The organism is Pseudomonas viridiflava (assembly GCF_900602065.1).
Lineage (GTDB): Bacteria > Pseudomonadota > Gammaproteobacteria > Pseudomonadales > Pseudomonadaceae > Aquipseudomonas.
Genome location: NZ_UWFN01000347.1, coordinates 57,672 through 283,542, shown reverse-complemented (window position 1 = coordinate 283,542; position 225,871 = coordinate 57,672). Strand labels below are relative to the sequence as shown.

Below are 225,871 nucleotides of genomic sequence, written 5' to 3'. Positions count from 1 at the left end.
ATCCCGAACTCAGTAGTGAAACGATGTATCGCCGATGGTAGTGTGGGGTTTCCCCATGTGAGAGTAGGTCATCGTCAAGATTAAATTCCAGAACCCCTGATCGCTTACGCGTTCAGGGGTTTTGTTTTAGTAGAAGCCATAGAATTTCGCCGGTGCGTTACTTCAGTAACGCACCAGCTACAGAATTTCTTGACGACCATAGAGCATTGGAACCACCTGATCCCATCCCGAACTCAGTAGTGAAACGATGTATCGCCGATGGTAGTGTGGGGTTTCCCCATGTGAGAGTAGGTCATCGTCAAGATTAAATTCCGAAACCCCCGATCGCTAACGCGATCGGGGGTTTTGTCTTTCAGACGGTCACAAAACGGGTATTAGGTCGATCTGTCAGTGCTTAGATATCCACAGGCCATGACGGCTTTAATATCCAGTGCGGCGCATGCTGCTAGCTGACTTTGATTCTTGCCTTGCGTGCAGGCAATGGTTGAGCGTTAGCCTGGCTTTGCAAATACTGAGTCACGGCTTTTACACCTCGGTTGAGGTGCAGTTGCAAAGCCTGAACGGTTTCCTCGACCTTCCTTTCCTCAGCCAGTTTCAGCAACTCCCAATGGTCGTCCTGAGCGAGTTTGCCCAAACCCATTGCTGCCAGATTGAAGCGCAGGAAACGCTCCTCTTCACTTAACCCTTGTTCCACGGCCGCCATTAACCGTTTGTTAGAAACCTTGGCATAGAGTGCCATATGGAACATACGGTTGAGCCTGCCGATTTCGGCGTATTCGGTTTCAACTTCAAGCTTCTCGATACACAGCCGCGCTTCAGCGAGATCGCTGGCCTCAAGGAAAGGGATGGACAAGCGTATCGCCTCTGATTCAAGAAGGATGCGGAGTGCGTAGGCATCAACAGCATCTTCACCAATCAGCGGAGCTACCACGCCCCCTTTGTGCCGTTCGACTCGAAGCAAAGACTGGGCTTCAAGCTGCCTAAGAGCTTCGCGTACGGGCATACGACTGACGCCGAACAGAGTGGCGAGTTCTTGCTGACGCAACGCCGTACCCGCTGGCAATCGCCCATCCAGGATTGCGCTGCGTAGTTTTTCCTCGATCACTGTTCTGGCCAAATGCGCAGGCGGCTGCTCATCGCCTATGATCGCGCGCAAGAGAGTTTCTCTAGCCGAGTTGGGCATCGCTACCTTTCTTCATGGGTGAATTATTGGATCCAATTGACACTAGGTGGAGCTCGATAGATTGTCAAACCCGCAGGCCTGGAGGTCATTCACCTACAGGGGAACTGACATTCCTTTGCGGGCACTCATAAAGCATAGTGCGCCCCCTGCTATTGTCAGTCCGGTCAAGACATAAAACATCGTCGTGGGTGGCGTATTGATCAACAGGTAGCCGCAAATCACCGGGCTCAAAGCACCACCGAAGGCTGCCAGGTTCTGCGCGCCATAGTAACTGCCCCGCAAGGCCTCGGGAGCGATTGTATCGACGAACAAATATTCGGCGGGGTATATGATCATTTCCCCGAGGGTGAAAATGAACATTGCGATGCACCACGTCAGCATGTTGTAAGAAAAACTGAAGCTGATCAGGCCCAGCGCGAACAATCCGATCCCCACACAAATCCATCCAGCCAATTGCTCGCGCTTGAGTAAGCGGCCTACTTGATATTGCATGAGTATTACCGTCACTGCGTTACAGGCAAGCACGGCGGAAAGAATGTGCAGCGCGTCTTCCTGTGCATGAGTGACGAGCAGGAACTGCGATAGATACAGCGTAAAACGGCCATGAACAATCGTGCTGAGTAAGCTTCCACAGGTGAACAGGATCAGCGTACGGTCATTTTTCAAGATACGCAGAGTGTCGAGGAAACTCTGCGGTTTCGTGCTCTCGACGGGTCTGACCGGAGCGATCCCGACCATCAGGAACACGCTTCCCAGCGCAATTGCACCTGCAATCAGAAACGGTGCGAGCGGTAGATATCCTGCGATGATCACGCCCAGCATAGGACCGGTGGCATAGCCGATATTGGTCAGCGTGTAGCGCAGTGAAAAGACTTTGGCGCGCATGCCTATTGGCAGGTTTTCGCTGATGATTGCTTTGGAGCCGATAAGAAATAACGCAGATGCTGCCTCGGTAATCACCAATGTCAGGGTCGTCAGGTAGACGTTGTGGGCAAAGGTCAACAAGGTGAAGCCGATGGCACTGGAGAGCATCGCCATAATCAACAGCCTGCGTTTGTCCAGGCGGTCAATGATGTAGCCCCCATACAGACCAAGTAGCGTGGCGAGAAACACAGCTATGCCCATCAGCAAGCCGACATCTTGCTGGTCAAGCCCTAGTCGATTGCTCAAGAACAGCGTCAGCAAGGGGCTGGTGATAGCGCGGCTGACAACAATGGTCAGCGAACAGATCAGCAGTCGACGGATGACGAGGGAATACGTGACCACGCGTGGATAACGTCCGCAAAGGATGATTGGGCGTGGCGCGTACCGCCACCCAGGACAACTGATGAGGATGGCAGGGTCATCCTGCTCAATTCAGTCAGTCGGGTTGTACGGCAAGCTTATATACAAAGTGGGCTGTCGTCAGCGATTGTGCTGACCGCGATAAGGCGTAGGGGCCGGATTATGACTCCAGTGCAAACACGGCAGAGTCTGCAGGCGCCGCCGAATGCTATTCATCCTCGCATACCGGGATCGCAGCCTTCGGCAGCGCCTACAGAGGATGAATGCAGTCCAGAAAATTGCGTGCGTTGAGATGAGTCGCCGAGTGCGAGAAAGCGCAATACAGCACTCTCCCGCCAGCGATCAGAAGTCCACCGTGGCCGATACCTTGAGCGTCCTTGGCGTGCCTTGGGTCAGATAGTTATTCGCGGTAGACGCCGAAGCCCAATACGCTTTGTTGGCCACGTTTTCCACATTGGCGCGCAGCGTGATATCGCGTTCGTCCATGCTGAATGTGTAGCGAGCGCCCAGATCAACGCGCGTCCACGCGGGGATGCTCAATGTGTTGGTGCTGTTTACGTACTGACCGCCAGTACGCAACAGGCGCGCATTGAGCGCGGCCCCGCGAATACCTGGTACGTCCCAGTCGCCTCCCAGATTGAATTGAAAGCGCGGAACGCCGGCAGCGCGATTGCCATCAGTAGCGCCCCCGGCGGTTTTAGTCTGCTCAGTGTCCATCCAGGTCGCGCCTGCCAGCAGGCGCAAACCGTCGAGCGGCTCGCCGAAGACATTAAGCTCAACACCCTTATTGACCTGCCGACCATCTACGCTTAAGGAGTTTAGATAGGTCGTGTTATTGGGTTGCTCAATCCGATATACGCCCAAGGTCGCGCCGTAGGTGTCCCAGTCCAGCTTGACCCCTGCCTCTGTCTGCTTGCTGCGCTTGGGCGGGAAGACTTTGCCCGGGTTGGTTGCGTCCGTTTGTGGCGCAGTTGGTCCTTGTGCAAGACCTTCAATACGGTTGGCGTAGAAAGATACGTGTTCCCAAGGTTTGAGTACCAAGCCATAAACTGGCGTCGTGATTGATTTGTCATAAGGCGTTCCGCGCGCCCCAGTCGCAGTGTTCCACGAGTCGACTTCAATAGTCTGGCGACGCAAACCCAGTGTCAGCAGAATCCGGTCATCGACGAACCCTAACGTGTCTGAAAACGCTGCGCTTTTCATGCGGTTTTTGCCAACGATGCGCGGGTCGTGAAGGTCGCTGCCAAAGTACGTTGCCGGTGGCGTCGGGCGCGGTGCCTGAACCGGGTCGTAAAGATTGCCGGGAAAACGACTGGCGACAGACAGCGCCTCATAAGCCGAGCGCTGTTCACCCCATATACCGGACAGGCCGAAGTTCATCTGATGAGTGACAGGGCCGGTAGTGAAGTGCCCGTTAAGCCCAGCCATGGCGCTCTTGTTGTCTTCGTCATGGGGCGAGTAGAGGAAGCCGCCCCGTGCTGTACCCGACTTGTCGCTGACATACAGCGACGAATACACACCGTTTTCGCGCGTGTGTTTGGCGCCCACACCGGCATACACCGTCCAGTTGTCATTCAGGTCGTACTCGCCGTTGAGCATGCCGTAGGTATCTTCGAGCTGCGACCAAGTCCAGTCCTGCGAGTAGTTATGACTGGCCGAAGGTGCCTTTGGGACCGATGTGCCGGTGGGGTAAACCACCGCACGACCCTGGTTGATGCGCTCTTTCTGATAACCAAGATCCGCCGAAAGGCGTAGCCGGTCACCGCGATAATCCAGCGCTACGGCAATCAGCGACGAGCGCTGTGATTCATCATCAATGCCCGTGTCGCCTTCATGCTGGGCCAGGTTAACCCGTACGCCGAATTGATTGTCCTCACCAAAACGCTGACCCAGGTCCATATGCCCGCCGACCTGGCTTTTACCGGTGTAGTCCAGGGTGACGCTGCGGGTAGGTGTGTCCATCGCCCGCTTGGGCATCAGGTTGACGCTACCGCCGATACCACTGCCTGAGGGTGAAACGCCGTTGATGAAGGCATTGGGGCCTTTGAATAACTCGACGCGCTCCAGCGCCTGAGTGGTAACGATTTGCCGGGGCAGAATGCCGTACATGCCGTTGAATGAGATGTCATCCGTTTGCAATGGCAGGCCACGAATAGTGAAGACCTGAGAGAAGTTGCCGAAGCCTGCCGATTGGCGCACCGAGGCGTCATTGAGTAAGACGTCGCCAACGGTTTTAGCTTGCTGATCAGCGATCGTTTGCGCCGTATAGCTCACCACGCTGAAGGGCACGTCCTTGATCTCGCGATTGCCCAGTACACCCAGCCGAGCGCTACGCGCGACCTGGCCGCCTGCGTAAGTTTCGCTCTGGCTGATCGATTGCCCGTCTACCGTGGTTGCGCCCAGCTCTACAGCCTCACCGGCTTCAATCCGCGGGGCCACGGTGTACCCGTTGTTGCCAGTGCTCAGCAACGTGTAGCCAGTTCCCGCCAGCAACTGCTCAAAGCCTGCCTGTACGGTGTAACTGCCCTTCAGCCCGTTACTTTGACGACTGTTGAGCAACGTCGCATCGAATGACAGCGGTACGCCGGACAGCGCCGCAAACTGCGCGAGCACATGCCCCAGCGGACCGGGGGCGATGGCATAGTCTTGCGCAGTGGTGTTGGTGGTCGCGTCTGCCGCCAGAGTGCTATGCATTGGCAGGGCGGCCGTCAGGGCGATGGCGACGCTCAATGCCTTGAGGCGCGAACGGGATGGGCGATTGTGGAGCGAATGCTGAAGCAACCTGGCTGTCATGCGGCATACCTGTCGGCGCAGAGAAAATGTGGGCGTTATCTGCACACCGAACGACACGGGAAAAGGTATCAGTGAAAGTGAAATTATTTTTGCGAGCTAGGCGCGAGGCTCAACCGTGACCCAGTAACGGGTCATGTTGCTGACGGTGATCGGCAGCGTGTCATTGAGCAACCGTAGGCTGGCGTCGGTATCACGCAATGAAAATGCGCCAGAGACGCGCAGCTCGGCAACGGCGGTATGGCAGCGCAACATACCCGGCCGATAGCGTCCCAATTCAGTCAGCAAATCAGCCAAGCGCATATCCTTGGCTACCAGCATGCCGTTTTCCCACGTCAGCGCACTGGCATCCACACTGCTGACGGGTGTCAGCGAGCTATCACTGAACGCACCTTGCTCGCCAGCCTGAAGCACAAGGCTCTGCACCGAGCTGAAGGGACGCATCTCTACCGCGCCCTCCAGAACGGCTACACGAGTCCACTGTTCATCAAGACGGACGCTGAATCGTGTGCCCAACGCACGGGCGCTGCCGTGTGGTGTTTTGACGATAAAAGGACGATAACGGGTCGCAGGATCTTGCGCCGTGGTAATCAACATTTCGCCCTTGATCAGTTCGACGCGGCGCTCGGCATCGCTGAAAGCAATGTTCACCGAACTGGCCGTGTTGAGCACCAGATGAGTTCCATCAGCCAGCGTGATTTTGCGCTGCTCGCCAATAGCAGTGTGCTCATCGGCTGTCCATTGCTGCCAGGGCAAACGCTGGTAGGCCAGCCACCCGCTTGGGCCTGCGAGTAATAGCAGGCCAAGGCGGGTCAGGGCCTGACGACGCCCTATCCCTTTATTGCGGCCAATCTGCTGCAGTGTCTGCGTAGCAATCGAGCCGGGTACCGAGCGCAAGTCACCGAGGATAGCCTCTGCTCGCTGCCAGGCCTGGGCATGCTGGGCACTACGGCCACGCCAGCTCTGAATGGCGCGATGGTCTTCATCCGTTGCTGACCCGGAGTGCAACTGCACCAACCAGTCTGCGGCTTCGCCAAGAATCTGAGGATCAATGGGCTGGTTCATCAGGCCACGCTCAGGCAGGCAAGAAATGCATCGCGCATGTAGCGTTTGACACTGATAAGGGACACGCCCAATTCTTCGGCAATTTGCGCGTAGGTCAGGCCATCGAGCTGGGACATGAGGAATGCCTGGCGAGTTTTGTCCGGCAACTCTCTGAGCATGGCTTCGATGCGATAGAGCGTCTCAAGAATCAGCAAACGGGTTTCAGGCGAAGGGACTTCCGGCTCAGGTAAATGAGCGATCGTCTCAAGATAGGCGCGCTCGACGTCCTGGCGTCGCCAGCGATCAATTACCAGACCCTTGGCAATGTGAGTCAGTAGCGCTCGCGGTTCATTCCCCATAGTGCGAGCCTGTCGGGTGAGCAGGCGCAGGAAAGTGTCGTGTGCCAGATCTGCTGCGTCGCTGGCGTTACCCAGCTTGCGGACAAGCCAACCCTGCAACCAACCGTGGTGATCACAGTAGAGGTTGTGGATTTCCAGATTGAGTGATCGATCGGCGGACGACATAGATAACCACTGGAGCGCGTCCGGCATCCTTGCCAGATGTAATTAAGAATTGATCGCAATTCTATCCGCGTTCAGCCAGAGGTGGCAATTTTTGAAAGCGGGAGCGAGCGCAGCGCGTATCAAAGCCTCGCCCACTAATGACTCAGCCACAACGCCCGCAATCCTGAGGCCTAGCCTTTCATTGCCGGCAATCCCCAGCTTTGCAGCGGGAAATCAGCCAGCGATTTCAGAATCAGATCCGCGTGCTCATATTGCTCCAGCGGCATGTGCGAGTCGGGCACCGCAACGGCGTACATGCCAGCAGCCTTGGCAGCCGTCACGCCGAAGGGCGAGTCTTCGAACACCAGGCAGTCGGCTGGCGCAACACCCAGACGGCTGGCGGCGACCAGGAAAATATCCGGCGCAGGTTTGGCCGCACCGACTTCCGGATCATCCGCAGTCACCACGGTTTCGAACAGTTCGAACCAGTTGCGGTGCATCTCGGTCTTGGCGTGGAAGTAATGGATCGATGAGCTGGTACCGACGGCAATAGGAATATTGTGCTCCGCCAGATGCCGTACCAAGGCTTCGGCGCCATGCATTGCGGGGGCTTTCGGGAAGCGCTCATCCAGCATCGGGGCGCGGATTTCGAGGAACTCATCCACTGAGAGTGGCAGTTCCAGCGCTTGAATCACGTAACTTGCGAAGTCCTGTGCGCCGCGGCCGATAGTGTGTTGTTTGACAGCCCAGTCAAATGTGCGGCCATACCGGCTGGCGATCAAATGGGTCACTTCGGTGTAGACCCCTTCGGTGTCCAGCAACAAGCCATCCATGTCGAAAATCACGGCCTTGATCGGGCCTCGCTCGCTTCGCTGTTCAGTCATCGTCTCGGATCCTGTTATTTCAAACCGGCCCCCAGCCTAACGTCTGGAGCAAGACTATTGCTACCCCACACCTGAATGCAGGCAGTTTGCAACCAAAGCGCCGAAACGCTGCCCAACTGCCTTAGAAAAGGAGCATTCGTACAGACAAAACAGCAACAGGGCTGGGTCATGAGAAGATGGCGATGATAATCTCTCGCGACTTTTCGCCCCATGCGTCGTGCTGTTTTGGTCGGCCTGGAATCAGGCTGCCGAAAACCCGCGAAGGGTTCAGGGAAGACTTTTTTCAAATTACCCAGAAACGGATCTCTTCGAGTCAAACATGAATAAATCAGTAGGCATCGCAGCAGGCGTCATCGTTGTCGTGGGGGCACTGGCCACCGCCGGAGCGTGGTACACGGGCACCCGAATCGAAGGCGTACTGCGTGATTCGATCGATCAGGGCAATCAGGAGCTCGCGAAGTCCCTCAAAGGCTCCAATAGCAACATCACGCTGGAAATGGTGTCGATTGATCGGCATCTGTTCAGCAGCACCGCGCATTACCGCGTGCTTGTTCACGACGAGAACCTGACCACCGATGGCAAGAATGCCGAGTTCCTGTTCGTCGATAACATCGAGCATGGCCCGCTGCCGTTCTCGCGTCTGAAGAGCTTCAAGCTCCTGCCGGTCATGGCACAGAGCAATTTCCAGATGGAGAAGAGCCCAAGCGCCGAGAAATGGTTTGCCATGAGCAACGGTGCAAGTCCGGTCACCGGATACGCCAGCGTCGGTTATGACCGCTCTGCCACTGGCGCGCTGTTGCTGGCGCCGCTGGAGCTGAAGGACACCGACGGGACCTTCACCTTCTCAGGTCTGCGACTGGACACCGAGTCCAGCGCTGATGCCGAGAAGATCAAACTGCTTGGCAAAATGGATAACTTCCAGTTGAACGTCACTTCGCCAGAAGGTGAGGTCGCGTTGGGTGCCAAAGGCGTGACCCTGGATATGGGCGGCACCAAAGGCAAATCCGGTTTCTATCTGGGCCACAATAACCTGAAAGCCGATAACTTCGTGGCACAGGTTGCAGGGCAGGCCCCCATCGCGCTCAAGGACGTGACCGGGACCAGTCTGGCTCAGGAAGAGGGCGGCAATCTTGCTGCGCAGATGAGCTACAACGTCGGCATGATCAACTACAACGGCAAGGACGTCGGGGCGTTGCAGTCGGCGTTCAAGATCAGCAACTTTGATGTGGCCGCTTCACAGGCGCTTTACGACCTGTACCAGACCAAGATCCTGCCGCAACAACAGGCCGCTAACGCAGCCGGTGAGAAGCTGGAGCTGCAACTCAGCCCGGCGGACCAGCAATTGATCGATACGCAAATCATCAAATTGTTGGCAGCCAAGCCACACGTCGAGCTTGAAAGGCTGGCGCTCAAAACTGCCAATGGTGAAAGCCATCTGCACGTTGCCGTGGATTTGACTGACACCGGCTCGACCGAACAGCCATCGCCTGATCGTTTCCGCAACGCCATTGCTCAACTGGAAGCGAAGCTGGTTTTGTCCAAACCGATGATCAGTGACCTGGCGACCCTGCAGGCAAATCTTGCCGGGCAGACCGACCCTGCTGCGATCGCTGAACAAGCCAAAGCGGCCGGTGACATGACCGGTGCAATGGCCGTCATGATGCAAGTGGCAAAGGTTGATGGCGATAACATCGTCTCCAATCTGCAATACGCCAATGACATCGTTGATTTCAATGGCCAGAAAATGACCCCGGAGCAATTCATTGCCCTGATCATGAGCAAGGTCATCGGAATGCGGATGAAGTAAGAGGGCGCGGGCCTGCCCTTATAGGGGAGCCGCTAATCTGTTGGCACGAGGCTGGTCCGCGAAAAACGATAACGCGGTGCAACTGGTGCACCGCGTCGACTGATTCGCGGGCAAGCCTCGCTCCAACAAGAATGTGGAAGCAAGCCTCAAACCGGCGGCTGACGAGGAATGTCGACTGGCGTCTCGTGGACGTCGATTTCTGGTCGTACATTGCGCGAGGAAATTTCCGTACGCAGTTGTGGCAGGCTTTGTGGGTATTGCTTGGCGATGAAGGCAATCAGGCGTTCACGCATGTGACAGCGAGCGTCCCAACTGCGCGAGGAGTCTGCCGAACTCAATAGAACCCTAAGTTGCATGGCTTTGGCATTGGTGTCCGCGACTTGCAGTACGCACACTCGACCGTCCCACAGATGGGGGATGTCTTCGCAAATGCGCTGTACTTCTGCGCGCAGTTCTTCCACCGGTAATGAATAGTCGACCCAGACAAACACCGAACCGATGAGGCTTGAGGTGGCTCGTGTCCAGTTCTGGAAAGGCTTCTCGATGAAATACTGCAGCGGAACAACCATGCGTCGCTCGTCCCAGATCTTGATGACCACGTACGTGCCGCTGATCTCTTCGACGCGCCCCCATTCGCCCTCGACAATGACCACGTCGTCGAGCCGGATCGGCTGGGAAATAGCGATTTGCAGACCCGCGATCAAATTCCCCAGTACCGGTTTCGCGGCAAAACCTGCAGCCAGTCCTGCCAGGCCCGCCGACGCCAACAAGCTGGTGCCGATCTTGGCCACAGGCGGGAAGCTCATCAGGATCAAGCCCGTACCGAACAGCAACACCAGCGCATTCAGGCAGCGCACCAGAACGCGGACCTGCGTCTGTATGCGACGTGCATGAAGGTTATCCACGATGTCCAGCGGGTTACGGATTGCCACCGCTTCGCCCACTGCCTTGACGCAACTGAGCACCAGCCAGGTAAACCCTGCTGTAACCAGCAAGCCATTGACATGGCGCACTGTACCGATCAGCACCAGATCATCGGGCGCTGAAGTCCAGACTGTCTGCAACGCCAGTAATGGCACGAGCCATAGCGTCGGATTGGCGGCTCGATAAACCAGCTGTTGTGGCAGCACGAATGAGCTGGCGACGCGACGCAGAACGCTTAATGCCAGCCAGCGGATCAGCAGGGCCAGTAATACCGCGACACACGCGGCGATCAGAGTCTTGAGCCAAGGCAGAGGCACTGCCTCCAGCCAGCTCTGGGGCAACAGATATTCCATCGACGGTACCCACAGCAAAAATGACTTTAAGCCGAGCGAACCCTTTCGGTTTTGGCCCGTCGGCCTCGATGGCGATAGCTGCCTGAAACGTGTGAACCCTTTAGCGCCGTGAATGTTCCCCGGCATTTGGCGTGGCATCTTTCATGAGTAGTTAAGGGCGGACGTTACCCGCGGCGCGCAGGGTTTTTCTGGCCCAAAACAAAAAACCCGCCGAGGCGGGTTTTCTTCAAGACCATTCCAACATCCTGTCGGTAGGCCCTCCGGGCCATGGTCGATCATCCTTGATCCTGTGCGCGTCCTGCGCATCAGTTGTTGGATCCAATATTACGCAAGAACCCACATCACCAATAGGGCGAATTGCCGTCTCTTCGTGTAAGCCTTTGGCTATTTATGCCAGTAATTCTCATTAACGTTAAGCGGCGATGTGGATGAGCCGCGGTTAATGTAATATTTAGCAACAAAGATCTGGCCTAGCCTTAGTCGCGAGGAAGCCGGGTGAACGATGCGCGACCTGAACAACTTGCCGAGATCACTGATGTCCATGCGTTCCCGTTTTCTGGCCTGGCTGATGTTGCCATTGCTGGCGCTGTGCAGTTCCAGCTTGCTGGCTGATACCACTGATGGCGCGGCGCAAGCCCTGCATTTACTTGATTACATCGGTGCCGATTACCCGTCGAGCGTGGCGGACGGCAAGGTCGTGGATGAAGGTGATTACCGGCAACAGCTGGATTCCCTGGGCGTCTTGCGAGGCTTGGTTGCCGCGCTGCCTGAGCGGGCAGAGCGCGCCGAACTCGGAAAAGGTGTCTCAAGCCTTGCTGATGCCGTTGCCCAGAAGCAGGACGGGGCGGTGATTACCCGTCAGGCCCGCCAGTTGGGAGCGCGTTTGGCAGTGGCTTATGAGGTCAGCCAGGCGCCAGTGATCACCCCCGACCCTGCGCGGGGCGCGCCGTTGTATGCCCAGCATTGTTCGGTCTGCCATGGTGACGCGGGCGCTGGTGACGGCCCGGCTGGTATCGGCCTCGAGCCGCCTCCCTCGGATTTACGCGATGTCGCTCGCCTGGATCGCCTGAGCCTTTATGACTTATACAACGCGCTAGGCCTTGGGATTGCCGGGACTGATATGCCGGCCTTTGCAGACCAACTGGATGATCGTCAGCGCTGGGATATTGCCACTTACATCGCCAGCTTTAGCGCGCAGCCGGTGACGGCACCCGCCAAGACCTACAACCTTGCTGACCTGGCGCGGCAGACACCACTGGAAGTCAGCGCTGCCGACGGCGAGCAGGCCGTTGCCACGTTCCGCGCCCAGCGTGCGCAGCCACCGCAAGTCCAGCGCGGCCCCGCGCAATTGCTCGATTACACCAGCCAGACGCTGGACAAGAGTCTGGCGGCTTATCGTGCGGGCGATCACGAACAGGCTTATGACTTATCCGTTGCGGCCTATCTGGAAGGCTTCGAGCTGGTTGAAAGTTCGCTGGATAACGTCGATGCCAATGTCCGCAAAGACACCGAAAAGGCACTGATGGCCTACCGTCAGTCTTTGCAGGACGGTTTGCCGCTGGAGCAGGCCGCGCAAAAACTGGATTTCGCCAAAGCTAAACTCAAAGAGTCGGCGGGCCTGTTGGGCAGTGATGGCTTAAGCACGTCGCTGAGCTACATTTCCGGGCTGCTGATTCTGCTGCGTGAAGGCCTTGAGGCGATTCTGGTGTTGGCGGCTATCCTCGCTTTCCTGCGTAACACGGGTCAGGAGTCGGCAGTACGCAGCGTCAATATCGGTTGGGCGCTGGCCTTGCTGGCCGGTCTGGGAACCTGGGCGCTGGCGGCTTATGTCATTGATGTCAGCGGTGCCCAGCGCGAATTGCTCGAAGGGGCAACGGCGCTGTTTGCCAGCGTAATGGTGTTATGGCTGGGTGTCTGGATGCACGACCGTCGTCATGCCGCAGCTTGGCAGGATTACATCAAAAGCAGCCTGGTAGGCGGCGGTGGGCGTTTCGGTTTTGCGATTCTGGCGTTCTTCTCGGTTTATCGGGAGTTGTTCGAAGTCATCCTGTTCTACGAAACCCTGTGGCTGCAAGCTGGCCCGGCCGGGCACAATGCTGTGTTGGCTGGCGGCGCCACGGCACTGGTATTGCTGATCGGTCTGGCGTGGATCATCCTGCGCGGCTCGGCAAAACTGCCATTGACGCTGTTCTTCGGCATTAACGCTGCGCTGTTGTGCGCATTGTCGGTGGTGTTCGCCGGGCATGGTGTCAAAGCTCTGCAGGAAGCTGGCATATTCGGAACTCGCCCGGTACCGTTCTTCGAGTTCGACTGGCTGGGCATTCATGCCGACGCGTATTCCCTGAGCGCCCAGTTCATTGCCTTGCTGGCTATTGCGGTGCTGTACGGCCGCAGTTGGCTGGCCGAGAAGCGCAGGGCTGAGGTCGCATGAAGTTCTTGTAGGAGCTGCCGAAGGCTGCGAAAGGAAGTGTCATAGGGATCGGTTTCGCAGCCTGCGGCAGCTCCTACAAGGATCAGCTCAATTTTTAGAACGAGGTACGCCCATGCGCGTCTGGATCGATGCCGACGCCTGCCCCAAGGCAGCAAAAGACCAAGTCATCAAGTTCGCCCTCAAACGTCAGTTCGAAGTGGTGCTGGTTGCCGGTCAGAGTCAGATCAAGCCCACGTACACCCTGGTCAAGCTGATCGTGGTACCGAGTGGTCCTGATGCCGCGGACGATTATCTGGTGGAGCATGCTGTGCCCGGCGAACTGGTGATTTGCAGTGATGTGCCGTTGGCGGATCGCCTGGTCAAAAAGGGCGTCGCTGCGCTGGATCCGCGCGGGAAGGAGTTCGACGCGCAGAACATGGGCGACCGTCTCGCTGTGCGTAATCTGTTTACCGACCTGCGGGATCAAGGCCAGATGGGCGGTGGGCAGCCGCCGTATGGCGACCGGGAAAAACAGGCGTTTGCCAACACCCTTGACCGCATTCTCACGCGTCTCTCCCGCTAAAAATTGCACCCTAAAACGGTGCATGCCCGCCTCAGAATGAATCACTCTGCACAGTCTCTCGCATAAATAACGCGTTGAAGTGTGCAGTTCGCACACCTGCCGATATCAACACTGCCTGCTTTTTTCTGCTTCGAAGCGACGTCCGGAAACGGCCTGGTTATTGCTCTGGCACCAGCCTGCCCCGACCCTTTCGATGTGGAGAAAAACGATATGAGTTCACCCAGCGAGTTTCCCTTGAGCGAAGCCCCGCGTGAAGGACGCAAAGGGCTGCTGTCGATTTCCATGGTGCTGTTCAGTTTCACGTTCTTCACCGGGACCATGTTTGCCGGTGGAAAGCTGGGCATGGCGTTTAACTTCGTCGACATGCTGTGGATCGCTGCCATCGGCAACAGTCTGTTGGCGATCTATGCGGCGTCGTTGGCCTTCATCGCCTCGCGCAGCGGTTTGAACACTGTGCTGATGGGCCGTTTTTGTTTTGGTGAGGCGGGCAGCCGACTGTCGGACGTCCTGCTCGGCTTTGCCGAACTGGGCTGGTACGCGTGGGGCACCGCGACGGTTGCCATCGTCCTGGTGAAAATGCTCGGCCTGGCCGAAGGCTTCACCTCACCACTTATGGTCTTGTTTGGGCTTGGCTTCAGCATCACGGCGATCATCGGCTACAAGGGGCTGGACGTGCTGTCGCGAGTCTCAGTGCCACTGATGTTCGTGCTACTGGTCATTTCCATGTACATCGCCACCCGAGATGTCGGCGGTTTCCAGGGATTGGCGGCGGTTATTCCTCACGAAACCATGACGCTTTCAGCCGCTATCACCATGGTCTTCGGTACGTTCGCCAGTGGCGCGACTCAAGCCACCAACTGGACGCGGTTGTCGCGCAGCGGACGCGTGGCCGTGACTGCCAGCGTCGTTGCCTTTCTGGTGGGCAACGGTTTGATGGTCGTCGCTGGCGCGTGGTGCGCGATGGTTTATCAACAGGCCGATATCGTTGAAGTGATGATGCTTCAGGGCCTGTCGTTCGCCGCAGTGATCATGCTTTGCCTGAACCTGTGGACCATTCAGGGGCCGACTATTTACAACGTATCGGCTGCGGCCTGCCACCTGTTGCGCAGCGAGCGGCGGCGGACCATGACATTGATCGCCGCAGCGCTCGGTATCGTGTTGGCCATCGGCGGCATGTACGAAATGCTGATTCCGTTTCTGGTGCTGCTGGGCTCGATCATCCCGCCCATTGGCGGCGTGATCATGGCTGACTTCTGGTATCGCCATCACGGTAAATACCCTGCTTTGGCCAGCGTCGTGCTGCCACGCTACAACCTGTTGGGGCTATCGGCCTATGCGGTTGGCGCCGCACTGGCGTATTTCTCGCCCTGGATTGCGCCACTTGTAGGCATTGCCGCGTCGGCGATTTTCTACATCGTACTGCTGGAAGTCACTGGTAAGCGGAGCATGGTTGCCAGCGTTCAGGAGGAGCTTTGACCCTGACCGTTGAAGAAATCCTCCAGCTACCGGGGCTGGAGGAAATGACCGTGCGGGCAGGGTCGGCGAATCTGCATCGCAGCGTGCGCTGGTCTTATGTGGCGGAGAACGAGGGGATTGCTGACTGGATCATGGGCGGCGAACTGGTGTTCGTCACCGGCATCAACTACTTGCGCGACGAAGCCAACCTGCTGCGTATGGTTCGTGAAGGTGATGCAAGTGGCATCGCCGGGCTGGTGATCCTCACGGGTGATGCTTATATCCAGCACATCCCTGAGTCTGTAATCGAGCTTGCTGAGCAGTGCGGCTTACCGCTGATTGAGCAACCGTATCTGTTGAAGATGGTCATCGTCACCCATCTGATCGGCACGGCGCTGGTGCAGATGGCGCAGACCAAACGCTCGCGCCACGACATCCTCGGCCAATTGCTCAGTGGTGATTACCCGAGCCTGAGTATCGCCCGGCAGCGCGCTGCGCATTTGCGTTTGCCGCTGGAAGTGCCCCGGCATTTGGTAGCGCTACGCTTGTCGGCGGTCAGCGTGCTGTTCGACAGCCATGAGCCGGAGGCGGCGGAGCGCCTGCTGCAACAGACCCGACAAGCGGTGCTGGATCATCTCGACGCCTGGAATCGCGGCTTGCCAGACGCCTTGCCGGTGATTGTGCAGGGCGATCTTTTCATTCTATTGCTGCCCAGGCTTGAAGCAATTCGTCATGAGCTGGGGTTGCTTTACCGAGAGCTTGCGTCAGTACTCGGCAAAATGGCGTTGTTTATGGGGCTGGCCAACCCGGTCGCAGACTGTGGGCAGTATCGGCAGGCCCTGAACGAGGCTCGGCAGGCGTTGGACGTTGCCGAGCACTTACGGCCCGCCAGCGGCCTGTGCGATTTCAGCGAGCTGGGCGTATTGCGCTTGTTGCAGGCCGTTGCTGATCGTTCGGTCATCGATAGCTTCGTCAAGCAGATCCTCGGGCCGCTGATCGAAACCCACCGTAAGCAACCTCATAGCCTGATTGAAACAATGGACGCCCTGCTTCAGGAGAACGGCAACGGGCTCAAGGCCGCTCAGCGCCTGGGCATCCATCGCAACACCATCAACCAGCGTATTCAACGAATCGAGCAGCTCAGTGGGCAATGTCTCGATGACCCGAATTTTCGAATGAACGCTTCGGTTGCGCTGCTGGTATGGCGCATGTCCGAAGCCCAGCGACAGGAATGAACATGAACATCATCAATGCCACATTGCGTAACACCCAGGGGCTGCACACTGTCAGCTGGGAAAACGGCAGTATTACGGCCATCACCGCTCAGGCTGAAAGCCTGCATCCCGGCGGGGCGGCTGACATCGATGCTCGCGGCCAACTGGTGATCGCGCCATTGGTAGAGCCGCATATCCATCTGGACGCAACGCTGACCGCTGGCGAACCCGAGTGGAACATGAGTGGGACGTTGTTCGAAGGTATCGAGCGCTGGGCACAGCGCAAGGAAACCATCACTCATGCAGACACCAAGCAGCGTGCGCATACCACCATCCGCATGTTGGCTGAGCATGGCATTCAGCATGTACGAACCCATATCGACGTCACCGACCCGACCCTGGGTGCGCTCAAGGCGATGCTTGAGGTGCGTGAAGAAGCCCGTCACCTGATTGATCTGCAAATCGTTGCCTTTCCTCAAGAAGGCATCGAGTCCTACGCAGGCGGTCGTGAGTTGATGGAGCGTGCGGTGGAGATGGGCGCAGATGTGGTCGGCGGCATCCCGCACTTCGAAAACACCCGTGAGCAGGGCGTCAGTTCGATCAAGTTTCTTATGGACCTGGCTGAGCGAACCGGCTGCCTGGTGGATGTACATTGCGACGAGACTGATGATCCGAACTCACGCTTTCTGGAAGTGCTGGCTGAAGAGGCGCGCGTGCGTGATATGGGCAGCCGCGTGACGGCCAGCCACACCACCGCCATGGGCTCCTACGATAATGCGTACTGCTCGAAGCTGTTCCGGTTGCTGAAACGCTCGGGGATCAACTTCGTCTCCTGCCCAACCGAAAGCATCCACCTGCAAGGGCGTTTCGATACCTATCCCAAGCGGCGGGGGCTTACCCGCGTCGCCGAGCTGGATCGCGCCGGGATGAACGTGTGCTTTGGTCAGGATTCGATCAAAGATCCGTGGTACCCGCTGGGCAATGGCAACATCCTGCGTATCCTCGATGCAGGCTTGCACATCTGTCACATGATGGGCTTCGAGGATCTGGCGCGAAGCCTTGATCTGGTCACTGACAACAGTGCCCGCACCCTTAATCTGGGCGAGGGCTACGGCATCGCAGTTGGCCGACCGGCGAACCTGGTGATTCTGGATGCGGAAAGTGATTACGAAGCCGTGCGCCGTCAGGCAAAGGCGCGGGTGTCGATTCGCGGTGGGAAGGTATTGATGACACGAGTGCCGGAGCGGGTTGAGTTTAGTTAAACCGCCATACTGCGCTGTCCTGTAGGAGCTGCCGAAGGCTGCGAATCGCGGTGCATCAGGATAACCGCTTCGCAGCCTTCGGCAGCTCCTACAAGGCAACGATTCAAACCTATTCCTCGTGCGTCAACTCCAGCACCCGGTCCACCAGTTTGTTGATCCCGGCGGCCGCTTCGCCGATGGTTTTGGCAACCATATAAGCGGGAGTACTGACCAGTTTGCGTGCTTTATCTTCGACGATGTCGGTCACTTCGCATTCCTGATGCTCGCCCTTCATGCGGGTGATCGCATCTGCGGTTTCGGCATCGTTGCCGATGGTGCAGGTAACACCGGGCCCGTAGATTTTTGCGGCCAGCGCCGGGCTTATGCAAATAAGGCCAACTGGCTTGCCCGCTTCAGCGAATGCTTCGGCTAGCGCCAGGACTTCAGCCTGTACCTTGCAGTCCGCGCCTGCGGTGGCGAAGTCAGAAAGATTCTTGGCTGCGCCAAAACCGCCAGGAATAATCAGTGCATCAAACTGGGTGACATCAGCCTCACGTATATCTTCGATGGCACCGCGAGCGATGCGTGCCGACTCCACCAGCACGTTGCGGGTCTCCGGCATCTCTTCGCCCGTCAGGTGATTGACCACATGATGCTGCGTGATATTGGGCGCGAAGCATTGCACTGCCGCGCCGCGCTGATCGAGGCGCAGCAGCGTAAGCACGCTTTCATGAATTTCCGCGCCGTCATAGACGCCACAGCCGGACAAAATCACGGCGACTTTCTTTTGCATGATCATTCTCCCTATCGAAAGCAGCGGTCTGCCCAACGACTTTTAACCTGGTATTGGGACAAGCGTCTGAGGCGGGGATTCAATCGGATAGTCTATGCGTACGTCTTGGCACCGCGCTGTCGCGCAGCAAACATTGGACCTGTAGGAGTGACCGGGGTGGCATTCCACATTGCTCGCGATTCGGTTCGTCAGTCTATGAATATAGAGCCTGTGCTGACGCTATCGCGAGCAAGCTCACTCCTACAGACAGTATTCCAAATCAGGTGGCTGTATTCTTTGATAGAAGGAGGGGCCTCACAGGCGAGCGCAATGCCGGGGCATTGCGCTCGTGGCGGACCTAGCGGTCGCCGTGTTTCTTGCTGTCGGCAGGCACTTCAACGGTAACCTCAGCCGGAACCGGGTTAGCGACACCCGCTTCAGCATCGGCTGCCGCTGCCATGGACGCTGCGGCAGCCTCTTCCCTGGCAATGCGCGCGTTCTTGAAACGACGACGCAACCAAAGGGCAAACCCAAGTACCAGCAGTGCGCCGAGTACCCACAACTCATACTTCTTGATGTTACCCAGCATGCCTTCGAGCACTGCGCCGAAGTGATAGGCCGCATAACCCAGCGCCGCGGCCCAGACAGCCGCACCAATGCCATTGAGGATCAAGTAGCGCAGCGGCGGGTAGCCTGAAAGCCCAATGGCAACTGGCATGACGGTACGCAGCCCGTAGACAAAGCGAAAGCTCAAGACCCACAGGTCCGGATGCTTGCGAATGTGCGCCAGAGCCTTGTCGCCCATGAGTTGCCAGCGCGGTTTGCGCGCCAGGATTTTGCGACCGTGCCTGCGCCCCATGTAGTACCAAAGCTGGTCCCCGGCGTAGCTTCCGAAGAAGGCCACGACCACGACCAGTTTGATGTCCATGTACTCACGGAACGCCAGAAATCCAGCGAGGACCAATATGGTCTCGCCTTCAAAGAAGGTGCCGATGAAGAGGGCAAAGTAGCCAAATTCGTGCAAGAAATTCTGGAGCATTGTCTGGATGCTGGCGAAATGAACGCGCAGCCTAACTCGGCCAAGGCATTCAGGAAAGTGTGGAAATGTGTCTCGACGTTAATCTTTCCTACAAGGACAATGGCAAAAGCCTCAACTGCGGCCCCGAGTCGCACGTGGCCCATGACTGTCACACATTAGTCATAATGGTCGCTTATAACTGTCACGCTTGCCCGTGTACGCGGGCTCAGGAGTCTCGCCGTGAGCTTTACCCCCGCCAACCGCCTGTTTCCTCTTACCCGCCTGCGCCGCAATCGTCGCGATGATTTCTCTCGTCGTCTGGTCCGCGAAAACGTTGTGACTGTCGATGACCTGATCCTCCCCGTATTCGTACTCGACGGTGAAAACCGTCGTGAAGAAGTCGCGTCGATGCCTGGCGTTGAGCGCTTGAGTATCGATCTGCTGCTCGAAGAAGCGCAGAAGTGGGTTGCGCTGGGCATTCCTGCCCTTGCGCTGTTCCCGGTCACTCCGGTCGAGAAGAAAACCCTGGATGGCGCCGAAGCCTGGAACCCGGACGGTATTGCCCAGCGCGCTACCCGCGCGCTGCGTGACCGCTTCCCGGAGCTGGGCGTCATCACTGATGTGGCGCTTGACCCGTTCACGACTCATGGTCAGGACGGCATTCTTGACGAAGAAGGCTATGTGCAGAACGACATCACCGTCGATGCACTGGTCAAACAGGCACTGTCCCATGCCGATGCCGGTGCTCAGGTTGTGGCACCCTCCGACATGATGGACGGTCGAATCCAGGCTATTCGTGAAGCGCTTGAACTGGCTGGCCACGTCAATGTGCGGATCATGGCCTACTCGGCCAAGTACGCCAGCGCCTACTACGGGCCATTCCGTGATGCGGTCGGGTCGGCGTTGAATCTGGGCAAGGCGAACAAGGCGTCCTATCAGATGGACCCGGCCAACAGCAACGAAGCGCTGCATGAAGTGGCTGCCGATCTGGCTGAAGGCGCGGACATGGTTATGGTCAAACCGGGCATGCCTTATCTGGACATCCTTCATCGGGTCAAGGATGAGTTCAAGGTGCCGACATTTGTTTATCAGGTCAGCGGCGAGTACGCGATGCACATGGCGGCCATTCAGAATGGCTGGCTCAGTGAAGGCGTTATTCTCGAATCGCTCACCGCTTTCAAACGCGCAGGAGCTGACGGCATCCTCACTTATTTCGCCGTCCGCGCTGCAGAACTGTTAAAAGGGCAATAGCCGTACAGGAACATTCATGAATACCGAAGGACTCACCGAAGCTGCTGTTGAAGTCAACGATCAGGAAGTTCTTACTGTGGTCGAGCCAAGCGTCGAGGTCATACCCGCTATCGTCGAGACGCCGCCGGTTCCGGCTATTGTTGTGCCAAATCTGGACGACAGCAGTCTCTACATCCACCGGGAGCTGTCGCAGCTAAAGTTCAACATTCGCGTGTTGGAACAGGCACTGGATGAGTCCTATCCATTGCTGGAGCGGCTCAAGTTCCTGCTGATCTTTTCCAGCAACCTCGATGAGTTCTTCGAAATTCGTGTCGCCGGTCTGAAAAAGCAGATCACCTTCGCCCGTGAACAAGCCGGCGCCGATGGTCTGCAACCGCATCAGGCCCTGGCCCGCATCAGTGAGCTGGTGCACGGCCACGTTGATCGCCAATACGCGATCCTCAATGACATTCTGCTGCCTGAGCTTGAAAAGCATCAGGTGCGCTTCATTCGTCGTCGTCACTGGACGGCCAAGCTCAAAGCCTGGGTGCGTCGTTATTTCCGTGACGAAATTGCGCCGATCATTACACCGATCGGCCTCGACCCGACTCACCCGTTCCCGCTGCTGGTGAACAAGAGCCTGAACTTCATCGTAGAGCTGGAAGGTATCGACGCCTTCGGTCGCGACTCGGGTCTGGCGATCATTCCGGCTCCGCGTTTGCTGCCTCGCGTGATCAAAGTGCCGGAAGAGATCAGTGGTCCTGGCGACAACTTTGTCTTCCTCTCGTCAATGATCCACGCCCACGCTGACGACTTGTTCCAAGGCATGAAGGTCAAGGGCTGCTATCAGTTCCGTCTGACCCGTAACGCCGACCTGGCGCTGGATTCCGAAGACGTAGAAGACCTGGCCCGCGCACTGCGTGGCGAGTTGTTCTCCCGCCGTTATGGTGATGCGGTACGTCTGGAAGTGGCCGATACCTGCCCTAAACACCTGTCGGATTACCTGCTCAAGCAGTTCAATCTGGCAGAGTCCGAGCTGTATCAGGTCAATGGCCCGGTCAACCTGACGCGTCTGTTCAGCATTACCGGGCTGGACAGCCATCCGGAACTGCAATACCAGCCGTTCACTCCGGCCATTCCGAAGCTGCTACAAAACAGCGAGAACATTTTCAACGTGATCGGCAAGCAGGACATCCTGCTGCTGCATCCCTACGAATCCTTCACGCCAGTGGTTGATCTGCTGCGTCAGGCCGCCAAAGACCCGCACGTTCTTGCGGTTCGCCAGACGCTGTATCGCAGCGGCGCGAACTCGGAAATCGTTGATGCCTTGGTTGATGCCGCCCGCAACGGTAAAGAGGTCACTGCGGTGATCGAGTTGCGTGCGCGTTTTGACGAAGAGTCCAACCTGCAACTGGCCAGCCGTCTGCAGGCCGCGGGCGCGGTGGTGATCTACGGGGTGGTGGGCTTCAAGACTCACGCCAAGATGATGCTGATACTGCGTCGCGAAGCAGGCGAAATCGTCCGTTACGCGCACCTCGGGACAGGTAACTACCACGCGGGTAACGCCCGTCTGTACACCGACTACAGTTTGCTCACCTCCGATGATGCCCTGTGCGAAGACGTCGGCAAGCTGTTCAGTCAGTTGATCGGCATGGGTAAAACCCTGCGCATGAAGAAGCTTCTGCATGCCCCGTTCACGCTGAAGAAGGGCATGCTGGACATGATTGCCCGGGAAACACAGTTCGCTGTGGACGGTAAGCCGGCGCATATCATTGCCAAATTCAACTCGCTGACCGATCCGAAGATCATCAGGGCGCTGTACAAGGCCAGCCAGTCAGGTGTGCGCATCGACCTGGTGGTGCGCGGCATGTGCTGCCTGCGTCCGGGTATCCCGGGTGTGTCGCACAACATTCACGTGCGCTCGATCATCGGTCGCTTCCTGGAGCACACGCGGGTCTTCTACTTCCTCAACGGCGGCGACGAGCAGATGTTCCTGTCCAGCGCCGACTGGATGGAGCGCAACCTCGACAAGCGCGTCGAGACTTGCTTCCCGGTAGAGGGTAAAAAGCTGATCCTGCGAGTGAAGAAAGAGCTGGAGCTTTATCTGACCGACAACACCCACAGCTGGCTCTTGCAGCCAGATGGCACTTACGTGCGCAGCACGCCGACCGGCAATCAGAATGCGCGCAACGTTCAGGCGACCCTGCTGGAGCGCCTGAGCAACCCGGTCCTCAGCGTACGCTGAGGACGATACCGACCCGGGTCAGCCACTCCGCTTCCAGCGCGAAGTCGGCCTGGGTCAGTTGGTTGTTTTCCAGCCACCCTTTGGGGAATACCACATCAAGATTGTTGCCGTTGGCGGTGAGAACCGGCTGTGGCATTTCTTGCGTGCCGCGAATGTGATGAAACAGGATCGCAAAGCGCAGCAGCACGCACAGACGAATCAGTTTCTCGCCCTCTGCGCCGAAGTCGGCGAACTTGTCCTTGGGAATATTGCGACGGTGGCCGCGTACCAGCAGGGCCAGCATTTGCTGATCTTCCCGTGAGAAGCCGGAGAGGTCGGAGTGCTCGATCAGATAAGCGCCATGCTTGTGGTAGTGATAGTGAGCGATGTCCAGACCCACCTCATGAACCTTGGCGGCCCAACTGAGCAGTTCCCGATAGCTGTCGTCTTCCAGGTCCCAAGCGTGAGCGACCTGCTCAAGCGCGTGTAGCGCTTTGCGTTCCACACGTGCGGCTTGTTCAAGGTCTACGTGATAACGCTCCATCAGCGAGCTCAGAGTGCGCTCACGGACGTCTTCATGATGATGGCGACCCATCAGGTCGTACAGCACACCCTCACGCAGCGCACCTTCGCAGTGATCCATACGCTGCAGCTCCAGCGCATCGAAAATCGCTTCAAGAATGGCCAGGCCTGCCGGGAAGATCGAGCGGCGATCCGGCTTGATGCCGTCGAAGTCGATCTTGTCGACATCACCCAATTTGAACAGCTTGCGCTTGAGCCAGGCCAGGCCATCGGCGTTTACTTCACCTGAACCGTGACCGTTGGCCTTGAGGGCCAGGCCGATCGCACGAATAGTGCCCGACGAGCCGATGGCTTCGTCCCACTTCAGGCGATGCAGGGCGTGTTCAATGCTCATGATTTCCAGGCGTGCAGCGGTATAAGCCTGTGCGTAGCGCGCCGGGGTGATCTTGCCGTCCTTGAAGTAGCGCTGGGTGAAGCTTACGCAACCCATCTGCAGGCTTTCGCGCAGCAGCGGTTCAAAACGCTGGCCAATGATGAATTCGGTACTGCCACCGCCGATATCCGCTACCAGTCGTTTCCCGGGGGTATCAGCCAGTGTGTGCGACACACCGAGGTAAATCAGGCGGGCTTCTTCACGGCCTGAAATCACTTCCACCGGGTGGCCGAGAATTTCCTCGGCGCGAACGATGAATTCATTACGGTTGCGTGCTTCGCGCAGCGCGTTGGTACCCACGATACGCACCGCACCGAGCGGCAGGCCGTTGATCAGTTGCGCGAAGCGCTTCAGGCAATCGAGCCCGCGCTGCATGGACTCTTCGTTGAGTTGCCGCTCTTCGTTAATGCCGGCAGCCAGCTGAACCTTCTCTCCCAGGCGCTCCAGGATGCGGATGTCACCCGAGTTGGCTTGGGCCACCACCATGTGGAAGCTGTTCGAGCCAAGGTCAATGGCGGCGATCAGGGAAAGATTCTTGGCTTTGGATTGCGGCATGATCAGAAAATCTCGGTCGATAACCGCGCCATCGTGCCACGATCCATGGCTAACGCCAACGCGAAGCTTTGAAGCTGGCGCTTGGCCTGCAATATCAATGGTCTGGATCAATTAATTGGCAGGCCTGACACATACCTGTGGGAGCTGGGCTTGCCCGCGATAAGAGCACCATCATATTCGGACATTGTGGTGCTCTTATCGCGAGCAAGCTCGGCTCCTACAGGCGGAGCATCAAACCGGCAAGCTCGTCGTGGATTTGATCTCCGACAGGGCCACGGTCGAATTCACTTCCTGAATGCCCGGCACCAGCGACAGCTTCTCGAAGAAGAACCGCTCATAAGCCTCGATATCCGGCGTCACGATGCGCAGCAGAAAGTCGACTGAGCCCATCAGCACGTAACACTCCAGTACTTCGGGAAAGCCGCGAATCGCCTCGGTGAATTCCGTGAAGTTCGAGCGCCCGTGAGCATTGAGCTTCACCTCGGCAAAGATCTGCGTGTTCAGGCCGATTTTCTTTCGGTCCAGCAGGGAAACCTGACGGCGAATAACCCCTTCATCCTTGAGCCGCTGAATCCTGCGCCAGCAGGGCGATTGGGACAAACCTACCTGCTCGGCAATTTGCGCGCTGGACAGCGAAGCGTCCTCCTGCAGCAGCGCGAGGATCTTGCGATCGTATGTATCCAGCTCGGTTTGCATAATTATTTCCTGATTGGCCAGTAGCGAGCATTAATAAGTCTTATTGCGACTAAATCAACCAATCATGGACCAGAAATTTCTTTTCCTGCATGTAAGAATTTCTTTCAATCGTTCAAACCTCGACATCGCAGAGGCCAACATGCCCAATCTCGAAGCCGTCACTTCTCTGCCGCACCGTCCCGACAGCTGGTCGGCCGACAATGCTCATTGCTATGCACGCTTTGAAATCATTATCGAAGCTGAGGCCGATTCTCTGTGTCGAGTGTTGAATCTGTTTGCGATGCAGTACCTGATACCTCGTCAGGTCAACGTTTTACAGCAGGACGACGTGCTGGCTATCGACGTCGAAGTCACCCACCTGACCTGGCATCGGGCGCAGGTCATTGCGGAAAAAATGCGCAGCCTGATCAATGTCTGTTCAGTCGAGCTGGAACAAGTCGCTCAGCCACACGTCTCAACCTCAACGGTTTCCCTTGCCGTCGGTTGAGCCGGGCTGAAAAAAAACGTCACTCATGTGTACGCATATGCCCAATTAACTGACACGCTGGGGGCTACTCTTGGTTCGTTTGAACCGAATTGTCCAAAGGAATCCGCATGTCAGCTCACGCCTCATCATCACAGGACCGTTGGCTGGATCTGAATGATCTGCTGCGCGATCTGGTCGCCCAAGAGTTCATTGACCAGAACAGTGCCGAGCAAGCGTTGACGCAGCGCCGCAGCGCCGCGAACCTGCAACTGCACCCTCTGGAATTTATCGCCACACAACAGCTCGACGACCTCAAGCGCCCGGGGCGCAAGCTGGATCTGGAAACGTTGACTGCCTGGCTTGCCGCGCAAAGCGGACAGCCTTACCTGCGCATTGACCCGTTGAAGATCCAGGTGGCGTCGGTTACCCCGCTGATGTCTTACGCGTTTGCCCAGCGCCACAAAATTCTGGCAGTGGCGGTGGATCGTGATTCTGTAACCATCGCCAGTGCACAGCCCTATGTGTGCGCCTGGGAAGCCGACCTGACTCATGTACTGAAGCTGCCAATCCGACGTGTGGTGGCCAACCCGACTGATATTCAGCGACTTGCAGTGGAGTTTTATCGACTGGCCAAATCCGTCAGTGGCGCTGCCGCGACGGATCAGAAAATCAGCGGCATGGGCAATTTTGAACAGCTGCTCAAGCTGGGAGCCAGCGATCAGGAACCCGACGCGAACGACGCGCATATCGTCAATATCGTCGACTGGCTGTTCCAGTACGCGTTCCAGCAACGGGCCAGCGACATACATATCGAACCCCGTCGTGAGCAAGGCACCGTGCGCTTCCGTATCGATGGTGTGCTGCACAATGTCTATCAGTTTCCCGCACAGGTGACGATGGCGATTGTCAGCCGTTTGAAAAGCCTGGGGCGCATGAACGTTGCCGAGAAGCGCAAACCTCAGGACGGGCGTGTGAAAACCACAACGCCCGATGGCGGTGAGGTCGAGCTACGTCTGTCGACGCTGCCTACAGCGTTCGGGGAAAAGATGGTCATGCGGATCTTCGATCCGGAAGTGCTGCTGAAAAACTTTGATCAGTTGGGTTTTTCCAACGATGACTTGCGACGTTGGGAGGGCATGACCCGTCAGCCCAACGGCATCATTCTGGTTACCGGGCCCACTGGATCGGGCAAGACCACCACGCTCTACACCACGCTCAAGATGCTCGCGACCTCTGAAGTCAATCTGTGCACCATCGAAGACCCTATCGAGATGGTCGAGCCCGCTTTCAACCAGATGCAGGTTCAGCACAACATCGACCTGACCTTCGCCAGCGGTATACGCGCGTTGATGCGACAAGACCCGGACATCATCATGATCGGTGAGATACGTGATCTGGAGACTGCCGAAATGGCGATCCAGGCGGCGCTCACCGGTCACTTGGTGCTTTCGACGCTGCACACCAATGACGCACCCAGTGCGATCAGCCGGATGCTGGAGCTGGGCGTGCCGCATTATTTGCTCAAAGCCACCATCCTTGGCGTGATGGCGCAGCGGTTGGTGCGAACCTTGTGTCCGCACTGCAAGGCCCCCGTGCAACTCGACGAGGGCGACTGGCAAAGCCTGACCCGTCCGTGGCAAGCGCCAGTCCCAGCAGGAGCGCATCGGGCAGTAGGTTGCGTGGAGTGCCGTGATACCGGTTACCGTGGCCGTGCCGGTGTGTATGAAATCATGTTGATGTCCGATGGCGTTCAGGGCCTGATCAGCGCTGATCTTGACCTCACTGCAATGCGCCGCCAGGCGTTCAAGGAAGGCATGCGCAGCTTGCGTCTGTCCGGCGCGCAGAAAGTCTCCGCAGGGCTGACTACGCTTGAAGAAGTACTGCGCGTGACGCCGCAGAGCGAGCAGCGCTGAGGTCGCCTGGAGCGAGGTTCACCGTCTGAGATTTTGACCTGCAAACCCAATCTCCGTGGGAGCGAATTCATTCGCGAAGAGGCCGGTACATTCGCAGCTTATGCACCGCCTGAAATACCGCTTTCCCGAATAAATTCGGTCCCACAGAATTTATGTCACACGGAAAATCGCTCACATCCTGAACCACTATTCCATCGAATCATTGGCTTTCTGTGGCCGAAGTCTGACTAAATAGCTCGCTGATAAACGTTCGTGACCAACAGGGAAATGTTATGCAACTGGGCAGTGTGGTTTTACTCTTCGTAGCGCTGGCAATCGCCATCGTCTTCATGGGCTTCAAGGTTGTGCCGCAAGGCTACCAATGGACTGTCGAGCGCTTTGGCCGCTACACGACAACCCTCAAGCCAGGCCTGAACATCATTGTGCCGGTGATGGACCGTATCGGGCGCAAGATCAATGTCATGGAAAGCGTGCTCGACATTCCCCCGCAGGAAGTCATCACCGCTGACAACGCAACGGTGCAAATCGATGCGGTATGCTTCTTTCAGGTGGTGAATACCGCGCAGGCGGCTTACGAGGTGAATAACCTCGAACATGCCATTCGCAACTTGCTGCAAACCAACATCCGTACCGTACTGGGCTCCATGGAGCTGGATGCGATGCTCAGCCAGCGTGACAACATCAACGAACGACTGCTGCGCACGGTGGATGAAGCCACGGCGCCGTGGGGCATCAAGATCACCCGGATTGAAATCAAGGACATCAGCCCGCCAGCCGATCTGATGGCCGCCATGTCCGGTCAGATGAAAGCCGAGCGGATCAAGCGGGCGCAAATCCTTGAAGCAGAGGGCCTGAGGGCGTCGGCGATTCTGACGGCTGAAGGCAAGAAGCAGGCGCAGATCCTTGAGGCTGAAGGCGGGCGTCAGGCTGCGTTTCTGGAGTCCGAAGCACGTGAGCGTCAAGCCGAGGCCGAAGCGCGGGCCACTCAGGTGGTGTCCGAGGCCATTGCCAGCGGTAACGTCCAGGCGGTCAATTACTTCGTCGCGCAAAAGTACATCGATGCGCTGGGCAAACTGGCTTCAGCCAATAACAGCAAAGTCATCCTGATGCCTCTGGAGGCCAGTCAGGTCATTGGCGCCGTGGGTGGCATCGGCGAAATCGTCAAGGCCACTTTCGACAGCAAGAAGGTCTGAGGCGGGCGTCATGGAATACCTGCAAAATCTGTCGTTCTGGGATTGGTTGGGGCTGGGCACCGTGCTGTTGATTCTTGAAGTGTTCGGCGCGGGCGGCTATCTGTTGTGGATGGGTGTCGCAGCCGCAGCGGTAGGCGTCATGACATTCATCATTCCAGGGATGCTCTGGACCTTTCAGTTCCTGCTGTTTGCGGTGACCTCGGTGCTAACCGCGTTGTACTGGTGGCGACGTCAGCGCACGGTTAACCGGCCTTCCGATCAACCCGGTTTGAATATGCGCGGCCAGGAGTTGATCGGTCGTGTTTTTGTCGTCCAGGACGCAATCGTCGACGGTCGCGGCAAGATCAAGGTCGGTGACAGCGTATGGCTGGCCAATGGGCCGGATACACCAGTGGGCACGCAAGTGCGCGTGATTGGCCAGGATGGGGCGATATTGCGGGTTGAAGCGCTTTGAGTAACACCTGACGCCTGTAGGAGCGCGCTTGCCCGCGATAGCATTAAGTCAGGCTCCGGTACGCTATCTGGAAGACTGCTATCGCGGGCAAGCGCGCTCCTACTGGTTTTCGGTCGCATCCATCATGGAACTACCGCATCACTCCAGACATCCAACAGTTTCAGAACAATCACTGTTGGAGTACCTCACCATGCGTCTCAAGCTCGCTGTCGCCACGTTTGCTCTGCTCTCTCTCCCGGTTGGTTCAGCAATGGCTGACGCTGGGTTCTGGCGTGATGTTATTTCTTCGGGCGCCACTACCGGCTCCACTTACCTGACTTTCAAGGATCACAAACTGATCGTTGCCGCTCAAGACGACGCAGGCAGCTTCGTTGCCAGCGACGGCGGCATCCGTGGCCCTTTCCTGGAAGCTGCCATTCAGCAGGTTCGCAGTGAAAACCCAGGCCTGAATGCCTCGGACATGGATCTGGCTAATGCCATCCTGGCCAAGAATCTGGTCGCTGAAAACCAGTAAGTTGCTGGCGAAAAAAATGCCGCTCAATGAGCGGCATTTTTTATGGCGGGCTGTTCGGCTTATTCGCCGATAGCGGCCTTGTAACCTGCAGCATCCAGCAGTTTTGCCAGATCGGCATCGGCTGCACTTGGCTTGATCTTGAAAATCCAGGCACCGTAAGAGTCGTTGTTCAACGATTCCGGCGCATCAGCCAGCGCTTCGTTGACTTCGACGACTTCACCGGCAATCGGCGAATAGATATCGGAAGCGGCTTTCACCGATTCAACGACACCTGCAGCGTCGCCAGCAGCGAAGACTTTGCCGATTTCTGGCAGCTCAACGAATACCACGTCACCCAGCGCTTCCTGAGCGTGATCGGAAATGCCGACAACGATCAGGTCACCTTCTTTCTTCGCCCACTCGTGGCTTTCAGCAAAACGCAGTTCGGCGGGGATATTGCTCATATAGTCATCCTCAACATCGGGTCAGCGGTAAACCCGCCAGGAAAATTCAGATCAGGGCTTTGCCATGACGTACAAACGCGGGCTTCACCACGCGAACCGGGTACCATTTGCCACGAATTTCGACTTCGGCACGGTCAGCAGTGGCCATGGGCACACGTGCCAAGGCAATCGACTTGCTTAGCGTAGGAGAGAAACTACCACTGGTGATCTCTCCTTCGCCAATTTCTGCGATACGGACCACCTGATGAGCACGCAAAACGCCGCGCTCTTCGAGTACCAGTCCGACCAGTTTTGACGCTATGCCCCGTGCGCGCTCGGCTTCCAGAGCTGCTCGTCCGATGAATTTGCGCGAAGTCGGCTCCCAGGCGAGGGTCCAGGCCATATTGGCTACCAGTGGCGTGACCTGCTCGTCGATGTCCTGGCCATAAAGGTTCATCCCTGCTTCAAGGCGCAAGGTGTCTCTTGCACCCAGACCAATCGGAGAAATACCCGCGCCCACCAGATCATTGAAGAAACCAGGTGCTTGTTGCGACGGCAGAATGATTTCCAGCCCGTCTTCGCCGGTATAACCAGTACGGGCGATGAACCAGTCGCCATCGTCGCGACCTTCGAACGGCTTGAGCTGACGGATAAGTTCGGCGCGGGAGGCGGTTACCAGTTCGGCGATCTTGTTTCGGGCATTGGGGCCCTGGATGGCCAGCATCGACAGGTCATTGCGCTTGTTCAACTGAACATCGAAGTCGTTCAGATGCACGAACATCCAGGCCAGGTCTTTCTCGCCCGTGGCGGCGTTGACCACCAGCCGGTAACCACTGTCGGTGAGGTAGACGATCATGTCGTCGATGATCCCGCCGTCGTTATCAAGCATTGCGCTGTACAGCGCTTGCCCGACATTTTTCAGCCGGTCGACATCATTGGCGAGCAAGTACTGCAGCCAGGTTTTTGCCTGGCTGCCGGTCACATCAATCACATGCATGTGTGAGACGTCGAACACACCGCAGTCGCGGCGCACCTGATGGTGCTCTTCGACCTGCGATCCATAATGCAACGGCATGTCCCAACCACCAAAATCGACCATCTTCGCGCCGAGCGCGAGGTGCAGGTCAAAAAGCGGCGTGCGCTGTCCCATGGGTTTCTCCTTCCGGGCGTGGCGAAGATGCGGACAGGCAGAGTGCTCACATGCCCCCGTGAATTGGGGTGTAGAACAGATAGCAACATGTCGAACAGTCTGACAGACCACACCGATTGCGGCGCATTGTAGCCGCAAGGTTGTAGACCCGCATCTAACGAAATTGACGAGCCGAGCGTCTGATCAAGCCGATGACCGGCAACAGGCCAACAAGAACCAGCGTCAGGGCAGGCAGGGCGGCGCGGGCCCACTCGCCTTCGCTGGTCATTTCGAAGATGCGTACCGCCAGCGTGTCCCAGCCGAACGGGCGCATGAGCAAGGTGGCGGGCATCTCTTTGAGGACGTCGACGAAGACCAGCAACGCTGCGCTCAAGGCGCCCGGAATCAGCAAGGGCAGATACACCTTGAAAAACAATCGCGGCCCACTGACACCCAAGCTACGCGCTGCTTCCGGAAGAGAAGGGCGGATGCGTGACAGGCTGTTTTCGAGCGGTCCGTAGGCCACTGCAATGAAACGCACCAAGTAGGCCAGCAGCAATGCGGCGAGGCTTCCCAGCAGCAACGGTTTGCCCGCCCCCCCTAGCCAACTGGACACAGGGATTACCAGCACTCGATCCAGATAACTGAAGGCAAGCATGATTGACACGGCCAATACCGAGCCAGGCAGCGCATAGCCCAGGTTCGCAAGACCGACCCCTGAGTTGATCGCTGGAGTCGGGGCCAGACGCCGGGCAAATGCCAGTACCAACGCCACGCTTACGGTTATGAGCGCTGCTATTCCACCCAGGTATAAGGTGTGCAGGATTAGCCCGGTATAGCGTTCATCCAGATCGAAGCGCCCGCGTTGCCAGACCCAGACGATCAGTTGCAGCAGTGGTACCGCAAAGGCGCAGATGAACACCAGCCCACACCAGCAACTGGCAGCAGCCGCTTTGAATCCGCGAAGATGGTAAAGCGCCTTGACCCGGGGCCTTTCGTTGGTCGCCCGGCTCGCACCTCTGGCTCGGCGTTCGCCGTAAAGCACGATCATCACCGCCAGCAGCAACAGGCTGGCCAGCTGCGCTGCGCTGGAGAGGCTGAAGAAGCCGTACCAGGTTTTATAAATGGCCGTGGTGAACGTATCGAAGTTGAACACCGAAACCGCGCCAAAATCCGCGAGGGTTTCCATCAGCGCCAGTGCCACACCCGCACCAATGGCAGGCCGTGCCATGGGTAGGGCTACCCGCCAGAATGCCTGCCATGGCGTTTGCCCAAGCACGCGGGCAGCCTCCATCAGCCCTTTACCCTGAGCAAGAAACGCCGTTCGGGCCAGCAGGTATACGTACGGATAGAACACCAGCACCAGCACGATAATCACGCCGCCCGTGGAGCGTACTCGCGGCAGTCGCAAGCCCGTCCCGAACCACTCGCGCAACAGTGTTTGTACGGGACCTGCAAAGTCCAGCAGGCCGACAAACACAAAGGCCAGCACATAGGCGGGAATTGCGAAAGGCAGCATCAAGGCCCAGTCCAGCCAGCGTCGACCGGGGAATTCGCACAAGCTGGTCAGCCAGGCAAGGCTGACGCCCAGCAGGGTGACCCCAAGGCCGACCCCGACGATCAGCGTCAGGGTATTGCCCAGCAGGCGTGGCATCTGTGTTTCCCACAGGTGCGACCAGATCTGCACGTCGATGGTCTGCCACGACAACAGCAAAACGCTGAGCGGCAGCAGCACCAAAGCAGCGATGGTGAAGACCAGTGGATACCAGCGGCGTTGGGCGGGGTGGGCCAAGGGGTGGGACCTTAAAGGCATGGTTACGACTTGGGTCTGTAGGAGCGCGCTTGCCCGCGATAGCGTTTTTTCAGCCGAAAAGTTTCGACAGAAAGATAGCTATCGCGGGCAAGCGCGCTCCTACATCGGCAGGCGTCAGGCTGAAATCAATTCCAGCCGACCCGATCCATCATGCGGATCGCTTCGGCCTGGCGCTTGCCTGCAACTTCGACCGGGATGGTATCAGCCTTGAACTGACCCCAGCTCGCGACTTCCTCTGACGGGGCGACTTTCGGGTTGGCCGGGAACTCTTGATTAGTACCCGCGAAGATCGCTTGCGCCTCAGGGCCAGTCATCCACTCGACCATCGCCTTGGCGGCTTCTGGATGAGGGGCATATTTGGTCAGGCCGATACCGGACAAGTTGACATGCACACCACGGTCCGACTGATTCGGCCAGAACAGCTTCACTGCCAGATCAGGATTTTCCTTGTGCAGGCGGCCATAGTAGTAGGTGTTGACGATGCCGACATCGCACTGACCGGCGTTAATCGCTTCCAGCACCGCGATGTCGTCGGAGAACACGTCGGTGGACAGGTTGTTAACCCAGCCTTTGAGGATTTTCTCGGAGGCTTCGGCGCCATGGGTTTCGATCAGGGTTGCGGTCAGCGACTGGTTGTAAACCTTTTTCGCGGTACGCAGGCACAGGCGACCTTCCCAGTCTTTACCTGCCAGAGCTTCGTAGGTGGTCAACTCTTGGGGTTTAACACGATCAGTCGAATAGGCGATGGTCCGGGCGCGCAGGCTCAGGCCGGTCCAGCTATGAGTCGAGGAGCGATATTGTGCAGGAATATTGGCGTCGATCACCGGTGAGGTGAACGGCTGCAGAATGCCCATCTGCTCGGCTTGCCAGAGGTTGCCCGCGTCGACGGTGAGCAGCAGGTCGGCTGTGGCGTTCTCGCCCTCGGCCTTGATGCGCTGCATCAGTGGCGCTTCCTTGTCGGTGATGAACTTGACCTTTACGCCGGTCTTGGCGGTGTACGCATCAAACACCGGTTTGATCAGTTCATCGATTCGTGAGGAGTAAACCACTACCTCGTCGGCAGCCTGGGCTGTGCTGCCAAGCACTGTCAGTGTCAAAGCCGCCAGAAGACGCTTGCTCGCCTGCATGGAAGTGTCTCGCGATCGCAAAAATGAGGCGAAATGGTAGTGAATCCCATTTGTTACGTCTGGCTAGACGCGTAACAGAATGTTGCAGCTGGCGAGCAATGGGCATTAATTGTGGGAGATATGTCGACCTGCAGACCCAATCCCCGTGGGAGCGAATTTATTCGCGAAGGGGCCAGTACAGCCACAGTCCATGCGTCGTCTGAAATACCGCCTTCCCGAATGAATTCGGTCCCACAGGTGAAACGCGTTTCCTGTGGGAGCCGGGCTTGCCCGCGATGAACGATGACGCGATATGTCTGTTGCACCGAGGTGTTTGTATCGCGGGCAAGCCCGGCTCCCACATTACCAAGACATGGGGCTTACAACCGCGCCAGCTCCGGCAAGTCCCCACTCAACCCCAGAGCCTGTCGCACGAATGTCGCTTTGGCTTCCGGCACCTGATTAACCATTTTCAGACCTGTGTTGCGCAGCCAGCGCAATGGCAGCTGATCTGCCTGGAACAAGCGCTCAAAGCCTTCCATGGCGGCCATCAGCGCCAGGTTGTGGGGCATGCGCCGCCGTTCGAAGCGGCTCAGCACGCGCTCATCGGCCAGACGTTCGCCGCGCTCGCTGGCGTGCAACAACACTTCGGCCAGCACTGCCGCATCGAGGAAACCCAGGTTTACGCCTTGGCCTGCCAGAGGGTGGATGGTGTGGGCGGCGTCACCGATCAAGGCCAGGCCTTCAGCGACATAACGCTTGGCGTGGCGCTGGCGCAATGGCACGCAGAGTCGTGGGTCTGTGGCCACAACAGAGCCAAGACGCCCCTCGAAAGCCTGTTCAAGCTCACGGCAGAAGGTTTCATCGTCGAGGGCGGTCAGTCGCTCGGCTTCTTTTGGGGTGACCGACCAGACAATGGAGCACCAATGCTCGCCTTCACGCTGCAGCGGTAGAAATGCCAGCGGACCATTATCGGTAAAACGTTGCCATGCCGTTTTGCGGTGCGAATTGCTGGTCCGTACGCTCGTCACGATAGCGTGATGCTGGTAGTCCCATTCGCGGGTTTGAGTCCCGGTCAGGCGTCGGACAGCCGAGTTTGCGCCGTCAGCGGCAATCACCAGCGGCGCACGCAATAGGCGACCGTCAGCCAGGGTCAGCAACCAATCGTCGCCAGAACGTCTCATTTGTTCCAGTCGCGCATTCGCCAGCAGACCAATGTCACAGTCATGCAGACGCTCAAGCAAGGCGTCTTGAACGACACGGTTTTCTACGATGTGGCCGAGTACTTCGGCGTGCACGCTGGCTGCCGAGAAGTGAATGTGCCCCGTGCCGCTGCCATCCCAGACCTGCATTTCGCCGTAAGGACTGGTGCGCCGACTGGCGATGCCTTCCCACGCGCCGAGGCGCTGCAGGATCCGCTGGCTGGCGGAAGACAATGCGCTGACCCGTGGTTCGAACATGGCCTGGGTATCGAACGGCTTGACGCTCAGCGGGCCGCCATCGACCACGACAATGTTCAAGCCGCTGCCCTGGAGTGCGAGCGCCAGAGCGCTGCCAACCATTCCGGCTCCGACAATCAGCAGATCTGCGCGGATTTCCATGCTTTAAATCGTTCCCGCTGTAGGCGTGAGCCGGTGGTTAAGAAACTGTAGATCAAACATTAGGGCGTGTTCCCAGCCCCATTGCCTGCCGCGCAAACCAGCGCTTGGCCGGGGGTAACAAATCAAGCCCGAGTAAGCCGAGGTTACGCCCGGCCGCGATCAACGGCTGATTGCTGCCGAACAAGCGCGTGACCTGATCTGAAAAACCGACCGTGAGTTGCTGGTCCACGCGTTGTTGTTCGCGATAGAGCTGCAGCGTCGACAGGTCGCCGGGCAGCGTGTCGCTGCTCAGTAACGTCTGCGCCAACGCATGGGCATCCCGTAGTGACAGGTTGAAACCCTGCCCGGCAATCGGGTGCAGGCTGTGCGCTGCGTTACCCAGTACGACAAGGTGCGAGCGTACTTGTTCTTCGGCTTCAATGAGGTTCAGCGGATACACATGCCGCGCCCCGACTTGCTGCAACGTACCGAGGCGATAGCCGAATACACTCTGCAGTTCGTTGAGGAAGCTGCGGTCGTCCAGTTCGAGCAAGCGCTGAGTATCCGCCCCCGTGCGGGTCCAGACCAGCGCACAGCGATTTTCCGGCAGCGGCAACAGGGCCATTGGGCCTTCATCGGTAAAGCGCTCGAAGGCCTGACCGCAGTGAGCTTCGCTCGGCGTGATATTGGCGATCAGCGCGCTCTGATTGTAAGGACGCTGGCGAACACCAATGCCCAACTGCTCACGCAGGCTTGAGCGGCCGCCGTCAGCCAGTACCGCCAGATCACACTCCAGTTCGGTCTCGTCATCCAGCAACAGACGATAACCATCAGGCAACGCCTGCATGTGTTTGACTTCGGCGGGGACGCGCCAACTGACCACATCGTTGTCCAGACCCTGCCAAAGGCATTGGCCCAGCCAGGCGTTTTCCACCACATAGCCCAAGGCGGGCACACCTTCTTCCATTGCCGATAAGCGCGCAGAGCCGAACCTACCGCGATCTGACACTTGAATTTGCAGGATCGGTTCGGCGCGGCGGGCGATGGCTTGCCACAGCCCGAGGCGCTCATAAATTTGTCGAGCGCCGAATGAAAGCGCCGAAGACCGAGCGTCATAGCTAGGCTGATAGGTATCACCTGGAGCGAACTGCTCGATCAGGACGATCTTCCAGCCGCGCTCCTTAGCGCCGGCCTGCAAAGCCATGGCGAGGCTGGCGCCGACCAGGCCACCGCCGACGATTGCCAGATTGAAACGGCTCATGCTGCGAATTCCGGTTGGTTACGGGCGGCTGCCATCAACGCCTCGATTTCCGCGACAGACTTGGGCACACCACCGGTAAGAATTTCACAGCCTTTTTTGGTCACCACGACGTCATCCTCGATTCGCACACCGATACCTCGCCATTTTTTCGCGACCTGTTGGTTGTCCGGCGCAATATAAATACCCGGTTCGACCGTCAGGGTCATGCCGACTTCCAGTACCCGCCATTCGCCGCCGACCTTGTAGTCACCCACGTCATGCACGTCCATCCCCAGCCAGTGTCCGGCCCGATGCATGTAGAAAGCTTTGTACGCCTCGCCGGCGATCAGTTCGTTCACATCGCCTTGCAGCAGGCCTAGTTCCACCAAGCCTTCGGTAATCACCTGAACCGTTGCCTCGTGCGCCTGGTTCCAGTGCTTATCCGGGCCAATGGCCGCAAAGGCTGCTTCCTGAGCCTTGAGCACCAGCTCGTAGATAGCTTTCTGCTCAGGGGAGAATTTGCCGCTGACCGGGAAGGTTCGTGAGATGTCACTGGCGTAGCAATCAATTTCACAGCCTGCGTCGATCATCACCAGGTCGCCATCTCTGAGCAGCGCATCGTTTTCCTGATAGTGCAGGATGCAGGCGTTGCGGCCCGAGGCAACGATGGAGCCATAAGCAGGCATCTTAGCGCCGCCTTTGCGGAACTCGTAATCCAGCTCGGCTTCCAGGCTGAACTCATGCAGCCCTGGGCGACAGGCTTGCATCGCCCGAACGTGAGCGCGGGCGGAAATCCTTGCCGCTTCGCGCATCACTTTGATTTCTGCCGCCGATTTATACAGACGCATGTCGTGCAGCAGGTGATCCAGGGCAACGAATTCGTTCGGTGGTTGCGCGCCCAGATGAGCTTTGGAGCGGATGACATTGATCCATTCCATCAGGTGCCGATCAAACTCGGCATTACTGCCCATTGCCGAGTAAACCCGGTCACGGCCTTCAATCAGGCCAGGCAGGATTTCGTCGATATCGTTGATCGGGAAGGCGTCGTCGGCACCGAAGTCACGGATAGCGCCTTCCTGGCCAGCGCGCAGCCCATCCCAGAGTTCACGCTGAGGGTTACGCTCACGACAGAACAGCACGTATTCGCCATATTCGCGGCCGGGGATCAACACCACTACCGCTTCGGGCTCAGGGAAGCCGCTCAGGTATTGAAAGTCGCTGTCCTGACGATACACATGCTCCACATCGCGATTGCGGATCACCACGGCAGCAGCGGGCAGGATGGCGATGCTGTTGGGTTCCATCTGCGCCATCAAGGCCTTGCGTCGACGAGCGTATTCCGACTTCGGGATATGGATCATAGGCAGGCGGGTTCCCTTTGAGCGCTGCGGTCATCGTCGAAAATCATGGACGATAACCGCAAAAGCGGCGATGAAGGATCAATGCAAGGAAGGTTTCGGCTCGGCAGCAACGGCTTTGTTGAACTCGGTGAACAGCAGCAACGGCGCGACGCGCAGGTATTCCATGACTTCCATGTAGTCGCTCTCGCCGTCGTCGGATTCTTCCAGCGCATCCTGTACCTGAGCGATGGCAGCGAGATCCTGCAACACTTCCATGGCCTCAGCGCTCAACGCAGTGTCTCCGGCCGTCAGACCGAAGCCGGTCAGGAAGCCCTGGCACCATTGACCGAGCGCGATGGCGCGTTCGCCCAGCGGTTCGTCGTCACTCGGGAGCAGCAACACGACGGTCATGTCGTCGCTGGTCAGCTCGCCTTTGACCATCTCTTGCAAACCGATCAACGCCTGACGGACATTGTCTTCGGGCGCGGATTCAAGCAGTTCGGCCGCATCGCTCAACCAGTCGCCGGCGTCGAAGCCGGAACCGGCGCAACTGCGACCTAGCAACAGGCCATGCAGCTCGGCGGGAGACACAGGGTGACCGCTGCTGCTGAGCAGGGTGGCGAATGCTTTGTACGGGGAATTCTGAATGGGCATGGGTAGCTAGTCGCCAATCGGCTCAGTGTCTAGAATGAAGGTCTGTATCCTAGACTATCCGGGCCACAAGATCATCTACGCGGCCTTAGGCGGCGCTTCAGAGGCCGTGGCGTAAAGCCAGCTCCTGTGCCACTCATCAGAAAGTATTCAGTGGGAAACAATGGAAGACACCGACCTGCAAGCGCTGATGGCCCGACTGGAATTACTGATCACTCGTGTCGAGCAACTAAAACGCCAAAACGGACTCCTATTAGCTCAGGAAAAGTCGTGGCGCGAAGAACGCGCTCATTTGATTGAAAAGAACGAAATCGCCCGGCAAAAGGTCGAGACAATGATTTCGCGCCTCAAGGCCCTGGAGCAAGACTCATGAGCAATGGCAACAGCGTCACCGTACAGATCCTCGACAAAGAATATTCGATCATCTGCCCTCAGGAAGAGCGCACCAATCTGGTTAGCGCCGCGCGTTATCTGGATGGCAAGATGCGTGAAATCCGTAGCAGCGGCAAAGTAATCGGTGCCGACCGGATCGCTGTGATGGCCGCGTTGAACATTACTCACGATTTGCTGCATAAGCAGGATTTGCCCGACCTGCAGGCCAGTGGCTCAACTCGCGAACAGGTCCGCGACCTGCTTGATCGCGTTGATCTGGTGCTTGCCACAGACTCCGATTTGCCTCCGGATGCGCCTCGGGGCTGAATTTTCCGACAAGTTTCGGTATACTTGCGCCGCTCCCTGGAGTGCTTGCCAGTCGGTCATGTCCCTGAGCCGATACGCACAACCACGGGGGTTGCACGTTGGGGTTGGTGTGCATGTCCGCTCGACGGAAAGCCTTAAAACCTCCTGCAATCTCCACCTTGAACTTTCGGGTTCAAGGGCTACACCGACAGCGGTTCGTCGGGGAGTCTCAATTCTGATCGTTGCCGGTTTTGCCCGACAACGATATCCGCGGGGTCGTCGCTCTGGCGTCCTCGGTTCTGGTTCAACCGTGATGGATCAGTCTGCATGTCCCGCCGCTCATGACCAGTGACGCTCCGCTCACACGCCAGCAATTGCGCCGTAAGTTGCGCATGGCGCGTCGCGCGCTCAGCGCCAGCCAGCAGCGTGAAGCGGCACGCGGCATCTATCGTCAGTTAGTTCAGCACCCTCTGTTTCGTCGCGCGCGGCATATCTCGCTTTACCTCCCTATGGACGGTGAGATTGATCCGCGTCTATTACTGCGCGCCGCTCAAAAGCGCGGTAAAGCAACCTATCTTCCAGTACTCAGTGCCTGGCCCCGGACCAAAATGGTGTTTCAGCGGGTCAAGCCTGGAGAGAAATTCATACCCAACCGTTTCCGCATTCCCGAGCCGCGTATCAATCTGGCCCGGCAGCGTAAAATCTGGGCGCTGGATCTGATCCTGATGCCACTGGTAGGTTTTGACGACGAGGGTGGACGACTGGGGATGGGCGGAGGTTTCTATGACCGTAGCCTGGCCTATCGCTCTCGCAGAAAAGCATGGCTTAAACCAGCGCTGCTCGGGCTTGCTCATGAGAGTCAGAAGGTCGAGCGTCTGGCGCAGGCCAGTTGGGATGTGCCGCTGGATGGCACGGTGTCGGATAAGCGTTGGTATCTGGCCCCATGTGGGAGCGGTGCTTGCCCGCGATAAGGCCGAACGTGATAGACCTGCAATCTGCGGTGCCTATATCGCGGGCAAGCACCGCTCCCACAGAGATAGCATTTCAATTCAAGTTGCGTATTGATAAGAGGACTGGCCCGAGAATCAATGCCGCGAAGGATACTTCTGCTGTTGTTGGGTGATTTCAACAGGGGCATCAGTTTTGCTGGACCACAAGCTTTGCGCGTAACCCGTCGTGACGACACCCAAGCCGAACAAAATAACCAAAATCCAAAGTAAATCCGGCTTGCGTTTCATTGACTGCCCTCCTTAGGCAAATCAATACGATGTCAGCATCGGTTTTTGTATAGGCCGTGCAGCAGCGTGGAGCTTAAAATCCCGGCATTCTGCGACAACACGTGCGCACACGCAAACGTTGACGTCAGCCGACTGTCGGTTTGTCATGAAACTGTCTGACAACTTGTCCGCGACACATTTCAGGAGCAACAAAAATGGCCTACTGGCTGATGAAATCAGAGCCCGATGAGCTTTCCATCGCCGACCTGCAACGCTTGGAGAAAGCCCGCTGGGATGGAGTTCGCAACTATCAGGCGCGTAATTTCATGCGCGCCATGGCGGTTGGCGATGAGTTTTTCTTTTATCACTCCAGCTGTCCGGAGCCAGGCATCGCCGGCATCGCGCGCATCACTCAAGCGGCATATCCCGACCCGACGGCACTGGATCCGCAAAGTCACTACTTCGATGCCAAAGCCAATGCGGACAAAAATCAATGGAGTGCCGTCGACGTGGCTTTTATCGAAGCCTTCCCGAAAGTACTCAGCCTGGGTTATTTGAAGCAGCAAAGCGCGCTGGAGCAATTACCACTGGTACAGAAGGGCACTCGTCTGTCCGTAATGCCAGTGACCGCCGAACAATGGGCGGCGATCCTGGCACTGCGTTAACCGTTACTGAACGATGAAGTTGTTGAACAGCAGGTCTTCCACAATCGGCTTGCCTTCTTCGTCATTCATCACTTGCTGAACCTGCTTGAGTGCTTCCTGGCGCAACTTTTCTTTGGCCTCGGCGCTGCTCATGGTGTCGACGGTTTGCTGTGTGAACAGCGCAACTAACTGGTTACGAATCAGCGGATCGTTACGTTTTACTGCGGCCTGTGCTTCTGGGCCGGTCACGCGCAAGGCGACATCGGCCTTGAAGACTCGCAGTTTCGGGCCGCCGTCCAGTGCGTAATTGCCCACGAACGGTGGCGTCAGGGAAACATAGGCAACCTTGGGTGCCTCGCCTTCTTTGGCCGCTTCTTCAGCCAGCGCCATGGTCGGCAACGACAAGGCCAACAACATCAAGATCCACGCTTTCACAGTCCACTCCTTTATCCGGTTTGCCGCCTAGCTTACTTGAGCTTATGCATGAGTATCAGGGCGGATCATGCTCATTGACCCGAAAATCTACATACCTGAACGTATCGGCCACAAATCCAAAAGGAATAGTCCGATGAAAGCCCTGCTGTGCAAAGCGTTCGGCCCTGCCGAAACCCTGGTCCTCGAAGACATCGCCAGCCCGCAAATCAAGAAGAACGAAATCCTGCTGGATGTGCACGCTGCCGGGGTCAACTTTCCCGATACATTGATCATCGAAGGCAAATACCAATTCAAGCCGCCATTTCCCTTCTCGCCGGGGGGAGAAGCCGCGGGCGTCGTTGCGGTGGTTGGTGAAAAAGTTACCCATTTGAAAGTCGGCGACCGAGTGATGGCCCTCACCGGCTGGGGCAGTTTCGCCGAGCAAGTCGCTGTGCCTGCTTACAACGTATTGCCCATGCCGCCCGCGATGGACTTCAACACTGCCGCTGCTTTCAGCATGACCTACGGCACCTCCATGCACGCGCTTAAACAGCGCGCGAACCTGCAACCCGGCGAAACCCTGCTGGTGCTCGGTGCGTCGGGTGGCGTTGGCCTTGCCGCTGTCGAAATCGGCAAAGCCATGGGTGCCCGGGTTATTGCTGCCGCCAGCTCCGCTGAAAAACTCGACATCGCCAAAACCGCTGGCGCTGACGAGTTGATCAACTACAGCGAAGCCAATCTGAAAGAAGAAATCAAACGCCTCACCAATGGCAATGGTGTCGACGTCATCTACGACCCCGTCGGCGGTGACCTCTTCGATCAGGCCATCCGCTCCATCGCCTGGAACGGCCGCCTGCTGGTCGTCGGCTTCGCCAGCGGCCGCATTCCCGAATTGCCGGTCAACCTCGCACTGTTGAAAGGCGCCTCAGTCATCGGCGTGTTTTGGGGCTCGTTTGCACAACGTCAGCCGGAAGATAACGTGGCGAACTTTCAGCAATTGTTCGGCTGGTATGCGCAGGGCAAGTTGAAGCCGCTGGTGTCGAAGGTTTATCCGTTGGAAGAGGCGGGAAAGGCGATTGATTCGTTGGGGGAGAGGCGGGCGGTTGGGAAGGTGGTTGTTGGGGTTAGGTGAGTATCCGGTTTCGGGAGTTTCATGCGCTGAACTGCCTAAAAGCATCCGCCACCCTCATCGCTTGGCGGATGTCAGATGCCAGGGGCATCCTTGACGATTTACAACATTTCCCTCAGCTGTGCCGGCAAGAAGTCAGCATAAAAAGCCGGGGACGTTTCCTGCACCCTTCAATAATCGCGGGTATCGCCAAGTCGAAGTCGTCGATTAGTGCCTGCCTTTCCTCTTAAGTTACGAACTCCGTGATAACGGCTCCGTTAAACAGGTAATTTCGGGTGTCGCGAAACGTTTTTGCTTCATCGACGGAGTGGCTGTGTCGAGTCCAGATCAACTCGTTATTTAGCTGGCTGCAACGCAGTTTCTTAAGGTCGACATTCGCGACGAGGTTGGAGCTATAGGTCTGAGCATTGAAGTTGTAACTCACAAGTGAGCTCTCCCCGTCAGGTTTGTCAGCAGGCGGTGTCCAGGCAGTGAAGCGCCACTCTGGAATTACCTTCTTTACCGCGTCGGCGAGCCGTGAGTCGGGAGTCTTGACGATTTCCTTGAATGTCACGCTGCCATTGGCATGGATGAATATCCGAACCGTGACCGAACCTCCCTCTTTGTCCTGGAACATCGTTGCGGGATATTTCGGCTCGGGCAGGTATATGGGTTTTGGGTAGGACGTAGCTGCTTGTGTTGTGAGCGACAACAAGAGGCTCATGAGAATCAGGAGAATGCGCATGTGGAAATCCTTTGGCCCGGCGATCACAGCAGCGCCCGAATCTGCTGAGGTAAGTAATCCGCATAGCGAGTATCCGGATTTCGCCTGCATTCCTTGATGATGCGTGGAATGGAGCTCTCAAGCTCTGCAAACAAAGCTGCGCGCTTCTTCGGCTCTGGTACGTGATAAGCCGTATAACTTCCAGCAAGGTGCTGGCGGGTGTGCCAGAAAACGTCAATCTTGTTCAAAGGATCCTTCGGGTAATCGAGCTTGCTGATCTTGACCTCGTGGTTGAGGTAGGCGCAGAGCGTATTTTCCAGGCCAACGGTTATCTCTTTCGAAAACGGCTCAATGCCGCGAGCACCGAAGAGAATCGGGACGATGATGCTGAGGTTGCCCGGTTTGCCTTCAGCAACCTCCCATGGCTGATAGCGCCACTTCACGATGGCGTGCAGGGCTGCCTCGGACAGCTTGGGATGACTGCTCTCGATGATTCGTGTGCCTTGAACTGTGCCGAGAGCGCTGATGGTCAGGTTTATCAGAACTTTGCCCGTGTAACGTGATTTCACCAGCTCCTGAGGATATTCAGGGTTGGGCCTGGAGACAGGAATGAGCAGGGTGTCGCCTGCCGAGGCTGCAGTGGAAAACCAGCCAATCAAAATGAATAAAAATAACCTCACGACTTACCTCTAGCGGTGATGGACCCGGGTTGGCCCAGCAGGCTGCGATGGTAGGCGGCCGCCGTGGGGGAACAGAACCCGGTGACTTCCGATACGGCTGTAGGAGTGATCCTAAATAAGGTGCATCCGGTCATACCTTCGCGACATGTTCATAAAACAACACGCACCACTCCACATTTCCTGCAAATTCTCAGACGAGAAACAGTGCTTTTTTCTGTAATGAAAATGTAATATTCGCTTTCGCGCAGAAAAACAAAAAATGGAGTGTCTCGATGTTTGCTTTCTTCCGTCCCGCCGCACATCAGGCACCCCTGCCTGAAGAAAAGGTCGACAGTACCTACCGACGTCTGCGCTGGCAGATTTTCGCAGGTATCTTTATCGGCTACGCCGGTTACTACCTGCTTCGTAAAAACTTCTCGCTGGCAATGCCTTACCTGATCGACGAGGGTTACACCCGTGGACAGCTGGGTGTGGCGATGTCTGCGATTGCTATTGCGTACGGTTTGTCCAAGTTCCTGATGGGCATCATTTCCGACCGCTCCAATCCACGGTACTTCCTGCCCTTTGGTCTGCTGGTTTCAGCGGGCGTCATGTTCGTGTTCGGTTTCGCGCCCTGGGCTACGTCCAGTGTGACGATCATGTTCATCCTGTTGTTCATCAACGGTTGGGCGCAGGGCATGGGCTGGCCGCCTAGCGGGCGGACCATGGTGCACTGGTGGTCGCAGAAAGAGCGCGGCGGCGTGGTTTCCGTGTGGAACGTTGCGCACAACGTGGGTGGTGGTCTGATTGGCCCGCTGTTCCTGTTGGGTATGGGCTGGACCAACGACTGGCATGCGGCGTTTTACGTGCCGGCAGCAGTTGCTTTGCTGGTGGCGGTGTTTGCGTTTGCAACCATGCGTGACACTCCGCAATCGGTGGGTTTGCCGCCAATCGAGGTCTACAAGAACGATTATCCTGAAGGCTACGATTCCAGCCACGAAGAAGAGTTTTCCGCCAAGGAAATCTTCGTCAAGTACGTGCTGCGCAACAAGATGCTCTGGTACATCGCTCTGGCGAACGTGTTCGTTTATCTGCTGCGTTACGGTGTGCTGGACTGGGCACCCACTTACCTGAAAGAAGCCAAGCACTTCACCGTCGACAAGACTTCGTGGGCTTACTTCCTTTACGAGTGGGCGGGTATTCCAGGCACGCTGCTGTGCGGCTGGATGTCGGACAAGATCTTCAAAGGTAACCGTGGCCTGACAGGCGTAGTGTTCATGGTCCTGGTGACCGTCGCGACGCTGGTTTACTGGCTGAACCCGCCGGGCAACCCGACCGTTGACATGATCGCGCTGGTTTCCATCGGCTTCCTGATCTACGGCCCGGTCATGCTGATCGGCCTGCAGGCGCTGGAACTGGTACCGAAAAAGGCTGCGGGTACGGCGGCGGGCTTCACTGGCCTGTTCGGCTATCTGGGTGGCTCGGTTGCGGCCAGCGCCGCCATGGGCTACACCGTTGACCACTTCGGCTGGGATGGTGGTTTTGTCCTGCTGATCGGTGCCTGCGTGCTGTCTATCGTCTTCTTGCTGCCGACGTTGTGGCACAAGCAGGTTGAGAGCACGAGTCGCTAAGAGTACGGCTCGATATTGTCGTCAGGGCCGGTCGGCCCCACAGAGTGTTGTAGTTCCTGTGGGAGCAGGGCTTGCCCGCGATAAGGCTGGACGCGATTCAAAGTGAACTGCGTCCAGCCTTATCGCGGGCAAGCCCTGCTCCCACAAGTTCAATGCTTGTCACACCCCCTGCTCCTCAACCCAACACCGCTTCAACCGCGCTTCCAGATTCAAATCCGGCATGGCGTGGCTGCGCAGTGCGTTGGCGGTTTGTTCGACGTAGTCGCGTGTGGTGCCGTAGCGGCCGCTGGCGCTGGCCAGCACCTGACTGAGTACGCTGTCCGGCAGGTTGCCTGCGTAACTTGGCAAGTGCCGCTCCAGCACGAATCCGAGCGCTTGAACCCGGCGTCCATCTGCAAGGCGGCAGCTCAGCCAATGTGGGCGGTAGGAAGGGAAGGGCATTTCGCGCTGCCACAGGGCCAGCAGCGATTCTTCAAGATTGTCTTCCGGCAAGCGGTAAGCAAAGCCGCTGCATGAGCCGCCGCGATCAAGGCCAAACACCAGTCCGGGCATTTCCGGGGTACCACGATGTTCGTGAGACCACAGGTACAAACCGCGATGGTAGCCATGAATACGGCCGCGCTGGCGCTCGACGGCGGTGCATTCGGGCCGCCAGATTAATGACCCGTAAGCAAACAGCCAGACGGGCCCTCCTTCGTGACGTTGCATGGTTTGTTTCATCGAGAGCATCAGTTGCTCGCGGGTCAGTTGTGGACCCAGATCGATGACGGGCGGATACGTCAGCCCGAGACCGTCGTGTACGGCCGCTGACAAGCTATTGATTTGATTCTCCATTCGGGCTCCCCTGGCCGTTACGCTGCCAGTTGTAGCGGATCTTGTGTGGTGAACGCAGTGACGGGGCGGACGACGTGACTTGGCCAGTGTCTGCCAGGTTTCGTTTTCAGGCGCTGGCAAGCCGTTTCACTGCTGAAACGATTCGATATCTTTAATGCAATTAGCAATCCATGCAAGTTACCTGTTGGCGGATCGCTCGGACTTCCCGATAAGCGTCCATGTTTAATTCAAGGACCATTCCTACATAACGGCAGGACTTTTCAACTATTGAGCCCTTGATGTGCGCTGTATAACGCCGAGCCTTGGAATGTATTAAGCGAAAGCTCGGAGTCTGAAAGTGGGATCAATCATCAAGCTGGCGCTTTGTCTGGCGCTGTGGGCCTTCGCCGCTCAGGTTAGGGCCGACAAGCCGCAGCAGGGCTTTTGGGTCATCCAGACCAGTGTTTACACCCGGCATTTCTCTCCCGCGCCGGAGCACAATAATCGTCAAAGTCTGATTGGTCTGGAACGCAACGAGGCTTCAGGGCTGGTTTATGGCGGGGCAACCTTCCGTAATTCGTTTGCCCAACGCTCTGTTTATGGCTATGTGGGGAAACGCTTCGACAGCAGCCGCTATCCGGTCTATGTGAAGGTGACGGGCGGGTTGCTGCACGGCTATCGGGGTGAGTACCGCGACAAGATTCCGTTGAATCGCTACGGTATAGCCCCGGTGGTTATCCCTGGGATAGGGGTTCATCTAGGGCCGGTCAACGCGGAGGTCATCCTGTTGGGAGCCTCCGCTGCGATGCTCAACGTGGGTTTTCGCTTTTGACAGCGTCTTGATCAGGGTCGTGGAGCGTAGGCGAATACGTCCGCACGCATTTGATGGGCATCCATCCCGGCGCTGACCAGCGCGTCGAGGGTGCCATAAATCATGGCGGGGGAGCCGCTGGCATAGACATGCACTGCCGACAGGTCGTGAATGTCTTCGCAAACGGCTTCATGCAGCAGGCCGCAACGTCCTTCCCAGCCACACAGGTCGCTGACTACCTTGTGAAGGAACAGGTTGGGCAGCTTTTTCCACTCTTCCCAATGTTTGATTTCGTAGAAATCGTCCGGGCGGCGCGCCCCCCAGTACAAGTGCACCGGGTGGCTAAAGCCTTTGGCACGGCAGTGTTCGATCAGGCTGTGCATCTGCGCCATACCGGTACCGGCTGCGATCAGCACCAGCGGGCCGTCGGGCAGGTCGGCCAGATGAGTGTCGCCGAATGGCAGCTCAATCCTGGCCATCTGATTGCGTTGCAGTTGCTCGATCAGGCTTTGTGCGCTGGCTTCGCGGACCAGTACGTGCATTTCCAGGTCGCGACCGCTGTGGGGTGCCGAAGCCAGCGAGAACGCCGACTTCTCGCCGCTGTCCTTGTGGATCATCAAGTACTGACCTGCGTGATAACGCGGTGGCTTGCCAGCAGGAGCACGCAAGCCGACCCGCCATACATCGCCGCCCACTTCCACGCATTCGCTCAACTGGCAGGCAAGCGTGCGCACGGGTAGTTCACCCAAGGCGAGCACACCGTCCCACAGCACTTCGCAGTCTTCCAGCGGTTCTGCGAGACAGGTATAGATCTCGCCGTGGGTCAGCTCTTCGTCGGCCTGCTTCACGCGCCCTTGCACCAACAGGGCAGAGCACACGTGGCAATTGCCATTACGACAGCTTTGCGGGCACTCATAACCCAGCCGTTGAGCCGCATCGAGGATCCGCTCGCCGGGTAAGGTTTCCAGCACCGCACCCGAAGGCTGCAAAGTTACGCGCATCAATCTATTCCCAACTGATTCCAGATTTCGTCGACCCGACGTGTAACAGCTTCGTCCTTGACGATAACCCGACCCCACTCACGCGTGGTCTCGCCCGGCCATTTGTGCGTTGCATCCAGTCCCATTTTCGAACCCAGCCCGGAGACCGGTGAGGCGAAATCGAGATAATCGATCGGCGTATTTTCGATCATTACCGTGTCGCGCTTGGGGTCCATTCGCGTGGTAATGGCCCAGATCACGTCGTTCCAGTCCCTGGCATTGATGTCGTCGTCAGTGACGATAACGAACTTGGTGTACATGAACTGTCGCAAAAACGACCATACACCGAGCATCACGCGCTTGGCGTGGCCGGGGTACTGCTTCTTCATGGTCACCACCGCCATCCGGTACGAGCAGCCTTCAGGCGGCAGGTAGAAGTCGGTGATTTCCGGGAACTGCTTTTGGAGGATCGGTACGAACACTTCGTTCAACGCGACGCCGAGAATCGCAGGCTCATCAGGTGGGCGGCCTGTGTAGGTGCTGTGATAAATCGGCTTGATGCGGTGGGTGATGCGCTCTACGGTGAACACCGGGAAGCTGTCGACTTCGTTGTAATAGCCGGTGTGATCGCCATACGGGCCTTCATCGGCCATTTCGCCAGGGTGGATCACGCCTTCCAGAACGATTTCTGCGCTGGCGGGCACTTGCAGGTTGTTGCCACGGCACTTGATCAGCTCGGTGCGGTTGCCGCGCAGCAAGCCTGCGAACGCGTACTCGGAGAGGCTGTCAGGCACCGGCGTCACTGCGCCGAGAATGGTTGCCGGGTCCGCGCCCAAGGCAACGGATACCGGGAATGGCTCACCTGGGTGCTTGATGCACCATTCCTTAAAGTCCAGCGCGCCGCCACGATGGCTCAACCAGCGCATGATGACTTTGTTGCGGCCGATGACTTGCTGGCGATAGATGCCCAGGTTCTGCCGTTCTTTATTCGGACCGCGGGTGACGGTCAGGCCCCAGGTGATCAGCGGGCCAACGTCGCCAGGCCAGCACGTCTGCACCGGCAGCATGCCCAGATCTACGTCATCACCTTCGATGACGATCTCCTGGCAAGGTGCGTCTTTGACGACCTTGGGTGCCATGGAGATGACTTTCTTGAAAATCGGCAGCTTGGACCAGGCGTCTTTCAAGCCTTTTGGTGGCTCGGGCTCTTTGAGGAAGGCCAGCAGCTTGCCGATTTCCCGCAGTTCGCTGACTTCTTCGGCGCCCATGCCCATGGCCACTCGTTCCGGCGTACCGAACAGGTTGCCTAGCACCGGAATATCAAAGCCCACCGGCTTTTCGAACAGCAGGGCCGGGCCCTTGGCGCGCAAGGTCCGATCACAGATTTCGGTCATTTCCAGTACTGGGGAAATGGGCATCTGAATGCGTTTCAACTCTCCGCGCTGCTCAAGCTGCTGCACGAAATCCCGTAGATCCTTGAATTTCATTAACCCGGCCACCGATAAAATAGGTTCGTATCGTACCTGCTCTTAGAGTTCGTGGCAGCTTTGAAGTGCTGAGGTGGGTATGTCTCCTGTGGGAGCGGTGCTTGCCCGCGATAAGGCTGGACTCGATTCCAATTAAAAACCGCGGTGTTCTTGTCGCGGGCAAGCACCGCTCCCACAGGGATTTAGCGCTGTTTCAGAATAAAAAATGGCGCCGGTGAGGGCGCCATTTTTTGTGCTGCGGTTCTGCCTGTTACTTGCGTTTCATCGACAGGAAGAACTCGTCGTTGGTCTTGGTCTGCTTCAGCTTGTCGATCAGGAACTCGATAGCAGCGACTTCGTCCATCGGGTGCAGCAGTTTGCGCAGGATCCACATGCGTTGCAGCTCGTCATCAGCGGTCAGCAACTCTTCACGGCGGGTGCCGGAACGGTTGATGTTGATCGCCGGGAACACACGCTTCTCAGCGATCTTGCGATCCAGAGGCAGCTCCATGTTGCCGGTGCCTTTGAATTCCTCGTAGATCACTTCGTCCATCTTCGAGCCGGTTTCAACCAGCGCGGTGGCGATAATGGTCAGCGAGCCGCCTTCTTCGATGTTCCGCGCTGCGCCGAAGAAACGTTTCGGTTTCTCCAGGGCGTGGGCATCGACACCACCAGTCAGTACCTTGCCGGAGCTTGGGATCACGGTGTTGTAGGCGCGAGCCAGACGGGTGATGGAGTCGAGCAGGATCACCACGTCTTTTTTGTGTTCGACCAGGCGCTTGGCCTTCTCGATCACCATTTCAGCAACCTGTACGTGACGGGTTGGCGGCTCATCGAACGTCGAGGCAACCACTTCGCCGCGCACGGTGCGTTGCATTTCGGTTACTTCTTCCGGGCGCTCGTCGATCAGCAGAACGATCAGATGCACTTCCGGGTTGTTACGCGTGATGTTCGACGCGATGTTTTGCAGCATGATGGTTTTGCCCGCTTTTGGCGGAGCAACGATCAGACCGCGCTGACCTTTACCGATTGGCGCGCAAAGATCGATCACGCGGCCGGTCAGGTCTTCGGTGGAGCCGTTACCGGCTTCCATTTTCATGCGCACGTTCGGGAACAACGGCGTCAGGTTTTCGAAGAGGATCTTGTTCTTCGCGTTTTCCGGGCGGTCGTAGTTGATCGTGTCGACCTTGAGCAGTGCGAAATAACGTTCGCCTTCTTTCGGTGGACGGATCTTGCCGACAATAGTGTCGCCGGTGCGCAGGTTGAAGCGGCGGATCTGGCTCGGCGAGACATAGATATCGTCTGGGCCGGCGAGATAGGAAGCGTCTGCGGAGCGCAGGAAACCGAAGCCGTCCTGGAGGATCTCCAGCACGCCATCACCGGAAATTTCCTCGCCGCTTTTGGCGTGCTTTTTCAGCAGGGAGAAAATCACATCCTGCTTGCGCGAACGGGCCATATTTTCTATGCCCATCTGTTCGGCCATTTCGAGCAGATCGGTAATCGGCTTTTGCTTGAGTTCAGTCAGATTCATAGGGGAATGACGTAATCATGTAGGGAGGGGAAAAATTAAGCTGTTGGGCTTAATGAGGCCGCGCCGCAGAGAAGGCGACAGGATCGCGTACTAAATCGAAAGGAGAGCGTCGGCGACGGCTAGCAGGGGGCAACGGAGAAGCCGTTGCGGGGCCGAATGTACCACTTGATTTTCAGGCCGTCTAGTACGACGGCCGAAAAAAAGCCCCGCAATTTGCAGGGCTTTGGCGCATCAGATGTTGGCGTCCAGGAACGCTGCCAACTGAGACTTCGACAGCGCACCAACCTTGGTGGCCTCGACGTTGCCATTTTTGAACAGCATCAGAGTCGGGATACCACGCACGCCATGCTTGGCTGGAGTTTCCTGATTCTCGTCGATGTTCAGTTTGGCGATGGTCAGTTTGCCTTTGTAGGTTTCGGCAATTTCGTCCAGAACCGGGGCAATCATTTTGCACGGGCCACACCACTCAGCCCAGTAATCAACTAGTACAGCACCGTCAGCCTTGAGGACGTCGGCTTCAAAGCTGGCGTCGCTGACATGCTTGATAAGGTCGCTACTCATGGAGTTCTCCGAGTTAGTAGGCTAAAAAACGTGGCCCATCATAGCGGGCCTTGCCCCGTTCAGGAAGTCGGCTTTGATTGAGTCTGGCTATAGAGGTCCATGAATCTGGTTATAGGGGGAGGGTTTCTGGTCCGCCGCCATGGCGCCGCGCTGTCTCGCGGCGAACACGGACCTGTAGGAGCGAGCTTGCTGGCGATAGCGTCAGGTCAGGCGATAAATTAGTCGACTGGTAGACCGAATCGCGAGCAAGCTCGCTCCTACAGTCAAATGTTCGCTTCATGCTGATTAACGGGCTAGCTCGCTGGCGAAACAAACACAATCCCGGTCCGTAGTGCCGCGTTGCGAATGTGCTCGTGCATGGCCTTTTGCGCAGGGCCCGAGGCATGGCGGGCGAGGGCGCGGAGGATCTTGCGGTGCTCCTGCCAGGTTTCCATGGCCCTTGAGGGGCGGATGAAGGGCATTTTCTGGCTCTCCAGAAAAATATCGGCCCCTGCTGTGATGATGCCGAGCATCGCCTGATTACCGCTGGCGATCAGGATGTGCCGATGGAATTCGAAATCCAGTCGTGACGCTGATTCGAAATCCCCGGCGCGCAGTTCAAGGCGCATGGCTTCGACGTTGTCCTCCAGCACATCACGTTCGTCGGCGGTCAAGGTCACGGCAGCCAGCCCTGAAGCAAAGCCTTCCAGCGCATAACGCAGTTGAAAGGTGTCAGCCGGTGAAACCTGTGCGTCGAAAGGCCAGGAAAAACCGCTTGTGCGCTTTTCTGGTTCAGAAATCGCTTGAACGAACACGCCTTTGCCTGGCTGCACGCTGACCACGCCAAGCGCGCTCAGCGACGACAACGCCTCACGCAAGGATGCACGACTGACCCCAAGCAATACCGCGAGATCACGCTGTGACGGCAGGCTGTCACCCGGCATATAGCCTTGCTCGGCAATCAGTTTACGGATCGCCCTCAGGGCAGATTCGGGTACGGCTAGTGGGCTATGGGATATCACTGTTCAGGCCAGTCAGTCCGCTAAAAGTCCCTTTTATAACCATCTGTGCAATCCGGCAAGCGACGCCCAAGCCTAGGGCGGCCGGGCCTCAGGGCGCGCCAAAGCAGGGCGTCGAATGATATGACTGGTCAGACCAGTAAGACCGAAATACTGCGCAAAGCCTTGGTTTATGGCTGTGCATGATGGGATGGCATGGGCTGTGCACTGAGGTTGCGTACAAACACCTGTCGTCCACCACGGAGTCTTCCTATGACCAAGCGTTACAGCGCTCTGCTTACTGCCCTGTTTGCCAGCCTCATGCTCAGCCAGGCACCTGCCCACGCCGATGGTCTGGACGACGTCGTGAAACGCGGTACGTTGAAAGTTGCGGTTCCGCAGGACTTCCCGCCGTTCGGCTCGGTGGGCCCGGACATGAAGCCTCGTGGCCTCGACATCGACACCGCGAAGCTGATCGCTGACCAGCTCAAGGTCAAACTGGAACTGACTCCGGTCAACAGCACCAACCGTATTCCGTACCTGACCACTGGCAAGGTGGATCTGGTGATCTCCAGCCTCGGCAAGAACCCTGACCGCGAAAAAGTCATCGACTTCTCGAAGGCCTACGCGCCTTTCTACCTGGCCGTATTCGGTCCACCTGATGCGTCGATCAAAGGTCTGGACGATCTGAAAGGCAAAACCATCAGCGTGACCCGCGGTGCCATCGAAGACATCGAGCTGACTGCTGTTGCGCCGAAAGAGGCGACCATCAAACGCTTTGAAGACAACAACTCCACCATCGCTGCGTACCTGGCTGGCCAGACCGACCTGATCGCCAGCGGGAACGTGGTGATGGTTGCGATTAGCGAGAAGAACCCGAAGCGCATCCCTGAGCTGAAAGTGAAACTCAAGGATTCCCCGGTTTATGTGGGTGTTAACAAGGACCAGGGCGCGCTGCTGGCCAAGGTCAACGAAATCATTGATGCCGCCAAGAAAGACGGCGCCCTGGAGAAGAACTCTCAGACCTGGCTCAAGCAGCCTCTGCCCGCTGACCTCTGATAACTGTTTACTGATTTCGGAGGCTGCCAATGGCTTACAACTTTGACTTCGTACCGGTCATGCAGAATGCCGATCTGCTATTGCGCGGGGCGTTGTTCACCCTGGAGTTGACCGCCATTGGCACTGTGCTCGGGGTCGGGCTGGGTATCATCGGCGCCATCGTGCGGGCCTGGAAAATTCAGCCGTTCTCGGCGATTTTCGGGGTTTATGTCGAGCTGATACGCAACACCCCGTTCCTGGTGCAGTTGTTCTTTATCTTCTTCGGGCTGCCGTCTCTGGGCGTGCAGATCTCCGAGTGGCAGGCCGCGATTCTGGCCATGGTGATCAATCTGGGTGCTTACTCGACGGAGATTATCCGCGCAGGCATCCAGGCTATTCCCAAAGGCCAGCTTGAGGCGGCTGCCGCACTGGCGATGACGCGAATGGAGGCTTTTCGATACGTGGTTCTGATTCCGGCGCTGGGTAAGGTCTGGCCCGCGCTGAGCAGCCAGATCATCATCGTGATGCTCGGTTCGGCGGTCTGTTCGCAGATTGCCACCGAGGAGCTGAGCTTCTTCGCCAACTTTATTCAGTCGCGTAATTTCCGCGCCTTCGAGACGTACATCGTCACGACACTGATTTACCTCTTTATGGCGCTGATGGTTCGCCAGCTTCTGGCCTGGATCGGCCGTCGCTACATTTCGAGGAAAAGCTGATGGATTTCACCCTCTGGGATGTTGTGCGCAACTTGCTCACCGGCCTGCAATGGACGCTGGCGCTATCGTTGGTAGCGTTCGTGGGTGGTGGCGTGATCGGCTTGCTGGTCATGTGCATGCGCATCGCCAAGCTTAATGCGCCACGCGTGATCGCCAAGATTTACATCGAATTGTTCCAGGGCACTCCGCTGTTGATGCAGCTGTTTCTGGTGTTCTTCGGTGTGGCGTTGCTGGGCTTTGATATTTCCCCGTGGGCCGCGGCAGCCTTGGCCCTTACGCTGTTTACCAGCGCGTATCTGGCTGAAATCTGGCGCGGTTGCGTCGAATCGATCGCCAATGGTCAGTGGGAAGCCTCTGCCAGCCTGGCGATGACGCCGCTAGAGCAACTGCGTTACGTGATTCTGCCTCAGGCGCTGCGCATTGCCGTCGCGCCTACAGTCGGGTTCTCGGTGCAAGTCGTCAAAGGCACCGCAGTGACCTCGATCATTGGTTTTACCGAATTGACCAAAACCGGCGGCATGCTCGCCAACGCTACGTTCCAGCCCTTCATGGTGTATGGCTTCGTTGCTCTGGGCTACTTCATGCTCTGCTATCCCCTGTCGCTCAGTGCCCGTTACCTGGAAAGGAGACTGCATGCCTCTGCTTAGAATTTCCGCGCTGCATAAATATTACGGCGACCATCACGTCCTCAAAGGCATCGACCTCTCGGTTGAAGAAGGTCAGGTGGTGGCGATTATCGGCCGTAGCGGCTCGGGTAAAAGTACGCTGCTGCGTACGTTGAACGGGCTTGAGTCGATCAACGACGGCGTTATCGAAGTTGATGGCGAATACCTGGATGCAGCCCGCGCAGACCTGCGCTCGTTGCGGCAGAAAGTCGGCATGGTCTTCCAGCAGTTCAACCTGTTTCCGCATTTGAGTGTTGGCGAGAACGTGATGTTGGCCCCGCAGGTGGTGAAGAAGGTTTCGAAAGCTGAAGCCCGGAAGATTGCCAAAGAGATGCTTGAGCGTGTCGGGTTGGGTGAGAAGTTTGATGCCTTCCCTGATCGCCTGTCAGGTGGTCAGCAGCAGCGCGTGGCGATTGCTCGTGCGCTGGCGATGTCGCCCAAGGTGTTGCTCTGCGATGAAATCACCTCGGCGCTGGACCCGGAACTGGTCAACGAAGTGTTGAGCGTAGTGCGCCAGTTGGCGAAAGACGGCATGACGCTGATCATGGTGACCCATGAAATGCGTTTTGCTCGGGAAGTGGGAGATAAATTGGTGTTCATGCACCAGGGCAAGGTGCACGAAGTGGGCGATCCTAAGTTTCTGTTCGCTAACCCGAGAACGCCAGAACTGGCGAACTTTATCGGGTCGGTGGAGCAGGGGGCTTAAGACGACTGCACCACATTCCCTGTGGGAGCGAATTTATTCGCGAAGACGGTTGGTCAGGCGATAGATATGTATGGGATGTATGGGCCTCTTCGCGAATGAATTCGCTCCCACAGAGACCGCGCTTCCCCGTAGGACCGGCTCAAGCCGGTCCTACGGGACGCTTGCTTAAAGGCGCAGCAGCGTCTTCCACGCACGGCTCTGGAACACGACGATGGTCTGTTGTACGCGAGCATCCAGCACTTCATCACTGATCGGCTGTTCAGCCAGGTGCACCAGCTTGTTCAGCTCGCCGTACAGACGATCCAGCTCCGGTAGATCCAGCGCGCCACGGGCGTGGTGCAGCCAGGCCTGAATGCGCTCGATACGCGGCAGTTGTTCAGCGAGATCTTCCGGCTGCTGCTGATAACGACCCAGCTGCAATGCCGTGGCTTCATCGGCCAGAAAACGCGGCAACCAGCTATCCAGTTGCGCTGCGCCTTGGCGATTGCCACGGTTATTGCGTTCAACCGTCCAGCTACGTGCCAGCAACCAACGCGATGTGGTCAGCGAGAACAGGCCCCAGCGCGGGTCCTGCAGCTCTTCAAGGAACTGCTCGTGAGCTGCGCCACGCACATCCTCATCTTCCTGGCCAGCTTGAACCAGCGGGCGCCAGTCTTCCAGCAAGGCATCCAGTGAGGAACGCAGTTCGCTGCTGGTGCTGCGTGGTGCTGCCTGACCGAGGCTGCCCGTGAGTGCGCGCAACTCCGCGAGCAACGCAACCCAGTCCTGAAGCAAGCGCCAGTGGCCGTTGAAGCGATATTGCTCGGCCAGACGCTGGCTGCTGCCCAACAAATGCAAGGCCAGTGCGGCGTAAGCGTCATCCAGCGGCATTTCGGCGTGGAACTGCGGAGCAGGCAGCGTCAGCGAATAGCTGTTGGCGTCCAGCAGACGATAGCCACGCTCGGCTTTGCTGATGTCGCACGGCATGAGTGGCAAGGTCACGGCCAGTTCAGCGGCCAGCTCCAGCAATGCGGATGGGTCGCCTTCACGCAATTCCAGTTCCAGCTCGCAGATTTCTTCTTTCTGCTTGCCTGCCACTACGTGGCCGAGATCCAGTGCTGCTTCGATCACAACCTTGGTCTTGCCGCGGCCCCAGGCGATTTCTGCGCGCTCGCGGACGAAGTCGGTGGTGAACAGTGGCTTGATGGTTTTCTTGTCCAGATCAGCCAACTGTTCAGGCCAGCATTCGCCGTCGAGTTTCTTCAGATCCAGCTTTGCCTTGGGCAGGTCCCAGTTGAACTCGTTACGCTCGGAGAACCCGGCAACGCTTTGGCCGCGAGTCTTCATGGTCTGGATGATCTGATCGCCATCACGACGCACGCGCAGGGCTACCTTGGCGTTGGCCAGGTCGCGTTCTGGCGTGTCGAAATACTGATTGGAGAGCTCCACGCTCTCCCAGCCGCTCTTGTTGCGCTTCTTCAGCAGCGGGTGATCGCGCAGTGCAGCGAGGGTTTCGCGGCTGACGCGGAGTTTGATTTCTGTTTCTTTCTGCATGGCCGGGAATCCAGACGCTTTTACTGATAAACGGGGTGCAGCCGGTTATTGCGTGGCTACTTAGGGTGGGCAGTGTACAGGACATGTGTCGTAAACAGGCTGGATCAAATCCCGTTGGCTGGAATGCCATCCCTGTGGGAGCGGTGCTTGCCCGCGATCATAGCGGCGCGGTATGTCAGATAATCCGCGTCGTCCTTATCGCGGGCAAGCACCGCTCCCACAGGTTCTGCGTTTCTCCGCCGCTGTGAGATGTCTGGCAAACCGCCCTTAACGGTTTATTCCCACCGCCCGATAGCCCTATGATGGTCGGCACGCTCTCCCGTTAAAGGAATCGCACATGCCCTTGCCGTCTATGAAAGATCAATTCGCCGCGTTGATTGCTGCGCCTTCGGTGAGCTGCACCCAGCCTTCACTGGATCAGTCCAACCGTGCGGTGATTGATTTGCTGGCCGGTTGGCTGGGCGATCTGGGTTTTGCCTGCGATATCCAGCAGGTTTCGCCGGGCAAGTTCAATCTGCTGGCTAGTTTCGGCAGTGGTCCTGGCGGGTTGGTGCTGGCCGGGCACAGCGATACGGTGCCATTCGATGAGGCCCTGTGGAAAACTGATCCGCTGAAGCTGACCGAAGTCGATAACCGCTGGGTCGGGCTGGGCAGTTGTGACATGAAGGGCTTCTTCGCATTGATTATCGAAGCCGTCCGGCCACTGTTGGATAAGCCGTTCAGGCAGCCGTTGTTGATTCTCGCTACCTGTGACGAAGAAAGCTCCATGGCTGGCGCTCGTGCGTTGGCTGAGGCGGGACGTCCCTTGGGGCGGGCCGCCGTGATCGGTGAGCCGACGGGCCTCCAGCCGATTCGTCTGCACAAAGGCGTGATGATGGAGCGCATCGATATTCTCGGACGCAGCGGTCATTCTTCTGACCCAAGCCTGGGACACAGCGCGCTGGAAGCGATGCACGATGCAATCAGCGAACTCAAGGGCCTGCGCACACAATGGCAGCTCGAATACCGCAATCCGCAGTTCAGTGTGCCAACGCCAACTCTGAACTTCGGTTGCATCCACGGTGGCGATAACCCCAACCGGATTTGCGGCCAGTGTTCCCTGGAGTTCGACCTGCGCCCGCTGCCGGGCATGGACCCCAGCGTGCTGCGCGCCGCGATCCGTCAGAAGCTGGAACCGCTGGCGGAACTGCATCAGGTCAAAATCGACTACGCGCCTTTGTTTCCCGAGGCGCCGCCATTCGAGCAGGCCGCCGATGCGGAACTGGTGCGGGTTGCCGAACGTCTTACCGGGCATCGCGCCGAAGCAGTAGCATTCGGTACCGAAGCCGCTTATTTTCAGCGTCTGGGATGCGAAACGCTGGTGTTGGGCCCTGGGGATATTGCCTGTGCGCACCAACCGGGCGAGTATCTTGAAATGTCACGTTTGCAGCCTACAGTGCGTCTGTTAAGCCAGTTGATTGAACATTATTGCCTGAACCCGCAATGAGTCGGGTCATGCCTGAGATAGAAATAAGGAGAGTGCGCGTGCAGCCATGCTTGTTCCGACGATAACCACCACACGGTTGTGAGTGTTTCTGTCTTTCGTCCTTTTATCAGCAGGCTCTTCAGGTTATGCACGAATACGTCAATTGGCTTCGCCACGCGTCTCCTTATATCAATGCCCACCGTGAACGCACCTTCGTCGTGATGTTGCCCGGTGATGGCGTTGAGCATCCGAACTTCGGCAATATCGTCCACGACTTGGTGCTGCTGCACAGTCTCGGCGTGCGTCTGGTGCTGGTTCACGGCTCGCGCCCGCAAATCGAAAGCCGCCTGGCTGCACGCGGCCTGACGCCTCAGTTCCACCGCAATTTGCGCGTCACCGATGCGGCAACCCTTGATTGTGTGATCGATGCTGTCGGCCACTTGCGCCTCGACATCGAAGCGCGTCTGTCCATGGACATGGCCGCTTCGCCGATGCAGGGGTCACGCCTGCGGGTGACCAGCGGCAATCTGGTCACTGCGCGGCCCATTGGCGTATGGGAAGGCGTGGATTACCAGCACACCGGCGAAGTCCGCCGGATCGACCGCAAGGGTATCAACCGCCTGCTGGATGAGCGCCATATCGTGCTGCTGTCGCCAATCGGCTATTCGCCAACCGGCGAGATTTTTAACATCGCTTGCGAAGACGTCGCCACCCGCACTGCTATCGATCTGGGTGCCGACAAGCTGCTGCTGTTCGGTGAAGAGCGCGGCTTGATGGACGAGCAGGGTCGGTTGGTGCGCGAGCTACGTCCGCAGCAAGTGCCTGCGCATATCCTGCGTCTGGGCAGCAATTACAACTATCAGGCTGAATTGCTGGATGCTGCTGCTGAAGCCTGTCGCGGTGGTGTGGGTCGTAGCCATATCGTCAGCTATGTCGAAGACGGCGCGCTGCTCACCGAGCTGTTCACCCGCGACGGTGGCGGTACGCTGGTTGCGCAGGAGCAATTCGAACTGGTCCGCGAAGCAGCTATTGAAGACGTCGGCGGTTTGATGGATCTGATTACGCCGCTGGAAGAGCAGGGCATTCTGGTGCGCCGCTCCCGCGAAGTTCTGGAGCGCGAGATCGAGCAGTTCAGTGTGGTTGAGCGCGAAGGGCTGATCATCGCCTGTGCGGCACTGTACCCGATAGCTGACTCGCAAGCAGGTGAGCTGGCATGTCTGGCGGTTAACCCTGAATATCGCCATGGCGGGCGTGGTGACGAGTTGCTTGAGCGCATTGAAACCCGTGCTCGGGAACTGGGTTTGAAGACTCTGTTCGTCCTCACCACGCGCACGGCGCACTGGTTCCGCGAGCGCGGTTTCGAGCCAAGCAGCGTAGACCGCCTGCCTGCTGCGCGTGCGTCACTCTATAACTTCCAGCGTAATTCGAAGATTTTCGAGAAGGCGTTGTAAAAGCTGGATTCTCGGCAAACACCGATGTTGTAGGAGTGAGCTTGCTCGCGATGGCGTCAGGTCAGACGATAATTTATCGAAAGATAAATCCAATCGCGAGCAAGCTCACTCCTACAGGTCATTGTTTGGTTTGCCGCGAATCTCAGGGGATAGTGCTTCTACCTCAGTTACTAATCCGCAAAATACTCGCCTGATATGCGCCGACGAAGGTGTCGAAATCCACCTGCTCTTCGGTTTGCTCCAGCTCTGCCTGTTCCGCAATCGAAGTGCTGGCCAGCGCTTCGAAGTGCGCCTGCTCTTCAGCGCTGAGCGGGTTGCTGCGGAAGTATTCGGCATGCGCGTGGCTTTGACGCAGTGAGAACGCGGTAAAGCCTTCGTTGTGCTGCTTCATGCTGGCCAGCACCTTCGCCGATGGGGTCAGTGACGCGTCATCAACCTTGGCTTGTTGCGCCGCGATGGATTTGACGTGTTCGTCAGTGCCTTGGGCCTGATCCAGTAACTGCGCGATTGGCTTGATCTTCTCCAGCAGCTCGGAGCCCCAGGCTTTCAGGTCAATGGTGCTGTCATTGCGATTGAGCTTGAGCCCTGGTCGACGGCCTTCCTTGACCACGGTCAGGAAGTTGGAGGCAGCATTGCCGCATTCGTTATTGGCCAGTTGCGGGCTTTCCTGCAAAGCGCAGTACAACACGAAGGCGTCGACGAAACGGGCTTGCTGCAGGTCGATGCCCGTTGGCAGGAACGGGTTGATGTCCAGGCAGCGAACTTCAACGTATTGCACACCTCGCGCCATCAAAGCCTGAATCGGGCGCTCACCCGAATAGGTCACGCGTTTGGGGCGGATATTAGAGTAGTACTCGTTTTCGATCTGCAACACGTTGGTGTTGAGCTGGACCCATTCGCCTTCGGCGTTATGCGTGCCTGCTTCAACATAGGGTGCGTACGGCGTTGCCACCGCTTTGCGCAGGCTGTCCGTGTAGCTGATCAGATCGTTATAGCAAGGCGTCAGGTCCGCCTGGGCATTGCTTTGATAACCCAGGTCGCTCATGCGCAGGCTGGTTGCATACGGCAGATACAACGTGTCTGCGTCGAACTGCTCAAGCTTGTGGGCGCGGCCACGCAGGAAACCAGCATCCAGCGCAGGTGATGCGCCAAACAGGTACATCAGCAGCCAGCTGTAGCGCCGGAAGTTACGGATCAGGCCGATGTAAGCATGGGATTGATAGTCGCGGGCATCGCCCTCGAAATCCTCGGTTTGCTTAAGCAATGGCCAGACAGTTTCCGGTAACGAAAAGTTGTAATGGATGCCCGCAATGCATTGCATGGTCTTGCCGTAACGCAGGGCCAGGCCTTTGCGATAGACGTACTTCAGCTTGCCGATATTCGAGGTGCCGTAATAGGCAATCGGAATATCTTTTTCATCTGGCAGCGGACACGGCATCGACGGGCTCCAGAGGAGCTCGTTACCCAGCTTGCTGTACGCAAAGCGGTGGATTTTATCCAGGCTGTCCAGAGTTTCGACCGGGTTGGCCAAGGCAGGAGTGATAAACTCCAGCAGTGACTCGGAATAGTCTGTGGTGATCTGCCCGTTGGTCAGTGCCGCGCCCAAGGCTTGCGGATGCGGCGTCTGCGCCAACTGGGCATCGCCGGTTACGCGCAGGCATTCGCGCTCAATACCGTGCAGGCACTGCTCCAGCAGGGAGAGATTAGTGCGCTCGCTAAGCAAAGCCAGGCGGCGGTTGAGAAGTTCGCTCAAGTTGGATTCCTTCACGCGTCAGTCGCCCCAATATGGGGGTGGATGTGACGGTGTACAAGGGTGAGGATTAACTGGCGATGTCGCCTGGTTTGGTTCTGCGACGCCATTATTCGTAGCTCATTCTGGCCACGGCGCGCATGGAAAATTCCGACGCTGATTCAATAGCGCCGAAATTACCTTAAATTGGCCTGTCTGTACTAGACGACAGCGAACGTGCCTTGTGCTTTGGCGACAAGTTTCTCGCCCTGAAGCACTTCTGCCTCAACCACCAGCGTGCGACGGCCAGCGTGCAACACCTTGGCGATGCACAGCACTTCGCCCTCAGACACGCCACGCATATAGTTGATTTTGCATTCGATGGTCACACTGCGCTGATCGAAGCCGTGGGAGCTGGAACAGGCCAGCCCCATCGCAATGTCGACGAGGCTGAAAATCGCCCCGCCGTGCATCACATTGCCGCGATTGCGCAGGTGGTCTTCCAGCGGCAATGCCACTTCGGCAACGCCCGCGTCCAGGCGGCGTAGCTGGCAGCCTATCGCACGGAAATACGCGCTTTCGGTATAGCCCGCCGGAATCTCCATCAGCGTTTCTTCAACTGTTTAGCGTTGGCGAACAGCGACGCCATGGCGTTGTTGGCCGGGGCTGCTGCTGTTGCGGTTTCCTTGCGCGGTGCGCTGCTTTGCTGCTGACGTGGGGCCGAGCCTGGACGCGAGCCGCGAGCGCCATCCACTTTCTCTCCCGGGGTATCGCTCATGCGCATCGACAAGCCAACGCGTTTGCGCGGGATGTCGACTTCCATGACTTTAACCTTTACCACATCACCGGCTTTGACCGCTTCACGCGGGTCCTTGATGAATTTCTCGGACAGCGCCGAGATATGCACCAGACCATCCTGATGCACGCCGATATCGACGAAGGCCCCGAAGTTTGTCACGTTGGTCACAACACCTTCGAGAATCATGCCAGGCTGCAAGTCTTTGAGGTCTTCGACGCCGTCCTGGAACTCGGCAGTCTTGAACTCTGGACGCGGATCGCGGCCTGGTTTCTCAAGCTCTTGCAGAATGTCGGTGACAGTTGGCAAACCGAAGGTTTCGTCGGTGTACTTTTTCGGGTCCAGACGCTTGAGGAAGCTGGCGTCGCCGATCAGCGAACGGATATCCCGGTCGGTTTCAGACGCGATGCGCTTCACCAACGGATAGGCTTCCGGGTGAACGGCCGACGAATCCAGCGGGTTGTCGCCGTTCATGACACGCAGGAAGCCGGCAGCCTGTTCGAAAGTCTTTTCGCCCAGGCGTGGGACTTTCTTCAGCGCCGCACGGGATTTGAATGCGCCGTTCTCATCGCGGTGCGCCACGATGTTCTGCGCCAATGTCGTGTTGAGTCCGGAAATCCGTGCCAACAACGCCACCGATGCCGTGTTCACGTCCACGCCTACGGCGTTCACGCAGTCTTCGACGACAGCGTCCAGGCCGCGCGCCAGCTTGAGCTGGGAGACGTCGTGCTGGTATTGGCCGACACCGATGGACTTCGGGTCAATCTTCACCAGTTCAGCCAGTGGGTCTTGCAGACGACGGGCGATAGACACCGCACCGCGGATCGACACGTCCAGATCCGGGAATTCTTTGGCTGCCAGTTCGGATGCGGAGTAAACCGATGCGCCCGCTTCGGAGACCATGACCTTGGTCATTTTCAGACCTGGGTATTTTTTGATCAGTTCGGCGGCCAGCTTGTCGGTTTCGCGGCTGGCGGTACCGTTGCCGATGGCGATCAGGTCTACCGCGTGCTTGGCGCAAAGCGCGGCCAGCACAGCGATGGTTTGATCCCACTGATTTTTCGGAACGTGCGGGTAAACCGTAGCGTAATCCAGCAGCTTGCCGGTCGAGTCGACCACCGCGACCTTGCAACCGGTGCGCAGGCCCGGGTCCAGGCCCAGCGTGGCGCGCGGGCCAGCCGGTGCTGCGAGCAGCAGGTCATGCAGGTTATGGGCAAAAACGTTGATTGCTTCGGTTTCCGCGCCATCGCGCAGTTCACCCAGCAAGTCGGTTTCAAGATGACTGTAGAGCTTGACCTTCCAGGTCCAGCGCACCACTTCGGCCAGCCACTTGTCAGCCGGACGACTCTGGTTTTGCAGGCCAAAACGCTCGCCGATCATCAGCTCGCACGGGTGCATGGTGCCGGGCAGTTCTTCACCGACTTTCAGCGCCGAGCTGAGGAAGCCTTCGTTGCGACCACGGAAAATTGCCAGTGCGCGGTGGGACGGCATGCTTTTCAGCGGCTCGTCGTGTTCGAAATAATCGCGGAACTTGGCGCCTTCTTCTTCCTTGCCAGCCACCACGCGGGCGCTGATCACGGCTTCCTGTTTGAGGAAGCTGCGCAGTTTGTCCAGCAGGGTGGCGTCTTCGGCGAAGCGCTCCATGAGGATGTATTTGGCACCTTCCAGCGCGGCCTTCACGTCGGCAACGCCTTTTTCGGCGTCCACGAAGCGCGCCGCTTCGGTTTCAGGGCTCAATGTCGGGTCGTTGAACAGGCCGTCGGCCAGTTCGCCAAGGCCCGCTTCGAGAGCAATCTGGCCTTTGGTACGGCGCTTTTGCTTGTAAGGCAGGTACAAGTCTTCGAGGCGGGTCTTGGTGTCGGCAAGCTTGATGTCGCGGGCCAACTCCGGGGTCAGCTTGCCTTGCTCTTCAATGCTGGCAAGGATGCTGATGCGGCGCTCGTCGAGTTCGCGCAGGTAGCGCAGGCGCTCTTCAAGATGACGCAGTTGAGTGTCATCGAGGCTGCCGGTCACTTCTTTGCGGTAACGGGAAATGAAGGGAACGGTAGAACCTTCATCCAGTAGGGCGACGGCCGCTGCGACCTGTTGTGGGCGTACGCCAAGTTCTTCGGCGATGCGGCTGTTGATGCTGTCCATGAGACCACCTGGAGTTGTGAGCAAAATACCTGATTACAAAGTGGCCGCGAGCTGCGCTGACCGACTTTCGCAAGAATACTGTCGAACTGCCATGTTCAGGCGTTGCCTGACTTTGAGGGCGGCGCATTATACCCAGCGCAGCCCGATTAGGGGACGAGCCGACAAAAGCGCTGTTTTTGCTCAGCGAAAGCAAGGCTTGAGTGGCAGCCCCGGTAAAATCTGCTAACAATGCACACGGTGCGTATCACAGCAGCTACGCCATAATGCGCCCCGAGATCAAAGGAGCATCTGAATGAGCAGCACTGCACAAACTGCCGAAGGCGAAAAAATCCTTATTGTTGATGACGATCCGGGTTTGAGCAGCCTGTTAGAACGTTTTTTCACCAGCAAGGGTTATCGTGCCCGTGCTGTGGCCAACGTTGAGCAAATGGATCGCTTGCTGGCCCGCGAAGTTTTCAATCTTGTGGTGCTTGACCTGATGCTGCCAGGCGAAGACGGGCTTTCAGCCTGCCGTCGTTTGCGCGCTGCCAACAATCAAGTGCCCATTATCATGCTGACTGCCAAGGGCGATGAGCTGAGCCGAATCAAAGGCCTTGAGCTGGGGGCTGATGATTATCTGGCGAAACCATTCAACCCCGATGAGCTGATGGCGCGGGTCAAAGCCGTATTGCGTCGTCAGGCCGCTCCGGTACCGGGCGCACCGGGCAGCGAAGACGAGTCGGTCACCTTTGGTGATTACGAGTTGTCGCTGGCGACTCGCGAACTCAAGCGTGGTGATGAAGTACACATGCTCACCACTGGCGAGTTTGCTGTCCTCAAGGCGCTGGTGATGCATGCCCGCGAGCCGCTGACCCGTGACAAGCTGATGAATCTGGCCCGTGGCCGTGAATGGGATGCGCTGGAGCGCTCCATCGACGTGCAGATTTCCCGTCTGCGTCGCCTTATCGAGCCGGATCCTTCCAAGCCGCGTTATATCCAGACGGTCTGGGGTGTTGGTTATGTATTCGTTCCGGACGGGGCGGGTACTCGATAATCGAGCGCTTTTAGGAGCACATCCTGCCGCGTTGATGACCCGTCACGTCGATAGTCCCGAACAGGGCTATCGACGTTTTGGTTTTCGTTGATCCGGCGTCGGTTGTCGTTCGTGTTTCGCAAACCTGCGAGCCTGGCTCGCTCCTGCAAAGTGTACAGCTGCAAATATGAAAACCCCGCTCTGGTTCCCGCAAAGCTTTTTCTCTCGCACCTTATGGCTGGTGCTAATCGTCGTGCTGTTCTCGAAAGCGCTGACCCTGGTCTATCTGTTGATGAACGAGGATGTGCTGGTCGACAGGCAATACAGCCATGGTGTTGCGTTGACACTGCGCGCCTATTGGGCGGCCAACGAGAATGACCGGGAAGCGATTGCCGACGCGGCAGGTCTGATCCGCGTGGTGGGCGGCGGCGTTCCTGAAGGTGAGCAGCACTGGCCGTACAGTGAAATCTATCAGCGCCAGATGCAGGCGGAACTGGGCGATGACACTGAAGTTCGCTTGCGAGTGCATGCGCCGCCCGCGTTGTGGGTCCGGGCACCCAGTCTGGGCGATGGCTGGTTGAAAGTACCGTTGTACCCGCATCCATTGCGTGGCCAGAAAATCTGGAGCGTGCTGGGCTGGTTCCTTGCGATTGGTTTGTTATCCACAGCCTCGGCGTGGATCTTCGTCCGGCAACTCAATCAGCCTCTCAAACGTTTGGTGTTCGCTGCAAGACAGTTAGGGCAGGGGCGCAGCGTGCGCCTGCCGGTCAGTGATACTCCCAGCGAAATGACTGAGGTATATCGCGCCTTCAACCAGATGGCCGAGGACGTCGAACAGGCCGGGCAGGAGCGGGAGCTGATGCTCGCCGGCGTTTCCCATGACCTGCGAACGCCGTTGACCCGCTTGCGGCTGTCGCTGGAGTTGATGAAGGACGAAAACGAACTGACTGAAGGCATGGTCCGAGACATCGAAGACATGGATGCCATTCTTGATCAGTTCATGGCGTTTATTCGCGATGGCCGCGATGAAGAGATTGAAGAGGTCGACCTCAGCGAACTGGTGCGCGACGTCGTGGCGCCGTTCAACAATCCGGAGAACCCTGAAGAACAGATTCGCCTGTGCCTGGAGCCGATTCCACCGTTCCCGCTGCGACGCATTTCAATGAAGCGATTGCTGACCAACCTGATCGGCAACGCCATGCACCACGCAGGTAACGGCATTGAGGTTGCGGCTTACGTGTCCGGCGACACCAGTGCGCCTTATGTGGTGCTTAGTGTTCTGGACCGTGGCACCGGGATTGATCCGTCAGAGCTAGAGGTGATTTTCAACCCGTTCATTCGCGGTGATCGTGCCCGAAGTGGCAAAGGGACCGGGCTGGGATTGGCCATCGTCAAACGAATCGCGGCAATGCACGGCGGCAACGTCGAATTGCGCAACCGCTCGGGAGGCGGGCTGGAAGCGCGAGTGCGCTTGCCGTTGGGGCTGATGTTGCCGAGAGGGGCGGTTTAAGAGCCCCGCAACTATTGAACTGGGATTCTGCTTTGTGTGGGAGATTCTATGTTTGCTTGCAATCCCGTAGGACCGGCTTTAGCCGGGAGAGCGGTATTTCTGACGAAGAATATGTAGTGAATGTCCCGACGCCCTCCCGGCTAAAGCCGGTCCTACGGAATAGCGCGGTCTCTTGTGGGAGCGGTGCTTGCCCGCGATAAGGTTTCGGTGATCTAACTGGAAACCGCGGCGCCTACATCGCGGGCAAGCACCGCTCCCACAGGGTAGGGTTTAGCCTTTACCCTTCGTCCGCGTCATGTGCGGGCCGCTGTTCTTTTCCAGATACTCGATGATCATCCCGGCCACGTCCTTGCTGGTGGTCACTTCAATCCCTTCAAGGCCTGGTGAGGAGTTGACCTCCATCACCAGAGGCCCGTGGTTGGAGCGCAGGATGTCGACACCGGCGACGCTCAGGCCCATGACCTTGGCTGCGCGAATGGCGGTCATGCGCTCTTCGGGGGTGATCTTGATCAGGCTGGCGCTGCCACCACGGTGCAGGTTGGAGCGGAATTCGCCGGGTTTGGCCTGGCGCTTCATCGAAGCAATGACCTTGTCACCGACCACGAAGCAGCGGATATCCGCGCCACCCGCTTCCTTGATGTATTCCTGAACCATGATGTCCTGCTTGAGGCCCATGAAGGCCTCAATGACTGACTCAGCCGCTGTTGCCGTTTCGCACAGCACCACGCCGATACCCTGAGTGCCTTCCAGAACCTTGATCACCAGCGGTGCGCCGTTAACCATCTGGATCAGGTCAGGGATATCGTCCGGAGAGTGAGCAAAGCCTGTCACCGGCAAACCGATCCCGCGACGGGAAAGCAATTGCAGCGAGCGCAGCTTGTCACGCGAACGGGCGATAGCTACCGATTCGTTCAGCGGAAAAACACCCATCATTTCAAATTGACGCAACACCGCGCAGCCATAAAAAGTCACCGAGGCGCCAATACGCGGGATCACCGCGTCAAAGCCTTCCAGCGGTTTGCCGCGATAGTGAATCTGCGGCTTGTGGCTGGCGATGTTCATATAGGCGCGCAGGGTGTCGATCACCACCATCTCATGGCCACGTTCAATACCAGCTTCGACCAGACGACGGGTTGAATACAGACGCGGGTTACGCGAAAGCACAGCGATCTTCATGCAGCACCTGTGGCAGAGGTAGTCGAGACCGGAAAAACCGGTTTGTCCTGAACATAAGTAATGCCCGGATTGACGACCAGTTGGCCGTCGATCAAAGCGTTGGAGCCGAGCAGCAAGCGATAGCGCATTGCTTTGCGGCAGGCCAGCGTGAATTCCACCGGCCAGACGCGATCACCCAGAGCCAGGGTGGTGCGAATGACATAGCGGACCTGCGCATGGCCGTTGGAGCTTTTGATGGTTTTCATGGCGACCAGCAGCGCTTCGCAACGGCGATGGCGCAACTGGACCACAGTGCCCAGATGGGCATTGAAACGAACCCACTTCTGGCCATCGCGTTCGAAAGGCTCGATCTCGGTGGCGTGCAGGCTTGAGGTGCTTGCACCGGTATCGATTTTCGCCCGCAGGCCCGCTACCCCAAGGTCGGGCAGCGCCACCCACTCACGCAGGCCGATGACTGTCAGATGATCAAATGTTTTCAATGGGTTTCCGTACGTCTCACGCTATCTGCCAGGCCCCGGAATCAATCCGGGCCAATGCTTTGAATGCAGGTTTGGCGAACCAGAAGCCTTGCATCAGAAAAATTCCGCAGTCGGCGAGAAAGTCCCGCTCTTCGGCACATTCGATGCCTTCGGCGATGACTGTAACCCCTAACTCCGCACACATTGTGACAACCCCTCGAACGATAGCCTGACGCGGCCGGTCGCGGTGAATATCTCTGATTAATTGCATGTCGAGTTTTATCAGGTCCGGCTGAAAATCAGCCAGCAGCGTCAGGCCCGAGTAGCCAGCGCCAAAATCGTCAATGGCGGTCATGAAGCCGAATTGGCGGTATTCACGCAGAATATTGGTCAAATGGCGATTGTTATCGACGTGCTCACTTTCGATTGTTTCGAAGATCAGCCGATCCAGCGGAAAGTTGTGCTGACGAGCCGCCTCAAGCGTGCTGCGGATGCACAGCTCGGGTCGATAAACCGCATTGGGCAGGAAGTTGATTGAAAGGCGCTCTGTCATGTTCAGCGCAGCGGCTCCCGCAATGGCATGTGTGCGGCATAGCTGATCGAACCGATAGCGGTTTTTGTCCGTGACCTGGCTGAGCACAGACAGCGCACCTTCGCCATTGATGCCGCGCACCAGTGCCTCATGGGCGAAAATCGTGTTTTCTCGCAGGTCCACGATTGGCTGGTAGGCGAAAGCAAACGAAAAGTCGAGATCGGGGCTGTTTTTGCAGCCGTCGCATCCGCGTGCAGGTGAGGTCAATGACGTTGGGAACTCGGTCATTTCGCACTCCATGAGTAAAGGGTTTCGGGGATGCCAACGCTGCTGATTGTCGCAATCGCGTACTGCACGCCACGTGTGACGTAGTACAGTCTGACTACGACCTGATTGAGGAATTCATATGGCTCAGAAGTCAGACGAAGACGATAAAGTCCGTTTGGATAAATGGCTATGGGCAGCGCGTTTCTACAAAACGCGTGCCTTGGCAAAAACGGCAATTGAAAGCGGTAAGGTGCACTGTAGAGGCGAGCGTTGCAAGCCAGGTAAAGAGCCGCGCATTGGTGATCAGTTTCAGATCCGGACTGGCTTTGATGAGCGTACGGTTGTGGTTGAAGCACTGTCCATTGTTCGTCGTGGTGCTCCCGAAGCGCAGGCGCTTTACAGTGAGACCCCTGAGAGCGTTACCAAACGCGAAAATGAAGCCGCGCAACGCAAGGCCGGGAATCTGGGGGTTACCACAGACGGCAAGCCGACCAAGAAACAGCGCCGGCAGTTGTTTGATTTTCGTGGTGCGGTGCGCGATTGAGGTAAGGCCAGGCCAAACCCTGTGGGAGCGAACTCATTCGCGAAGGAGCCAACATATGCTGCGCCTGACATGCCGCCTTCCCGAATAAATTCGGTCCCACTGGATCAGGTGTTGTTTCAATACCCGCGCACCACACTCATACGGCTCACCACCGGCAACTTCTCGAACAGCGTGAAAATCGGCGCTGTAACCTTCAGCCAGAAATTGCTCATCACCGCAGCAAACGGCGTGTAATAGCCCCAGCCTAGCGCCAGCAGCGCAATCAGCACGCCGCCGATGTAATCGTCCTGGCCCCAATGCGCGCCCGCGACCAGGCGCGGCATCATGAACAGGAACGCCAGGCTCCAGATCACTACGCGCTGGGCAAGGGTGCGGCTGAACACCGACATGAACATCGCCCAGATCAACAGCACCGAGGCATGGTCACCGGGAAAGCTTTGGCTGGAGCGATCCTTGAGTTCCCAGGCTTTTTCCAGATGAGGGTACATTTCGCTCAAGCGAATCGCCCCATCAAGCACCATCGACGGGCTGTCATGTTGCAGGCTCGAATGATCCAGCCACTTGGAGAAGAGCGTACGAATAATCAGCAGCAACAGCAGAATCGACACAAAACCGAACAGTGCTGTGCGTACCTGGATGGCTTTGAACACCCAGTCGCCTTTGATCAGCAGGCACAGCAGGATCAGGCCGACCACAGCATCGAATGGCCGCATACTGGCAACCGTCCATATGGACCGCCACACTACGTTCTGCTCCAGGGGCTGGTTGAGCAGGTGAAATAACCTTTCATCAAACTGGTTGAGCAGGGCATGACCGGTTGGCCACATCCAGATTCCGAGCAGCCCCAGGGCGATTAAATTGCACAGCACGAGTCGGCTGATGTTCCACTTCGCTTGGAAGAGTGTGGGATAGCCCATAAAATGGCCCTCATTCACATGGCAGGTCTGCACCCCTAGGGCGCTAAACCGCGCTTTATAGCGACTTGTCATCAATTTGTCATCCATTCAGATACCTTCCCAATGACTGATATCGACTACACCCAGCGCTTCATTTTCGACGAGAGCGACGTTCGCGGTGAACTGGTCGCGCTTGAACGCAGCTATGCAGAAGTGCTGGCCAAGCACCCGTATCCGGAGCCTGTCGCGCAACTGCTGGGCGAGTTGCTGGCTGCGGCGGCCTTGCTGGTCGGCACGTTGAAATTCGACGGTTTGTTGATTCTCCAGGCGCGTTCGAGTGGAGCGGTGCCATTGCTGATGGTCGAATGCTCCAGCGAGCGCGAGCTGCGCGGCATTGCCCGTTACGATGAGTCGCTGATTACCCCCGGCGCCGGTCTGCAGGACCTGATGCCTGACGGCTCACTGGCCATGACCATTGATCCGCGCCAGGGCAAGCGCTATCAGGGCATTGTTGCCCTGGATGGCGTCGACCTTTCCGAAAGCCTGTCGAGCTATTTTGTGATGTCCGAGCAACTGGGCACACGCTTCTGGCTAAAGGCCGACGGGCATCGCGCACGTGGTTTGCTGCTGCAGCAACTGCCAGTGGCGCATCAACCCGATCCCGAAGAGCGCGATGCGACCTGGGAGCACGTCACCACGCTGGCCAGCACCCTGACCGCAGAGGAATTGCTGAGTCTGGACAACCAGACCGTCCTGCATCGTCTGTTTCACGAAGACCCCGTGAGAATGTTTGACGTTCAGCCGCTATGCTTCCGTTGCAGTTGCTCTCGGGAACGTTCAGCCAATGCGCTGGTCAGTCTTGGACTGGAAGATGCGCAGCAACTGGTTATCGAGCATAACGGTACGGTCGAGATCGACTGTCAATTCTGCAACCAACGCTATCTTTTCGATGCCACTGATATCGCCCAGCTGTTCGCTGGCGGTGGCGTCGATTCGCCATCTGATACGCGTCACTAATTACGCACGGATTACGCCTCACTACATGCTGTGGGCAGCGGTGAGGCAGTTCTGACGGGAGGCCTACCAATCTTGGGCTTTTCTGGCATAATCCGGCCCACTTTTCCGCTGTAGTAGTGGTTGTTTTTTTACTACAAAACCGTTTGGAGCACTCGGCCACTGGCCGACGGGGACCCTCATGACTCAAACCAATAACGCTGTGTACACCGATCTGAGCATCGACGACCTGGTCAAGCAAGCGCTTGCCCGCGGCGAAGGCGAACTTTCCGACACTGGCGCTCTGGTTGTGAGAACAGGCCATCGTACTGGCCGTTCGCCGGTCGATCGTTTCATCGTTGAAGAGCCTACTACTCAGGACGCAATCGCCTGGGGCCCGATCAACCGCAAGTTCCCGGCTGACAAATTCGATGCATTGTGGGATCGCGTTGAAGCATTCAACAACGCGCAAGAGCATTTCGTTTCACACGTACATGTAGGCGCTGCTGAAGACCACTACCTTGCGGTAAAGATGACCACTCAGACTGCCTGGCAGAACATGTTTGGTCGTTGCCTCTTCATCAACCCGGCTCAGTACAACCCGGCTGGCCGTCAAGAGTGGCAAGTGCTGAACGTTGCCAACTTTGAATGCGTTCCAGAGCGGGATGGTACCAACTCCGACGGTTGCGTGATCCTCAACTTCGCACAGAAGAAAGTACTGATCGCTGGTATGCGTTACGCCGGTGAGATGAAGAAAGCCATGTTCTCGGTGCAGAACTTCCTGTTGCCTGCTGCCGACGTGCTGCCAATGCACTGCGCGGCCAACATCGGCGAAGAGGGTGACGTCACCCTGTTCTTCGGTCTGTCCGGTACCGGTAAAACTACTCTGTCCGCTGATGAAAGCCGTTACCTGATCGGTGACGACGAGCACGGCTGGGGTGAAGGCGTTGTGTTCAACATCGAAGGCGGTTGCTATGCCAAGTGCATCGACCTGTCCGAGAAGAACGAGCCTGTCATCTGGAAAGCGATCAAGCACGGCGCTGTGCTGGAAAACGTCGTGATCGATGAGGCTACCAAGCACGCAGACTATGCCGACGTCAGCCTGACTCAGAACAGCCGCGCCGCTTACCCTCTGGAGCACGTTGCCAAGCGTTCCGAGAAAAACCTCGGTGGCGAGCCAAACGCTGTGATCTTCCTGACTTGCGACCTGACCGGCGTGCTGCCGCCAGTGTCGATCCTCAGCGAAGAGCAAGCGGCTTACCACTTCCTGTCGGGTTACACCGCACTGGTTGGCTCCACCGAAATGGGTTCGGGCAGCGGCATCAAGTCGACCTTCTCCACCTGCTTCGGCGCGCCGTTCTTCCCGCGTCCGGCTGGCGAATACGCAGAGCTGCTGATCAAGCGCATCCGCGGTTTCGGCTCCAAGGTCTATCTGGTTAACACCGGCTGGACCGGCGGTGGCTACGGCGTTGGCAAGCGCTTCAACATCCCGACCACTCGTGGTGTGATTGCAGCGATCCAGAGCGGCGCACTGATCGGTGCAGCCACCGAGCACCTGGACACCATCAACCTCGACGTGCCACTGGCTGTACCGGGCGTTGAAACCGAGCTGCTCAACCCACGCAACACCTGGGCTGACAAAGCGGCTTACGATGAGGCTGCCAAAGCACTGGCCGGCCTGTTCATCGAGAACTTCAAGAAGTTCGAAGTGAGCGATGCAATCAAGGCAGCGGGTCCGCAGTTGTAATTCGGACTGGTTGAAAAAGAACCGCCCTTCGGGGCGGTTTTTTTATGGGTTTGAAAGTGGGCGGCTCCCTTCCATTATCCAATTCGCAATGGTCCGGACTCAAACGGGATATACCGGTGGGAGCGAATTCATTCGCGAAGGGGGTTAGTCCTGAAAAATACGTGTGTCTGGCACACCGCTTTCGCGAATGAATTCGCTCCCACGGGGATCCGGCGCTGTCTGCTCAAGTGTGGAGTCATGGACGCCGCTGTAACTGCTGCTTGGAGGAGCGCCCACTTGAATGTTGATGCTTTCTGACAGTACTAATAGACGGTAAGGTGAGTTTGCAAAAAAAAACCGCCCAGAAGGGCGGTTTCAATTAATAATCTATCCAGACTCGTAACAAAACTACTGAATATCTTTATAAGCCTCATTACCTTTAACCAGCGATGCTGCCAAGCCCGGTTGTGGCGTAAATGTTTTACCTGTCAACGACGAAAAGTGTGTGCCCTTATCGCCGTGGCTCACATTGCGTTCATTTTTGTTTTGCTCGGTCAGGCCGGTGTAGGTGAACTTGCGCATCGCGGTAAAGGTCGCTTCACGCATGACAATGCTTTGATGCAGAGCACTGACCTTTGCAGGTGACAGGCCCAGTTTTTTGTTCAGCGGAGCCCCCCAACGGGTCAGGCATATCTCTGCGAAATGCCTGACCAACTGGCCTGCCTCGGTTAGCGAACCGGGGCCATCCGAGCCCTTGAGCGACGCGTTACCCACCAGTGTGGCGTGTCGGCCCGCCATTGGGAAAATGCTTACCTTGGTAGAAGGATCGGTCTTGGGAATAACACACGAAAAGCCTTTGGAGCGTTCGTCCCGAGCGAAAAAGCCGACGTATTCTTTAACGTTTTTTCCGAGAGCAACCTTCTCCAACTGGAAGTTCAGGGGGCCAGGCACCGGATCAACCGCGAAAATATTGACCGGAATATGACGTAGAGCCGGATCTCCCGCCATGGCATTTGCCAGCATGTGGCAGCTGACACCGCCACGGCTCCAGCCGACGAGATTGACTTGAGTCGGTATCAGCCCGCCTTTGCGGAAGATCTTGATGATCTTTTCCTGCAGATCTTGCGGTGTAACCTTGCGGTCGCCGTAGTCATAGTGGCGCCACAGCCAGGACGTTGGCTCTTGCAAATCCTGGATCGGCAGACCGGCGGCTTTCAACCGCTTGTACTCGGCTTCAGTCAGTTTGGTCCGCTTCCAGTCGGCCTTACCTTTGATGAGGTTGATCGCATGCTGTACATTTTCGTACCAACCCTTACCAAATGCAGTGCCGGTCCAGCCATAACCCTTGGGTTCAGTAAACAATTCATCTGCTTGTAAATTGCCACTGCCAGGCCCATCAATTACGACCCAGTCGGCGAACTCTCTATTGTTCATATTGCTGGCCAACGTTGCGATTAACTCACCATTCCAGTAGTTATTGTTCAACGTGTCATATTTAGTAGAACCTGTGCCGCAAAAGAAAATTGTAAATACACTCATGAGAAACCTCCGTGTTTTGATGAGTAAGGAGGAGACTAGATGAGTATTTTTAATTTGAGCTGAGGGTGTTGTTACTCGATGTTGTTAGTTGTTCTATGTCACTCAATATTTTGCTGACAAGTGAGGACTTGTAAAAAATCACATCAATTATGTGTTTTGAAACGCATGCCCCCCTGTACAGACTGTGTGAAAACTACTGCGCTCGGCAATACTGCGTTAAAAACAGGCGAAAAATGCTCATTTAGAACACCTAGACTCCGCTTTTTCGCCTGTTTTTGCCTTGTCTTGCCGTCGCTCGCTACGTTTTCACACAGTCTGTGTAGGAGCGAGCTTGCTCGCGATAGCGTCAAGTCACGGGACGATTTATCCACAGAAAAATCGAATCGCGAGCAAGCTCGTTCCTACAGGCCCGCCGTTACTGCAAGAAATGCGCTCATTTGTTGCACGCTAGCCCGCTTCAAACGTCCTGTTCGCCTCGCAATAGCGCTCCTGAGTCTGTTTGCTCTGTTCGTCCCGGTCTTTGGCGGCGCGTTTGGTCCATTCCAGGCAGGACTCCTTGAAAAATACGACTGCTGCGCGACGGCATTCGCGCTTTTCGACGCTGCCTTTGCTGAAGTTCATGCACACACTGCTGTTGTCGACGCGGTTATTGAGCACTCGAAAATCCGCGTGATAACGACTGCGACTGTCCACGGCGCGAAAGCTGACACTGGAGACACTGTACGCTCTTGTTGACCGTTCAGAGTGAGGGCGCGAGAGGTCTGATTTGAAGTCCGCCATGTAGCTGGATGACACCATGCCTTTGGCTGGCTCGCGCTCGGCAGGTCTCGGTACTTGGCCAAAGCGACAGTTGAGGACATTTTCGTCGATCACGTTGCCATTTTTCATGCATTCATCCAGCGGCTGGGCACTTGGTGGCGGCAATTCTCGTCTGATTACGTTAGGGCCAAGGTACGGTTCGGCTGCAGGTGCTGGAGCGAGTTGAGGCGGGGTTTCAATCAAGGCTTGCGCCGCTTCAGGCGCGGCGGGAGGTTGCTCGACTATTGTTCGGGGTGCGGCTGGAAGTGGCGTTGCACGAGGAAAAAGCAGGTAGGCACTTAATCCCGCTATGGCCAGCAGAATAAGCAGTGAAGAGTAGCCGCGGCCCTTGGTACGGTGGACAGCTCTGCGTTTACCCGGATGGGCTCCCAAGACGATATCGACCTTGCCGGGCGTCAGGCGCTCTATATGGGTAAGCCCATCGTCGCGTGGTGGGTCGCGGGATTCCATTCCTGTTCCTTTCGCCATGTTGAAGACACTGCGTGATGGGCGAGAGGTTAAACCGGGTAAATAGCCTTTTGCTAGTAGCCCTTGTCTGTATCCTTATTCATTTTTGTAGTGCTTTGGTTGTTTTCTGACCAGGCTGGCCGCGTTAAGGTCCTGCACCCGATCGCGGTCAATGGAGTGGCAGCTAATGTACGAACGTCTTGAGCAGGTTTTCGGTTACGCAGAGTTTCGTCCGGGGCAGGAGGCTGTCATCAGTGCGGTGTTGGCGGGGCGTTCAGCGGCGGCGATTTTTCCAACGGGGTCGGGCAAGTCACTGTGTTATCAATTGTCTGCGCTGATGCTTCCGCACCTGACATTGGTCGTCTCGCCATTGCTGGCGCTGATTCAGGACCAACTGGCGTTTTTGCAGCGGCACGGTATTTCGGCAGCCAGCATTGACTCAGTGCAGAGCCGTGATGATGTCGCGCAGGTCATGGCTCGGGCGCGCTCAGGTGAGCTGAAGATCCTGATGATTTCCGTGGAGCGGTTGAAGAATGAGCGCTTTCGTCACTTTATCGCGCAGGTGCCGATTTCGCTGCTGGTGGTGGACGAAGCGCATTGTATTTCAGAGTGGGGCCACAACTTCCGGCCCGATTATTTGAAGCTGCCGGACTACCAGCGCGAATTTCGCATCCCTCAAGCACTGCTGTTGACCGCGACGGCGACGCCTCAAGTGATTGCCGACATGCAGGCCAGGTTCGCCATTGAGCCGCAGGACGTGGTCACCACCGGTTTTTATCGTTCGAACCTGAATCTGTGTGTCGAACCCGTAACGGGGCGCGACAAACGGCGGCGTCTGGTGGAGTGGCTGGGTGCCAAACCCGATCAGCCGACCATCGTTTATGTGACCCTGCAGAAAACCGCCGAATACACTGCCGAGCATCTTGCGCAGAACGGTATCGCAGCCAGTGCTTATCATGCGGGCTTACCCAGTGATCAGCGCGAATCCATTCAGCAGCAGTTCATGAGTGGTCAACTCAACTGTATTGTGGCGACCATCGCGTTCGGCATGGGTATCGACAAGAGCGACATCCGCAATGTGGTGCATTTTGACCTGCCCAAATCCATCGAAAATTACAGCCAGGAAATTGGCCGTGCTGGCCGTGACGGGGCGGGATCGGATTGTCTTGTTCTTGCCAACCGGGACAGCCTTAATGTGCTGGAAAACTTTGTTTACGGTGATACGCCAGAGTTGTCTGGCATTCGCTACGTGCTTGAGGACTTGCTCGACGCAGGGCCGCAAGGTCAGTGGGAATTCTTGCTCGGGCCGCTGGCGGAGCAGAGCAATGTGCGGCAACTGCCTCTGAAAACCCTGTTGGTGCAGTTGGAGCTGCGAGGGATTATTGCGCCACGTTATGCGTACTTTGCTGAGTACCGCTTCAAGTTTCTGATCCAGCCGGATGCGCTGATTCAGCGTTTCGAAGGCGAGCGTCGGCAGTTTGTAGAAGCTTTGGTGGCGACGTCCACAAGGGCGCGAACCTGGGCGACGGTGGATTTCGATGCGATGTATCAGCAGTACCAGGCCGAGCGTGGGCGGGTGGTGACAGCGCTGGACTACTTTCAGGAGAAAGGCTGGATCGAACTGGAAAGCAAGCAGATGACTGAGGTCTACAGTCTGCTGGTCGCCGATTTTGATGCTCAGGCGCTTAGCGTCGAGCTGCATGAGTATTTCAGTGAGCATGAATCCTCAGAGGTCGAGCGTATTCACGCGATGCTTGATCTGTTTGCCAGTGAGCAGTGCTTAAGCCACCGGCTGGCAAAGTATTTTGGCGATCACAATGCCCCTCAGCGTTGTGGACATTGCTCGGTGTGTGCCGGGCAGGTTGCGCGGTTGCCGGAGCCTCCTGCGTTGGCACCGCTGCAAGCGCAGAGCTTCGAGCAATTATGCGATGAGTTCATCCGCAAGCATCAGGATTACAGAGACGAAACTCCGAGTTCTGATTGCCTGACACGCTTCCTGTGTGGCATCAGCGTGCCGTTATTCACCAAACTCAAAGCGCGGGGGATCCCGGGCTTTGGTCAGCTGGAGGATTATCCGTATGCGGCGGTGAGGGACTGGGTGCGGGCTAATATCCACTCTCAATAGTTGTAGGAGCTGCCGAAGGCTGCGAGCGCGGTGTGTCAGACAAACAGTCTTTAGCTCCTACAGATGTCAACTTACGACCAGAGAACTCCATGACCAACATAACCCCGCAGCGCACCGACTATCGCCACTTTCAGCCGATCACCACGCGTTGGCACGACAACGATATCTATGGTCACGTGAACAACGTGACTTACTACAGCTTTTTCGACAGCACCGTGAACACTTACCTGATCGAGCGCGGCGGGCTGGATATCCATGATGGGTCTGTAGTGGGCTTTGTGGTGAGTTCTTCGTGTGATTACTTCGCGTCGATTGCCTATCCCGATGTGATCGAGGTCGGCCTGCGGGTTGCGAAGCTTGGCAACAGCTCCGTGCAATACGAGCTGGCGGTGTTCAAAGTTGGCGAGGATGAGGCTTGTGCGGCGGGGCGCTTCGTTCACGTGTTTGTAGATCGGGGGTCCAATCTGCCGGTATCCATCCCTGACACGCTGCGCGAGGCGCTGCAGGTTTTAGTGGTCTGAAAACAACACTGGCCGCTTCATGGGCGGCCAGTGTGGAATGTCAGATCAAATACAGCTTAACGATGACGGTAGTGGTGTTTGTTCTTGCGATGGCCATGAGCGTGTCCGCGCGGACCACGGTCACCGCGATAGCGACGATTATCACGTTCGTCGGCGCGGCTTTCGTTGCCCATGTAGTTGCCCAGTGCGCCACCAGCACCACCGCCTGCGGCTGCTCCGACCAGGCTGCCTGTGTTACCGCCAACGCTGCGACCAATCACGTTACCGCCCGCAGCGCCCAGACCGCCGCCGATGGCTGCTTCTGTGCGGTTGCGACGGTCGGCACCGACGGCGGCACCACCTGCACCACCCAGGCCTGCGCCGATCGCTGCGCCTGTGCTGCCGCCAAGCTGTTGGCCGACAACCGAACCGAGTACCCCACCCAATGCACCGCCCACACCCGACTCAACCGTACCGCCTGCAGAGGCGAGACCACTGGCCAGAGTGAGTGACAACAACAGAATCGAGGAATACTTCATGCAATGAACCTCAAAGGGATGACGGCGCCGATCCTGAGGTTCTGCCGAGGTTGTGGCAACGCAAATCCGACGAGTAACACGACTGGTGCACAAATAGCTAAGTTACTGTTTTTGCTGAGGAACTTAAGTGGTTTTTGACAGTCTGAGCTTACTTGATCAAGGCCCGTTTCTCGCGAAACGGGCCTTTTTTGTTCGTTTGAAAAGGCTACTGTAGGAGCTGCCGCAGGCTGCGATTGCATCATCACTGACACAATGGGATTCGCAGCCTTCGGCAGCTCCTACAGAAGTAGTGTGTTCCTCTGGGATCAGGCTAAACCCTAATCAAACAATCCGTGCCGACTCAGCCGAACGTTCCAGTTTGATCGCCACAAACTTCGAGGTTGGCGTGCTGCTGCCATCGCCGACGCTTTCCAGCGGCACCAGCGGGTTGACCTCAGGGTAGTAAGCCGCGGCCTGCCCGGCTGGAATATCGAAGGCCAGCAGGGTGAAGTTCTTCACGCGACGCTCGCGGCCATCGCCCCAGATCGAAATCAGGTCGACCTTCTGACCTGGCTGGTAGCCCAGACGGACGATATCGGCTTCGTTGACGAACACCACGTCACGCTGACCTTTCACGCCGCGATAACGGTCGTCCAGGCCATAAATAGTGGTGTTGTACTGATCATGAGAGCGCATGGACTGCATGATCAGATCGGGTTCCTGACCCGTGGAGCGTACGCTGGCGTGTATCAGATCGAGCGGCAACATGTTGGGCTTGAAGTTGGCGCGTTCGGTCGCTGTGTTCCAGCGACGGGCACCCGCCGCATTGCCCAGATAGAAGCCACCTGGATGTTCAAGGCGCTGATTAAAGTCTTTGAAGCCAGGAATGGTGTCGGCGATCAACTCGCGGATGCGGTTGTAGTCTTCTACCAGCCACAGCCAGTCCACCGGCTGTTTGCCCAGTGTTGCGTTGGCGATGCCAGCGAGAATCGCAGGCTCTGAGCGCATGTGGCGAGACGACGGTTGCAGTTGGCCATTGGAGGCATGGACCATGCTGAAGGAGTCTTCCACGGTAACGGCTTGTGGGCCGTTGGCCTGGATGTCGATATCGGTACGACCGAAGCACGGCAGGATCAAAGCTTCTTTACCGTGGCTCAGGTGGCTGCGGTTGAGCTTGGTGCTGATCTGCACAGTCAGGTCGCAATTGCCGAGTGCTGCAACGGTACGGGCGCTGTCTGGTGTGGCCTGGGCAAAGTTGCCGCCGAGTGCGATGAAAACTTTGGCACGGCCTTCGGCCATGGCGTGGATGGCTTCAACCACGTTGTGACCGTTTTCACGCGGGACTTTGAACTGGAAGCGACGCTCCAGCGCATCAAGGAAGAACGCCGGTGGGCGCTCGTTGATGCCCATGGTGCGGTCGCCCTGCACGTTACTGTGGCCACGCACTGGGCACAGGCCCGCGCCCGGACGGCCAATGTTGCCGCGCAGCAGCATCAGGTTAGCGATTTCCTGAATGGTCGCCACCGAGTGGCGATGCTGGGTGATACCCATCGCCCAGCACATGATGACGTTCTTGCCCTTGAGGTACATGCGCGCGGATTTTTCGATATCCACCAGCGTCAGGCCAGACTGCTCGACGATCTTGTCCCATGGGGTGTCGTCGATAGTGGCCAGATAGTCGAGCACGCCTTGAGTGTGTTCGTTGAGGAACGCGTGGTCGAACACCGACGGCTCGTTGGCCGCTTGTGCATCGCGTTCCCATTGCAGCAGGAACTTGGCCATGCCGCGCAGCAGCGCCATGTCGCCACCCAGTGCCGGGCGGAAGTAGGCCGTGTTGGTCGGACGGTCACCGTTGGTGAGCATCTCGATCGGGTGCTGTGGATGCTGGAAGCGCTCAAGACCACGCTCTTTCAGCGGGTTGACGCACACTACCTGAGCGCCACGTTGAACGGCTTCACGCAGCGGTTCGAGCATGCGCGGGTGGTTGGTGCCAGGGTTCTGACCCCAGACGAAAATCGCATCGGCGTGCTCGAAGTCGTCGAAGGTCACGGTACCCTTGCCGACACCGACACTTTGCGACAGCGCAACGCCGCTGGCTTCGTGGCACATGTTTGAGCAGTCAGGGAAGTTGTTGGTGCCGTAGGCACGAACGAACAGTTGGTACAGATAAGCGGCTTCGTTACTGGCCCGGCCCGAGGTGTAGAACTCGGCCATGTTCGGGTTTGGCAACGCTTTAAGGTGTTTGGCGATCAGGGCGAAGGAATCGTCCCAGCTGATCGGCTTGTAGCGATCGGTTTCGGCGTCGTAAACCATTGGCTCGGTCAGGCGGCCTTGGTATTCGAGCCAGTAGTCGCTTTGTTCACGCAGGGCGCTGACGCTGTAGCGGGCGAAGAATGAAGGGTCTACGCGACGCTTGGTCGCTTCCCAGTTCACTGCCTTGGCGCCGTTTTCGCAGAATTTGACCATGCCGCTTTCCGGCGAATCACCCCATGCGCAGCCCGGGCAGTCAAAGCCGCCGTTCTGGTTGGTCTTGAGCATCATGCGCAGGTTTTTCAGTGCGTTGTCGCTGGTCAACCAGGCATGAGTCACGCTGATCAGTGCGCCCCATCCGCCAGCTGCACCTTTGTAGGGCTTGTAGCGCGGGGTTGGTTTGAGGTCGGCTTCTTTATGCAGGCTCATGCTTGATTCTCCATCACGGGACTGTAAACCCGCGGCGCACTGTGTTGCGGCAGGTGAATTAGGTTCAGGTTATGACGACGTGCCCATTGCAAAGCCAGGCCGGTAGGCGAGGACAAGCTGACCAGCGTCTGGATACCCGCGCGCAGCACTTTCTGGATCAACTCCAGACTGCAACGGCTGGTGACGATGGCGAGGCCGCCGATTATTGGAATTTCCTGACGCACAAGGGCGCCGATCAGCTTATCCAGTGCGTTGTGTCGACCGATGTCTTCCCGGCCCAACAGCAATTGCCCCTGGTTATCCATGAAGACCGCAGCGTGTACCGCACCGCAATGACGCCCCAACGGCTGGAATTCACCAATGCGCTGACGCAAGCCTTCAAGCCACTCGATGGGCGGCAACGGCGCGCCCGGTAAAACGTTCAATTCAGGCAGCGCCTGTTCAACCGCTTCTACTCCGCACAAGCCGCAGCCGCTGGTGCCCGCCATCTGCCGGCGTTGTTGCTTCAGATCCCAGAACGCACGGCTGGCGATCTCGACTTCTGCCTGTTGAGCAGAACCGCAGCCGCTGAGCTTGATGTCATAGATCTCATCCGGTGAGGCAATGATGCCGCTGCCCAGACTGAAACCAACGACAAAGTCTTCAAGATCGGTAGGTGAAACCAGCATGACCGCCTGGCTGATGCCGTTGTAGGCAATAGCCAAGGCTACTTCTTCGGCAAGGTCGGCAGGCGCCGATACATCGCTTTCGAGGTTTGAGTAGCTGTAGGACTGGCTTGCGGCGGGCGCGGGCGATTGGTCTGCGGGCGCCGTACTGACCGTTCGCTTGGCGTGCATGGGAACGTACCGGCAGAGTGACATCTCACAAGACTAGGCCTCTTGTCGGATATCGTCTAATCGCTAGTTCCAATGCGCTGATAGATGACGTCGATCAATGTTTTTCGTTGAGTTTCTGATACAGCGCAAAACACGCTTCAGCCAACACGGACCGGGGCGCACCGCGTCGCATGATCATGCCCAGCCGCGCCATTGTGCGGGCATCGTCGATGGGTTGCAGACTCAGGTCTTCGGTGAGGTTTTCCAGTTCGCCTTCAAGCGGCATGATTGCGCAGCAGAAACCGCCGTGAACGGCCTGAAGTAACTGATGAACGGCATCGGTCTGCAGCAGCGGATTGAACTGCAGGCCGCGGCTGTGGAAGTTGTGATCGATGGACTGGCGGAAGTGCATACCGCTGGTCAACAGACCCAGAGGCAGCTCGATCAGGTCTGCCCAAGTAAGCGGCTGTTCGCCAAAGGTGAAGTGACGATGATCGTAAAGCAGCCCCATGCGGGTTTCTGCCAGGGTCAGGGAGTCGAAGCGTTCGCTGTCCAAATGCTCCATGTAGGAAACGCCCAGATCAATGCGGTTGCTCGCCAGTTGCTCCAGTATCTGTTCGGAACTGAGTGCCGACAGTTCGAAGCGCAGGTTGGGGTGGCTTTCGTGCAACAGCCTCAATAATGGCAGCGGGTCAAAGCTCGACAGCGGTACTACGCCCATGCGCAGGGTGCCGACAAGGTTGCCTCGGCACGCAGCCGCTTCGGCTTGCAAGCCGTCATACGCTGCCAATACCGTGCGGGCCCACGCCAGGACACGTTCGCCTGGGGCAGTAAAACCCTCAAATCGCTGTCCTCGAACGACCAGTGGCAGCTCAAGTTCTTCTTCCAGGTTGCGCAGGCGCATCGACAGGGTTGGCTGAGTGATGTTGCAACGTGCGGCGGCCTGGCCAAAATGCCTCGTTTCATCGAGGGCGATCAGGAATTTGAGTTGTTTGATGTCCATATTCGCTCCGTTAGGCACTGCAAGCGCGTGATTCTAGCCTGTTGAAGTGTCGGATGGGCGGTCGGCTGCCGGTCGGACGTTGGTTCCTGAGGGCTCGTTACGACTAACCTTGTCTGTTGGGTCCGACAATAACAATCAAGGAGAACCACACATGAGTATTTTCAGTTTCCTGAAAGAGGCTGGGGAAAAAATCCTCGACGCAATAACACCTGGCGATGCCAATGCCTCGGATGACGCTCTGAAAAAGCACATCTCAACAGTGGGGTTGGGCAATCCCGACATTCAGACCACCGTTGACGGCAGTACGGTGACCGTCACCGGCGAGGTTGCCAGCCAGGAAGAGAGGGAAAAAATCCTGCTGACACTGGGCAATATCAGCGGTGTCGAAAGGGTCGATGATCAAATGATCTAAAAAGCTGGTGCCCCAGTGGTTACTCAGGCGAAGTTCGTTACCGTCGAAAAAGGCGACACCCTCAGCGCTATATCCAAGCGAGTCTACGGTGACCCGAATAAGTATCAGAAAATCTTCGAGGCCAACACACCGATGCTCAAGGATGTAAACAAGATATATCCGGGGCAGGTGTTGCGTATTCCTGAATAAGACACCAGAGCAGCACGCGCCTTGGCAGGATCAATGTTTGTCTGGGCGCTCACCTCTCTGTGGGAGCGAATTCATTCGCGAAGGGGCAGGTGCATACGTTGCATTGCGCCGCCTGAAATGCCGCCTTCCCGAATGAATTCGGTCCCACTGGCGCACTGCGTGACAAAAATCACAACCCCTCAATCAATTCTCGATAATCCGTCACCGCCGCAAACTCTTCGGTGTCTTTCGGTCCCTTCTGGCTGTTCGGTTCGCTGACTGCCAGCAAATGGCCGATGCCGAAGGTGCGGGCGCTGCGCAGGATCGGCAGGGTGTCGTCGATAAACAGACTGCGCGCCGGGTCGAAGGCGATGTCGGCCTGAAGCGCGTCCCAGAAGTGCGGGCTTTCCTTGGGGAAACCATAGTCGTGGGAGCTGATCAGGCGTTCAAAGTACGGCGCCAGCTCAATGCGCTCCATTTTCAACGACAGCGAGTCGCGATGGGCGTTGGTAATCATGATCACGCGCTTGCCTGCCTGCTTGATCGCCGCAAGGAATGTTTCGGCGTCAGGGCGCAGGGCAATCAGGTCGGCGGTTTCCAGCTTCAGGTCACGCACCGACAGCTTCAGCTCGGCGCTCCAGTAGTCCAGGCAGTACCAGTTGAGTGTGCCGGCATTTTTTTCAAACAGCGGCTTCATCTCCAGTAACGCCATCGCCAGGCTGACTCCGTGCAGCTCGGCATAGCGCTGCGGCAAATGCTGCAGCCAGAAATGTTCATCGTAATGAAGGTCGAGCAGGGTCCCGTCCATATCAAGCAGAACGGTATCGATGTCGCGCCAGGGCATGGAAGGCATTCAAGTCTCGCAAGGTATAGATGGGTGAAGTCAGCATATCCGAGACAGACAATCGGAAAAGCCACGGTATAGTAACCCGTCCACGCAAAGGAGCCTGTCATGCGCCATAAACCCACCGTACTTGCCCGCGAAATCGTCGCCAGTAGCCGTCTTTTCCGTGTAGAGGAGCTGCAACTGCGCTTCGCCAACGGCGTAGAGCGCACTTATGAGCGATTGGTTGGGCGTGGCAATGGCTATGGCGCCGTGATGATCGTGGCAATGCTGGATGCTGATCATGCGGTCTTGATTGAAGAGTATTGCGGTGGCACAGATGAGTACGAGCTGTCTTTGCCCAAAGGGCTTATCGAGCCCGGCGAAGACGTGCTTGCTGCCGCCAATCGTGAACTCAAGGAAGAGGCGGGCTATGGCGCTCGGCAGTTGGAGCACCTGACCGAGCTTTCCCTGTCGCCTGGCTACATGAGCCAGAAAATCCAGGTGGTACTGGCCTCCGATCTTTACGAAGAGCGTCTGGAAGGCGATGAACCGGAGCCGATGCGTGTGGATAAAGTGAATTTGCGCGAGTTGTCGAGCCTGATCGAGCACCCGCAATTCAGTGAAGGCCGTGCTCTTGCTGCGCTCTACCTGGCGCGGGATTTGTTGACCCAGCGTGGACTGTTTTTGCCATGACCGATGTTTTCAACGACTTGCCGCACCCGCTTCTGGAACCGGTGATCAAGCTTGCCCGTCTCGCCGGGGAAGTCATCTTGCCGCACTGGCGCGCCAATGTGACGGTCACCTCCAAGGCGGATGATTCGCCTGTCACCGCGGCGGACATCGCGGCCCACCAATTACTTGCTGAAGGCTTGCTGGCGCTGGCTCCGGATATTCATGTGTTGTCCGAAGAAGATGCCGATATCCCGCTGAGCGAGCGTGCGAAGTGGCAACGTTGGTGGCTGGTTGATCCGCTGGATGGCACCAAGGAGTTCATTTCCGGGAGTGAAGAGTTCACCGTCAACGTGGCGCTTATCGAGCATGGCCGCGTGGTGTTTGGTGTTGTTTCGATGCCGACCAACAACCGCTGCTACTTTGGAGGCGCCGGATTGGGCGCGTGGCGTAGCGATGACGATGATCACCTGACGCCGATCACCGTGCGTCAGGAGCCGGGCGCGGGTCATGACTTCACCGTAGTCGCCAGCCGCCGTCACACCAGCCCTGAGCAAGAGCGCCTGCTGGCCGGTTTGTCTGCCGCGGTCGGACATCTGCATTTGACCAATATCGGCAGCTCGCTGAAGTTTTGCCTGTTGGCCGAAGGCGCTGCCGATTGTTATCCCCGGTTGGCACCGACGTCGCAGTGGGACACCGCTGCCGCGCAAGGGGTGCTGGAAGGTGCGGGCGGAGAAGTACTCGAACTGTCTGGCGAACCGTTCAGCTACCCGCCCCGTGAGTCGCTGCTCAATCCGTTCTTTTTGGCGCTGCCTGCCGGGGCGCATTGGCGAGAGAGTTTACTGGAGTTGGCTCGCAGCTAAGGCTCGTGCTTATGCGCTTAGCTACGGTTGGAGTGCGGCGTCCTGTGGGAGATTCTATGTTTGCCCACAAGCACTACGGCCAATCACCACACCGTAGTACCGGCTAAATCCAGTCCTACGGGATTGCGTAGATCCTGTGGGAGCGAGGCTTGCCCGCGATAGGGACACCGCAGATATCAGCACATCGAGTGCAGCCTCATCGCGGGCAAGCCTCGCTCCCACAGACCGCGTTGCATCTCACTCACCGATGCACTACAAACTGCCCGATAAAACGCACAGCCTCCTGATCACTTCCTTGCGCACAAATCCGTGTTGGTAACGTCAGCCGCGCCCGGCCGCGACGTTGATAAGTCGCGACGAACTTTGCCCAGACGGCTTCATCCGGCGCATCGCATATCGCCACGGCGTCTTCGCGAACCGGCAAGGGATAGCTGATCTGCCCGTCCTGAATCACGATGTGCCCGCCTTCGATACCGGCCTCTTTCAGGCGCACGTGCAGCCAGCCCCAACCCGCCAGAACAGCCCCGCAGTACAAGCTCCCGCCGAATAACGTGCTTTTATGATTGATGTTGGGAGCGAGCGGTAAATGCAGCCGCAACTGCTGATCCTGCCAGCTCAAGACTTTCACACCCATTGCCTGGGTGAGCGGGATGTCGTGATGCAGCACCTGTTCCAGTGCGGCGGCCTCTTGTGACATCTGGTTATCCTCAGGCTTCATTCTTGCTCGTCCGCGCCGCCGCCGAAGCTCAGGCCGTGTTTGCGCAGTTTGTCGTGCAGGGTTTTACGCGGCAGGCCGAGTGCTTCTGCGAGGCTGCGTACTGAGCTGTGCGGTCGGGTCAATTCAGCGGCGATCAAGGCGCGCTCGAAGCTTTCGACCTGCTCGCTGAGGCCTCCGGTGATCGTCGGCACCACCGGCACTTCGTTGCCTTCCAAGGCAAGCTCCAGGCCCAGAGCAAAGCGCTCCGCGGCGTTTTGCAGCTCACGGACATTGCCCGGCCAGGTGTGGCGCAGCAATAAGGCGCGTTGTGCGGGCTGCAGTTCATGTTTGGGGAGTCCGTGGCGCATGCTCGCCGCGTCGGCGTAGTGCTGGAACAGCATCAACGCATCTTCTCCTCGCTCGCGCAACGGCGGGATTCGCAGCGGCGCGACGTTGAGCCGGTAATACAGGTCGGCGCGGAAGCGACCTTGATCCGCCGCCTGACGCAGGTCTTCCTTGGTGGCCGCAATCACCCGGATATCCAGCGGGATTTGCTGGTTGCCACCCAGTCGCTCGACCATGCGCTCTTGTAACAGACGCAGCAGTTTGACCTGCACGTCCATGCTCATGCTTTCGATTTCATCGAGGAAAAGCGTGCCGCCATTGGCGAATTCGAACTTACCGATACGACGCTTCTGTGCCCCGGTAAACGCGCCTGGCTCGTGCCCGAACAGCTCGCTTTCGACCACCGACTCTGCAAGTGCGCCAGCGTTGATCGCGACAAATGGCCCGGTGCGGCGGTTCGACAGATCATGCAGCGCCCGCGCCACGACCTCCTTGCCCGCCCCGGTTTCCCCAAGGATCAGCACGTCGGCTTTGGTTGCGGCCAAGGCTCCGATTTGCTGACGCAAGCGCAACATGGGCGCCGACTGTCCGACCAGTCGTGCGCTCAATTGCTGCCGGTCGCTCAACGCCAGGCGCAAGCTGCGGTTATCCAGCACCAGACGGCGCAAAGCCAGCGCGCGACGCACACTGTCCAGCAGCGCATCACTGGCGAAGGGCTTTTCCAGAAAGTCGTAAGCACCGGCGCGCATCGCCTGCACGGCCAGTGGTACATCGCCGTGGCCCGTGATCAACAGGACCGGTAACTCCGGGTCCCGGCCATGCAGGTCGCTCAACAGCTCAAGGCCATCCATACCCGGCATGCGAATGTCGCTGACCACTACGCCGGGCCAGTCGCGTTCGATGCGAGCAGCGAGGCCGTTGGCTTCCGGCAGGGTCAGTACTTTCAGTCCGGCGAGATCCAGCGTCTGGCTCAAGGCCTGACGCAAGTGCGGGTCGTCGTCGATCAGCACTACCTGGATCTGGCTGTCGATGGCGGTCATGCAGATAAATCCTCTGGCGGTTGAAGGTTGACCCCGGATGCGCCATCGCGCAGGCGCAGAGTCAGCAGTGCGCCTCCGGTCGGATGATTATCGAACAGCAGTTCACCGCCCAGAGCGCGCATCAGCGTATCGCAGATCGCAAGACCGAGCCCAAGCCCCTGAGTACGGGTCTTGGTGGTAAAGAAGGGCTCCCGGGCACGGGCCAATGCTTCCTGCGTAAACCCGGGGCCGTTGTCCCGGATGAACAGATTGACGCCTTCTGGCGTCTGTTCGGCACTGATCCAGATTTTGCGCGGCGGGCCTTTTTCAGTCAGCGCGTCCAGCGCATTGGCCAAGAGGTTGCCGAGCACCTGACGCAGCCTCGTTTCACCGGCCTGCACCCATAGCGTGGCGTCGGGCAAGTCGCGTATCAGTTCGACCTCCATGGCGCGACGGCGCTTCGCCAGCAGCGCCAGAGTATCGTCCAGCGCAGGTTGCAGGGCGACGCTTTCCGGCGCATGACGGTCGCGCCGGGCGAAGGCGCGCAGGTGGGCGATGATTGACGCCATGCGGCCCGTCAACTCACCAATCTGCTTGAGGTTGCCGCGTGCGTCATCGGTGCGTGAATGATCCAGCAGAATTTCTGCGTTCTCTGCATAACTGCGGATCGCGGCCAAGGGCTGGTTGAGTTCGTGACTGATACTTGCCGACATGGTGCCCAGCGCAGAGAGCTTGCCAGCCTGTACTAATTCATCCTGAGCGCGAACCAGTTCCTGTTGCGCCTGCTCGCGCTCCAGGACTTCTTGCCTGAGACGGCTGTTCAGGCCCTCCAGGTCGCTGGTGCGCTCTACCACTCGGACTTCCAGCTCGCGTCGGGCCTTGGCCTCGAAGGCGATACGGTCCAGGTAGTGCCGGCGCCGCTGAATCATGATGCCGAGCAGCAACATGACGACCAGCAAGGCTGCACCGCCGATGGCCACCACCGTACGCACCGGACGGTCAATCAGCGCACGCGGTGCCAGGATATTCACGCTCCAGCCGGTTTCATCAATTTGCTGGCTCTGGGTCAGCCAGGCTTTGTCGTCGAGCAACAAAGGACGCGGATCGCGAGTCGGGTAAGGCTGGATCGCAACGATGGCCTGCTTTTCCTCTTCGCTCAGCGTGCGCGTCGAACGGAAGCGCCACTCAGGTCTGGAGGTCAGGACGACCACGCCGTTGTGATCAGTGAGCAGCAATTGTTCGGGGGTTTTGCCCCACAGGTTTTCGGTGTGGTCCAGATCAATTTTGACCACCAGCACTCCGATCACCTTGTCGCCGTCGCGCACCGCCGAGGCAAAGAAGTAGCCCCGTTTGGCGGAGGTTGTGCCCAAGCCAAAGAAGCGTCCCAGATTGCCCGCCATGGCATCGCTGAAGTAGGGGCGGAAGGCAAAGTTACGGCCTACGAAACTGTCACGTTTGTCCCAGTTGGACGCCGCAATCGTCGTGCCTTCGGCATTCATCAAGTACATGACTTCAGCGCCAGTCTGACGAACGATGGTCTGCAGCAGCTGGTTGGCGGATTGCTGTATGTCGCTCCCCTGTGGCGCTTTCAATGCGGCGGGCAGGCCTGGCAGTTGGCTGAGAATCTGCGGCAAGGTTTCGTAGCGATGCAGCGTGCCCAGCAGGTTGGCGACGTAGAGGTCCAGGGTCTGGCGATTTTGACTCACTAGCTCGTTACGGTAATAACGCTCGGCCAGATGCTCCAGCGGCCACAGCAGCGGCGCCAGACATAACGCCAGCAGCGCAAGGCTGCGCCAGCGCGGTCGGGGTGGGAGTGTGGAATGGCTGGTCATCGTCGGAGTGCACTACGGGTGGGCTTTTCTGTAGAAGATATCGCAGTATCGCTGACACCGTGCTGTCACGGAGCAAACATGGGACCTGTAGGAGCTGCCGAAGGCTGCGATAGCGGCATGTCAGGATGAATGCTTCGCAGCCTTCGGCAGCTCCTACAGGTCAGGAAAACTCCGGATAATACTAACCCTGCTCGGCCAGGCACTCCAGTAACGCGCTGTGCCAGTCGGGTTGTTGCACGCCCCATTCACGCTGGAGAAGGCTGCAGTCGAGTCGCGAGTTGAGTGGGCGTGCTGCGGGTGTCGGGTAGGCGCTGGACGGAATAGCCTCCAGTGCCGCGCATTTTTTACCTTGCACAACCAATTGCTCGCCAATGGCCTGAGCAAAGCCAAACCATGAGGTTTCGCCGCTAGCGGTCAGGTGGTACGTGCCCCAGGCGCCAGCTTGTCCGTCGCGCCAGCGCTCTATGAGTTGGCGTGTGCTTTGGGCAATGGTTCCAGCCCAGGTCGGCGCTCCGATCTGATCGGCAACCACATTCAGCGACTCTCGCTCTTGCAGCAGGCGCTGCATGGTCAGCAGGAAGTTACGCCCTGCTGTGGAGTAAACCCAGCTCGTCCGCAGGATCAGATACTGTCCGCCGACGTACTCGATAGCCTGTTCTCCCGCCCACTTGCTGGCGCCGTAGACGCCCAGCGGTGCGGGCTTATCCTGTTCGGTCCAGGGAGTGGCCTTGCTGCCGTCAAACACGTAGTCCGTAGAGTAGTGAATCAACGGGATACCCAATTCTTTTGCTTGATCGGCCAGCATGCCGGCGGCAATGGCGTTCACTGAAAGCGCGGTCTTCTGGTCAGTCTCGGCCTGATCCACTGCGGTATAAGCCGCCGCATTGATGATCAGGTCGGGCTTGAAATCCTGGATCTGGTCGAAGTCTGCCATCTGATCGCTCAGGTCCAGTTTATCGCGGCCCAGAACGATCAGTTCGCCGAGGTCCGCGAGGGTTTTCTGCAGGGCCAGGGAGACCTGGCCGTGCTGACCGATGACGACGATTTTCAGTGGCTTGCTCATGGGAACAGGTCAGCCTCTTTGAATGCTTTACCGTTTTGATCCTTGGCTGACAGTTGCGGCGCACCGTCGAGCTGCCAGTCGATCGCCAGATCCGGGTCATCCCAGCGAATACAGCGTTCGGCCGCCGGGGTGTAGTAGTCAGTGGTTTTGTAGAGGAACTCGGCGTAGTCGCTGAGTACCAGAAAACCGTGGGCGAAGCCTGGCGGGATCCACAGTTGCCGAGCGTTATCGGCAGATAACCTGACGCCGGTCCAGTGGCCAAACGTCGGCGAGCTTTTGCGAATGTCCACGGCAATGTCCAGGACCTCACCTGCGGTCACCCGCACCAGTTTGCCCTGGGCATTTTCGATCTGGTAATGCAGGCCGCGCAGTACGCCCTTGGCCGACTTTGAGTGGTTATCCTGAACGAAGGTCAAGTCACGCAGCCCAGTGGCGTCAGCGAAGGCTTTGGCATTAAAGCTTTCATAGAAAAAACCGCGTTCGTCACCGAATACACGGGGCTCCAGGATGAGTACCTCTGGGATATCGCTGGCAATTACATTCACCGGTTTTCCCCCGCAAGTTTGAACAGATACTGGCCGTAGCCGGTCTTGCCGAAGTATTGAGCACGTTCGAGCAACTGTTCGCGATCAATCCATTCATTCTGGTAGGCGATCTCTTCAAGGCAGGCGACTTTCAGGCCCTGACGATGTTCGATGGTCTGCACGTATTGCGAGGCCTCGAGCAGGCTGTCATGAGTGCCGGTATCCAGCCAGGCGAAGCCGCGACCAAAGCGCTCTACGCGCAGGTCGCCACGTTGCAAATAAGCATTGTTGACGTCGGTGATCTCAAGCTCGCCACGGGGCGAAGGTTTGACGTCCTTGGCGATACGGATGACTTCGTTGTCGTAAAAATACAAACCCGTGACTGCATAGCTGGACTTGGGTGCCTTGGGTTTTTCTTCGATGGACAGCGCCTTGCCATCCTCGTCGAAATCGATGACCCCGAAACGCTCCGGATCCTTGACCCAATAGCCAAATACCGTGGCCCCGCTTTGGTGAGAGGTGGCTGTCTTCAACTGCTCGCCGAAGTGCTGACCATGGAAAATGTTATCGCCCAGAATCAGACACACCGAATCGTCGCCGATGAACTCTTCGCCAATCAGGAAGGCCTGCGCGAGGCCGTCTGGCTTAGGTTGCTCAGCGTACTGCAAGCGCACACCAAACTGGCTGCCGTCGCCCAGCAGGCTGCGGTACTGCGGCAGATCCTGCGGTGTGGAAATGATCAATATGTCCTGAATACCGGCCAGCATCAGCACCGAGATCGGGTAGTAGATCATCGGCTTGTCATAGATCGGCAGCAGTTGTTTGGATACACCCAGAGTGATGGGGTGCAGGCGCGTGCCGGAGCCCCCGGCCAGAACGATTCCTTTGGTCATGCGATCAAGTCCTTGTGGTCGGTAAAGCCCAGTCGTTGGCCCTGGTAGCTGCCGTCTTGTACGCGGCGGCACCATTCCAGATTATTCAGGTACCACTGCACGGTTTTGCGTAAGCCTGATTCGAAGGTTTCTTCGGGAGTCCAGCCCAGTTCGCGCTCGATCTTGCTGGCGTCGATGGCGTAGCGCTGGTCGTGACCGGGGCGATCCACCACATACGTGATCAGGTCTGCATAGTGAGCGATGCCGTCCGGACGTTGCGGTGCGAGTTCTTCGAGCAGCGTGCAGATGCCGCGCACTACATCGATGTTCTTCTGCTCGTTGTGGCCGCCAATGTTGTAGGTCTCACCCACAAGGCCTTCGGTAACGACCTTGTACAGGGCGCGCGCATGGTCTTCGACGAACAGCCAGTCGCGTACTTGCAGCCCATTGCCATACACCGGCAGTGGTTTGCCCGCCAAAGCGTTGAGGATGACCAGCGGGATCAACTTTTCAGGGAAGTGAAACGGGCCATAGTTGTTGGAGCAGTTGGTCACCACAACGGGTAATCCGTACGTCCGCTGCCAGGCGCGTACCAGATGATCAGAAGCGGCCTTGCTGGCCGAGTAGGGCGAGCTTGGCGCATACGGTGTGGTTTCGGTAAACAGGTCATCGACGCCGTGCAGGTCGCCGTACACTTCGTCGGTGGAAATATGGTGGAAGCGGAACGCCGTGCGCTCGCTCTCAGGCAACTTCTGCCAGTAACCACGCACGGCTTCAAGCAGGCTGTAGGTGCCGACGATGTTGGTCTGGATAAACTCGGACGGGCCGTCGATGGAGCGGTCTACATGAGACTCGGCAGCCAGGTGCATGACCGCGTGTGGTTCAAAACGGGCGAGTACCTCGCTGACTTTGGCCTGATCGCAGATGTCCGCCTGAACAAACTCATAGCGGGTATCGGTGGCGATGCTCGCCAGTGATTCAAGGTTGCCTGCGTAGGTCAGCTTGTCGAAATTGAGCACATCATGGTCAGTGTTCTGTATCAGATGACGGATCAACGCCGAGCCAATAAAGCCCGCGCCGCCAGTAACGAGTATTCGCATAGGTTTGCCTTGTGCCTTCCAGGTCTTAAGACTGATGGAGCATAGCTTGTTGTTGTAACGCGAGCGGTGCAAGCAGGATTAACCAAGAACAGGCATATAGTTAATGAAAAGAATTGATCATGGCGCAACGGAGCGCCATTAAACCGGCGGCTGTATCGAGGTCTCACGCATATTTGGTGGTAAGAGTCCGGCGCACCTATAGTTGTCGCTCTGTGAAACTTATCCCATTGTGTATAACCAGACCGAGGTTGTTGCATGCCGCTCGCCACCCTGATTCGTCGTTCCAGCCTGCCTTGTCCAGAGGTCACTGCCGAGCAGGCGCTGCAGTTGCTGGAGCAGCATTACGGATTGAGCGGCACGCTGAAGGAACTGGGTAGCCAGCAGGACCGCAACTTTCTGCTGGACACCGGAGCGCAGCGCTTTGTACTGAAAATCTGCCACGGGGATTACTCTCCGTTGGAGCTGGACGCACAGCATGCGGCGCTGTGGCATCTGGGCGCGGGTTCGTCTGTCCGGGTGCCGGGTGTGAGGCTGGCAGATACCGGCGAGCAACTCTTGTCACTGGAGATCGGCGGACATGCCGTGCACGCCAGGCTACTGGATTTTATCGACGGTCAGGCCCTCAGCCATATGAGCCATCTGCCGCTCGATGTTGTGCTGGGGCTGGGCGAGCTGTGTGCCCGGGTGGACCGCTCTCTTGCCAGCCTTGAACATCCAGGGCTTGATCGCGTTCTGCAATGGGACCCGCGCCACGCTCAGGCATTGATCAAGCATTTGTTGCCGGTCATTGAGAGTGAGGACGAGCGTGCGTGTCTCGCGCAGGCAGCCGAGCAGGCGCAAAGACGCCTGGCCCCACTGATCGCGAAGTTGCCGGTGCAGACCGTGCATCTGGATATCACTGAATACAACGTTGTGTGGGCGCGGGATGCTCACTTGCAATGGCAGTTGCAAGGCTTGATCGATTTTGGTGATCTGGTCAGTACGTGGCGAGTCGCCGACCTGTCGGTGACCTGCGCTGCATTGCTGAACCATGCTGATGGCGACCCGCTGTACATCCTGCCAGCAATTCGTGCTTATCACGCTATCAATCCGCTGCAACTTGAAGAGCTTCAGGCCCTATGGCCTTTGATCGTGGCTCGCTCGGCAGTATTGGTGCTCAGCAGTGCACAGCAAGCCAGTGTCGAACCTGGCAATGCCTATATTCAGGCCAACATCGACAGTGAGTGGGGCATCTTCGATCTGGCGACGTCGGTACCGATGGTGCTGATGGAGGCAGCGATTCTTGCCGCGGTGAACGTCAGTGGTCCGCAGGTTTTGACCCAGGACTTCCAGCCATTATTGCCCAGCCTCGTCGGACGTGAGTTTCGACAAGTTGATCTTGGGGTACTCAGCGAGCATTTTGCCGCGGGTAACTGGACGCAAAACGGCATCGACGAGCTTTTACTCAAGCAAGCCGCGCATGTCAGCGGTCAGTCATCCAGCCGGTTCGGTGAATATCGCTTGTCACGCACGCTGATCGATACCGCCAGGGAGCCTGAAACCTTTGCCCTGCACGTCGAGCTGCATGTGATGAATGCCACCGCGTTGCATGCACCTTTCGGCGGTACGCTACGGCTCACCGCAGACTCGGCGCTGCTGCTGGCTGGCCCCCAAATGAACCTGAGAATCTGGGGTGCAACCCTGGAGCTGACGCCGGGTGCCAGCGTTGCCGCCGGTGAGTTGATCGGTCACGCCAACGGGTCATTGCTGTTGCAACTGTGTTCGGCTCCAGACCTTAATCCGCCATTGTTCGCGACGCCGTCCTGGGCTAAAGCATGGCGGGCATTGTGCCCGTCACCTGCTGCGCTGCTGGGGTTTGACTGTGATGCGCCTCCGTTGCCGGATTCCGCAGAGTTGCTGGCGCGCCGTGACGCCAGTTTTGCCCGCTCGCAAAAACACTATTATCAGGCGCCACCGCAGATCGAGCGGGGCTGGCGCAATCATTTGATCGACATGCAGGGCCGCTCTTACCTGGACATGCTCAACAATGTGGCGGTACTCGGTCACGGTCATCCACGCATGGCGTTGGAAGCAGGCCGGCAATGGTCGCTACTCAACACCAACTCGCGCTTTCATTACGCAGCGATTGCCGAGTTCTCCGAACGTCTGCTCAAGCTGGCCCCGGAGGGCATGGATCGGGTCTTTCTGGTCAATAGCGGCACCGAAGCCAATGATCTGGCGATTCGTCTGGCGTGGGCCTACAGCGGCGGACGCGACATGCTCAGCGTGCTGGAGGCGTATCACGGTTGGTCGGTGGCAACGGATGCCATCTCCACTTCTATCGCCGACAACCCTCAGGCGCTCAGTACGCGGCCAGACTGGGTGCACCCTGTGACGGCACCAAATACCTATCGCGGCGAGTTCCGTGGCGCGGACAGTGCGCCGCAGTATGTGCGTAGTGTCGAGCACGTCTTGCAGCAATTGGCCGCACAACAGCGGCAGGTCGCAGGCTTCATCTGTGAGCCGGTGTACGGTAATGCGGGCGGGATTTCACTGCCGCCGGGTTATCTGCAGCAGGTTTACCAGAAAGTCAGAGAGCAGGGCGGCGTGTGCATCGCCGATGAAGTACAGGTCGGTTACGGCCGCCTGGGCCACTACTTCTGGGGGTTCGAGGAGCAAGGAGTGGTTCCGGACATCATTACCATGGCCAAAGGTATGGGCAACGGCCATCCGCTGGGAGCCGTCATCACCCGGCGCGAGATTGCCGAAGCGCTGGAGGTCGAAGGGTATTTCTTCTCATCGGCAGGCGGCAGCCCGGTCAGTTGCCGAATAGGCATGGCCGTGCTGGATGTCATGGAGGAAGAAAAACTTTGGGAAAACGCCGAGGTCGTTGGCGCGCATTTCAAAGCCCGGCTGCAAGCCCTGACTGATGTCCATCCACTGGTCGGTGCAGTCCATGGCATGGGCTTTTATCTGGGTGTCGAATTGGTACGCAATCGCCAGAGCCTGGAGCCTGCGACCGAAGAAACGACTTACCTGTGCGACCGGCTGCGAGAGCTGGGCATCTTTATGCAGCCAACAGGCGATTACCTGAACATCCTCAAAATCAAACCGCCGATGTGTACCACCCGACAGAGCGTGGACTTTTTTGTGGATAGTGTGTCGAAGGTGTTGGCTGAGCTGGAGTGACTGCTGACGCCCTCGCAGCTAAAGCCGCTTTCATAAAACAATAGGCAACCACTGGATTGAAATGCATTTCTGTAGGAGCTGCCGAAGGCTGCGAAGCATTGCTCCTGATACACCGCGATCGCAGCCTTCGGCAGCTCCTACAGGGTTCTATGCTCGATGCGCGACGGCGGCGCGCCTATAGACATAGTTTGCAGATTTATATCGGTTTTGGTTTTTGAAATATAGCTGTATTTTCCATTTTTTGGCTTTTAAACCCGATTTTTATCGTCTATAAAGGCGCCAATTATCGATTGTTCGATTCGACGCCTCACTGGAGTCCTGATCCCCCATGACCACTCTCAACAGCACGCCACGCGCCGACGGCTTCCATATGCCCGCCGAATGGGCTCCGCAGACCCAGACCTGGATGGTCTGGCCTGAGCGCCCTGACAACTGGCGTCTGGGTGGCAAGCCGGTCCAGACTGCCCACGTTGCTGTCGCCAAGGCCATCGCGCGCTTCGAGCCAGTGACCGTTGCTGTGTCTGCTGCGCAATACGACAACGCCCGTGCGCGCCTTGATGTGCCAAACATCCGTGTGGTGGAAATCAGTAACGACGACGCCTGGGTACGTGATACCGGCCCGACCTTCGTCATCAACAATCAGGGCGAAGTGCGCGGCGTGGACTGGGACTTCAATGCCTGGGGCGGTTTCGATGGCGGTCTGTATTCCCCCTGGAATCTCGATTCACAACTGGCCAGCAAAGTACTGGAAATCGAACGGTGCCCACGTTATGTGACCCCCGGCTTCGTTCTGGAGGGCGGCTCGATCCATGTTGATGGTGAAGGCACGTTGATCACGACCGAAGAGTGTCTGCTCAACCGTAATCGTAATCCGCACCTTTCCCGTGAAGAGATTGAAGCGGTACTCAGCGCCAATCTGGCGGTGGATAAAGTTATCTGGCTGCCAGACGGGCTGTTCAACGACGAAACCGACGGACATGTCGATAACTTCTGCTGTTACGTGCGCCCCGGCGAAGTGTTGCTGGCCTGGACCGATGATCCCAAAGACCCCAACTACCCACGGTGTCACGCGGCATTGAGTATTTTGGAAAACACCCGTGACGCAAAGGGCAGGGCATTCATCGTTCACAAGATGCCAATCCCTGGGCCTTTGTTTGCTACCGAAGAAGAATGCGCGGGCGTCGATCAGGTGCACGGCAGCCAGGAACGCAACCCTTCGGTGCGTCTGGCGGGTTCCTATGTGAACTTTCTGATCGTAAATGGCGGCATTATTGCCCCCAGCTTTGACGATCCGATGGACCAAAAAGCGTTTGAAATCCTGCAGCAACTGTTTCCGGAGCACGAGGTTGTCATGGTGCCAGGCCGCGAACTGTTGCTCGGCGGTGGCAACATCCACTGTCTGACTCAGCAGCAGCCCGCGCCTCATCGGGCCTGATTTTCAGGTCGCGGTTACAATCGCGTTACACAGTTGGCTCCGTTCTTGCTGTGATCAAGCCCATCCAGGTGATGGGCTTTTTTGTGGGTAACGCTTCTGGCGTATGACCTTCTGGATAGGTCGCCAGCCAGTATCGGAACGTTCACCTCTTAGCCTTTCTGTCACAAAGCGTCAGTACATTGAGCCCCTCACGACTTAAGAGGTTGTCCTATGAACGCAGGTATAGAGCACCGCGCTCGTGGTTTGTCTGCTAGTAGCGAAGCGCGCCAGATGATGGCTGACTGGTTAAGGACGACCAGTATGCGTAAACCTCAGCGACCGGATGTCAGGCAGATGCTGCTGCAGCGTTACCCGGCAGGCCTTTTTGATGAGGCCGAACTTGAGGCTCTTTTAAGCGTGCTCAAGGACTGAGATCAGCTCTTCCAAAAGAGCCGAGCCAGACAGTTCTAAGCATAGAAAGTTTCGTAAATTGACAGTTTTATGACCGGCGGCTAGGATTCGTCTCCTCCGCCTGTGGCACTGCGCCATGTACGTGCATCAGTAGTCCACTGCGATGACTTCGTGCGGACTCCTCGAATATGAGATTCGGGAGTCGCAGATAACCCCACGGTTATCACCACAGCGCGTGATCAATTCGCAGAAAAAGGACGACTAGAAATGCTTAACAAACGCATCAGTTTGCTCGCGCTGGGTCTGATCAGTGCTGGGCAGGTCATGGCAGACAGCCAGGCAGATTCCAAAGGCTTTGTTGAAGACAGCCACCTGAATCTCGCACTGCGCAACGCTTATATCAATCGTGATTACAAAAACGTCGCGCCGAACTCGGATCGCGCTGAGTGGGGCCAGGCGTTCACCGCCAACTTCGCATCCGGTTTCACCCAAGGCACCATCGGCCTGGGCGTCGACGCTTTCGGTCTGTACGCTGTTCGTCTGGACGGCGGTAAAGGCCGTAGCGGCGCTGGCGGTATCGACTTCTTCAAGAAGGGCGACAGCGGTGAAGCTGCCGATGATCTCGCTCGTGCCGGCGCTGCCGTCAAAGCACGTATCTCCAATACTGTCATCAAGTACGGCGACCAAATGCCTGCTCTGCCAGTCTTGAGCTATGACAACGGTCGTCTGTTGCCAGAAAGCTTCACCGGTACTTTGGTCACTTCCAAAGAGATCGATGGCCTGGAAATCAACGTGGGTCGCTTCACTCAGGAAGCCCGCAAGTCTGCCGAAGGGCGTGACAGCGGTCGCCTGAAAAGCATCAACGTTTACGGTGCCAGCTACAAGTTCACCGATGAGCTCACTGGTGCGTTCTACGCTTCCGACAACGAAGACGTTTTCAAGAAGCAGTACGTGAACCTGAACTACGTTTTTGCTCTGGCTCCTGATCAGTCGTTGACGTTCGACTTCAACGGCTACAAGACCAAGATGGACAAAAACTTCTCGGCCTCTACTGAAGCTGGCGCCCGTGACAACAAGATCTGGAGCCTGGCGGCTACCTGGGCTGTTGGCATCCACTCCTTCACCCTGGCTCATCAGCGTAGCACCGGCGAAACCGGCTACAACTACAGCGGCTACCAGAGCGCAGGCGGTTTCGGTGATGGTGGTAACACGATCTACCTGGCGAACTCTTACTGGTCCGACTTCAACGGCAAGGACGAGCGTTCGTGGCAAGCAGCCTACGGCGTTGACCTGTCCGGTCTGGTCACTCCAGGTCTGAGCTACAAGACTGCCTATGTGCGCGGTAGCAACATTGATGACGGCACTACTCGTGGCAACGGCACCGAGCGTGAAATCTTCAGCCAGCTGACCTACGTCGTGCAGAGCGGCCCGGCCAAGGACTTGTCCCTGCGTCTGCGCAACTCGTTCCTGCGTGTGTCCAACAACGCCAGCGAATACAACGTTAGCGGCAACGAAACCCGTATCTTCGTTGACTACCCGATCAACGTTTTCTGATGATCGTGTAAAGGGCATGGGACCGGCTTTAGCCGGGAAGACAAAACTTCGGTAGGCACATGTCTACCTTGATCTTCCTGGCTAAAGCCGATCCCACAACCCGTAGATACAATTTTCCCGCCTCAGGTCCGGCTACTATGTGCTGCAACTTAGTCTGACTCGGTCACTCCCCATGGCCCTCGCTGCACCTCCCGACCTTTCTGATACCGCCGTGCCTGTTCAACCCTTGGCGCGCACCTACCCGCGTGGACGTTATATCGAGCCTCATGAACATGTGTGGGGGCAGGTGCTGTACGCCACCTCAGGCGTGATGTGGGTTGAAACGCCGATGGAGGCTCTGGTTGTACCGCCGCAGCGGGCCGTGTGGCTGCCGCCAGGCGTGGTGCACGGGATTCGCGTTGTCACTGATCTTGAGATGCGCAACATCTACCTGCGTCCGGCCATTGCCGACACGCTGGAAAAAACCGTGCAGGTTTTCGAAGTCGGGCGTTTACTGCGTGAGTTGATTCTCGGGCTCGTTACTCAGGCTGATGATCAGGAGACGGAGTACTACGATGCATTGGTGACTCTGGCGCTATTGGAGTTGCAGCGCGCCAAGCGCTCGATTCTCAAAATCCCCATGCCGGACAATTCGGACCGGCGCTTGCTGAGCCTTTGTCAGGCGGTCATGAGCGAGCCTTCGCTGGACATTGCGTTTGAGCAACATGCCGAAAATACCGGGGCAAGCGTGCGAACGCTGGCGCGCCTGTTTCAGGGGGCATTAGGGATGGGCTTCGCGGAGTGGCGCAGGCAAGTGCAGCTGGCGACTGCTGTGGCCGAGATCATTCAGGGCGTACCCGTGAGCACCATCGCCCGCTCGCTGGGCTATTCCCCCAGCAGTTTCAGTGACATGTTCCGGCGCGAACTGGGCGTGGCGCCTTCGCAGTATTCTGTTCTGTAGGAGCGCGCTTGCCCGCGATCGCGTCAGCACAGGCAATATATTCATCGACGGCCAGACCGAATCGCGGGCAAGCGCGCTCCTACAAATCCCGTTTACTGTGCGACAGCGTGGTGCCAAGTCCCTTCGTGTATTCACCTGGCCGATAATCAGAAGTCCTTGGCCGATAGCTTTTCTTTCCCGCCCCTAAACTGCGTGCATTAGCAAATTCTGCACGGGGTTCATCATGAGTTACCTCATTTCCATCGTCATTGGCATCGGCGTCGGCCTGCTCTACGGCGCTCTCGATTTCCGTTCACCCGCACCGCCTGCCATCGCACTGGTGGGTCTGACCGGCATGCTGCTGGGCGAAAAGCTTTGGCCGATGGGCAAGCAACTTGTTGCCACCTGGCTCTCCTGATCATTCATTTCGTACTTAAAGGGAGGCTTCCATGAAAGCCCTGCAATTTTCCAGAACCGGCGACCTTGAAGCGCTGCAATACGTCGAACTGCCAATGCCTGTGCCTGCTCAGGATGAAGTCCTGATCGAGGTCAAAGCGGCGGGGCTGAATCCCAGTGACGTCAAAAACGTGCTCGGTCGTTTTCCTTACACGACCTTGCCGCGCGTGCCTGGGCGGGATTTTGCGGGCGTGGTCATTGAAGGTCCCAAGGAGCTTGTGGGGCAGGAGGTCTGGGGCACCGGTAAAGAGCCGGGTTTCTTTCGCGACGGTTCTCATGCGCAGTTTCTGACGTTGCCTGCACAGGGTGTCGCGCTCAAGCCCAAGGCGTTGAACTTCAGTCAGGCGGCGAGTCTGGGCGTGCCTTACACCACCGCGTGGGATGCCTTGCAGCGCAGCCTGGTCACTGCGGATACGCGTCTGCTGGTCATCGGCGCAAACGGCGCAGTGGGCAGTGCGGCGCTGGCGCTGGGCAGGATTCTAGGTGCCAGAGTGCTCGGCGCAGTGCGTCGCCCGGAGCATATTGCTGTGCTGCAAGAGCAAGGCTTCGAAGGCATTCTGTTGGGTAAACCAGAGGAGTTGGCCGCGCAGGTCAATGGCGTCTTCCAGAGCGGTGCCGATGTGATTTTCGATACCACCGGCTTCTGGCTTCCGGCAGCAGTGCCTGCCTTGGCCACCTTTGGCCGAATCGCGATCATTGCTGCTCCGGCGGACGGCCATGTGCAACTGCCGTCATTGGCGCTGTACCGCAAGGGCGGCTCGGTGGTGGGGATCAATTCACTGCTTTATGACTGCAAAGCCTGCGCGAAGATGCTTGATCAGTTCGGTCGCTTCTTTGACGAAGGCACGCTGGAACTGCCTACCGGGTTGGTCGAGTCACCGCTGAGCGAAGGCGTGGCGCGATACGAAGAGGTGAATCAGGGCGCGGGGGAAAAAGTGATTCTTTTGCCATAAGCACATCGCGAAGCAAGCACAGGACCTGTAGGAGTTGCCGAAGGCTGCGAAAGCGGCCTGTCAGGATGAATGCTTCGCAGCCTGCGGCAGCTCCTACAGAAATGCCATTCCCATTCAATGGTTGGCATTCTGTTTTATGGGAGCGATGTTGTTAGCGGTTGAACCGCTCTACCAGAGCCCGTAGTCCACGGGAGGTGTTTTCCAGCTCAGTGCCTCGCGCCACTGCGGCATTGGCGTTGCTGGCTGAGGTCTCGAACGTCGCTGCGACGTTATTGATCTGTCGGGAAATATCTTCCGCCACATGCGCTTGCTCCTCAGAAGCAGTCGCCATCTGATGGCCCATGCTGCTGATGCGTGCAATGGCCTCGCGGATACCCTGCAAGGCATTTTGCGCCTCGATAACCTGCGCGACACCGTTGTCGGCTTCGCTGATTCCGACCTGGGCAATACTCACCGCTTCATCTGCACCTTTCTTCAAAGACTCGATGACCGCCTGAATCTGTTGGGTCGACTCGCGGGTCTTGCCGGCCAGAGCACGAACCTCGTCAGCCACCACGGCAAAGCCACGACCTTGTTCCCCGGCCCGTGCCGCTTCAATTGCAGCGTTGAGCGCGAGCAGATTGGTCTGATCAGCGATGGCCTGAATAACGCTGGCTGCTGACATGATCTGCTGGGTTTCGTTAGCCAGATTGTCTACCGCGTTACTGATGCTGGTCACCGTGCCTGCAAGACGCTGAATGGCTTCGCGAGAAGTGCCCGCGACTCTGTTGCCTTGTTCCGCCAGCTCGTTTGCGGTGGTTGCTTCTGCGGCGGTGTATTGCACATGCTTGGCCACTTCGTTGATAGACGCAGCCATTTCGGTCATGGCGGCGGCGGTCAGGTCGGTTTCGGCGCGCTGCTCCAGCAAGGCATGTTCGCTTTGCGTGGACAGGTGCGAAGAATGTCCAGCCGCCTCCGATACTTGTGCCGCAAGGTCGCTCAAGCGTGTCAGTGCGGTGCGCAAGCGAGCATCCTCACTGACCAATACCATTTCAAGGCGTGCGCTGGTCCCGTAGGCGTCGCTGTAAGTCAGGGCGCTCACCGGGTCTGTGAAAGCGCCTGGCGCGCTGCGAATAATGCCCGACAGTTGCTGCTCGAAACGCATGTGTGCCCAGCCGCCCAGCGCCAGAAACAACACAGCGGTTGCCACGTGGGCGACGGTGCCGGGGAAGAAAACGTTGACGCCGACACCCAGAACGGCAGCAATGGCCGGCACAGCCATTACGCTCAGGAACGCGGTCAGATGACGTGAACTGGCGACAGCTTTTTTGCCGCCACGCAGCCTTGCATAGAGCGTTTCGGCCCGGCTGACCTGTTCCCGCGTTGGCTTGACCCGTACCGATTCGTAACCGATCAGCCGACCGTCTTCGAGGATGGGCGTGACGTAAGCGCTAACCCAGTAATAGTCGCCATTTTTGCAGCGGTTCTTGACGATGCCCATCCAGCTTTTACCCGCTTTCAGGTAGCTCCACATCAGCCCGAACACGGCAGCAGGCATATCAGGATGGCGCACCAGATTGTGTGGGCTGCCGATAAGCTCGGCTTGAGAGTAGCCCGCAATTTTCGCGAACTCATCGTTGCAATAAGTGATTTTGCCTTTGGTATCAGTCGCTGAAATCAGGCGTTGTTCGGCAGGGAAAGTCTGTTCGGTTTGAGTGATGTGTTTGGCCATCTTCAGTATCCGTATGAAGTAACTTCAGGCACCGGTGAAATCCATCTCTAGCAAATGGGTTTGACCAACAAGGAGTTCAGTTTAAGAATTACAGCCTTTTAAATCAGCAGGTTAAAGATTTTTATCGGCAAGCGCTCCTGTCTGGCTTTGAACAGCCACTGAATTGAGAGCTCCCGTGATGGCTGCATGCACACTCAAATGATGTGGGGAGTATAGATAGCGTCACGCGCTTATCAAATGTCGCGCCGATGGCCCTGCAACTTGCTGTCTGGTGGCCTGCTATCGGCCTGACTCGGGCGTTCTGAAGGTGCAGATGAGCGCTTTGTAGGAGGGCATCCTGAGGCGCGGTATGGCTAAGGCTCTCGCCTTGTACCAACAGTTGCATGCGATACGCCTGTTTCGGAAAAAACTGACCTGAATAAGCGAAATGACCAGCAGACATCCAGGGTGGGTAAGAATAAATTTCGTCTCGGCCGACTCTGTTCGCTCATTTACGTGTCTATTCAAAGTGACAAATGAAAGCTGACGAAAGAAAAGAAAGATGGTTGTTGCGCGGCGTGATGTATCACATCACAATCTGGTTGTGATTCTTGGGTGGAAACATAAGGGGTTGAAGCTTTTTTTCGAAACGGGTTCAACCACCGGCATTAGGTCTGATCACTCAAAACGACTGTCTCACATACTCTTTATCCTGAATCGCGCGACAGGCCCCGAGGATCTGAATTTACCAGGCTGGCGGCTGCATCAGCTTAAGGGCAACCTCTCCGGGTTCTGGTCCGTCACTGTGAATGCGAGTTGGCGGGTGATCTTCAGATTTGTGGCGACGGATGTTGAGTTGGTCGGCTACATGGACTATCACTGAAAGGAGAGTTTAATGGGGATGTTCAACCCGCCTCACCCGGGAGAGATCCTGCGGGAGGATGTCATTCCTGGACTGAGCACGACAATTACAGAGTTTGCTCGGCATTTGGGTTTTGCTCGAGAAACACTCTCAAGAATTCTGCACGGTCATGCACCGATCAGTCCTGATCTGGCAGTCAGGCTTGAGCGTGCGGGTATCAGCACTGCCCGGCTTTGGTTGGGTATTCAAGCCGACTATGATTTGTGGCAAGCCGAGCATCGCGAGCACCCGCCAATTGAGCGGTATGCAAGAGCTAATGGCTAAAGCCGAACTCTGTGCTCCAGATCAAGGTGTGTCCAGGAGCTATCTCACTACGAGTCACGTCCAAGCGCCGTAAACAGTAACGTTTACGGCGTTTTTTTGTGCGCTCGATTCCCGGTTCGAGAATTGGCACTACCGCTTTGTTTGCATTCACTACCGCCAGCTCACTTCACTTTTTAGTGAACCTCATCACAAAATTTTTTCCTTGTAGGAACTTTCTTCGAATTAGCTGTCTGTTTCAGCGTTGATACACTTTGTTTAACTTTGTCATCTTTTGATGGCACTTTGCTGCTATTTGCTGGCATCTAGCCGGTATCAAAGCTTCCACTTCGCGGTTGCTGCTCTTCTTCTAGTCGGCGCACTTCAAACGCCCCCGGCATATCGATGGAATGTTTATGTTTGCTGCCCCACGGACGTGGTTGCCTTCGTGCGCCCTCATGTTTGCTTTTTGCTCGCCTGTGTTTGGTGCGACTCTGCCGACCCCTGGTGATCAGGACCTGATTCGTGATCGACAGAATCGCCTGATCGAAGAGCAGCGCCGTCGTCTTGAGGAGCTCAAGGAGCTGCCAGGTTCCAGTGCCGAGCCTGCTAAACCCGCCTCGCCTGACGATGCGCGTTGCTTCCCGATCAAAACCATTGAGCTGCAAGGTGCCGAACGCCTCGGCGGCGTCGATCGTGAGCGGTTGCTCAAACCGTACATCGACCGTTGTCTGGCCGTTGCGGATTTGAATGAACTCCTCAAGGCCATTACCGCTTACTACCTGGACCAGGGGCTGGTCACCAGTCGTGCATACCTGCCACAACAGGATTTGTCCAAAGGGCATCTGATTGTGCTGGTGGTGGAAGGCAAACTCGAAAGCCTGAAAGGTGCGCCTGGCAGTAACGTGTCTGATCGCGAACTGGCGATGACCTTTCCTGGCGCTACCGGTGAAGTGTTGAACCTGCGGGAAATCGAGCAGTTGGTGGACCAGCTCAATCGGTTGCCGTCCAGACAGGCACAAATGGAACTGACGCCCGGTGAGCAAGTGGGGGGCAGTCAGGTAGTGGTACGCAACATTCCACAAAAACCCTGGCGGGCGAACTTGTCGCGTAACAACAACGGGCAGAAGAGTACCGGGGAACAGCAGGTCAATGCCGGGCTTGAATGGGACAGCCCGTTGGGTATCGCGGACCAGCTGGTTTTGCGTGGCGGGCACGACTTGCTCAGCGACCACAAGGCCACCTCGAAAAACGCCATGGCTTATTACAACGTGCCGTGGGGTTGGTGGAACTTCAGCTACAGCTACAGCCAGAGCGAATATCGCTCGCAGGCGCAGGGCGATGGTTTCAGCTTCAAACAGAACGGTGACAGCCAGAACCACCAATTTCTCGCCGAGCGTCTGATCCATCGCGACGCCGTCAGCAAAACTTCGGTCAACGCCGGGCTGGCTCATCTGCGTACCAACAACTACATCGAAGACAGCAAGCTTGAAGGCAGCAGCAACCGGATTACTGAAGCTCAATTCGGTATCAACCACGGTCGGCGTATAGGCAACTCCTTCATTAACCTTGATCTGGGCATGCAACAGGGAATCGGCGCACTGGATGCGCAACGCGAAGCTCAGCAGCGTGACCAATTCGGCAACCTGACTCCCACTCCGCGTTATCGCAAATACACCGCCACCGCGAGCTATTTGTTGCCGTTCAACTGGCTCGGTGAGTCGTTCAGTTTCAGCAGCCTGGCCACGGGGCAACGCAGCGAAGACGTGCTGTTCAGCTCGCAGCGCATCAGCGTGGGCGGGAGCTCCTCGGTGCGCGGTTACAAGGATCAGTTCTTGACCGGTTCCAGCGGTGGCTACTGGCGTAACGAACTGCGCTGGACGCGGCCGGTGACGCTCGACTGGTTGCGCCCGGTCGTTAGTCAGTACGGCACCAGCGTCGGTTATGACCAGGGTGTGATCAGCAATGATCGATACAGCGGCGGGTTCAACGGCCGGGTATCAAGCAACTCATTACAGCTGTTTGCCCGGGGTGAACACGTCAGCGCCAGTGTGACGTTCGCCCATTCGCTGGAGCGCCCAAGTGTGCTCACCGAGCGCGAAGCTCCGATCTATTTCCAGGTCGACCTGTTTCTCTAATTAATCGAATTTGTTGCCGCGAGACTTCGAAAATGGATGTTCATCAGTTTGCACTTCTGGCCCGCCAACCCTCCGCTGAGTTGAACCCGCGCAAGCGCTTCCTTGGCGTGTCCAGACGTGCGCTGGCAGTGCTGATGATCAACGTCGTGTTCTGGCAACCGATCTGGGCGCAGGCTGGCGGCATCGTGGTGAGCGGCGGCACTAAGACCACCGTGGGGCAGGCGGGTAACGGCGTTACGGTGATCAACATCGCCAAGCCAAACGGCTCGGGGCTGTCTCACAACCAGTTCACCGACTATAACGTCGGCAAGAACGGCGTGATCCTCAATAACTCCACTAATAGCGTGGAGAAGACCCAACTGGGTGGCTATATCAATGGCAACGGCCAGTTGGGTGGGAAAGCGGCCGGGACCATTCTCAACGAAGTTAACGGCGGCAGCGCCAGTCAACTCAACGGCTACACCGAGGTAGCGGGCAAGTCGGCGCGGGTCATCGTTGCCAACCCTTACGGCGTGACCTGTAACGGTTGCGGCTTCATCAACACGCCTCGCGTGACGCTGAGCACCGGTAAACCGGTGATTGATGGCAGCGGCAAGCTCGATCACTTCGAAGTCGACGGCGGCAGTGTCAATATCGAGGGCGACGGGCTCAACGCCAGTAATGTCGACCAGTTCGACATCATCACCCGTTCGGCAAAAATCAACGCAAACATCTACGCCAAGCGCCTGAACATTGTGGCCGGTGCCAACGACGTCAACGCTGACACGCTGGTGGCCAAGGCCCGCGCAGCCAATCCTGCAGACAAGCCAGAACTGGCCATCGACTCTTCTGCGTTGGGCGGCATGTACGCCAACACGATCAAGCTGGTGGGCACCGAACAGGGGGTGGGCGTCAAACTCGCTGGCGACATGGCCGCCAGTGGCGGAGACATGCAGATCGATGCCAATGGCCATCTGACCATGGCCAAGGTTGCAACGAGTGGCGCGGTGAAGGTCAACGCCGAGAGCCTTGATGCACAGGACGCCATCTACGCCGGGACCAGTGCAGACATCAAAACCCGTGGCACGCTCAACAATCAGAAAGTGCTGGCCGCGCGCGACAGCATCACCCTGACCAGCGATGGGCAACTGAACAACAGCGGCACGATTCAGGCCGGTATCAATGCCGACAACTCCCGCAACGCCAATGGGGATGTCAGCCTGAATGGTAATACGATCAACAACACCGGTAACGTCGTTGCCAGCAAAAAGCTCTCGACCACGGCCACCGAAAGCCTGACCAACGACGGCGGCACGATGGCCGCCGGCAAGACGTTGACCGCGACGGCCGCGACGTTGAGCAACCAGAACAAAGGCCAGGTCCTCAGCGACGGTAGCATTGAGCTGACAGCGGATAGGCTGGTCAACACTCAAGGCGGATACATCAGCAGCGCGGGCGCATTGACCGCAAGTGCTGGCGCGATCAGCAACCGCCTTGGCGTCATTGAAAGTGGCACTACGCTGGACCTCAGCGCCGGCGGCCTGGACAACACCCAAGGCGAGATCCGCTCTCTGGGCCGTGGTGGCAAAACCCGCTTCGCCATTGGCGGTCTGCTGGATAACAGCAACGGCAAACTGGAAACGGCTAACACTGACCTGAGCCTCGCTGCGAGCAGCTTCCAGAACCTGGGCGGCAGTGTGTTGCACGTTGGCAGCGGCGCGCTCGATCTTGACGGGCTGAACCTCAACAACGCTGGCGGCAGTCTCGTTACGCAAGGTGATCTGACCTTCAAAAATGCCGCCTGGACCAACAGCAGCGTGATTCAGGCCGGTCACCTTGACCTCGACGTCGGCAATTTCGAGCAGACGGCCACGGGCCAACTGCTCGGCACTAACAGCTTTGTTGGGAAAGGCATCAGCTGGAATACCAATGGCGTTATCGCCAGTGATGGCGGTGTCGACCTGACCCTCCGCGATCAGCTCACCAACAGCGGTCGTATCACCTCCGCGACCAGCCTGGGCATCAATGCGCCGCGAGTCAGCAACCTGGGCACGCTGGCAGCCGGTCAGGTGCTGACGGTCGGCACCGGCAGCCTGCTCAATGACCACGCACTGATTTTCAGTGGCGGCAACATCAGCCTGCGTATCGATCAGTTAAACAACCGCTATGCGGATATCTACGCCATGGGCAACCTGAGCGTCGACCGTGACGGTCTGGGTGGGCTGGCGAGCCTGATCAGCAACAGCTCGTCGAATATGCAGGCTGACGGCACATTGAGCCTCGCGGCGAGCACCATCGAGAATATCCGGACCATCCTGACTGTTGAGTCCGGGATCTACAGCGCTTCCATCACGCCTACCGCGTGCATTGAAGGTGTAACCGGGGGCGACTGCCGAGGCGGAAAAGAAAACCGCGTATTTCTGATCAGCCAGCGCGATCATCTGGCTGTTACAGAAGCCAGCGCTGCTTCGAGTATTACTTCGGGCGGCAGCATGCTGCTCACCGGCGGTAGCTTGAACAACAGCAGCAGTAGCATTGCTGCGGGCGGCGACCTCACTGCTATCTTCGATCAAGTTACCAACACCGCGATTGAAACCCACGATACGCAGACTGACCGTGTATTTGCGACCGAGCGCACGCGCAATCCAGGTGGCTGGAACAGGCTTGCCGCGAACTTCACCAGCAAGTATTCACAAGACAGTCCGTCTTACGACAAGACCGCTTTAGGTGGTCTGGAAGCCGACTTGGCGCAGTTCATTGGTACAACTCAAAACGAGGTTCCTGGCCAAGCCTCGACTACCCAGTTGTCGACGCCTGACCAAAGCTACTCGGCGATCATCCAGGCGGGCGGCGCAGTAAACGTCCAGGCTAAAAACGGCATCGACAACAACGTCGTGCGCGGTGGCTATACCTACGTCGGCAGCGGTGCGAAAACCGACACAAGCGAGCCGGGTTATTCCACCGTCGTCGCGCTCAATCCGCAGCTGCCACCGGATCAGACCCAGCAACCGGTCAACCCGATCGACCTGCCGGGCTTCAAGTTGCCGACCAGCCAGTTCGCGTCCAACCCGCAAAAGTACCTGATCGAAAGCGACCCGGCGTTCACTAATCTGGGCCTGTTCATGAGCTCGGATTACATGCTCGCCAAGCTGGGCTATAACCCCGACGAAGCCCAACGACGTCTCGGCGACGGCTACTACGAGCAGACGCTGATCCGGCAAGCGGTTATCGCTCGCACCGGTCAGCGTTTCATCGACGGTCAGACCAGCGATGCCGGGCTGTTCAAGTACCTGATGGATAACGCCATCGCCAGCAAGGACGCCCTCAACCTGTCGGTAGGTGTAAGCCTGACCGGCGAGCAAGTCGCGGCGCTGACCCACGACATCGTGTGGATGGAGCAGCACGAAGTCGCGGGCCAGAAAGTGCTCGTGCCCGTGCTGTACATGGCTCAGGCCAATAACCGCCTGGCTCCCAACGGTGCCTTGATCACCGGCAATGACGTTTCCCTGATCAGCGGCCAGAACCTCAATAACAGCGGCACCCTGCGCGCCACCAATAACCTCGGCGTGCGCGCTGGCGGTGATCTGACCAACTCAGGCCTGGTCGAGGCGGGCAACCTGCTGCAACTGCGTGCCAACAACAACCTGACCAACACCGCTGGCGGTGTGATTGCCGGGCGTAATGTCGATCTCGTTGCCGTCAATGGCGACTTGCTCAACGAGCGCAGCGTCACCACCCACCAAAGCGACAGCGGCTATCGCGCCGAGCGCACCCAGTTCGTCAACAACGCCGCGCGCATCGAAGCCGCCGACACCCTGACGATGCAAGCCAAGCGCGACGTCAATAATGTCGGCAGCGTGATCAAGAGTGGTGGCGACACTACCGTTCAGGCCGGACGCGACGTCAACATCGTCGCCGCTCAGCAAGACAGCAGCGGCGCAATCGGCACGCGTTCAAACCATCAGAACATCACCCAATACGGCTCTGTGGTGGATGCCGGTCGCGACTTCCAGGTCGTCGCCGCCCGCAACATCAGCGCCGTCGCCAGCCAGATCAGCGCTCAGCGCGACCTGACATTGGGCGCTACTGAAAACCTCAACGTTGCCTCCGCGGCCGATGAGCAGCATTCGTACAGCAAGAGCAAAAAGGTCACCGCCCAGGAGGACCATGTCAGCCAGGTGTCGAGCGTGCTTACGGCCGGTCGCGATGCGACGCTGACCGCCGGGCAGGACATGGCGTTGACTGCCAGTCAGGTAAACGCGGGCAACGAGGCCTATCTCGTAGCGGGCAATAACCTTGCCTTGCAGGCGGCTGAAGATCAGGACTACAGCTTCTACAGCAAGACCAAGAAAACCTCGTCCGGGAAGAAATTCCGTCTGGATGAAACCAGCAGCACCACCAATGTCGGCAGCCTGGTCAGTGCGGGTGGTGACAGTGTTGCAGTGGCGGGTAAAGATTTACTGCTGGCAGGCAGCGCGATCACGTCTGAAACAGGCGCCGCGCGGGTTGCCGCTGGGCAAGATGTTCAGGTTGTGGCTGTCACAGACTCGGCTAGCGCTCGCCACGAGCGCAAAGAGAGCAAAAGCAGCTGGGGCGGTCTCAAGTCCAGCAAGGTCCAGACCAAGGTCGACGAGGCAACCACCACAGCAGCAGGCAGCATGGTCGCAGGCGAAACCGTCAGCGTATCAGCCGGTCGGGATGCGGCGGTTACGGGGTCTTCGCTGGTCAGCACTAATGATCTGATCGTCGAAGCAGGGCGTGACCTGAAAGTGGATGCAGCGCAAAACACCTTTTCGCGCACTGACATGCACAAAGAAAAAAATCGTGATCTGACCGGGGTTCTCACCGCGAACAACCTTGGCCTGGACGACATCACCGGCAATCAGCACCTGTCCATTAGCAGCCAGAAGCACAATGGCAAAGCGTCAGAAACAACCCTTACTGGCAGCACTATCGGCTCCAGCAAAGGCAACGTCACGCTGACTGCAGGACGCGACTTGAATGTGACCGCGAGTGACCTGGTAAGTACCAAGGATATGTCCTTGAGCGGCGCCAACGTTACGATCACTTCCGGGAACGAGACAGCAAGCCAAAGCAGCCAGGACAGCTCCAGAAGTCTGGCTGTCGGACGAGTGATTGGTGGCATGGTGGTCGACACTGCCAGAAGCATCCGCGACGCAACCAAGGCAGCGGAGGAGGCCGACGACCCGCGGCTCAAAGGCGTGAAAATCGCTCAGGCGGCGATGGCAGCCTACAATCTGGGCGGCCAGGCATCTGATGCCGCGGCCCAAAGTTCCGGGTTTGCGGATAAGCAAGGCGGCACCGCCAGCAACGGATCACTGATTAAAATCGGTACAGAACTGGCTAACACTCGCAGCAAGAGTTCGAGTGAGTACAACGCCCAGACTGCCAAAGTCAGCACGCTCAATGTGGGCGAGGACCTGTCTATCGTGGCCACCGGAGACAATGCGGGCGCGCAAGGCAACATTCAGATCACAGGTAGCAACCTGAAGGCTGCCAATACTTACCTGCTCGCCAAAAACAACATACTGCTCAATAGTTCGCAGAACACCACTGATCGTAAGAATGATGCGTCCAACAACAAGACGGCAATCGGTGCCAGTTTCAACATCGGTGAGCAAAACGGCTTCACCCTGGACCTGGGCGCTCAAGCGGCAAAAAACAACGGTAATGGCAACTCCGTCACCCAGGTGAACACAACGCTGGATACCGGGCTACTGGTGTTGAGCAGTGGTCGGGATACCACTCTTGAGGGCGCGCAGGTCCGTGCGGACTCAATCAAGGCCGTGGTGGGCGGCGACCTCAATATCACATCTCGCCAAGACACCGAGTCTCAGAAGAGCAAGCAGAGCAGCGGCGGTTTCGGGGCCAGCATCTGCATACCGCCGTTCTGCTACGGCTCGCCCGTTACGGCGTCGGCGAACATCGCGGCGGGCAACATGAACAGTGATTACAAAGCCGTGACTGACCAAAGCGGGCTGTTTGCAGGGGCGGGTGGTTACGATATTTATGTCGGGAAAAACACCAACCTCAAAGGTGCTGTAATCGCCAGCGAAGCCGCTGCAGAAAAGAATCACCTCAGCACGGATCGCCTTATCGTCAGCGACATCAAGAACACCAGTGAAATCAAAAGCAAATCCGCTAGTGTTGGCGTCTCTTTCAGCAGCAATAACGGCTTCACGCCTGGGGGCGCTATCCCGCTCGCGCTTGAAGAGTCGGACCGTAGTCAAACCCGAAGCGCTGTCAGCGAAGGCACCGTAGTAGTTCGCAATGCCGAAGGCGCCAATGATCTGGCAGGCCTCAACCGCGATACAGCAAATGCCAATCACCAGTTGGACAGGCCAGATCAAAAGGCCATTCAGGAGCGCATGGATCTGATTCAAAGTTCTGTCGCGCTCAGCAAGGATGTGGTGAACGTGGTCGCTACCAAGTCTGTTAACGATGCTAAAGAGCAACTGGACAAAGCAGATACCCCAGAAAAAGTTAAAGCTGCCGAGCAGAATCTGGCGGACGTTTCGAAGAGTTGGGCAGCAGGCGGCGATAATCGAGTCATCACTAATATCGTCACCGGCGTAATTGGTGCCGCAATGGGCAGCGCGGGCGGTGCAACTTCTCTGGGCATCGTAGCCAACACGACCGCCGCTGATGTTTACAAGAAAATCGGCGACTATGCCGATCAGCAACGTGATCTTGCAGGCAAGTCCGGTAATCTGGCAGCCCAGTCAGCATGGGATGAGGGCGGAGCTGCACGCGTGCTGTTGCACTCTCTGGCGGGTGCTTCCCAAGGGCTGTCCGGTGGTACGGTCGGCGCTAGCGCTCTGGGCGCAGGCGTATCGAGCCTGACCGTGCCGATGATCGCCGAACAGGTTGCTCAGCTCGATGTGTCCGTCGAGGTCAAAAAAGCCCTGATTTCCAGCACTACCGGGCTTGCGGCTGCTGGGGTTGGCGGGATTACAGGCGCCGGTGCCGGCTTGCAGCAGGTACAGAACAACTACCTGACGCACACCGATATCGAAATACTGTCCAAACAATTGGCCAGTTGTGCGGCGGATAACGCAACCTGTCGTCAGCAGGTTGTAGTGGATGCCAAGAAAATGAGCGATGCAAACGACGCTGAGTTGATGAAGTGTCAGGATCAGGCATGCCTGAACACGCACATCGCAAAAATCTTCGAAGGCGCCAAGAGCTTTGGTGAGATCTACGCAGCCGATCAGGCGCTGGATTCAAAAAACAAAACTACGTTTGGTGCGATCAGTGACATCGAAACCAATAGCCTCCTGTTAGCCGCCAACATGGCATCCGGCCTGCCGGGCTACAAAGCCTGGGCGGATAACAACTGTGCGTCATTGGGTGCGGCCGCCTGCCAGACCAAGTTTACTGAGACGGTGAAAGATGGCACGTTCATCAATTCTCAAGGGCAGCCAGGTGGTGGTATTCCGATGGGCTTCGATGCCTGGGAGTTTCTGGCGGGTAGCACCAAGCAACCTCACGAATACAGCGATACTTCGCAGGGCTGCATTCCTATGCTGGGAGGCTGCGGCACTATGGCTCAGGCTTACGAAGCGTTACGACGTAACGCTGGCCCGGGCGGTGATGGCGAGACAGTTGTCAAAAGTGGCGATGTGAGTGAGCTCCATATGATGACCTTGAAGCTTGGGCATGTCGCGCACCTGACGGATGATGGCACGATGAGCGTAATCAATATCACACTGCCAGGCATGCACGCTCTTGATCCAGGCTTTGTCGTGCGTACGGTCAAGCCTACGCAAGACGGCGGCTTTGACGTCGAAACACATGGCTGGGGAACGGGGGCGAGCCCTCTGTTCAACTCCAATGGCTGGGCTGCCGGGGCTGTGTGGGGTGGCAATACTTACCTGGGGATTTCATTCCAGGAACTGCTTAATAACACCCCGAAAAATATTAAAGCCAATATCAAAACCAATCTTCAGGATTTCAAAGGCATGATCATGCCAGTCTCCGAGATACCAAAATGAGAGTCGATGCAGCGCTCCGGTTACTAGCCGTACCGTTGTGCGGAGCGCTGGTCTACGCCGCTGTGATGCCCGTACTCAAGGGGCTGAGTGCCACGTCGCTGTTTACGGGTTTGCTCTACGGTTTTATCGTTTCGATGGTGGTAGGCATTCCGCTGCTGCTGGTGGGGGATCGGTTCTTCCCTGCTTCCAAAGCTCGCCATATCGTCAGCAGCTTGCTGCAGAGTTTGCTGATCTACGTGGTTTATGGCGGCTTCTCCGGACGCCTGCTGCTCGTGGCAATCGTCGGTGGCCTTGTACTTGGCTTGCTGTACACCGCAGTCGCTAAGGGAATAGAGCGTTACGCGGCGAAACATCAAGAGCGCCAGCAGGGCAAGGCTTACGTGCTGGGCATTCCGCTGTGCGGAGGTATACCGGTAGCTGTCGTTATCACCTCGGCAATCGACGATGGCTCCGGGACCACTCTGACTTCCTGGATTCTCTTCTTTCTGGTGGGCGCTGGTCTGAGCATGCTGGCCGGCTGGCCCGTTCTCTGGCTGACCGAGCGCTTTCTCACGACCCGTTGGCGCTATGTCATCGGAGGCGTGATCACCGGATTGCTGTTATGGCTGCTCTTTGGTGTTCCGGGCCTGCGCCCGACTCCAGTCGCCCAGCAGATGAATTTTCTGATGTACCAGATCAAATACGGGGTGCTTCTTTTTGTCTCGATGGGGTGTGTATCCGGTCTGCTGTTTACCGGCTTCCATTGGGTTTATTCAAGGCTGTCCCCGCGCAAAGAAAAGCCTTTCGACTGAGCGCATTGCTTTTGATGCAACAATTTCAACGCGCTCCAATTTTTGTCCCAAGGAATAACTACGCCATGCAAAAACTTACGTTCCTGGTACTGGCTGTGGCTCTGGCAGGGTGCCAATCCAACGTCAGAAGCTCCGCACCAACGCTGCTCAAAGACGGCGTTCAGTTGCAGCAAAAGCAGGTGGTCGCGGATGCTGAGCACGCCAAGATCATCATGAAAGCCACCGGCTTCACTTATCCGGTTCAATTCTCGGTGCGCCGTGCTGCGGACGCTGATCAGCGCCCTGAAATTTTAGGTCGGGTGGTCGATTCCGGTCGTGGCAAGGTTTTTGGCTGGATTGCCAAGATGAACGAGGTTGCCAACAGCGCAGCAGTCAAACGCTTCCCTCAACTCGAAGTACAGGCAGATCCCGGTCAATCCATTGAGGTGATTGGTGAGTCCAGAGTCATCCAGGAGAACGGGCTTTTCCCTGACTCTGTTGTGTACGACTGCGGCCCCATGCGCTCGACGTTCAAACCTGAAAAGCAGAAAACCTATCTGGTTGAGTTTGTGATCGTCGGGAAGGGCTGCGAGCAGCATGTTTATGACGTGACTCAGCCTAATACGCGTGTACCTGTGAGCACTGAGAGTGGGGCGGGTCCGGTCTAACCATCGTGAAGCCCCGCCAGTTTACCCATGGCGCAACCACGTACGCATTGGCCAGCCCTTGGTGTCGTCTCGCTGCGCAGACGATCGACTTGATCGTCGCCAGTTTGATCGTTGCGATATGCGCCGTTCCGCTTCTCCTTATCTCGCCCGCGCTCGGCGCCCTTCTGGCGCCGCTGGCATACGCCTATCTTCTTTTTGCCGATGCCATATGGAACGGTCAAAGCCTCGATCACCCGGAGGACTATCACTGGAAGATTTGTGATGTCGTCACCCTTCTGCACGCGGTGGATCCGAAGTTTTTGAATGAGCTTTTGATACAGAAGAACATTGCGCTGGAGCAGTATCTGGTCAAAAAGTCAGTCAACTGAATGGCGAAGGCGTATCTGCCATCACGAACTAGTTTCCATTTCTCCAGTCAGATCAGCGCCCGATTTCGATCATCAGAGCAGCCCCGTCCCATGCGCCTGACTTCTCGCTTCACCTCGCTCTGCTTCTTCACCTCGCTCTGCTTCATCGCCTTGCTCCCACTGCTCGCCAGCCAGGCTCATGCGAGCGAGGCGCAACAATTGGTATCGGCCATCAACGACTATCGCGCTCAGCCTTCGCGGTGTGAGGGGCGTGCGGTGCGTGGGTTATCGCCACTTGAGTTGAGGCGGGATCTGGCTTTGCCCATCGGGTTTGCTGGCGACATGCGCAACACCTTGAAGGCTTCCGGCTATCGAGCAGTAGCGGTGCGCAGCATTCGCCTGGTGGGTGCGCAGGATGCGAAGGGGGCTTTCGCCATGCTGCAGAGTCGCTACTGTGGCGCTTTGCTGGACAACCAATACGCCGACATTGGTATCACTCAATCAGGAAGGGACTGGCGATTGGTATTGGCCAAGCCGTTGCTCGACGGTCATCTGGGCGATCAGCAATCTGCGGGCAGAACGCTATTGGCTCAGGTCAACGCGGCACGGGCCAAACCGCGCATGTGTGGCAGCCAACCCTACGCAGCTGCGCGGCCTCTGACATGGAATACCACCCTGGAAAACGCCGCGTTACGGCACAGCCAGTCGATGGCCAGCGGCGGCTATTTCTCCCATCAAGACCCTAACGGCGACATTGCCAAAGACCGCGCCCGAGCGGCGGGTTACAACGGGCGACAAGTCGGCGAAAACATCGCCAGCGGCCAAGGCTCGCCTGAAAAAGCCATGCAAGGCTGGCTAGCCAGCCCCGGCCATTGCGCCAACCTCATGAACCCGATGTTCACCCAAATGGGGGCGGCTTACGGGACTAACCCGAACAGCAAAGCGGGGGTGTACTGGACCATGATGTTTGGGGCGCCTTGATGCTTCAAGCCCGTAGGACCGGCTTTAGCCGGGAAGAGGCCGGAGCATTCGCTGAAAATTAATCGCCAGGAATGCCGCTTTCTCGATCATTCCCGCCTTCACAGAAGCCAATGACAGCGTCCCTCTGTTACTTCAGCAAATCCTGAACTAAATATTTGCTGGCACCGATTTAACTTCGCCTCGCCTTTGAACACTCTCTGCTCGTTCTGCCTCTGGTTCGTCCGGGCAGAGCGTGGCCACGCCTGCACCTCAATAAGCGGGTTGGCCATGTTCCAGACAGTTTTTTGCACTGCCCACACATCCTGCGATCCGGCAGGAAAAACAAATGAAACGGCCTGAACAGGCGTTTCGATAAAAACCGTGACAGGCATTGAGAGGCGGCAACATGAGCGAATCCCACCCAACCCGGATCGAGAGTTTCGGCGTCGAACAGATTCCTGACAGCGAACGCACAGCAACTCCTTTCGACCTGTTCCGCATGATCTTCGGCGGCAGCAATACATTCTCCACCGCAGTACTTGGCAGCTTCCCGGTGCTCTTCGGTTTGTCCTTCGAGGCCAGCGTCTATGCCATCGTTCTGGGTGTGCTGGTCGGCGCGGTGATCCTCGCGCCCATGGGGTTGTTCGGGCCGCTCAACGGCACCAACAACGCGGTGTCGTCTGGTGCGCATTTTGGTGTGCACGGGCGCATCGTCGGCTCATTCCTTTCCTTGCTGACCGCCATCGCTTTCTTCTCGCTGTCAGTCTGGAGTTCAGGCGACGCACTGATCGGCGGCGCCAAGCGCCTGTTCGACCTGCCAGAAAACAACCTCAGTCTTGGCATCGCTTACGGTCTGTTCGCACTGCTTGTGCTGGTCGTCTGCATCTATGGCATTCGCCAGCTATTGGCGGTGAACAAAGTCGCAGTGACCGCCTCTAGCCTGTTGTTCCTGCTGGGCATCTTCGCCTTCGCCGGGCCGTTTGACTCCAGCTATGCGGGCAGCGTCAGCCACGGCCAACCGGGCTTTTGGGCCGCCTTCATCGGCGCAGCGCTGGTGGCGATGAGCAACCCTGTTTCGTTCGGTGCTTTCCTAGGCGACTGGGCGCGTTACATCCCCCGTGAAACACCAAAGCTGCGCATCATGGCCGCCGTGATGTTCGCGCAGATCGCAACCTTCATCCCGTTCTTCTTCGGCCTCGTCACCGCCACCATCGTCGCCGTGCAAGCACCCGACTACATCGCCCAGAACAACTATGTCGGCGGTTTGCTGGCGATTTCGCCGGGCTGGTTCTTCCTGCCGGTTTGCCTGATCGCCATCATCGGCGGACTTTCTACAGGCGGTACTTCGCTGTACGGCACCGGCCTCGACATGTCTAGCCTAGCGCCACGCCTGCTCAGCCGCGCACAAGCCACGGTGTTGATCGGCGTGCTGTCGATCATCTTTATTTTCGTCGGGCGCTTCAGCTTCAACCTGGTGCAGAGCATGTCCACCTTCGCGGTGTTGATCATCACGTGTACCAGCCCGTGGATCATCATCATGATCATTGGTCTGGTACAGCGTCGTGGCTGGTATGACCCTGCCGATCTGCAAGTCTTCACCCGTGGCGAGCGCGGTGGCCGTTACTGGTTTCATCACGGCTGGAACTGGCGTGGTCTCGGCGCATGGATCCCCAGCGCGTTGATCGGCCTCGCCTTCGTCAACCTGCCAGGGCAGTTCGTTGGCACTTTTGGTGAACTGGCGGGCGGCATCGACATCAGCCTGCCCATCACCCTCGGCCTCGCCGCCGTGCTCTACCTCGGACTGCTACAGTTGTTCCCCGAACCCGCCGCCGTTTACGGGCCGCACCGTGCGACCGAGCCAAGTACCGACAGCGTCTTACCGGGCAACCTGAGCGTAGAGCCTTGAAAATAGTCACCCGCGACCAGTGGTTTGAAGTACAGAAGCGCGCCGATGGCATCAACCTGATTCACGAGCCGTGGGTGCGCCCGTATTACCGCTGCAACCTCTGGCACATACAGGGCAGGGACCGCGACGTACTCGTAGATACCGGCTCTGGCGTGGTCAGCCTGCGCGAGCAACTGCCTTGGCTCACCGACCGGCCGCTGCTCGCCGTCGCCAGCCACACCCACTTCGACCACATCGCCGGGCACCACGAGTTCGCCGAACGCCTGGTGCACCCGGCCGAAGCCGACATCCTCGCCACACCCACACGGGCCTCAACCCTGGCCGATGCCTACGTCGGCGACGACATGTTCGAAGCCCACCCCGACTGCCCACTGTGCTACGCCGAATACCAGGTCAAAGCCGCACCTGCTACACGCCTCATCGACGAAGGCGACGTGCTTGACCTGGGCGACCGCGTACTCGAAGTCTTCCACACCCCAGGCCACTCGCCCGGCGGCATCAGCCTGTGGGAAGCCAACACCCGAACCCTGTTCAGCGGCGACATCATCTACGACGGCCCCCTGATCGAAGACGCCTACCACTCTGACCTTGCTGACTACGCCGCTAGCCTTGAGCGGTTGCGCAAACTGCCAGTGAATACCGTGCACGGCGGGCATTTCGCGAGTTTCTCGGGGGCGGTGTTGCGGGGGATGATTGATGAGTGGTTTGTGGGGCATGGGCTCAGCAAACCCTGAAGCCCAACGGCGAACACCGCCCCGGTAGGAGCGAACTTGTTCGCGAAGCAATTGAGCTGACACGCTATGTTGACGCTAAAAACGCTCAAGCCTCGCTCTTGTAGGAGCAAGGCTTGCCCGCGAAGTGACTAACTGCACAGATCATCTACGTTACTTCGGTCGTTGCTTCTCCTCCAGCCCCGCCACCGAGGCCTCAACCAGCGCTCTGGCCGCTTCAATCTGATGCACCACCGACCTCGCCAACGGGCGAAATTCCAGCGTGCTGTTATCTGCCGTTTCATACGCCGTAGCCGCAGCGCAGCTCAGGTATTCCGACGCCAGAACCAGCGCGTCTTCGATCTTGATATCGGGCTTCACGGTGAACAGGCTGAGGTTGCCCAGGTTGGTATTGCTGACAAGGTTTTGCTTGATGGGGGTAACAGGGGGATGTGGCGTGGATCTGATCATGGTGACTCCTTGACGTAGGTTGACCACCACCATCCGCGACTAAACGAAGGGTGGTAGCTGTGCAGCGGGTTAGTCGACCGGGACGTCAAGCAACCGGCGCACCCGAAGGTGCCCCGTGCACAGCCACCATAAAATTCCAAGCCGTCGTCCAGGACTTCGGCAATGGTTATGACAGATGCTTCGCTTGTTCATCGGGCGACTAAACCCAATCGTTGAAATCAACGACAGGCAGGAAGGTAGTCGCCACGTCAGGCATCTACAAGCGGATGCAGAGCATATCCTGAATTTTCAGAAGGGTCCTACAGAGCTCGGGTTTTGGGGCTGAAGGTTGTTTCTGATTGTTGAGTAGTTTGGGAGATTTTACGGGCAGGTGGGCGGCAAGGGGAGTTAAAGCGGCTTCTTCAAAGGGAGGATTTTTACAGGAGCCCTCTTAATCACGGTAAGAACTCCAGACGAAAAAAACTCGCCTTTTGCACGCCTGCCTATAGGCAGGACCCTACTCGTTGAGTAGGACGTGTGGCGAGTGTGTTGGGGGCAGGTTATGTGCAATGAACAATCTGGTCAATCACTCGGGGATTCTGGGCACCACTTTGGGCTAGGCTGATTCCAATATTGCAATGCCTGTCATACCGCCTTCGGTAGCTTTGAAAAAAATGAAGTGAGCACAAAAAGCGCCCATTTATATGAACCTCTTTCGATGTTGCGCATGGTGCGGCACCAGACGAACGGTTTCTTGCTGTGAGGGCAGGGGATTCGCGGGGCTGGAATTTGGTGGATTTTTGAGTGTACCTCAAAGGATAGCTACAAAGAAATCAGCTAGTTATGGAATTTAGTGGAATCGAATCGGGGAGTTGCTGCTTGGCAACACTTACTCGGCATGGCGGTGAGAAAACTATCGCTTCATCAGCGTGCCGTTTGTGCACCAGCTACCGCGGCACATACGCTGGCACTGGCGCGGGATACTTGTCGAGGTAGATCGGCGGCCTCCTGAGAATGATGTGGGAGTTGATGCCATGGCTGATGGCGATACTGGACATCGTGACGCCTGGTAGCAGGAATTCCTGCATACATTGGGGCTTGAGGGAAGTAAGAGCTTCGATTACTCATGAAAAATCTAGCTATAAAGGTGGTCGCGTCTGCGGAACTGGCGGGCACAACAGCCCTTCATGCTGAAGATCGAAAGATGTACTCGCCATCCGCTGATACAGCTGTGATCAAACACTGCTCCGATGTTACATTCAGGGCCGAACAGAAGGTCTTGGACACGAGAAAAAGGAGTAGTCGTGGCACGTCCCCTTCGTAAGGTCAAACTTGATGGAACGCTGTATTCCCGACGTCCGGCCGTCGAAGCTGAAATCCAAGAGCTCGAGGTCATAGGCGCTGCTGAGCTTGAGCGTAGAGCGTCCGACTGCTCGCGGACCTCTCCCGATTTTGTCTCGCCGGAAGCGTTGGTGCATTTTGTGCGAAATGTAGAATCCGGAATTCATCGTGAAACACTCACCGAGCGCTTGCTTGAGCGTCTCCACCTTCTCCTGCCGCGCGCTGATGACGCTTCGCTTACGAACGCAAACATCCGAGATGATGTGGCTGACCATTTCATTGATCTGCTACTTAGCGACCGAGTGGCGTATGACGACCGTCTGGACTACTACGAGATCAATTTCAACTCGGCTGTCGCCAGGGACCGAAAGGATGCGCGTGATCGCCATTGGAAGCATGAGAATCGCTTTGACGAGCTAGAGGTGGACGAGGACGAAGGGGCTCTCCCTATAGCTGCTATCGGTGGCTACGAACCCTTTGATCCAACCGAGCTCGATCAAAAAACTTACCGGCTTCAGCTCGATGATGCGATTGATGGTCTACCTGAAATCCAAAAAAGAATCATCGAGATGATCCGCCATGACATTCCTATCGACTCGAAAGATCCCTCTGCCGTCACCATCAGTAAAACGCTGGGTAAGAGTGAAAAGACTATCCGTACGTACCGTGACAAAGCTTTCGCAAGTCTGCGGTCGCGCCTTGAACTCAAGGGGAAACTGTAATGACTATTCGTTCGCCAATTGCTAGCGAAGACGTTATGAACGCTTTCGCAATGGACTACGAGCCAGGAACTGACGTACTCAGACGATACCTGTCAGATTATCCTCAATTCGCTATCGAACTCGTGGATCTTGCAAGGGAGCTGTCCCGCGAGGTCTATGAGGATCTTCCTCTCAGTGCCAACGAGCTTGCTGCTGTGAGCGCTAAGATGGGGCGGCTTCGCGACTCCGTTGTGACTGTGGAGCTCTTGCAGTCGGCACCGCCGAAGGTTTTTGCTAAAGCAGCGAGGGAGCTCGGGTTGCCTATCCAAGTTGGCGTAGCTATTCGCGAGCGACGAATAGATTCGGTGGTATTGCCAGAGAGGTTTCTTGCGCGATTAGCTAGAGCATTGAATGCATCAGTTTCCGTTGTTCAGTCATTTCTCGCTTTGCCAGCCCAAGCATCGGCGCTTCGTGCAAACAAATCTGATGACAAGCCACTCGCAGCCGAAAAAGTTCCGCTTGAGCGTCTGCTCAAGGAATCAGGACTGGATGAGGAAAGCATTTCACGGATCCTCCAGGGCGATGACTAACCATGGATCATATAGAACTCGCTCGTCAGCGCGCAGAGCGCCTGCATGAGGAAGCGATCGAGCAGGGCAGTGATCCTTGGTCTCCCTATCAGTTCGCGAGAGAGATTGCGGAGAGGCGTGGCATCACGGTTGAGTCGTGTGTCCCCGGCGCCTCGATTCTTGACGGAGCACGAGCGACTTTCGACGCTGAGTTACAACTGATCGTTCATGAGAACTCAGGAACACCGTTCGAGCAGGCTTTCCTGATCGCCCATGAGATTGGGCACGCAGTTTTAGGCGACGGTGAAGATGAGGAGGGCGATGTATTTCAAATCGATCCCGCACGAACCTCTGAGGTTTCGCCAGTTGGTATAGAGCGGGTCGTCGATTACAGCCGCCGGCAACGTCGGGAGGTCCAGATGGACCTTTTCGCAAGAGAGCTGCTATTGCCGAGGAGTCGAGTCGTCGAGCTGCACCTGACTCAACGCCAAACATGTTCTGAGATCGCAACTCGATTGGGGGCTCCCTTCGAAGTGATCGCGCAGCAAATGCTAGATGCGCTTCTGCTTCCTCCTGTGCCAGCCGTTACTCCAGAAGCTCCGGTCGAAATCCCTCTCAATGATGAGCAACGTATTGCGGCCTCTCATCGGGGGGGCGCGTTTCTTCTCCAAGCTGGGCCTGGTACTGGAAAAACGCGTACGCTCGTGGCGCGGGTTGAGAGCCTACTCGACGATGGGGTTGATCCACGGCGAATCCTTCTCCTAACGTTCTCGAACAAAGCCGCTGCCGAAATGTCCGAACGAATTGCGTTAAAGCGGCCCAAGGAAACAGCGGCTCTTTGCATCGGCACCTTCCATAGTTTTGGCCTCGATATTCTCAGGCGATTCAACGACCGTTGTGGCCTACCGGTTGATCCTCGTCTAATGGATCGAACCGAAGCCGTAGAGCTGCTTGAGAATGAATTTCCTAGGCTAGGCCTGACTCACTATAGCAACCTCTACGATCCATCCCAAACTGCTGCTGACATCCTAACTGCGGTGTCGCGCGCTAAGGACGAAGTTGTCGATCCGGAAGGGTACCTTGACTTAGCCAATGCAATGGCAGAAACGGCAGATGACCCAAGCGCAGTAGAGGCTGCTGAAAAAGCTACGGAGGTCGCCAAGGTTTACGCGCGCTACGAAGAGCTCAAAGCACTCGCAAATTGTGTCGACTTTGGCGATCTGGTTATGCGCCCAGTCCAGCTGTTAGAGGGGGATGAAGCTGTACGGACGCAGTTGCAGAATGACTATGATCACATCCTGGTCGACGAGTACCAAGATGTGAACCACAGCAGCGTTCGACTTCTCAAAGCACTCAAACCATCCGGTACAAACCTCTGGGTGGTGGGGGACGCCAAGCAGTCGATCTATCGGTTTCGAGGTGCCTCGTCCTTCAACATGGCCCGGTTTGGGCGCGAAGATTTTCCGGGTGCTGTGCGAGACCGACTGAAGATCAACTACCGTTCTGTAGGTGAGATCGTCGAAGCGTGCTCTGCTTTTGCCGCAGGAATGTCGACGGCCGATGGAGACGAAAGTCTTGAGGCAGACTGCGGGCGATCTGGAAGTCTCCCCGAAGTCATCACGGTGGATAACGGTTCCCTCCTGACTCCTGCGATCGCTGACCGCATTCAAGAGCTTCTAACGTCGGGTTACAGTTATCGGGACCAAGCGGTTCTCTGCCGCGGCAATGATCGACTTTCGGACGTTGGGCGTGAGCTTGAGCGAGCTGGTATCCCAGTGCTGTTCCTTGGAAGCCTCTTCGAGCGTCCAGAGGTTAAGGACTTGGTTTCGATACTCTCGCTGCTTGTGGATCGACGCGCGATGGGTTTTATCCGGGCCGCTTGTTTTCCCGAATTTGCGATGTGTTTAGAGGATGTTGTTCGGATTTTTGAGACTCTGAGAGAAGTCAATTCGGATGTCGGAGCTTGGCGCGTCATCTCGCCAGTAGAACTGACGTCTGCTGGCCAATCAGCACTTTCTGAGCTCAATTCCGCATTGGCAGGCTTTGACGCTAGCTCTCAACCTTGGAAGGTGCTGACAACTATTTTGCTCGACCGGACAAGATTGGCAGCTCGTGTTGCTTCTTCGTCAGAGGTTTCCGACCAGGCGCGAGGTATCGCGATTTGGCAATTCATGAACTTCGTCCGTGCACAACCCAATGGGCAGGGTCTCCCTATTCAGCGGCTTTCTGATCGTATAAGGAGGCTGCTACGACTGCGGGATGATAGGGACTTGAGGCAGCTCCCCTCTGCTGCTCAGGGGATTGATGCCGTCCGATTGATGACAATCCATGGCTCTAAAGGACTGGAGTTTCCGGCGGTTCACATCGCTGGCGTTAACAAAGACTCCATCCCAGGAGCATATCGGACATCAAAATGCCCTCCGCCTTCGAACATGGTCGCTGGTGCTCAAGGTGGTACGGATGACGTTACACGGGCGGCCCACAATGAGGAACAAGAGTGCTTGTTTTACGTCGCCATGTCCCGTGCGAAAACCTCTCTGTCGTTCTATGGAGCAACCGCAGCATCGAATGGGCGCACACGCGCACTCTCGCCGTACCTCGATCGGATTGGCCTTGTAAAGCAATGTGCTGTCACGCCTAAGACCGTATTGCCTCCCGCCCCAGACTCAGTGGCGATACCCATTGTGTTTACTGGAGTTCCACGTTTTAGTTCCGACGCGGTATCGCTTTACGATTCTTGCGCGCGGCGCTTCTTCTATACGCATCTGCTTCAGGTTGGTGGCAAACGCAAGATGAACTCATTCATGCAAATGCATGAGGCCATTCGGGACGTCTATCGCAAGCTTGTAGCGCAGGGCAACCTTCCGGTAAGCGATTGGGAGGAGCAGCTTTCCCAAGCATTTGTGATTCGCGGGCTTGCGGATCATGGCTATGTCGACGACTACCGTGCGATGGCCTCTAGCATGCTCCAATACTTCATGGAGTCGAGGGCCGGTGCGCAAGTTGAGGCGTCGACGGCGCTTCGAATTGTGGTGGACGGCCATGAAGTTGAGGTGACGCCAGACGAAATACTATTGAGAAATGGAAAGCGAATAGTACGCCGAGTCAGAACAGGCCACGCGCCTAGCAATGTTGGTAAGGATGTGGGCTCCGCGGCATTGATACTCGCAGTCCAGTCGGTTTTCCCAGACGCCGAGCTGGAACTGCTTTACCTCGCGGATGCTGAGAGCAAGCCATTGAAACTGTCGTCAAGAGAGCTGAGTAACCGACAGGTAAAAATCGCTGAGATTTTTCGCGAAATCCGAGGTGGCCAGTTCCGAACGAACGCGTCGGATGCCACCTGCCCGAACTGTCCGGCCTTCTTCGTCTGCGGCGAAGTCCCTGCAGGTGCGCTCTCCAAGCTTTTTTAAAAAAGTTTACCGGCGAGAGCCAGTCGGTCCGATTAGTGGGATGTAGGCGAAATGAGTCGCCACATCACGCTAGGGGACTGTATGAAAAATACACATTTTGAAGACGTTGGCGACGCAATCCGTGAGGGTCGTCCATTGCGAGAAGCTTCCGCCTATCGCATTCGTTTTGGCTTGGAAGGGCTCAGCTTCCGCGACATTGACGTACCCGATCCCGTTCCGACGGGTCGGCAAATTCTGGACAGCGCCGGCCTTGACCGTAGTAGCGATTACATCCTCTACGCCTTGCTTGTTTCAGGCGACTTCGAGGACGTACGTCCTGACGAAACGGTGGATTTGCGCGGCAAGGGCGCCGAACGCTTCATCGCGTTCAAATCTGATCGTGACTTCAAATTCGTCCTGAATGACCGGCAAATGGCTTGGGGGCATCCAACCTTGGACGCCAGTGTTCTGTATGGTTTGGTCGACGTCCTGCCTGAAGAAGCGATCTTTCTGGAGGTTAGGGGCGGTGAAGACCGTCTCATTGAACCCGAAGAGCAGATCAACTTGGACGCTCCAGGCATCGAGCGATTCGTGACTGCCCTGCGGCCGCAAAAAGGCTACGTCATCGTGGTCAACGCTGTCGAAGAGGTCGTACCGGACAAGCATGTCACTTTCGAGCAGGTGGTCAAGTTGTCGCATCCGAATGCGCCGGCAGAAGCCAACGTGAAGTTTTCGATGACCTACCGTAATGCTGCCTCGCACCCACACGCTGGTGAGCTCGCCGAAGGCGGTTCCGTTGAAGTCAAAAAACAAGGGACGATCTTCAATGTCACACGCACTGTTCAGTCTTAATGCGGATTTGGCTCGGTTGCGAGCTGAGGGGTATTTCGTACGCATACAAGGAAACCTCCTTGTAATGCGGGAGGTACCATATGTCGACTCTCAATGCCGCGTACGCACAGGAACGTTGGTGTCTAACCTGGATTTGGCTGGAGACCGGACCCGTAAGCCGGAGACCCATGTAATCCATTGGGATGGTGACTTCCCTTGCAGCGCAGTTGGGACGCCATTGCCAGGCATCTCGCACGCGGCGCCCAATACGGATCTCGGGTACGGACTTACTGCGAAGCACAGTTTCTCCAGTAAGCCCAATGCCGACGGATACCCTGACTACTACACCAAGATGGCTACATACGCGACCATCTTGGCGGGGCCTGCGGCGGTTCTTCAGCCGGGTATCAGCCCGCGCTTGATCCGGGGTACGGATGATGAAGATGAGGTCAGCGTCTTCAACTATCTCGATACCGCATCCAGTCGTGTTGGCCTGGGGGCGCTCGCCAGTAAGCTGGAAGGTGAGGTGGTAGGGATTCTGGGCGCGGGAGGAACTGGGGGATACATCCTCGACCTGGTTGCGAAAACACCGGTTAAGGAGATCCGTCTTTTCGATGATGATGACTTTCTGTCGCACAACGCGTTTCGCGCCCCTGGAGCTCCATCGCTCGAAGAGTTGCGTGATGCTCCCAAAAAGGTGTTCTACCTCAAGAATATCTATGAACGGATGCACCGCGGGATAGTGGCTCACCCAGTGAAGATGAGACCGGAGACATTGGGGCTACTTGACGGCATTACGTTCGCTTTCATCAGTATGGATGCCGGTGAGGAAAAGAGAGCGGTGGTTACGAAACTAGAGGCACTTGGCGTCGCATTTATTGATGTCGGGATGGGACTTGAACTCAACAACGGCAGTTTGGGGGGAATACTGCGCGTCACGGCGAGTACGCCAGCACAACGCGACCACGTGCATGCGGGACGTATCTCTTTTGCTGGAGGCGGGGGCGAAGATCTGTACGCGTCAAATATCCAAGTGGCCGACCTCAATGCCCTGAATGCATGCCTTGCTGTTGTGAAGTGGAAAAAGTTGCGCGGATTCTACCGAGACCTAGAACGCGAGCATCATAGCACCTACACGACTGATGGAGGCATGCTGCTCAACGGTGACCAATCATGATTCGGTATCTCAGCCTTGAGCACCGTTTCGTGCGAAATGTTCCTCGCGAATTGGAGTCCGGCATTCTGTACATCTCGATGGACTACGCAACCGCAGTGCATTCGTGCTGCTGTGGTTGCGGCGAGCGTGTTGTAACTCCTTTTACCCCGACCGACTGGAGGATGACGTTTGATGGGGAATCCATCTCGCTTCACCCGTCGGTAGGTAACTGGAATCAGAATTGCAGATCGCATTACATCGTCCAAAGAGGTCGCGTCGTGGAGGCTGGGCCTTGGTCGCAAGCCAGGATCGAGGATGAGCGGCTGCGCGACAAGATGGCCAAAGCTGCACACTATGGCTCCGAAACGAAGGTTCGATCCGATGCCCCGCCGTTATCCAGCGAACGAAACCCGAGTACGACTCCCCCAACGAGTAGTATCTGGGCTCGGCTTAAATCGTGGCTTGGTCTCTGATCACTGTCGGGGGGGGGGCATTACAGTACTTGGTCAACGGCAGTGGATCACAAGCAGCTTAGAACAAATTTCTATTTTGGACCGAGTTCCACAGTTATTGATCTGCGTTTGAAGTTTTTTCAAAAATAGGCTTTCTACAGATGATAATTTTAATGGGGAGGATTTAATATGACGCTTCCTACAGCGCGATATTGTATTGAGAAACACAAACACCAATACGGTAAGTGGTGCGCCGCCGCCGCATATGGCCGAGGCTTGGTTGGTGGAGGTAACGCATTGGCATTCAAGCTAATAGAACTGAGCGGCTTGTCCCAAGTTACTGGGCCAGAGGATATTGGCCAAAATGTCGACAAATGGCAGATCAGCTTCATGAAGAAGATTGAAGTGGAGGCGAAGAATCTTGGTGTAACCAACTTCACCTTCGGCCGCGCCCAGAAACTGGTAAATATCTATCTGAAGACGGTCTTGGTCTGCGGCGGGCATCACCAGCACCCAAGCGTTGCCTTGCTCCACCCGCCGCTGGATTTCGAATTGTTCAAAGGGTTGCGGAGTTTCCTATTGAAGAACCGATCCAGTATGAGCAAAGCACGCTCAGCATTCATAGCTGCCCAAAAGCGTAATCCGCGATGGACAAAGTTTTCTGAGGACGATTACGAGGCACATATAGAGGCTATTAAGCTGATAATGGCAGGCAGACCCCTCTACCTAATCGAAGAGTATTGGGAACTTTGAATTTATCATGAGTGGTGGCGATAAGTGTCGAGCCATAATATGACTTTTCTATGTGGCTGATTATTTAGGCATCTACCTGGCTTCCTAACTAGCTACAGCGTCATCGCGGCTTGAGACAGGCTTGTTAGGTAACAGCTATACCAATTAGTTTTGAAAGAGGTAAAAATATGAGTAAACAAATTGAGCAACACCTTGAGAAAATACGACATGAAGTGCAGGGCGGGGAGCATGATCTGGTTGATCAGCGTCAGAAGTCTCTGAAATATTACGTACGGGACATCCATCAGCAACTAGGGAAGTGGCTTTCCCTACAGGGCTACACTGAGGACCGGCGTCGCTATGACCTTAGCTGGGCGCTTGGATTTATTGGTATCGTAGGTGTCATGCTCGCTATTACCCGATCGGCCACTAGTGATTTCGATTGGGTGCGAGAACACACCGTTGCGTTCCGCCTATGGGCTGTCGTGTTGTGTACGATTTTCATCGGCGTATCTTTGGAGCGATCAGCGGTTATTCGATCGCTGTGGAGTTTTGCTAGTACCAAATTTCTAGTCTCTGTCATCCTTTCGGGAGTGGTGCTGTATTCGAGGGGCAGCGCAGCGGCATACGTGAATAGTGTCTTTCATGTAGATGCTTCCGCACTACCCATCACACTGGTGTTTACTACTGGCCTGCTAATCATAAAGCTGGTGCTGCCTTTTATCCTCACCGTTGCACTGGTTCTTTCCTTGGTTCACGGGTTCATTGGTGTAGGCTGGGTCAAAGGTAAATTGGCAGGTGTAGAGGTGAACGAGCCTCCTTTGTACTCTGTGCTCGCTTTTTTTGTATCCAGTGTGATTCTGTACTTCGGTTGGAGCTGGTCCCATGATCAGATTGCAGATTCCAGGGTGCCGGAGAAGGTTTACCTCATGGCTCATGCACTTGACTTCAACTACTCGCATGAGTGCAGCAATGTCGCCCCTAATCGGCCCGTGATATTTTTGGGAGCCGGCCAGGAGGCCGTTCTTGTGGCTCCTTACCAGCTTAAAAGCTTTGACTTTGCTGAATTCTTTGAAGGAGCGGAACCGGTCCCGACGGATTTCATACGTGTTCGGTGCGAGTATAAGTCTGCGCCTGTGGTCGAGCTATCGGGCTTGAGTTCTAGACTTTCAGCCCAGTGAGCTCGACAGGTGCTAGGATGAGCGTTCGCTGGGCACACGAACCAGCGTAGAAACTCGCCATCTTGGCAGCTTTTTTGGTTTCTAGGTTTCAAGGGTGTATCTAGGCCATTGCGTTCGCGGATGTTGATCCTTTCCAGCTGCCCAGTGTGCATAGGCCACCGCCCCCTGCTGAGACTACCCCACCAGTAGCCGTTGAGTCGTTTAGCAAACTGTTTAGCGCCGGTACTGCGCTTACTGACCACGGGCAGGAGCGTTCCGGTATATCTCGCCATGCAGCACCTGAGCAGAGCGCCCAGAGCACGCCATCGAGCATCAGACGGTCGCTCAGGCGGGGCCACCGCCGGCCATGGGTTTCGGTGAAGAGATCAGTAACCACACCCAAGCCTCATCCGAGAGTTCGTAACGCTTTGCCACCACAGTATTCCTTTCCGTAGATGGCTGGAAACGCTACAAGACTTTAGCTTCCGAGGACCGCCGACGGGGTTTCTCGGTATTTCGTACAGAGCCTAACCATCATTAGTTCTTTTGTAAGCATGGGGGGATCAAGAGAGGCAAAGTATTTTAGCCGTTTCCCCCAGAAACTCTAGAGAGTATCTGTTTTTAAAATGCTCCACCCTGAACTCAAATGAAAATGGTAAATCCCCAAACTCTCGTCAACAAAGCAGACTAGCCTAGCGGTACGAAGTTCTGGGATGTCGATCTATACCGGCAAGTTTTTACCTCGTCATTTTTCAGATACCCCAAGGGCTAGGCTGTAAAAAAGAAGGGAGTGGAATTCCTCGATATATGTATTTGCGCGTCTTATCTCCGAATGGGATGTCATGGTAAACCATCCCTCCCTTGCAGCTAATAATTTTGTTCTGAATGTCGCGCATAATTGGTCCGATCTGATGCGGTTCGCAAAATACTCTGCTGCCCGAGCCAAAGCCGAAGCTTTTCAGATACAAGACACGCCATGAACTACCGTCATATATTGTTGCATCAATATATTTCGTCCCCCTCGGCCCAGGATGAACTGCAACATCGCCAATGCGTGCAAATAATTCTTTTGCAGGGTAAGCAGCTCCTGACAGTACAATTTGACTGGGTGGCTTCGACATAAATTAAGCATCCTCGCTAATCTAGTGAACTAACTAAAGCTTAGTAAGCAGATGCGGAGTATTCAGAAAGTTCTCCGCATCAGCTTCCATGCCTAGACGCAAATCCTTTGCTCCTTCAGTGCAGAACCACAAATCCGCGATGGCTGGAGGATTGAAAGCGGCAAGGCAGGCACCAAGACTACAAATTTGTTAGCCGCACGTCCATACGCCTCAGTAGTGTCGCAACGCCCCCTGAGGCTTTGTACGAAATCCCGAGACACCCAATCGATACCATCTCGGAAGCTGAGATATTGTAGAGCCCCCGCCATCAATGGGAAGAATTCTGTGATGGCGAAGCGTTACGAACTTTCCGGCGAAACCTAGATTGTGATTGCCGATCTTTTCACCGAAATCCGCGGCCAAAGGCGGCCCTGTCTGAGCGACCGGCTGAGGCCAGATGGCGGCTCTGCTCGCATGCTGCGTAGATGATATACCGGTTCGCCTTGGCCCGTGACCTACGGTCTATCAACAGCTTTTCTGGCGAAGCTAGGGGCGATTAAATCCTTGATTTTATGACTGGCTGGACGGCGGGGTGCTATACGTACAGTATTACCCTAGCTTGAGAGTAGCTCATGGCACATCATGTGCGGCAAGGTCTGCTCTGGCTTGATTGAGGTCGCTCGTGACTATCAATGTCAGACCTTCGCTGAGCTCTTGAAGACCCATGTCCTTTCTAAGCGCCGAACTAACAGCCGCACTGTCAGTAGGTAGTAATATCGAGTCGCCTCGCATCGTCTCGCTAGTCGGTGGTCAAAAAACCACGCAACATGTTTTTTCTTCCAGCCCCAAGGTGTTTCTAGCTGCCAGCGTTCAGATATCTCCGCTTGGATGAGCTTTGCTTGCCGTAAATGGCGCTGCCGCGTTGCGTACGATCCCGTCAGCACCGCAGCCAAGAACAGTTCCATATCGAATGGCTTACTCATATGCGTCCTCCAATGTAGGCCGCGACCACATCGATACGCCCGTGCCCCAGCTCATAGCTGATCTGCCTCCGAGCTTCACGATCAAGTTTCCTATCTACCTGGCAACATTGGCCGCTGTTGATAGGCGCGGGGTGTTGGGTGATTTGCTCATAGCGTTCACATGCATACGCTGCTCGTAGCTCATGGAAGCCTTTGAGCTTGTGTGCATGCAGGACGTCCCGCGCTGGGCGGATGATTTCCTGCAGAACATTCAGATAGCTTCCGTCTGGCGCAATCAGGTTGCGGCTACTCGCAGGCGATACCTGCCGTGCAAACCCAAGCGCGTCTTGAACATGGTGGTCCACCGCAATCCATCGTGGTGCTGAGGCGCCAGCTCGGCCGCCTTTGGTGCCATCCTGGATGTTGATCCTGCCTAGGTCGTTAGCCTCACGGCTCTGCCGTGGCAAGTCGGCTAGGATGGCCTCACGCAAGCGCATGCCGGTGGCTCGCGCCAATAGAACGATTGCAGCGGCCCGTAGCTGATGATCGCGGCAAAGCACATCGACAATCTGCTTAACCTGTTTGCGGTCTTGGCCCTGCGGCACCGAGTGTCGAACTCCGCTGCGCTGCATACCCAACGCCCTGCTCGGACTTGGCAGTTTCACATGCTGATCACCGCGAAGCGCAGCCATGGTCCTGTTAACACTGGATATCCGGTTTTGTGCAGTGCTGACGGCGAGATCACCGCGCATAACCATGTCGCGCATATACGCCGCATAGTCGGCCAACACCTTGCGATCAATCTGCCGCGCATCATTGATACCAGGCCCCTGATCGGACCGGCACCACCTCACGAATGCCAGCCACCGATCACTGTGCGCCTTGACCGTGCCGTAGTGGCCACCGCCGAACATGTCTTTCAGCGCTTGTGGCCCTGCATAGCTCAGTTGCCTTCCATAACCAAAATTACGACCATCGCGTCTACCTACCGATGCCATCTCAATCACCTCATCTGCCGTTCTCCGATCCTCGCCCCACGTCATCCCGCCAAGAATGCTGAGTGTTATCAGGGATCAAGGCCCCTGCGACCTGTGGGGATGTCCTCTAACGCGGGACTGGCGGCTCTTTACGACCAAGAGCAAGGGCATCTCATGATCTGGCCTCCTGAGCACCGTTACCGGTGGGCGGGTGGAGGCAGCACTGGCTGACGAGACCAGCGCCTGAAGATCCTGAGCCGGGTGCAAGCAGCAATGCGATGACCGGGGCATGCCTGACTGTCAGTCAGGTGCAGTCCATTCCTTGGTCTGCGGCACCATCATCTACATGGCTGTTGCTGGTGACATCGGCGTTTGTCACGCCGATTGTCACGAGGGGAATTGCCGCAAAGCCATGTACGATCAAGGCTGCAGCAGTGGTAGAAGTGCCCGTCTCTTTCCAGAAGAAAGAGACGGGCACAGGTTGGCGCAATAGCCGGCCAAGCGGATAGGTTGCTGCAGGGCAGCGAGGTACGGTGTATCTGGCGCACGAGCGCCGTATGTTTAAGAGCATCCATCACATGGGTAGTGACCGGGCGAGCTGCCGGATGCGAATCGCCCTTGGAGAGAACCACCGCAGGAGCGGCGTGACCTTGAAGGCTCGGGTCACCTGGGGTGCTGTCAACGACAGCGTTTGCAACAACACTTCTACGCCTGTGGATAATTTTGGTCAACGCCCCATTCCTCGTGGCCTCTGGGGCTGTGCATGAAATTATCCACCGGTGGAAATCAGTGGTATCCAAAGGATTTGTGTCGGCTTTTAGCTTTGCAAAGCGAGGTCCATTCAAACAGGGCGGCTTTGCAGCCCTGTTTGGATGGACCCGAATTAAAGAGCGGCCAACGGTGTTCTCGAGGGTTCACCGACGATTGAATGCGCCACGCCCACTTGGCAAGGGGGTGATGTTGTCCCCAGATGGATGGGCAAACTCATGTGGAGTGACATGCCCCGATCTGTTGGCATCGATGTAATTGCTCCACCACGCCATGATCAGCCGGCGCTGCTCCAGAAATTCGGCCTTGTGGATATAGGCGGCGCGCACGCGATTGCGTTCCTTGTGGCTCATCTGCCGCTCAATAGCCGCATCTGTCCACAGGCCTGATTCCAGCAAAGCGCTACAGGCCATGGTCCTGAATCCATGTCCGCATACTTCTTTGGATGTGTCGTAGCCAACGTTGCGCAGCACCTGGTTAACCGTGTTCTCCGACATTGGCTTCCAGTACTTGTGGTCACCGGGCAGCACCAGTTCGGAGAAGCGACTCAAGCCGCGCAGCCGTTCAAGGATCGCGATGACTTGGGGAGAGAGGGGCACCATCTGTATGTCTCCGCTCATCTTAGTGCCACGAGTGGAATTGCGCACGCCATCGATTGGCTTGCGGGTATCCGGGATTTCCCACATCGCCCTTTGCAGGTCGAACTCATCCCAGCGCGCAAAGCGCAGTTCGCTGGAGCGCACGAACACGTGCAGCGTCAGCAGTACTGCCAGCTTGGTTAGCTCACGACCGTTGTAGTTGTCGATCCGTCTGAGTAGTTCGGGGAGGCGGTTGAGGGAGAGGGCAGGGCGGTGTACGGTACGCGGGGCATGAATCGACCCTGCCAGATCGAGCGCAGGATTCTGGCTGATCTGCCGTGCCCGCTTCGCGCCCCGCATGATCGTGGAGAGATAATTCTGCACGCGCAGAGCAACGTCCATGGTGCCGCGCTCTTTGATACGCAGAGTTATTTCAAGCAGATCATGGGTATCAAGCTCAGCGATGGGGCGTTGGCCGATCAGGGGGAAGACGTGGGTGCGCAACCGGCTCATGACGGTCTTGGCGTGTCCCTCCGTCCAGCGCCGCGACATTTCGGCGTGCCACTCCAGGGCGACGGTTTCAAAAAGCAGGGAAGCCTGTTGAGCAGCTAGCTTCGCTTTCTTCTTCTCTTCCATCGGGTCGATGTTGTCGATCAACAGGGCCTTGGCTTCATCGCGCTTGGTCCTCGCGACGGCCAGCGAGATGATGGGGTAGTTGCCGATGATCAGCGTGCCTTCCTTGCCGCTGGGCTTGAAGTAGCGCAATCGCCACGTTTTCACGCCGTTGGGTTTCACGAAGAGGTACATGCCGCCACCGTCGAATAGCTTGTAGGCGCGTTCGCGAGGTTTCGCCGTACGGCATTTGAGGTCGCTGAGAGGAACGGCTAGACGTGGCATAAGGGTACGTTCTCCATGCAGGCAAGACGCTGTACCCTAAAAATACCCCCGGGGATGGGGTATTTTGTTGGATCCCGACGGAGGGTCCTGGAACGAAAAAACCCGCCAAAGGGCGGGTTTTAGGGGCTTCCAAGGCATTCGGTGGAACGCGATGGAGCTGGATATGGTGCCGGCACCAGGAGTCGAACCCGGGACCTACTGATTACAAGTCAGTTGCTCTACCAACTGAGCTATACCGGCGTGATGGGCGCTGAGTATATAGAGTTTTTTTTGGCTGTAAACCTTAGCTCACTGATTTCCTTTAAAAATTTCTTGAGCGGTTGGCTGCGCGCAGGCGTTGGGCCAAAGCGTTGAGGGAGTGAGCCTTTATCGGCGTTCTGGCGTGGGGCTGAAGGGCGATTCGTCAGGTGGGGCCGGGTTTTGTTTTGGTTTGTGCGCTGGCCTTCAGCTTGGGGTGTGGGGCGGTTGCGGTGGGGGAAAGCTTGCTAAGATGTCGCGTCGCAATGGATAGCAAGCTCAATGCCCAGAACACGTACTTATTACGACGAGCTCAATGTTGCTCGGGATGCCTCGCCAGAGGAGATAAAGCACGCCTTCAGGAAGCTGGCGCAGCAGCTGCATCCGGATCGTAATCATGCAGCCAATTCGTCTGATTTGATGGCAGTGGTTAACGCCGCTCATGATGTGTTGGCCGACCCCGCCAAGCGCGCGGCGTATGACGCCAGTCTGGTTCGTGATGCGCAGGTGGCTCGTCAAGCGGCTACTCAGCGGCGTCAGGCCGGGCCGCAAGCCGCTGCAAGGCCGCAGGCTCGCCCCTCAGTAAAACCTCAAGGCAAATCAGCTAAACCCGCAAAGCCAGCGCGGCGCGCCAGTCGTTTGCGTTGGGTGGCGGTGTTTGTGGTCGCTTGTGGCGCGGGCGCCTGGATGGGCTATGACCGGGACGCAGGCAAGGCGTCTATTCCGCCATCACCGCCGGTGGTGGACGATATGGCGATCCTTGCTGAGGCGCAGGCCAAGGCTGAGGCGGTTGCTGAAGCGGCCAGGGTTGCTGCTGCGGTGCCTGTTAATACGCCGGTGAAGATTGTCGAGCCGGGGCAGCCGGACTGTGTGCCGCCGCTGGTTGATCCCATGGGTGCGCCGTGGCCGATCGCTGCAGGTTACATCGCGGGCATGCCGTTGATGCGTGACGGTGGCTGGTCGGAGATTACGGTGGATAACACCGCGGGCGAGCAGGCGGTGTACGCGAAGATTACCGATGCGACGGGCAAGCGTGATTTCCGGCACGCGTATATTCCGGCGCGCAGTCGTTTTACGTTTGGGCGCATGGACGTGGGGTATTACCAGCTCAAGTACAAGATGCTCGATACGGGGTGTGCCTATGCGTCGAGCCGGATTCGGCTAGAGGAGACGCTGGTCGGGGACCGGATCAAGTCGAGTGTTTACAAGCTGACGCTGCGCAAGCTGCAGAATCGGAATTCGCAGTTTTCGAATGTCAGGAGTGAGGAGTTTTAAGGGAGGGCTGGTGCCAGGCTTGTGTCATTTTCGGTATTGGCCTGTAAGCGGAAATCCTGTGGGAGCGAATTCATTCGCGAAGGGGCCGTTACTTTCGCCGCTTATGTATCGCATGAAATACCGACTCCCGAATAAATTCGGTCCCACCCGTACGTCGTGAGCTTGAGGCCTCAATCCACCTGTGATCATTGCTTGCCCGCGGTAAAGTCATTCCGGTTTCAGGCACCGAGTCGATTTTATCGCGGGCAAGCCCGGCTCCCACCCAGGGCCAGGTGATTACATCAGCAAGCGCAGTACGCTCGGCATTTGGGTCATGGCGGCGAGGTTGTTGATGACCAGCATGTCCAGCAGTTTGAGAACCATGAACGCCAGGATCGGCGAGATATCCAGGCCGCCGAGGTTTGGCAGGATGCGGCGCAGCGGCGCCAGCAACGGTTCGGTGATCTGATTGACCAGCTGTGCGCCAGGGTTGTGGCTGCCAGGGGCGACCCACGAGAGGATCACGCTGATGATCAGCGCGTAGAAGAAGATGTTCAGGAATAGACCGGTCACGCCGATGATTGCCCAGAGCAGCAGGTGCAGCGGATCGCCGGTGGTGCCGTAGGCCAGCAGCAAGGTCAGTGCCATCAGGATCATTTGCACAATGATCGCCAGAATCAGCGAAGACATGTCCAGACCGAACAGGCTCGGGATGATCCGGCGCAGCGGCTTGAGCAGTGGCTGGGTGGCTTTGACCGCGAACTGGCTCAGCGGGTTGTAAAAGTCAGCGCGTACCAGTTGCAGCACGAAGCGCAACAGGATGATCAGCAGGTACATACTGCCGATGGTTTGCAGCACGTAGATTGCAGCGGTGTTCAGTCCGATCATCGGTCTGCTCCTCAATGGCCTAAAAAGATTACTTGCCCAGCTGCTCGGCCATTTCTGCCGAACGGTGTGCGGCGGCTGTCAGCGCGGTGTCTACCAACGCTTCGAAGCCTCCGGCCTGGAATGACTTGATTGCGGCTTCTGTGGTGCCCGCTGGCGAGGTCACGCGGCGGCGCAGCTCGGCAGCATCCACATCGCTGCCAGTGGCCATCAGCGCAGCGCCCAGCGCGGTTTGCATCGTCAATTGCGCGGCCACGTCCTGAGGCAGGCCAAGTTTCACGCCTGCGGCAGTCATGGCTTCGATCAACAGGAAGAAATACGCCGGGCCGCTACCGGAAACGGCGGTGACTGCATCCAGTTGCTGCTCTTCTTCCAGCCACAGCGCGAGGCCGACAGCCGACAGCAGTTGCTCGGCCTGGGCGCGTTGCGCTTCGTTGACTTGCTCGGTGGCGTACAGGCCGCTGACGCCCTGACGCAGCAGCGCCGGGGTGTTGGGCATGCAGCGTACGATGGGTTGTTCGCCGAGCCAGTTTTTCATGCTCGCGCAAGTGATGCCGGCGGCGATGGATACGACTAGCTGATGCGGTTTGAGGCTCGGGCGCAGGGCTTCGCAAACGGCTTTCATGGCTTGCGGTTTGACGGCGATCAGCACCACATCCGCGCCTTCCACGGCTTCGGCGTTATCAGCGAATACCTGAATGCCGTGCTCGGCGCTGATCTTGCCGCGTGTTTCGGCACCCGGGTCGCTGGCGCGGATCGAGTCGGCTTCAACGCCTTGGGCGCGAAGCCCACCGATCAGGCTGGCGGCCATGTTGCCAGCGCCGATAAAGGCGATGCGGGTTTTGCTCATGTCGGGTTCCTTGCGTCAGAGGTCATGGCTGGCCGTAATCACGGGCGCCAAAAAGGGCAGTGCCAATCCGCACCCAGGTGGCGCCTTGTGCGATGGCGGCCTCCAGGTCGTGGCTCATGCCCATGGAAAGGGTGTCCAGCGGCAGGTTCAGTTGCGCCTGCAACGAGCTGACAGCGGCGAATGCAGCGTTCTGTTCCGCGCTGTCTTCAGTGGGTTCCGGGATGGCCATCAAGCCACGTAGCTTCAAGCGAGGCAAGGCGCTGATGGCTTCGGCCAGCGCGGGCAGGTCGGCGGGCGTACAGCCGGACTTGCTGGCTTCGCCACTCACGTTGACCTGAATGCAGATATTCAGCGGCGGCAGGTCAGCGGGGCGTTGCTCGGACAGGCGTTGCGCGATTTTCAGGCGATCCACTGAATGTACCCAGGCGAAGTTCTCGGCGATAGCACGAGTCTTGTTCGACTGAATGGGGCCGATGAAGTGCCAGCACAAGGGCAGGTCGGCCAATTCGAGCTGTTTGCCCAGCGCTTCCTGCAAATAGTTTTCGCCAAAATCCCGTAAGCCCGCTGCGTAGGCTTCGCGCAGGGCCTGTGCAGGTTTGGTTTTGCTCACCGCGAGCAGGCCGATGGACGCGGGGTCACGCTGCGCGGCTTGAGCTGCTGCGCTAATTCGCTCGCCGAGCGTTGAAATGTTCGCTGCTATCATGGACATTGATTTGCGCCAGCAGGGCTAAAGTCTGCGGCATTCTATGTGATTGAGGAGCTGTATGGATATTACCGAGCTGCTGGCTTTCAGTGCCAAGCAAGGCGCATCGGACTTGCACCTCTCGGCTGGGCTGCCGCCGATGATTCGTGTGGATGGCGATGTGCGTCGGATCAACCTGCCCGCACTGAATGCCAAGGACGTGCAGGCGCTGATCTACGACATCATGAACGACAAGCAACGGCAGGATTTTGAAGAGTATCTGGAAACGGATTTCTCGTTCGAAGTGCCGGGCGTTGCGCGCTTCCGGGTCAACGTGTTCAACCAGAATCGCGGCGCGGGAGCGGTATTTCGGACCATTCCCGCGAAGATCCTCACGCTCGAAGAGCTGGGCATGGGAGAAGTGTTTCGTAAGATTACCGACGTCCCTCGCGGGCTTGTGCTGATCACTGGGCCGACCGGTTCAGGCAAATCGACGACCCTGGCCGCGATGATCGACCACCTGAACGTCAATCGTCATCACCACATCCTGACCATTGAAGACCCGATTGAATTCGTTCACGAGTCCAAGAAGTGCCTGGTCAACCAGCGTGAAGTGCACCGCGACACGCTGGGCTTTTCAGAGGCCCTGCGTTCGGCGCTACGGGAAGACCCGGATGTGATTCTGGTCGGGGAGATGCGTGATCTGGAAACCATTCGACTGGCGCTGACCGCAGCAGAGACCGGGCACCTGGTGTTCGGCACGCTGCACACGACATCGGCGGCGAAAACCATCGACCGGATCGTGGACGTTTTTCCGGCTCAGGAAAAATCCATGATCCGCTCGATGCTCTCCGAGTCGCTGCACGCGGTGGTGTCTCAGGCGTTGCTCAAGAAGGTAGGCGGCGGTCGGATTGCCGCTCACGAAATCATGATGGGCACGCCAGCGATTCGTAACCTGATCCGCGAAGACAAAGTCGCGCAAATGTATTCGGCGATTCAGACCGGTGGATCGCTGGGCATGCAGACGCTGGACATGTGTCTCAAGGACCTGCTCGCCAAAGGCCTCATCACCCGCGATGCGGCGAAGGAAAAGGCCAAGGTGCCGGATAATTTCTGAGGATTGCCATGCCTGTGGGGTTTAACCCTTGTGGGAGCGGTGCTTGCCCGCGATACATGAGACGCGACTAGAAGACATACCGCGTTATCGTTTATCGCGGGCAAGCACCGCTCCCACAGTTCAGTGTTCGCAGGTCGATTTTGCTTAACGCTGAACAACCCGCAACGGAGCGCTCTGCTTCGGCAGTACACGCTTGGCAACCATGTAATGGCTGTTCCAGTACGGCTTCTTCAAGGTATCTACAGTCACTTTCTTGCCACGGCGCGGGGCGTGGACGAAGCGGTCATTGCCCAGGTAAATCGCAACGTGGTTGACCTTGCGGCTTTTGATGTTGAAGAACAGCAGGTCGCCGGGCTTCAGGTCTTTGCGGTCAACCTTCACGCCGTGCCCTTCGGCCATGGCATTGGAAGTACGCGGCAAATCGACTTCAGCTACGTCGTTGAATGCATATTTCACCAAACCGCTGCAGTCCAGCCCTTTACCTGGAGTGTTGCCGCCCCAACGATAAGGAGTACCGACCGCTTTCAGAGCACGGCTGACGACCGAATTGCTCTGTTTGATGTTTGGTACGCCTGGCGTCGGCAGCGTTTGCACGTTGGCGACGGCCTTGGAATTCTTTGCCGGGGCGCGGTAAATAACGGCCCGGGAGCTATGGCCACGTGGAGAGATGACAGGCGCAGGCTCGGTGGTTTGAGTAGTCGCGATGGCTGGCGAAGAATGAGTTTTCGCGGTGTAGCCGGTGAAGCTCGCGGGTAGTTGTTGCTCACGGTTGGTGGCGTGGGCGGCCAGTGGCATAAGTAGGCAGATGGTTAGCCATGACTTGAAAAAAGGACGCATTCGGCAGGGCTCTTGTGGGTTAGCGCGCAACTTTATAACAGCTTTTTGCGGCTTTCAGACCCTTGATGACAGAACGATTACGGTACGATCGTTTCAGATTCTGCGACAAACTCTCTCAAAACATGGGTGAATCCCTTGTGTTACAAGGGTTTGTTATAAGCGTCAGAGGTTCCTGCCATACGTCGGACAGATACAAAAAAGTCACATGCTTTACAGATATTTTTTTCTATTACGGCAAAAGAGGTCCCAATGAACACCTATCAACTGGATTCACAGCGTCAGGACACCCACAGCAAATTGCTCGGTTACCTGCTGTGGATTGTCGGTTTCACCGGCGCTCATCGCTTCTATTACGGCAAGCCAGTCACTGGCACGATCTGGTTCTGCACCTTGGGCTTGCTGGGCATTGGCTGGCTGATCGATTTGTTCCTGATCCCCGGCATGGATCGCGAAGCTGATTTTCGCTTCACGGCGGGTTCTACCGACTACAACGTGGCCTGGTTGCTGCTGGCATTCCTTGGCGTTTTCGGTGTGCATCGCATGTATCAGGGCAAATGGATCACCGGGATCATCTACCTGTTCACGGGCGGGCTGTTTCTGGTGGGCGTGCTGTATGACCTGTGGACACTGAATGATCAGATTTCTATCAAGAACGCCCAGCGCGGGTGATTAGCAATGGCGCTGCCGTGTCAGCAAGACTGATTTCGCCGCTTCGGCAGCCCCTACAGGATTGAGGTGTTACTCAGCTGTTGTGCCGTGCATCATCCTTGTGGGAGCGAATTCATTCGCGAATGGGTCGGTACAGTCGATAGAGATCTGTCGTTTGCACAACCGTATTCGCGAATGAATTCGCTCCCACAGGGGGGACCTTCTTTCACCCGGTATGGGTAATCCGGCCATCCACCAGTGTGTACCGCACGGCGCTCGGCAGGCAGTGGCCGAGGAACGGGCAGTTTTCGCCTTTGGACAGCCAGGTCTCACCGGCAACCGTTGAGGCAGCAGGATCAAACAGCACGATGTCGGCGGGCGAGCCGGCGCTCAGTTGCCCTGCTGGCAGGCGCAATGCCGCTGCCGGGCCGCTGCTCAAGCGGGCGATCAGGGTTGGCAGGTCCAGCAGGCCATCTTCGACCAGTGTCATTGCCAGTGGCAGCAGCAATTCCACGCTGCTGATGCCTGGCTCGGTCGCGCCGAACGGTGCCAGCTTGGCGTCACGTTCGTGCGGCTGGTGATGGCTGGAGATCGCGCTGATCACCCCGGATTTGACCGCTTCACGCAGCCCGTCGCGGTCTGCGCGGGTACGCAGTGGCGGTTGCACGTGATACAGGCTGGAGAAGTCGATCAACGCCTCATCCGTCAGGATCAACTGATACAAAGCCACGTCAGCCGTAACCTTCAGGCCGCGTGCTTGAGCCTGAGCGATCAGCGCTGCGCCGCGAGCACTGGTCAACTGGCTGAAGTGCGCGCGTACGCCACTTTGCTCGACCAGCAGCAGATCGCGGGCCAACGCTACGGTTTCAGCGGTTTCAGGAATGCCTGCCAAACCCAGAAAGCTGGCGGTCGGGCCTTCATGGGCAAGGCCACCTTCGGCCAGATCGCGATCCTGAGAGTTGAAAATCACCGTCAGGTCGAACGTCGCGGCGTATTCCAGCGCACGGCACAGGGTGCGGGTGTTGCGAAAGCTCTCCAGACCGTTGCCGAAGGCGACGCAGCCCACATCGCGCAACGCGACCAGCTCAGCCAGTTGCTCGCCTTCCAGGCCCTTGCTGAGGGCGCCAATCGGGAACACCTTGCTGTGCCCGGCTTCGCGGGCGCGGTCCAGAATCAGCTCGGCGACGGCCGAGGTATCCAGAATCGGTTTGGTGCGCGGCGGGCAGCACAGGCTGGTCACGCCACCAGCTGCGGCGGCGCGGGTCTCGCTGGCAATCGTGCCTTTGCGGCTGTAACCCGGCTCGCGCAGGGCGACGTTCAGGTCAACCAGACCGGGAGCGGCGATCAGGCCGGTGGCGTCGATGGTCTGCAACGGCTTGAAGCCGGCTGGCGCCTCGCCGATTGCGAGAATCTTGCAGGCTTCCAGGTGCAGATCGGTAACTTGATCCAGACCGCTGTTGGGGTCGATGACGCGAGCGCCGAGGATGCTGAGCTTCACTGGGCGTTCTCCTGTTCGAATTGTCGTTGCGCGGTTTGTCCGCTCATGGCCATGGACAAAACGGCCATGCGCACGGCGATGCCGTAAGTCACTTGATTGAGGATCACCGAATGCGCGCCATCGGCCACGGCTGACTCGATTTCCACGCCCCGGTTGATCGGACCAGGGTGCATGACGATGCAGTCCGGCTTGGCACCGGCCAGACGCGCAGTAGTCAGGCCGAACAGGCGGTAAAACTCGCCCTCGCTCGGCAACAGGCCGCCCTGCATGCGTTCGCGTTGCAGGCGCAGCATGATCACCACGTCGACGTCTTTCAGGCCTTCGTTGAGGTCGGTGTAGACCTTCACGCCATATTGCTCGACGCCGACCGGCAGCAAGGTTTTCGGGCCGATCACGCGGATGTCTGGGCAGCCCAGCGCTTTAAGGGCGATCATGTTCGAGCGTGCCACCCGCGAGTGCAGGATGTCGCCGACGATCGCCACTGAAAGGTTTTCGAAGCCGCCTTTGTGCCGACGAATCGTAAGCATGTCGAGCATGCCCTGGGTCGGGTGCGCGTGACGGCCGTCGCCGCCGTTGATGATCGCCACTTCCGGGCAGACATGCTCGGCAATGAAGTGCGCCGCGCCCGAATCGCCGTGCCGCACGACAAACATGTCGGCAGCCATCGCTTCCAGGTTACGCAGGGTGTCGAACAGCGTTTCGCCCTTGCTGGTCGAGGACGTGGACACGTTAAGTGTGATCACGTCCGCCGACAGCCGCTGCGCCGCCAGCTCAAACGTAGTGCGGGTGCGCGTGGAGTTCTCGAAAAACACGTTGCACACGGTCTTGCCGCGCAGCAGCGGGACTTTCTTCACCGCCCGGGCGCCGACTTCCAGAAACGAGTCAGCTGTGTCGAGAATTTCAGTGAGCAGCTCGCGAGGCAAACCGTCGAGGGACAGAAAATGGCGCAGCTGACCTTGATGGTTGAGCTGCAGCGGGCGCTTGGCGTCGAGGGGCGTCATCGCAAAGGACTCTTTCAAGGGCGGTTAAAGGGCGGTGGACAAGTCTTGAATTTCGAGGGCCAGCGGCGCAGGGCCGCTCAGCTTGACGCGTTCGTTGGCGGCCAGCGTCAGCGTAGCGCCAACTACATCGGGGCTGATCGGCAACTCGCCAGCGTCCAGGTCCAGCAGGCACACCAGCGTCACGCTGGCCGGGCGACCGTAGTCAAACAGCTCGTTGAGGGCAGCACGAATAGTCCGGCCACTCATCAATACGTCATCGATCAGCACCAGGTGCTGGCCTTCGATTTCGAATGGCAGGTCAGAAGGGCGCACCTGCGGGTGCAGGCCGTTCTGGCTGAAGTCATCCCGGTAGAACGAAACGTCCAGCGTGCCCAGCGGGTCATCGCGACCGAGCGTCTTGAGCAGTTCCTGCGCGACCCACACGCCGCCGGTGCGAATGCCGATGAAGCGAGGTTCGCTGATGCCGCGCTTGTTCAGGTGCGCGTTCAGATCAGTGGCCATCTGACGAAGCAGTTCGGCGGGGTTCGGCAGGTTCATGAAGTTGCTCCTGGAAGTACCCGAGCCGGGGCGAGGCCTGGCTCAGGGGAAACGAGAATTCTGGGTATTACTACTTAGCGCTTGTACAGGCTCAATGTGTCAGACACTGAACAGTTCGGCATTTGCATCCATCCAGCCCTGCAATAACAGCATGGCGGCGATGGCGTCGACCGGATTGTCTTTGTAGCTGCTGCCGCGCTGACCACCACGGCTCATGCGTTCGCCTTTGGCCTCGAAAGTGGTCAGGCGCTCGTCATGGGTGTAGACCGGCAGGTTGAAGCGGCCATTGATCCGACGCGAGAACTTTTCTGCCTTGACGCTCATTTCGCTGGGCGTGCCGTCCATGTTCAGTGGCAGGCCGACGATGATGGCATCAGGTTTCCATTCACGGATCAGCGCTTCAATCTGGCTCCAGTCCGGTACGCCTTGCTGGGCCTTGAGCGTGCACAGGTCGCGGGCTTGACCGGTAATGACCTGGCCTACCGCAACGCCTATCTGTTTGGTGCCGTAATCAAAACCCAGCAGTAAACGCAGTGCGGCCATCAGGCGTGGCCTGCCTGGCTGGTGAGCAAGCTCAGGTTGACGCCAAGGCGCGCAGCCGCTGCATTGAGCCGCTGATCACTGTCGACATCGAAGAGGATGGCCGGGTCAAACGGGCAGTTCAGCCAGGCATTGGCGGCCAGTTCAGCTTCGAGCTGGCCTGCATCCCAGCCGGCGTAACCGAGGGTGATCACATTTTGATCAGGGCCATAGCCGTCAGCGATGGAAAACAGCACGTCCTGCGAGGTCGAAAGCGCCAGATCGCCGAGTTCGACGGTCGCCTGGAAGATCTGTCCTCTAGGGTGCAGAACAAAGCCTCGATCGGTCTGCACCGGGCCGCCGGTATGAATCTGGATATCCTGGCAGTGTGCAGCGGGGGGCAGTTCGGGGCGCAATTGCTCAAGAACATCTGCCAAGGTAAGGCTTTGCGGTCGATTGATGACCAGCCCCATGGCGCCATTGGCATTGTGCTCGACGATGTAGGTCAGCGTCTGCGCAAAGTTCGGGTCCACCATGTGTGGCATGGCGATCAGGAATTGATGCTTGAGATAACTCGCAGATACGTTTTTCATGAGCCCTAGTGTGGCGCTGCGCGGCGGGCCTGACAACTGGCAGTTCTGACAGGCTCGCAGGTTTGTGAAGAACCCGTCAGTTACTGGACAGCTTGTCGCCTCGGGCAAATTTCCAGGTACGTATGATCTCGAGTCGGTCGATGTCAGCCAGATCGCCGGTGAACGGCGCAAATGGCGCCGCCAATCGCACGATTCGCTGTGCAGCCTGATCCAGCAACGGTTGCCCGGAGGACTCCAGCACCAGTACTTCGTACAGCGAACCATCACGATTGATCGAAACCATCAGGCGTAAATTGCCGTAAATCTGCTTGCGGCGTGCCTCTTCCGGGTAGTTCAGGTTACCGACGCGCTCGACTTTCTTGCGCCAGTCGTCTTTGTACCAGGCGCCTTTGTCGCGCATGGTCGAGGCGGCGTTGAGGCGGTGGATCTTTGGCCGCTTGGCGTAAAGCTGTTGTTCGTTGGACAGTTCGGCTTCAAGGCTGGCGATTTCGCTGCTGAGTTGCGAGCTGTCGAATTCTGGCGCGGCCTTGGGCGTGGGATCAGGTTTGACCTCTTCACGTTTGGCCACGGTCTTTTCGGGTGTCTTGGCCTTGGTGGCGACCACGGTCTTCGTCGATTCCTGCTTTTGCACAGGCTTGGCGGCAGGCGGTGGGGTCACTTTATTAATCTTGGTGTCCTGAAACGGCGCAAGCTCGGTGGTCTTGGGGATTTCTGCCTTGTCCAGGGTGCCACTGCCTTCCTGATTCTCTTGTGCCAGAAAGTCAGCTTGCTTGGGTTTCGTTTCGCTTTTGAAAGTGGCGAGGGTGATTTCCAGCGTCTGGCTGATCTGCTCAGGTTTGACGTAGGTGAAACCCACGCCAAGGATGATCGCCACGTGAATCAACGCCGCAATCAACAGGGTAAAGCCCAGACGATCAGCCGGGCGCACGCCTGCTTGGGAAAGTTCGTAGGGGAGATCGACAGCAGTCATCAGCGGGTTAGCGTCTCTTGGTATTTCAAAATCGTTGGCTGCGCATGATAGCCCAGATTGAAATGCGGACTTCTGTGGGAACACATAACCCCTGTGGGAGCGGTGCTTGCCCGCGATAGGACCACCGCGATCCAAAGTGAACCGCGTCCAGCCTTATCGCGGGCAAGCACCGCTCCCACAAGGAAGAATGCATTTCAGCAGGACTTACCGAGCGTTCAGCTTCTTCTCGATCACATCCATCAACATGCCGCCAATGTTAGTACCAAACGCATTGTCGATTTCACGGATGCAGGTCGGGCTGGTGACATTGATTTCAGTCAAATGCTCACCGATCACGTCCAGACCGACGAAAATCAGGCCTTTTTCACGCAAAGTCGGGCCAATCTGCTCAGCGATATAACGGTCTTTTTCAGTCAGCGGGCGTGCTTCGCCACGACCACCGGCCGCGAGGTTGCCACGGGTTTCGCCAGCAGCCGGGATACGCGCCAGGCAATACGGTACAGGTTCACCGTCGACCATCAGGATGCGTTTGTCGCCGTCCTTGATCGCAGGCAAGTAACCCTGCGCCATGATCTGCTGAGTGCCATGTGCAGTCAGGGTTTCCAGAATCACCGAAAGGTTTGGATCGCCCACACGATGGCGGAAGATCGAAGCACCGCCCATGCCGTCCAGCGGTTTGAGGATCACATCGCCATGCTCGGCGGCGAATTCACGCAGGATGTCGGCACGACGGCTGACCAGGGTCGGCGGCGTCAGATGCGAGAACTGCGTGGCGAACAGCTTTTCGTTGCAATCACGCAGGCTCTGCGGCTTGTTGACGATCAATACGCCAGCGCGTTCGGCTTGTTCCAGCAAGTACGTGGCGTAGACAAATTCCATGTCGAACGGCGGATCCTTGCGCATCAGGATCACATCCAGATCGTCCAGGCCGCTGTCCCCTTCGGTACCGAATTCGAACCACTTGGCCGGGTCGGCAAAGACTTTCAGCGGTTTCATCCGGGCGCGGGCCTGGCCAGCGTTTTGATACAGATCCTGCTGCTCCATGTAGAACAGCGACCAGCCGCGTTCCTGGGCGGCAAGCAGCATGGCCAGTGAGCTGTCCTTTTTATAGGAGATGCGCTCAATCGGGTCCATGACAATCCCTAGGCGAACGCTCATGGGCAAATATCCTCTGATCGATAACGGCCGCGTAGGCCTTGAAATAGGCGTCAGGGTGGCGCTCCGCTTGCTCCGGGTCAAGAGGCAAGCATGCGGCGCCCGGCTTTATGGATTGAGTCTGGAGAGTGTGCTAAAAAGGCTTCGCGCCTGAATTTGGCATTTGGCCCTTCAGCCCCTGAAAATCAGGAGCTGGCAGTACTATCAGGCTTCCCGTGCCGGGCAGAACACGCATAATCACGCCGCGGCGATGGAAGAGCAGACATGGAACAGCATTCATCAGCACTGAAAGTCATGGTCATCGATGATTCGAAGACGATTCGTCGCACCGCCGAAACGCTGCTCAGGAATGTCGGTTGTGAAGTCATCACGGCAATCGACGGGTTCGATGCGCTGGCTAAAATCGCCGACAATCATCCGCGCATTATCTTTGTCGACATTATGATGCCGCGCCTTGACGGCTATCAGACCTGCGCGCTGATCAAAAACAACCGGGCGTTCAAGTCAACGCCGGTGATCATGCTCTCGTCCAAGGACGGCCTGTTCGACAAAGCCAAAGGGCGAATCGTAGGTTCCGATCAGTTTTTGACCAAACCGTTTAGCAAGGAAGAACTGCTCAGCGCGATCAAGGCGCATGTGCCGGGATTCGTTGCAGTGGAACAACAAGTATCGTGACGTCTGCCGCCCTCAAGGGCTGCGGGCATTCATCCTTATGGGGAACACCATGGCTCGAATTCTGATCGTCGATGACTCGCCGACTGAAATGTACAAATTGACCGGCATGCTGGAAAAGCACGGTCATGAAGTCCTCAAGGCCGAAAATGGCGCCGACGGTGTTGCGCTGGCGCGTCAGGAAAAACCCGATGCCGTGTTGATGGACATCGTCATGCCCGGTCTCAACGGTTTTCAGGCCACCCGCCAACTGACCAAGGATGCCGACACCAGCATGATCCCGGTGATCATGATCACCACCAAGGATCAGGAAACCGACAAGGTCTGGGGCAAGCGTCAGGGCGCCCGTGACTACCTGACCAAGCCGGTGGACGAAGAGACCCTGATGAAAACCCTGAACGCGGTACTCGCCGGCTGACCGCCGGTTCGTCATGGCTGAGTCTCAAACCGCCTTCCAGCTGCTGTTCGACATCGACCAACGCTGTCGAACGCTGGCGGCGGGCCTGCCGTTTCAGGAAACCCGTCAGCAGGACTGGAGCGGTATTGGCTTTCGTATGGGCGGCCGCTGCTACGTCGCGCCGATGGGCGAAGTCAGCGAAATTCTTCATGAGCCACGTTATGCAGCGTTGCCGGGCGTCAAACCCTGGGTTCGCGGCGTGGCCAATCTGCGGGGCAAACTGTTGCCCATCATGGACCTGTGCAGCTTTTTCGGTCATGAACTGTCACCCCTGCGCAAAGAGCGACGGGTGCTGGTCGTCGAACATCATGACGTCTTCGCCGGTTTGCTGGTCGATGAGGTTCTAGGCCTGCAGCATTTCAGTCAGATCAGCCTGATGCCACGGCAAGGGGCCGAGATGGAAGACGCCATCACGCCGTTCATTCGCGGACAGTTTCTGCGCGAGCAGGCCTGGCTGGTGTTCAGCCCATGGGCGCTGGCGCAGTCACCCGGCTTTATGGACGTAGCACTGTGAACCAAATGTTATGTGGCAGCAGGCTGGGTGAGCCGGCGGCCTCGGAACGGTGGGAGCGAATTCATTCGCGAAGACGGGATTCCAGGCAGAACAAATGCATGGGCTGTACTCGCCCTTTCGCGAATGAATTCGCTCCCACAGGTTTGGCGCCCAGCGATCAATCGGGGTTATTCCATCGACTTGTCCACAAAGGGGCCTGATTCATGAGTAAGCCAGGCAAGTCACTGGAGGGCGCACGCAGCCGCTCGCAAATCGTCGTGCTGTTCGTTGCGCTGATCATTTTCATCATATTGCTGTTCGTCAATTTCGCTTACCTCAATACGCAATCGACCTACGACAAGCAATACATCGGGCACGCTGGCGAATTGCGCGTGCTCTCCCAGCGTATCGCCAAGAACGCCACTGAAGCTGCTGCTGGCAAGCCTCAAGCATTCAAGTTGCTCGCCGATGCGCGTAATGACTTTGATATGCGCTGGGGTTTCCTGCGCAAGGGTGATAAAGCCACCGGCCTGCCGCCAGCGCCTCAGGGTGTGCGTGACGAGTTGCAGACGGTGCAGACCGACTGGGAAGCCCTGCGCAAAAGCACAGACGTTATTCTGGCCAACGAGCAAACCGTACTGTCGTTGCATCAGGTGGCGGCGACGCTGGCCGAAACCATTCCGCAACTACAGGTCGAGTACGAAAAAGTCGTCGATATTCTGCTCCAGAATCGTGCTCCCGCCGCCCAGGTGGCTGTCGCCCAGCGCCAGTCGTTGCTGGCGGAGCGTATTCTCGGTTCGGTCAACAAGGTGCTGGCCGGTGATGACGCCGCTGTGCAGGCTGCCGACGCCTTTGGCCGTGATGCCAGTCAGTTTGGGCGGGTGCTCAGCGGGATGCTCGACGGCAACGTGACCCTGCGTATCGCTCAGGTTGATGACCCGGACGCCCGTGCGCGTCTGGCCGAGATTGCCGAGTTGTTCCAGTTCGTTTCCGGCTCCGTCGATGAAATCCTTGAGACTTCGCCTGAACTGTTCGAGGTCCGCGAATCCGCGGGCAATATCTTCAACAGCTCGCAAACGCTGCTCGACGAAACGTCGGTGCTCGCCAACCGGCTTGAGCATCTGGCCAGTGCGCGGTCTTCCAACACTATTGGCGGTTACGTGCTGGGGCTGCTGGCCCTGATGTCGATCATTCTCATTGGTCTGGTCATGGTCCGCGAAACCAACCGCCAGCTTCGCGAGACGGCCGAGAAGAGTGAGCGTAACCAGAATGCGATCATGCGTCTGCTCGATGAAATCGAAAACCTTGCGGACGGTGACCTCACCGTTGCGGCCTCTGTGACGGAAGACTTCACCGGGGCAATCGCCGACTCGATCAATTACTCCATCGACCAGTTACGCGAACTGGTCGCGACCATCAACCTCACCGCCGAACAGGTGTTCGGTGCGGTCAAGGACACTCAGGGTACGGCCACGCAACTGGCTGCTGCGTCGGAGCATCAGGCGTTGCAGATTTCCGCCGCGTCCAACGCGATCAACCGCATGACGGGCTCCATTGATCTGGTATCGGCCAACGCCCATGAGTCCTGGTCGGTGGCCGAGCGGTCGGTGGCAATTGCCAATAAGGGTAACGAGGTGGTGCACAACACCATCAACGGCATGGACAACATTCGCGAGCAGATTCAGGACACGTCCAAACGGATCAAGCGCCTCGGTGAGTCCTCTCAGGAGATCGGCGACATCGTCAGCCTGATTGACGATATTGCTGACCAGACCAATATCCTCGCCTTGAACGCTGCGATTCAGGCGTCCATGGCCGGGGATGCAGGGCGCGGCTTTGCGGTGGTAGCCGACGAGGTACAGCGGCTGGCCGAGCGTTCTTCGTCTGCAACCAAACAGATTGAAACCCTGGTGCGAGCTATTCAGAACGACACCAACGAAGCGGTCATCTCCATGGAGCAGACCACCACCGAAGTAGTGCGTGGTGCACGCCTGGCGCAGGATGCCGGGGTGGCGCTGGAAGAGATCGAAGGCGTATCGAAGATCCTTGCTGCGCTGATTCAAAGCATCACCAACGCGGCTCAGCAACAGGCTGAACTGGGGCTGCAGATATCGCAGACCATGACCGTTATTCAGCAAACCACCTCGCAAACCACCTCGGGCACCGCAGCCACGGCGCGCAGCATGGGCAACCTGGCGAAGATGGCCAGCGCAATGCGTCGTTCGGTTTCGGGCTTCACCTTGCCCTCGTCGAAGGACCGCGGGTGATGTTCAAAAAACGTACAGCTCAGCACCGTCATGGAATCTTGAAATACATGACCTGTAGGAGTGAGCTTGCTCGCGATTCGGTCTCTTATTCGATGAATATATCGACTGTGCTGACGCAATCGCGAGCAAGCTCACTCCTACAGGGGGCGTGTGGTCCAGAGGCGTTGTCGCACGGTATATACGGATTCCGTTGGAGCGAGGCTTGCCCGCGAAGAACGATAACGCGTAGCGCCTGTTTCACCGTGTTGCCAGATTCGCGGGCAAGCCTCGCTCCAACAAATGCTGCTGGGTATTGGAGTCGTCATGGCTGATCGGCACGACTATGTGGCGCTGGAATGGGTGAAAGGCGAAATCGCTGAAACCCTCAAGCAGGCCCGCCACGCCCTCGAAACATTCATTGCCGATCCCGGACATACGGCCGCCATGGACGAGTGTCTGGATTGCGTGCATCAGGTGCACGGCAGCCTGCAAATGATCGAGTTCTACGGCGCAGCGTTGCTGGCCGAAGAAGTCGAGCAACTGGCGCTGGCGTTGCAGCAGGACCGCGTTGCCGAGCGTACCGAGGCCGAGCAGTTGCTGACTCAGGCCATGACGCAACTGCCTGCCTACCTGGACCGCATTCATTCAGCCAGGCGCGATTTGCCGTTGGTGGTCCTGCCGCTGCTTAACGACTTGCGCAGTGCCCGGGGTGAAAGCCTGCTGTCGGAAACCAGCCTGTTCGCCCCGCAATTGGTCAGCGTGGCACCGCTGGACGCGCAAACCCTTGAGCAGCGCGACAGTCCCGAGTTGCCCGCGCTGCTGCGTAAGTTGCGCCAGACCCTGCAAACCGCGTTGGTCGGTCTGTTACGTGAGCAGGACGTGCAGACTCAGCTCGGCTACATGGGCAAAGTTTTCGCGCGCCTCGAACAGCTCTGCGACAACGCGCCATTGGGGCCGCTGTGGCAGATAGCCTCGGCGCTGGTCGAAACCATGCTCAATGGCAACTTCACCAACAGCCCGGCATTGCGCAGCCTGTTCAAGGACGCTGACAAAGAACTCAAACGGCTGCTGGAGCAGGGCATCGCAGGCATCAACCAGCCTGCCCCGGATGAGCTGCTGAAAAGCCTGTTGTTCTACATCGCCAAGTCTGACAGTCAGGCGCCGCGCATGGTTGATCTGAAGGATCAGTACGGTCTGGACGAAGCGCTGCCCGACACCACACCGCCGAGTCAGCAGCGGACGAGCCTGGGCCCCGACCGCGATGCGATGCGCTCGGTGGTCAGCGCGCTGTGTGAGGAACTGGTGCGAGTCAAAGAGCGGCTGGATGTGTTCGTGCGCGGTGATCGCAAATCGGTCAGCGAGCTCAACAGTCTGTTACCGCCGCTGCGGCAGATCGCCGATACCCTCGCTGTGTTGGGCTTTGGCCAACCGCGCAAAGTCATCATTGATCAGTTAGCCGTGGTGCAGGGCTTGGCTCAGGGCCAGCGCGAACCCAGCGACGCAGCCTTGATGGACGTGGCCGGTGCGCTGCTTTACGTGGAAGCGACACTGGCCGGTATGGTTGGGCCAGTCGAGCAAGCCGCTAATCGTGAAGATAGCCGCCTGCCGACCACGGACCTCACGCAGATTCATCAGTTGGTGATCCGCGAAGCACGTGTCGTGTTGCAGCAAGCCAAAGACGTGATCATCGATTACATCGACGGCGAGTGGGATCGTCAGCGTCTTGAACCGCTGTCCGCGCTGCTGGTGCAGGTACGAGGCGCGCTGGCAATGATCCCGCTGGCCCGTGCCGCGAGTTTGCTGGCGGCCTGCAACGACTACATTCTTGAACACCTGCTGGTGGATGAAACCCGTCCGGCATGGACCCAGCTCGACAGCCTCGCGGACACCATTACTGGTATCGAGTACTACCTGGAACGCATGGGCGAAGACCATGAGGCGCCGGGCGAACAGGTGCTCGACATGGCACAGGAAAGTCTGGCGCGACTGGGCTACACGCCCGCGTCGGATACCCTCGACGTGCCGGTGCTGGATGAGGTCATCAGCCAGGACGAGATTCTGGAACTGGAGGCCCGCAACGCATTGGTCAGCCCGACACAGACCATTGCCGATGTGCTGGCCAGCCCGGTGAGCGCGGTCAACCCGCCTGCTCGTCATACGCCGGCCAGCCTGTTGCCGCCGCCGGTCGATGAGGAGGCCGTGGATGACGAGTTGCTGGAAGTTTTTCTTGAAGAGACCGACGAGGTCCTCGCAGCCCTGCGTGAATACTTGCCGCAGTGGATCGGCTCCCTCAACGATGCGCGCAGCAACACCACCGCGCTGACCGAGGTACGCCGCGCTTTCCATACCCTCAAGGGCAGTGGGCGGATGGTGCGGGCGTTGATCCTTGGCGAACTCGCATGGGCGGTGGAAAACCTGCTCAATCGGGTGCTGGAAAACAGCGTCAAACCTGACGAGCATGTTCAGCAACTGCTCAACGAAGTGCTGGCGTTGTTGCCGGAAGTCATCAAGGACTTCGCCCAGGGTGCCCAGCGTCAGCGTGATGATGTCGACCGTCTGGCTGCCCGCGCTCATGCCTTGGCAAAAGGCCAAGGCCTGCTGACCTTCGACACTGTTCCCGGTCACGACGAACACGACGAACTCGACCCGCAACTACTGGAAATTTTCCGTCAGGAAGCCTTGAGTCACCTGGACAGCCTCAAGCGTTTTCTCGATGGCAGCGCCGATGACCCCGAGCCTGCCATCAGCGACGACTTGCTGCGTGCGCTGCATACCCTCAAAGGTAGCGCCTCCATGGCGGGCGTGTTGCCGATCGCCGAGTTGACCAGCCCACTCGATCAACTGGTGCGCGAATACAAGGCGCACATGCTGGCGCTGGGGCAGGCTGAGCTGGAGTTGCTGCGCAGTGCTGAACCGCTGTTTCTCAGCGGGCTGGCGCAGCTGTCGAGCGACCCGCTTGGGCCGATTCCTGGAGCTGCCAGTTTGATTGAAACCGCTCAGGCGTTGCTCCGTGAGCGGCTCGAAGCGGTTTTGAGTGCGTCGAACAATGGCTTGCGGGTCAAGCGTAATCCACAGCTGATTGAAAGCTTTCTCGCTGAAGGCATGGACATTCTGCTGGACGCGGAAAACCTCTTGCAGCGTTGGCGTGAACACCCTGGCGAGCGGCAGGAACTCTCCGCGCTGCTGGATGAGCTGACCACGCTCGGGCACGGCGCGCACCTCGCCGATCTACCGCAAGTGGACGAACTCTGCGAAGCCCTGCTCGACCTCTATGGCGCAGTGGAAGAAAGCAGCCTGGCGGTCAGCGAACGGTTTTTCGCCGAGGCCGAACAGGCTCATGAAGCGCTGATCTGCATGCTTGATCAGTTGGCCGCCGGACAAGACGTTGAAGCCTGCCCGGCCCGTATTCAGGCCCTGCGGGACCTGCTTGATCAGGCGCTGGACCCTTCGGCCACCGGCCTGATCAAAAGCGACGGCAGCCAGACACTGAGCATCACCGAGCTGAACGCGGCCACCGAACAGTTGGCCAGTCGTGCGCCGATTTACGACGACCCGCTGACTCTGGACGACGAGATCGTCGAGATCTTCCTTGAGGAGGCCGTGGATATCCTCGACAGCGCCGGGCAAGCCCTGCAGCGCTGGCTGGATGATCCGGAAAACCCGCTACCGTTGTCAGCCTTGCAGCGCGATCTGCACACCCTCAAAGGTGGTGCGCGCATGGCCGAAATCGGTCCCGTCGGGGATTTGGGGCATGAGCTGGAAAGCGTCTACGAAGGCTTGATAGACCGTCGCTACAACTATTCTCCAGCGCTCGCCGAGCTGTTGATCCAAAGCCATGACCAGTTGGCCTTGATGCTGGAGCAACTGCAAAAACATCAGGTGTTGAGTGACCCGGCGGGGTTGATCGAGGCTATTCGGGATTTGCGCCTGGACACAAACCGGGCATCTTCAGCGGATCAGAACGCCAGACTTCCGCAACCCACGATCGAGGTCGATACGCCGCCTGAGCGCGATACCGAGCTACTGGAAATCTTTCTTGAAGAAGGCTTCGACCTGCTTGAAAACTCTGGCGCGGCGCTGACGAGATGGCAGGCCGACCCCGAAAACTTGCTGGAAGTGGAAAACCTGCTGCGCGACCTGCACACCCTCAAAGGTGGCGCTCGCATGGCGGAAATCGCGCCTGTTGGCGATCTGGCGCATGAGCTGGAAACGCTCTATGAAGGTCTTTCGGCGGGTACGTTAAGGCCTGACCCGATCACGATAAGCCTGCTGCAAAGTGGTCATGACCTGCTGGCCGACATGCTTGATGCCGTGCGTTCCGACAAACCCTTGCCGGGTGCAGCGCTGCTGATCGAGAGCATTCGCAAGCACGCCGTTGCTGATCATCCGGAACAGCCGGCGGTTGTCACGCCAACACCTGAGCCGCTGGCGTCGCCTGCCGAACCCGGTCCGGCCTCCGAAGCAGAGGGCGAGCGGTCTGCGGGGGAGATGGTCAAAGTCCCTGCGCAAGAGCTGGAAACGCTGGTCAATCTGGCCGGCGAAACGTCTATCTTCCGTGGTCGCATCGAACAGCAGGTGATCGACGCCGAGGGTACCCTCGCGGAAATGGCGACGACCATTGAGCGTATGCGCGATCAACTGCGACGCCTCGATATGGAGACCCAGGGCAGCATCCTCAGCCGCGAGCAGGTGCAGGCCGAGCGATTGGGCTACGAAGATTTTGACCCGCTGGAAATGGATCGCCATTCCCAGTTGCAACAACTGTCCCGTGCTCTGTTCGAGTCGGCGTCCGACTTGATGGACCTCAAGGAAACGCTCGACGCCCGGGCCAGCGATGCGCAAACCCTGTTGCTGCAACAGGCGCGGGTCAATACCGAGCTACAGGAAGGCTTGATGCGCACGCGCATGGTGCCGTTCGAACGCATGGTGCCGCGCCTCAAGCGCATCGTGCGTCAGGTGTCCGCTGAATTGCACAAGAAGGTCCGCTTTGAAGTCGGCAATGCCGAAGGCGAAATGGACCGCAGTGTGCTTGAGCGCATGGTTGCCCCGTTGGAGCACATGCTGCGCAACGCCATCGATCATGGCCTGGAAAGCACCGAAGAGCGCCTGGCCCAGGGCAAGCCCGAGTACGGCACGATCATTCTGGACCTCAAGCACGAAGGCGGCGATATCGTCTTCGAGATGAGCGACGACGGTGCAGGTGTTGATCTGGAGGCGGTGCGGAAAAAGGCGATCAAGCGCGGCATGATTCCGGCCCACGCGCAGCCGGGTTACCACGAAACACTGCAGTTCATTCTTGAGCCGGGATTCTCCACGGCAGAGACCGTCACGCAGATTTCCGGACGTGGCGTCGGCATGGATGTGGTTCATGCCGAGGTCAAACAGCTGGGCGGCAGCATGCTCATCGAGTCGCTGCCAGGGCAGGGCGCGCTGTTCCGGATTCGTCTGCCATTTTCTGTTTCGGTCAACCGTGCCTTGATGGTTCAGTGCGGCGAAGAGCAGTACGCCGTGCCGCACAATACCGTTGAGGGCATTGTGCGAGTGATGCCTGCGGAGCTGGAAAGCTGTTACCAGTCGACGCCACCGCGCTATCAATACGGCGAGCGGGTTTATGAGCTGCGTTATTTGGGCGAACTGCTCAACAACAGCCAGCCGCCTTCGCTGATAGGTCAGACCCAACCGCTGCCCGTATTGCTGGTGCATGTTCAGGATCAATGGGTAGCGGTGCAGGTGGATGCGCTGGCAGGCTCGCGGGAAATCGTCGTCAAGAGCCTCGGGCCGCAGTTTGCCCGCGTACAGGGCGTGTCGGGCGCGACCATTCTGGGCGACGGCCGCGTGGTGCTGATTCTCGATCTGTTGGCGCACATTCGTCGGCTGCATGGCCGCTTGCAGGCCGAGCAAGCCGCGGGGCGAAGCGTCCCGGTGTGGCGCGACGCCGAGCAGGGCCGACCGCTGCTGGTGCTGGTGGTGGACGATTCGGTCACCGTACGCAAAGTCACCAGCCGCCTGTTGGAGCGCCACGGCATGAACGTGCTGACGGCCAAAGATGGCGTCGATGCCATGGCGTTGCTCAAGGAGCGTGTGCCGGATGTCATGCTGCTGGACATTGAAATGCCGCGTATGGACGGCTTCGAAGTGCTTAGCCATGTTCGCACTGACGAGCAGCTCAAAGAATTGCCGATCATCATGATCACCTCACGCTCCGGGCAGAAGCACCGCGACCGGGCCATGGGACTGGGCGTTAATGAGTACCTGAGTAAGCCGTATCAGGAGTCAGCGTTGCTCGAAAGCATCGCCTATTGGAGTCAGGTCAATGCCTAACGCTGCCAGTGCTACACAACTGACCGGGCTGATCCTGTCCCTGAGCGACCGCAACCTGTTGCTGCCCAATGTTGCTGTGGCTGAGCTGATCGACTACCAGGATTGCAGCGCGCCCGGCGATGCGCCGGACTGGTATCTGGGGCCCATCAGCTGGCGCCAGCGCACCTTGCCGCTGCTCAGTTTCGAAGCCGCATGCGGCGGCCGAACCCTTGTCGGTGGCCGCGCCCGTATTGTCGTGCTCAACGCCTTGGGCGGCCGCGACGAGCTGAAATTCATCGCGCTACTGACCCAGGGTATTCCGCGCTCCTGCAAGGTCGACAACCAGCTCAGCTATGTCGACGTACCTCTGGATGCGCTTGAGCTTGCGGCGGTGCAAGTCGGCGAGACAGTCGCGAAGATTCCGGATCTGGTGAGGTTGGAGCAGTGGTTGGTGGATGCGGGGTTGGCCGTGTCGTCAGAAACGAGCCGCCTGTAGAAGTGAACTTGTTCGCGATCTGGCGCGAAGCGGCAGCAACGGCCGCGGCCTCAGTGCATTTGCTGGAACCGGGTCGTCAGATATACGACTGCTGCGCAGCCGTTCGCGAACAAGTTCGCTCCTACCGAAAAATGCGTACCCAGTTAAATACGTGAGCCGATTAAATCGGCTATTCGGCTCACCTGATGAGCCGAATACGGCTATTATTCGACTCATGTGCAAAACGGCCGCCACTATGAACGAACCCCTGAACTGGATCTGGCAGCACGCTGACTGGCCGCATTTTCGCTGGCAGGCGGAGCGGCTCGCCTCACTGTTGCGTTGCTGCTCTCAGGCGCAGGGCCAGTTGCTGGGCATGTTGGGGGCGGCGGGAGACGATGCGAGCGCACAGACGGAGCTTGATGCGCTGCTGCAAAACATCATCACCTCTTCAGCCATTGAAGGTGAGCAACTGAATGTCGGCTCGGTACGCTCATCACTGGCCAAGCGTCTTGGACTTGAGGCTGATCAGCGGGTCAGCCCGCGCAGTGAAGGCCTGGCCGAGCTAATGCTCGATGCCACCCAGCAACACACTGCGACGCTCACGCTTGAGCGGATACTGCACTGGCATACGCTGCTGTTTCCGGCCCAGGAATCGCTGCTGTCCCACGACATTCGGGTAGGTGCCTTGCGGGGTAATGAGCCGATGCAGGTGGTGTCTGGGTGTGTGGACCGGCCAACTGTGCATTTCGAAGCCCCGGCGCGCGAAGGCCTGGAGGGACAACTCGATGCGTTTCTTGATTGGTTCGCCGCCAACCGGGAAGATGCCAGCCTCGACCCATTGCTGCGTGCGGGTATTGCGCACTTCTGGTTCGTGACGCTGCATCCCTTCGATGACGGCAACGGCCGTCTGACGCGAGCTATCACTGACCTTGCTTTGGCGCAGGCCGAGAACCAGGCGATCCGCTTTTACGCCATGTCCGCCAGCATCCTTGCGGATCGACGCGGCTACTATGAAATCCTGGAGCGCAGTCAGAAAGACGGTCTGGATATCACGCCGTGGCTTGAGTGGTTTCTGCAAACCCTGCTGCATACCCTTGAGCAAGCGATCAAACCCATCGACCGCGTATTGGCCAAGGCGCGCTTCTGGCAGCAACACCGGGAAGACGGTTTATCTCCAGAGCAAATCAAAGTCCTCAATCGTTTGCTGGACGGAAGTTTGCTGGCAGACAAGCCGGGTTTCGAAGGCGGCATCAGCGCCGCGCAATATCAGGCTGTTGCCAAGGTCAGTAAAGCCACCGCCACCCGGCACCTTGCTGATCTTCTGGAAAAGGGCTGCTTGCTGAAGCTACCGGGAGGAGGGCGGAGTACGCGGTATCAGTTGGTCTTGGATTGAGCGGTTGTTGTCCCGCAGCTAACCTTGGACCTGTAGGAGCGCCACCCCGGTCACTCCTACAATGGCCTGTGCTTGCTGCGTGAGCGCGTCGGTTCACTTCTAGCTCGCTTAGGTTCAAGGACATATCGTCGGTCAGAACTGTCCTGGCTTTGTGTTGAGCGACAGAGCGGCGCAGGCGCTTGGCGTTTGATTCGTTACTCAGCAAGTAAGTCGTCTCAACGCTGGAGTTTTCATTCCGCGGGTTGTCAGGCGAGGTCATGATGAAATCCGAAGAGCGTTTTCAATGAAAAGTAACTGATTTAGGCGGAGCGAATCAGTACGGATGTATTACCCGCCGAGATATTGAGCCACAACTTCCCCACTCTACAGCCAGACATCGCCCTTTCCCTTGAGTGAAATTTCCGAAAAAAAACCTGGACCAACTAAGCATTTCGTTGATGTCGAATTCTAATGACTTGAATTTCTTGATCGTTTATTCGGTACAGCGCTAAAAATGGGTAGCGAGCAAAAACCAGCTCACGAACCCCTGGACGTAGAGCCGGGCGCCCCATGCTGCTGAAAATCGTCAGTGGGTCCAGCTTTTCGAGGAGGTGGAGAATAATGCCAGTTGCTACCTTTGGACCTGCGTTTGCAACGTAGTATTCGTGGATAGAAAGCAGGTCGCTTCGAGCTTTCTCAGTCAGCGCTATTGTTCGCACGTGCTAACCACTCAGCTTTTACTATTTCAAGATCGGTGAGACGACCCGCTTCAGCGTCTGCAATGCCTTCGTCTATCGCCTGCAACTCTTCGAATGCTGTCGCCAAATATTGTTCTAACGCCCGTTGCAGATGGTATTGGCGGTCTCGATTTGAAGCCGACACGAGCTCGTCGAGTTTTGCTGCCAATGAGTCATCAATAAAGAATGACAACGTGGATGATGCCATGACGTACTCCCCGAATTGGCAATTATAGGTTTGCGCGCAACGCTTGGGAGTATACCGCTGCTGTGAGTGCAGAGAGGTTTCGCTATTCAGATGTGTCATTGCTTTGAAGTTTTCGCAGGAAGTTTGGGCTTTGAAATTTATCAAGGGATGCCTACTTTTTTGAGTTAGATATTTATTGCCTGCGCAGATGTTGACTCGTTTTATGGCCGTTCGATAGCAAGAAGCCTCCCTTTCACTTGAGTGAAATTTCCGAGAAAATCCCGGCCTATTGCGCCCTGTGATTTGGGTCTCTAACCTCCTGCCGTCGCTGCAAAATCAGCGATCAGGTTTGGTAGACCTAGAGTTACAGGCGCAACGCGCCACCTTCTGCGAGGCGCATTTTTACGGCCTGTGTTTATGGTGGCCGTGCGCACGGTGTCTTCGGACGCGCCGGGTTCCTGTAACCGGTTCTACCAACTTGCGTACGGCTGCCACCCATCGTTTGGTAGCGAATGGGTGGCTCCTAAATTCATACAGGAATTAAATCAAATGCCCGAAACATCACCCCCGATACCCTTCCTCGCCAATCACGCCCTGACTCAAGAGCAATCCCTGACTCACGCCTCAGAGTTACTGCGTTGCGCCATGGCCACTGCTTACGAATGCGGCGACAGCCTGACCGGTTCAAAGCGCGATCTGGCGTTTTCTGTTGTGCATCTGGTTGAAATGGCCAAAGCGATGGTTGAGCGGTCGCTGCAGTAACTGCTGCGAAGCTGCTGTTCACCTGTGGGACCGAATTCATTCGGGAAGGCGGTATTTCAGGCAGTGCATACGCTGCGGATGTACCGTCCTCTTCGCGAATGAATTCGCTCCCACTGAAATTGCGTTTGCAGGCCTGCACTCCCATTGGTGCGTATCGCTATCATTACTCCAACCGTAACGATCCCGCGCTCTACTTGATTGATGCCCCGCACCCTTAGCTCCTAAGGTGGCCCACGACAGCGAAATCGTGGAGTGGACATGACAACAATAACGACCCCCGACGCGCGCTGGTCGCGTCGTCGCACCGAGAAACAGCGGCGGCTCGAGCAGGTGCGGCATCTTGCCGATGGTGTGGTGTTGCCGACCGACAACATCGTCGCAGCGCTGGAAGCCTTGATGGTGTCCGGTGATCGCGTGGTGCTTGAGGGCAACAACCAGAAGCAGGCGGACTTTCTTTCCCGTGCCCTGGCCAAAGTCGACCCGGCCAAGCTGCATGACCTGCACATGATCATGCCCAGCGTCGGACGCTCGGAGCATCTGGATCTCTTCGAACGCGGCATCGCCCGCAAGCTCGATTTCTCCTTTGCCGGTACGCAAAGCCTGCGCATCAGCCAGTTGCTGGAAGACGGCCTGCTGGAAATCGGCGCGATTCATACCTATATCGAGCTGTACTCGCGGCTCGTGGTCGATCTGATTCCCAATGTCGTGCTCTCGGCCGGTTTCATGGCCGACCGGGCAGGCAACATCTACACCGGCCCCAGCACCGAAGACACCCCCGCCTTGATCGAACCCGCCGCGTTCAGCGACGGCATTGTCATCGTTCAGGTCAACCAATTGGTGGACGACGTCAGCGATCTGCCTCGCGTTGATATCCCGGCGTCGTGGGTCGATTTTGTTGTGGTCGCTGACAAACCGTTTTACATCGAACCGCTGTTCACTCGCGACCCGCGCCACATCAAGCCAGTACACGTGTTGATGGCGATGATGGCGATCCGCGGCATCTACGAAAAACACAATGTGCAGTCGCTTAACCACGGCATCGGTTTCAACACCGCCGCCATCGAATTGATCCTGCCGACCTACGGTGAATCACTCGGCCTGAAGGGCAAGATCTGCCGCAACTGGACGCTCAATCCGCACCCGACGTTGATCCCCGCCATCGAAAGCGGCTGGGTCGAGAGCGTGCACTGCTTCGGCACTGAACTGGGGATGGAAAACTACATCGCTGCCCGGCCGGATGTGTTCTTTACCGGGCGTGACGGCTCTATGCGTTCCAACCGCATGGTCTGCCAACTGGCCGGGCAATACGCCGTGGATCTTTTCATCGGTGCGACCTTGCAAGTGGATGGTGATGGTCACTCCTCAACCGTCACCCGTGGTCGCCTCGCCGGTTTTGGTGGCGCGCCGAACATGGGCCACGACCCTCACGGACGTCGTCATCCAACCCCCGCCTGGCTGGACATGCGCCAACAGAGCGGCGACGGCCCGGATGCTTATCTTGAGCGCGGCAAAAAGCTCGTGGTGCAGATGGTCGAGACCTTCCAGGAGGGTGGTAAACCCACTTTCGTGGAAACCCTCGACGCGGTCGAAGTGGCGAAGAAAAGCGGCATGCCCCTCGCGCCAATCATGATCTATGGCGACGACGTCACCCATTTGCTCACCGAAGAAGGCATTGCCTATCTGTACAAGGCACGCAGCCTTGAAGAGCGTCAGGCGATGATCGCAGCGGTGGCAGGCGTGACTGTCATCGGCATGCGCCATAACCCCAAAGACACCGCCCGCATGCGCCGTGAAGGCTTGATTGCGCTGCCGGAAGATCTGGGTATCCGCCGCACCGATGCCAGCCGCGAATTGCTCGCCGCCAAGAGCATCGGTGATCTGGTTCAGTGGTCAGGCGGCTTGTACAACCCACCTGCCAAATTCAGGAGTTGGTGATGAGCGCACTTGCACACAAAGCCAAATCTGACAGCCCGTTGTTCGCCGAACAGCTGGCTGACCTTGCCGTTGAAGCGTTAATCGATGAAGCGGACCTTTCACCTAAACCTGCACTGGTGGATCGGCGCGGCAGTGGCGCGCACAGCGATCTGCATCTGGGCCTGATGCACGCCTCGGCGTTGTCGCTATGGCCAATGTTCAAAGACATGGCTGAAGCGGCCCAGCAGTTCTCCGAGATCGGCCAGCCTTTGCGCGAGACCTTGGGCCGCATCGGTCGTGAAGGCGAAGCCGCGATGCTGCGCACCACGAATGGCGTGAACACCCACCGTGGCGCGATCTGGGCCTTGGGCCTGTTGGTCACCGCTGCCGCGCTTGAACCGAATAACTGCAGCGCAGCGCAATTGACCCTGCGCGCCGCAAAGCTTGCCTTGATTGAAGACCGCAACGTGGTTGCGCAACTTAGCCACGGCGCACAAGTGGCCCAGCGTTATGGCGCCATGGGTGCGAAAGAACAGGCGCAACTGGGCTTCCCCGCCGTCATGCAAAAAGGCCTGCCGCAAATGCGCCGCAGTCGCGCCAACGCCAGTGGCGAGCAGAACGCGCGACTCGATGCCTTACTGGCGATCATGACCACGTTGGCGGACACCTGTGTGCTGTATCGCTCCGGCCTTGAAGGTTTGCACGCCATGCAGCACGGCGCGCAACGGGTGCTGGACGCGGGCGGCAGTGCGAGTCTGGCCGGTCGCCGCTGTTTGCACGCGCTGGATCAGCAGTTGTTGCAGCTCAATGCATCCCCCGGTGGCGCTGCCGATTTGCTCGCCGCATGCCTGTTCATCGATAGCCTTGAGCCTGTGCTCGGCTCTGAATCGAGGAGTGTCTGACCATGGAAACCCTGTCTTTTGAATTCCCCGCCGGGCAGCCGCCGCTAGGCCGTGCGCTGGTGGGTTGTGTCGGATCCGGCGATCTGGAAGTGCTGCTTGAACCCGGAGTGCCCGGCAAGTTGTCGATCAACGTGGTGACGTCGGTAAATGGCGCGTCTGCCCGCTGGCAGCATTTGTTCGAGCGCATGTTCGACGGTCAGACGCCACCTGCGCTGGCCATCGATATTCACGATTTCGGCGCCACACCAGGCGTGGTTCGTTTGCGTCTGGAGCAAGGCTTCGAGGAGATTGGTCATGACTGATACCGCACGCTTGCTCCAGCAACACAGCTTCGTCGAATTGGGCGCTCGGCAACGGGCAAAAGCGCTGCTCGACGAAGGCAGCTTTCGTGAGCTGATTGGGCCGTTTGACCGCGTCATGTCGCCCTGGTTGATCAAGCAAGGCATCGTCGCCCAGGCGGACGACGGGGTGATTGTCGCCAAAGGTACGGTCGGTGGTTTGCCGGTGGTTATCGCCGCCATCGAAGGTGCGTTTCAGGGCGGCAGCATGGGTGAAGTAGGCGGCGCGAAAATGGCTGGCGCACTGGAACTGGCTGCTGAAGACAACCGCAACGGTATTCCGACTGCCGCGATTTTGCTGCTGGAAACCGGTGGCGTGCGCTTGCAGGAAGCCAACCTTGGGCTGGCTGCGATTGCCGAGATTCACGCGGCGATTGTCGACCTGCGCCAGTACCAGCCGGTGATCGGCGTGGTGGCGGGCAGCGTCGGTTGTTTTGGAGGCATGTCCATCGCGGCGGGCTTGTGCAGTTACCTGTTGGTGACTCAGGAAGCACGGCTTGGCTTGAACGGCCCGCAAGTGATCGAGCAGGAAGCGGGTATCGAAGAATACGACTCCCGCGATCGGCCTTTCATCTGGAGCCTGACCGGAGGCGAGCAGCGTTACGCCAGTCATCTGGTGGACGGTTTTGCCGCTGACGACGTGCAGGCGATTCGTGAACAAGTGACCGGCTGGATCAGCCTCGGTGTTCCGGCTCAGGAGCGCAGCAGCCAGTACGAAACCTTTCTGCATCGTCTGGCGCGTCTCGACACCACTTCACAAGTCGATCCGCAAACCGTGCGCGATCTCTATACAGAGCCGCAATCCAAAGGAGCCAAGCCATGAGCGCTTCCCAAAGAGGTTTGAACTGGTTCAAGGCGCTCAGCGCCAATGCGGCCGAAGTGGTGGGTTTGCCTCATTCAGTCAAGGCTGCCGATGGAATACTGGGTGATCAGCCGGTGCGTTTTCTGGCGGTGGTTGCCGATGCTGACAACCGGTTTCCGCGCGCTCGCAGTGGCGAGGTCGGATTACTGGAAGGTTGGGGTCTGGCCAAGGCCGTGGATTCCGCCATCGAGCTGGATCGTGATAACGAACACAAGCGCGCATTGATCGCTATCGTTGATGTGCCGAGTCAGGCGTATGGCCGACGCGAAGAAGCGCTCGGGATTCATCAAGCGTTGGCCGGTGCGGTAGACAGTTATGCCCGTGCGCGACTGGCGGGCCATCCGGTCATTGGTTTGCTGGTTGGCAAGGCCATGTCCGGTGCGTTTCTGGCTCACGGTTATCAGGCCAATCGGCTGATTGCCCTTCGTGATCCCGGCGTTATGGTGCACGCCATGGGCAAAGAGTCGGCGGCGCGAGTCACCTTACGCAGCGTCGACGAACTGGAAAAACTCGCTTCCAGCATCCCGCCCATGGCGTACGACATCGAGAACTACGCCAGCCTTGGCTTGCTCTGGGAGACCTTGTCGGTCAGCCAGATCGAACAGCCCTCCGGCGAAGATATCAGCCAGGTTCAGGAGGTGCTGAACAGTGCGATCAAAGACGTGAAGGCCACAGGGAATGACCTGAGCAGCCGACTTGGCGCGAGCAATCGCCAAGCCTCGTCAAAAGTGCGCGAACTGCTGCGGGCGCAGTGGTAAATGAACGCTGATCTGGCAGTGCTGCCCCACGATTTGTTGTGGGGCATGCCTGTGTCTGCCTTGCCTGCCAATGCGCCGGACTGGGTGTTTGAGGCTGTACGCCTTGAGCATCCGGTGGTGGTGCGTCGTTCATTGGCACCGCGAGCGCTTGTCGCGGTGGGTATCCGTGGTCCGCGTCGTGAGCAGCGGTTTGCGGCACTGATGCCACGGGATGCTATCGAGCGTTGCGTGCGTCCTGAGCAGTTGACGCATGTTCAAGGAGCGCACGATTGGCCTGCGCTGCAAGCACTGGATCAGATTCGTCCGTTGATGGATTTGCTGGCGCTGCCTTGGGGCGTGAGCGGCAGTGCTGGCTTTGAATTGGCCAGCGGTGTGGCGGCTCTGCATCAGAACAGTGACCTGGATTTGATTGTGCGCACGCCGCGCTTTGTCAGCCGTGAATGGGCTGGCGAGTTGGTGAAGGTTCTGGACCGCTCCGTGTGTCGAATCGACGTGCAATTACAGACGCCTTTTGGCGCGCTGGCATTGCGCGAGTGGGCGGGTGCTTCGCGTCAGGTTTTGCTCAAGAGTGAGCACGGTGCCTGGTTGGTCACCCAACCCTGGCAGCCGACCGAGGCCTGCGCATGAGCAGCTTTTGGGTGTTCCCCGGCCAGGGCGCGCAGCAGCCGGGCATGTTGAATCAGTTGCCAGATGAGCAATCGATTCGTGATTGCCTGAGTGAAGCATGCGATGCGTTGGGCGAAGACGTATTGCTGCTGGATTCTGAACAAGCGCTGCAGTCCACTCGCGCAGTGCAGTTGTGTTTGTTGATTGCCGGGGTCGCCAGTGCGCGTCTTTTACAAACCCAGGGCTGCGTGCCGGACACCGTTGCCGGTTTGTCCATCGGTGCGTATCCGGCAGCAGTTGTTGCCGGTTCGCTGGGCTTTGCGGACGCCGTTCGGCTGGTGGCGTTGCGCGGTGAACTGATGCAGAACGCCTATCCTGAGGGCTATGGCATGACGGCGATTATCGGGCTGGATCAGACCGCCGTCGAAGCGCTGGTGGCTGATGTTCACGGCCCTGAAAGTCCGGTGTATCTGGCCAATATCAACGCCGATAACCAGTTTGTGATCGCCGGAAGCATCGAGGCGATGGCTGACGTGGCGCGCCTGGCAAAAGCCAGCGGAGCGGCAACGGTCAAGCGCCTGGCGGTGAGCGTGCCGTCTCATTGTGCGCTGCTTGAGCAACCTGCGCAGGCCTTGGCTGAGGCTTTCGCCAACGTGACGATCAGCGCTCCCGCCGTACGCTATCTGAGCGGCAGCACGGCGCGACCAATGCTGACCGCGGACAAGCTGCGTGACGATCTGGCCTTCAACATGTGCCGCGTCATCGATTGGCGCAGCACGGTGCAAACCGCTTACGAGCGCGGCGCACGTCTGCATCTCGAATTCCCGCCGGGCACGGTATTGACCGGGCTGGCGCGCAAAGTCTTCGAACAAGGAACGGTCGTCGCGTTTCAAGGCGCTCGCCTGGACAGTCTGGTCGCGCTGTCGCGTGAGGAGGGCCGCCGCAACCCATAGAGCGCACGGACGTTGGACCGTTTCGAAGAACAAGAACAACAACTTCGTAAGGCAAACTGAGGAATAACAATAATGATTATCTACGGTGTAGCACTGCTGGCTATCTGCATGCTGGCAGGGGTGATTCTCGGTGACTTGCTTGGCGTGATGCTGGGCGTCAAATCCAACGTCGGTGGTGTCGGGATCGCGATGATCCTGCTGATCTGTGCCCGTCTGTGGATGGAGAAGCGCGGCGGCATGAGCAAGGAATGCGAGATGGGCGTCGGCTTCTGGGGCGCCATGTACATCCCGGTGGTGGTCGCGATGGCGGCTCAGCAAAACGTTGTTACGGCCCTCAAAGGCGGCCCTGTCGCGGTGCTCGCTGCCGTAGGCTCGGTGGTCTTGTGCGGTTGCACCATTGCCTTGATCAGTCGCGTCAACAAGGGCGAGCCGCTGCCTCCGGAAGAGCCGGTGATCATTCCGGGCATCACGCCGGTACCAACGCCTTCGCCAACGCCAGCAGGGAGCCGCTGATATGTGGGAAATCATTGATAAGGGTTTGATCAGCAACGGGCTGGTGACGGCATTTGCCTTTGTGGGCGTGGTGATGTGGATCTCTGTCGTGCTTTCCAAGCGCCTGACGTTCGGCAGGGTGCATGGCTCGGCCATCGCCATTGTCATCGGCCTGGTTCTGGCGTGGGTCGGCGGCACGATGACCGGCGGGCAAAAAGGCCTGGCGGACGTGACGTTGTTTTCCGGTATCGGGCTGATGGGCGGCGCCATGCTGCGTGACTTCGCCATCGTTGCCACCGCGTTCGAAGTGCAGGCAACTGAAGCGCGCAAAGCCGGAATGATTGGCGTGATTGCGCTGCTGCTTGGCACGATCCTGCCGTTCATTGTCGGCGCGAGCATCGCCTGGGTGTTTGGCTATCGCGATGCGGTAAGCATGACCACCATCGGCGCGGGCGCAGTGACCTATATCGTTGGCCCGGTCACCGGCGCGGCATTGGGTGCCACGTCGGATGTGATGGCGCTATCAATCGCGACTGGCTTGATCAAGGCGATCATCGTGATGGTTGGCACACCGATGGCGGCACGCTGGATGGGCCTGGATAACCCGCGTTCGGCGATGGTCTTCGGCGGTCTGGCAGGTACTGTAAGCGGTGTGACGGCTGGCTTGGCTGCGACCGATCGGCGACTGGTGCCTTACGGCGCGTTGACCGCAACGTTCCACACAGGTTTGGGCTGCCTGCTGGGGCCGTCGCTGTTGTACTTCGTCGTGAGGGCTATTGTCGGTTGATTACTGTTCGCACTGTATCCCTTGTGGGAGCTGAGCTTGCTCGCGATGAACGATGACGCGGTTCACTTTAGATCGCGTCCAGCTTTATCGCGAGCAAGCTCGGCTCCCACAGGAAATTGCATTCGTGCGGGTTCTACGCGGATGTCAGCCGATTGGCATACATCCTTCCCTCCGCAATCAACGCCAGCAGATTCGGGTCGCGCTCTTTCGATTTCAGAAACACCATGCCGATGTGCTGCTGCATGCGATATCGCTCTTGCAGCGGGATCAGCTTCACCCGGTTCTCGTAAACCGCTGCAATACGCCCCGGCAACAGCGCATACCCTACGCCAGAGCTGACCATGCTCAGCAAGGTGAAGATGTCGTTCACCTGCATTGCCACTTTTGGTTCAAACCCCGCCTGCTGAAAAACCCGGATGCCATCGCGATGTGTGGCGAAGCCTTGGGTCAGGGTAATGAACGTCGCTTCGCGCAGGTCGCTAAGGTCCACTTCGCTGTGCTGTGAGAACGGCGAGTCGGCGGGGACGGCCAGGAAAATATCATCGGAAAAAAGCGACAGATGCTCACAATCCGGGTCGTTGACGCTCTCGTCCAGTGACACCAGAATCGCGTCCACTTCCATGTTCTTCAGCTTGTAGAACAGGTCGATGTTAGAGCCCATGATCAAGTCGATGTTGAGCTCGCTACGGCGAATCTTCAGGCCCATGATCAACTGCGGCACAGTCTTCACCGTCAGTGAATACAGTGAGCCCAGCTTGAAGCGTGCTGCGGAAAACCCGGCTGCCTGACGTGTCAGCTCAACCGTGGCGAGCACGTCCTGAATCAGCTTCTGAGCACGCTCTTCCAGCACGTAGGCACTTTCCAGCGGAGTCAGGTTGCGGCCTTCATGCTTGAACAGCGGGCAACGCAAGGCGCTTTCCAGTGAGTGAATCGCGCGGTGCACGCTGACGTTACTGGTGTTCAGGTCCGCGGCCGCTTTGGTCAGGTTGCCGGTGCGCATGAACGCCAGGAATATTTCCAGTTTTTTCAGGGTCAACTCATCGTCGATTTGCATGTCGTGAGGCTTCTTGTTTGAGTGCCCCGATTGTGCACATTTAGATAGCCACTGGCTGTAATAAAAAACTGTTTGGCTAACGCATGGCTTGCGCTTTACGTCCCTAAGCTAGAGCCTTGCGCAGCAGTTCAGAACGATGAGGTAGTGTGCGGATGTATTACGGAGAAAAATTCAACGCCTGGTCGCATCTGGTCGGTGCGGTATTGGCTTTGGTAGGGGCTGTCTGGCTGCTGGCGATTGCCAGTTTGCAGGGCGATATCTGGAAGATTGTCAGCGTCGCGATCTACGGCGTAACGCTAGTGGCGCTGTACAGCGCATCGACCGTGTACCACAGCGTGCGCGGGCGGGCGAAAACGATCATGCAGAAGGTTGATCACTTTTCGATCTATTTGTTGATTGCAGGCAGCTACACGCCGTTTTGTCTGGTGACCTTGCGCGGCCCCTGGGGCTGGACGTTATTCGGCGTGGTCTGGGGCCTGGCAGTGATCGGCATCCTGCAGGAAATCAAACCGCGCTCCGAAGCGCGGATCATGTCTATCGTGATCTATGCGGTTATGGGCTGGATCGTGCTGGTGGCGGTCAAACCGCTGATTGCCGCACTGGGCACTGCGGGCTTTACCTGGCTCGCGGCGGGTGGCGCGCTGTACACCATCGGCATCATCTTCTTCGCCTACGACACCCGCTTTCGCCACTGGCACGGCATCTGGCATTTGTTCGTGATAGCCGGGAGTCTGCTGCACTTCGTGGCGATTTGTTTTTATGTGTTGTGAGTAGCGGGTGCGCCGACGCTGTATCGAGGCAAGTATAGGGGCCTGTAGGAGTGAGCTTGCTCGCGATAGCGTTAGGTCAGGCGATGACTTATCGACAGAAAAATCGAAATCGCGAGCAAGCTCACTCCTACATAGAGTTGTGTTCGCCTTCGGAAATCTCCTGAACTGGTGATCCGTAACCCGACGCTATTCAGGTGTCTGGACAACCAGGTCGACATCAATAGGAGTGACGCCCGAGCCGTCAGAGTTGTTGAAAAATGTTCTGCTCGAGAATGAATAGACCTGACCTTTCACGGATACCAAGATTTTCTTGTCCTGCCCGACGATGCTGACGTTTGGATCTTTAGTGACAAGAAACGGGTGCTCTTCTATGAGAACCCGCTTGATGTCTTCATCGCCGACAAGTGCGTTATGCGCGTAAAATCGATAGCTAAACCCCACCGTGGCACCGCCGCGATTGTCTCTGACCCCATAGATGAAGCCGCCATTTGCCAGTGAGTATTTGAGTACAACCTGATCCAGTTCTGGATTGCCAGGTTGATTGAGCCAAGTCCAGCCTGCATGTAGCAGGCAAGCAGCAAGAGTCATGTAGGCGATACATCGGATCATCAATCTAGAAGCCTCTGGAGCGAGCATAAGCTATTCCTTGTTTGATCCAGAATTGGTCATTGGGATCATCTCCGTATGGTGCATCTCGCCACCAGACACCGAATTGTGGTCTGGAGGTTCCCGCGGCAGTCTGTGCCATTCCTGCCGCCCGCAGCAGCCGCGAAGATGGTATACCCGCTGCCGTGCCTGCGGCTCCGTAGTTGAAATTTCCAAGTGCCTCATAGCGCGCAGATCGCTGTTTGTAATCCCAAGGACCTCTATTGCGGACCTGCTTATAAAACCAGGAGTAGAGAAACGCCGAGCCGTCCTGTAAGGAGTGTCTTTTGCGGCGGGCTACGTGCATGTTCTCAAGAATTGATACGTTTTCGGGCGCTTCCGGAATTTGCATTATTGTCCCCCTATGGCAAGAGGCGAAACGTATCACCAGAGCTCAGGGTAAATTCGGGTGCAGAGCGTTCGAGAGCGTTCCTACAAAAGCATCGGATATTTCTGTAATCACATCATCGGCCTGCCCCGCATCAGTGCACACCACGCAACCCTTCAGCTGATTTTTACCCAAGCCTCCCCGTAGCGCACCGCACCGTCTGGCCGCACCAAATCGGCAGGCTTTTGCACTGCATTGAAGCATTTAATTCATTATTTAAAACTGTTGAATTATTTGATTCTTGCTCCTAGTCTGTTCCTCGACCCGCCTGCTGGCGACTTCTTGAAACGACTGAGTTCGGGAGCAATTGATGAACGTGAAAGTACTCTTGAGTATGGCGGTGGCCACTGCGTTTTCGGCCTCTACCTGGGCGGCGGACTGGACGGTGGGTGCCAACGTGGGCAACGTGCCTTGGGAGTTTCAGGACGCCAAAGGCGAGATCGTCGGCTTTGAAGTCGATGTGGTCAAAGAAGTCGCCAAGCGTGCTGGCAAGACAGTCGAGTTTGTGAATATTCCTTTCAACGGCCTGTTCAGTGCCGTGCAGTCCAAGCGTGCAGACATCGCTATTTCGTCGATTACGATTACCCCCAAACGTCTTGAATCGGTGGGATTCGCTCAGCCGTATTACGACAGCGATCAGTCACTGTCGGTGCTGACCAAATCGGGCATTGATGGCCTCAAAGGCATGCAGGGCAAAGTGGTCGGCGTAGACACAGGCTCCACGGGTGACATGTGGGTGACTGCGCATCAGGCCGAGTACAAGTTTGGCGATGTGTCCCGTTACGAAGGGCTTTCCCCGGCGATGCTCGACCTGGCTTCCGGGCGTATGGACGGCTACATCAGCGATATTCCGGCCGTGCTCTATTACATCAAGGACAAGCCGCAATACCGGGTGGTCGCCCGTATTCCCACTGGCGAGAAGTACTCGCTGATGCACGCCAAAGGCTGGGCGTCTGCGACTCAGGTCAACGACATCATCACCGCCATGAAAAAAGAAGGCGTGATTGCTGACTTGCACAAGAAGTGGTTTGGCGCCGATGCCGATCCAGAGTCCAGCACCGTCAAGGTTGTCGACGTACTCAAATAAGCGCGGCTAATAACCTCTAACTGTTCAAACCCGGCGCCCGGCGCTGTCACCAAGGAGTCCTGATGGAGCTGGTCCAGACTTTCTTCAACTGGGGTGTGTTTGTCGACGCACTGCCGCAGATGCTGCGGGGCCTCGGGGTGACGGTGTTGCTTGGCGTGGTCAGCATCATTCTTGGTCTGGTGGGCGGTTTGCTGCTGGCCATGCTACGTCTGTATGGCTATGCACCGATCCGGTTGCTGGCGCGGATTTACATCGATGTGATGCGCTCGATCCCACTGCTGGTGTTTCTGGTGCTGATTTATTACGCGCTGCCGTTTGTGGGGATTCGTCTTTCTTCGTTCGCCGCAGCGGTGGCAGCGTTATCGCTGGTGTCCTGCGCATACTCGGCAGAGATTTTTCGCTCCGGTATTGAAGCCATCCCGCGCGGGCAATTCGAAGCGGCGGCCTCGCAGGGCATGAGCTTCTTCAACACGATGCGCGACGTGATCCTGCCTCAGGCCATGCGCATTGTTCTGCCGCCCATGACCAGTAACTGCATCAACGTCATGAAGGACACTGCACTCGCTTCGGTGGTTGCCATGCCGGATCTGCTCAAGCAGGCGACTCAGGCGCAGGCACTCTCTGCCAACCCCACGCCGCTGGTGGGCGCGGCGATTATGTATCTGTTGCTGTTACTGCCCCTGGTGCAACTGGTCAGTTGGGTCGAGCGGCGCAACGGCGCGGGGAGGAAGAGCTGATGAGCGCAGTCATCCAGATTGAAGGTGTTGCCAAGTTTTATGGCCGGTTTCAGGCCCTGGCGGATATCAACCTGTCAGTCGAGCAGGGCGAAGTGGTGGTGATTCTCGGGCCGTCAGGCTCAGGAAAGTCCACGCTGATTCGCTGCATCAATCTGCTGGAGGAGTATCAGGAAGGCGAGATTCGGGTAGCTGATCAGCGGGTCGAAACTGGACCGAAACTGGCAGGTATTCGCTGTGAAGTCGGCATGGTCTTCCAGAATTTCAATCTGTATCCGCACATGACGGTGCTGGCCAATGTGGCGCTGGCACCGGTGCGGGTGCGCGGCTTATCGCGCCGTGATGCTCAGGATCGAGCGCGGGTATTGCTGGAAAAGGTCGGCATGAGCGCACACGCCGACAAATACCCCGGCCAGCTTTCCGGTGGTCAGCAACAACGCGTGGCGATTGCCCGAACCATGGCCATGGAGCCACGGGTAATTCTGTTCGACGAACCGACTTCTGCGCTGGACCCGGAAATGGTCGGTGAGGTGCTCGATGTCATGCAAAACCTGGCGCGCTCAGGCGTGACCATGGTCGTGGTCACCCATGAGATGGGCTTCGCCCGTAAAGTCGCCGACCGGGTGATCTTTATGGAAAGCGGCCGGATCATCGAACAGAACAAACCCGAAGCCTTTTTCACGGCGCCTCAGGAACCGCGAACACAGGCCTTTTTGCAGGCCATCCTGCACCACTGATTCCTTTTGGAGACTGCCCAATTGAACGCCCTCGATATCGATTATGTTCGCCGCCAGTTCCCCATGCTGGCCGATGGTTTTGCGTATCTGGACAACGCCGGTGGTTCGGCGGTGCTTGGGCGCGTGGCTGAGCGGGTCCGCGACTACCTGATTCACAGCAGCGTGCAATTGGGCGCGTCCTACAACGGATCGGCTTCAGCCGGTGCGTTGGTGCTACAAGCCCGAGAGTCCGTGGCACAACTGATCAACGCCTATCACCCCGAAGAATGCGTGATGGGCGGCTCGACCACGCACTTGCTGCAAATCCTCTGCCGCGCCATTGCGCCCTCGATTAACAGCGGCGATGAAATCATCGTTACCCACAGCGATCACGAAGCCAATATCGGCCCGTGGCAGCGGTTGTGCGAGGAGCGTGGTGCGACGTTGCGAGTATGGTCAGTCGATCCGCAAACGCTGGAACTGGAGCTCGACGATCTGGATGCACTGCTTGGCTCGCGTACCCGCTATGTGGCCATGACCCACGCGTCGAACATTCTGGGCAGCGTCAACCCGGTGGCCGAAGTCGCCCGTCGTGTGCATGCCGTGGGCGGCAAGTTGTGCGTCGATGCCGTGGCGTATGCGCCCCATCGTCTGGTAGATGTGCAGGCCAGCGGCGCTGATTACTACGTGTTCAGTTTCTACAAGGTGTTCGGCCCGCACTTCGCAGTCCTGTGGGGGCATCGCGAGGCGCTACTTGAACTGCCGAGCCTCAATCACTTTTTCATCGGGCAGGACGTGATCCCTTACAAGCTGCAACCGGGCAACCTCAACTACGAACTGTCTTACGGCTGCATGGGCATCAATGAATACCTGCTGGATATCGGTCAGCGTCTGGGGGCCAGCGGCAGCCCACGCCAGATCATGCAAGCTGCATTCGATGCGTTCGAAGTACAGGAAGATTTGCTCGCCGAAACCCTGTTGTCATTTCTGCGTGAAACAGCAGGCGTGCGGATTATCGGCAAGCCTCAGGTAACGGCGGGTGATCGGGTGCCGACCATCAGCTTCGTGGTGGAGGGCGTGCAATCGGAAGCCATCGTGCGGCGCATTGACGAACACAGGATCGGGATTCGCTTCGGTGACTTCTACGCGCGACACTTGATCGAACAGTTGGGCCTGGCCCGGTTCGGCGGTGTGGTGCGGGTATCGATTGCGCACTACAACACGGTCGACGAAATGCAGCGTCTGGTCCGGCATCTGGCCGAGGCGATCAACGACTTGCGTCCATCCTGATTTTTACGAGCGACCTACATGTCAGTACCTCAAACCCTTGCCGAGTTGCGTGCGGCTATCGTCGAGCAGCAAGATCGCTTGACCGCGCGTATGCGCGATGCGGCGTGCTACCTCACCGAGCATCCCCATGATGTGGCACTCAACACAGTCGCTGCGCTGGCGGAGCGCTCCGGGATTGCTTCATCGGCTTTTATTCGGCTGGCCAAGGCGCTGGGTTTCAACGGCTTCAGCGACTTGCAGCGATTGTTCAAGGCACCGTTGCAGCAGGCGGGTTCGTCGAGCTTCAGTGAACGGATTCGTCACTATCAGGGTGAAGAACTACTGGAAGACCCGACCGATGTCGGCGCCATTCTGACCGCGTTCAGCCGGGCCAACATCGTGTCTCTGGAGCATCTGGCCGAGGGGCAGCAGGTCGAAGCGCTGGAGCAGGCAATCACTCTTTTGCAACGGGCGCGCACCACGTTCGTGGTGGGCATGCGCCGGTCGTTTCCGATGGCCAGTTACCTGAGCTATGCGCTGAGTCGAGTCGGCCGTCGTGCCGTGCACATCAGCGGTCTCGGTGGTTCATTGCGCGAGCAAGTCGGCGCGCTGCACAGCGATGACATTCTGGTTGCCGTGAGCTTTCCGCCGTATGCCACGGAAACCATCGAAGCCTGCCAGCAGGCAGTGGCGGCAGGTACACCTATTGTGGCGATTACCGACAGCCTGCTCAGCCCGATCGGCCAGCACGCGGCGGTGATCATTGAAGTCAACGATGCGGAATTACTGGGCTTTCGCTCACTGACGGCGGCGTTCTGCGTGGCTCAGACCCTGGCGATGGGTCTGGCGTTTCGCGACGGTCAGTCGCTGAGCGGCCCTGATCATGATGCTTTGAAAAACATCGACTGCTGAGCCCGGGCTTTGCGGTCTGTTCGAACCCAACCATCTGCGCCTGTGCAGGAGATTGCTCATATGGCTTTACCCCTTCGCGATCTGGTCGGCTACGGCCAAAACCGTCCTCAAGGCACCTGGCCCAATGGCGCCCGGTTGGCGATCAGCCTTGTCATCAATTATGAAGAAGGCTCCGAGCGTTCGCTGGCAATGGGCGATCCCGATCAGGAAAGCATGACTGAATGGGGCAGTTACCAATTCCCTGATGGCGTGCGCAATCTGGCGATGGAGTCGATGTATGAATACGGCTCGCGGGTGGGTATCTGGCGGATTCTGGAGATCCTCGAAAAGGCTGGCGTGCCGTCCACTTTTCACGCCTGCGCCGTTGCATTCGAACAGAACCCTGATGTCGCTAAAGCAGCTGTCGCGCTGGGTCATGAAGTCTGCAGTCATGGCTATCGATGGGAAGAGGTTTTCCGCCTGACCGAAGAGGAAGAGCGTGAGCACATTCGTCTCGCCGTGGAATCATTCGAACGCACTTGCGGCAAGCGTCCGGTCGGCTGGTATTGCCGCTATGGCGCAAGCGTACGGACCCGGCGTCTGGTGGCCGAAGAGGGTGGTTTTCTGTACGACTCCGATGCCTATAACGACGACGTACCGTACTACGTCGACGTTGAGGGCAAACAGCATCTGGTGGTGCCTTATACCAGCGACGTGAATGACTTCCGCTATTGGAACTCACCCGGTCTGTCCCAAGCGTCGGACTTTTTCGAATACATGAAAGAAAGCTTCGAAGTGCTTTACGAAGAGTCAGCCGATGGCTTGCGCATGATGTCGGTGGGTTTGCACCCGCGCATGGTTGGTCGTCCGGGCCGCGTGCGGGCGATCAAGCGATTCATCGAATATGCCCAGGGCCACGAAGGCGTCTGGTTCGCGACCCGCGAGCAGATTGCCAAAGCCTGGATGAGCCGCGGCTAACCCAACCTTTAGGAGCACCGCGCCATGCAGGCTTTCGATTTAGTCATTCGCAACGCCAAAGTCATCACCGCAGCGGACAGTTTTGTCAGTGATATTGGTGTTCGCGACGGGTTGATCGTCGCGCTGGGTCTGGGCCTGGATCGTGCTTCCCGGGAGATCGATGCAGCCGGTCGCTCGGTGACGCCAGGCGGTATCGACAGCCATGTGCATCTGGATCAGCCCACCGGCGACGGCTCGGTGATGGCGGACGATTTCGAAAGCGGGACGCGCTCCGCGGCCTGCGGCGGTACGACGACGGTGATCCCGTTCGCCTGTCAGCAGAAAGGGCAAAGTCTGCGAGCCGCTGTCGATGATTATCACCAGCGAGCGGATGGCAAGGCGTTGATCGATTACGCTTTCCACTTGATCGTGACGGACCCCACCGAAGACGTGTTGAGCCGGGAGCTGCCCGCACTGATCGCGGAGGGTTACACCTCGTTCAAGATCTACATGACCTACGACGCGCTGAAACTGGACGACCGACAGATACTGGAGACGTTGTCTGTCGCACGAGCACAAGGTGCGATGGTCATGCTGCATGCTGAAAACAGCGATTGTATTGCCTGGCTGACCGAGCGCCTTTTGGCGGCGGGGTTAAGCGCTCCGCGTTATCACGCAACGTCGCGCCCGATGCTGGTGGAGCGCGAAGCCACCCACCGCGCCATTGCTCTGGCTGAACTGGTGGATGTGCCGATCCTGATCGTGCATGTATCGGGGCGCGAAGCCATCGAGCAGATTCGCTGGGCGCAGGACCACGGCTTAAAGGTGTATGGCGAAACCTGTCCGCAATACCTGTTTCTGACCGCCGACTCGCTGGGCTGCGATGACAGTTTTGAAGGCGCCAAATGCATTTGCAGCCCGCCGCCGAGAGACGCTGCGAACCAGCAAGTCATCTGGGACGGCCTGCAGAATGGCTCGTTTGAGGTGTTCTCCTCGGACCACGCGCCGTTTCGTTACGAAGGCCCGGACGGCAAACGTGCTCACGGCGAGCATGCGCCGTTTTCGGAAGTGGCCAACGGCATCCCCGGCATTGAAACGCGCATGGCATTGCTCTGGTCGGAAGGCGTCTGCACCGGGCGCATTACTGCGCAGGAGTTCGTCGCGCTGACGTCGACCAATGCGGCGCGGCTGTATGGCTTGTACCCACGCAAAGGCAGCATCGCGATTGGCGCCGATGCGGATTTGGTGATCTGGGACGAAGGGCTGGATTTCGAGTTGCACAACGACCGCTTGCACCATCGCGTGGATTACACGCCATACGCGGGTATGCGTTTGACTGCCTGGCCTGCGCTGACTCTTTCACGGGGCGAAGTGGTGTGGGATGGCACAGCGCTGGGCCAGAAGGGACGCGGACAGTTCTTGCCCTGCGCAAGACCGGAACCGGCCAAGGCCCGGCGTAGGAAAACCGAGTTGCCGGTTTGATTTATCAACGGCTATAGGCATCGCCCCGTTGTCCTTGGCACCACGCCGTCGTGATGCCAACACGGACCTGTAGGAGTGAGCTTGCTCGCGATAGCGTAAGCACAGGCGATATATTCATCGACTGACAGACCGCTATCGCGAGCAATGTGGATCGCCACCCCGGTCACCCCTACAGGGAGAGCATGTCTCGGAAGTTAAAAATCCCCCCACAACTGCTGCGCCACGCTCAGTGCAACTACAGGTGCAGTTTCTGTGCGCAGTACTCGTGGGCCGAGGCGGGCGGCGTGGAAGCCAGCGTCCTGAGCCTGATCGACTTCGGCGTCGTTCAAACCGCCTTCCGGGCCGATCAGGAAGGCGAGGGTGGTGGGTTTGCTGTGGCTGGTCAGCGGCTCTGCAACCGGGTGCAGCACCAGCTTGAGTTCGGCATCGCTGCGCTTGAGCCATTCAGCCAATGGCATCGGCGGGTGAATCACCGGGACCACCGAGCGACCACATTGCTCGCAGGCGCTGATCGCGATCTGCTGCCAATGGGCCTGACGCTTCTCGGCGCGTTCGTCCTTGAGGCGCACTTCACAGCGCTCGCTGACAATCGGGGTGATCTCCGTGACGCCCAATTCGGTAGCTTTCTGAATCGCCCAGTCCATGCGCTCGCCACGGGACAAGCCCTGGCCGAGATGGATGCGTAGAGGCGATTCGGTCTGGCCGGGGAAGGTTTCGTCGAGCTGAACGCGTACGCGTTTCTTGCCGACTTCCAGCAAGGTGCCGCGAAACTCCTGGCCTGAGCCATCGAACACTTGCAACGCATCGCCTTCGGCCATACGCAGCACGCGGCCGATGTAATGCGCCTGGGCTTCAGGCAGTTCGTGTTCACCGAGGCTCAGGGTGGCGTCGATGAAAAAGCGGGACAGTCTCATGGTGGGTCTCTGAAATTTTGGTGTGACCTCTGTAGGAGTGAGCTTGCTCGTGATGGCGTTTTTCCTTCCGACATATCAGGTGACAAGGCAGACCGCTATCGCGAGCAAGATGGAGCGCCATCCCGGTCACTCCTACAGGGGGAGCGCATTTCAAAATCAATAATTAGTACCTAACCCGGATCACGAAAATCCGGATGGAAATTCTCTCTTACGGCAACGCTGATGCTTTTCCGCGTCGCGATGTCGATGCCTTCAGTCGCGACTTCGGCGAGGAAGTCTATCTGCTCTGGCGTGATCACATAGGGTGGCAGGAAGTACACCACGCTGCCCAGCGGACGCAATAGCGCGCCACGCTCCAGTGCATGCTGGAACACCTGCAGGCCACGGCGTTCCTGCCATGGATAAGCAGTCTTGGTGGCTTTGTCCTGAACCATCTCGATGGCCAGCGCCATGCCGGTCTGACGCACTTCCGCCACATGCGGGTGATCGACCAGATGCGCGGTAGCGGTGGCCATACGCTGGGCCAGAGCTTTGTTGTTTTCGATGATGTTGTCTTGCTCGAAGATATCCAGCGTCGCCAATGCCGCCGCGCACGCCAGCGGGTTGCCGGTGTAGCTGTGCGAATGCAGAAAGGCGCGAAGCGTCGGGTAGTCGTCGTAAAACGCGTCGTACACGTCGTCGGTGGTCAGCACGGCCGCCAGTGGCAGATATCCACCGGTCAGGGCCTTGGACAGACACAGGAAGTCCGGACGAATACCGGCCTGCTCGCAGGCAAACATGGTTCCGGTGCGGCCGAAGCCCACCGCGATTTCATCGTGAATCAAGTGCACGCCGTAGCGGTCACAGGCCTCACGCAGCAGCTTGAGGTACACCGGGTGATACATGCGCATACCGCCTGCGCCCTGAATCAATGGCTCTACGATGACGGCGGCCACCGTGGAGTGGTTCTCGGCCAGCGCATGTTCCATGGCGGCGAACATATTGCGCGAGTGTTCTTCCCAACTCATGCCTTCGGGGCGGTGGTAGCAATCCGGGCTTGGCACCTTGATGGTGTCCATCAGCAGCGCTTTATAGGTTTCGGTGAACAACGGCACGTCGCCCACTGACATCGCGGCCATGGTTTCGCCGTGATAGCTGTTGGTCAGGGTGACGAAGCGCTTCTTGTCCGGTTGACCGCGGTTGAGCCAATAGTGAAAGCTCATTTTCAGCGCGACTTCGATGCAGGACGAACCGTTGTCGGCGTAGAAGCAGCGGGTCAGACCTTCTGGCGTGAGTTTGACCAGTCGCTCGGACAGCTCAATCACCGGCTGGTGGCTAAAACCGGCGAGGATCACGTGCTCCAGTTGGTCGACCTGATCCTTGATACGTTGGTTGATGCGTGGGTTGGCGTGTCCAAACACATTGACCCACCAGGAACTGACGGCGTCCAGATAGCGTTTGCCTTCGAAGTCTTCCAGCCACACACCCTCGCCACGCTTGATGGGAATAAGCGGCAGGCTTTCGTGGTCTTTCATCTGGGTGCAGGGGTGCCACAGAACCTTGAGGTCGCGCTGCATCCACTGATCATTCAGGCCCATTGGTTTTCTCCGGATAGCGACTCGCATGGTGCGAGGGCGAGCAATCGCGCAAGCCTATGCAATGACCGGCTACGGGACAACCTTTAGTGCCAATTGGTTTTGGATGCTTCGCGACGACGCGGTGTCGCGGACGCAGGGCGGCTTAACATTAACAACACGTAACTATCTGAATGTACGCAATCCTGTGGGACCGGATTCATCCGGGAAGAGGCCGGTCCAGTCACCAATTTTTCATCGTTGGGAATGCCGTCTTCCCGGATGAATCTGGTTCCACTGGCCATCTGTTTGCCGCGAGACAGCGTGGTGCCATGGAAACCGGGCCGCTACAGTCATGTATTTCATTTCAAGCGGCTTTTATGTTTGTCAGGCGCCTGATGGACATCACTGGTAGCCCTGATGCGGCTGGCGTATCCTTCCCGCCTCTGTGACGTATCGAGCGTCATATCCCGAAACCTCCCCCTGCTTTTTTCGGAGTCTGCTGAATGCTTTCTGGTTGGCTGCGCGCCTGTGCGCTCGTTTTAGTTGGGCTGGTCAGCGTTTCGGCGCTCGCTAATGAAAAACCAAAGACCGCTATCGTAGTTGGCGGTGGGCTTGCGGGCCTGACGGCTGCTTATGAGCTGCAAGCCAAAGGCTGGCAGGTCACCTTGCTGGAAGCCAAACCAAGCTTGGGCGGCCGTTCTGGCCTGGCCACCAGCGAATGGATCGGCAACACCAAGGCTCAGCCTGCGCTGAACCAGTATCTGGAGCGCTTCAAGCTGGCTACCGTGCCCGCTCCGGAGTTCGTTCGCACGCCGGGCTACCTGATTGATGGTGTGTATTTCAGCAAGGCTGATCTGGCCCTCAAGCAACCGGCGACCGCCGAGGCGATCAAGCGTTACGAGGAAACTCTCGACAACCTCGCGCGTTCTATCGACAACCCTGAGAGCCCTGCGTCGAACAGCACCTTGTTCGCGCTGGATCAGATCAACGTGGCCAACTGGCTGGATCGTCTGACCCTGCCAGCGACCGCTCGCCAGTTGATCAACCAGGAAATTCGTACGCGTTACGACGAGCCTTCGCGCTTGTCGCTGCTGTATTTCGCACAACAGTCCCGTGTCTATCGCAACGTCGACGACCGTGATCGTCGTGCTGCGCGTCTGCCGGGTGGTAGCGCGGTGTTGGCAGAGGCGTTTGCCAAGCAGATCAAGACTATCAAGACCAACTCGCCCGTCTCCGCAATCATTCAGGAAAAGGATGGCGTGACGGTCAAGGCAGGCGCGGTCGGTTACAGCGCTGATTACGTGGTGCTGGCCGTGCCGCTGCGGGCGTTGAGCAAGATCCAGATGACGCCTGCGCTGGATGCCCAGCACATGGCAGCGATCAAGAGCACCAACTACGGTTGGCGCGACCAGATCATGCTCAAGTTCAAGACGCCGGTGTGGGAAAGCAAGGCGCGCATGTCCGGTGAAATCTTCAGTAATACCGGTCTGGGCATGCTCTGGATTGAGCCAGCAACCAAGGGTGGCGCCAATGTGGTGATCAACCTGTCCGGCGATAATGCACGGATCATGCAGGCTTTTGGCGACAAGCAATTGGTGGATCAGGTACTGATTCGCCTGCACACGTTCTATCCACAGGCTCGCGGCGCTTATACAGGCTACGAGATCCGTCGTTACAGTGTTGACCCGTCCACTGGCGGTTCTTATCTGGCCTTTGGGCCAGGGCAGATCAGCAAGTTCTGGCGCGTATGGGAAAAGCCGATTCAGCGTGTAGCCTTTGCGGGTGAGCACACTGATGCACTTTACCCAGGTACGGTTGAGGGCGCTCTGCGTACCGGTCAACGTGCTGCCAGCCAGGTTCAGGATCTGGCTGCTGGCAAGTCGTTCGAACCGGTCAAAATCGCTCCTGCGCCAGCACCTGCTGCTGCCAAGAAGGACGAAGGTGGTTTCTTCAGCAACCTGTTTGGTGGTTCGTCTGACAAGGCCGAAGCCAAGAAGCCAGAACCAGCCAAAGCGGCTGACGCCAAGGCTAAAGAGAAGCCAGGCTTCTTCGCGTGCTTGTTTGGCTGCCCTGAAGAACCTGCCGCCAAGCCGGTCGAGAAAGCTCCAGAGCCTGCGCCTGCGCCCGCACCAGAGCCTGTAGCTCCAGTGGTTGCGCCCGTCGTTGCGCCGGTCAAGGCAGAACCTGCCAAAGCCGAGCCTGCGAAAAAAGCGCCGGTGAAGAAGACCGAACCTGCGAAGAAAGCTCCGGCTAAAGAAGCTGCGAAAAAGGCACCGGCCAAAACGCCGGCCCAGATCGAGGCTGACAAAAAAGCCGCTGCAGCCAAGGCGAAGGCCAAAGCAGCCGCTGAAGCTAAAAACTGATCGGACTGAAGTAGCAAAGAAAAGGGCGCGATCAATGAGATCGCGCCCTTTTTTTATTTGGCAACCTCACGCCCCGGATCAGTTAGAGCGGGGCTTTAGCTCGCATCAATCATGGGCTTGAAACACATACCTTGTAGGAGTGAACTTGTTCGCGATCTGGCGCGAAGCGGCAGCAACGACCGCGACTCGGTGCATTTGCTGGAATCAGGTCGCCAGATTTACGACTGCTGCGCAGCCGTTCGCGAACAAGTTCACTCCTACAGGTCGGTGTTTGCGGTAGGAGGCAAGGTCTATAAAAATGAAACCGCTTACTTGGCACCGCTCGTTGCGAAACTCTTGGCGCCTTCAACACGCCGGTCTTCTTTGAGCACCCACTGCGGCTCACTCTTGCACTTGTATTTCACGCCTTTACGTCGCGTCATGGCGCCTACTGTCGTCATGCATTCCTCTCTGGATGCGTAGGCGTCTCCAGGCCTTCGCTCCTCCACACAGCCTTCCATACCACTGCACATCGTCATCACGACAAAATACACGGTCATCATTTCGGTGTTGCTCCATTTATCAGTACGACCTGAACGTCCTGCGCCGGTGCTCGTTACTGTCTGAAGACTGGTAGCAGTGATTGATTGGGCACGCGCAAGAGAAGTACAGGCTCGTCCCTTGTAGGCCTGGGAGGATGCTGAGGCTTATTTGAGGCTCTAACAATGGCCTAGGGCCTCCACCTGTCGGAATAATGTCACTCGTTTATATTTTGTTGGGGGGTGTCATTTTTCCTGACAGAAATAACGACAGTATTTTGACTTTTCGTGCTTTTATGCGTTTGCCTAGAGCGAAGGGGCGCATGTAAGGCGTGTGGGAAAGCGGGGAAGATAAGGCCATATTGCCGCTCATCGTGGTTGATAAGCCGATGGTCATTACAAGGTTTTGTTGGGGAGCAATTCTGGGGATGCTGAGCTGGAGAGACTCGAAAATAGGGTTTCTTAAACTATCGTGAGCAGTTGGCAGCGCGGGTCGCTGACGAAATGGAATATGAGAAAAACGTAACAATCGTATTTTTCGATACTTCAAAGCAAAATTTTGCGCTTTCATTCGATAGATAAAAAGCTAGTCTGGCATTAATTCCTACAGGGTAATGGCAATGCAGTTACGCAACTCATCCTCTCGCTACGGTCTGGTCAGCATGGTGCTGCACTGGGGCGTTGCTGTTGCAGTGTTTGGTTTGTTCGCGCTAGGGCTGTGGATGGTTGGTCTGGATTATTACGACACCTGGCGTAAAGCCGGACCTGATCTGCACAAGAGCATTGGCATCACGTTATTCGCCTTCATGCTGTTCCGCATCGTCTGGCGCTTGCTCAGCCCGCCGCCGCCCTCTCTGGCCAGCTATGGCAAGTGGACACGGATCGGTGCGCACGTTGGGCACATGTTTTTGTATGTCGGCCTGTTCGCTGTGATGTTCGCCGGTTACCTCATTTCCACCGCCGACGGCGTGGGGATCCCGGTGTTTGGTCTTTTTGAAATACCTGCGCTGGTCAGTGGGCTGCCTGAACAGGCAGAAACCGCAGGCTGGATTCACCTGTACCTCGCTTGGGTATTGGTTGTCTTCGCAGGGCTGCACGGTCTTGCTGCACTGAAACACCACTTCATTGATCGCGATGTGACCCTCAAGCGTATGCTGGGTCGCGCTTAATTGTTCAACCAAAACGGGAATAAAAGCATGTTGAAGAAGACTCTCGCCGCTCTGGCTCTTGGTACCGCACTGTTGTCCGCCGGTCAGGCGATGGCCGCTGATTACGTCATCGACAAAGAAGGTCAGCACGCTTTCGTTGACTTCAAGATCAGTCACCTGGGCTACAGCTTCATCCACGGTACTTTCAAAGACTGGAGCGGCAAGTTCAGTTTTGACGCTGCCAAGCCTGAAGCCAGCAAAATTGACGTTGAGCTGAAAACTGCCAGCCTGTTCACCAATCACGCTGAACGTGACAAGCACATCCTGAGCAAAGACTTCCTGGATGCCGGCAAATTCCCGGAAGCCAAGTTCGTCTCCACCGCTGTTAAGTCCACTGGCGAGAAAACTGCCGACGTGACGGGTGACCTGACCCTGCACGGCGTGACCAAGCCAATCGTGATCAAGGCAACTTTCAACGGCGAAGGCAAGGATCCATGGGGCGGCTACCGTGCCGGCTTCAACGGCACTTCGACGCTTAACCTGAACGACTTCGGCATCAAAGGCCCAGGTCCTACCTCGCAGACTCTGAACCTGGAAATCAGCTTCGAAGGCGTTCAAGCCAAGTAAGCGTTCCGGTTGATCAAAAAACGCCGACCTCAGGGTCGGCGTTTTTTTGTCTCAAACACGACAATTGACTGTGGGAGCGAATTCATTCGCGAAGGCGGCGTTTCAAACGACGAGTATGCATTGGATCTACTGGCCCCTTCGCGAATGAATTCGCTCCCACAAGGATCGGCTTCAAAAAGGGTTCACACATAAAAACGCCCCGAACCAGTCGGGGCGTTTTTTTGTTCCAGCCTTGCTTAACCTTCGCGGTTGCGGGTCAGCAGGGCGGGTTTTTCACCGCGTGGGCGGCTTGGCAGTTGATCGAGTTGCTCAGCGGACGGGAAGCGATCGCTTTTCGACTCTTTGTGCATGATCTTCGGTTGTGGCTGGCTCTGACTGTCGCGAGGACCGCGAACAGCCGGTTCCTGACGGGCCGAATCATCGCGTGCCGGGCGGCGATTGCGCGGGTTTTCGTCACGGCGAGCCTGACCATCGCGCGGAGCGCCGTTACGTGGGCCATTACGCTTGGCAGGCGGTGTGCCTGTTGCTGCACCGCCGCCGCTACGTGGGCCGCTTGGGCGAGGACCGCGTGCAGCAGGTGCCGCGCCGCCAGGTGCAGCGCCAGTAGCCGGGGCGCCCGGACGACGACCGCGACCCTGATTCTTGTTCTGGTACGGGCTGACGTAATCAGCGCGGTTGCCGAAGTTATCCACTTCGTCATCCAGGAACTCGTCCGGAGCACGATCTGCGGCCGGGCGAGGTGCCGCTGCCGCACGTGGCGTCGAAGAGCGCTGTTCGCGGGCTGGCGAACCGTCACGAGGCTTTTGTTGCTCACGTGATTTGCGGGCAGGGCGTTCGCCAGCAGCAGCTGCCGGTTTTTCTTTACCCTTGTCCTTGCCTTTGTCTTTACGGCCGCCGCCACCACCGCCACCGTTCGGGCCATCGCCACGCGGGCCGCGCGGATTGCGTGGGTTACGCACGTCCGGACGCTCACGAACTTCAGGCTTCTCGGCTTCTACTGCAGACATGTCGAAGCCCATCAGATCGCCGTCGGCGATCTTTTGTTTGGTCATGCGCTCGATGCTTTTCAGCAGCTTTTCTTCGTCCGGCGCGACCAGCGAAATCGCTTCGCCGTTACGGCCTGCACGGCCTGTACGGCCGATGCGGTGAACATAGTCTTCGTCTACGTTCGGCAGTTCGAAGTTGACCACGTGCGGCAATTGGTCGATATCCAGGCCGCGAGCGGCGATATCAGTTGCAACCATGATGCGTACTTCACCGGCCTTGAAATCGGCCAGTGCTTTGGTGCGAGCGTTCTGGCTCTTGTTACCGTGGATCGCCACAGCGGTAAGGCCGTGCTTGTCCAGGTACTCGGCCAGACGGTTTGCACCGTGTTTGGTACGAGTGAAGACCAGCACTTGCTCCCAGGCACCCTGAGTGATCAGGTGCGCCAGCAGCGAACGCTTGTGGTTGGCGGGCAGGCGGAATACGCGTTGCTCGATACGCTCTACCGTAGTGTTCGGCGGCGTGACCTCAATGCGTTCCGGGTTGTGCAGCAGCTTGCCCGCCAACGCCGTAATGTCGTTGGAGAACGTTGCAGAGAACAGCAGGTTCTGGCGCTTGGCTGGCAGACGTGCGAGGACTTTCTTCACGTCATGCACGAAGCCCATGTCGAGCATCCGGTCGGCTTCATCGAGCACGAGGATTTCAACGTGGGACAGATCGACGCTGCCTTGACCGGCCAGATCGAGCAGGCGACCAGGGCAGGCAACCAGCACGTCTACGCCGCGGGCCATGGCTTGAACCTGGGGGTTCATGCCAACGCCACCGAAGATGCAGGCGCTGACGAACTTCAGGTCACGGGCATACAGCTTGAAGCTGTCATGCACCTGGGCGGCGAGTTCGCGAGTCGGGGTCAGGACCAATACGCGCGGTTGGCGCGGGCCGTGACGCTGGGATTTGTCCGGATGACCGTTGGGAAACAACCGCTCCAGGATCGGAAGGGCGAAACCACCGGTTTTACCAGTACCTGTCTGGGCGGCAACCATCAGGTCGCGACCTTGCAACACGGCGGGAATGGCCCGCTGTTGCACCGGAGTAGGCTGGGTATAGCCCGCTGCCTCGATGGCGCGAACTAGAGCCTCGGAGAGACCGAGGGAAGCAAAGGACATGAGTAATCCTGTTTTTAGTTAGAGCTTATGCTCAAAGGGAAGTCTTGCCTGGCGCGAATGGCGTTCAGGCTTCGTCGAAACTGCCTGAGCGTCGACCATGCTGTTCGGTGAACAGGGTGATCGCGGCTCGGTGTTTTCGTTCAAGCTTTGGAGAACGCAGTCCCGTCCGGTCCTGCTGGGCCTTCAGGGCATCTCGTGACGCTGCGCGATAAAAAAGATGCGCTATTGGCGTGATCGATGAGCCTGAAACAAGACCGAGCATCCGGGCGTAAGCCTGGCGGGAAGGCCGGAGTATAACAGAGCAAACGCCAAGTGCTGCTTTCCTGCTGCTCAACGGCGTATTGAGTGCTGCGGTCATCGGGAACCGGCAGGTCACAATGCGCGAAACCTGCCGGCCGAGCAACCCCGACCGTACACCAAGCCGTAGGACCGGCCGGGCGACGACATTCACCGTCCGGCCCTGCCTCGCTTAACGCGGCAGCTTCAGGTTGTTCCAGATCGCCAGACTCGGGTCAGCCTGGTTCAGGGTGTAGAAGTGCAAACCTGGCGCTCCACCTTCCAGCAGGCGCTCACACATTTCGGTGATGACCTGTTCGCCAAACGCCTGAATGCTCTGCACATCATCGCCGTAGGCTTCGAGTTGCTTGCGGATCCAGCGCGGGATTTCCGCACCGCACGCATCGGAAAAGCGCGCGAGCTTGCTGTAGTTGGTGATCGGCATGATGCCGGGCACGATTGGCAGGCTTACGCCCTTCTTCTGTACGCGTTCGAGGAAGTAGAAGTAGCTGTCGGCGTTGAAGAAGTACTGGGTGATTGCGCTGTCGGCACCGGCCTGCGCTTTGTGTACGAAGTTCTTCACGTCGTCATCAAAATTGCGCGCCTGAGGGTGCATCTCAGGGTAGGCAGCTACTTCGATGTGAAAGTGCCCGCCGGTCTCTTCACGAATGAAGGACACCAGGTCGCTGGCATAACGCAGTTCGCCACTGGCAACGCCCATACCCGAAGGCAGGTCGCCTCGCAGGGCAACGATACGCGTGATGCCAGCCTCCTTGTATTGGTTCAGCAGGCCGCGCAGGTCGTCCTTGCTGTCGCCAACGCAAGACAGGTGCGGAGCTGACGGCACTTGTATTTCATTTTGTAGCTGCAGCACGGTATTGATCGTACCGTCGCGTGTAGATCCGCCCGCACCGTAAGTGCAGGAGAAGAAAGCGGGGTTGTAGCCAGCTATCTGACGAGCAACGTTCAGAAGCTTTTCATGGCCAGCTTCGGTCTTCGTTGGGAAGAATTCGAAGCTGAAGCTGCGGTCTTGGGACATGGTCAATAACCTTGGGAATTCGAAAGCCTTACGCCTGACGTATCCCTGTAGGAGCGAGCCGCTCGCGATAGCGGTATTCGGGGCAACATTTATGGTGCCTGTTTTACCGCTATCGCGAGCAAGCTCGCTCCTACAGAAACGCGCACGTTTCGATAGTCGCGGGGTGCTCGCATTCTGTGACCGCTTCGCGGTCATTCGCGGGCAAGCCTCGCTCCCACAAGGAAGCGAGGCCCACTCTATCAATCAGTAGCGATACGCGTGCGGCTTGAACGGACCTTCAACAGCCACGCCAATGTAGTCGGCCTGGGTCTTGGTCAGTTTGGTCACAACGCCGCCGAAGCCGCGAACCATTTCCAGGGCCACTTCTTCGTCGAGTTTCTTCGGCAGTACTTCAACGGTCAGACGCTCGGCTTTTTGCGCCGGGGACAGATCGGCGTACTTCTGACCGAACAGGAAGATCTGCGCCAGAACCTGGTTGGCGAACGAGCCGTCCATGATGCGGCTTGGGTGACCTGTGGCGTTGCCCAGGTTAACCAGACGGCCTTCGGCCAGCAGGATCAGGTAGTCATCGTTCTGGGCATCGAATGCGCCAGGGCCGGTACGGTGGATCTTGTGTACTTGCGGCTTAACTTCTTCCCATGCCCAGTTCTTGCGCATGAAAGCGGTGTCGATTTCGTTGTCGAAGTGACCGATGTTGCAGACCACAGCGCGTTTTTTCAGCGCTTTGAGCATGTTCGAGTCGCAAACGTTGACGTTACCAGTGGTGGTCACGATCAGGTCGATCTTGCCCAGCAGTGCTTTGTCGATGCTGGCTTCGGTGCCGTCGTTTTCACCGTCGATGAACGGCGAAACCAGCTCGAAACCGTCCATGCAGGCTTGCATGGCGCAGATCGGGTCGACTTCGGTCACTTTAACGATCATGCCTTCCTGACGCAGGGATTGAGCCGAGCCCTTGCCCACGTCGCCATAACCGATAACCAGTGCTTGCTTGCCCGACAACAGGTGGTCAGTACCACGCTTGATGGCGTCGTTCAGGCTGTGACGGCAGCCGTACTTGTTGTCGTTCTTGCTCTTGGTCACCGAGTCGTTGACGTTGATGGCCGGGATTTTCAGCTCGCCTTTGGCCAGCATGTCCAGCAGACGGTGAACGCCAGTGGTGGTCTCTTCGGTCACGCCGTGAACGCGGTCCAGGATGGCCGGGTATTTCTTGTGCAGCAGCTCGGTCAGGTCGCCGCCGTCGTCGAGGATCATGTTGGCATCCCAAGGCGCGCCATCTTTCAGGATGGTTTGCTCAAGGCACCACTCGTACTCTTCTTCAGTCTCGCCTTTCCAGGCGAAAACAGGGATACCGGCAGCAGCAATGGCAGCAGCGGCCTGGTCTTGAGTGGAGAAAATGTTGCAGGACGACCAGCGAACTTCGGCACCCAGGGCAACCAGGGTTTCGATCAGTACGGCAGTCTGAATGGTCATGTGGATGCAGCCGAGAATCTTCGCGCCCTTGAGCGGTTGCTCGCCGGCGTATTTGCGGCGCAGGCCCATGAGGGCAGGCATTTCGGATTCAGCGATGATGGTTTCGCGGCGGCCCCAGGCAGCCAGGGACATGTCGGCTACTTTGTAGTCGGAAAAATCTGCGGGCGTGATTACTGCACTCATTAGAGAGTCTCCATTCGTAGTGTGCGAATGGGCGCCGTTGTGCGTTTAAGGTTCGACGGGACAACCCGATCGAACAACGCCCCATCCGAGCCTGACAGGAAAACCTGCTGCAGCGCCCCTCGGACAGGTGGCGGGAACGGTATCAATTGAAGATGACCGTTTTGAAGCGGTGGGGATTATAGCCAAGCTGGCTCATCTTCCCAAGGTTTTCTATCGGCGGCTGCCGAGGCAACTCCAGTCCAGCGACTGAAAAAATACCGGGGACCGGATGGACGGTGCCACTACTCTATGAATTCGATAGGAAGCGATGACTGTGCTGATACCCGCTGTGTCTGCCATGATTACCCGCATCAATCGGCAGACGTCAGGAGCAAGCATGAATTTCCACACTCGCAAGTGGGTGAAACCTGAAGATCTCAATCCTAACGGCACTTTGTTCGGTGGCAGCCTGTTGCGCTGGATCGATGAGGAAGCGGCAATTTACGCCATCGTGCAATTAGGCAATCAGCGCGTGGTGACCAAGTACATTTCCGAGATCAACTTTGTCAGCGCCTCACGCCAGGGCGACATCATCGAACTGGGTATCACCGCCACTGAGTTCGGCCGTACCTCGATTACCCTGACATGCCAGGTGCGCAACAAGATCACCCGCAAGAGCATCCTGACGGTCGAGAAGATGGTATTCGTCAACCTCGGCGAAGACGGCCTGCCCGCACCGCACGGCAAGACCGAAATCACCTATGTGAAAGATCAGTTCAAGGACGAGGCGATCGACGAATAAACCGAAGCGGCCGGTCTTGTCTGGAAATGCGGTCTCCTGTGGGAGCGGTGCTTGCCCGCGATAAGGCTGGACGCGGTTCACTTAAGATCGCGGTGTCCCTATCGCGGGCAAGCACCGCTCCCACAGGGTTTTGCGTCGTCTATCAGCTCGCAGGCAAACATCGAGTCTCCCGCTGAAGGATAGATCTCAATACCATCAAGGCCGCGCAGTCGCCTTCATGAACTCACTCAGCGGTTCAGCATAAAAACGAGCCATGTTGGTCGTACCGTGTCCGCGGGTCTCCGCACTGGCAGGAATCAATACCAGACGTGCGTTCTTCAGCTGAGCGAGTGATTTCTGCAGAGTCCCGGTCTCAGGTGGATTGCGCTCGTCGTCTGCACTGTTGATTGCCAGCACCGGCGCTTTAATTGCCGAAAGCTTTGGCGAGACATCGTAGTCCGCCGAGGACTGCCATTGGTAAATGAAGTCGTTCGCGTCGCCCGGCAGCGGTGCCGCCAATCGCTCATCAACCAGTTTGTCTGCCTGTGCTCGTGTAGGCGCCATGGCCTGATAAGCAAGGGTGCCACCGCTGGTACCGAAGCCAAACATCACATTAGCCAGGCGCAACGAAGGCGGCGGGCTGGTGTAGTTGCCTTCGTTCCAGGCCGGGTCCTGCTTGATGGATTCGATCAGCATGCGCCGCATGATCCAGTTGCGCGCCGACATCGCGGTAGGTTGCGAAGCCATTGGCACCAAGGCGTCCATCATGTCCGGCCATTTCTGGCCCCACATCCAGGTCTGCATGCCGCCCATGGAATTGCCCATGACTAGCCGCAAATGCTTGATGCCCATCCCTTCAGTCAACAGACGATGTTGCGCCACGACCATATCGTCGTAGTTGTAAGCAGGAAACTTCATGCGCAAACCATCGGAAGGTTTGCTCGACTTGCCGACGCCGATGCCATCGGGCGCGATGATGTAGTACTTGCTGGCGTCCAGAGGTTGCCCGGGACCAAACAACTCACCCCCGAAGTCCTTGCCCAGCATGTCGCTGGCAGGGCGATTGGTGCCATGCAGAAAGAGCACTGCGGGGTTCTTTGGATCGCCGACGGTGATGTAGCTCATCCGCAGGTTGTCCAGTTTTTCGCCGGTATGGAAAGTGAAGCTGGGCGCTGTCCATACCGCTTCCACTGCGGCTGGAACACTCGCCGCGAAGGCCATTCCCGTCTGCGCCACGATCAGCAGCGCAGCGCACAGGCCACCTTTGAATCTCCGCATGTTCAGTTCCCCTTTTTATTTTTATGAGGTGAAGCTGTTGCCAGGGCCGACTGTACTCAGCGCTTGAGGCTCTGCCAATCGCGCAACCATTGCAGGCCGGTGCTGGTGTCGCCTTTAGGCCGATATTCGCAGCCAATCCAGCCTGTGTAACCCAGGCGATCAATTTCTTCGAACAGCCAGTTGTAGTTCAACTCGCCCAGATTCGGCTCGTGACGATCCGGCACACCGGCAATCTGGATGTGGCCTACACCCGCGAAATCACGACGCAGCTTCGAGATCACGTCGCCCTCAACGATCTGGCAATGATAGAAGTCGAACTGCACTTTGAGGTTGGCAGCGCCCACTTCTTTGCAGATAGCCTGCGCCTGATCCTGACGATTCAGGAAGAACCCCGGCATGTCACGGGTATTGATCGGCTCGATCAGCACCGTGATGCCCGCCTTGGCAGCTTGGTCAGCGGCGTAGGCGAGGTTTTCCAGGTACACCGCCTGATGGCGTGCACGAAGCTCTTCACTGGGCAACAAACCCGCCATCACGTGAATCCGGTCGTTGCCCAGCACGTTGGCGTATTCCAGCGCGCGGGCGATGCCGGTGCGGAATTCTTCTTCACGCCCCGGCAACGAAGCAATGCCGCGCTCGCCTGCCGCCCAGTCACCCGGCGGTGCATTGAACAGCGCTTGCACCAGTCCGTTGTCACTCAGGCGCTGCTTGAGCTCCTGAGTGCTGTAGTCGTACGGAAACAGATACTCGACGGCAACGAAACCATCGGCGGCCGCTGCGCTGAAGCGCTCGAGAAAATCATGTTGCGGGTAAAGCATGCTGAGGTTGGCAGCGAAACGAGGCATGTTAACTCCAGTCTTGTTGGATCAGACGAATGGCCAGATCACCAGGGTCGCGAGGAAGCCGAGGGTGCCAAGGATAGTCACCAGCACGGTCCAGGTACGCAGGCCGTCGGCGACATTAAGGCCAGCCAGTTTGGTGAACATCCAGTAACCGGCATCGTTGATGTGCGACATTGCCAGACCGCCACCGCCCATGGCCAGACACAGCAGAGCCAGGTGGTTAGGTGTCAGGTTCAAGGTTGCGATCAGCGGGCTGAGAATACCGGCAGTGGTCACCAGTGCAACGGTAGTGGAGCCTTGCACGGCACGCAGCAGCAGGGTCAGCAGGAAGCCCAGCGCCAGAACCGGCAGGCCGGTGGTGCGCAATGCTTCGGAGACGACAGCGCCGATACCGGTATCAACCAGTACTTTACCGAACACGCCACCGGCACCGGCGATCAGAATAACCATGGCCACACCCGGCAGCGCCGAGCCGATTACGTCAGACACCTGAGTACGGCTCCAGCCGCGGCGAGTACCCAGCAACCAGGCACACAGCAGGGTGTCGATCAGCAGGGCAACCAGCGGCGCACCCAATACAGTCAGCACACTGCGCAGCGTCGAGTCGACGGGCAGCATGGTGGTGGCCAACGTACCGAGCAGAATCAGTACGATCGGCAGCAGGATCAGGCCGATGATCAAACCGAAGCCAGGCGCCGGAGCGGGCGGCAGCGATGCGGCAAGGCTGCTGGCGCTTTCTTCCATGCCTGGCTTGTTCGAATGCGTCGCTTCGCTGCTGGTGTTGGAGTAGTCGCCGTTATGCCAGGCTTGCAGGTCGGCGTTGGTCATATGCGGGCCGTAGACTTCGGCACGGATATCGTCGGTCATTGGGTAGAACTTGCGAGTCATACGACCCGCAATGAAGTAACCGACCAGGCTCAGGACCGCAACCATCGGAATACCAAACATCAGTACGCGACCCAGGTCAGCGCCCAGTTGACCTGCAGCGGCCACAGCCCCCGGATGCGGCGGCAGGAAGGCATGCACTGCCAGCAACGCCGCGCACATCGGCAAGGCGAACAGCAGCAGTGGTTTACGAGCCGCGCGGGCGACGCCGTAGGCCAGCGGCATGAGGATGATCACGCCCACTTCGAAGAACACCGGAATACCGACGATGAAACCGGCAACGGTCAGGGCCAGCGGCGTGCGCCGGTTGCCGAAGCGTTTGATCAGGGTTTTTGCCAATGCCTCGGCGCCACCGGACAGCTCGATGATGCGTCCGATCATCGCGCCCAAGGCGATGATGATCGCGATGTGACCGAGGGTTTTGCCCATGCCGCCTTCGATGGTGGCAACCAGATCAGCCGGCTTCACACCTGCGACCAGCGCAACAATGATGCTCACCAGCATCAACGCCACGAACGGCTGGAATTTGTATTTGAGGACCAGGAACAGCAGCAGCGCGATGCCCGCGCCAGCGATCAACATCAGCATTAGTGGCGTCATACTTTAAAGTCCCATTGTTATTGTTTTCCGGCTGGGCCGGGTCTTGTCGGGGGCCGCTGAGCGGCCCTCAATCAAATGCCTTGAACTACCACTTGGCCCCAAAAACCTCACGCAACTCTTCCAGAGCAGCCGGGTCGAGTGGCGCGGGTTTTGGGTTGCTCATCAACCAGAGTCGAGCGGTCTCTTCCAATTCTTCGAGGGCGTAGGCGGCCTTGGCAACCGAGCTTTCCCAGATAACCGGTCCGAGCCGTTCGAGCATCACGCCGCGCACACTGTTGGCCAGTTGCGCGACACGCTGGGCGACTTTCGGCGAGCCGGGACGCTCATAACCAATGAGCGGAATCTGCCCGACTTTCATCACCTGATAAGGCGTCAGTGGCGGCAGGATGTTGTCCTCCTGCCAGACGCCCGCCAGGGTCAACGCAACCAGATGCGTGGAGTGGGTATGCACCACGCCGCCCACACCCGGATTGCGGTCGTAGACCTCGCGATGCAGCGCGAGGGTTTTTGAAGGTTTGCTGCCCGACACCCATTCACCGGCCAGATTGACCTTGGCGATTTCGGTCGGATCAAGGCGACCCAGGCACGCGTCAGTTGGCGTGATCAGCCAGCCGTCATCGAGCCGCGCGCTGATGTTTCCGGCGCTGCCGACGGTGTAGCCACGGCCATACAACAGCCGGCCGATGTCGCAGATTTCTTCGCGAAGCTTGTTTTCTGCACTCATACAGATTCCCCCGCCAGCTGCTTGAGGGCCTTGCTGAAGAAGTCGCGGCCACCGAAGTTGCCGGATTTCAATGCCAGGGCCAGCGGCTGGTTGCCGCTGCTGACGGTTGCGGGGACACCCGGATCAATCTGCGCGCCGATTTTGAGCAGTTGTACGCCCAATGCCTGAACCACTGCACCCGAAGTTTCACCGCCCGCCACAACAAAGCGGCGCACGCCTGCATGCAGCAGGCCTTTGGCGATCTGGCCCAGAGCGTCTTCAACCAGCGCACCAGCACGTTCAACGCCCAGTTGTTGCTGAACGGCTTTGACTTCGTTTGGCGAGCTGGTGGCGTAGATCAATACCGTTTCACCGGCTTTGCGAGCGAACTCCAGCGCCTGTTCAACCACCGGACGGCCAGCGGCGAGTTCCAATGGGTTGATGCGCAGGGCAGGGCGATTGGCTTCCAGCCAGGCCGCGACCTGACCGTTGGTGGCGACCGAAGCGCTACCCGCCAACACCACTTCACCACCGGCAACCGGATCAAGTTTGGCGGCGTCGATGTCGCGCAATTTGCCAGCCTTGCGGAAGTTGCCCGGCAAGCCCAGGGCCAGGCCCGAGCCACCGGTCAGCAGTGGCAGGTCGGCACAGGCCTCGCCGAGGGTGTAGAGATCGGCGTCGGACAGCGCATCGGCAATCGCCATGCTCACACCGTCGGCGCGCAACTCTGCGATCTTGCTGCGCACGCCTTCAACGCCTTTGGCGATGCTGTCGTAGCGCAGCAGGCCGACTTTCTGTTGGGTTTGCGATTGCAGCACACGTACCAGATTGGCGTCGGTCATCGGCGTCAGCGGGTGATGCTGCATGCCGGATTCGCTGAGCAACTGGTCCTGAACGAACAAGTGGCCACGGAAGATTGTGCGGCCGTTTTCCGGGAATGCCGGGCACGCCAGCGTGAAGTCGCTGCCGAGCTTTTTCAGCAACGCTTCGCTGACCTGGCCGATGTTGCCAGCGGCGGTAGAGTCGAAGGTCGAGCAGTACTTGAAGAAGATTTGCTCGCAGCCACGCTCGCGCAGCCATTCCAGCGCAGCGAGGGATTCCTCGACCGCTTCGGCGGCAGGCGTGGTGCGGGATTTCAAGGCAATGACGATGGCGTCGGCATCCAGATCCGCAGCCATTTCAGCCGTTGGAATACCGATGCTTTGCACGGTGCGCATGCCGCCGCGTACCAGCATGTTGGCCAGGTCGGTGGCGCCGGTGAAATCGTCGGCGATGCAGCCCAGCAACGGGCGCACAGGAGAATTACTCATCGGTTGCCCCTTAAGCTTGTTCTGGCTTGGCTTTCGGCAATTCGATGCCCGGGAAAATCTTGATCACGGCGGAGTCATCTTCACGACCGTAACCGGCGCTGGAAGCCTGCATGAACATCTGGTGTGCAGTGGCCGACAGCGGCAGCGGGAATTTGCTGGTGCGAGCAGTATCCAGTACCAGGCCCAGATCCTTGACGAAGATATCCACAGCCGAGAGCGGCGTGTAATCGGCCTTGAGGATGTGCGGCACGCGGTTTTCGAACATCCACGAGTTACCGGCACTGTTGGTGATCACTTCGTAAAGCGCGTCGGCGTCGACGCCTTCACGCAGGCCCAGCGCCATGGCTTCGGCACTGGCGGCAATGTGAACACCGGCCAGCAACTGGTTGATGATTTTGACTTTCGAGCCGAGGCCGTGAACGTCGCCAAGGCGATAAACCTTGCCTGCCATACCGTCGAGAATCGCTTGAGCCTTGGCGTAGGATTCAGCCGGGCCGGAGGTCATCATGGTCATCTGGCCAGCGGCTGCTTTAGCTGCGCCGCCGGAGATCGGGGCATCAAGGTACAGCAGGCCTTTATCGACCAGACGTTGGCCGAGCTCGACGGCAAAGGTCGGGGCAACGGTGGCGCAACCGATGACCAGGCTGCCAGGGCGCAGTGCCGCGATGGCGCCGTTCTCACCGAACAATACGGTTTCGGTCTGCTCAGCGTTGACGACGACGGTGATGATCACATCGCAGGCGGCTGCCATGGCAGCAGGGGATGCACAGGCGACGCCGCCTTCGGTGGCGAATTGCTCGGTCACGGCGCTGCGGACATCACACGCATGAACATTGAAACCACTGCGCAGCAACGAGCGGGCAATGCCCAAACCCATCGCACCCAAGCCAATAACGCCGACGTTCTTGTTAGTCATGCTGTCTTCCTCGGATGGTTGCCGATGCTCGTCACTGCCAGCAATCGGTCAGAATTGTTCTGATCTGTGAATCCGATAGTGAATCAGTGAGCAAATAATGTGAAGTATTATTTCTTGTTCACATGGATTCACATTGGCGGAGGCGTTTCGTTGGAGCGGGGCTTGCCGCTCACACGCTCCAACGGGTCGGGGATCGTCTGTAGGAGTGAGCTTGCTCGCGATAGCGTCCAGTCAGACGACAATTTATCGACAGGCAAACCGCATCGCGAGCAAGCTCACTCCTACAGAAATAGCGTGCGTTCTTATTTTTTGCTTTTGATCTGAACGAGCCGGCCATCAATGAACCGCAGGGTGCGGTACATGCCGTTCTCAGGCCCATAGACCCAGGTTTCAACGGTGACGGCGCCGTGTCTCAGCTGGCCATTGGCGGCCAGTGCGGGCGGGGTGATCTGGCGATCGGCAGGCGGGCCGCATTTGCGCAGCACTTCAACAGCCAGGTCGCCTTCATTGATCAATGTGCTATTGCAGCGCATTGATGCGTGAGTGTTCGCGCTCAGCAGGGCCAGTATCACCAGCAGTGCGCGAATCGCCATGGTTCAGCGTTGACCTGCTACGGGCGCCAGCAGCAACTCGACCCGATGCTTGCGAATACCATCCGCGGCGGCTTCAGCCAGGGCAGCATCGCTAATGATGATGTCGAACTGTTCCAGCGCCGCGATCTTGTACATGCCGAAGGTGCCGTATTTGGAACTGGTCGCCACCAGCACGGTTTGCGACGCCGACTGCATGGCCGCCTGTTTGACTTCGACTTTGAGCGCCGAAGGCGTGGTCGTGCCGCGCTGCAAATCCCAGGAGCTGGTCGACATGAACGCGATGTCAGTCGCGAGCTGGCGCAACGTCGCAGCAGCAAGACCGCCGACACACGAACGGTTGGGATGATCGAGCAAACCGCCGGTATGGATCACATCCACATGAGTGGCATCGGCCAGCGCATTGACGATACCGAAGTCATTGGTCACTACGGTCATGCCCGACAGCGCCGCAATGTGCGGGACAATTTCCAGCGTGCTGGTGCCTGCATCAAGGTAGATGGTCATGTCGTCGTGCAGCAGACCGGCAGCCAGTCGCGCCATGCCTTGTTTCTGCGGCAGTTCGACCACGGCTTTGGATTGATGGCTGGGTTCGCTGTGCAACTGGCTGGCGATGCGCACGCCACCGGTGACCGAATAAGCACGGCCTTCCTGTTCCAGCAACGCAATGTCGCGGCGGATGGTCATGTGCGAGCAATCGAACATTTCCACCAGTTGGTGCACGCTGAGCACCTGATGCTTGCGCAACTGACGCAGCATCAACTCCCGACGTTGATCGGGAATCATCGGTGTGCCGCCAACGACGGCGATCTCCTCTTTGCTGGACATGCGTGCTCCTGAGCCTCGGTAAAACCGCCAGCACGGGCTGGCGGTCGTGGCATCTTAGCCAATCGAGTCACGCATGACAGCAGTCGTGACTCAGTGAGCGGAATTTTGCCCGGTCGGCTGATCGCGAGTCACTGCCTTCACCAGCTTGCCAATGCTCAACCCCTGCAACAGGATCGACGACAGCACCACGATGTAAGTGATGCTCAGCAGCAGATCGCGCTCAGGTCCCAACGGCAAGGCCAGCGCCAGTGCCACCGACACACCGCCACGCAGACCGCCCCAGGTCAGGATGCGGATCGTGCCTTGAGGCACTGTGCGCCAGCGGCGCAGTAGCAGGATGGCCGGTGCCACGGTCACAAAACGCGACAGCAGGATCGCCACCGCCAGCAAGCCCGCCGCCAGCATGTGCGACCAGGAAAATGGCAATAGCAGCAACTCCATGCCGATCAGCGCGAAGAGCAGGGCGTTGAGCATGTCATCGAGCAATTCCCAGAAACCGTCCATGTAGCGACGGGTCATGTCGTTCATCGCCAGATTGCGGCCCAGGTTGCCGATAATCAGACCGGCGACCACCATCGCAATCGGGCCTGATACGTGCAACTCGGTGGACATTGCCGAACCGCCGATGACCAGCGCGAGGGTCAGCATCACTTCGATCTGGTACTGCTCGATGCTCTTGATCATGAGGTACACGGCATAGCCGATCAGCCCGCCGAACAGCACGCCGCCAACGGCTTCGTGCACGAACAGCATGGCGGTCTCGCCGACGGTCGGGGTTTCACCCAATTGCGCGATACCCAGCAACACGGTGAACACCACAACGGCCGTGCCGTCGTTGAACAACGACTCACCGACGATGGTGGTTTTCAGCGGCTTGGAGGCATTGGCGGTACGCAATACGCCCAGCACCGCGATAGGGTCCGTCGGGGAAATAAGCGCGCCAAACAACAGGCAGTACAGGAAGCTGACGTGCCAGCCGAACAGGCCAAAGATCCAGTAGGCCAGCGCCCCGATTACGGTGGTGGCGATCAATACACCGAAGGTCGCCAACAAGCCGATGGGCCAGCGGTAACTTTTCAGGTCGGACAGGTTGACGTGCAACGCGCCCGCAAACAGCAGGAACGACAGCATCCAGTTCATCAGCAAATCGCCGAAATCGATCTGGCCGATCAATTGCTGGACGCGCTCTTCGAGACCGGGAAAACCGAGGAAACTCAGGCCTTGCAGGATCAGCGAAAACATCAATGCGGTGACCATGACGCCGATGGTGGGCGGCAGGCCGATGAAACGAAAGTTCACATAAGTGAGCAGCGAGGTGAGGCAGATAAAAGCAGCAACGAGTTCAAGCATCGGTCTTCCTGTTATTGCGATTCAAAGCGTGCCCGACAGCGGTTCATGTTTTAAGCGAGCAAGGGTTTGATGGGCCGCTGGGGCAAGCGGACACATATTTTTCCATATCCATGGGAAGTGGCATTGACCACAGCAGACCGACAGCGTTGCAAATGAGTGCCGGATAGTGGCGCATCGGCTATCATCGCTGCTCGTTAATGGGAATCATCCGCAAATGTGTTTGCTCCATCAGGATCTCCATAACAACCTGGACTGGAATGCTGTTTTTGTGGGAGCGGTGCTTGGTCTGGGCGGCATTCCGACGATACATGAGACGCAGATAGACGACATACCGCGTTATCGTTTATCGCGGGCAAGCACCGCTCCCACACAGGCGCCATGTTTGCAGCGAGAGAACTGCACTATCAGGAACGAAATGAGCTCTGATCCAACCGCCAATCCTTCGCCGCCACGCATCCTCGTGGTCGACGACCACCGCAAGATCCGCGATCCGCTGGCGGTGTATTTGCGTCGCCATGCGTTTGATGTGCGCACGGCTGAAGATGCGGCGGGGATGTGGCAGTTGCTCAAGCAACAGGCTTTCGATGTGGTGGTGCTGGATGTGATGCTGCCGGACGGTGATGGCTTTGAGCTGTGCGGCATGTTGCATCGTCGGGAAAATATTCCGGTTATTCTGTTGACCGCTCGCGATGCATCGGCGGACCGGGTGAAAGGCCTGGATCTGGGCGCGGATGATTACCTGACCAAGCCTTTCGAGCCCCGCGAGTTAGTCGCGCGGATCAATAGCGTGTTACGTCGCCGTGGTGCCTCAGGGGCTGGCCATCAGGTACCGAGTACTTCGTCGGCGCAGCGTTACGAATTCGCCGGTTTGAGTTTCATCACGGCGACTGAATTGTTGTTGCGCGCAGATGGCACCCAGATCCAGCTCAGCACCGCTGAAAGCAGACTGCTGACTGTATTCCTGAAGCATCCCAATCAGACCCTTGATCGCCAGCGTCTGCTGGATTTGACGGCACGTCCCGGCAGCGATGTTTATGATCGCGCCATTGACCGTCAAATCAGCCGCTTGCGTCGCAAGCTGGTGGATGACCCTTTACAGCCGCAATTGCTGCGCACCGTCTGGGGCGGTGGTTACATGTTGGCGGCCGATGTCTGCGTGCAACCGCTGTGACGTGGTTGAGCCGATGCTGGCCCCGGCGGATGACTCATCAACTCGGTCTGTTGTTACTGCTTGCGCTGCTCGCGTCCAATGCGATTGCCATGTTGTTTCTGCAACGTACCGGCGCGTTGATTCACCCGCTGTCCCGCACCCTGACGCTGGAGCGACTGACAACGGCTTATCACGTGGCCCACGAGCTGTCGGCCGCTGATGCTTCGCGAGTGCTGGCAACCATGGAGACGCAGGATGCGCGTTTCTGGATTGCGCAGGAGCCTGATGTCACCCCCTTTGATATGCACAAAGAAGAGCGGCGACTGGCGCAAGAGCTACGTGCGCGGCTGGAATTGACGCCGCAGGATGCGGTGAACATTCAGTTGGAGCGCGTCACCGGCGGACCTGCCCGGGAGGCTGTGTTTTTTCGTGCTGGCTGGGCGCCTCTGCGATTGCGCACCAGCATCGTCTTGCCCGATGGCCAGACGCTCAATTCCCTTCAGCATCCAGCGGGCGCTTATGAGTGGAGTCGTTTGCTGGCTTACACCTTGCCGGTCACGACGATACCGGTCCTGCTGATCGTGATCTTCTTCATGCGCAGAGTGGTTCAACCGGTCAAGACGCTGGCTGAAGCGACCGAACGTGTCAGTCGAGGTGAATGGATCGCGCCGCTGCCGCTGTACGGTCCGCAAGAGGCGCGTGACCTGACCACTGCGTTCAATGTGATGCAGGAAAGGATCGCCCGTCATGTGGAAGGTCGCACCCGAATGCTGGCTGCGGTCAGTCATGACCTGAACACGCCGATTACCGAGTTGCGTCTGCAAGTCGAATTGATCGAAGACGGGCCGTTGCGTGATGACATGCTGGAAAGCCTGGATGAGCTGCGGGCGATGGTGCGCGAGACGCTGGATTTCGTGCGCGGCGATGCGGTTCAGGAGGTAACGGTCAGGGTCTTGCTGAACGAAATGCTCGACGATCTGGCGCGACGTTACCGGACCATGGAGCAGCCTGTAACCTGGGAGGCTAACGAGCAGATTGATTGCTTTTGCCGGCCTTTGGCGCTGAAGCGGGCATTGACCAATTTGATTGATAACGCGCTGAGGCATGCGGGTGACGCGCAGATCAGTCTGGGCCGTGAGGGTGACGGGATGATCCGACTGGAAATACTCGATCATGGTTCGGGTATTGAACCTGTCTGGCTGACGCAGGTGTTTGAGCCGTTCGTGCAGTTGGGACGCGGAGGGGCGGATATCAGCCAGGGCGGCGGTCTGGGCCTGGGGTTGGCCATCGCCCGCGCCTGTATTCAGGCTCATGGCGGAGAGCTCATCCTGGAAAACCGCCCGCCTGCCGGATTGTGTGCGGTGGTGCGATTGCCTGCGGCGGGGTGAGCGCTCTGGGCAGTATCAACGTTCTTGCCTTGGAATGAGGTCTTGTGGGAGCTGGGCTTGCCCGCGATAAGGCTGGAATCGGTTCGCCTTAGATCGCGTCCAGCCTTATCGCGGGCAAGCCCAGCTCCCACAAGAAGTCTCATTTCACTTCATGCAGTGAGGTGCGTTCTTAAAACCTCACGGTCGTCGACGCCCACAGTGTGCGGCCATAGTTCACGGTGCCGTAGGTTTCGTCGTCCAGTCGCTTGTCGGTCAGGTTGTACAACGCGGCGTTAAACGAGACGTTTTTGGTCAACTCATACGAGCCGCCGAAGTCTGCCGTGGTGTAACCCGGTGAGGATTCGGCGGTGATGGTGTTGCCGTACTCCTCGCCGTAGTAATTGACCGCTGCCCAGAGCTGGGTCTTGTCGGACAGCGTCCAGTCAGTGCGTACGTTGGCCTTGTGCTCGGGTGTAAGCGCCAGCGGTGCACCCGCGTTTGCACCGGATTTTTGCTCCGAGTCGGTGTAGGTGTAGTTGGCTTTCAGTGCCAGCGCAGAAGTGATGTCCCAGCGTCCGTTCAGTTCCGCGCCCTGAATCACGGCTTTGTCGACGTTGACTCGTTCCATGATGATGTACGGGCCAAAGAACTGGTCGGTGGTGACCGTGGAGAGCTTGTCCTTGAAGTCGTTGTAGAACACTGTCGCGCCAGCCGACAGGTTATTGCGGTTGGACCAGAGCGCCGACAGCTCGTAGTTGGTGCTGGTCTCAGGCTTGAGGTCCGGGTTGCCAAGCATCGCAAACGTATTGCGGCGCAGCACGGCGTAGTCCTCGATCACTGCACGCAATTCCGGAGCCTTGAAGCCGCGAGCCACGCCGCCCTTGATGGTCCAGTCATCGGTGGCATGCCACACGCCATAAACACGCGGGCTGAAATGCACGCCGTATTGTTCGTGGTGGTCCATACGCAGGCCGGTGGTCAACGAGAATGTGTCGGTCATTGCCCATTCGTTTTCGGCGAACAGTGCTTTCTGCACTACGGAATATTCGTAGTTCACACGGTCGCCCAAGCCCTGGTTCCAGTCGGTGACAACAGTTTCATTCCACTGCAGGCCAGTAGTGGTGATGTTCTGCTCGGTTGGAATCACCAGCTTGGCGTCGAACACCGAGTTCTTCACCGTAGGTTTACGGCCCAGTACGTCACGCTGAGTTGCACTGGCGACGCCTTTACGGCTGGACTCTTCCTGTGCGAACGAAACGTCCGAGGTTGCCCAGTCCCAGCGACCCTGGTGAGAGATCGACCAGTGATCACGGTTGTTTTCCTGCTCGCGAGTTGCCCAGTTGGGGCTCAGACCGTCACCGTTTTTCAGGCGGGTTGCGCCAGCTTCCAGCAGGATGTCGTGGTCAACGGTCGGCGTGAAAGCCAGGCGTGCCGTCAGGTCCTTATGGTCGGCCTTACTGAAGCCGTTGGTTTCTTCGACGTCGTCGTCTGCCTGGCGATCCAGATAGCGACCCCAGACTTGCAGACCAAGAGTATCCTGAATCAATGGGCCGTTGAGGTAGAACTGGGTCTGCCGTGCATTGCCCTGATCGCTATGTTGACGTGCCGAATAGTCGTAGGTGACCGAGCCACCCCATTCGGAAGTAACCTTGCGGGTGATGACGTTGATCACGCCGCCAATGGCATCGGAGCCATACAGCGAGGACATCGGGCCGCGCACCACTTCAATACGCTCGATGGCTTCAGCTGGCGGTATGAAGCTTTGCTCGTAACCCGAGTTGCCGTTGACCCTTGATTCACGAGCGCTCTGGCGTTTGCCATCGACCAGAATCAAGGTGTAATCAGCCGGCATACCGCGAATCGAGATGTCGGTTTCGTTGGCGCTACCATTGACGGTCACACCCTCAACGTCGCGCAGGGCGTCCGTCAGGTCGCGGAACGAACGCTTGCGCAGTTCGTCGCCGGTAATGATTGTCACGGAAGCAGGTGCATCCTCTACGCTCTGCTCATAACCGGCAGCGGTAACGGTCACATCTTCCAGAGTGATCGCCGGGGCGGCGGTGATTTCTTGAGCCTGAACGCAGGCGCTTTGGGCGATGAGGCACGCCAACGCGAGCTTCGTCATGGCGACGGTAGGTCGCAAACGAAAAACAGAATGCATGGAACTTCCTTACGAATCGGGTTAAACGTTAATCGTAAGGATTCTCATTGGCGAAGGTTGGACAAGGTGTGACAGGACAGTGCCTTTGAATGTAGTTCGCGATTTACCGGGCTGAATGCTGCGTTATTCTGGGAGCGAATTTACGCCAGCTTGAGGTTCACGCGGAACCTGTGGGACCGAATTTATTCGGGAAGGCGGCAGTTCAATCGATAGGGATATGTCGAATGTACTGGCCTCTTCGCGAATGAATTCGCTCCCACATGGGCTCAATGTTCACCAAGGAATATCGTGGTGTCCGGAAACCTGCCATTTACGAGTCCTGAAACAGGGAGAGCGTTTTGCTGGCTACAGCGTTGGTGTTGATCGCGGCAGTACTGCACGCGACGTGGAATACCCTGATCAAATTCAGCGGTGAGCGGCTATTGGTCATCGCCAGTATGGATTTTGTGGCGTTGCTGTTCGCGGTGCTCGCAGTGAGTTTTGTCGAACCGCCGCCTGCTGCCATCTGGCCATGGATGATTGCCTCGGCGTTGTTCGAACTGTTGTACCGTTACCTGCTCATCAAGGCCTATCGGGTCGGTGATCTTGGTTTGGTCTATCCACTGATGCGGGGCTTGTCGCCGTTGGTGGTATTGGCCTTGACCCTGATCTTTGTCGGCGAAGAACTCAGCACTCAACAAATTCTCGGTATTCTGCTGATCCCTTGCGGCATGATCTGCCTGCTCTGGCAGGGCGGTGGAGGTGATCGACTGCCCTGGTCGCTGCTTCCGGTGGTCGCACTGATTGGCGTGTGTATCGGCTGCTACACCTGGATCGACGGGCAAGCGCTGCAGATGGGCGTGCACCCTCTGGACTACCTGGTCTGGCTGACGCTGATTAGCGCATGGCCGTTTCCGATGCTGGCTCTCACCTACAAACGCGTTCCTTTCAGCCTCTTCTGGCGGGAGCAATGGCGTTTGGGCTTAAGCGTCGGCCTGTGTGTCTTGCTCAGCTACGCTCTGGTGTTGTGGGCCATGCAGTTGGGGTCAGTGGCAGAGGCTGCAGCGTTGCGCGAAGTGAGTGTGATTCTAGTGGTGCTGTTTGGCATGCGGTATCTGAAAGAACCTTTTGGTCGGCCCCGGCTCTTAGCTTGTGGCCTGGTCCTGCTTGGCATGCTGGTTATGAAAATCAAACTATAAGGATTCTGTTATGACGGTTGCATTCTGGTGCGTGTTGGTCGCGATTATTCTGCCGATCGTGTGTGCAGGCATCGCCAAGTATTCCAGCGGCAAGTTCAACGGTAAGCACAACCACAACCCGCGTAATTTCCTGAATAACCTCGAAGGCCTGCCAGCCCGTGCCAATGCGGCGCAGCTCAACAGCTTCGAGATCCTGCCCGGTTTTGCCGCTGCGGTCATCATTGCCCACATTGCCGGTAACGCACAGTTGGTGACCATTGATGTGGTCGCGGTGCTGTTCATTACCAGCCGCTTGCTCTACATCATTTTCTATCTGGCTGATCTTGCTATCTTGCGTTCGCTGGCCTGGATGGTCGGGCTGGGGCTGATCGTGGGGCTGTTCATTGCGTCCGCCACGCCGTTGCCTGCCTGACTGCGGTGATCCAGCGCTTTGTCTTTATCGGGCGGCCGAGGATACTGGCCGCCGTTTCTGCGGACCCTGCTGGATACAACGTTGAAAAAATTTTGCGCTGTGCTGTTGGCTTGCCTGAGCCTGAGCGCCTGTGGCGGGCTGGACCCCGATTCGCCGCTTGCGCAACGCAAGGCGATCTTCAAGGACATGCTCAAGACCAGCGAAGATCTGGGCGGCATGTTGCGCGGTCGTGTCGCTTTCGATGGCCAGCGCTTCAGCGAAGGGGCGGTCAAGCTCGACAGCCTGTCTCATCAGCCCTGGAAACATTTCCCGCAAGTCAAAGAGACGGATCACACCAGCGCCACGGATGCCGTCTGGCAAAAGCAGACGCGCTTTCAGGAACTGGCGCGGTCATTGGAATCGGCGACGGCTGAATTGGTGATCGTCAGCAATGAGCGCCCCTTTAAATCCGGCTCCCTGACACCCGCCATGAACAAGGTTCAGGCGGTGTGCGAGGCGTGTCATAAAGAGTTTCGTAATCATTGAGTATTCACGTGGGGAACACCGTGGGACCGGCTCCAGCCGGGAAGAGGCCAGTACAGCCACTACATTTTCATCGTCAGAAATACCGCCTTCCCGGCTAAAGCCGGTCCCACGTCAGTTCATCCTGTGGGAGCCGGGCTTGCCCGCGATAAGGACACCGCGGATATCTGATCCATCGCATAAAGCCCATCGCGGGCAAGCCCTGCTCCCACAGGTTCTGCATAAATCCGCTGTTTAATCCTGCGGCTGTAGGTCTTCCAATTCTGTTTGGGCGTCCTGCAGTTCCTTGCGAGACTCGGCCAGCTTGTCTTTACGCTTGTTGATTTTGTCCGGATCGCCCTTGGTCATGGCTTTGCTCAGGTCGGACTCACGCTTTTTGACCTCGCGCTTGGCGTCCAGCACCTTCTGCTCATGTTCTTTAAGCAGCGACGCCTCGGTGCAATTGGCGTTGGTTTCGCTCAGGGCTTTTTCAAGGCCGGCTTGCTGGGGCTTGTTGCCATTTGCCTTCGCATCTTCGATTTTTTTGCTGATTTCCTGACTTTTAGCCAGGCATCCGCCTTCTTCAGGGGCCGACTCGGCAGCCAGGAGCGGGGTGGTGAGCATTGCGCAGCATGTCAGCAGAATCAGCGGTGAAAAAACCTTCATATGAACTCCTTTTGAAAACCATAACGTCCGGGCTTGATGATTAAACGCCCGACACTTTAAAAACCTGAAATACCGTGGGCTCGCAGTTGCTCGCTCAGGGCCTGGACCTCTGGGTGCTGGAAGAAGGCTACCAACTGGTCGGCACGGCCCGGGCCTATGCCCGGTTCCGTTTGCCACTGTTGCGTCGTACGCTTTTCCAGTTCGCTCCACTGTTCAGCCAGTTGAGCCTCCCCGGTAGGCGGCAGGCCGATAGCCTTTAGCCACACCGCAAACGGTCTGGAGCGGGCCTCGTACAAACTGTCGATCAGTTTAGCGCCGCTACGCTCGCCCAGCCCGGAAATGTTAGCAAGCTGGTCTTTATCCAGGGTCATCCAGTCGAGCAATCCATTGATTTTCCCGGCATTGATCAGGTTATCCCAAGTCCCTGGGCCCACTCCGGCCAGCGCCAGACCTTTCTTGCTGCTGAGCCAGACGAGCCGCGCGCGAAACTGACTTTCGCAGTCAGGTGCGTGTTGCCAGCAACTGAGCGCGTGAAAGTTTTCTGCCTGAGGAATCTGCAGCTCGTCACGTTCAACGTTGCGTGAGACGACGCCGTCCAGTCGGGGAATGGTCAGGCCCGCGAGGCTTACGGCCACTTGATCGCCAGGTCTGATATCCATAGCCTGCCATCGCTGCAGTGAGCCAACGCTGATGCGACTGATCTGTCTGTCATCCAGACGCACAGGCTCAAGCTCCAGGACCGGAGTGATCTTGCCGCTGCGGCCAATGTTGAAGTTGATCTTGCGCACTTCTGCCAGCGCCTGGGCAAAGGGGTATTTCCAGGCGGCGATCCAGTAGGGCGCTTTCGCCTGCCAGCGCTGTACCGGTGGGCGCTCGCCCTGACGGATGATGACGCCGTCAGTGGCGAAAGGCAGCGGGTTGCGATACCAATGCTCACGCCAGCGTTGAGCCTGGGTAAAGCCTTCCAGCGGTTGACTATAGTGAGCGCTGTCGTCGAAACCCAGAGCGCTCAATCCCGCCATACGTTCGTGCATTGAGGTCGGCCCGTCAGGCCAGTCCCAGACGAAAAGACCAATCCGCTCTGCGTCGGCACCGTTCAGTTCGTTGCGTGCAAGCATCCCGGCGACTTTGCCGCGTGCGTTTACGCTCCCGGCCTGGGCTTGTATATGATTTTCCAGACTCAGATACAGCTCACCTTGAAGTATCAGCGTTTCCTGCCAGGGCAGGTGCGCGGGTATGGCTGCAATGGTTTTGGCGTGTTCGGTCCAGTCTTGCCCTTCGTTGCCATCGCCACGACTGATGGCCTGAACCAGATTGCCCTGCTCATACACCAGCGTCACGGCGACACCATCAACCTTGGGTTGAATCCATAGGTCTTTACGACCGTTAAGCCATTCTTTTACGGCTCTTTCATCGCTCAGCTTGTTGACGCCGGTGTGCGGTACGGGATGACGTATCGGGCCTTTGGCCGTTGCCAGTGGGTGGCCGTTTTCACTGCCTGGTGAGGTGAAGCATGCGCGCCAGAACTCAAGCCGTTGCCGGGACTGGTCGTACAGCTCATCGGCAATCAGTGACACGCCCTGCCGGTGGTAGCTGTCATCCCAGGCAGAGATTTGTGTTTGCAGGGCAGTGATCGAGTTTCTTGCCTTGGCGGGCGTCCAGTCTGGACATTGATTAGCCTGTACGGTCAGGCTGATGAGAGAGAGCATGGTTGCGGTCAGTAAGCGCATCGAAGCATCCTTGCCTGGTGAGATGCCAGAGAGGCTAGCGACCGGCGCGTCGGGTGTCTGGTTGTACTGGTTACTGAATCATTCAGCCAGTACAGATGCCGGTCTTTTGCTCCATGACTGTGCCTTTCAAGACTGGCAACGTTGCCTGCAATATGGCGACTCCCTTGTCCAGGTCTGATGGGTGACTCATGGATATCTCGACTCTGGTGGTCTTCGTGCCGGCCTGCTTTGCGCTGAACATGGCGCCCGGCCCCAACAACCTGCTTTCGATCAGCAATGCGACACGCTACGGTTTTGCCCGTGCCTGTATGGGTGGGCTGGGACGCTTGCTGGCTTTCGCGATCATGATTGCGCTGGCGGCAGTGGGGCTGACTGCGGTGCTGCACACCTCAGAGTGGTTGTTCCATGTGATCAAAATCGTGGGCGCGGCTTATCTGTTTTATCTGGCGGTGCAATTGTGGCGTGCCAGCCCTGAGGAAGAGGGCGGGGTGACAGGCTCAGGCAAAGGCATGTTCAGCCTGGCGCGGCAGGAGTTTCTGGTGGCCATCGGTAATCCGAAGGCGATTCTGTTGTTTACCGCTTTTCTGCCGCAGTTCGTAGATCAGGCTGGGTCCGTGACGGAGCAGTTCGCATTACTCGGGGTTTTGTTCCTGGCGCTGGAGTGTCTTGCGATTGCGATCTATGCCTGGATGGGCCTTCACGCCCGCCGACTGTTTGCACGCCCCAGTGGCAAGCGATTGTTCAACCGGGTGTGCGCGGGATTGCTGGCCAGTGCGGCTTCGGTGTTGTTGGTGGCAAGAAGGGCTTAGAAACTGGAATGGGGTTTCCTGTAGGAGCTGCCGAAGGCTGCGAATGCATTTCCTCTGACACACCGCCATCGCAGCCTTCGGCAGCTCCTACATGTCTCGGATTTACCTGGCGAAAACCAAAAAGCCCCTGACGACCACGGTCGCCAGGGGCTTTTGTTACGCCTGAAACTTAAGGCGTATTACAGGCCGGCAGCGGCGCGCAGGGCGTCGGCGCGGTCGGTTTTTTCCCAAGTGAACGTGGTGAACGTATCGTTACCGACGGTCTTGGTTTGCGGCGTACGACCGAAGTGGCCGTAGGCTGCGGTTTCCTGATACATCGGGTGCAGCAGGTCGAGCATGGTGGTGATCGCGTACGGACGCAGGTCGAAGATGTCACGGACCAGTTTGATGATCTTGTCATCGCTGATCTTGCCAGTGCCGAAGGTGTTCAACGAGATCGAAGTCGGTTGAGCGACGCCGATAGCGTAGGAAACTTGAATCTCGCAGCGCTCAGCCAGGCCAGCTGCGACGATGTTCTTGGCAACATAACGTCCAGCGTAGGCTGCCGAACGGTCAACTTTGGATGGGTCTTTGCCGGAGAACGCGCCGCCGCCGTGACGGGCCATGCCGCCGTAGCTGTCGACGATGATCTTGCGACCGGTCAGACCGCAGTCACCTACCGGGCCGCCAATGATGAACTGGCCAGTCGGGTTGATGTGGAACTGGGTGTCCTTGTGCAGCAGCTCAGCTGGCAGCACGTGCTTGACGATCAGTTCCATCACGCCTTCGCGCAGATCGTTGTAGGAAACTTCAGGGTTGTGCTGGGTCGACAGAACGACAGCGTCGATGCCCACAACCTTGCCGTTTTCATAGCTGCAAGTCACTTGCGACTTGGCATCCGGACGCAGCCAAGGCAGCAGGCCAGACTTGCGGGCTTCGGCCTGACGCTTGACCAACTGGTGCGAGAACGCGATTGGTGCAGGCATCAGCTCGGCGGTTTCGTTGCTGGCATAGCCAAACATAAGGCCTTGGTCACCGGCGCCCTGATCTTCAGGCTTGGCACGGTCAACACCCTGGTTGATGTCAGGAGACTGCTTGCCGATGATGTTCATCACGCCGCAGGTCGCACCGTCGAAACCGACGTCGGAGCTGGTGTAGCCGATGTCGCTGATCACGTCACGAACGATTTGTTCGAGGTCAACCCAGGCGCTGGTGGTCACTTCGCCAGCCACGATTGCAACGCCGGTCTTGACCAGGGTTTCAACGGCTACGCGAGCGTGTTTGTCCTGAGCAATGATTGCATCCAGAACCGCATCGGAAATCTGGTCGGCGATTTTGTCTGGATGCCCTTCGGACACGGACTCGGAGGTGAAAAGGGAGTATTCGCTCATCTCTACGGGTTTCCTGAATTTTACCGATGGTGAGTGTTGCCAGCCGGTCGCTGAAAATGGCGAACCTGTATCTGGAAACCATTACGTAAGCCTACATAGAGGCTTTCCCCGGGAACTAGCCCCGCAGCGATGGCCCAACGGGCCAGATCTTCCTGTTCAAACCCTAACCAGAGATCGCCACAGGCCTCCTTGGCCCAGCTCTGATCGTGGCTACACAAGTCTGTCACTAACAGGCTACCGCCCGGTTGCAACAGACTTGCCAGTTGTTTGAGTGCCTCTGCCGGCGCGGCGAAATGGTGCAGGACCATATTCAATACGACGCAATCGGCGCTGACATCGACGGCATCCAGTACATCGGCGAGCTTCAGTTCAACATTAGTCAATGCCTGTACCGCGCATAGCTGGCGGGCTATTTCCAGCATCGCCGGGCTGTTGTCCAGGGCGGTTACATGCTGAAAACGACGTGCCAGATCCGGCAGAAACCCGCCATCTCCCGGCCCGACTTCCAGTGCTGTCGCTTGCGGACCGAAGTTCAATTTGTCGAGCAGCGACAGCAGGCTGTCCCGGTACTGGGCAAGCCCGGCGATCAAGTCCTGCTGAGCGCGAAATTTTTCTGCGGTACGGGCGAAAAAATCCTGACTGGCATTGGCGCGCTGACGGTGTACCAGCCCAATACGTGACTGCACATCGTGAGGCAGGGCCAGCATGTCGACTTCATCAAGCATCGCTGCGTGCAATCTGCCGCCCGGTTGTCCGGTATGGGGCAGGGCGCGTCGGTAGAAAATGGCATTGCCTTCGCGTCGCGTTGCAACCAGATCCGCCTGGGCCAGCACTTTGAGGTGGTGGCTCATACCGGACTGACCAATGGCAAAGATCTGCGCCAGCTCCAGCACGCCGAAGGAGTCATTGGCCAAGGCGCGCAATACATTCAGCCGCAACGGATCGCCGCCAGCCTTGCACAAGGCAGAGAGGTCGTCGCTGTCGTCGTGGCGAATTGCAGGTACGCGCAGGTTCATAGGGCAGGCAGTCTAGTTAGCGACCGACTATGTCGCAAGGGCAATATCAAAAAGTTTTGATATTGCTTGATGGGCGGTGAATCCAGAGCCGCCTGAAGCCGCTTTTATGAGGCGGCATAGCCACGGGGATGAAGAAATAACGAAGCACGCGCAGGAAAAACAATCACAAGCCGCTATCTTTCATTGCTCCCAGGCAGTGCCTGAGGGAAAATGCTCGCCTTTTTCAGATCCATTCTTTTCCCAGTTCCCAGGAGATCAGCGATGCCCAGCCGTCGTGAGCGTGCCAACGCCATTCGTGCACTCAGCATGGATGCCGTGCAAAAAGCCAACAGCGGCCATCCCGGTGCCCCTATGGGCATGGCGGATATCGCCGAAGTACTTTGGCGCGACTATCTGAAGCACAACCCGAGCAATCCGAATTTCGCCGACCGTGACCGTTTCATCATGTCCAATGGTCACGGCTCGATGCTGGTTTACTCGTTGCTGCACCTGACCGGCTATGACCTGTCCATCGACGACCTGAAAAATTTCCGCCAGCTGCACAGCCGCACGCCGGGTCACCCTGAGTTCGGTTACACCCCGGGCGTAGAGACCACCACCGGCCCACTGGGTCAGGGTTTCGCCAACGCCGTGGGTTTCGCGGTTGCAGAGAAGACGCTGGCGGCCCAGTTCAACCGCCCAGGCCACAACATCGTTGATCACCACACCTACGTGTTCATGGGTGATGGCTGCATGATGGAAGGCATCTCCCACGAAGTCGGCTCGCTGGCCGGGACTCTGGGTCTGAACAAGCTGATCGCGTTCTACGATGACAACGGTATTTCCATCGACGGCGAAGTCGAAGGCTGGTTCACCGATGACACGCCAAAGCGCTTCGAGTCTTACGGCTGGCTGGTCATCCGCAACGTCGATGGTCATGACTCTGAAGAGATCAAGACTGCTATCGACACCGCTCGCAAGAGCGACAAGCCGACGCTGATCTGCTGCAAGACCACCATTGGTTTCGGCTCGCCGAACAAGCAAGGCAAGGAAGAGTCCCACGGTGCGCCGCTGGGTGCTGAAGAAATCGCCTTGACCCGTGCCGCCCTGAAATGGACCCACGGCCCGTTCGATATCCCGGCTGATATCTATGCCGAGTGGAGCTGCAAAGAGAAAGGCCTGGCGGCTGAAGCCGACTGGGATCAGCGTTTCGCTGCCTACTCCGCCGAATTCCCGGAGCTGGCCAACGAGCTGATCCGTCGCATGAGCGGCGAGCTGCCAGCTGACTTCGCTGAAAAGTCCGCTGCCTACGTCGCTGAAGTCAACGCTAAAGGCGAAACCATTGCCAGCCGTAAGGCGAGCCAGAATGCACTGAGCGCTTTCGGTCCGTTGCTGCCTGAGTTTCTCGGCGGCTCGGCTGACCTGGCCGGTTCCAACCTGACCATCTGGAAAGGCTGCAAGAGCATCACGGGCGAAGACGCCAACGGTAACTACCTGCATTACGGCGTACGCGAGTTCGGCATGGGCGCCATGATGAACGGTATCGCCCTGCATGGCGGTTTCGTGCCTTACGGTGCAACCTTCCTGATCTTCATGGAATACGCTCGCAACGCGGTGCGCATGTCCTCGCTGATGAAGAAGCGCGTGCTGTATGTGTTCACCCATGACTCCATCGGTCTGGGTGAAGACGGCCCTACTCACCAGCCAATCGAGCAACTGACCAGCCTGCGCACTACGCCGAATCTGGACACTTGGCGTCCTGCGGATGCTGTGGAGTCGGCAGTGGCCTGGAAGTACTCCATCGAGCGCAACGACGGCCCGTCGGCGTTGATCTTCTCTCGTCAGAACCTGGCTCACCAGGCTCGTGACGAAGCCCAACTGGCTGACATCGCTCGCGGTGGTTACGTGCTGCGCGACTGCGTTGGCGAGCCCGAGCTGATTCTGATCGCTACCGGTTCGGAAGTGGGTCTGGCTGTTCAGGCATTCGACAAACTCAGCGCTCAAGGCCGCAACGTACGCGTGGTTTCCATGCCATGCACCAGCGTCTTCGATGCTCAGGATCCTGGCTACAAGCAAGCGGTTCTGCCATTGCAGGTCAGCGCTCGTATCGCCATCGAAGCTGCTCACGCAGACTTCTGGTACAAGTACGTGGGCCTGGAAGGTCGCGTTATCGGCATGACTACATTCGGCGAGTCGGCTCCTGCACCAGCCTTGTTCGAAGAGTTCGGTTTCACCCTGGAAAACATCCTGGGTCAGGCTGAAGAGCTGCTGGAAGACTGATAGCGATGTAGCCTGTTGTGGCGAAACCTGTGGGAGCGGTGCTTGCCCGCGATATATTCAACTCGGTCTCCATTACCGTGTTGACCTTATCGCGGGCAAGCACCGCTCCCACATAATGTGTACCTCAACAGTTTTTTGGTGACTCATCGAGAACCCCATGCCTCAGCACCGCCGCCCTTACAAAGTTGCACTAAACGGCTACGGCCGTATCGGTCGTTGCGTCGTGCGCGCACTTTGCGAGCGAGGGGCCAAGGCCGGGTTTGAAGTGGTCGCCATCAACGATCTGGCCGACATGGCCAGTCTCGAATACCTCACGCGCTTTGATTCCACGCACGGCCGGTTTCCCGGCGAAGTGCGGGTCGAAGGGCAATACCTGCATATCAATGATCACAAGATCAGAGTGTTGCGCAGCGAGACGCCAGAAGGCGTTGACTGGGCGGCGCTGGAAGTTGATCTGGTGCTCGAGTGTTCAGGTGTCTACAACACCCGTGAAGATGGTCAGCGCTTCGTTGATGCTGGCGCGCCACGGGTGCTGTTTTCCCAGCCGATGGCCAGCGAAGCCGACGTCGACGCCACGATAGTGTTCGGCGTCAATCAACAGAAGCTGACAGGTGCCGAACTGCTGGTCTCCGCCGCGTCCTGTACCACCAACTGCAGCGTGCCGTTGCTGCGCTTGCTGGATCAGGCGGTAGGGCTGGAGTACATCACCATCACCACGATCCACTCGGCGATGAATGATCAGCCTGTCATAGACGCCTATCATCATGAAGATCTGCGCCGTACGCGCTCGGCTTTCCAGTCGATCATTCCGGTGTCCACTGGTCTGGCGCGTGGTATTGAGCGGCTGCTTCCGGAACTTGCGGGCCGAATTCAGGCCAAAGCAGTTCGCGTGCCGACGGTAAACGTATCCTGTCTTGATATCACGTTGCAAACCGCGCGGGATACCGATGCAGCAGAGATCAACCGCCTGCTTCGCGAGGCTGCTACCAGCGGCCCGCTGAAAGGGTTGTTGGCCTACACCGAGTTGCCGCACGCCAGTTGTGATTTCAACCATGACCCTCATTCGGCCATCGTCGATGCGAGTCAGACCCGCGTTTCCGGCCCACGGCTGGTTAACGTGCTGGCCTGGTTCGATAACGAATGGGGTTTTGCCAATCGAATGCTTGACGTTGCTGAGCACTTTTTGCACGTCGCAGACCCACAACAGTAAAAACAGGGATTCACTCATGACCGTGTTGAAGATGACCGAGCTCGACCTGCAAGGTAAGCGTGTATTGATCCGCGAAGACCTCAACGTCCCGATCAAGGACGGCAAAGTCAGCAGTGATGCACGTATCCTGGCGTCGCTGCCTACCATCAAGCTGGCGCTGGAAAAGGGCGCGGCCGTGATGGTCTGCTCTCATCTGGGTCGTCCAACCGAGGGCGAGTTCTCCGCCGAGAACAGCCTGAAACCGGTTGCTGACTACCTGAGCAAGGCCCTGGGCCGTGAAGTACCACTGGTTGCTGATTATCTGGACGGTGTTGACGTCAAGCCTGGCGACATCGTGCTGTTTGAAAACGTACGCTTCAACAAGGGCGAGAAGAAGAACGCTGACGAACTGGCGCAGAAATACGCTGCCCTTTGCGACGTCTTCGTGATGGACGCTTTCGGTACTGCGCACCGCGCTGAAGGTTCGACCCACGGCGTGGCCAAGTTCGCCAAAGTCGCTGCGGCAGGCCCGTTGCTGGCTGCTGAGCTGGAAGCACTGGGCAAAGCCCTTGGCGCTCCGGCCCAGCCAATGGCCGCCATTGTTGCCGGCTCCAAGGTGTCTACCAAACTCGACGTGCTCAACAGCCTGAGCGCCATCTGCAACCAGTTGATCGTCGGTGGCGGTATTGCCAATACGTTCCTGGCTGCGGCAGGCCACAAGGTTGGCAAGTCACTGTACGAGCCAGACCTGCTGGATACCGCTCGCGAAATCGCCGCCAAGGTCAGCGTGCCACTGCCGGTTGATGTGGTTGTGGCCAAGGAATTCGCCGAAAGCGCAGCCGCTACGGTCAAACTGATCGCCGATGTTGCCGATGACGACATGATTCTGGATATCGGCCCGCAAACTGCAGCGCATTTCGCCGAATTGTTGAAATCTTCCAAGACTATTCTGTGGAACGGCCCGGTTGGCGTGTTTGAATTCGATCAGTTTGGCGAAGGTACCAAAACCCTGGCTAAAGCCATTGCCGAAAGCTCGGCGTTCTCCATCGCAGGCGGTGGCGATACGCTGGCTGCAATCGACAAATATGGCGTAGCGGATCAAATCTCCTACATTTCTACCGGTGGTGGCGCCTTCCTGGAGTTCGTCGAAGGCAAAGTCTTGCCCGCCGTGGAAATTCTGGAACAGCGCGCCAAGGCCTGAGGATCAGGCTGTGCAAAAGGGAAATGAAATGCTCAGGCCGCTACCGCTGCTCATCATCGCTGTACTGCTTGCTGGCTGCGCCACTGAGCCGGAAGCCGTAGAGGTTGTGCGTGAGCCTGCGCTGGTTCAACTGAGCTGTTATCAAGCGAACTGGCAGGCGGAGACCGTACCCGTGATCTACAAGCGCGGCGGTGAGGCTGTCCTGGACAAGTACGAATTCATGCCCAATCTCGGCCCGGTGGCCTGCCGTTAAGATGCGATCGCGGAGATGAGTTTGGCAACATCTTGAGCCAGTGGTGGTCACTAAAGGGTGGATAACTTTTCTGAATAAGGAACTTCACCATGAAAATCGCCGCCCTGGCCTTGATGAGTTGTGTGATATTCGCCGGTTGTAGCAGTCCTGGTACTCGTGCCAAGACCTGTGAAGTGCTCAGCCCGGCGTCCGTAAACGTGCCCACGACCCAGAATACTCAACGGGTTGAAGCGCAGGCTACGGGTGAGCCGGCCGATGATCGGAATCAGGAACAGAACTGCCCCTGAAGATTGAAGCGACTGGCATTTGCCTTGCTTCCCAGGGCAGGCCAGGAGATGTAATGAAAGGCTTGATTGCCCTTGCGACACTTGCAGTGCTTGGTGGTTGCGCCAGCATGAAGGCTCCGCAAACAGGTAATACCTGGACCAGTTGGGTTTGCGACAGCAAAGCCGAGGTCCACTGGCGTTATGTTGACCAGGCCAAGGCCGAAGTTGATGTACGCCTGAATGAAAGCGATCAGGTCTTCCGGCTGACCGCCGAGCCTGGCTCGCCATCGCTCTATAGCAATGGTGTACTGGCTTTCCAGAACAAGGGCGACGAAGGCCTGGTGTACTGGGACGCTACCAATGATTTGATCGGGCGCGGTTGCAAGAAGCGTTGAACAAGCTGCACCGATGATCCAGCGCATGGCTTCAGGGCTCATGCGTAGAACTTGAATAGCAGCCGCCGCTACGGCAGGTTTGCACGATAACGACCCTACCGGGAGAGAGACAGACAATGGCACTTATCAGCATGCGCCAGATGTTGGACCACGCAGCCGAATTCGGTTATGGCGTCCCAGCTTTCAACGTGAACAACCTGGAACAAATGCGCGCCATTATGGAAGCGGCCGACAAGACCGATTCCCCGGTGATCGTTCAGGCCTCGGCCGGCGCCCGTAAATACGCTGGCGCGCCGTTCCTGCGTCACCTGATCCTGGCCGCCGTGGAAGAGTTCCCGCATATTCCGGTGGTCATGCACCAGGATCACGGTACCAGCCCTGATATCTGCCAGCGTTCGATCCAGCTGGGCTTCAGCTCGGTGATGATGGACGGCTCGCTGGGTGTCGACGGCAAAACGCCGACCACCTACGACTACAACGTTGACGTAACCCGTCGCGTTGTTTCCTTCGCCCACGCCTGTGGCGTGTCGGTAGAAGGTGAGCTGGGTGTTCTGGGTTCGCTGGAAACCGGTATGGCTGGCGAAGAAGACGGCGTTGGCGCTGAAGGCATTCTTGATCACAGCCAGATGCTGACCGATCCGGAAGAAGCCGCTGACTTCGTCAAAAGAACTCAGGTTGATGCCCTGGCCATCGCCATCGGCACCAGCCACGGCGCTTACAAGTTCACCAAGCCGCCTACCGGCGACATCCTGGCGATCGAGCGCATCAAGGCCATCCACAAACGCATTCCTAACACTCACCTGGTGATGCACGGCTCCTCTTCTGTTCCGCAAGAGTGGCTGAAAATCATCAACGAGTACGGCGGCGACATCAAAGAAACCTACGGCGTACCGGTTGAAGAAATCGTTGAAGGCATCAAGCACGGCGTGCGCAAGGTCAACATCGACACCGACCTGCGCCTGGCGTCTACCGGTGCCATCCGTGAGTTCATGGCGAAGAACCCAAGCGAGTTCGACCCACGTAAGTACCTGGCCAAGACTGTTTCGGCCATGCGTGACGTGTGTATCGCTCGCTACGAAGCGTTCGGCACCGCCGGCAATGCCTCGAAGATCAAGCCGATCTCCCTGGACGCCATGTTCGAGCGTTATGCGCGCGGCGAACTGGATGCCAAAATCAACTGAGTGATGGTTGATTGAGCAATGAAAAAGCCCGCAACGATGCGGGCTTTTTTGTGGGCGCTGTGCTGCTTGGGGACACCGGTAGGAGCGAATTCATTCGCGAATGGGGCATCACAGGCGACAGATCTTTATCGGATGCAACGCTCCCTTCGAGAATGAATTCGCTCCCGCAGGGAGGCGTCCGTTGCTTCGCAGCGTTGTCGCGACTCAGTCCTTAAAAGGGCCCGATAAGCCCCTATTAAGAACTTTTCAATCGTTTCGTTCGCATGAAAGCATTCAACCCAAAACAAAAAAGCCGCGCATTAGCGCGGCTTTTTCAATAGTGGTGGGCCCACACGGACTCGAACCGTGGACCAAGGGATTATGAGTCCCCTGCTCTAACCAACTGAGCTATAGGCCCTCAGTAGGCCGCGGATTATAACGGCGGTTTCGACGCTGTGCTATCCGAAAAGTCCGAAAGAGTCGTACGAAGAAATTTCGTGCTGAATTCATCGGGCGGGAGGGGGAGGCTGACGATGTAGCCCTGGATCTGTTCGCAGCCTTCGTTGGCCAGGAATTGCTGCTGTTCGTTGTTCTCCACGCCTTCGGCGATGACGGTCAGTTGCATGCTGCGGCCCAGCGCGATGATTGCGCGGACGATAGCGACGTCGTGTGGATCGTCGGGCAGGCTGCGCACAAATGACTGGTCTATTTTCAGGATGTCCAGCGGCAAGCGTTTCAGATAGCTCAGGGACGAATAGCCCGTGCCGAAGTCGTCGATAGCCAGCTGTACGCCGAGTGTCTTGAGCTTGTGCAAAACGGCCAGGGCTTCCTCGGCCTGACTCATGATGAAGTTCTCGGTGATCTCCAGTTGCAGGCAGTCAGGGGCAAGGTGGTAATCCGAGAGCAGTTGCTCGATGCGCGCCAAGAGGTTCGGTTGCCGCAACTGGGCACCCGCCAGGTTCACCGACAACGCGCCGAAAGGGGCGTAGCGTTTGTTCCATTCGCGCATTTGCAGACAGGCTTGCTCAAGTACCCAGTCGCCGATCTGCAGAATCATGCCGTTCTCTTCTGCCAATGGAATGAAGTGCTCCGGTGGCACTTCGCCGAGGGTCGGGTGTGCCCAGCGAAGCAAGGCCTCTGCGCCAACCAGTCGCTGGCTGAGCAGGCTGATTTTCGGCTGATAGCAGAGGCTGAACTCATTGCGTTCTATAGCTCTGCGCAGTTCATGCTCCAAGGCTATCCGGGCGCTGGCCTGGGAGGTGAGGTCCTCTGTATAGCTTTCGACGCGATTGCGGCCTTTGGCTTTGGAGCGGTACATCGCGGCATCAGCATTTTTCACCACGGTAGCTACGTCCTGACCATCTGTGGGGAACAGGCAGCTACCAATGCTGGCACTCATGAAAAACTCATGTTCGCCCGCCTGGAACGGGGCCGTGAAACAGATCAATATTTTTGTCGCGATGGCTTCCGCATCACTAGGGTGCAGCAGGCCAGGCAGCAGGATAATGAACTCATCTCCTCCCAGGCGCGCCACGGTGTCGATATCGCGCAGGTTCTCCTTGAGGCGTTGCGCGATTCCTTTGAGCAGCAGGTCGCCGACAGGATGGCCCAGGCTGTCGTTGATGTGCTTGAAGCGGTCAAGGTCCAGAAACAGGACTGCGCCGAGGCTATTGGATTCCAGGCTGTGGAGAAGGGCGGCTTGCAGGCGGCTCTCGAATAGCGTGCGGTTGGGGAGCCCCGTGAGCGGGTCGTGATGAGCCTGA

At 57.7% G+C, this 225,871-nt stretch carries 197 protein-coding genes, 2 tRNA genes, 2 rRNA genes, 1 other RNA gene, 5 pseudogenes and 1 riboswitch (1 of these 208 running past the window's edge); of the genes and pseudogenes, 109 read left to right on the top strand and 98 right to left on the bottom strand.

The window, feature by feature from the left end; all coding sequences use genetic code 11:
* Together rrf (EE949_RS30415) and rrf (EE949_RS27015) are read left to right on the top strand one after the other, a co-directional pair.
* Positions 1 to 80 (top strand): 5S ribosomal RNA (gene rrf / locus EE949_RS30415); the annotation flags it as partial.
* A gap of 108 nt (positions 81 to 188) precedes the next feature.
* Positions 189 to 304, top strand: a 5S ribosomal RNA gene (gene rrf, locus EE949_RS27015).
* A 141-nt stretch (positions 305 to 445) separates the two neighbouring features.
* Here the strand turns inward: rrf (EE949_RS27015) and EE949_RS27010 are convergent.
* From EE949_RS27010 to EE949_RS26985, 6 genes are all read right to left on the bottom strand, one after another.
* A complete protein-coding gene (locus tag EE949_RS27010) occupies positions 446 to 1,183 on the bottom strand; it encodes a GntR family transcriptional regulator (RefSeq protein WP_122667081.1) in 738 nt (245 codons plus the stop codon).
* 93 nt (positions 1,184 to 1,276) lie between these two features.
* Positions 1,277 to 2,449: an MFS transporter gene (locus EE949_RS27005; RefSeq protein ID WP_122667080.1), complete on the bottom strand. Its 1,173-nt coding sequence runs from the start codon at positions 2,447 to 2,449 to the stop codon at positions 1,277 to 1,279.
* 360 nt (positions 2,450 to 2,809) lie between these two features.
* Positions 2,810 to 5,260 carry a TonB-dependent receptor gene (locus EE949_RS27000; RefSeq protein WP_122667079.1) on the bottom strand — a complete coding sequence of 817 codons (2,451 nt, stop codon included), beginning with the start codon at positions 5,258 to 5,260 and terminating at the stop codon, positions 2,810 to 2,812.
* A gap of 96 nt (positions 5,261 to 5,356) precedes the next feature.
* A complete protein-coding gene (locus EE949_RS26995; RefSeq protein ID WP_122667078.1) occupies positions 5,357 to 6,322 on the bottom strand; it encodes a FecR domain-containing protein in 966 nt (321 codons plus the stop codon).
* Positions 6,322 to 6,825, bottom strand: a complete 504-nt coding sequence (locus EE949_RS26990; protein WP_122667077.1) for a sigma-70 family RNA polymerase sigma factor — start codon at positions 6,823 to 6,825, stop codon at positions 6,322 to 6,324. Before EE949_RS26990 ends, EE949_RS26995 begins: the two co-directional genes overlap by 1 nt.
* A gap of 170 nt (positions 6,826 to 6,995) precedes the next feature.
* The gene (locus EE949_RS26985) at positions 6,996 to 7,688 is read right to left on the bottom strand and encodes an HAD-IA family hydrolase (protein WP_122667076.1); all 693 of its coding nucleotides are present in this window, start codon (positions 7,686 to 7,688) and stop codon (positions 6,996 to 6,998) included.
* A gap of 319 nt (positions 7,689 to 8,007) precedes the next feature.
* Between EE949_RS26985 and EE949_RS26980 the strand changes: the two genes are divergently transcribed.
* Complete coding sequence (locus EE949_RS26980) at positions 8,008 to 9,495, top strand: YdgA family protein (protein WP_122667075.1); 1,488 nt, start codon at positions 8,008 to 8,010, stop codon at positions 9,493 to 9,495.
* Between the two features lie 146 nt (positions 9,496 to 9,641).
* On the opposite strand, the gene EE949_RS26975 is transcribed toward EE949_RS26980, so the two are convergent.
* On the bottom strand, positions 9,642 to 10,772 hold the full coding sequence (locus EE949_RS26975; RefSeq protein ID WP_122667074.1) for a mechanosensitive ion channel family protein: 1,131 nt from the start codon (positions 10,770 to 10,772) through the stop codon (positions 9,642 to 9,644).
* Between the two features lie 535 nt (positions 10,773 to 11,307).
* Here EE949_RS26975 and EE949_RS26970 point away from each other — a divergent pair.
* The 5 genes from EE949_RS26970 (at position 11,308) to codA (ending at position 17,696) form a co-directional block, all read left to right on the top strand.
* On the top strand, positions 11,308 to 13,203 hold the full coding sequence (locus EE949_RS26970; RefSeq protein WP_122667095.1) for a cytochrome c/FTR1 family iron permease: 1,896 nt from the start codon (positions 11,308 to 11,310) through the stop codon (positions 13,201 to 13,203).
* A gap of 112 nt (positions 13,204 to 13,315) precedes the next feature.
* A complete protein-coding gene (locus EE949_RS26965; protein WP_122667073.1) occupies positions 13,316 to 13,765 on the top strand; it encodes a YaiI/YqxD family protein in 450 nt (149 codons plus the stop codon).
* A 210-nt stretch (positions 13,766 to 13,975) separates the two neighbouring features.
* A complete protein-coding gene (gene codB, locus EE949_RS26960) occupies positions 13,976 to 15,241 on the top strand; it encodes a cytosine permease (RefSeq protein WP_122667094.1) in 1,266 nt (421 codons plus the stop codon).
* A complete protein-coding gene (locus EE949_RS26955; protein WP_122667072.1) occupies positions 15,238 to 16,455 on the top strand; it encodes a PucR family transcriptional regulator in 1,218 nt (405 codons plus the stop codon). The genes codB and EE949_RS26955 overlap by 4 nt, the downstream gene beginning before the upstream one ends.
* Positions 16,456 to 16,457: 2 nt before the next feature.
* A complete protein-coding gene (codA, locus tag EE949_RS26950; protein ID WP_122667071.1) occupies positions 16,458 to 17,696 on the top strand; it encodes a cytosine deaminase in 1,239 nt (412 codons plus the stop codon).
* Between the two features lie 109 nt (positions 17,697 to 17,805).
* Here the strand turns inward: codA and elbB are convergent, their stop codons facing one another.
* Both elbB and EE949_RS26940 read right to left on the bottom strand, forming a co-directional pair.
* On the bottom strand, positions 17,806 to 18,468 hold the full coding sequence (gene elbB / locus EE949_RS26945) for an isoprenoid biosynthesis glyoxalase ElbB (protein WP_122667070.1): 663 nt from the start codon (positions 18,466 to 18,468) through the stop codon (positions 17,806 to 17,808).
* A gap of 337 nt (positions 18,469 to 18,805) precedes the next feature.
* Positions 18,806 to 19,486, bottom strand: coding sequence for a DedA family protein (locus tag EE949_RS26940; RefSeq protein WP_122667069.1), 681 nt, complete (start codon positions 19,484 to 19,486; stop codon positions 18,806 to 18,808).
* Between the two features lie 219 nt (positions 19,487 to 19,705).
* Between EE949_RS26940 and hemB the strand changes: the two genes are divergently transcribed.
* On the top strand, positions 19,706 to 20,716 hold the full coding sequence (gene hemB / locus EE949_RS26935; protein ID WP_087271991.1) for a porphobilinogen synthase: 1,011 nt from the start codon (positions 19,706 to 19,708) through the stop codon (positions 20,714 to 20,716).
* 16 nt (positions 20,717 to 20,732) lie between these two features.
* Positions 20,733 to 22,940 (top strand): polyphosphate kinase 1, encoded by a 2,208-nt coding sequence (gene ppk1, locus EE949_RS26930; protein ID WP_122667068.1) that lies wholly within the window; start codon positions 20,733 to 20,735, stop codon positions 22,938 to 22,940.
* Here ppk1 and ppx read toward each other — a convergent pair.
* Both ppx and EE949_RS26920 read right to left on the bottom strand, forming a co-directional pair.
* A complete protein-coding gene (gene ppx, locus EE949_RS26925) occupies positions 22,927 to 24,429 on the bottom strand; it encodes an exopolyphosphatase (RefSeq protein ID WP_122667093.1) in 1,503 nt (500 codons plus the stop codon). The two genes, ppk1 and ppx, sit on opposite strands and share 14 nt — an antisense overlap.
* Before the next feature lie 231 nt (positions 24,430 to 24,660).
* Positions 24,661 to 25,125, bottom strand: coding sequence for an Lrp/AsnC family transcriptional regulator (locus tag EE949_RS26920; protein WP_122667067.1), 465 nt, complete (start codon positions 25,123 to 25,125; stop codon positions 24,661 to 24,663).
* Positions 25,126 to 25,264: 139 nt separating this feature from the next.
* Here EE949_RS26920 and EE949_RS26915 point away from each other — a divergent pair, with 139 nt between their 5' ends.
* From EE949_RS26915 to EE949_RS26895, 5 genes are all read left to right on the top strand, one after another.
* Entirely contained in the window at positions 25,265 to 25,612 is a 348-nt protein-coding gene (locus tag EE949_RS26915; RefSeq protein WP_122667092.1) for a hypothetical protein, read from the top strand.
* A 107-nt stretch (positions 25,613 to 25,719) separates the two neighbouring features.
* Positions 25,720 to 27,504: a GspE/PulE family protein gene (locus EE949_RS26910; RefSeq protein ID WP_122667066.1), complete on the top strand. Its 1,785-nt coding sequence runs from the start codon at positions 25,720 to 25,722 to the stop codon at positions 27,502 to 27,504.
* Between the two features lie 272 nt (positions 27,505 to 27,776).
* Positions 27,777 to 28,697 (top strand): SPFH domain-containing protein, encoded by a 921-nt coding sequence (locus EE949_RS26905; RefSeq protein WP_122667065.1) that lies wholly within the window; start codon positions 27,777 to 27,779, stop codon positions 28,695 to 28,697.
* Between the two features lie 10 nt (positions 28,698 to 28,707).
* Entirely contained in the window at positions 28,708 to 29,151 is a 444-nt protein-coding gene (locus EE949_RS26900) for an NfeD family protein (protein ID WP_122667064.1), read from the top strand.
* A 190-nt stretch (positions 29,152 to 29,341) separates the two neighbouring features.
* On the top strand, positions 29,342 to 29,665 hold the full coding sequence (locus EE949_RS26895) for a DUF2388 domain-containing protein (RefSeq protein ID WP_027901291.1): 324 nt from the start codon (positions 29,342 to 29,344) through the stop codon (positions 29,663 to 29,665).
* 59 nt (positions 29,666 to 29,724) lie between these two features.
* On the opposite strand, the gene gcvH is transcribed toward EE949_RS26895, so the two are convergent.
* The 8 genes from gcvH to EE949_RS26855 all read right to left on the bottom strand — a co-directional run bounded on the left by gcvH (position 29,725) and on the right by EE949_RS26855 (position 38,949).
* Complete coding sequence (gene gcvH / locus EE949_RS26890) at positions 29,725 to 30,108, bottom strand: glycine cleavage system protein GcvH (protein ID WP_122667063.1); 384 nt, start codon at positions 30,106 to 30,108, stop codon at positions 29,725 to 29,727.
* Between the two features lie 46 nt (positions 30,109 to 30,154).
* Positions 30,155 to 31,237, bottom strand: coding sequence for a glycine cleavage system aminomethyltransferase GcvT (gcvT, locus tag EE949_RS26885; protein ID WP_122667062.1), 1,083 nt, complete (start codon positions 31,235 to 31,237; stop codon positions 30,155 to 30,157).
* Positions 31,238 to 31,391: 154 nt separating this feature from the next.
* Positions 31,392 to 33,008, bottom strand: a complete 1,617-nt coding sequence (locus tag EE949_RS26880; RefSeq protein ID WP_122667061.1) for an ABC transporter permease — start codon at positions 33,006 to 33,008, stop codon at positions 31,392 to 31,394.
* A 146-nt stretch (positions 33,009 to 33,154) separates the two neighbouring features.
* Positions 33,155 to 34,156, bottom strand: coding sequence for an extracellular solute-binding protein (locus EE949_RS26875; RefSeq protein ID WP_122667060.1), 1,002 nt, complete (start codon positions 34,154 to 34,156; stop codon positions 33,155 to 33,157).
* A 359-nt stretch (positions 34,157 to 34,515) separates the two neighbouring features.
* Positions 34,516 to 35,730 (bottom strand): 2-octaprenyl-3-methyl-6-methoxy-1,4-benzoquinol hydroxylase, encoded by a 1,215-nt coding sequence (locus EE949_RS26870; protein ID WP_162873905.1) that lies wholly within the window; start codon positions 35,728 to 35,730, stop codon positions 34,516 to 34,518.
* Positions 35,731 to 35,788: 58 nt separating this feature from the next.
* Positions 35,789 to 36,976 (bottom strand): 2-octaprenyl-6-methoxyphenyl hydroxylase, encoded by a 1,188-nt coding sequence (gene ubiH / locus EE949_RS26865; protein WP_122667058.1) that lies wholly within the window; start codon positions 36,974 to 36,976, stop codon positions 35,789 to 35,791.
* Positions 36,973 to 38,316 (bottom strand): Xaa-Pro aminopeptidase, encoded by a 1,344-nt coding sequence (gene pepP / locus EE949_RS26860; RefSeq protein ID WP_122667057.1) that lies wholly within the window; start codon positions 38,314 to 38,316, stop codon positions 36,973 to 36,975. Before pepP ends, ubiH begins: the two co-directional genes overlap by 4 nt.
* Positions 38,317 to 38,394: 78 nt before the next feature.
* Entirely contained in the window at positions 38,395 to 38,949 is a 555-nt protein-coding gene (locus EE949_RS26855) for a YecA family protein (RefSeq protein ID WP_122667056.1), read from the bottom strand.
* Positions 38,950 to 39,109: 160 nt separating this feature from the next.
* On the opposite strand from EE949_RS26855, the gene EE949_RS26850 reads away from it, so the two are divergent.
* From EE949_RS26850 to EE949_RS26835, 4 genes are all read left to right on the top strand, one after another.
* Positions 39,110 to 39,319, top strand: a complete 210-nt coding sequence (locus EE949_RS26850) for a TIGR02449 family protein (RefSeq protein ID WP_027902404.1) — start codon at positions 39,110 to 39,112, stop codon at positions 39,317 to 39,319.
* Positions 39,316 to 39,645 carry a cell division protein ZapA gene (locus EE949_RS26845; RefSeq protein WP_027902405.1) on the top strand — a complete coding sequence of 110 codons (330 nt, stop codon included), beginning with the start codon at positions 39,316 to 39,318 and terminating at the stop codon, positions 39,643 to 39,645. The genes EE949_RS26850 and EE949_RS26845 overlap by 4 nt, the downstream gene beginning before the upstream one ends.
* Before the next feature lie 30 nt (positions 39,646 to 39,675).
* Positions 39,676 to 39,854, top strand: a non-coding RNA gene (gene ssrS / locus EE949_RS26840) — 6S RNA.
* A 111-nt stretch (positions 39,855 to 39,965) separates the two neighbouring features.
* Positions 39,966 to 40,595 (top strand): 5-formyltetrahydrofolate cyclo-ligase, encoded by a 630-nt coding sequence (locus EE949_RS26835; RefSeq protein WP_122667055.1) that lies wholly within the window; start codon positions 39,966 to 39,968, stop codon positions 40,593 to 40,595.
* Between the two features lie 114 nt (positions 40,596 to 40,709).
* Here EE949_RS26835 and EE949_RS26830 read toward each other — a convergent pair whose 3' ends face one another.
* Positions 40,710 to 40,862 (bottom strand): hypothetical protein, encoded by a 153-nt coding sequence (locus tag EE949_RS26830; protein WP_087271945.1) that lies wholly within the window; start codon positions 40,860 to 40,862, stop codon positions 40,710 to 40,712.
* Between the two features lie 194 nt (positions 40,863 to 41,056).
* On the opposite strand from EE949_RS26830, the gene EE949_RS26825 reads away from it, so the two are divergent.
* Complete coding sequence (locus tag EE949_RS26825; protein WP_122667054.1) at positions 41,057 to 41,506, top strand: EVE domain-containing protein; 450 nt, start codon at positions 41,057 to 41,059, stop codon at positions 41,504 to 41,506.
* A gap of 3 nt (positions 41,507 to 41,509) precedes the next feature.
* Here the strand turns inward: EE949_RS26825 and EE949_RS26820 are convergent, their stop codons facing one another.
* Positions 41,510 to 41,920 (bottom strand): flagellar basal body-associated protein FliL, encoded by a 411-nt coding sequence (locus tag EE949_RS26820; protein WP_087271939.1) that lies wholly within the window; start codon positions 41,918 to 41,920, stop codon positions 41,510 to 41,512.
* 133 nt (positions 41,921 to 42,053) lie between these two features.
* Here EE949_RS26820 and EE949_RS26815 point away from each other — a divergent pair, with 133 nt between their 5' ends.
* Positions 42,054 to 43,031: an NADPH:quinone oxidoreductase family protein gene (locus EE949_RS26815; protein WP_122667053.1), complete on the top strand. Its 978-nt coding sequence runs from the start codon at positions 42,054 to 42,056 to the stop codon at positions 43,029 to 43,031.
* Between the two features lie 223 nt (positions 43,032 to 43,254).
* Here EE949_RS26815 and EE949_RS26810 read toward each other — a convergent pair whose 3' ends face one another.
* Complete coding sequence (locus EE949_RS26810) at positions 43,255 to 43,752, bottom strand: TonB family protein (RefSeq protein WP_162873903.1); 498 nt, start codon at positions 43,750 to 43,752, stop codon at positions 43,255 to 43,257.
* A 23-nt stretch (positions 43,753 to 43,775) separates the two neighbouring features.
* Complete coding sequence (locus EE949_RS26805) at positions 43,776 to 44,411, bottom strand: energy transducer TonB (protein WP_122667051.1); 636 nt, start codon at positions 44,409 to 44,411, stop codon at positions 43,776 to 43,778.
* A 272-nt stretch (positions 44,412 to 44,683) separates the two neighbouring features.
* Here EE949_RS26805 and glpT point away from each other — a divergent pair, with 272 nt between their 5' ends.
* Positions 44,684 to 46,021, top strand: a complete 1,338-nt coding sequence (glpT, locus tag EE949_RS26800; RefSeq protein WP_122667050.1) for a glycerol-3-phosphate transporter — start codon at positions 44,684 to 44,686, stop codon at positions 46,019 to 46,021.
* Positions 46,022 to 46,180: 159 nt separating this feature from the next.
* Here glpT and EE949_RS26795 read toward each other — a convergent pair whose 3' ends face one another.
* Positions 46,181 to 46,855, bottom strand: a complete 675-nt coding sequence (locus EE949_RS26795; protein ID WP_122667049.1) for a gamma-glutamylcyclotransferase — start codon at positions 46,853 to 46,855, stop codon at positions 46,181 to 46,183.
* Positions 46,856 to 47,210: 355 nt separating this feature from the next.
* Between EE949_RS26795 and EE949_RS26790 the strand changes: the two genes are divergently transcribed.
* Positions 47,211 to 47,666: a sn-glycerol-3-phosphate transporter gene (locus tag EE949_RS26790; RefSeq protein WP_275898965.1), complete on the top strand. Its 456-nt coding sequence runs from the start codon at positions 47,211 to 47,213 to the stop codon at positions 47,664 to 47,666.
* An 11-nt stretch (positions 47,667 to 47,677) separates the two neighbouring features.
* On the opposite strand, the gene EE949_RS26785 is transcribed toward EE949_RS26790, so the two are convergent.
* The 5 genes from EE949_RS26785 to EE949_RS26765 form a co-directional block, all read right to left on the bottom strand.
* The gene (locus EE949_RS26785) at positions 47,678 to 48,646 is read right to left on the bottom strand and encodes a CDP-6-deoxy-delta-3,4-glucoseen reductase (protein WP_122667048.1); all 969 of its coding nucleotides are present in this window, start codon (positions 48,644 to 48,646) and stop codon (positions 47,678 to 47,680) included.
* Positions 48,646 to 50,112 (bottom strand): 4-hydroxy-3-polyprenylbenzoate decarboxylase, encoded by a 1,467-nt coding sequence (gene ubiD, locus EE949_RS26780; RefSeq protein ID WP_122667047.1) that lies wholly within the window; start codon positions 50,110 to 50,112, stop codon positions 48,646 to 48,648. The genes EE949_RS26785 and ubiD overlap by 1 nt, the downstream gene beginning before the upstream one ends.
* A gap of 250 nt (positions 50,113 to 50,362) precedes the next feature.
* Positions 50,363 to 51,622 (bottom strand): transcription termination factor Rho, encoded by a 1,260-nt coding sequence (gene rho / locus EE949_RS26775; RefSeq protein WP_024689162.1) that lies wholly within the window; start codon positions 51,620 to 51,622, stop codon positions 50,363 to 50,365.
* Positions 51,623 to 51,853: 231 nt separating this feature from the next.
* On the bottom strand, positions 51,854 to 52,183 hold the full coding sequence (gene trxA, locus EE949_RS26770; protein WP_005792406.1) for a thioredoxin TrxA: 330 nt from the start codon (positions 52,181 to 52,183) through the stop codon (positions 51,854 to 51,856).
* Between the two features lie 293 nt (positions 52,184 to 52,476).
* Positions 52,477 to 53,181: a FadR/GntR family transcriptional regulator gene (locus EE949_RS26765; RefSeq protein ID WP_122667090.1), complete on the bottom strand. Its 705-nt coding sequence runs from the start codon at positions 53,179 to 53,181 to the stop codon at positions 52,477 to 52,479.
* A gap of 252 nt (positions 53,182 to 53,433) precedes the next feature.
* On the opposite strand from EE949_RS26765, the gene EE949_RS26760 reads away from it, so the two are divergent.
* From EE949_RS26760 to EE949_RS26745, 4 genes are read left to right on the top strand one after another with little or no spacing between them, the layout of a single operon-like run.
* A complete protein-coding gene (locus EE949_RS26760; RefSeq protein WP_122667046.1) occupies positions 53,434 to 54,219 on the top strand; it encodes a transporter substrate-binding domain-containing protein in 786 nt (261 codons plus the stop codon).
* A 29-nt stretch (positions 54,220 to 54,248) separates the two neighbouring features.
* Positions 54,249 to 54,914, top strand: a complete 666-nt coding sequence (locus EE949_RS26755) for an amino acid ABC transporter permease (RefSeq protein ID WP_122667045.1) — start codon at positions 54,249 to 54,251, stop codon at positions 54,912 to 54,914.
* Positions 54,911 to 55,561 (top strand): amino acid ABC transporter permease, encoded by a 651-nt coding sequence (locus EE949_RS26750; RefSeq protein ID WP_205504751.1) that lies wholly within the window; start codon positions 54,911 to 54,913, stop codon positions 55,559 to 55,561. Before EE949_RS26755 ends, EE949_RS26750 begins: the two co-directional genes overlap by 4 nt.
* Positions 55,548 to 56,285 (top strand): amino acid ABC transporter ATP-binding protein, encoded by a 738-nt coding sequence (locus EE949_RS26745; protein WP_122667043.1) that lies wholly within the window; start codon positions 55,548 to 55,550, stop codon positions 56,283 to 56,285. Before EE949_RS26750 ends, EE949_RS26745 begins: the two co-directional genes overlap by 14 nt.
* Positions 56,286 to 56,450: 165 nt before the next feature.
* Here the strand turns inward: EE949_RS26745 and EE949_RS26740 are convergent, their stop codons facing one another.
* Positions 56,451 to 57,818, bottom strand: a complete 1,368-nt coding sequence (locus EE949_RS26740) for an inorganic triphosphatase (RefSeq protein ID WP_122667042.1) — start codon at positions 57,816 to 57,818, stop codon at positions 56,451 to 56,453.
* Positions 57,819 to 58,155: 337 nt separating this feature from the next.
* Here EE949_RS26740 and argE point away from each other — a divergent pair, with 337 nt between their 5' ends.
* Both argE and argA read left to right on the top strand, forming a co-directional pair.
* Positions 58,156 to 59,304 carry an acetylornithine deacetylase gene (argE, locus tag EE949_RS26735; RefSeq protein WP_122667041.1) on the top strand — a complete coding sequence of 383 codons (1,149 nt, stop codon included), beginning with the start codon at positions 58,156 to 58,158 and terminating at the stop codon, positions 59,302 to 59,304.
* A gap of 125 nt (positions 59,305 to 59,429) precedes the next feature.
* A complete protein-coding gene (gene argA, locus EE949_RS26730; RefSeq protein ID WP_122667040.1) occupies positions 59,430 to 60,734 on the top strand; it encodes an amino-acid N-acetyltransferase in 1,305 nt (434 codons plus the stop codon).
* A 163-nt stretch (positions 60,735 to 60,897) separates the two neighbouring features.
* Here the strand turns inward: argA and gshA are convergent, their stop codons facing one another.
* The 3 genes from gshA to EE949_RS26715 all read right to left on the bottom strand — a co-directional run bounded on the left by gshA (position 60,898) and on the right by EE949_RS26715 (position 65,395).
* Positions 60,898 to 62,487, bottom strand: coding sequence for a glutamate--cysteine ligase (gshA, locus tag EE949_RS26725; protein WP_122667039.1), 1,590 nt, complete (start codon positions 62,485 to 62,487; stop codon positions 60,898 to 60,900).
* 197 nt (positions 62,488 to 62,684) lie between these two features.
* Positions 62,685 to 63,068, bottom strand: a complete 384-nt coding sequence (locus EE949_RS26720; protein WP_122667038.1) for a PaaI family thioesterase — start codon at positions 63,066 to 63,068, stop codon at positions 62,685 to 62,687.
* A complete protein-coding gene (locus EE949_RS26715; protein ID WP_122667037.1) occupies positions 63,068 to 65,395 on the bottom strand; it encodes a Tex family protein in 2,328 nt (775 codons plus the stop codon). Before EE949_RS26715 ends, EE949_RS26720 begins: the two co-directional genes overlap by 1 nt.
* Positions 65,396 to 65,687: 292 nt before the next feature.
* Here EE949_RS26715 and ompR point away from each other — a divergent pair, with 292 nt between their 5' ends.
* Positions 65,688 to 66,428, top strand: coding sequence for an osmolarity response regulator transcription factor OmpR (ompR, locus tag EE949_RS26710; RefSeq protein ID WP_027902703.1), 741 nt, complete (start codon positions 65,688 to 65,690; stop codon positions 66,426 to 66,428).
* Between the two features lie 166 nt (positions 66,429 to 66,594).
* A complete protein-coding gene (locus tag EE949_RS26705) occupies positions 66,595 to 67,917 on the top strand; it encodes an ATP-binding protein (protein ID WP_122667036.1) in 1,323 nt (440 codons plus the stop codon).
* A 270-nt stretch (positions 67,918 to 68,187) separates the two neighbouring features.
* Here EE949_RS26705 and rimK read toward each other — a convergent pair whose 3' ends face one another.
* Genes rimK through EE949_RS26690 form a run of 3 tightly spaced genes read right to left on the bottom strand, consistent with a single transcriptional unit; the run spans position 68,188 to position 70,371 of the window.
* A complete protein-coding gene (gene rimK / locus EE949_RS26700; RefSeq protein WP_020293260.1) occupies positions 68,188 to 69,093 on the bottom strand; it encodes a 30S ribosomal protein S6--L-glutamate ligase in 906 nt (301 codons plus the stop codon).
* Positions 69,090 to 69,539 carry an ATP-dependent zinc protease family protein gene (locus EE949_RS26695; RefSeq protein WP_176470003.1) on the bottom strand — a complete coding sequence of 150 codons (450 nt, stop codon included), beginning with the start codon at positions 69,537 to 69,539 and terminating at the stop codon, positions 69,090 to 69,092. The genes rimK and EE949_RS26695 overlap by 4 nt, the downstream gene beginning before the upstream one ends.
* Before the next feature lie 49 nt (positions 69,540 to 69,588).
* Positions 69,589 to 70,371: an EAL domain-containing protein gene (locus EE949_RS26690; protein ID WP_122667035.1), complete on the bottom strand. Its 783-nt coding sequence runs from the start codon at positions 70,369 to 70,371 to the stop codon at positions 69,589 to 69,591.
* A 118-nt stretch (positions 70,372 to 70,489) separates the two neighbouring features.
* On the opposite strand from EE949_RS26690, the gene EE949_RS26685 reads away from it, so the two are divergent.
* Positions 70,490 to 70,894 (top strand): RNA-binding S4 domain-containing protein, encoded by a 405-nt coding sequence (locus tag EE949_RS26685; RefSeq protein ID WP_122667034.1) that lies wholly within the window; start codon positions 70,490 to 70,492, stop codon positions 70,892 to 70,894.
* Between the two features lie 116 nt (positions 70,895 to 71,010).
* Here EE949_RS26685 and EE949_RS26680 read toward each other — a convergent pair whose 3' ends face one another.
* Positions 71,011 to 71,811: a phosphatase PAP2 family protein gene (locus EE949_RS26680; protein ID WP_122667033.1), complete on the bottom strand. Its 801-nt coding sequence runs from the start codon at positions 71,809 to 71,811 to the stop codon at positions 71,011 to 71,013.
* Positions 71,812 to 71,913: 102 nt separating this feature from the next.
* On the opposite strand from EE949_RS26680, the gene hslO reads away from it, so the two are divergent.
* Together hslO and EE949_RS26670 are read left to right on the top strand one after the other, a co-directional pair.
* Positions 71,914 to 72,807 (top strand): Hsp33 family molecular chaperone HslO, encoded by an 894-nt coding sequence (gene hslO / locus EE949_RS26675; RefSeq protein WP_122667032.1) that lies wholly within the window; start codon positions 71,914 to 71,916, stop codon positions 72,805 to 72,807.
* A 178-nt stretch (positions 72,808 to 72,985) separates the two neighbouring features.
* A complete protein-coding gene (locus tag EE949_RS26670; RefSeq protein ID WP_122667031.1) occupies positions 72,986 to 74,530 on the top strand; it encodes a phosphoenolpyruvate carboxykinase in 1,545 nt (514 codons plus the stop codon).
* A gap of 387 nt (positions 74,531 to 74,917) precedes the next feature.
* On the opposite strand, the gene EE949_RS26665 is transcribed toward EE949_RS26670, so the two are convergent.
* Together EE949_RS26665 and EE949_RS26655 are read right to left on the bottom strand one after the other, a co-directional pair.
* Positions 74,918 to 76,048, bottom strand: a complete 1,131-nt coding sequence (locus EE949_RS26665; protein ID WP_122667030.1) for a hypothetical protein — start codon at positions 76,046 to 76,048, stop codon at positions 74,918 to 74,920.
* 447 nt (positions 76,049 to 76,495) lie between these two features.
* Complete coding sequence (locus EE949_RS26655) at positions 76,496 to 77,317, bottom strand: hypothetical protein (RefSeq protein WP_122667028.1); 822 nt, start codon at positions 77,315 to 77,317, stop codon at positions 76,496 to 76,498.
* A gap of 184 nt (positions 77,318 to 77,501) precedes the next feature.
* Here EE949_RS26655 and EE949_RS26650 point away from each other — a divergent pair, with 184 nt between their 5' ends.
* Together EE949_RS26650 and EE949_RS26645 are read left to right on the top strand one after the other, a co-directional pair.
* Positions 77,502 to 79,439, top strand: coding sequence for a RecQ family ATP-dependent DNA helicase (locus tag EE949_RS26650; protein ID WP_162873901.1), 1,938 nt, complete (start codon positions 77,502 to 77,504; stop codon positions 79,437 to 79,439).
* 89 nt (positions 79,440 to 79,528) lie between these two features.
* Complete coding sequence (locus EE949_RS26645) at positions 79,529 to 79,960, top strand: acyl-CoA thioesterase (protein ID WP_122667026.1); 432 nt, start codon at positions 79,529 to 79,531, stop codon at positions 79,958 to 79,960.
* Between the two features lie 56 nt (positions 79,961 to 80,016).
* On the opposite strand, the gene EE949_RS26640 is transcribed toward EE949_RS26645, so the two are convergent.
* The 4 genes from EE949_RS26640 to EE949_RS26625 form a co-directional block, all read right to left on the bottom strand.
* Complete coding sequence (locus EE949_RS26640) at positions 80,017 to 80,478, bottom strand: YMGG-like glycine zipper-containing protein (protein ID WP_122667025.1); 462 nt, start codon at positions 80,476 to 80,478, stop codon at positions 80,017 to 80,019.
* 321 nt (positions 80,479 to 80,799) lie between these two features.
* Positions 80,800 to 83,136, bottom strand: a complete 2,337-nt coding sequence (locus EE949_RS26635) for an FdhF/YdeP family oxidoreductase (RefSeq protein ID WP_122667024.1) — start codon at positions 83,134 to 83,136, stop codon at positions 80,800 to 80,802.
* Positions 83,133 to 83,972, bottom strand: a complete 840-nt coding sequence (gene fdhD, locus EE949_RS26630; protein ID WP_122667023.1) for a formate dehydrogenase accessory sulfurtransferase FdhD — start codon at positions 83,970 to 83,972, stop codon at positions 83,133 to 83,135. The genes EE949_RS26635 and fdhD overlap by 4 nt, the downstream gene beginning before the upstream one ends.
* 94 nt (positions 83,973 to 84,066) lie before the next feature.
* Entirely contained in the window at positions 84,067 to 84,954 is an 888-nt protein-coding gene (locus tag EE949_RS26625; protein ID WP_122667022.1) for a LysR family transcriptional regulator, read from the bottom strand.
* A gap of 151 nt (positions 84,955 to 85,105) precedes the next feature.
* Here EE949_RS26625 and lysM point away from each other — a divergent pair.
* Positions 85,106 to 85,555 (top strand): annotated as a pseudogene (lysM, locus tag EE949_RS26620) (peptidoglycan-binding protein LysM).
* Between the two features lie 169 nt (positions 85,556 to 85,724).
* Here lysM and yrfG read toward each other — a convergent pair.
* Positions 85,725 to 86,387 (bottom strand): GMP/IMP nucleotidase, encoded by a 663-nt coding sequence (yrfG, locus tag EE949_RS26615; RefSeq protein WP_122667021.1) that lies wholly within the window; start codon positions 86,385 to 86,387, stop codon positions 85,725 to 85,727.
* 99 nt (positions 86,388 to 86,486) lie between these two features.
* Here yrfG and nudE point away from each other — a divergent pair, with 99 nt between their 5' ends.
* Both nudE and cysQ read left to right on the top strand, forming a co-directional pair.
* A complete protein-coding gene (gene nudE / locus EE949_RS26610) occupies positions 86,487 to 87,053 on the top strand; it encodes an ADP compounds hydrolase NudE (RefSeq protein ID WP_122667020.1) in 567 nt (188 codons plus the stop codon).
* Positions 87,050 to 87,892, top strand: a complete 843-nt coding sequence (cysQ, locus tag EE949_RS26605; protein WP_122667019.1) for a 3'(2'),5'-bisphosphate nucleotidase CysQ — start codon at positions 87,050 to 87,052, stop codon at positions 87,890 to 87,892. The genes nudE and cysQ overlap by 4 nt, the downstream gene beginning before the upstream one ends.
* Positions 87,893 to 88,133: 241 nt before the next feature.
* Here the strand turns inward: cysQ and EE949_RS26600 are convergent, their stop codons facing one another.
* The 7 genes from EE949_RS26600 to rfbB form a co-directional block, all read right to left on the bottom strand.
* The gene (locus tag EE949_RS26600; RefSeq protein ID WP_122667089.1) at positions 88,134 to 88,589 is read right to left on the bottom strand and encodes a thioesterase domain-containing protein; all 456 of its coding nucleotides are present in this window, start codon (positions 88,587 to 88,589) and stop codon (positions 88,134 to 88,136) included.
* Between the two features lie 17 nt (positions 88,590 to 88,606).
* Complete coding sequence (locus EE949_RS26595; protein ID WP_122667018.1) at positions 88,607 to 89,974, bottom strand: sigma-54-dependent transcriptional regulator; 1,368 nt, start codon at positions 89,972 to 89,974, stop codon at positions 88,607 to 88,609.
* Positions 89,971 to 91,785 (bottom strand): sensor histidine kinase, encoded by a 1,815-nt coding sequence (locus tag EE949_RS26590; RefSeq protein WP_122667017.1) that lies wholly within the window; start codon positions 91,783 to 91,785, stop codon positions 89,971 to 89,973. The genes EE949_RS26595 and EE949_RS26590 overlap by 4 nt, the downstream gene beginning before the upstream one ends.
* A gap of 181 nt (positions 91,786 to 91,966) precedes the next feature.
* Positions 91,967 to 92,848, bottom strand: coding sequence for a dTDP-4-dehydrorhamnose reductase (gene rfbD, locus EE949_RS26585; RefSeq protein ID WP_122667016.1), 882 nt, complete (start codon positions 92,846 to 92,848; stop codon positions 91,967 to 91,969).
* Entirely contained in the window at positions 92,845 to 93,393 is a 549-nt protein-coding gene (rfbC, locus tag EE949_RS26580; protein ID WP_122667015.1) for a dTDP-4-dehydrorhamnose 3,5-epimerase, read from the bottom strand. Before rfbC ends, rfbD begins: the two co-directional genes overlap by 4 nt.
* Positions 93,390 to 94,265, bottom strand: coding sequence for a glucose-1-phosphate thymidylyltransferase RfbA (gene rfbA, locus EE949_RS26575; RefSeq protein WP_122667014.1), 876 nt, complete (start codon positions 94,263 to 94,265; stop codon positions 93,390 to 93,392). Before rfbA ends, rfbC begins: the two co-directional genes overlap by 4 nt.
* Positions 94,262 to 95,344, bottom strand: a complete 1,083-nt coding sequence (gene rfbB / locus EE949_RS26570) for a dTDP-glucose 4,6-dehydratase (protein ID WP_122667013.1) — start codon at positions 95,342 to 95,344, stop codon at positions 94,262 to 94,264. Before rfbB ends, rfbA begins: the two co-directional genes overlap by 4 nt.
* A 255-nt stretch (positions 95,345 to 95,599) precedes the next feature.
* Between rfbB and EE949_RS26565 the strand changes: the two genes are divergently transcribed.
* From EE949_RS26565 to EE949_RS26535, 7 genes are all read left to right on the top strand, one after another.
* Positions 95,600 to 98,512, top strand: a complete 2,913-nt coding sequence (locus EE949_RS26565) for an aminotransferase (protein ID WP_122667012.1) — start codon at positions 95,600 to 95,602, stop codon at positions 98,510 to 98,512.
* Positions 98,513 to 98,840: 328 nt separating this feature from the next.
* Positions 98,841 to 99,947, top strand: coding sequence for an agmatine deiminase (gene aguA, locus EE949_RS26560; protein ID WP_122667011.1), 1,107 nt, complete (start codon positions 98,841 to 98,843; stop codon positions 99,945 to 99,947).
* Between the two features lie 210 nt (positions 99,948 to 100,157).
* Complete coding sequence (locus EE949_RS26555) at positions 100,158 to 100,358, top strand: hypothetical protein (protein ID WP_122667010.1); 201 nt, start codon at positions 100,158 to 100,160, stop codon at positions 100,356 to 100,358.
* Positions 100,359 to 100,604: 246 nt separating this feature from the next.
* Positions 100,605 to 101,891 carry an OprD family porin gene (locus EE949_RS26550; RefSeq protein ID WP_122667009.1) on the top strand — a complete coding sequence of 429 codons (1,287 nt, stop codon included), beginning with the start codon at positions 100,605 to 100,607 and terminating at the stop codon, positions 101,889 to 101,891.
* A gap of 172 nt (positions 101,892 to 102,063) precedes the next feature.
* Entirely contained in the window at positions 102,064 to 102,831 is a 768-nt protein-coding gene (locus EE949_RS26545; protein ID WP_122667008.1) for an AraC family transcriptional regulator, read from the top strand.
* A 223-nt stretch (positions 102,832 to 103,054) separates the two neighbouring features.
* A complete protein-coding gene (locus EE949_RS26540) occupies positions 103,055 to 103,228 on the top strand; it encodes a DUF1427 family protein (protein ID WP_122667007.1) in 174 nt (57 codons plus the stop codon).
* A 31-nt stretch (positions 103,229 to 103,259) separates the two neighbouring features.
* Positions 103,260 to 104,219 (top strand): quinone oxidoreductase family protein, encoded by a 960-nt coding sequence (locus EE949_RS26535; RefSeq protein ID WP_122667006.1) that lies wholly within the window; start codon positions 103,260 to 103,262, stop codon positions 104,217 to 104,219.
* 151 nt (positions 104,220 to 104,370) lie between these two features.
* On the opposite strand, the pseudogene EE949_RS30410 reads toward EE949_RS26535, so the two are convergent.
* Both EE949_RS30410 and EE949_RS30405 read right to left on the bottom strand, forming a co-directional pair.
* A pseudogene (locus EE949_RS30410) lies at positions 104,371 to 104,862 on the bottom strand (methyl-accepting chemotaxis protein); the annotation flags it as partial.
* Positions 104,863 to 105,654: 792 nt separating this feature from the next.
* Positions 105,655 to 105,930, bottom strand: a pseudogene (locus EE949_RS30405) (PAS domain-containing protein); the annotation flags it as partial.
* Between the two features lie 583 nt (positions 105,931 to 106,513).
* Here EE949_RS30405 and EE949_RS26525 point away from each other — a divergent pair.
* The 10 genes from EE949_RS26525 (at position 106,514) to EE949_RS26480 (ending at position 122,588) form a co-directional block, all read left to right on the top strand.
* Entirely contained in the window at positions 106,514 to 106,792 is a 279-nt protein-coding gene (locus EE949_RS26525) for a type II toxin-antitoxin system RelE/ParE family toxin (RefSeq protein ID WP_122667088.1), read from the top strand.
* Positions 106,793 to 106,804: 12 nt separating this feature from the next.
* Positions 106,805 to 107,095: a HigA family addiction module antitoxin gene (locus EE949_RS26520; RefSeq protein WP_122667004.1), complete on the top strand. Its 291-nt coding sequence runs from the start codon at positions 106,805 to 106,807 to the stop codon at positions 107,093 to 107,095.
* A 434-nt stretch (positions 107,096 to 107,529) separates the two neighbouring features.
* Positions 107,530 to 109,209, top strand: a complete 1,680-nt coding sequence (locus EE949_RS26515; RefSeq protein WP_240350445.1) for a ShlB/FhaC/HecB family hemolysin secretion/activation protein — start codon at positions 107,530 to 107,532, stop codon at positions 109,207 to 109,209.
* A gap of 32 nt (positions 109,210 to 109,241) precedes the next feature.
* Positions 109,242 to 117,203 (top strand): hemagglutinin repeat-containing protein, encoded by a 7,962-nt coding sequence (locus EE949_RS26510; RefSeq protein ID WP_122667002.1) that lies wholly within the window; start codon positions 109,242 to 109,244, stop codon positions 117,201 to 117,203.
* Positions 117,200 to 117,994 (top strand): hypothetical protein, encoded by a 795-nt coding sequence (locus EE949_RS26505; RefSeq protein WP_162873900.1) that lies wholly within the window; start codon positions 117,200 to 117,202, stop codon positions 117,992 to 117,994. Before EE949_RS26510 ends, EE949_RS26505 begins: the two co-directional genes overlap by 4 nt.
* 65 nt (positions 117,995 to 118,059) lie before the next feature.
* Entirely contained in the window at positions 118,060 to 118,641 is a 582-nt protein-coding gene (locus EE949_RS26500; protein ID WP_122667000.1) for a hypothetical protein, read from the top strand.
* A gap of 5 nt (positions 118,642 to 118,646) precedes the next feature.
* Positions 118,647 to 119,009 (top strand): hypothetical protein, encoded by a 363-nt coding sequence (locus EE949_RS26495; protein ID WP_122666999.1) that lies wholly within the window; start codon positions 118,647 to 118,649, stop codon positions 119,007 to 119,009.
* 90 nt (positions 119,010 to 119,099) lie between these two features.
* The gene (locus tag EE949_RS26490; protein ID WP_122666998.1) at positions 119,100 to 119,969 is read left to right on the top strand and encodes a CAP domain-containing protein; all 870 of its coding nucleotides are present in this window, start codon (positions 119,100 to 119,102) and stop codon (positions 119,967 to 119,969) included.
* A 385-nt stretch (positions 119,970 to 120,354) separates the two neighbouring features.
* Entirely contained in the window at positions 120,355 to 121,854 is a 1,500-nt protein-coding gene (locus EE949_RS26485; protein WP_122666997.1) for a purine-cytosine permease family protein, read from the top strand.
* Positions 121,851 to 122,588: an MBL fold metallo-hydrolase gene (locus EE949_RS26480; protein ID WP_122666996.1), complete on the top strand. Its 738-nt coding sequence runs from the start codon at positions 121,851 to 121,853 to the stop codon at positions 122,586 to 122,588. Before EE949_RS26485 ends, EE949_RS26480 begins: the two co-directional genes overlap by 4 nt.
* A gap of 150 nt (positions 122,589 to 122,738) precedes the next feature.
* Here EE949_RS26480 and EE949_RS26475 read toward each other — a convergent pair whose 3' ends face one another.
* The gene (locus EE949_RS26475; RefSeq protein WP_122666995.1) at positions 122,739 to 123,035 is read right to left on the bottom strand and encodes a DUF6124 family protein; all 297 of its coding nucleotides are present in this window, start codon (positions 123,033 to 123,035) and stop codon (positions 122,739 to 122,741) included.
* A gap of 1,283 nt (positions 123,036 to 124,318) precedes the next feature.
* On the opposite strand from EE949_RS26475, the gene EE949_RS26470 reads away from it, so the two are divergent.
* The 8 genes from EE949_RS26470 to EE949_RS26440 all read left to right on the top strand — a co-directional run bounded on the left by EE949_RS26470 (position 124,319) and on the right by EE949_RS26440 (position 133,366).
* The gene (locus EE949_RS26470; protein WP_122666994.1) at positions 124,319 to 125,077 is read left to right on the top strand and encodes a sigma-70 family RNA polymerase sigma factor; all 759 of its coding nucleotides are present in this window, start codon (positions 124,319 to 124,321) and stop codon (positions 125,075 to 125,077) included.
* A complete protein-coding gene (locus tag EE949_RS26465) occupies positions 125,077 to 125,646 on the top strand; it encodes a hypothetical protein (protein ID WP_122666993.1) in 570 nt (189 codons plus the stop codon). The genes EE949_RS26470 and EE949_RS26465 overlap by 1 nt, the downstream gene beginning before the upstream one ends.
* A 2-nt stretch (positions 125,647 to 125,648) precedes the next feature.
* Positions 125,649 to 129,035, top strand: coding sequence for a UvrD-helicase domain-containing protein (locus EE949_RS26460; protein WP_122666992.1), 3,387 nt, complete (start codon positions 125,649 to 125,651; stop codon positions 129,033 to 129,035).
* 51 nt (positions 129,036 to 129,086) lie between these two features.
* Positions 129,087 to 129,866, top strand: coding sequence for a multiubiquitin domain-containing protein (locus EE949_RS26455; protein ID WP_240350444.1), 780 nt, complete (start codon positions 129,087 to 129,089; stop codon positions 129,864 to 129,866).
* A complete protein-coding gene (locus tag EE949_RS26450; RefSeq protein ID WP_122666990.1) occupies positions 129,841 to 131,022 on the top strand; it encodes a ThiF family adenylyltransferase in 1,182 nt (393 codons plus the stop codon). Before EE949_RS26455 ends, EE949_RS26450 begins: the two co-directional genes overlap by 26 nt.
* Positions 131,019 to 131,474 carry a DUF6527 family protein gene (locus EE949_RS30055; RefSeq protein ID WP_346010013.1) on the top strand — a complete coding sequence of 152 codons (456 nt, stop codon included), beginning with the start codon at positions 131,019 to 131,021 and terminating at the stop codon, positions 131,472 to 131,474. The genes EE949_RS26450 and EE949_RS30055 overlap by 4 nt, the downstream gene beginning before the upstream one ends.
* A 168-nt stretch (positions 131,475 to 131,642) precedes the next feature.
* Positions 131,643 to 132,206, top strand: a complete 564-nt coding sequence (locus EE949_RS26445; RefSeq protein WP_122666989.1) for a hypothetical protein — start codon at positions 131,643 to 131,645, stop codon at positions 132,204 to 132,206.
* Between the two features lie 167 nt (positions 132,207 to 132,373).
* Complete coding sequence (locus tag EE949_RS26440) at positions 132,374 to 133,366, top strand: hypothetical protein (RefSeq protein WP_122666988.1); 993 nt, start codon at positions 132,374 to 132,376, stop codon at positions 133,364 to 133,366.
* Between the two features lie 235 nt (positions 133,367 to 133,601).
* Here EE949_RS26440 and EE949_RS29925 read toward each other — a convergent pair.
* The 6 genes and pseudogenes from EE949_RS29925 to EE949_RS26410 form a co-directional block, all read right to left on the bottom strand.
* Positions 133,602 to 133,780, bottom strand: a pseudogene (locus tag EE949_RS29925) (transposase); the annotation flags it as partial.
* 317 nt (positions 133,781 to 134,097) lie between these two features.
* Positions 134,098 to 134,466, bottom strand: a complete 369-nt coding sequence (locus tag EE949_RS29565; RefSeq protein WP_162873898.1) for a hypothetical protein — start codon at positions 134,464 to 134,466, stop codon at positions 134,098 to 134,100.
* A gap of 674 nt (positions 134,467 to 135,140) precedes the next feature.
* Positions 135,141 to 135,428, bottom strand: coding sequence for a hypothetical protein (locus EE949_RS29920; protein WP_122666987.1), 288 nt, complete (start codon positions 135,426 to 135,428; stop codon positions 135,141 to 135,143).
* Complete coding sequence (locus EE949_RS26425) at positions 135,425 to 136,405, bottom strand: integrase domain-containing protein (RefSeq protein ID WP_122667087.1); 981 nt, start codon at positions 136,403 to 136,405, stop codon at positions 135,425 to 135,427. The genes EE949_RS29920 and EE949_RS26425 overlap by 4 nt, the downstream gene beginning before the upstream one ends.
* 893 nt (positions 136,406 to 137,298) lie before the next feature.
* Positions 137,299 to 138,627: a tyrosine-type recombinase/integrase gene (locus EE949_RS26415; protein WP_122666986.1), complete on the bottom strand. Its 1,329-nt coding sequence runs from the start codon at positions 138,625 to 138,627 to the stop codon at positions 137,299 to 137,301.
* A gap of 164 nt (positions 138,628 to 138,791) precedes the next feature.
* Positions 138,792 to 138,867 (bottom strand) — tRNA-Thr (locus tag EE949_RS26410).
* Positions 138,868 to 139,146: 279 nt separating this feature from the next.
* Between EE949_RS26410 and EE949_RS26405 the strand changes: the two genes are divergently transcribed.
* The gene (locus EE949_RS26405; RefSeq protein WP_122666985.1) at positions 139,147 to 140,139 is read left to right on the top strand and encodes a J domain-containing protein; all 993 of its coding nucleotides are present in this window, start codon (positions 139,147 to 139,149) and stop codon (positions 140,137 to 140,139) included.
* Positions 140,140 to 140,415: 276 nt separating this feature from the next.
* Here EE949_RS26405 and EE949_RS26400 read toward each other — a convergent pair whose 3' ends face one another.
* Genes EE949_RS26400 through EE949_RS26390 form a run of 3 tightly spaced genes read right to left on the bottom strand, consistent with a single transcriptional unit; the run spans position 140,416 to position 142,562 of the window.
* Positions 140,416 to 141,006 (bottom strand): YggT family protein, encoded by a 591-nt coding sequence (locus EE949_RS26400; protein ID WP_122666984.1) that lies wholly within the window; start codon positions 141,004 to 141,006, stop codon positions 140,416 to 140,418.
* 28 nt (positions 141,007 to 141,034) lie between these two features.
* Entirely contained in the window at positions 141,035 to 141,853 is an 819-nt protein-coding gene (gene proC / locus EE949_RS26395) for a pyrroline-5-carboxylate reductase (RefSeq protein ID WP_122666983.1), read from the bottom strand.
* Between the two features lie 22 nt (positions 141,854 to 141,875).
* Positions 141,876 to 142,562: a YggS family pyridoxal phosphate-dependent enzyme gene (locus EE949_RS26390; protein ID WP_122666982.1), complete on the bottom strand. Its 687-nt coding sequence runs from the start codon at positions 142,560 to 142,562 to the stop codon at positions 141,876 to 141,878.
* A gap of 55 nt (positions 142,563 to 142,617) precedes the next feature.
* Here EE949_RS26390 and EE949_RS26385 point away from each other — a divergent pair, with 55 nt between their 5' ends.
* Complete coding sequence (locus EE949_RS26385) at positions 142,618 to 143,652, top strand: type IV pilus twitching motility protein PilT (RefSeq protein ID WP_122666981.1); 1,035 nt, start codon at positions 142,618 to 142,620, stop codon at positions 143,650 to 143,652.
* Positions 143,653 to 143,796: 144 nt separating this feature from the next.
* Here the strand turns inward: EE949_RS26385 and EE949_RS26380 are convergent, their stop codons facing one another.
* Positions 143,797 to 144,489, bottom strand: coding sequence for a C40 family peptidase (locus tag EE949_RS26380; RefSeq protein WP_122666980.1), 693 nt, complete (start codon positions 144,487 to 144,489; stop codon positions 143,797 to 143,799).
* A gap of 249 nt (positions 144,490 to 144,738) precedes the next feature.
* On the opposite strand from EE949_RS26380, the gene EE949_RS26375 reads away from it, so the two are divergent.
* Positions 144,739 to 145,158 carry an NINE protein gene (locus tag EE949_RS26375; protein WP_122666979.1) on the top strand — a complete coding sequence of 140 codons (420 nt, stop codon included), beginning with the start codon at positions 144,739 to 144,741 and terminating at the stop codon, positions 145,156 to 145,158.
* 205 nt (positions 145,159 to 145,363) lie between these two features.
* Here the strand turns inward: EE949_RS26375 and EE949_RS26370 are convergent, their stop codons facing one another.
* From EE949_RS26370 to gshB, 7 genes are all read right to left on the bottom strand, one after another.
* Positions 145,364 to 146,635, bottom strand: coding sequence for a dihydroorotase (locus EE949_RS26370; protein WP_122666978.1), 1,272 nt, complete (start codon positions 146,633 to 146,635; stop codon positions 145,364 to 145,366).
* The gene (locus tag EE949_RS26365; protein WP_027898382.1) at positions 146,632 to 147,636 is read right to left on the bottom strand and encodes an aspartate carbamoyltransferase catalytic subunit; all 1,005 of its coding nucleotides are present in this window, start codon (positions 147,634 to 147,636) and stop codon (positions 146,632 to 146,634) included. The genes EE949_RS26370 and EE949_RS26365 overlap by 4 nt, the downstream gene beginning before the upstream one ends.
* Before the next feature lie 24 nt (positions 147,637 to 147,660).
* Positions 147,661 to 148,173 (bottom strand): bifunctional pyr operon transcriptional regulator/uracil phosphoribosyltransferase PyrR, encoded by a 513-nt coding sequence (gene pyrR, locus EE949_RS26360; protein ID WP_122666977.1) that lies wholly within the window; start codon positions 148,171 to 148,173, stop codon positions 147,661 to 147,663.
* 99 nt (positions 148,174 to 148,272) lie between these two features.
* Positions 148,273 to 148,716 (bottom strand): Holliday junction resolvase RuvX, encoded by a 444-nt coding sequence (gene ruvX / locus EE949_RS26355; RefSeq protein ID WP_122666976.1) that lies wholly within the window; start codon positions 148,714 to 148,716, stop codon positions 148,273 to 148,275.
* Complete coding sequence (locus EE949_RS26350; protein WP_122666975.1) at positions 148,716 to 149,285, bottom strand: YqgE/AlgH family protein; 570 nt, start codon at positions 149,283 to 149,285, stop codon at positions 148,716 to 148,718. The genes ruvX and EE949_RS26350 overlap by 1 nt, the downstream gene beginning before the upstream one ends.
* 76 nt (positions 149,286 to 149,361) lie before the next feature.
* Positions 149,362 to 150,255: an energy transducer TonB gene (locus EE949_RS26345; protein WP_122666974.1), complete on the bottom strand. Its 894-nt coding sequence runs from the start codon at positions 150,253 to 150,255 to the stop codon at positions 149,362 to 149,364.
* A gap of 204 nt (positions 150,256 to 150,459) precedes the next feature.
* Positions 150,460 to 151,413, bottom strand: a complete 954-nt coding sequence (gene gshB / locus EE949_RS26340; RefSeq protein ID WP_122666973.1) for a glutathione synthase — start codon at positions 151,411 to 151,413, stop codon at positions 150,460 to 150,462.
* A gap of 261 nt (positions 151,414 to 151,674) precedes the next feature.
* Here gshB and pilG point away from each other — a divergent pair, with 261 nt between their 5' ends.
* From pilG to EE949_RS26300, 7 genes are all read left to right on the top strand, one after another.
* Positions 151,675 to 152,085, top strand: coding sequence for a twitching motility response regulator PilG (pilG, locus tag EE949_RS26335; RefSeq protein ID WP_027898388.1), 411 nt, complete (start codon positions 151,675 to 151,677; stop codon positions 152,083 to 152,085).
* A 49-nt stretch (positions 152,086 to 152,134) separates the two neighbouring features.
* Positions 152,135 to 152,500 carry a twitching motility response regulator PilH gene (gene pilH / locus EE949_RS26330; RefSeq protein WP_003316741.1) on the top strand — a complete coding sequence of 122 codons (366 nt, stop codon included), beginning with the start codon at positions 152,135 to 152,137 and terminating at the stop codon, positions 152,498 to 152,500.
* Positions 152,501 to 152,513: 13 nt separating this feature from the next.
* The gene (locus EE949_RS26325) at positions 152,514 to 153,053 is read left to right on the top strand and encodes a chemotaxis protein CheW (RefSeq protein WP_122666972.1); all 540 of its coding nucleotides are present in this window, start codon (positions 152,514 to 152,516) and stop codon (positions 153,051 to 153,053) included.
* A 203-nt stretch (positions 153,054 to 153,256) separates the two neighbouring features.
* Positions 153,257 to 155,299 carry a methyl-accepting chemotaxis protein gene (locus tag EE949_RS26320; protein WP_122666971.1) on the top strand — a complete coding sequence of 681 codons (2,043 nt, stop codon included), beginning with the start codon at positions 153,257 to 153,259 and terminating at the stop codon, positions 155,297 to 155,299.
* 303 nt (positions 155,300 to 155,602) lie between these two features.
* Entirely contained in the window at positions 155,603 to 161,599 is a 5,997-nt protein-coding gene (locus tag EE949_RS26310; RefSeq protein WP_122666970.1) for an Hpt domain-containing protein, read from the top strand.
* A complete protein-coding gene (locus EE949_RS26305) occupies positions 161,592 to 162,074 on the top strand; it encodes a chemotaxis protein CheW (RefSeq protein WP_122666969.1) in 483 nt (160 codons plus the stop codon). The genes EE949_RS26310 and EE949_RS26305 overlap by 8 nt, the downstream gene beginning before the upstream one ends.
* A 235-nt stretch (positions 162,075 to 162,309) precedes the next feature.
* Complete coding sequence (locus tag EE949_RS26300; RefSeq protein ID WP_122667086.1) at positions 162,310 to 163,449, top strand: Fic family protein; 1,140 nt, start codon at positions 162,310 to 162,312, stop codon at positions 163,447 to 163,449.
* A gap of 422 nt (positions 163,450 to 163,871) precedes the next feature.
* Here EE949_RS26300 and EE949_RS26295 read toward each other — a convergent pair whose 3' ends face one another.
* Both EE949_RS26295 and EE949_RS26290 read right to left on the bottom strand, forming a co-directional pair.
* Positions 163,872 to 164,147: a type II toxin-antitoxin system RelE/ParE family toxin gene (locus EE949_RS26295; protein WP_231675337.1), complete on the bottom strand. Its 276-nt coding sequence runs from the start codon at positions 164,145 to 164,147 to the stop codon at positions 163,872 to 163,874.
* Positions 164,125 to 164,373: a CopG family ribbon-helix-helix protein gene (locus EE949_RS26290; protein WP_122666968.1), complete on the bottom strand. Its 249-nt coding sequence runs from the start codon at positions 164,371 to 164,373 to the stop codon at positions 164,125 to 164,127. Before EE949_RS26290 ends, EE949_RS26295 begins: the two co-directional genes overlap by 23 nt.
* A 528-nt stretch (positions 164,374 to 164,901) precedes the next feature.
* On the opposite strand from EE949_RS26290, the gene EE949_RS26285 reads away from it, so the two are divergent.
* The 10 genes from EE949_RS26285 to madM all read left to right on the top strand — a co-directional run bounded on the left by EE949_RS26285 (position 164,902) and on the right by madM (position 172,726).
* On the top strand, positions 164,902 to 165,114 hold the full coding sequence (locus EE949_RS26285; RefSeq protein ID WP_122666967.1) for a DUF6124 family protein: 213 nt from the start codon (positions 164,902 to 164,904) through the stop codon (positions 165,112 to 165,114).
* Positions 165,115 to 165,372: 258 nt separating this feature from the next.
* A complete protein-coding gene (mdcA, locus tag EE949_RS26280; protein WP_027901332.1) occupies positions 165,373 to 167,049 on the top strand; it encodes a malonate decarboxylase subunit alpha in 1,677 nt (558 codons plus the stop codon).
* A complete protein-coding gene (locus tag EE949_RS26275; RefSeq protein ID WP_122666966.1) occupies positions 167,049 to 167,930 on the top strand; it encodes a triphosphoribosyl-dephospho-CoA synthase in 882 nt (293 codons plus the stop codon). Before mdcA ends, EE949_RS26275 begins: the two co-directional genes overlap by 1 nt.
* A 2-nt stretch (positions 167,931 to 167,932) precedes the next feature.
* Positions 167,933 to 168,232: a malonate decarboxylase subunit delta gene (locus tag EE949_RS26270; RefSeq protein ID WP_087265683.1), complete on the top strand. Its 300-nt coding sequence runs from the start codon at positions 167,933 to 167,935 to the stop codon at positions 168,230 to 168,232.
* On the top strand, positions 168,225 to 169,091 hold the full coding sequence (locus tag EE949_RS26265; RefSeq protein ID WP_122666965.1) for a biotin-independent malonate decarboxylase subunit beta: 867 nt from the start codon (positions 168,225 to 168,227) through the stop codon (positions 169,089 to 169,091). Before EE949_RS26270 ends, EE949_RS26265 begins: the two co-directional genes overlap by 8 nt.
* Positions 169,088 to 169,888: a biotin-independent malonate decarboxylase subunit gamma gene (mdcE, locus tag EE949_RS26260; RefSeq protein ID WP_122666964.1), complete on the top strand. Its 801-nt coding sequence runs from the start codon at positions 169,088 to 169,090 to the stop codon at positions 169,886 to 169,888. The genes EE949_RS26265 and mdcE overlap by 4 nt, the downstream gene beginning before the upstream one ends.
* Positions 169,889 to 170,515 (top strand): malonate decarboxylase holo-ACP synthase, encoded by a 627-nt coding sequence (locus EE949_RS26255; protein WP_122666963.1) that lies wholly within the window; start codon positions 169,889 to 169,891, stop codon positions 170,513 to 170,515.
* The gene (gene mdcH, locus EE949_RS26250) at positions 170,512 to 171,447 is read left to right on the top strand and encodes a malonate decarboxylase subunit epsilon (RefSeq protein WP_122666962.1); all 936 of its coding nucleotides are present in this window, start codon (positions 170,512 to 170,514) and stop codon (positions 171,445 to 171,447) included. The genes EE949_RS26255 and mdcH overlap by 4 nt, the downstream gene beginning before the upstream one ends.
* Positions 171,448 to 171,519: 72 nt before the next feature.
* Positions 171,520 to 171,960: a malonate transporter subunit MadL gene (gene madL / locus EE949_RS26245; RefSeq protein ID WP_027901339.1), complete on the top strand. Its 441-nt coding sequence runs from the start codon at positions 171,520 to 171,522 to the stop codon at positions 171,958 to 171,960.
* Between the two features lies 1 nt (position 171,961).
* Complete coding sequence (gene madM, locus EE949_RS26240) at positions 171,962 to 172,726, top strand: malonate transporter subunit MadM (protein WP_122395395.1); 765 nt, start codon at positions 171,962 to 171,964, stop codon at positions 172,724 to 172,726.
* A gap of 133 nt (positions 172,727 to 172,859) precedes the next feature.
* Here madM and EE949_RS26235 read toward each other — a convergent pair whose 3' ends face one another.
* On the bottom strand, positions 172,860 to 173,780 hold the full coding sequence (locus EE949_RS26235) for a LysR family transcriptional regulator (protein ID WP_122666961.1): 921 nt from the start codon (positions 173,778 to 173,780) through the stop codon (positions 172,860 to 172,862).
* A 152-nt stretch (positions 173,781 to 173,932) separates the two neighbouring features.
* Between EE949_RS26235 and trhA the strand changes: the two genes are divergently transcribed.
* Positions 173,933 to 174,550, top strand: coding sequence for a PAQR family membrane homeostasis protein TrhA (gene trhA, locus EE949_RS26230; protein WP_122666960.1), 618 nt, complete (start codon positions 173,933 to 173,935; stop codon positions 174,548 to 174,550).
* Positions 174,551 to 174,736: 186 nt separating this feature from the next.
* On the opposite strand, the gene EE949_RS26225 is transcribed toward trhA, so the two are convergent.
* Together EE949_RS26225 and EE949_RS26220 are read right to left on the bottom strand one after the other, a co-directional pair.
* Positions 174,737 to 175,186: a hypothetical protein gene (locus EE949_RS26225; protein ID WP_205504750.1), complete on the bottom strand. Its 450-nt coding sequence runs from the start codon at positions 175,184 to 175,186 to the stop codon at positions 174,737 to 174,739.
* Entirely contained in the window at positions 175,164 to 175,502 is a 339-nt protein-coding gene (locus tag EE949_RS26220) for a polymorphic toxin type 44 domain-containing protein (protein ID WP_122667084.1), read from the bottom strand. The genes EE949_RS26225 and EE949_RS26220 overlap by 23 nt, the downstream gene beginning before the upstream one ends.
* A 391-nt stretch (positions 175,503 to 175,893) precedes the next feature.
* Here EE949_RS26220 and EE949_RS26215 point away from each other — a divergent pair, with 391 nt between their 5' ends.
* From EE949_RS26215 to hydA, 7 genes are all read left to right on the top strand, one after another.
* Positions 175,894 to 176,670, top strand: a complete 777-nt coding sequence (locus tag EE949_RS26215) for a transporter substrate-binding domain-containing protein (protein ID WP_087265699.1) — start codon at positions 175,894 to 175,896, stop codon at positions 176,668 to 176,670.
* Between the two features lie 62 nt (positions 176,671 to 176,732).
* Positions 176,733 to 177,407 (top strand): amino acid ABC transporter permease, encoded by a 675-nt coding sequence (locus tag EE949_RS26210; protein WP_099267852.1) that lies wholly within the window; start codon positions 176,733 to 176,735, stop codon positions 177,405 to 177,407.
* The gene (locus EE949_RS26205; protein ID WP_027902049.1) at positions 177,407 to 178,141 is read left to right on the top strand and encodes an amino acid ABC transporter ATP-binding protein; all 735 of its coding nucleotides are present in this window, start codon (positions 177,407 to 177,409) and stop codon (positions 178,139 to 178,141) included. Before EE949_RS26210 ends, EE949_RS26205 begins: the two co-directional genes overlap by 1 nt.
* A 21-nt stretch (positions 178,142 to 178,162) precedes the next feature.
* Complete coding sequence (locus EE949_RS26200) at positions 178,163 to 179,410, top strand: cysteine desulfurase-like protein (RefSeq protein WP_122666959.1); 1,248 nt, start codon at positions 178,163 to 178,165, stop codon at positions 179,408 to 179,410.
* 18 nt (positions 179,411 to 179,428) lie between these two features.
* Positions 179,429 to 180,301, top strand: a complete 873-nt coding sequence (locus EE949_RS26195) for a MurR/RpiR family transcriptional regulator (protein ID WP_122666958.1) — start codon at positions 179,429 to 179,431, stop codon at positions 180,299 to 180,301.
* Positions 180,302 to 180,361: 60 nt separating this feature from the next.
* On the top strand, positions 180,362 to 181,258 hold the full coding sequence (locus EE949_RS26190; protein WP_122666957.1) for an allantoinase PuuE: 897 nt from the start codon (positions 180,362 to 180,364) through the stop codon (positions 181,256 to 181,258).
* Between the two features lie 24 nt (positions 181,259 to 181,282).
* Positions 181,283 to 182,719: a dihydropyrimidinase gene (gene hydA, locus EE949_RS26185; protein ID WP_122666956.1), complete on the top strand. Its 1,437-nt coding sequence runs from the start codon at positions 181,283 to 181,285 to the stop codon at positions 182,717 to 182,719.
* Positions 182,720 to 182,913: 194 nt separating this feature from the next.
* Here hydA and EE949_RS26180 read toward each other — a convergent pair whose 3' ends face one another.
* A complete protein-coding gene (locus tag EE949_RS26180; protein ID WP_122666955.1) occupies positions 182,914 to 183,633 on the bottom strand; it encodes a 16S rRNA (uracil(1498)-N(3))-methyltransferase in 720 nt (239 codons plus the stop codon).
* Between the two features lie 170 nt (positions 183,634 to 183,803).
* Positions 183,804 to 185,210 (bottom strand): adenosylmethionine--8-amino-7-oxononanoate transaminase, encoded by a 1,407-nt coding sequence (locus tag EE949_RS26175; RefSeq protein ID WP_122666954.1) that lies wholly within the window; start codon positions 185,208 to 185,210, stop codon positions 183,804 to 183,806.
* A gap of 482 nt (positions 185,211 to 185,692) precedes the next feature.
* Between EE949_RS26175 and EE949_RS26170 the strand changes: the two genes are divergently transcribed.
* Positions 185,693 to 187,552 carry a flavin monoamine oxidase family protein gene (locus tag EE949_RS26170; protein ID WP_122666953.1) on the top strand — a complete coding sequence of 620 codons (1,860 nt, stop codon included), beginning with the start codon at positions 185,693 to 185,695 and terminating at the stop codon, positions 187,550 to 187,552.
* A gap of 308 nt (positions 187,553 to 187,860) precedes the next feature.
* Here the strand turns inward: EE949_RS26170 and EE949_RS30010 are convergent, their stop codons facing one another.
* Positions 187,861 to 187,992 carry a hypothetical protein gene (locus EE949_RS30010; protein WP_275898964.1) on the bottom strand — a complete coding sequence of 44 codons (132 nt, stop codon included), beginning with the start codon at positions 187,990 to 187,992 and terminating at the stop codon, positions 187,861 to 187,863.
* Positions 187,993 to 188,690: 698 nt separating this feature from the next.
* On the opposite strand from EE949_RS30010, the gene EE949_RS26160 reads away from it, so the two are divergent.
* Positions 188,691 to 189,239: a cytochrome b gene (locus EE949_RS26160; RefSeq protein ID WP_087265722.1), complete on the top strand. Its 549-nt coding sequence runs from the start codon at positions 188,691 to 188,693 to the stop codon at positions 189,237 to 189,239.
* A gap of 27 nt (positions 189,240 to 189,266) precedes the next feature.
* Complete coding sequence (locus EE949_RS26155) at positions 189,267 to 189,845, top strand: YceI family protein (RefSeq protein ID WP_122666951.1); 579 nt, start codon at positions 189,267 to 189,269, stop codon at positions 189,843 to 189,845.
* 236 nt (positions 189,846 to 190,081) lie between these two features.
* On the opposite strand, the gene EE949_RS26150 is transcribed toward EE949_RS26155, so the two are convergent.
* The 3 genes from EE949_RS26150 to ahcY all read right to left on the bottom strand — a co-directional run bounded on the left by EE949_RS26150 (position 190,082) and on the right by ahcY (position 194,963).
* Positions 190,082 to 191,995, bottom strand: a complete 1,914-nt coding sequence (locus EE949_RS26150; RefSeq protein ID WP_122666950.1) for a DEAD/DEAH box helicase — start codon at positions 191,993 to 191,995, stop codon at positions 190,082 to 190,084.
* Between the two features lie 469 nt (positions 191,996 to 192,464).
* A complete protein-coding gene (gene metF / locus EE949_RS26145; RefSeq protein WP_122666949.1) occupies positions 192,465 to 193,310 on the bottom strand; it encodes a methylenetetrahydrofolate reductase [NAD(P)H] in 846 nt (281 codons plus the stop codon).
* 243 nt (positions 193,311 to 193,553) lie between these two features.
* Positions 193,554 to 194,963 carry an adenosylhomocysteinase gene (gene ahcY, locus EE949_RS26140; protein WP_122666948.1) on the bottom strand — a complete coding sequence of 470 codons (1,410 nt, stop codon included), beginning with the start codon at positions 194,961 to 194,963 and terminating at the stop codon, positions 193,554 to 193,556.
* A 22-nt stretch (positions 194,964 to 194,985) separates the two neighbouring features.
* A riboswitch (S-adenosyl-L-homocysteine riboswitch) is annotated at positions 194,986 to 195,090 on the bottom strand.
* Positions 195,091 to 195,339: 249 nt separating this feature from the next.
* Here ahcY and EE949_RS26135 point away from each other — a divergent pair.
* Positions 195,340 to 195,744 (top strand): acyl-CoA thioesterase, encoded by a 405-nt coding sequence (locus tag EE949_RS26135; protein ID WP_122666947.1) that lies wholly within the window; start codon positions 195,340 to 195,342, stop codon positions 195,742 to 195,744.
* Positions 195,745 to 195,939: 195 nt separating this feature from the next.
* On the opposite strand, the gene EE949_RS26130 is transcribed toward EE949_RS26135, so the two are convergent.
* The 9 genes from EE949_RS26130 to EE949_RS26090 all read right to left on the bottom strand — a co-directional run bounded on the left by EE949_RS26130 (position 195,940) and on the right by EE949_RS26090 (position 205,025).
* Positions 195,940 to 197,001, bottom strand: a complete 1,062-nt coding sequence (locus EE949_RS26130; RefSeq protein WP_122666946.1) for an alpha/beta fold hydrolase — start codon at positions 196,999 to 197,001, stop codon at positions 195,940 to 195,942.
* Between the two features lie 56 nt (positions 197,002 to 197,057).
* Positions 197,058 to 197,846: a 2-oxo-tetronate isomerase gene (otnI, locus tag EE949_RS26125; protein ID WP_122666945.1), complete on the bottom strand. Its 789-nt coding sequence runs from the start codon at positions 197,844 to 197,846 to the stop codon at positions 197,058 to 197,060.
* A gap of 21 nt (positions 197,847 to 197,867) precedes the next feature.
* Complete coding sequence (locus EE949_RS26120; protein ID WP_122666944.1) at positions 197,868 to 199,328, bottom strand: SLC13 family permease; 1,461 nt, start codon at positions 199,326 to 199,328, stop codon at positions 197,868 to 197,870.
* 85 nt (positions 199,329 to 199,413) lie between these two features.
* Positions 199,414 to 200,052 carry an aldolase gene (locus tag EE949_RS26115; RefSeq protein WP_122666943.1) on the bottom strand — a complete coding sequence of 213 codons (639 nt, stop codon included), beginning with the start codon at positions 200,050 to 200,052 and terminating at the stop codon, positions 199,414 to 199,416.
* Positions 200,049 to 201,341: a 3-oxo-tetronate kinase gene (otnK, locus tag EE949_RS26110; protein ID WP_122666942.1), complete on the bottom strand. Its 1,293-nt coding sequence runs from the start codon at positions 201,339 to 201,341 to the stop codon at positions 200,049 to 200,051. Before otnK ends, EE949_RS26115 begins: the two co-directional genes overlap by 4 nt.
* Positions 201,342 to 201,351: 10 nt before the next feature.
* The gene (ltnD, locus tag EE949_RS26105; RefSeq protein WP_257153381.1) at positions 201,352 to 202,302 is read right to left on the bottom strand and encodes an L-threonate dehydrogenase; all 951 of its coding nucleotides are present in this window, start codon (positions 202,300 to 202,302) and stop codon (positions 201,352 to 201,354) included.
* Positions 202,303 to 202,559: 257 nt separating this feature from the next.
* Entirely contained in the window at positions 202,560 to 202,850 is a 291-nt protein-coding gene (locus EE949_RS26100) for a DUF2845 domain-containing protein (RefSeq protein ID WP_122666941.1), read from the bottom strand.
* 3 nt (positions 202,851 to 202,853) lie between these two features.
* Positions 202,854 to 203,675, bottom strand: a complete 822-nt coding sequence (locus EE949_RS26095) for a DeoR/GlpR family DNA-binding transcription regulator (protein ID WP_122666940.1) — start codon at positions 203,673 to 203,675, stop codon at positions 202,854 to 202,856.
* 90 nt (positions 203,676 to 203,765) lie between these two features.
* Entirely contained in the window at positions 203,766 to 205,025 is a 1,260-nt protein-coding gene (locus EE949_RS26090) for a cation:proton antiporter (protein WP_122666939.1), read from the bottom strand.
* A gap of 415 nt (positions 205,026 to 205,440) precedes the next feature.
* On the opposite strand from EE949_RS26090, the gene EE949_RS26085 reads away from it, so the two are divergent.
* Both EE949_RS26085 and EE949_RS26080 read left to right on the top strand, forming a co-directional pair.
* Positions 205,441 to 206,196 (top strand): response regulator, encoded by a 756-nt coding sequence (locus EE949_RS26085; RefSeq protein WP_122666938.1) that lies wholly within the window; start codon positions 205,441 to 205,443, stop codon positions 206,194 to 206,196.
* Positions 206,197 to 206,225: 29 nt separating this feature from the next.
* A complete protein-coding gene (locus tag EE949_RS26080) occupies positions 206,226 to 207,563 on the top strand; it encodes an ATP-binding protein (protein WP_122666937.1) in 1,338 nt (445 codons plus the stop codon).
* Positions 207,564 to 207,732: 169 nt separating this feature from the next.
* Here EE949_RS26080 and EE949_RS26075 read toward each other — a convergent pair whose 3' ends face one another.
* A complete protein-coding gene (locus tag EE949_RS26075) occupies positions 207,733 to 209,703 on the bottom strand; it encodes a TonB-dependent receptor domain-containing protein (protein WP_122666936.1) in 1,971 nt (656 codons plus the stop codon).
* 338 nt (positions 209,704 to 210,041) lie between these two features.
* Between EE949_RS26075 and EE949_RS26070 the strand changes: the two genes are divergently transcribed.
* The 3 genes from EE949_RS26070 (at position 210,042) to EE949_RS26060 (ending at position 211,818) form a co-directional block, all read left to right on the top strand.
* A complete protein-coding gene (locus EE949_RS26070) occupies positions 210,042 to 210,881 on the top strand; it encodes a DMT family transporter (RefSeq protein WP_122666935.1) in 840 nt (279 codons plus the stop codon).
* A gap of 10 nt (positions 210,882 to 210,891) precedes the next feature.
* Positions 210,892 to 211,293 carry an MAPEG family protein gene (locus EE949_RS26065; RefSeq protein WP_122666934.1) on the top strand — a complete coding sequence of 134 codons (402 nt, stop codon included), beginning with the start codon at positions 210,892 to 210,894 and terminating at the stop codon, positions 211,291 to 211,293.
* Positions 211,294 to 211,362: 69 nt separating this feature from the next.
* The gene (locus EE949_RS26060) at positions 211,363 to 211,818 is read left to right on the top strand and encodes a c-type cytochrome (protein WP_122667083.1); all 456 of its coding nucleotides are present in this window, start codon (positions 211,363 to 211,365) and stop codon (positions 211,816 to 211,818) included.
* 231 nt (positions 211,819 to 212,049) lie between these two features.
* Here the strand turns inward: EE949_RS26060 and EE949_RS26055 are convergent, their stop codons facing one another.
* Both EE949_RS26055 and ligB read right to left on the bottom strand, forming a co-directional pair.
* A complete protein-coding gene (locus EE949_RS26055) occupies positions 212,050 to 212,460 on the bottom strand; it encodes a DUF1090 domain-containing protein (RefSeq protein WP_122666933.1) in 411 nt (136 codons plus the stop codon).
* Positions 212,461 to 212,516: 56 nt separating this feature from the next.
* The gene (gene ligB, locus EE949_RS26050; protein WP_122666932.1) at positions 212,517 to 214,190 is read right to left on the bottom strand and encodes an NAD-dependent DNA ligase LigB; all 1,674 of its coding nucleotides are present in this window, start codon (positions 214,188 to 214,190) and stop codon (positions 212,517 to 212,519) included.
* 188 nt (positions 214,191 to 214,378) lie between these two features.
* Here ligB and EE949_RS26045 point away from each other — a divergent pair, with 188 nt between their 5' ends.
* The gene (locus EE949_RS26045; RefSeq protein WP_122666931.1) at positions 214,379 to 214,999 is read left to right on the top strand and encodes a LysE family translocator; all 621 of its coding nucleotides are present in this window, start codon (positions 214,379 to 214,381) and stop codon (positions 214,997 to 214,999) included.
* Positions 215,000 to 215,178: 179 nt separating this feature from the next.
* On the opposite strand, the gene metK is transcribed toward EE949_RS26045, so the two are convergent.
* Both metK and EE949_RS26035 read right to left on the bottom strand, forming a co-directional pair.
* Positions 215,179 to 216,369: a methionine adenosyltransferase gene (gene metK, locus EE949_RS26040; RefSeq protein ID WP_027901297.1), complete on the bottom strand. Its 1,191-nt coding sequence runs from the start codon at positions 216,367 to 216,369 to the stop codon at positions 215,179 to 215,181.
* A 20-nt stretch (positions 216,370 to 216,389) separates the two neighbouring features.
* Positions 216,390 to 217,385 (bottom strand): ArsR/SmtB family transcription factor, encoded by a 996-nt coding sequence (locus EE949_RS26035; protein ID WP_122666930.1) that lies wholly within the window; start codon positions 217,383 to 217,385, stop codon positions 216,390 to 216,392.
* Between the two features lie 261 nt (positions 217,386 to 217,646).
* Between EE949_RS26035 and tkt the strand changes: the two genes are divergently transcribed.
* The 7 genes from tkt (at position 217,647) to fba (ending at position 224,129) form a co-directional block, all read left to right on the top strand.
* Positions 217,647 to 219,644 (top strand): transketolase, encoded by a 1,998-nt coding sequence (gene tkt / locus EE949_RS26030; RefSeq protein ID WP_122666929.1) that lies wholly within the window; start codon positions 217,647 to 217,649, stop codon positions 219,642 to 219,644.
* 157 nt (positions 219,645 to 219,801) lie between these two features.
* Positions 219,802 to 220,854 carry an erythrose-4-phosphate dehydrogenase gene (epd, locus tag EE949_RS26025; RefSeq protein WP_122666928.1) on the top strand — a complete coding sequence of 351 codons (1,053 nt, stop codon included), beginning with the start codon at positions 219,802 to 219,804 and terminating at the stop codon, positions 220,852 to 220,854.
* A 16-nt stretch (positions 220,855 to 220,870) separates the two neighbouring features.
* On the top strand, positions 220,871 to 222,034 hold the full coding sequence (locus tag EE949_RS26020) for a phosphoglycerate kinase (protein WP_122666927.1): 1,164 nt from the start codon (positions 220,871 to 220,873) through the stop codon (positions 222,032 to 222,034).
* 28 nt (positions 222,035 to 222,062) lie between these two features.
* Positions 222,063 to 222,287: a hypothetical protein gene (locus EE949_RS26015; RefSeq protein WP_122666926.1), complete on the top strand. Its 225-nt coding sequence runs from the start codon at positions 222,063 to 222,065 to the stop codon at positions 222,285 to 222,287.
* 89 nt (positions 222,288 to 222,376) lie between these two features.
* Complete coding sequence (locus EE949_RS26010) at positions 222,377 to 222,574, top strand: hypothetical protein (RefSeq protein ID WP_122666925.1); 198 nt, start codon at positions 222,377 to 222,379, stop codon at positions 222,572 to 222,574.
* Positions 222,575 to 222,627: 53 nt separating this feature from the next.
* Positions 222,628 to 222,948, top strand: a complete 321-nt coding sequence (locus tag EE949_RS26005) for an MliC family protein (protein WP_122666924.1) — start codon at positions 222,628 to 222,630, stop codon at positions 222,946 to 222,948.
* A gap of 116 nt (positions 222,949 to 223,064) precedes the next feature.
* A complete protein-coding gene (fba, locus tag EE949_RS26000) occupies positions 223,065 to 224,129 on the top strand; it encodes a class II fructose-bisphosphate aldolase (protein ID WP_122666923.1) in 1,065 nt (354 codons plus the stop codon).
* A 320-nt stretch (positions 224,130 to 224,449) separates the two neighbouring features.
* On the opposite strand, the gene EE949_RS25995 is transcribed toward fba, so the two are convergent.
* Positions 224,450 to 224,526: transfer RNA gene (locus tag EE949_RS25995), tRNA-Ile, on the bottom strand.
* 15 nt (positions 224,527 to 224,541) lie between these two features.
* Positions 224,542 to 225,871, bottom strand: a pseudogene (locus tag EE949_RS25990) (sensor domain-containing protein); its annotated part runs 1,613 nt beyond the window's last position; the annotation flags it as partial.

Coding starts and splice junctions, on each gene's coding strand:
- EE949_RS26220 (WP_122667084.1), bottom strand. CDS start 175,502: ATGCACGTAGCCCGCCGCAAAAGACACTCCTTACAGGACGGCTCGGCG.
- EE949_RS26830 (WP_087271945.1), bottom strand. CDS start 40,862: ATGAAACGCAAGCCGGATTTACTTTGGATTTTGGTTATTTTGTTCGGC.
- EE949_RS26015 (WP_122666926.1), top strand. CDS start 222,063: ATGCTCAGGCCGCTACCGCTGCTCATCATCGCTGTACTGCTTGCTGGC.
- EE949_RS26720 (WP_122667038.1), bottom strand. CDS start 63,068: ATGGAGATTCCGGCGGGCTATACCGAAAGCGCGTATTTCCGTGCGATA.
- EE949_RS26095 (WP_122666940.1), bottom strand. CDS start 203,675: ATGTCCAGCAAAGAGGAGATCGCCGTCGTTGGCGGCACACCGATGATT.
- EE949_RS26490 (WP_122666998.1), top strand. CDS start 119,100: ATGCGCCTGACTTCTCGCTTCACCTCGCTCTGCTTCTTCACCTCGCTC.
- EE949_RS30010 (WP_275898964.1), bottom strand. CDS start 187,992: ATGACGACAGTAGGCGCCATGACGCGACGTAAAGGCGTGAAATACAAG.
- argA (WP_122667040.1), top strand. CDS start 59,430: ATGCACGAATACGTCAATTGGCTTCGCCACGCGTCTCCTTATATCAAT.
- EE949_RS26650 (WP_162873901.1), top strand. CDS start 77,502: ATGTACGAACGTCTTGAGCAGGTTTTCGGTTACGCAGAGTTTCGTCCG.
- EE949_RS26120 (WP_122666944.1), bottom strand. CDS start 199,328: ATGACGCCACTAATGCTGATGTTGATCGCTGGCGCGGGCATCGCGCTG.
- EE949_RS27010 (WP_122667081.1), bottom strand. CDS start 1,183: ATGCCCAACTCGGCTAGAGAAACTCTCTTGCGCGCGATCATAGGCGAT.
- EE949_RS26715 (WP_122667037.1), bottom strand. CDS start 65,395: ATGGACAGCATCAACAGCCGCATCGCCGAAGAACTTGGCGTACGCCCA.
- pilH (WP_003316741.1), top strand. CDS start 152,135: ATGGCTCGAATTCTGATCGTCGATGACTCGCCGACTGAAATGTACAAA.
- ppx (WP_122667093.1), bottom strand. CDS start 24,429: ATGCCGCAATCCAAAGCCAAGAATCTTTCCCTGATCGCCGCCATTGAC.
- EE949_RS26425 (WP_122667087.1), bottom strand. CDS start 136,405: ATGGCATCGGTAGGTAGACGCGATGGTCGTAATTTTGGTTATGGAAGG.
- EE949_RS26460 (WP_122666992.1), top strand. CDS start 125,649: ATGGATCATATAGAACTCGCTCGTCAGCGCGCAGAGCGCCTGCATGAG.
- EE949_RS26690 (WP_122667035.1), bottom strand. CDS start 70,371: ATGACCGAGTTCCCAACGTCATTGACCTCACCTGCACGCGGATGCGAC.
- EE949_RS26875 (WP_122667060.1), bottom strand. CDS start 34,156: ATGCAGGCGAGCAAGCGTCTTCTGGCGGCTTTGACACTGACAGTGCTT.
- pyrR (WP_122666977.1), bottom strand. CDS start 148,173: ATGAACCTGCCGAACCCCGCCGAACTGCTTCGTCAGATGGCCACTGAT.
- EE949_RS26190 (WP_122666957.1), top strand. CDS start 180,362: ATGGCTTTACCCCTTCGCGATCTGGTCGGCTACGGCCAAAACCGTCCT.
- EE949_RS26505 (WP_162873900.1), top strand. CDS start 117,200: ATGAGAGTCGATGCAGCGCTCCGGTTACTAGCCGTACCGTTGTGCGGA.
- EE949_RS26825 (WP_122667054.1), top strand. CDS start 41,057: ATGGCCTACTGGCTGATGAAATCAGAGCCCGATGAGCTTTCCATCGCC.
- EE949_RS26405 (WP_122666985.1), top strand. CDS start 139,147: ATGCCCAGAACACGTACTTATTACGACGAGCTCAATGTTGCTCGGGAT.
- EE949_RS26995 (WP_122667078.1), bottom strand. CDS start 6,322: ATGAACCAGCCCATTGATCCTCAGATTCTTGGCGAAGCCGCAGACTGG.
- EE949_RS26485 (WP_122666997.1), top strand. CDS start 120,355: ATGAGCGAATCCCACCCAACCCGGATCGAGAGTTTCGGCGTCGAACAG.
- EE949_RS26075 (WP_122666936.1), bottom strand. CDS start 209,703: ATGCATTCTGTTTTTCGTTTGCGACCTACCGTCGCCATGACGAAGCTC.
- trxA (WP_005792406.1), bottom strand. CDS start 52,183: ATGAGTAGCGACCTTATCAAGCATGTCAGCGACGCCAGCTTTGAAGCC.
- EE949_RS26310 (WP_122666970.1), top strand. CDS start 155,603: ATGGCTGATCGGCACGACTATGTGGCGCTGGAATGGGTGAAAGGCGAA.
- EE949_RS26175 (WP_122666954.1), bottom strand. CDS start 185,210: ATGGGCCTGAATGATCAGTGGATGCAGCGCGACCTCAAGGTTCTGTGG.
- cysQ (WP_122667019.1), top strand. CDS start 87,050: ATGACCGATGTTTTCAACGACTTGCCGCACCCGCTTCTGGAACCGGTG.
- EE949_RS26265 (WP_122666965.1), top strand. CDS start 168,225: ATGACTGATACCGCACGCTTGCTCCAGCAACACAGCTTCGTCGAATTG.
- EE949_RS26705 (WP_122667036.1), top strand. CDS start 66,595: ATGAAAACCCCGCTCTGGTTCCCGCAAAGCTTTTTCTCTCGCACCTTA.
- pepP (WP_122667057.1), bottom strand. CDS start 38,316: ATGATCCATATCCCGAAGTCGGAATACGCTCGTCGACGCAAGGCCTTG.
- EE949_RS26550 (WP_122667009.1), top strand. CDS start 100,605: ATGCTTAACAAACGCATCAGTTTGCTCGCGCTGGGTCTGATCAGTGCT.
- EE949_RS26520 (WP_122667004.1), top strand. CDS start 106,805: ATGGGGATGTTCAACCCGCCTCACCCGGGAGAGATCCTGCGGGAGGAT.
- EE949_RS26155 (WP_122666951.1), top strand. CDS start 189,267: ATGTTGAAGAAGACTCTCGCCGCTCTGGCTCTTGGTACCGCACTGTTG.
- EE949_RS26975 (WP_122667074.1), bottom strand. CDS start 10,772: ATGGAATATCTGTTGCCCCAGAGCTGGCTGGAGGCAGTGCCTCTGCCT.
- ligB (WP_122666932.1), bottom strand. CDS start 214,190: ATGCGCTTACTGACCGCAACCATGCTCTCTCTCATCAGCCTGACCGTA.
- EE949_RS26350 (WP_122666975.1), bottom strand. CDS start 149,285: ATGAAAAACGTATCTGCGAGTTATCTCAAGCATCAATTCCTGATCGCC.
- rho (WP_024689162.1), bottom strand. CDS start 51,622: ATGAATCTGACTGAACTCAAGCAAAAGCCGATTACCGATCTGCTCGAA.
- EE949_RS26275 (WP_122666966.1), top strand. CDS start 167,049: ATGAGCGCACTTGCACACAAAGCCAAATCTGACAGCCCGTTGTTCGCC.
- EE949_RS26835 (WP_122667055.1), top strand. CDS start 39,966: ATGACCAGTGACGCTCCGCTCACACGCCAGCAATTGCGCCGTAAGTTG.
- hydA (WP_122666956.1), top strand. CDS start 181,283: ATGCAGGCTTTCGATTTAGTCATTCGCAACGCCAAAGTCATCACCGCA.
- EE949_RS26130 (WP_122666946.1), bottom strand. CDS start 197,001: ATGCGGAGATTCAAAGGTGGCCTGTGCGCTGCGCTGCTGATCGTGGCG.
- mdcA (WP_027901332.1), top strand. CDS start 165,373: ATGACAACAATAACGACCCCCGACGCGCGCTGGTCGCGTCGTCGCACC.
- EE949_RS26300 (WP_122667086.1), top strand. CDS start 162,310: ATGAACGAACCCCTGAACTGGATCTGGCAGCACGCTGACTGGCCGCAT.
- EE949_RS26135 (WP_122666947.1), top strand. CDS start 195,340: ATGAATTTCCACACTCGCAAGTGGGTGAAACCTGAAGATCTCAATCCT.
- EE949_RS26005 (WP_122666924.1), top strand. CDS start 222,628: ATGAAAGGCTTGATTGCCCTTGCGACACTTGCAGTGCTTGGTGGTTGC.
- EE949_RS26845 (WP_027902405.1), top strand. CDS start 39,316: ATGAGCAATGGCAACAGCGTCACCGTACAGATCCTCGACAAAGAATAT.
- EE949_RS26915 (WP_122667092.1), top strand. CDS start 25,265: ATGCCCAATCTCGAAGCCGTCACTTCTCTGCCGCACCGTCCCGACAGC.
- EE949_RS26685 (WP_122667034.1), top strand. CDS start 70,490: ATGGCTCAGAAGTCAGACGAAGACGATAAAGTCCGTTTGGATAAATGG.
- EE949_RS26980 (WP_122667075.1), top strand. CDS start 8,008: ATGAATAAATCAGTAGGCATCGCAGCAGGCGTCATCGTTGTCGTGGGG.
- madM (WP_122395395.1), top strand. CDS start 171,962: ATGTGGGAAATCATTGATAAGGGTTTGATCAGCAACGGGCTGGTGACG.
- EE949_RS26815 (WP_122667053.1), top strand. CDS start 42,054: ATGAAAGCCCTGCTGTGCAAAGCGTTCGGCCCTGCCGAAACCCTGGTC.
- EE949_RS26465 (WP_122666993.1), top strand. CDS start 125,077: ATGACTATTCGTTCGCCAATTGCTAGCGAAGACGTTATGAACGCTTTC.
- EE949_RS26215 (WP_087265699.1), top strand. CDS start 175,894: ATGAACGTGAAAGTACTCTTGAGTATGGCGGTGGCCACTGCGTTTTCG.
- EE949_RS26655 (WP_122667028.1), bottom strand. CDS start 77,317: ATGGAATCCCGCGACCCACCACGCGACGATGGGCTTACCCATATAGAG.
- ruvX (WP_122666976.1), bottom strand. CDS start 148,716: ATGGCCGCACTGCGTTTACTGCTGGGTTTTGATTACGGCACCAAACAG.
- aguA (WP_122667011.1), top strand. CDS start 98,841: ATGACCACTCTCAACAGCACGCCACGCGCCGACGGCTTCCATATGCCC.
- rfbD (WP_122667016.1), bottom strand. CDS start 92,848: ATGAGCAAGCCACTGAAAATCGTCGTCATCGGTCAGCACGGCCAGGTC.
- ppk1 (WP_122667068.1), top strand. CDS start 20,733: ATGAATACCGAAGGACTCACCGAAGCTGCTGTTGAAGTCAACGATCAG.
- madL (WP_027901339.1), top strand. CDS start 171,520: ATGATTATCTACGGTGTAGCACTGCTGGCTATCTGCATGCTGGCAGGG.
- EE949_RS26115 (WP_122666943.1), bottom strand. CDS start 200,052: ATGAGTGCAGAAAACAAGCTTCGCGAAGAAATCTGCGACATCGGCCGG.
- EE949_RS26440 (WP_122666988.1), top strand. CDS start 132,374: ATGAGTAAACAAATTGAGCAACACCTTGAGAAAATACGACATGAAGTG.
- glpT (WP_122667050.1), top strand. CDS start 44,684: ATGTTTGCTTTCTTCCGTCCCGCCGCACATCAGGCACCCCTGCCTGAA.
- EE949_RS26665 (WP_122667030.1), bottom strand. CDS start 76,048: ATGAGTGTATTTACAATTTTCTTTTGCGGCACAGGTTCTACTAAATAT.
- mdcE (WP_122666964.1), top strand. CDS start 169,088: ATGAGCGCTTCCCAAAGAGGTTTGAACTGGTTCAAGGCGCTCAGCGCC.
- gcvT (WP_122667062.1), bottom strand. CDS start 31,237: ATGGGACAGCGCACGCCGCTTTTTGACCTGCACCTCGCGCTCGGCGCG.
- EE949_RS26565 (WP_122667012.1), top strand. CDS start 95,600: ATGCCGCTCGCCACCCTGATTCGTCGTTCCAGCCTGCCTTGTCCAGAG.
- epd (WP_122666928.1), top strand. CDS start 219,802: ATGCCTCAGCACCGCCGCCCTTACAAAGTTGCACTAAACGGCTACGGC.
- EE949_RS26990 (WP_122667077.1), bottom strand. CDS start 6,825: ATGTCGTCCGCCGATCGATCACTCAATCTGGAAATCCACAACCTCTAC.
- argE (WP_122667041.1), top strand. CDS start 58,156: ATGCCCTTGCCGTCTATGAAAGATCAATTCGCCGCGTTGATTGCTGCG.
- EE949_RS26755 (WP_122667045.1), top strand. CDS start 54,249: ATGGCTTACAACTTTGACTTCGTACCGGTCATGCAGAATGCCGATCTG.
- EE949_RS26640 (WP_122667025.1), bottom strand. CDS start 80,478: ATGAAGTATTCCTCGATTCTGTTGTTGTCACTCACTCTGGCCAGTGGT.
- EE949_RS26365 (WP_027898382.1), bottom strand. CDS start 147,636: ATGACGCCCCTCGACGCCAAGCGCCCGCTGCAGCTCAACCATCAAGGT.
- proC (WP_122666983.1), bottom strand. CDS start 141,853: ATGAGCAAAACCCGCATCGCCTTTATCGGCGCTGGCAACATGGCCGCC.
- ahcY (WP_122666948.1), bottom strand. CDS start 194,963: ATGAGTGCAGTAATCACGCCCGCAGATTTTTCCGACTACAAAGTAGCC.
- metK (WP_027901297.1), bottom strand. CDS start 216,369: ATGAGCGAATACTCCCTTTTCACCTCCGAGTCCGTGTCCGAAGGGCAT.
- EE949_RS26210 (WP_099267852.1), top strand. CDS start 176,733: ATGGAGCTGGTCCAGACTTTCTTCAACTGGGGTGTGTTTGTCGACGCA.
- EE949_RS26375 (WP_122666979.1), top strand. CDS start 144,739: ATGAACACCTATCAACTGGATTCACAGCGTCAGGACACCCACAGCAAA.
- EE949_RS26590 (WP_122667017.1), bottom strand. CDS start 91,785: ATGACCAGCCATTCCACACTCCCACCCCGACCGCGCTGGCGCAGCCTT.
- EE949_RS26270 (WP_087265683.1), top strand. CDS start 167,933: ATGGAAACCCTGTCTTTTGAATTCCCCGCCGGGCAGCCGCCGCTAGGC.
- EE949_RS26400 (WP_122666984.1), bottom strand. CDS start 141,006: ATGATCGGACTGAACACCGCTGCAATCTACGTGCTGCAAACCATCGGC.
- EE949_RS26445 (WP_122666989.1), top strand. CDS start 131,643: ATGACGCTTCCTACAGCGCGATATTGTATTGAGAAACACAAACACCAA.
- EE949_RS26850 (WP_027902404.1), top strand. CDS start 39,110: ATGGAAGACACCGACCTGCAAGCGCTGATGGCCCGACTGGAATTACTG.
- EE949_RS29565 (WP_162873898.1), bottom strand. CDS start 134,466: ATGTCGAAGCCACCCAGTCAAATTGTACTGTCAGGAGCTGCTTACCCT.
- EE949_RS26380 (WP_122666980.1), bottom strand. CDS start 144,489: ATGCGTCCTTTTTTCAAGTCATGGCTAACCATCTGCCTACTTATGCCA.
- EE949_RS26345 (WP_122666974.1), bottom strand. CDS start 150,255: ATGACTGCTGTCGATCTCCCCTACGAACTTTCCCAAGCAGGCGTGCGC.
- EE949_RS26545 (WP_122667008.1), top strand. CDS start 102,064: ATGGCCCTCGCTGCACCTCCCGACCTTTCTGATACCGCCGTGCCTGTT.
- EE949_RS26195 (WP_122666958.1), top strand. CDS start 179,429: ATGTCAGTACCTCAAACCCTTGCCGAGTTGCGTGCGGCTATCGTCGAG.
- EE949_RS26415 (WP_122666986.1), bottom strand. CDS start 138,627: ATGCCACGTCTAGCCGTTCCTCTCAGCGACCTCAAATGCCGTACGGCG.
- EE949_RS26680 (WP_122667033.1), bottom strand. CDS start 71,811: ATGGGCTATCCCACACTCTTCCAAGCGAAGTGGAACATCAGCCGACTC.
- EE949_RS26010 (WP_122666925.1), top strand. CDS start 222,377: ATGAAAATCGCCGCCCTGGCCTTGATGAGTTGTGTGATATTCGCCGGT.
- EE949_RS26555 (WP_122667010.1), top strand. CDS start 100,158: ATGAACGCAGGTATAGAGCACCGCGCTCGTGGTTTGTCTGCTAGTAGC.
- EE949_RS26325 (WP_122666972.1), top strand. CDS start 152,514: ATGGCTGAGTCTCAAACCGCCTTCCAGCTGCTGTTCGACATCGACCAA.
- gshB (WP_122666973.1), bottom strand. CDS start 151,413: ATGAGCGTTCGCCTAGGGATTGTCATGGACCCGATTGAGCGCATCTCC.
- EE949_RS26455 (WP_240350444.1), top strand. CDS start 129,087: ATGAGTCGCCACATCACGCTAGGGGACTGTATGAAAAATACACATTTT.
- EE949_RS26855 (WP_122667056.1), bottom strand. CDS start 38,949: ATGCCCATTCAGAATTCCCCGTACAAAGCATTCGCCACCCTGCTCAGC.
- pilG (WP_027898388.1), top strand. CDS start 151,675: ATGGAACAGCATTCATCAGCACTGAAAGTCATGGTCATCGATGATTCG.
- EE949_RS26055 (WP_122666933.1), bottom strand. CDS start 212,460: ATGAAGGTTTTTTCACCGCTGATTCTGCTGACATGCTGCGCAATGCTC.
- EE949_RS26255 (WP_122666963.1), top strand. CDS start 169,889: ATGAACGCTGATCTGGCAGTGCTGCCCCACGATTTGTTGTGGGGCATG.
- EE949_RS26745 (WP_122667043.1), top strand. CDS start 55,548: ATGCCTCTGCTTAGAATTTCCGCGCTGCATAAATATTACGGCGACCAT.
- EE949_RS26910 (WP_122667066.1), top strand. CDS start 25,720: ATGTCAGCTCACGCCTCATCATCACAGGACCGTTGGCTGGATCTGAAT.
- EE949_RS26540 (WP_122667007.1), top strand. CDS start 103,055: ATGAGTTACCTCATTTCCATCGTCATTGGCATCGGCGTCGGCCTGCTC.
- EE949_RS26085 (WP_122666938.1), top strand. CDS start 205,441: ATGAGCTCTGATCCAACCGCCAATCCTTCGCCGCCACGCATCCTCGTG.
- EE949_RS26035 (WP_122666930.1), bottom strand. CDS start 217,385: ATGAACCTGCGCGTACCTGCAATTCGCCACGACGACAGCGACGACCTC.
- EE949_RS26500 (WP_122667000.1), top strand. CDS start 118,060: ATGCAAAAACTTACGTTCCTGGTACTGGCTGTGGCTCTGGCAGGGTGC.
- EE949_RS26225 (WP_205504750.1), bottom strand. CDS start 175,186: ATGCTCGCTCCAGAGGCTTCTAGATTGATGATCCGATGTATCGCCTAC.
- nudE (WP_122667020.1), top strand. CDS start 86,487: ATGCGCCATAAACCCACCGTACTTGCCCGCGAAATCGTCGCCAGTAGC.
- EE949_RS26670 (WP_122667031.1), top strand. CDS start 72,986: ATGACTCAAACCAATAACGCTGTGTACACCGATCTGAGCATCGACGAC.
- EE949_RS26970 (WP_122667095.1), top strand. CDS start 11,308: ATGTCCATGCGTTCCCGTTTTCTGGCCTGGCTGATGTTGCCATTGCTG.
- EE949_RS27000 (WP_122667079.1), bottom strand. CDS start 5,260: ATGACAGCCAGGTTGCTTCAGCATTCGCTCCACAATCGCCCATCCCGT.
- EE949_RS26635 (WP_122667024.1), bottom strand. CDS start 83,136: ATGAGCCTGCATAAAGAAGCCGACCTCAAACCAACCCCGCGCTACAAG.
- EE949_RS26895 (WP_027901291.1), top strand. CDS start 29,342: ATGCGTCTCAAGCTCGCTGTCGCCACGTTTGCTCTGCTCTCTCTCCCG.
- yrfG (WP_122667021.1), bottom strand. CDS start 86,387: ATGCCTTCCATGCCCTGGCGCGACATCGATACCGTTCTGCTTGATATG.
- EE949_RS26905 (WP_122667065.1), top strand. CDS start 27,777: ATGCAACTGGGCAGTGTGGTTTTACTCTTCGTAGCGCTGGCAATCGCC.
- trhA (WP_122666960.1), top strand. CDS start 173,933: ATGTATTACGGAGAAAAATTCAACGCCTGGTCGCATCTGGTCGGTGCG.
- EE949_RS26385 (WP_122666981.1), top strand. CDS start 142,618: ATGGATATTACCGAGCTGCTGGCTTTCAGTGCCAAGCAAGGCGCATCG.
- EE949_RS26320 (WP_122666971.1), top strand. CDS start 153,257: ATGAGTAAGCCAGGCAAGTCACTGGAGGGCGCACGCAGCCGCTCGCAA.
- EE949_RS26940 (WP_122667069.1), bottom strand. CDS start 19,486: ATGCTCCAGAATTTCTTGCACGAATTTGGCTACTTTGCCCTCTTCATC.
- EE949_RS26600 (WP_122667089.1), bottom strand. CDS start 88,589: ATGTCACAAGAGGCCGCCGCACTGGAACAGGTGCTGCATCACGACATC.
- EE949_RS26900 (WP_122667064.1), top strand. CDS start 28,708: ATGGAATACCTGCAAAATCTGTCGTTCTGGGATTGGTTGGGGCTGGGC.
- EE949_RS26475 (WP_122666995.1), bottom strand. CDS start 123,035: ATGATCAGATCCACGCCACATCCCCCTGTTACCCCCATCAAGCAAAAC.
- EE949_RS26985 (WP_122667076.1), bottom strand. CDS start 7,688: ATGACTGAACAGCGAAGCGAGCGAGGCCCGATCAAGGCCGTGATTTTC.
- ubiH (WP_122667058.1), bottom strand. CDS start 36,976: ATGAGCCGTTTCAATCTGGCAATCGTCGGCGGTGGCCTGGTCGGCGCC.
- tkt (WP_122666929.1), top strand. CDS start 217,647: ATGCCCAGCCGTCGTGAGCGTGCCAACGCCATTCGTGCACTCAGCATG.
- EE949_RS26595 (WP_122667018.1), bottom strand. CDS start 89,974: ATGACCGCCATCGACAGCCAGATCCAGGTAGTGCTGATCGACGACGAC.
- gcvH (WP_122667063.1), bottom strand. CDS start 30,108: ATGAGCAATATCCCCGCCGAACTGCGTTTTGCTGAAAGCCACGAGTGG.
- fdhD (WP_122667023.1), bottom strand. CDS start 83,972: ATGCACGCCAAGCGAACGGTCAGTACGGCGCCCGCAGACCAATCGCCC.
- metF (WP_122666949.1), bottom strand. CDS start 193,310: ATGTCCCAAGACCGCAGCTTCAGCTTCGAATTCTTCCCAACGAAGACC.
- rfbB (WP_122667013.1), bottom strand. CDS start 95,344: ATGCGAATACTCGTTACTGGCGGCGCGGGCTTTATTGGCTCGGCGTTG.
- EE949_RS26150 (WP_122666950.1), bottom strand. CDS start 191,995: ATGTCCTTTGCTTCCCTCGGTCTCTCCGAGGCTCTAGTTCGCGCCATC.
- EE949_RS26285 (WP_122666967.1), top strand. CDS start 164,902: ATGCCCGAAACATCACCCCCGATACCCTTCCTCGCCAATCACGCCCTG.
- EE949_RS26100 (WP_122666941.1), bottom strand. CDS start 202,850: ATGGCGATTCGCGCACTGCTGGTGATACTGGCCCTGCTGAGCGCGAAC.
- EE949_RS26625 (WP_122667022.1), bottom strand. CDS start 84,954: ATGGACATCAAACAACTCAAATTCCTGATCGCCCTCGATGAAACGAGG.
- EE949_RS30055 (WP_346010013.1), top strand. CDS start 131,019: ATGATTCGGTATCTCAGCCTTGAGCACCGTTTCGTGCGAAATGTTCCT.
- codA (WP_122667071.1), top strand. CDS start 16,458: ATGAACATCATCAATGCCACATTGCGTAACACCCAGGGGCTGCACACT.
- EE949_RS26065 (WP_122666934.1), top strand. CDS start 210,892: ATGACGGTTGCATTCTGGTGCGTGTTGGTCGCGATTATTCTGCCGATC.
- EE949_RS26170 (WP_122666953.1), top strand. CDS start 185,693: ATGCTTTCTGGTTGGCTGCGCGCCTGTGCGCTCGTTTTAGTTGGGCTG.
- EE949_RS26090 (WP_122666939.1), bottom strand. CDS start 205,025: ATGCTTGAACTCGTTGCTGCTTTTATCTGCCTCACCTCGCTGCTCACT.
- ubiD (WP_122667047.1), bottom strand. CDS start 50,112: ATGAAATTCAAGGATCTACGGGATTTCGTGCAGCAGCTTGAGCAGCGC.
- EE949_RS26390 (WP_122666982.1), bottom strand. CDS start 142,562: ATGTCCATGATAGCAGCGAACATTTCAACGCTCGGCGAGCGAATTAGC.
- rimK (WP_020293260.1), bottom strand. CDS start 69,093: ATGAAGATCGCTGTGCTTTCGCGTAACCCGCGTCTGTATTCAACCCGT.
- EE949_RS26045 (WP_122666931.1), top strand. CDS start 214,379: ATGGATATCTCGACTCTGGTGGTCTTCGTGCCGGCCTGCTTTGCGCTG.
- EE949_RS26235 (WP_122666961.1), bottom strand. CDS start 173,780: ATGCAAATCGACGATGAGTTGACCCTGAAAAAACTGGAAATATTCCTG.
- mdcH (WP_122666962.1), top strand. CDS start 170,512: ATGAGCAGCTTTTGGGTGTTCCCCGGCCAGGGCGCGCAGCAGCCGGGC.
- ompR (WP_027902703.1), top strand. CDS start 65,688: ATGAGCAGCACTGCACAAACTGCCGAAGGCGAAAAAATCCTTATTGTT.
- codB (WP_122667094.1), top strand. CDS start 13,976: ATGAGTTCACCCAGCGAGTTTCCCTTGAGCGAAGCCCCGCGTGAAGGA.
- EE949_RS26510 (WP_122667002.1), top strand. CDS start 109,242: ATGGATGTTCATCAGTTTGCACTTCTGGCCCGCCAACCCTCCGCTGAG.
- otnI (WP_122666945.1), bottom strand. CDS start 197,846: ATGCCTCGTTTCGCTGCCAACCTCAGCATGCTTTACCCGCAACATGAT.
- EE949_RS26920 (WP_122667067.1), bottom strand. CDS start 25,125: ATGCAAACCGAGCTGGATACATACGATCGCAAGATCCTCGCGCTGCTG.
- EE949_RS29920 (WP_122666987.1), bottom strand. CDS start 135,428: ATGAGTAAGCCATTCGATATGGAACTGTTCTTGGCTGCGGTGCTGACG.
- hslO (WP_122667032.1), top strand. CDS start 71,914: ATGACTGATATCGACTACACCCAGCGCTTCATTTTCGACGAGAGCGAC.
- EE949_RS26305 (WP_122666969.1), top strand. CDS start 161,592: ATGCCTAACGCTGCCAGTGCTACACAACTGACCGGGCTGATCCTGTCC.
- EE949_RS26785 (WP_122667048.1), bottom strand. CDS start 48,646: ATGCGCGTAACTTTGCAGCCTTCGGGTGCGGTGCTGGAAACCTTACCC.
- EE949_RS26740 (WP_122667042.1), bottom strand. CDS start 57,818: ATGCAGAAAGAAACAGAAATCAAACTCCGCGTCAGCCGCGAAACCCTC.
- EE949_RS26020 (WP_122666927.1), top strand. CDS start 220,871: ATGACCGTGTTGAAGATGACCGAGCTCGACCTGCAAGGTAAGCGTGTA.
- elbB (WP_122667070.1), bottom strand. CDS start 18,468: ATGCAAAAGAAAGTCGCCGTGATTTTGTCCGGCTGTGGCGTCTATGAC.
- EE949_RS26290 (WP_122666968.1), bottom strand. CDS start 164,373: ATGGCATCATCCACGTTGTCATTCTTTATTGATGACTCATTGGCAGCA.
- EE949_RS26810 (WP_162873903.1), bottom strand. CDS start 43,752: ATGCGCATTCTCCTGATTCTCATGAGCCTCTTGTTGTCGCTCACAACA.
- EE949_RS26450 (WP_122666990.1), top strand. CDS start 129,841: ATGTCACACGCACTGTTCAGTCTTAATGCGGATTTGGCTCGGTTGCGA.
- EE949_RS26515 (WP_240350445.1), top strand. CDS start 107,530: ATGTTTGCTTTTTGCTCGCCTGTGTTTGGTGCGACTCTGCCGACCCCT.
- EE949_RS26965 (WP_122667073.1), top strand. CDS start 13,316: ATGCGCGTCTGGATCGATGCCGACGCCTGCCCCAAGGCAGCAAAAGAC.
- EE949_RS26795 (WP_122667049.1), bottom strand. CDS start 46,855: ATGGAGAATCAAATCAATAGCTTGTCAGCGGCCGTACACGACGGTCTC.
- rfbA (WP_122667014.1), bottom strand. CDS start 94,265: ATGACCAAAGGAATCGTTCTGGCCGGGGGCTCCGGCACGCGCCTGCAC.
- EE949_RS26205 (WP_027902049.1), top strand. CDS start 177,407: ATGAGCGCAGTCATCCAGATTGAAGGTGTTGCCAAGTTTTATGGCCGG.
- EE949_RS26080 (WP_122666937.1), top strand. CDS start 206,226: ATGACTCATCAACTCGGTCTGTTGTTACTGCTTGCGCTGCTCGCGTCC.
- EE949_RS26645 (WP_122667026.1), top strand. CDS start 79,529: ATGACCAACATAACCCCGCAGCGCACCGACTATCGCCACTTTCAGCCG.
- EE949_RS26535 (WP_122667006.1), top strand. CDS start 103,260: ATGAAAGCCCTGCAATTTTCCAGAACCGGCGACCTTGAAGCGCTGCAA.
- fba (WP_122666923.1), top strand. CDS start 223,065: ATGGCACTTATCAGCATGCGCCAGATGTTGGACCACGCAGCCGAATTC.
- EE949_RS26760 (WP_122667046.1), top strand. CDS start 53,434: ATGACCAAGCGTTACAGCGCTCTGCTTACTGCCCTGTTTGCCAGCCTC.
- EE949_RS26180 (WP_122666955.1), bottom strand. CDS start 183,633: ATGAGACTGTCCCGCTTTTTCATCGACGCCACCCTGAGCCTCGGTGAA.
- EE949_RS26160 (WP_087265722.1), top strand. CDS start 188,691: ATGCAGTTACGCAACTCATCCTCTCGCTACGGTCTGGTCAGCATGGTG.
- otnK (WP_122666942.1), bottom strand. CDS start 201,341: ATGAGTAATTCTCCTGTGCGCCCGTTGCTGGGCTGCATCGCCGACGAT.